Origin of the sequence: Flavobacterium ardleyense (assembly GCF_033547075.1) — a bacterium.
In the GTDB taxonomy this organism is placed as follows: Bacteria; Bacteroidota; Bacteroidia; order Flavobacteriales; family Flavobacteriaceae; genus Flavobacterium; species Flavobacterium ardleyense_A.
In genome coordinates, this window is sequence record NZ_CP137891.1 from 692,057 (window position 1) to 922,742 (window position 230,686).

At 35.9% G+C, this 230,686-nt stretch carries 191 protein-coding genes, 1 tRNA gene and 3 pseudogenes (2 of these 195 cut by a window edge); 101 read left to right on the top strand and 94 right to left on the bottom strand.

The annotated features are described in order from the left end of the window. The 18 genes from SBO79_RS03040 to SBO79_RS03125 form a co-directional block, all read right to left on the bottom strand. Positions 1-570: the start of a hypothetical protein gene (locus SBO79_RS03040; RefSeq protein WP_318641707.1), read on the bottom strand. 1,617 nt of this gene lie to the left of the window's left edge; the window shows 570 of its 2,187 coding nt (coding positions 1-570); the start codon lies at positions 568-570; the stop codon falls past the left edge of the window. A 1-nt stretch (position 571) separates the two neighbouring features. Next, positions 572-778: a hypothetical protein gene (locus SBO79_RS03045; RefSeq protein WP_318641708.1), complete on the bottom strand. Its 207-nt coding sequence runs from the start codon at positions 776-778 to the stop codon at positions 572-574. Positions 779-788: 10 nt separating this feature from the next. Continuing rightward, positions 789-2,255 carry a DEAD/DEAH box helicase family protein gene (locus tag SBO79_RS03050; RefSeq protein WP_318641710.1) on the bottom strand — a complete coding sequence of 489 codons (1,467 nt, stop codon included), beginning with the start codon at positions 2,253-2,255 and terminating at the stop codon, positions 789-791. Positions 2,256-2,414: 159 nt separating this feature from the next. Beyond that, on the bottom strand, positions 2,415-2,990 hold the full coding sequence (locus SBO79_RS03055; RefSeq protein ID WP_318641712.1) for a phospholipase D-like domain-containing protein: 576 nt from the start codon (positions 2,988-2,990) through the stop codon (positions 2,415-2,417). A 16-nt stretch (positions 2,991-3,006) separates the two neighbouring features. Beyond that, on the bottom strand, positions 3,007-4,116 hold the full coding sequence (locus SBO79_RS03060) for a cysteine desulfurase family protein (RefSeq protein WP_318641713.1): 1,110 nt from the start codon (positions 4,114-4,116) through the stop codon (positions 3,007-3,009). Positions 4,117-4,296: 180 nt separating this feature from the next. After that, positions 4,297-4,491: a hypothetical protein gene (locus SBO79_RS03065; RefSeq protein ID WP_318641715.1), complete on the bottom strand. Its 195-nt coding sequence runs from the start codon at positions 4,489-4,491 to the stop codon at positions 4,297-4,299. 104 nt (positions 4,492-4,595) lie between these two features. Continuing rightward, positions 4,596-5,459, bottom strand: coding sequence for an ATP synthase F1 subunit gamma (atpG, locus tag SBO79_RS03070; RefSeq protein ID WP_318641717.1), 864 nt, complete (start codon positions 5,457-5,459; stop codon positions 4,596-4,598). Positions 5,460-5,551: 92 nt separating this feature from the next. Then, positions 5,552-7,129 (bottom strand): F0F1 ATP synthase subunit alpha, encoded by a 1,578-nt coding sequence (gene atpA, locus SBO79_RS03075; protein WP_318641719.1) that lies wholly within the window; start codon positions 7,127-7,129, stop codon positions 5,552-5,554. Positions 7,130-7,183: 54 nt separating this feature from the next. After that, positions 7,184-7,717 carry an ATP synthase F1 subunit delta gene (gene atpH / locus SBO79_RS03080; protein WP_318641721.1) on the bottom strand — a complete coding sequence of 178 codons (534 nt, stop codon included), beginning with the start codon at positions 7,715-7,717 and terminating at the stop codon, positions 7,184-7,186. 1 nt (position 7,718) lies between these two features. Further along, the gene (locus SBO79_RS03085) at positions 7,719-8,210 is read right to left on the bottom strand and encodes a F0F1 ATP synthase subunit B (RefSeq protein WP_318641723.1); all 492 of its coding nucleotides are present in this window, start codon (positions 8,208-8,210) and stop codon (positions 7,719-7,721) included. Positions 8,211-8,291: 81 nt separating this feature from the next. After that, positions 8,292-8,495, bottom strand: a complete 204-nt coding sequence (atpE, locus tag SBO79_RS03090; protein WP_318641725.1) for an ATP synthase F0 subunit C — start codon at positions 8,493-8,495, stop codon at positions 8,292-8,294. A 40-nt stretch (positions 8,496-8,535) separates the two neighbouring features. Further along, positions 8,536-9,687, bottom strand: a complete 1,152-nt coding sequence (atpB, locus tag SBO79_RS03095; RefSeq protein ID WP_318641727.1) for a F0F1 ATP synthase subunit A — start codon at positions 9,685-9,687, stop codon at positions 8,536-8,538. 131 nt (positions 9,688-9,818) lie between these two features. Beyond that, positions 9,819-10,205 (bottom strand): hypothetical protein, encoded by a 387-nt coding sequence (locus SBO79_RS03100; RefSeq protein WP_318641729.1) that lies wholly within the window; start codon positions 10,203-10,205, stop codon positions 9,819-9,821. Further along, on the bottom strand, positions 10,205-10,381 hold the full coding sequence (locus SBO79_RS03105) for an AtpZ/AtpI family protein (RefSeq protein WP_318641731.1): 177 nt from the start codon (positions 10,379-10,381) through the stop codon (positions 10,205-10,207). The genes SBO79_RS03100 and SBO79_RS03105 overlap by 1 nt, the downstream gene beginning before the upstream one ends. A gap of 16 nt (positions 10,382-10,397) precedes the next feature. Next, positions 10,398-10,808 carry a bactofilin family protein gene (locus tag SBO79_RS03110; protein ID WP_318643414.1) on the bottom strand — a complete coding sequence of 137 codons (411 nt, stop codon included), beginning with the start codon at positions 10,806-10,808 and terminating at the stop codon, positions 10,398-10,400. Between the two features lie 5 nt (positions 10,809-10,813). Next, positions 10,814-13,690, bottom strand: coding sequence for a type IX secretion system periplasmic lipoprotein PorW/SprE (porW, locus tag SBO79_RS03115; RefSeq protein ID WP_318641732.1), 2,877 nt, complete (start codon positions 13,688-13,690; stop codon positions 10,814-10,816). 180 nt (positions 13,691-13,870) lie between these two features. Then, the gene (locus SBO79_RS03120) at positions 13,871-14,566 is read right to left on the bottom strand and encodes an ABC transporter ATP-binding protein (RefSeq protein WP_318641734.1); all 696 of its coding nucleotides are present in this window, start codon (positions 14,564-14,566) and stop codon (positions 13,871-13,873) included. Between the two features lie 2 nt (positions 14,567-14,568). After that, the gene (locus tag SBO79_RS03125; RefSeq protein ID WP_318641736.1) at positions 14,569-16,035 is read right to left on the bottom strand and encodes a DUF5687 family protein; all 1,467 of its coding nucleotides are present in this window, start codon (positions 16,033-16,035) and stop codon (positions 14,569-14,571) included. Positions 16,036-16,175: 140 nt separating this feature from the next. Between SBO79_RS03125 and SBO79_RS03130 the strand changes: the two genes are divergently transcribed. Both SBO79_RS03130 and SBO79_RS03135 read left to right on the top strand, forming a co-directional pair. After that, positions 16,176-17,228 (top strand): 2Fe-2S iron-sulfur cluster-binding protein, encoded by a 1,053-nt coding sequence (locus tag SBO79_RS03130; protein ID WP_318641737.1) that lies wholly within the window; start codon positions 16,176-16,178, stop codon positions 17,226-17,228. Between the two features lie 85 nt (positions 17,229-17,313). After that, positions 17,314-17,622 carry a hypothetical protein gene (locus SBO79_RS03135; protein ID WP_318641739.1) on the top strand — a complete coding sequence of 103 codons (309 nt, stop codon included), beginning with the start codon at positions 17,314-17,316 and terminating at the stop codon, positions 17,620-17,622. A gap of 78 nt (positions 17,623-17,700) precedes the next feature. Here the strand turns inward: SBO79_RS03135 and SBO79_RS03140 are convergent, their stop codons facing one another. Further along, positions 17,701-18,753, bottom strand: a complete 1,053-nt coding sequence (locus tag SBO79_RS03140) for a glycosyltransferase family 9 protein (protein ID WP_318641742.1) — start codon at positions 18,751-18,753, stop codon at positions 17,701-17,703. 10 nt (positions 18,754-18,763) lie between these two features. After that, a complete protein-coding gene (locus SBO79_RS03145) occupies positions 18,764-19,369 on the bottom strand; it encodes a DUF4254 domain-containing protein (protein ID WP_318641744.1) in 606 nt (201 codons plus the stop codon). A gap of 88 nt (positions 19,370-19,457) precedes the next feature. Here SBO79_RS03145 and upp point away from each other — a divergent pair, with 88 nt between their 5' ends. Beyond that, entirely contained in the window at positions 19,458-20,111 is a 654-nt protein-coding gene (gene upp, locus SBO79_RS03150; protein ID WP_318641745.1) for a uracil phosphoribosyltransferase, read from the top strand. Here upp and SBO79_RS03155 read toward each other — a convergent pair. After that, on the bottom strand, positions 20,106-21,035 hold the full coding sequence (locus SBO79_RS03155; protein ID WP_318641746.1) for a DUF6427 family protein: 930 nt from the start codon (positions 21,033-21,035) through the stop codon (positions 20,106-20,108). The two genes, upp and SBO79_RS03155, sit on opposite strands and share 6 nt — an antisense overlap. Before the next feature lie 48 nt (positions 21,036-21,083). Here SBO79_RS03155 and SBO79_RS03160 point away from each other — a divergent pair, with 48 nt between their 5' ends. Continuing rightward, the gene (locus SBO79_RS03160) at positions 21,084-21,314 is read left to right on the top strand and encodes a DUF6341 family protein (RefSeq protein ID WP_318641748.1); all 231 of its coding nucleotides are present in this window, start codon (positions 21,084-21,086) and stop codon (positions 21,312-21,314) included. Here the strand turns inward: SBO79_RS03160 and purD are convergent. After that, positions 21,300-22,586 carry a phosphoribosylamine--glycine ligase gene (gene purD / locus SBO79_RS03165; protein ID WP_318641750.1) on the bottom strand — a complete coding sequence of 429 codons (1,287 nt, stop codon included), beginning with the start codon at positions 22,584-22,586 and terminating at the stop codon, positions 21,300-21,302. The genes SBO79_RS03160 and purD overlap by 15 nt on opposite strands. A 557-nt stretch (positions 22,587-23,143) precedes the next feature. On the opposite strand from purD, the gene SBO79_RS03170 reads away from it, so the two are divergent. After that, positions 23,144-24,595, top strand: coding sequence for an IS1182 family transposase (locus SBO79_RS03170; protein ID WP_318640627.1), 1,452 nt, complete (start codon positions 23,144-23,146; stop codon positions 24,593-24,595). A gap of 305 nt (positions 24,596-24,900) precedes the next feature. Here the strand turns inward: SBO79_RS03170 and SBO79_RS03175 are convergent, their stop codons facing one another. Next, positions 24,901-25,527: a hypothetical protein gene (locus SBO79_RS03175; RefSeq protein ID WP_318641752.1), complete on the bottom strand. Its 627-nt coding sequence runs from the start codon at positions 25,525-25,527 to the stop codon at positions 24,901-24,903. 122 nt (positions 25,528-25,649) lie between these two features. Here SBO79_RS03175 and SBO79_RS03180 point away from each other — a divergent pair, with 122 nt between their 5' ends. After that, positions 25,650-26,966, top strand: coding sequence for a phenylacetate--CoA ligase family protein (locus SBO79_RS03180; protein WP_318641754.1), 1,317 nt, complete (start codon positions 25,650-25,652; stop codon positions 26,964-26,966). On the opposite strand, the gene SBO79_RS03185 is transcribed toward SBO79_RS03180, so the two are convergent. From SBO79_RS03185 to SBO79_RS03285, 21 genes are all read right to left on the bottom strand, one after another. Beyond that, positions 26,944-27,720, bottom strand: a complete 777-nt coding sequence (locus SBO79_RS03185) for a glycosyltransferase family 2 protein (RefSeq protein ID WP_318641756.1) — start codon at positions 27,718-27,720, stop codon at positions 26,944-26,946. The genes SBO79_RS03180 and SBO79_RS03185 overlap by 23 nt on opposite strands. Beyond that, the gene (locus tag SBO79_RS03190; protein ID WP_318641758.1) at positions 27,720-29,087 is read right to left on the bottom strand and encodes an undecaprenyl-phosphate glucose phosphotransferase; all 1,368 of its coding nucleotides are present in this window, start codon (positions 29,085-29,087) and stop codon (positions 27,720-27,722) included. The genes SBO79_RS03185 and SBO79_RS03190 overlap by 1 nt, the downstream gene beginning before the upstream one ends. Before the next feature lie 3 nt (positions 29,088-29,090). Next, on the bottom strand, positions 29,091-30,074 hold the full coding sequence (locus SBO79_RS03195; protein WP_318641760.1) for a UDP-glucuronic acid decarboxylase family protein: 984 nt from the start codon (positions 30,072-30,074) through the stop codon (positions 29,091-29,093). A 164-nt stretch (positions 30,075-30,238) separates the two neighbouring features. Continuing rightward, positions 30,239-30,955: a 3-ketoacyl-ACP reductase gene (locus SBO79_RS03200; RefSeq protein ID WP_318641762.1), complete on the bottom strand. Its 717-nt coding sequence runs from the start codon at positions 30,953-30,955 to the stop codon at positions 30,239-30,241. Between the two features lie 84 nt (positions 30,956-31,039). Continuing rightward, positions 31,040-32,374 carry an O-antigen ligase family protein gene (locus SBO79_RS03205; RefSeq protein WP_318641764.1) on the bottom strand — a complete coding sequence of 445 codons (1,335 nt, stop codon included), beginning with the start codon at positions 32,372-32,374 and terminating at the stop codon, positions 31,040-31,042. Then, a complete protein-coding gene (locus SBO79_RS03210; protein WP_318641766.1) occupies positions 32,307-33,428 on the bottom strand; it encodes a DUF1972 domain-containing protein in 1,122 nt (373 codons plus the stop codon). Before SBO79_RS03210 ends, SBO79_RS03205 begins: the two co-directional genes overlap by 68 nt. 36 nt (positions 33,429-33,464) lie before the next feature. Further along, positions 33,465-34,634, bottom strand: a complete 1,170-nt coding sequence (locus SBO79_RS03215) for a glycosyltransferase family 4 protein (RefSeq protein WP_318641768.1) — start codon at positions 34,632-34,634, stop codon at positions 33,465-33,467. After that, positions 34,600-35,859 (bottom strand): hypothetical protein, encoded by a 1,260-nt coding sequence (locus tag SBO79_RS03220; protein WP_318641770.1) that lies wholly within the window; start codon positions 35,857-35,859, stop codon positions 34,600-34,602. Before SBO79_RS03220 ends, SBO79_RS03215 begins: the two co-directional genes overlap by 35 nt. Continuing rightward, positions 35,860-36,537: an acyltransferase gene (locus SBO79_RS03225; protein WP_318641772.1), complete on the bottom strand. Its 678-nt coding sequence runs from the start codon at positions 36,535-36,537 to the stop codon at positions 35,860-35,862. Between the two features lie 45 nt (positions 36,538-36,582). Then, a complete protein-coding gene (locus SBO79_RS03230) occupies positions 36,583-37,839 on the bottom strand; it encodes an oligosaccharide flippase family protein (RefSeq protein WP_318641774.1) in 1,257 nt (418 codons plus the stop codon). 149 nt (positions 37,840-37,988) lie between these two features. Next, complete coding sequence (locus SBO79_RS03235) at positions 37,989-38,543, bottom strand: hypothetical protein (RefSeq protein ID WP_318641776.1); 555 nt, start codon at positions 38,541-38,543, stop codon at positions 37,989-37,991. Between the two features lie 46 nt (positions 38,544-38,589). Next, the gene (locus tag SBO79_RS03240; RefSeq protein ID WP_318641778.1) at positions 38,590-40,428 is read right to left on the bottom strand and encodes a glycosyltransferase family 39 protein; all 1,839 of its coding nucleotides are present in this window, start codon (positions 40,426-40,428) and stop codon (positions 38,590-38,592) included. A gap of 44 nt (positions 40,429-40,472) precedes the next feature. After that, positions 40,473-41,612, bottom strand: coding sequence for a dTDP-4-amino-4,6-dideoxygalactose transaminase (rffA, locus tag SBO79_RS03245; RefSeq protein WP_318641780.1), 1,140 nt, complete (start codon positions 41,610-41,612; stop codon positions 40,473-40,475). After that, positions 41,599-42,282: a GNAT family N-acetyltransferase gene (locus SBO79_RS03250; protein ID WP_318641782.1), complete on the bottom strand. Its 684-nt coding sequence runs from the start codon at positions 42,280-42,282 to the stop codon at positions 41,599-41,601. Before SBO79_RS03250 ends, rffA begins: the two co-directional genes overlap by 14 nt. Then, a complete protein-coding gene (locus tag SBO79_RS03255; protein WP_318641783.1) occupies positions 42,279-43,226 on the bottom strand; it encodes a glycosyltransferase family 2 protein in 948 nt (315 codons plus the stop codon). The genes SBO79_RS03250 and SBO79_RS03255 overlap by 4 nt, the downstream gene beginning before the upstream one ends. Positions 43,227-43,231: 5 nt before the next feature. Further along, positions 43,232-44,047, bottom strand: coding sequence for a dTDP-4-dehydrorhamnose reductase (gene rfbD / locus SBO79_RS03260; RefSeq protein WP_318641784.1), 816 nt, complete (start codon positions 44,045-44,047; stop codon positions 43,232-43,234). Continuing rightward, the gene (rfbC, locus tag SBO79_RS03265; protein WP_318641785.1) at positions 44,041-44,592 is read right to left on the bottom strand and encodes a dTDP-4-dehydrorhamnose 3,5-epimerase; all 552 of its coding nucleotides are present in this window, start codon (positions 44,590-44,592) and stop codon (positions 44,041-44,043) included. Before rfbC ends, rfbD begins: the two co-directional genes overlap by 7 nt. 216 nt (positions 44,593-44,808) lie before the next feature. Next, on the bottom strand, positions 44,809-45,798 hold the full coding sequence (locus SBO79_RS03270) for a hypothetical protein (protein ID WP_318641786.1): 990 nt from the start codon (positions 45,796-45,798) through the stop codon (positions 44,809-44,811). Beyond that, positions 45,795-47,495 (bottom strand): DUF6909 family protein, encoded by a 1,701-nt coding sequence (locus SBO79_RS03275; protein WP_318641787.1) that lies wholly within the window; start codon positions 47,493-47,495, stop codon positions 45,795-45,797. Before SBO79_RS03275 ends, SBO79_RS03270 begins: the two co-directional genes overlap by 4 nt. A 210-nt stretch (positions 47,496-47,705) precedes the next feature. Next, on the bottom strand, positions 47,706-49,199 hold the full coding sequence (locus SBO79_RS03280; protein ID WP_318641788.1) for a GH3 auxin-responsive promoter family protein: 1,494 nt from the start codon (positions 49,197-49,199) through the stop codon (positions 47,706-47,708). Positions 49,200-49,205: 6 nt separating this feature from the next. Next, entirely contained in the window at positions 49,206-50,072 is an 867-nt protein-coding gene (locus SBO79_RS03285; protein ID WP_318641789.1) for a M23 family metallopeptidase, read from the bottom strand. Positions 50,073-50,245: 173 nt separating this feature from the next. On the opposite strand from SBO79_RS03285, the gene tatA reads away from it, so the two are divergent. Continuing rightward, positions 50,246-50,449, top strand: coding sequence for a twin-arginine translocase TatA/TatE family subunit (gene tatA / locus SBO79_RS03290; RefSeq protein ID WP_318641790.1), 204 nt, complete (start codon positions 50,246-50,248; stop codon positions 50,447-50,449). A gap of 62 nt (positions 50,450-50,511) precedes the next feature. Here tatA and SBO79_RS03295 read toward each other — a convergent pair whose 3' ends face one another. Beyond that, positions 50,512-52,632: a Tex family protein gene (locus SBO79_RS03295; protein WP_318641791.1), complete on the bottom strand. Its 2,121-nt coding sequence runs from the start codon at positions 52,630-52,632 to the stop codon at positions 50,512-50,514. Between the two features lie 365 nt (positions 52,633-52,997). On the opposite strand from SBO79_RS03295, the gene SBO79_RS03300 reads away from it, so the two are divergent. After that, entirely contained in the window at positions 52,998-53,258 is a 261-nt protein-coding gene (locus SBO79_RS03300) for a DUF1294 domain-containing protein (protein WP_318641792.1), read from the top strand. 41 nt (positions 53,259-53,299) lie between these two features. Here SBO79_RS03300 and SBO79_RS03305 read toward each other — a convergent pair whose 3' ends face one another. Both SBO79_RS03305 and rpiB read right to left on the bottom strand, forming a co-directional pair. Continuing rightward, a complete protein-coding gene (locus SBO79_RS03305; protein WP_318641793.1) occupies positions 53,300-54,346 on the bottom strand; it encodes a hypothetical protein in 1,047 nt (348 codons plus the stop codon). A 133-nt stretch (positions 54,347-54,479) separates the two neighbouring features. After that, complete coding sequence (rpiB, locus tag SBO79_RS03310) at positions 54,480-54,911, bottom strand: ribose 5-phosphate isomerase B (protein WP_318641794.1); 432 nt, start codon at positions 54,909-54,911, stop codon at positions 54,480-54,482. A gap of 703 nt (positions 54,912-55,614) precedes the next feature. On the opposite strand from rpiB, the gene rnr reads away from it, so the two are divergent. The 4 genes from rnr (at position 55,615) to SBO79_RS03330 (ending at position 59,340) form a co-directional block, all read left to right on the top strand. Continuing rightward, positions 55,615-57,795 (top strand): ribonuclease R, encoded by a 2,181-nt coding sequence (rnr, locus tag SBO79_RS03315; protein ID WP_318641795.1) that lies wholly within the window; start codon positions 55,615-55,617, stop codon positions 57,793-57,795. Positions 57,796-57,812: 17 nt separating this feature from the next. Beyond that, a complete protein-coding gene (locus SBO79_RS03320) occupies positions 57,813-58,481 on the top strand; it encodes a head GIN domain-containing protein (RefSeq protein WP_318641796.1) in 669 nt (222 codons plus the stop codon). A 45-nt stretch (positions 58,482-58,526) separates the two neighbouring features. Then, positions 58,527-59,201: a LysE family translocator gene (locus SBO79_RS03325; protein ID WP_318641797.1), complete on the top strand. Its 675-nt coding sequence runs from the start codon at positions 58,527-58,529 to the stop codon at positions 59,199-59,201. A 65-nt stretch (positions 59,202-59,266) separates the two neighbouring features. After that, positions 59,267-59,340, top strand: a tRNA-Cys gene (locus tag SBO79_RS03330). Positions 59,341-59,378: 38 nt separating this feature from the next. On the opposite strand, the gene folB is transcribed toward SBO79_RS03330, so the two are convergent. Continuing rightward, on the bottom strand, positions 59,379-59,735 hold the full coding sequence (folB, locus tag SBO79_RS03335) for a dihydroneopterin aldolase (RefSeq protein ID WP_318641798.1): 357 nt from the start codon (positions 59,733-59,735) through the stop codon (positions 59,379-59,381). Between the two features lie 144 nt (positions 59,736-59,879). Between folB and SBO79_RS03340 the strand changes: the two genes are divergently transcribed. Then, positions 59,880-61,976, top strand: a complete 2,097-nt coding sequence (locus SBO79_RS03340; RefSeq protein WP_318641799.1) for a glutamine--tRNA ligase/YqeY domain fusion protein — start codon at positions 59,880-59,882, stop codon at positions 61,974-61,976. Positions 61,977-62,257: 281 nt separating this feature from the next. Beyond that, complete coding sequence (locus tag SBO79_RS03345; RefSeq protein ID WP_318641800.1) at positions 62,258-62,563, top strand: YtxH domain-containing protein; 306 nt, start codon at positions 62,258-62,260, stop codon at positions 62,561-62,563. A 59-nt stretch (positions 62,564-62,622) separates the two neighbouring features. On the opposite strand, the gene SBO79_RS03350 is transcribed toward SBO79_RS03345, so the two are convergent. Together SBO79_RS03350 and gltX are read right to left on the bottom strand one after the other, a co-directional pair. Next, positions 62,623-63,642 (bottom strand): SPFH domain-containing protein, encoded by a 1,020-nt coding sequence (locus tag SBO79_RS03350; RefSeq protein WP_318641801.1) that lies wholly within the window; start codon positions 63,640-63,642, stop codon positions 62,623-62,625. Between the two features lie 132 nt (positions 63,643-63,774). After that, complete coding sequence (gene gltX, locus SBO79_RS03355) at positions 63,775-65,283, bottom strand: glutamate--tRNA ligase (RefSeq protein ID WP_318641802.1); 1,509 nt, start codon at positions 65,281-65,283, stop codon at positions 63,775-63,777. A 145-nt stretch (positions 65,284-65,428) separates the two neighbouring features. On the opposite strand from gltX, the gene SBO79_RS03360 reads away from it, so the two are divergent. From SBO79_RS03360 to SBO79_RS03385, 6 genes are all read left to right on the top strand, one after another. Continuing rightward, positions 65,429-68,749, top strand: a complete 3,321-nt coding sequence (locus SBO79_RS03360) for a coiled-coil domain-containing protein (RefSeq protein WP_318641803.1) — start codon at positions 65,429-65,431, stop codon at positions 68,747-68,749. After that, positions 68,742-69,158 (top strand): rRNA maturation RNase YbeY, encoded by a 417-nt coding sequence (gene ybeY / locus SBO79_RS03365; RefSeq protein WP_318641804.1) that lies wholly within the window; start codon positions 68,742-68,744, stop codon positions 69,156-69,158. Before SBO79_RS03360 ends, ybeY begins: the two co-directional genes overlap by 8 nt. A 29-nt stretch (positions 69,159-69,187) precedes the next feature. Next, entirely contained in the window at positions 69,188-71,059 is a 1,872-nt protein-coding gene (mnmG, locus tag SBO79_RS03370; RefSeq protein WP_318641805.1) for a tRNA uridine-5-carboxymethylaminomethyl(34) synthesis enzyme MnmG, read from the top strand. 77 nt (positions 71,060-71,136) lie between these two features. Beyond that, a complete protein-coding gene (locus SBO79_RS03375; RefSeq protein WP_318641806.1) occupies positions 71,137-71,991 on the top strand; it encodes a class I SAM-dependent methyltransferase in 855 nt (284 codons plus the stop codon). Positions 71,992-72,200: 209 nt separating this feature from the next. Beyond that, the gene (locus SBO79_RS03380; RefSeq protein ID WP_318641807.1) at positions 72,201-72,788 is read left to right on the top strand and encodes an OmpH/Skp family outer membrane protein; all 588 of its coding nucleotides are present in this window, start codon (positions 72,201-72,203) and stop codon (positions 72,786-72,788) included. Positions 72,789-72,883: 95 nt separating this feature from the next. Continuing rightward, entirely contained in the window at positions 72,884-75,157 is a 2,274-nt protein-coding gene (locus SBO79_RS03385; protein WP_318641808.1) for a helix-turn-helix domain-containing protein, read from the top strand. On the opposite strand, the gene SBO79_RS03390 is transcribed toward SBO79_RS03385, so the two are convergent. Next, positions 75,154-75,534, bottom strand: coding sequence for a DoxX family protein (locus tag SBO79_RS03390; RefSeq protein ID WP_318641809.1), 381 nt, complete (start codon positions 75,532-75,534; stop codon positions 75,154-75,156). The two genes, SBO79_RS03385 and SBO79_RS03390, sit on opposite strands and share 4 nt — an antisense overlap. Before the next feature lie 5 nt (positions 75,535-75,539). Next, positions 75,540-76,685: a DNA polymerase III subunit gene (locus tag SBO79_RS03395; RefSeq protein WP_318641810.1), complete on the bottom strand. Its 1,146-nt coding sequence runs from the start codon at positions 76,683-76,685 to the stop codon at positions 75,540-75,542. A 304-nt stretch (positions 76,686-76,989) separates the two neighbouring features. Here SBO79_RS03395 and SBO79_RS03400 point away from each other — a divergent pair, with 304 nt between their 5' ends. The 4 genes from SBO79_RS03400 to SBO79_RS03415 all read left to right on the top strand — a co-directional run bounded on the left by SBO79_RS03400 (position 76,990) and on the right by SBO79_RS03415 (position 81,850). After that, complete coding sequence (locus tag SBO79_RS03400) at positions 76,990-78,177, top strand: phosphoglycerate kinase (protein ID WP_318641811.1); 1,188 nt, start codon at positions 76,990-76,992, stop codon at positions 78,175-78,177. A gap of 183 nt (positions 78,178-78,360) precedes the next feature. Further along, a complete protein-coding gene (locus tag SBO79_RS03405) occupies positions 78,361-80,394 on the top strand; it encodes a LysM peptidoglycan-binding domain-containing protein (protein WP_318641812.1) in 2,034 nt (677 codons plus the stop codon). 41 nt (positions 80,395-80,435) lie between these two features. Then, positions 80,436-81,404 carry a DUF4837 family protein gene (locus tag SBO79_RS03410; RefSeq protein ID WP_318641813.1) on the top strand — a complete coding sequence of 323 codons (969 nt, stop codon included), beginning with the start codon at positions 80,436-80,438 and terminating at the stop codon, positions 81,402-81,404. Then, the gene (locus SBO79_RS03415; protein WP_318641814.1) at positions 81,401-81,850 is read left to right on the top strand and encodes a GNAT family N-acetyltransferase; all 450 of its coding nucleotides are present in this window, start codon (positions 81,401-81,403) and stop codon (positions 81,848-81,850) included. The genes SBO79_RS03410 and SBO79_RS03415 overlap by 4 nt, the downstream gene beginning before the upstream one ends. Before the next feature lie 17 nt (positions 81,851-81,867). Here SBO79_RS03415 and SBO79_RS03420 read toward each other — a convergent pair whose 3' ends face one another. From SBO79_RS03420 to SBO79_RS03455, 8 genes are all read right to left on the bottom strand, one after another. Then, entirely contained in the window at positions 81,868-82,443 is a 576-nt protein-coding gene (locus SBO79_RS03420; RefSeq protein WP_318641815.1) for a DUF417 family protein, read from the bottom strand. 474 nt (positions 82,444-82,917) lie between these two features. Beyond that, a complete protein-coding gene (locus SBO79_RS03425) occupies positions 82,918-83,217 on the bottom strand; it encodes a hypothetical protein (protein WP_318641816.1) in 300 nt (99 codons plus the stop codon). 236 nt (positions 83,218-83,453) lie between these two features. After that, positions 83,454-84,272, bottom strand: coding sequence for an OmpA family protein (locus tag SBO79_RS03430; RefSeq protein WP_318641817.1), 819 nt, complete (start codon positions 84,270-84,272; stop codon positions 83,454-83,456). Further along, positions 84,272-85,906, bottom strand: a complete 1,635-nt coding sequence (locus SBO79_RS03435; protein ID WP_318641818.1) for a S41 family peptidase — start codon at positions 85,904-85,906, stop codon at positions 84,272-84,274. Before SBO79_RS03435 ends, SBO79_RS03430 begins: the two co-directional genes overlap by 1 nt. A 161-nt stretch (positions 85,907-86,067) precedes the next feature. Further along, complete coding sequence (locus tag SBO79_RS03440; RefSeq protein WP_318641819.1) at positions 86,068-86,460, bottom strand: ribonuclease P protein component; 393 nt, start codon at positions 86,458-86,460, stop codon at positions 86,068-86,070. 5 nt (positions 86,461-86,465) lie between these two features. Next, positions 86,466-88,352 carry a M1 family metallopeptidase gene (locus tag SBO79_RS03445; protein ID WP_318641820.1) on the bottom strand — a complete coding sequence of 629 codons (1,887 nt, stop codon included), beginning with the start codon at positions 88,350-88,352 and terminating at the stop codon, positions 86,466-86,468. Between the two features lie 70 nt (positions 88,353-88,422). Further along, positions 88,423-90,018 carry a S8 family peptidase gene (locus tag SBO79_RS03450; protein WP_318641821.1) on the bottom strand — a complete coding sequence of 532 codons (1,596 nt, stop codon included), beginning with the start codon at positions 90,016-90,018 and terminating at the stop codon, positions 88,423-88,425. Positions 90,019-90,095: 77 nt separating this feature from the next. Continuing rightward, positions 90,096-90,956 (bottom strand): MBL fold metallo-hydrolase, encoded by an 861-nt coding sequence (locus tag SBO79_RS03455; protein WP_318641822.1) that lies wholly within the window; start codon positions 90,954-90,956, stop codon positions 90,096-90,098. Between the two features lie 160 nt (positions 90,957-91,116). Here SBO79_RS03455 and SBO79_RS03460 point away from each other — a divergent pair, with 160 nt between their 5' ends. The 11 genes from SBO79_RS03460 (at position 91,117) to SBO79_RS03510 (ending at position 99,666) form a co-directional block, all read left to right on the top strand. Then, positions 91,117-91,446 (top strand): HesB/IscA family protein, encoded by a 330-nt coding sequence (locus SBO79_RS03460; protein WP_318641823.1) that lies wholly within the window; start codon positions 91,117-91,119, stop codon positions 91,444-91,446. Positions 91,447-91,508: 62 nt separating this feature from the next. Further along, positions 91,509-91,880: a four helix bundle protein gene (locus SBO79_RS03465; RefSeq protein WP_318641824.1), complete on the top strand. Its 372-nt coding sequence runs from the start codon at positions 91,509-91,511 to the stop codon at positions 91,878-91,880. 123 nt (positions 91,881-92,003) lie between these two features. Next, positions 92,004-93,452, top strand: coding sequence for a Fe-S cluster assembly protein SufB (gene sufB, locus SBO79_RS03470; protein WP_318641825.1), 1,449 nt, complete (start codon positions 92,004-92,006; stop codon positions 93,450-93,452). A 58-nt stretch (positions 93,453-93,510) separates the two neighbouring features. After that, positions 93,511-94,257, top strand: a complete 747-nt coding sequence (gene sufC / locus SBO79_RS03475; RefSeq protein ID WP_318641826.1) for a Fe-S cluster assembly ATPase SufC — start codon at positions 93,511-93,513, stop codon at positions 94,255-94,257. Positions 94,258-94,364: 107 nt separating this feature from the next. Beyond that, positions 94,365-95,684, top strand: a complete 1,320-nt coding sequence (gene sufD, locus SBO79_RS03480) for a Fe-S cluster assembly protein SufD (RefSeq protein ID WP_318641827.1) — start codon at positions 94,365-94,367, stop codon at positions 95,682-95,684. Positions 95,685-95,803: 119 nt separating this feature from the next. Beyond that, positions 95,804-97,021, top strand: coding sequence for an aminotransferase class V-fold PLP-dependent enzyme (locus SBO79_RS03485; protein ID WP_318641828.1), 1,218 nt, complete (start codon positions 95,804-95,806; stop codon positions 97,019-97,021). 28 nt (positions 97,022-97,049) lie between these two features. Further along, complete coding sequence (locus SBO79_RS03490) at positions 97,050-97,484, top strand: hypothetical protein (RefSeq protein ID WP_318641829.1); 435 nt, start codon at positions 97,050-97,052, stop codon at positions 97,482-97,484. Further along, positions 97,484-97,909, top strand: coding sequence for a SufE family protein (locus SBO79_RS03495; protein ID WP_318641830.1), 426 nt, complete (start codon positions 97,484-97,486; stop codon positions 97,907-97,909). Before SBO79_RS03490 ends, SBO79_RS03495 begins: the two co-directional genes overlap by 1 nt. Positions 97,910-97,914: 5 nt before the next feature. After that, positions 97,915-98,238, top strand: a complete 324-nt coding sequence (locus tag SBO79_RS03500; RefSeq protein WP_318641831.1) for an iron-sulfur cluster assembly protein — start codon at positions 97,915-97,917, stop codon at positions 98,236-98,238. A gap of 11 nt (positions 98,239-98,249) precedes the next feature. Further along, a complete protein-coding gene (locus SBO79_RS03505; RefSeq protein ID WP_318641832.1) occupies positions 98,250-98,768 on the top strand; it encodes a DUF2480 family protein in 519 nt (172 codons plus the stop codon). A gap of 16 nt (positions 98,769-98,784) precedes the next feature. Then, on the top strand, positions 98,785-99,666 hold the full coding sequence (locus tag SBO79_RS03510; RefSeq protein ID WP_318641833.1) for a DUF3078 domain-containing protein: 882 nt from the start codon (positions 98,785-98,787) through the stop codon (positions 99,664-99,666). Positions 99,667-99,735: 69 nt separating this feature from the next. Here the strand turns inward: SBO79_RS03510 and hflX are convergent, their stop codons facing one another. After that, complete coding sequence (gene hflX / locus SBO79_RS03515; protein WP_318641834.1) at positions 99,736-100,980, bottom strand: GTPase HflX; 1,245 nt, start codon at positions 100,978-100,980, stop codon at positions 99,736-99,738. 450 nt (positions 100,981-101,430) lie between these two features. On the opposite strand from hflX, the gene SBO79_RS03520 reads away from it, so the two are divergent. From SBO79_RS03520 to SBO79_RS03530, 3 genes are all read left to right on the top strand, one after another. After that, entirely contained in the window at positions 101,431-109,332 is a 7,902-nt protein-coding gene (locus SBO79_RS03520) for a fibronectin type III domain-containing protein (protein WP_318641835.1), read from the top strand. A gap of 88 nt (positions 109,333-109,420) precedes the next feature. Next, positions 109,421-110,356, top strand: a complete 936-nt coding sequence (locus tag SBO79_RS03525; RefSeq protein WP_318641489.1) for a PorP/SprF family type IX secretion system membrane protein — start codon at positions 109,421-109,423, stop codon at positions 110,354-110,356. Between the two features lie 20 nt (positions 110,357-110,376). After that, on the top strand, positions 110,377-112,251 hold the full coding sequence (locus tag SBO79_RS03530) for an OmpA family protein (protein WP_318641487.1): 1,875 nt from the start codon (positions 110,377-110,379) through the stop codon (positions 112,249-112,251). A gap of 1,498 nt (positions 112,252-113,749) precedes the next feature. Here the strand turns inward: SBO79_RS03530 and SBO79_RS03535 are convergent. The 4 genes from SBO79_RS03535 to SBO79_RS03550 all read right to left on the bottom strand — a co-directional run bounded on the left by SBO79_RS03535 (position 113,750) and on the right by SBO79_RS03550 (position 126,311). Continuing rightward, positions 113,750-120,310, bottom strand: coding sequence for a RemA C-terminal-like gliding motility protein (locus tag SBO79_RS03535; RefSeq protein WP_318641836.1), 6,561 nt, complete (start codon positions 120,308-120,310; stop codon positions 113,750-113,752). 1,166 nt (positions 120,311-121,476) lie between these two features. Beyond that, on the bottom strand, positions 121,477-122,850 hold the full coding sequence (locus SBO79_RS03540) for a DUF5689 domain-containing protein (RefSeq protein WP_318641837.1): 1,374 nt from the start codon (positions 122,848-122,850) through the stop codon (positions 121,477-121,479). Between the two features lie 12 nt (positions 122,851-122,862). Beyond that, positions 122,863-123,477 (bottom strand): choice-of-anchor J domain-containing protein, encoded by a 615-nt coding sequence (locus tag SBO79_RS03545; protein WP_318641838.1) that lies wholly within the window; start codon positions 123,475-123,477, stop codon positions 122,863-122,865. Positions 123,478-123,488: 11 nt separating this feature from the next. Next, complete coding sequence (locus tag SBO79_RS03550) at positions 123,489-126,311, bottom strand: carboxypeptidase-like regulatory domain-containing protein (RefSeq protein ID WP_318641839.1); 2,823 nt, start codon at positions 126,309-126,311, stop codon at positions 123,489-123,491. Positions 126,312-126,447: 136 nt separating this feature from the next. Here SBO79_RS03550 and SBO79_RS03555 point away from each other — a divergent pair, with 136 nt between their 5' ends. From SBO79_RS03555 to SBO79_RS03590, 8 genes are all read left to right on the top strand, one after another. After that, on the top strand, positions 126,448-127,548 hold the full coding sequence (locus SBO79_RS03555; protein ID WP_318643416.1) for an endonuclease/exonuclease/phosphatase family protein: 1,101 nt from the start codon (positions 126,448-126,450) through the stop codon (positions 127,546-127,548). Between the two features lie 60 nt (positions 127,549-127,608). Continuing rightward, positions 127,609-128,148, top strand: coding sequence for a 3-hydroxyanthranilate 3,4-dioxygenase (locus tag SBO79_RS03560; protein WP_318641840.1), 540 nt, complete (start codon positions 127,609-127,611; stop codon positions 128,146-128,148). 344 nt (positions 128,149-128,492) lie between these two features. Beyond that, positions 128,493-128,870 (top strand): GxxExxY protein, encoded by a 378-nt coding sequence (locus SBO79_RS03565; RefSeq protein WP_318641841.1) that lies wholly within the window; start codon positions 128,493-128,495, stop codon positions 128,868-128,870. An 892-nt stretch (positions 128,871-129,762) separates the two neighbouring features. Further along, entirely contained in the window at positions 129,763-130,119 is a 357-nt protein-coding gene (locus SBO79_RS03570; RefSeq protein ID WP_318641843.1) for a hypothetical protein, read from the top strand. Between the two features lie 202 nt (positions 130,120-130,321). Beyond that, positions 130,322-130,831 carry a heavy-metal-associated domain-containing protein gene (locus SBO79_RS03575; RefSeq protein ID WP_318641845.1) on the top strand — a complete coding sequence of 170 codons (510 nt, stop codon included), beginning with the start codon at positions 130,322-130,324 and terminating at the stop codon, positions 130,829-130,831. Continuing rightward, complete coding sequence (locus SBO79_RS03580) at positions 130,831-131,646, top strand: hypothetical protein (protein WP_318641846.1); 816 nt, start codon at positions 130,831-130,833, stop codon at positions 131,644-131,646. The genes SBO79_RS03575 and SBO79_RS03580 overlap by 1 nt, the downstream gene beginning before the upstream one ends. A 47-nt stretch (positions 131,647-131,693) precedes the next feature. Next, positions 131,694-132,254: an AraC family transcriptional regulator gene (locus tag SBO79_RS03585; protein ID WP_318641847.1), complete on the top strand. Its 561-nt coding sequence runs from the start codon at positions 131,694-131,696 to the stop codon at positions 132,252-132,254. Positions 132,255-132,654: 400 nt separating this feature from the next. Continuing rightward, positions 132,655-135,402 carry a heavy metal translocating P-type ATPase gene (locus SBO79_RS03590; RefSeq protein ID WP_318643418.1) on the top strand — a complete coding sequence of 916 codons (2,748 nt, stop codon included), beginning with the start codon at positions 132,655-132,657 and terminating at the stop codon, positions 135,400-135,402. 331 nt (positions 135,403-135,733) lie between these two features. Here the strand turns inward: SBO79_RS03590 and SBO79_RS03595 are convergent, their stop codons facing one another. Next, entirely contained in the window at positions 135,734-137,185 is a 1,452-nt protein-coding gene (locus SBO79_RS03595; protein WP_318640627.1) for an IS1182 family transposase, read from the bottom strand. A gap of 520 nt (positions 137,186-137,705) precedes the next feature. Here SBO79_RS03595 and amaB point away from each other — a divergent pair. Then, positions 137,706-139,250: an L-piperidine-6-carboxylate dehydrogenase gene (gene amaB, locus SBO79_RS03600; RefSeq protein ID WP_318641848.1), complete on the top strand. Its 1,545-nt coding sequence runs from the start codon at positions 137,706-137,708 to the stop codon at positions 139,248-139,250. A 94-nt stretch (positions 139,251-139,344) separates the two neighbouring features. Here amaB and SBO79_RS03605 read toward each other — a convergent pair whose 3' ends face one another. From SBO79_RS03605 to SBO79_RS03640, 8 genes are all read right to left on the bottom strand, one after another. Beyond that, positions 139,345-139,878 (bottom strand): DUF3575 domain-containing protein, encoded by a 534-nt coding sequence (locus tag SBO79_RS03605; protein WP_318641849.1) that lies wholly within the window; start codon positions 139,876-139,878, stop codon positions 139,345-139,347. 27 nt (positions 139,879-139,905) lie between these two features. After that, the gene (locus SBO79_RS03610) at positions 139,906-140,631 is read right to left on the bottom strand and encodes a metallophosphoesterase (RefSeq protein ID WP_318641850.1); all 726 of its coding nucleotides are present in this window, start codon (positions 140,629-140,631) and stop codon (positions 139,906-139,908) included. 604 nt (positions 140,632-141,235) lie between these two features. Then, positions 141,236-142,315, bottom strand: coding sequence for a hypothetical protein (locus SBO79_RS03615; protein WP_318641851.1), 1,080 nt, complete (start codon positions 142,313-142,315; stop codon positions 141,236-141,238). Positions 142,316-142,486: 171 nt separating this feature from the next. Further along, positions 142,487-144,535, bottom strand: coding sequence for an ATP-binding protein (locus tag SBO79_RS03620; RefSeq protein WP_318641852.1), 2,049 nt, complete (start codon positions 144,533-144,535; stop codon positions 142,487-142,489). Between the two features lie 157 nt (positions 144,536-144,692). Further along, positions 144,693-145,217, bottom strand: coding sequence for a hypothetical protein (locus SBO79_RS03625; RefSeq protein WP_318641853.1), 525 nt, complete (start codon positions 145,215-145,217; stop codon positions 144,693-144,695). Between the two features lie 11 nt (positions 145,218-145,228). Then, positions 145,229-145,672, bottom strand: a complete 444-nt coding sequence (locus SBO79_RS03630; RefSeq protein WP_318641854.1) for a hypothetical protein — start codon at positions 145,670-145,672, stop codon at positions 145,229-145,231. A gap of 346 nt (positions 145,673-146,018) precedes the next feature. Then, on the bottom strand, positions 146,019-147,161 hold the full coding sequence (locus SBO79_RS03635; protein ID WP_318641855.1) for an ATP-binding protein: 1,143 nt from the start codon (positions 147,159-147,161) through the stop codon (positions 146,019-146,021). A 15-nt stretch (positions 147,162-147,176) separates the two neighbouring features. Next, positions 147,177-147,932, bottom strand: coding sequence for an SDR family NAD(P)-dependent oxidoreductase (locus tag SBO79_RS03640; protein ID WP_318643420.1), 756 nt, complete (start codon positions 147,930-147,932; stop codon positions 147,177-147,179). A gap of 275 nt (positions 147,933-148,207) precedes the next feature. Between SBO79_RS03640 and SBO79_RS03645 the strand changes: the two genes are divergently transcribed. The 8 genes from SBO79_RS03645 (at position 148,208) to SBO79_RS03680 (ending at position 157,215) form a co-directional block, all read left to right on the top strand. Then, positions 148,208-149,212, top strand: a complete 1,005-nt coding sequence (locus tag SBO79_RS03645) for an AAA family ATPase (protein ID WP_318641856.1) — start codon at positions 148,208-148,210, stop codon at positions 149,210-149,212. An 86-nt stretch (positions 149,213-149,298) separates the two neighbouring features. Beyond that, entirely contained in the window at positions 149,299-150,168 is an 870-nt protein-coding gene (locus SBO79_RS03650; RefSeq protein ID WP_318641857.1) for a DUF58 domain-containing protein, read from the top strand. A gap of 20 nt (positions 150,169-150,188) precedes the next feature. Continuing rightward, positions 150,189-151,796: a hypothetical protein gene (locus SBO79_RS03655; RefSeq protein WP_318641858.1), complete on the top strand. Its 1,608-nt coding sequence runs from the start codon at positions 150,189-150,191 to the stop codon at positions 151,794-151,796. Further along, entirely contained in the window at positions 151,793-152,800 is a 1,008-nt protein-coding gene (locus SBO79_RS03660; RefSeq protein ID WP_318641859.1) for a vWA domain-containing protein, read from the top strand. The genes SBO79_RS03655 and SBO79_RS03660 overlap by 4 nt, the downstream gene beginning before the upstream one ends. A gap of 3 nt (positions 152,801-152,803) precedes the next feature. Then, positions 152,804-153,844 (top strand): vWA domain-containing protein, encoded by a 1,041-nt coding sequence (locus SBO79_RS03665; RefSeq protein WP_318641860.1) that lies wholly within the window; start codon positions 152,804-152,806, stop codon positions 153,842-153,844. A gap of 22 nt (positions 153,845-153,866) precedes the next feature. Continuing rightward, a complete protein-coding gene (locus SBO79_RS03670) occupies positions 153,867-154,619 on the top strand; it encodes a tetratricopeptide repeat protein (protein WP_318641861.1) in 753 nt (250 codons plus the stop codon). An 81-nt stretch (positions 154,620-154,700) separates the two neighbouring features. Further along, positions 154,701-156,455: a BatD family protein gene (locus SBO79_RS03675; RefSeq protein ID WP_318641862.1), complete on the top strand. Its 1,755-nt coding sequence runs from the start codon at positions 154,701-154,703 to the stop codon at positions 156,453-156,455. Position 156,456: 1 nt separating this feature from the next. After that, positions 156,457-157,215 carry a tetratricopeptide repeat protein gene (locus SBO79_RS03680; protein ID WP_318641863.1) on the top strand — a complete coding sequence of 253 codons (759 nt, stop codon included), beginning with the start codon at positions 156,457-156,459 and terminating at the stop codon, positions 157,213-157,215. A 30-nt stretch (positions 157,216-157,245) separates the two neighbouring features. On the opposite strand, the gene SBO79_RS03685 is transcribed toward SBO79_RS03680, so the two are convergent. Beyond that, complete coding sequence (locus tag SBO79_RS03685) at positions 157,246-157,758, bottom strand: CvpA family protein (protein WP_318641864.1); 513 nt, start codon at positions 157,756-157,758, stop codon at positions 157,246-157,248. Between the two features lie 128 nt (positions 157,759-157,886). On the opposite strand from SBO79_RS03685, the gene SBO79_RS03690 reads away from it, so the two are divergent. From SBO79_RS03690 to SBO79_RS03700, 3 genes are all read left to right on the top strand, one after another. Further along, positions 157,887-158,243: a hypothetical protein gene (locus SBO79_RS03690; protein WP_318641866.1), complete on the top strand. Its 357-nt coding sequence runs from the start codon at positions 157,887-157,889 to the stop codon at positions 158,241-158,243. Positions 158,244-158,306: 63 nt separating this feature from the next. Then, a complete protein-coding gene (gene pheS / locus SBO79_RS03695; RefSeq protein ID WP_318641867.1) occupies positions 158,307-159,326 on the top strand; it encodes a phenylalanine--tRNA ligase subunit alpha in 1,020 nt (339 codons plus the stop codon). A gap of 159 nt (positions 159,327-159,485) precedes the next feature. Next, on the top strand, positions 159,486-159,893 hold the full coding sequence (locus SBO79_RS03700) for a hypothetical protein (protein ID WP_318641869.1): 408 nt from the start codon (positions 159,486-159,488) through the stop codon (positions 159,891-159,893). An 80-nt stretch (positions 159,894-159,973) separates the two neighbouring features. On the opposite strand, the gene SBO79_RS03705 is transcribed toward SBO79_RS03700, so the two are convergent. Both SBO79_RS03705 and SBO79_RS03710 read right to left on the bottom strand, forming a co-directional pair. Then, a complete protein-coding gene (locus SBO79_RS03705) occupies positions 159,974-160,969 on the bottom strand; it encodes an NAD(P)H-dependent glycerol-3-phosphate dehydrogenase (protein ID WP_318641871.1) in 996 nt (331 codons plus the stop codon). Between the two features lie 402 nt (positions 160,970-161,371). Further along, positions 161,372-161,608 carry a hypothetical protein gene (locus SBO79_RS03710; RefSeq protein ID WP_318641873.1) on the bottom strand — a complete coding sequence of 79 codons (237 nt, stop codon included), beginning with the start codon at positions 161,606-161,608 and terminating at the stop codon, positions 161,372-161,374. 118 nt (positions 161,609-161,726) lie between these two features. On the opposite strand from SBO79_RS03710, the gene SBO79_RS03715 reads away from it, so the two are divergent. Both SBO79_RS03715 and SBO79_RS03720 read left to right on the top strand, forming a co-directional pair. Continuing rightward, positions 161,727-161,978 carry a type II toxin-antitoxin system ParD family antitoxin gene (locus SBO79_RS03715; protein ID WP_318641875.1) on the top strand — a complete coding sequence of 84 codons (252 nt, stop codon included), beginning with the start codon at positions 161,727-161,729 and terminating at the stop codon, positions 161,976-161,978. 160 nt (positions 161,979-162,138) lie between these two features. Next, on the top strand, positions 162,139-162,270 hold the full coding sequence (locus SBO79_RS03720) for a type II toxin-antitoxin system RelE/ParE family toxin (RefSeq protein ID WP_318641877.1): 132 nt from the start codon (positions 162,139-162,141) through the stop codon (positions 162,268-162,270). Positions 162,271-162,575: 305 nt separating this feature from the next. On the opposite strand, the gene SBO79_RS03725 is transcribed toward SBO79_RS03720, so the two are convergent. From SBO79_RS03725 to SBO79_RS03750, 6 genes are all read right to left on the bottom strand, one after another. Further along, positions 162,576-163,733, bottom strand: coding sequence for an iron-containing alcohol dehydrogenase (locus SBO79_RS03725; RefSeq protein WP_318641879.1), 1,158 nt, complete (start codon positions 163,731-163,733; stop codon positions 162,576-162,578). An 88-nt stretch (positions 163,734-163,821) separates the two neighbouring features. Continuing rightward, positions 163,822-164,397 carry a nicotinate (nicotinamide) nucleotide adenylyltransferase gene (nadD, locus tag SBO79_RS03730; protein WP_318641881.1) on the bottom strand — a complete coding sequence of 192 codons (576 nt, stop codon included), beginning with the start codon at positions 164,395-164,397 and terminating at the stop codon, positions 163,822-163,824. 40 nt (positions 164,398-164,437) lie between these two features. After that, a complete protein-coding gene (gene gmk, locus SBO79_RS03735; RefSeq protein WP_318641883.1) occupies positions 164,438-165,007 on the bottom strand; it encodes a guanylate kinase in 570 nt (189 codons plus the stop codon). Positions 165,008-165,016: 9 nt separating this feature from the next. Then, positions 165,017-165,877, bottom strand: a complete 861-nt coding sequence (locus SBO79_RS03740) for a YicC/YloC family endoribonuclease (protein WP_318641885.1) — start codon at positions 165,875-165,877, stop codon at positions 165,017-165,019. A gap of 77 nt (positions 165,878-165,954) precedes the next feature. Further along, complete coding sequence (locus SBO79_RS03745; RefSeq protein ID WP_318641887.1) at positions 165,955-166,311, bottom strand: arsenate reductase family protein; 357 nt, start codon at positions 166,309-166,311, stop codon at positions 165,955-165,957. Between the two features lie 432 nt (positions 166,312-166,743). Further along, positions 166,744-170,211: a DUF7619 domain-containing protein gene (locus SBO79_RS03750; RefSeq protein ID WP_318641889.1), complete on the bottom strand. Its 3,468-nt coding sequence runs from the start codon at positions 170,209-170,211 to the stop codon at positions 166,744-166,746. 445 nt (positions 170,212-170,656) lie between these two features. Here SBO79_RS03750 and SBO79_RS03755 point away from each other — a divergent pair. Together SBO79_RS03755 and SBO79_RS03760 are read left to right on the top strand one after the other, a co-directional pair. Beyond that, positions 170,657-170,953 (top strand): annotated as a pseudogene (locus SBO79_RS03755) (type II toxin-antitoxin system HigB family toxin). Between the two features lie 11 nt (positions 170,954-170,964). Further along, positions 170,965-171,339: a helix-turn-helix domain-containing protein gene (locus SBO79_RS03760; RefSeq protein WP_318641891.1), complete on the top strand. Its 375-nt coding sequence runs from the start codon at positions 170,965-170,967 to the stop codon at positions 171,337-171,339. 162 nt (positions 171,340-171,501) lie between these two features. On the opposite strand, the gene SBO79_RS03765 is transcribed toward SBO79_RS03760, so the two are convergent. Beyond that, entirely contained in the window at positions 171,502-172,260 is a 759-nt protein-coding gene (locus SBO79_RS03765) for a DUF3298 and DUF4163 domain-containing protein (RefSeq protein WP_318641893.1), read from the bottom strand. Between the two features lie 97 nt (positions 172,261-172,357). On the opposite strand from SBO79_RS03765, the gene SBO79_RS03770 reads away from it, so the two are divergent. Next, a complete protein-coding gene (locus SBO79_RS03770) occupies positions 172,358-173,515 on the top strand; it encodes a cystathionine gamma-synthase (protein ID WP_318641895.1) in 1,158 nt (385 codons plus the stop codon). A gap of 56 nt (positions 173,516-173,571) precedes the next feature. Here the strand turns inward: SBO79_RS03770 and SBO79_RS03775 are convergent, their stop codons facing one another. Further along, positions 173,572-174,357 carry a THC0290_0291 family protein gene (locus SBO79_RS03775; protein WP_318641896.1) on the bottom strand — a complete coding sequence of 262 codons (786 nt, stop codon included), beginning with the start codon at positions 174,355-174,357 and terminating at the stop codon, positions 173,572-173,574. Between the two features lie 236 nt (positions 174,358-174,593). On the opposite strand from SBO79_RS03775, the gene porZ reads away from it, so the two are divergent. From porZ to SBO79_RS03800, 5 genes are all read left to right on the top strand, one after another. After that, positions 174,594-176,888 (top strand): type IX secretion system anionic LPS delivery protein PorZ, encoded by a 2,295-nt coding sequence (gene porZ / locus SBO79_RS03780; protein ID WP_318641898.1) that lies wholly within the window; start codon positions 174,594-174,596, stop codon positions 176,886-176,888. Between the two features lie 40 nt (positions 176,889-176,928). After that, the gene (gene recO, locus SBO79_RS03785; RefSeq protein ID WP_318641900.1) at positions 176,929-177,642 is read left to right on the top strand and encodes a DNA repair protein RecO; all 714 of its coding nucleotides are present in this window, start codon (positions 176,929-176,931) and stop codon (positions 177,640-177,642) included. Between the two features lie 511 nt (positions 177,643-178,153). Next, entirely contained in the window at positions 178,154-181,630 is a 3,477-nt protein-coding gene (gene ileS, locus SBO79_RS03790; protein ID WP_318641902.1) for an isoleucine--tRNA ligase, read from the top strand. Positions 181,631-181,636: 6 nt separating this feature from the next. After that, complete coding sequence (locus SBO79_RS03795; RefSeq protein ID WP_318641904.1) at positions 181,637-182,020, top strand: TraR/DksA family transcriptional regulator; 384 nt, start codon at positions 181,637-181,639, stop codon at positions 182,018-182,020. A 90-nt stretch (positions 182,021-182,110) separates the two neighbouring features. Next, on the top strand, positions 182,111-182,707 hold the full coding sequence (locus SBO79_RS03800; RefSeq protein WP_318641906.1) for a lipoprotein signal peptidase: 597 nt from the start codon (positions 182,111-182,113) through the stop codon (positions 182,705-182,707). Between the two features lie 198 nt (positions 182,708-182,905). Here SBO79_RS03800 and SBO79_RS03805 read toward each other — a convergent pair whose 3' ends face one another. Continuing rightward, complete coding sequence (locus SBO79_RS03805) at positions 182,906-183,481, bottom strand: 5-formyltetrahydrofolate cyclo-ligase (protein ID WP_318641908.1); 576 nt, start codon at positions 183,479-183,481, stop codon at positions 182,906-182,908. A gap of 694 nt (positions 183,482-184,175) precedes the next feature. On the opposite strand from SBO79_RS03805, the gene SBO79_RS03810 reads away from it, so the two are divergent. Further along, on the top strand, positions 184,176-184,679 hold the full coding sequence (locus tag SBO79_RS03810) for a hypothetical protein (RefSeq protein ID WP_318641910.1): 504 nt from the start codon (positions 184,176-184,178) through the stop codon (positions 184,677-184,679). Between the two features lie 136 nt (positions 184,680-184,815). Here the strand turns inward: SBO79_RS03810 and SBO79_RS03815 are convergent, their stop codons facing one another. After that, positions 184,816-185,646, bottom strand: coding sequence for a T9SS type A sorting domain-containing protein (locus SBO79_RS03815; protein ID WP_318641912.1), 831 nt, complete (start codon positions 185,644-185,646; stop codon positions 184,816-184,818). A 193-nt stretch (positions 185,647-185,839) separates the two neighbouring features. Here SBO79_RS03815 and uvrC point away from each other — a divergent pair, with 193 nt between their 5' ends. The 11 genes and pseudogenes from uvrC to SBO79_RS13950 all read left to right on the top strand — a co-directional run. Beyond that, positions 185,840-187,645: an excinuclease ABC subunit UvrC gene (uvrC, locus tag SBO79_RS03820; protein ID WP_318641914.1), complete on the top strand. Its 1,806-nt coding sequence runs from the start codon at positions 185,840-185,842 to the stop codon at positions 187,643-187,645. Further along, entirely contained in the window at positions 187,642-189,867 is a 2,226-nt protein-coding gene (locus tag SBO79_RS03825; RefSeq protein ID WP_318641916.1) for a patatin-like phospholipase family protein, read from the top strand. The genes uvrC and SBO79_RS03825 overlap by 4 nt, the downstream gene beginning before the upstream one ends. A 283-nt stretch (positions 189,868-190,150) precedes the next feature. Beyond that, a pseudogene (locus SBO79_RS03830) lies at positions 190,151-190,921 on the top strand (RHS repeat-associated core domain-containing protein); the annotation flags it as partial. A 197-nt stretch (positions 190,922-191,118) separates the two neighbouring features. Beyond that, positions 191,119-191,574: an HNH endonuclease gene (locus SBO79_RS03835; protein ID WP_318641918.1), complete on the top strand. Its 456-nt coding sequence runs from the start codon at positions 191,119-191,121 to the stop codon at positions 191,572-191,574. Then, entirely contained in the window at positions 191,575-192,027 is a 453-nt protein-coding gene (locus SBO79_RS03840; protein ID WP_318641921.1) for a DUF4265 domain-containing protein, read from the top strand. A gap of 354 nt (positions 192,028-192,381) precedes the next feature. Next, positions 192,382-194,181, top strand: a complete 1,800-nt coding sequence (locus SBO79_RS03845; protein WP_318641923.1) for an RHS repeat domain-containing protein — start codon at positions 192,382-192,384, stop codon at positions 194,179-194,181. Between the two features lie 33 nt (positions 194,182-194,214). Then, positions 194,215-194,721 (top strand): PH domain-containing protein, encoded by a 507-nt coding sequence (locus tag SBO79_RS03850; protein WP_318641925.1) that lies wholly within the window; start codon positions 194,215-194,217, stop codon positions 194,719-194,721. A 188-nt stretch (positions 194,722-194,909) separates the two neighbouring features. Beyond that, complete coding sequence (locus SBO79_RS03855) at positions 194,910-195,272, top strand: hypothetical protein (RefSeq protein WP_318641927.1); 363 nt, start codon at positions 194,910-194,912, stop codon at positions 195,270-195,272. A 291-nt stretch (positions 195,273-195,563) separates the two neighbouring features. Next, a complete protein-coding gene (locus SBO79_RS03860) occupies positions 195,564-196,352 on the top strand; it encodes an Fpg/Nei family DNA glycosylase (RefSeq protein ID WP_318641929.1) in 789 nt (262 codons plus the stop codon). Positions 196,353-196,678: 326 nt separating this feature from the next. Next, positions 196,679-196,777: a hypothetical protein gene (locus tag SBO79_RS13945; RefSeq protein ID WP_406600243.1), complete on the top strand. Its 99-nt coding sequence runs from the start codon at positions 196,679-196,681 to the stop codon at positions 196,775-196,777. 119 nt (positions 196,778-196,896) lie between these two features. After that, positions 196,897-197,001: pseudogene (locus tag SBO79_RS13950) on the top strand (Txe/YoeB family addiction module toxin); the annotation flags it as partial. Between the two features lie 428 nt (positions 197,002-197,429). On the opposite strand, the gene SBO79_RS03865 reads toward SBO79_RS13950, so the two are convergent. Beyond that, positions 197,430-197,585, bottom strand: coding sequence for a hypothetical protein (locus SBO79_RS03865; RefSeq protein WP_318641931.1), 156 nt, complete (start codon positions 197,583-197,585; stop codon positions 197,430-197,432). Positions 197,586-197,596: 11 nt separating this feature from the next. Continuing rightward, the gene (locus tag SBO79_RS03870; RefSeq protein ID WP_318641933.1) at positions 197,597-199,267 is read right to left on the bottom strand and encodes a sodium-dependent transporter; all 1,671 of its coding nucleotides are present in this window, start codon (positions 199,265-199,267) and stop codon (positions 197,597-197,599) included. Between the two features lie 331 nt (positions 199,268-199,598). Here SBO79_RS03870 and SBO79_RS03875 point away from each other — a divergent pair, with 331 nt between their 5' ends. The 15 genes from SBO79_RS03875 (at position 199,599) to SBO79_RS03945 (ending at position 221,170) form a co-directional block, all read left to right on the top strand. Next, positions 199,599-200,756, top strand: coding sequence for a homogentisate 1,2-dioxygenase (locus SBO79_RS03875; RefSeq protein ID WP_318641935.1), 1,158 nt, complete (start codon positions 199,599-199,601; stop codon positions 200,754-200,756). Positions 200,757-200,918: 162 nt separating this feature from the next. After that, positions 200,919-202,079, top strand: coding sequence for a 4-hydroxyphenylpyruvate dioxygenase (gene hppD, locus SBO79_RS03880; protein WP_318641937.1), 1,161 nt, complete (start codon positions 200,919-200,921; stop codon positions 202,077-202,079). Positions 202,080-202,366: 287 nt separating this feature from the next. After that, positions 202,367-203,140 carry a DUF3108 domain-containing protein gene (locus SBO79_RS03885; protein ID WP_318641939.1) on the top strand — a complete coding sequence of 258 codons (774 nt, stop codon included), beginning with the start codon at positions 202,367-202,369 and terminating at the stop codon, positions 203,138-203,140. A 13-nt stretch (positions 203,141-203,153) separates the two neighbouring features. Continuing rightward, the gene (locus tag SBO79_RS03890; RefSeq protein ID WP_318641941.1) at positions 203,154-204,086 is read left to right on the top strand and encodes a tryptophan 2,3-dioxygenase family protein; all 933 of its coding nucleotides are present in this window, start codon (positions 203,154-203,156) and stop codon (positions 204,084-204,086) included. Positions 204,087-204,108: 22 nt separating this feature from the next. Next, entirely contained in the window at positions 204,109-205,335 is a 1,227-nt protein-coding gene (locus SBO79_RS03895) for a peptidoglycan DD-metalloendopeptidase family protein (RefSeq protein WP_318641943.1), read from the top strand. 23 nt (positions 205,336-205,358) lie between these two features. Continuing rightward, on the top strand, positions 205,359-206,984 hold the full coding sequence (pgi, locus tag SBO79_RS03900; protein ID WP_318641945.1) for a glucose-6-phosphate isomerase: 1,626 nt from the start codon (positions 205,359-205,361) through the stop codon (positions 206,982-206,984). Between the two features lie 119 nt (positions 206,985-207,103). Beyond that, entirely contained in the window at positions 207,104-209,803 is a 2,700-nt protein-coding gene (locus SBO79_RS03905; protein WP_318641947.1) for a TonB-dependent receptor, read from the top strand. Positions 209,804-209,905: 102 nt separating this feature from the next. Then, positions 209,906-210,340, top strand: coding sequence for a hypothetical protein (locus SBO79_RS03910; RefSeq protein ID WP_318641949.1), 435 nt, complete (start codon positions 209,906-209,908; stop codon positions 210,338-210,340). 53 nt (positions 210,341-210,393) lie between these two features. Further along, complete coding sequence (locus tag SBO79_RS03915) at positions 210,394-211,041, top strand: septal ring lytic transglycosylase RlpA family protein (protein ID WP_318641951.1); 648 nt, start codon at positions 210,394-210,396, stop codon at positions 211,039-211,041. Between the two features lie 7 nt (positions 211,042-211,048). Then, positions 211,049-211,435, top strand: a complete 387-nt coding sequence (locus SBO79_RS03920; protein ID WP_406600244.1) for a septal ring lytic transglycosylase RlpA family protein — start codon at positions 211,049-211,051, stop codon at positions 211,433-211,435. A gap of 666 nt (positions 211,436-212,101) precedes the next feature. Next, the gene (locus SBO79_RS03925; RefSeq protein WP_406600245.1) at positions 212,102-213,694 is read left to right on the top strand and encodes an FMN-binding glutamate synthase family protein; all 1,593 of its coding nucleotides are present in this window, start codon (positions 212,102-212,104) and stop codon (positions 213,692-213,694) included. 1,256 nt (positions 213,695-214,950) lie between these two features. Continuing rightward, positions 214,951-215,430, top strand: a complete 480-nt coding sequence (locus SBO79_RS03930) for a GbsR/MarR family transcriptional regulator (RefSeq protein ID WP_318641953.1) — start codon at positions 214,951-214,953, stop codon at positions 215,428-215,430. Positions 215,431-215,453: 23 nt separating this feature from the next. Further along, positions 215,454-216,587 (top strand): efflux RND transporter periplasmic adaptor subunit, encoded by a 1,134-nt coding sequence (locus SBO79_RS03935; protein WP_318641955.1) that lies wholly within the window; start codon positions 215,454-215,456, stop codon positions 216,585-216,587. A 5-nt stretch (positions 216,588-216,592) separates the two neighbouring features. Further along, positions 216,593-219,745 carry an efflux RND transporter permease subunit gene (locus SBO79_RS03940; RefSeq protein WP_318641956.1) on the top strand — a complete coding sequence of 1,051 codons (3,153 nt, stop codon included), beginning with the start codon at positions 216,593-216,595 and terminating at the stop codon, positions 219,743-219,745. Between the two features lie 24 nt (positions 219,746-219,769). Beyond that, positions 219,770-221,170 carry a TolC family protein gene (locus SBO79_RS03945; protein ID WP_318641958.1) on the top strand — a complete coding sequence of 467 codons (1,401 nt, stop codon included), beginning with the start codon at positions 219,770-219,772 and terminating at the stop codon, positions 221,168-221,170. Between the two features lie 58 nt (positions 221,171-221,228). On the opposite strand, the gene SBO79_RS03950 is transcribed toward SBO79_RS03945, so the two are convergent. After that, the gene (locus SBO79_RS03950; protein ID WP_318641960.1) at positions 221,229-221,699 is read right to left on the bottom strand and encodes a CYTH domain-containing protein; all 471 of its coding nucleotides are present in this window, start codon (positions 221,697-221,699) and stop codon (positions 221,229-221,231) included. A gap of 73 nt (positions 221,700-221,772) precedes the next feature. On the opposite strand from SBO79_RS03950, the gene dinB reads away from it, so the two are divergent. From dinB to SBO79_RS03965, 3 genes are all read left to right on the top strand, one after another. Next, on the top strand, positions 221,773-222,855 hold the full coding sequence (gene dinB / locus SBO79_RS03955) for a DNA polymerase IV (RefSeq protein ID WP_406600246.1): 1,083 nt from the start codon (positions 221,773-221,775) through the stop codon (positions 222,853-222,855). Positions 222,856-223,365: 510 nt separating this feature from the next. Further along, positions 223,366-223,677 (top strand): transposase, encoded by a 312-nt coding sequence (locus SBO79_RS03960; RefSeq protein ID WP_318640102.1) that lies wholly within the window; start codon positions 223,366-223,368, stop codon positions 223,675-223,677. An 8-nt stretch (positions 223,678-223,685) separates the two neighbouring features. Then, positions 223,686-224,573 carry an IS3 family transposase gene (locus SBO79_RS03965; protein WP_318643393.1) on the top strand — a complete coding sequence of 296 codons (888 nt, stop codon included), beginning with the start codon at positions 223,686-223,688 and terminating at the stop codon, positions 224,571-224,573. Positions 224,574-224,615: 42 nt separating this feature from the next. Here SBO79_RS03965 and SBO79_RS03970 read toward each other — a convergent pair whose 3' ends face one another. Beyond that, complete coding sequence (locus tag SBO79_RS03970; protein ID WP_318641962.1) at positions 224,616-225,116, bottom strand: hypothetical protein; 501 nt, start codon at positions 225,114-225,116, stop codon at positions 224,616-224,618. 331 nt (positions 225,117-225,447) lie between these two features. Between SBO79_RS03970 and SBO79_RS03975 the strand changes: the two genes are divergently transcribed. Next, entirely contained in the window at positions 225,448-225,852 is a 405-nt protein-coding gene (locus tag SBO79_RS03975) for a hypothetical protein (RefSeq protein WP_318641964.1), read from the top strand. A gap of 180 nt (positions 225,853-226,032) precedes the next feature. On the opposite strand, the gene SBO79_RS13955 is transcribed toward SBO79_RS03975, so the two are convergent. Next, positions 226,033-226,140: a T9SS type A sorting domain-containing protein gene (locus SBO79_RS13955; RefSeq protein ID WP_406600247.1), complete on the bottom strand. Its 108-nt coding sequence runs from the start codon at positions 226,138-226,140 to the stop codon at positions 226,033-226,035. Positions 226,141-226,776: 636 nt separating this feature from the next. Between SBO79_RS13955 and SBO79_RS03980 the strand changes: the two genes are divergently transcribed. Next, positions 226,777-227,115, top strand: coding sequence for a type II toxin-antitoxin system HigB family toxin (locus SBO79_RS03980; RefSeq protein ID WP_318641966.1), 339 nt, complete (start codon positions 226,777-226,779; stop codon positions 227,113-227,115). Between the two features lie 2 nt (positions 227,116-227,117). Next, positions 227,118-227,666: a helix-turn-helix domain-containing protein gene (locus SBO79_RS03985; RefSeq protein WP_318641968.1), complete on the top strand. Its 549-nt coding sequence runs from the start codon at positions 227,118-227,120 to the stop codon at positions 227,664-227,666. An 854-nt stretch (positions 227,667-228,520) separates the two neighbouring features. On the opposite strand, the gene SBO79_RS03990 is transcribed toward SBO79_RS03985, so the two are convergent. After that, on the bottom strand, positions 228,521-229,291 hold the full coding sequence (locus SBO79_RS03990; protein ID WP_318641970.1) for a Bax inhibitor-1/YccA family protein: 771 nt from the start codon (positions 229,289-229,291) through the stop codon (positions 228,521-228,523). Between the two features lie 59 nt (positions 229,292-229,350). Beyond that, positions 229,351-230,686, bottom strand: the 3' portion of a protein-coding gene (gene pyk, locus SBO79_RS03995; RefSeq protein ID WP_318641972.1) for a pyruvate kinase. 98 nt of this gene lie beyond the right edge of the window; 1,336 of the gene's 1,434 nt are visible here — the last part of the coding sequence; its start codon lies beyond the right edge, outside the window; it ends in the stop codon at positions 229,351-229,353.

The window sequence follows — 230,686 nt, forward strand, 5'->3', positions numbered from 1 at the left end:
ATCTACTAACTTATTACCCTTTAAAGGGGTTAAATTTTCAACGTTTTCTCCTTGAACTAAAAAATAATCTTTCAAATTATTTCTCATCAATTCTTTAACACAATCGCTGAAATTTTCCATTGCTGTCTTTAAATTACCTCTTTCTAATCTTTCAACTTTAAATTTAGTTTCAGCAACTTTAATAGTATTAACTTCCTTTCCACACAAAATTTCTTTAGTCAAAATTCTAACTTTCGAATCACCTCTTAAATTTTTTATTTCATATGTTAGTTTTACACCTAAAGTAGTTTTTTCATCGTTCTTTAATGAAGTTTGAATAAAATGGTTTAGCACCTCACAAATATTATTCATATTAATAGAAATAATTTCGTGCTTATTAGATTCAGTATTCTTTAAAATAACTTTGTCTTCAAAAATCCAACGAAAAGCATTATGTAATTTGGATTTTCCAATGTCATTTGTTGCAACAACTATATTTACACCATCTGAAAATTCAAATGTGTTATCTTCGTACTCTCCCTTGTATCCAAACCAATTTTTTAATTGAATTTGTTTAATTACTACTCCCATATTAACTAATTAAATTTGCTACAATTTGCCTTCTAACATTATCATTTGCGATCTCATCAGCTAAAACTGCGTTTAAGTACTTTAAATAAATGTTGTTTTTATTTCTAATAGTATTTACATTTTCACTATCTGCATTCGTTATTTCTGTCCAATGTTTTTTTAGTTCAGTATCAGAGAGTATTTTTCTAAGTATTTGATCTGTATTCATAATTATCACTTTAGTTTATAATTTCATTTTTTACCATTGTATTAATATAACCTTCCGTTAATCCATATTTCTCTAATTCGTTTTTTATTTTTTTGTATGTATTAAATTTATCGGATGAGAGGTCATAAAATTCATACAACCTTTTAAATTCACTAATAATTAAGCGTTCTGCTGTTGAACGATCATTAAAAAACTGAGCGATTGAAGGTAGTACGACAATGTCGTAAATGTGTGCATACTCCTTTATAAAAGTATCAGTCTCATAATTTCTCAAAACCCTACCGCGTCTTTGTACAAACTCTCTATAATTTTGACCCGATGCTACAAAAATCGCATTCATGGTTTTAGGTATATTAACTCCTTCATCCAAACATTTTATTGCTAAAAGCATATGAACCTTTTCACTTTCGAAGTCATTTAAAAGTAATTCTCTCCCTTGAGTAATTCCCAAGAAAGTAGCAGTATTAATTTTCGGAAATTTCTCTTTAATTTCATCTTGCAATAAGAAAATATAACGATCTTCTAAATTATGATCAATACCTTTTGGACAGTAGATTAGTGTATTTGTAAAATTATTATTTTCAACTAACATTTTAATTACCTCAAGTACAGCATTATTCTTATTTCCTGCTTGGTCTTTCAGAAGTTGACGTTTTAAAGCTGCCTTTGTATTAATGGTTTCGCCTTCATTTTTATGATGAAGTTGTTGAGTTAATTTAAGATACTCATCCCATTCTGAATTTGTAAAAGTTACAAAAAATGGTTCATAATGATATTTACATAAAAAGCCATTTTTTATTGCTTCTTCCATACTGTAAGAGTATGTGTAAGGTGGTTGAGTTTTAAAAAAAGATTCGATAAAAATATTTTCATTATTTTCATCCCATAATCTAAGTGGTGTTGCTGATAGGCCTATAGTTTTATTAATCTTGATATCTTCTAATATTTTCATAAAACCATCTGCACCCATGTTGTGAGCTTCGTCAAAAACAACAGTAAAGTCCTTCATTTTATCTCTGAAAATTTTTAAAAATTTGTCGGAAACAAAACTGTCATATGTTATTACAATGTTTAACTCCTTAAGATTAGAATCGTGCATTAAAAGCTTAATGTAGTTGATGTCAGAATTCAATTTTGAGTTATTTGAAGCCCATTTTATGATTGTACTAAAATTACTTAGTTTTAATTCATCAGACCACTGATTAATTAATTCCTTGCCAGGAACTACAATAATATTTTTTTGGAGATTCGATTTTTTAAATTCTTCAATTAAACAATAACACGAAGTCAATGTTTTTCCTGTCCCAGTTGCCATAGCAAATAGTCCTTTATAATCATTATCAACCCAATTATTATATGCTTCAATTTGATAAGGCCTAGGTCCTTCCACATATGGAAATTTTGGAGCTTTTCGATCAGTTTCAATTTTAGCAAAAATATTAGATATTGTTTTACGCATTTTTGAATTTGAAGACATCAATTTTTGTTTCTTTCTAAGAAGTGTTTCTTCTTGAACGAGTAACTCATTTATATCCTTCTTTCCAAATCTGTCTTTTAATACTACTTCAATATCTTTTGTTTGTAAATACTCTACATCATCATCTTTTTCACTAAAATAGTCATCAATTATTTTAAGTTATTTTTTAATCAACTTATTAGACCTTCCATCTTCCCAGCTTAGAAATGCTTCAAGCTGCTCTAAATTTTCAGATAAACCATATAGCGTAAAGTTACAAGACGCCTTATAGCCAACATTATCTTCGCCATCACTAAAAACTCCAGATTTGTAGTGAGCAATTCCTTTTCCATTTTTTGGCTTGATAACTTTAATTTCTATTCTTTTTTGCGATATCAAATAAGTTAAACATTCAAAAAAGTGTGTATCATATTCATCTAAATAGCGATGTAAAATACTTGAATCTGTCAAATCAAATACCTTCAATTCGTTAATATCACTTTCTTCTACTTTATGGATTGCTTCTTTGTCTTTTGAGGAAAGCAAATGATTGATTACCATTCTCATTTTTCCACCTTTGCTTATGAAAGTAGCAAAACCAGCTGATAGCAAGTTGATCGCAGATGAACTGAAATAACCTAACAATAAATGAAATTCAGTACTATTAGTCAATCCATCTAAATAGAATTGTAATGGTTCATCTTCACTCCCTGTTTTATAATCTCTGTCTTCTGACCAATTAACATCTTTCAACATATACTTAAAAATTATATTACTCTTTTAATATTTTAACAACCTGGTCGATTTGTTCAATTTTAGAATTGTAATCAAAGGAAATTCTAACTGAGCTTTCACATTCTTTATCAGTAAAGCCCATCGCTTTCAAAACATGTGAAACTTGCACTAAATTTGAATTGCACGCGGAGCCATTGCTTACAGCGAATTCATTATTTCTTGCTATAAATAAATTTGAATCTAAACCAGGAACAATGACATTTAGAATATTCGATACTCGTGAATCTTTATTTCCGACTATTTGAACACCTTCAATATCCATTAATTTTTGCAGAATATATTCATTGATGTTGCGCAACTCTTCAGAATTATTAGAATTTTCAGCTTCTGCTATTTCGCATGCTTTACCTATACCAACTATTGCTGGAGAGTTGTAAGTACCAGCGCGAAGCCCACCTTCTTGTCCTCCTCCATGAATGAGCGGAGTAAGTTGAATTCCTCTCTTTTTATAAAGGACTCCTACTCCTTTTGGGCCGCTAATTTTGTGGCCGCTAAAACATAGCATATCTATATTATCACGATCGACATCGACAGAAATTTTCCCAACAGCTTGAGTGGCATCACAGAAAAATGCAATATTATTCTGCCGAGCTATTTCCCCAATTTTCGAAATTTCTTGGATAACTCCTGTTTCGTTATTAACGTACATTACTGAAATCAATAGCGTTTCTGGCCTAATAGAATCTTTTAATTCCTGCAGTGAAATTGTACCATCTTTTGAAGCATTTAAATAAGTTACTTCAAAACCTCGCTCTTCTAAATATGAGCAAGTTTCTAAAGCAGCTTTATGTTCGGTTTTGACTGTGATAATATGATTTCCTTTGTCGTAGTTTGCGTCTACAAACCCTTTTAAGGCAAGATTTACAGATTCTGTAGCTCCCGAAGTAAATATAATTTCTGAGGATTCCGCGCCAATTATGGAGGCGACTTGCATCCGCGCTTTATCTACCGCTTCTTTTACTATTTCGCCAAATTTATGAGAGCTACTAGCATTCCCATATAATTCTGTAAAATACGGCAACATTGTATCAAGTACACGTTGTGAAGTTTTTGTTGTACTTGCAGAGTCTAGATAACTGATATGCATTGAAAAAGTTTATTTACAATACTAGTTAAAAAAAACTAAAATAAAAAGGAACATTTAACAAAAAATGTAAAAATATTTAAGATTTTTCTTAAGGTCAGTATTGCTTATAATTTAATGACTTAGATAGTCCAATTATTCTTTAAATCCTTACATCGGTTAATTTTCATTGAAATTATTCCCTTATATAACCTCTCCCCCAGCCCCGATGGGAATGGAAAGCAATGCCGCAAAACCAGGTAGTTTTTTGCCAAAAAAAGAGCGACTAACGGAAGCTCCTTTTTCTTTGTGCAAAATCACCTTGTTTGTGGGATTCTTGGAAAGTACAGCGGGAATAGCTGCCACATAATAATCATAAAAAATATCCTTTAACGTCATGAATTGATTTCGATTATTTCGATTATTCCATTATTTCGATTGCTCGTAAAACCAAAAAAGCCGACTCGTAAAAGTCGGCTTTTGAATATATGATAAATGAAGTTTTAGTTCTTCAATGCTTCTGCTCCACCTACGATTTCTAGGATCTCGTTGGTAATTGCGGCTTGACGTGCTTTGTTGTACGTAAGCTTAAGCTGATCTCTTAACTCGGTTGCATTGTCGGTTGCTTTGTGCATCGCTGTCATACGCGCTCCGTGCTCTGCAGCAAATGAGTCGCGAAGGGCTTTGTACAATTGCATCTTTAACATCTTTGGAATTAGTGTTAAAACGATTTCTTCTTTTGATGGTTCAAAAATATAATCAACACTCGGCACCACTACATCTGAAGCAATTGGCTGCAACGGTAAAAACTGCTCTACTTGGATTATTTGTGTCGCGGCATTCTTAAATTGATTGTAAACCAATTCGATCTTGTCGTAACGACCTTCTTTGAAAATCAACATCAGCTCGTCGGCAATTACAGCTACATTTTCAAAATTTAAGGCATCAAAAACGGCATTGTGATTGGTAATTACCAAATTGTTTTTGCTGATTACATCATGTCCTTTTTTACCAATAGTAATAAAATCCACTTTCTTGCCCGCATACTTTGTATCAAGCATTCTTCGAGTTTCTTTTACCACATTCGAATTAAAGGCACCACTTAAACCTCTATTTGAAGTAATGGCTACAACAAGAACATTTTGCACTTCACGCTGCGTTGTAAAGTCTCCGCCTGCTCCTTCTTCAAGAGTAGCACTTAAACTTTGCAATAATTCTGTCAGTTTTTGGGCATAAGGACGCATTGCAGTAATTGCATCTTGCGCTCTTTTTAATTTCGCTGCAGACACCATTTTCATCGCAGAGGTAATCTGCATCGTTGACGAAACGGAAGTAATTCTGTTACGGATTTCCTTTAAATTGGCCATTTTATTTGAATTGTATATAGTAAAAATTTGTATAATGTATACTGTATTTGACTCAATCAAAACACAGTATACAATTATACAATATACTTTTTTTAGTTATATTTTGCAGAAAGCTCTTTTGCTACCTTCTCGATTACGTCTGTAATTTCGTCTGTAAGCTTACCAGCTTTTAGTGCATCAAGAGTTGGTCTGTGCTTCGCATTTAAAAATTCTAAGAAGTCTTTTTCAAATTCTTTTACTTTTGCAACTGGCACATTTCTAAGTAGGTTTTTTGAACCTGCGTAGATAATAGCTACTTGATCTTCTACTGTATAAGGATCGTTTAATCCTTGTTTTAGGATCTCAACGTTTCTTCTACCTTTTTCGATAACGTTTAATGTTACTGCATCAAGGTCAGAACCAAACTTTGCAAACGCTTCCAATTCACGGAATTGCGCTTGGTCAAGTTTTAATGTTCCTGATACTTTTTTCATTGATTTAATCTGTGCGTTACCACCAACACGAGATACCGAAATACCTACGTTGATCGCTGGACGTACACCAGAGTTAAACAAGTCACCGTCAAGGAATATCTGACCATCTGTAATCGAAATTACGTTGGTTGGAATATACGCCGAAACGTCACCTGCTTGTGTTTCAATAATTGGCAAAGCTGTAAGTGAACCACCACCTTTTACAATTCCTTTGATAGAATCTGGAAGGTCATTCATTGTTCTTGCAATTTCGTCATTGTTAATTACCTTACAAGCACGCTCTAATAAACGAGAGTGTAGGTAGAAAACGTCTCCAGGATATGCCTCACGTCCCGGTGGTCTTCTTAACAAAAGAGAAACTTCACGGTAAGCAACTGCTTGCTTAGATAAATCGTCATAAACAATAAGAGCTGGACGACCAGAATCTCTAAAGTATTCTCCGATAGAAGCACCTGCCATTGGAGCATAAACTTGCATTGCTGCTGGATCTGAAGCGTTTGCTGCCACAATTACTGTGTACTGCATTGCACCTTTTTCTTCTAGCATTTTTGCGATTCCTGCTACAGTTGAAGCTTTTTGCCCAATTGCAACATATATACAGAATACAGGTTTTCCTGCATCAAAAAATTCTTTTTGGTTAAGAATCGTGTCAATACAAACTGTTGATTTTCCAGTCTGACGGTCACCAATTACTAGCTCACGTTGTCCACGACCTACAGGAATCATTGCATCTACTGCCTTAATACCTGTTTGCAAAGGTTCAGTTACCGGCTGACGGTAAATAACTCCTGGTGCTTTTCTTTCAAGAGGCATTTCGAATAATTCTCCACCAATTGGTCCTTTTCCATCTATAGGAAAACCAAGTGTGTTTACTACACGTCCTACCATTTGCTCACCTACTTTAAGTGAAGCGATGCGTTGTGTTCTTTTGGCAGTTGAACCTTCTTTGATACCAGTTGATGGTCCTAAAAGTACAACACCTACGTTATCCTCTTCAAGATTCAATACGATACCTTCCATACCGTTATCAAATTCTACCAATTCTCCATATTGTACATTAGACAAACCGTAAACACGTGCGATACCATCACCTACTTGTAGTACAGATCCCACTTCTTCCAGCGTAGCTCCCGATTCAAAACCAGACAACTGTTTCTTTAATATTGCTGATATCTCAGCAGGCTTAATTTCCGCCATAATTGTTTCTAATTAACTTAATTATAATTTAATTCTTTTTGTAACTTTTTGCGACTAATTGCTTAGTTCGCGTTTCAGTGTGTGTAAGCTGTTTGCTATCGAAGCATTATACTGCTGATCACCGATTCTGATAATAAAACCACCAATAATCGCTGGGTCTACTATATTTTTTATAATAATTTTTTTGTCTGAGAAAGTTCTGATCTTTGCCATTACTTTTTCTTCCAATGCTTGATCCATTGTAAAAGCTGTCGTTACTTCTGCATGCTGAATGCCTTTTGACTCGTCATACAATTTGCTAAACTCAACTGCAATATCGTGCAAAAGTTCAAAACGTTTATTTTCTAATAATAAACGGAAAAGACTTTTTGTTACTGCATGTGTACTGACAAATATTTCTGATAACGCATCGTTTTTTGCCTCAACATTAAGAATCGGATTGCTAATAAATAGCTCTAACTCTTGGTTTGAAGCTACAGTAGAAGCAATCAGCTTCATGTCTTCCTGCACCATATCAGTTGCATTAAGACCATTTGCCTGATCTAGGATTGCTTTTGCGTAGCGAATTGCTGCTCTTGTGCCTGCCATCTTAGTTTAGTTTTACGTCATCTAACATTTTCTCCACCAATTGGGTTTGAGAATCTTTGTTAGAAAGTTCAGCTTTCAATAATTTTTCTGCGATGTCTAGTGACAAAGAAGAAACTTGAGTTTTGATTTCAGCCATAGCTGCATTCTTCTCATTTTCGATTGCCATTTTTGCTTGCTCAATCATTTTTGCGCCCTGAACTTGTGCTTCAAGTTTAGAATCTGCAATCATTTTTTCTTTAATTTCACGAGCTTCTTTTAGCATAGCGTCACGCTCTACTCTTGCTTCTTGCAAAATTCTTTGGTTTTCTTCGTTAAGACTTTGCATTTCTAATCTTGCAGCATCAGCAGAAGCTAGTGCTTTGTTGATAGAATCCTCACGTCCTTTGACAGCTCCCAAAATTGGTTTCCATGCAAATTTAGATAAAAGAATAAAGAACAAGATAAAGATAATCGTTGTCCAAAATATTAAACTTTCTGGTGATGTAAAATTCATAAAAATATATATTTAAAAAAATTGAATGTCTTTAGAAAAAACTTCCTACAGCCAACCGCTATAGGAAGTTTAGTTTTTTAATTATGCGTTTGTAATTAACGCAACAACTACTGCGAAAAGTGCAACACCTTCAATAAGTGCAGCAGCGATAATCATAGCAGTTTGAATTTTTGCAGCAGCTTCTGGCTGACGTGCAATAGCATCCATTGCTGAACCACCGATTTTTCCAATTCCAAGTCCTGCTCCGATTACAGCTAATCCAGCTCCGATTCCAGCTAATACCATCTTAATAAAATTTTATAGTTAATAATTAATAAAACACATTTTAGTGATGATCATGCTCTTCTACAGCCTGACCAATAAACAATGCAGAAAGCAGTGTAAATACATACGCTTGCAATGCTGCTACTAACATTTCTAATACTGACATAAACAATACGAAAGCTCCAGAAATAGGTGAAACTGCAACAGTTTCGAAAATAAAAATTAGAGAAAACAAACTTAAAATGATAATGTGACCCGCAGTAATATTTGCGAACAAACGTATCATTAAAGCGAAAGGTTTTGTCAACATTCCAATAAGCTCTACAGGAATCATAATTGGTGCTAACCAAAATGGAACTCCCGGTGTATTAAAGATGTGACCCCAGTATGATTTGTTTCCACTAAAAGTTGTAATAAGTAATGTAATAAACGCCATCACAAAGGTGAAGTAGATATTACCAGTTAGATTCGCGCTAAATGGGAAGAAAGGAATTAAACCTATAAGGTTGTTAATCCAGATAAAGAAGAAAACCGTTAATAAGTACGGCATATACTTCGCGTATTTTTTCTCTCCGATGTTTGGTCTGGCGATATCATCACGTACAAAAACGATTAATGGCTCAAGAAAACCAGCAATTCCTTTAGGCGCTAATTTGTTTTTATTGTATGATTTAGCAACAGCTAAAAATATAATTAAAAGTATAATTGAAGACATAAACATCGAAAACACCAACTTCGTAATTGAGAAGTTTAATGGTCTTGCATCAAAATTAAAGGCTCCTTCTGTTTTCTCTTTTGCTGTTAAAGCATCATATTTATCCTTGTAGAAAATTATTTCGTTATTTCGAACAAATTCTTGTCCTCCTTGGTTAACTACATGCTCTCCGCTATTATCGTGGTGAAATTGCTCAGAAGAAAACGTTACAAGCCCATTATCTGTCCATAAAATAACTGGAAGATAAAAAGAAATTGGGTGTCCGCCCCAGTCCATAATGTGAAATTCGTGCGAATCTCCAATGTGACCGTTGATTAAATCTGTTGGGTTAAACTTTTCCTTCACTTTTTCAAGTGTAGTGGCTTCTGATTGCTCAACAACTTGAATTTCTGTCGTAGGTGACTGAATATCAGTTTGATTGTTGGCAAAACCAACAAGTGGGCAACAAGCTAAAAATGCTAAGAAAACTAACTGCAAAGGTTTAATTGAAAATACCATTATTAATTTGTGTATCGAATTTAAGTTTCTAAAATTTTTGCAAAGGTACATTTATAATTCGGAGTGTAAAATATTAAAATATAATTTTTCTTGAATCTTCTAAAATTCGTAAATATTTGATATTATTACGATTACTTACTATTTATGATTTTTATCGCAAAAATTGTCTCAAAAAATAAGAATAAGAAGTACGGAATAAAAAATGCCGCGATATCTGGCACTGGCTCCGCAAGCTTTGCTTTGATCAGCGGAATCAAAAATACGACCGCCGCTAGCATTTGCATAAGTGTTGCACCCATAAATGCATAACCTGTATATTCTTTATACAAATTATGCACGGCAAGCAGTGCAGAAAACACCACGATTACGCTTACAACGTGAAAGAGATAGATGGTCCACAACGGGTAAAATAATGGGGTTTTTGCCGCCAATTGGGCAGTGATAAAATATTGTAGAGAAAATAAAATCGCTACGAAGGGAATAAAATACTTTAGAAAATTCAAGAACTTGGACATCATTATTTATTTAGATTTTTTACCTGCCTTATCACATTATAAAGTGCGATAAAAACAGAGAAAAGGGACAGGCAGATGGTAAAGATCGAATTTGTCATTCCGTAACGCTCATCTAGACGCACGCCGATGTAGGTAAATATAAAGATGATTATTCCCATTTGAAAAGGAATATTCATCATCTGAATCCACTTTGAACTATCTTTTTTCTTGGGTGAGCTGGAGTCTTCCTTCATGAGCTGGTAGGTTTTTGATGGTATTGGTCATTGTACAAGAGGCAGTAAATTCGGCTCCTGGCTCTACCGAAAGTTTGGAAGTACTAACTTCTCCATTAATTTTGGCATTGGACTTGACACTAAGAAGTTCGGCAACCTGAATTCTTCCTTCAAATTTTCCTTCAATATCTGCATTTTTGCAAATTAGATCCCCAATAATAACGCCTGCAGGCCCTATTACAATTTTTGCGTTCGATTCAAAATTTCCGATTAGTTCACCATCCATTCTGAAATCGGTTTGCGAGATGATATTACCTCGGATAACTGTTCCTTCTACAATTCTGTTCGTTTTGCCTAAGAGCTCGGTTGAGGACTTAGGGCTTTTTTCAAACATACTCATTATCTGTTATTTTTTTTGTCTTTTTGAGGATTTTGACCTTGTGGAGCACTACTTGGTGTAGCTGGTTTTCCAGGATTTTGAACTTGAGGTGCAGTGCCTGGCTTAATAGGTTTGCCTCCGTTTTTTAAATCATTTTGATTTTGCAGTCCAACTGTTCCAGGAGGAAGTTTTGCTTTTGGAGTTGCCACTGGAGCAATATCTGTTGGAGCTTCAACTGGCATTACCTTTAATTCAGTACTTAAAAATTCAGGCAAATCTTTCTTCATCTGCAACACTTGATAATTGTGAGCAGAAATTATAATTGGCTTCTCGGTTACTTTGTACTCTTTAAATTCAGCCAAAACACTAGACATTCCTTCGGCAGCAGCATACGACTTAAAGCCATAAATAACCACAAAGTTGTCAGTTTCTGTAAACATATCAAAAGAGCCCTTGATATTACTGATTGGTCGATCCTTTAAAAACTTTGCAATTTTTGCCTGTAGTTTTTTCGTATTAACGTCAGTAGAATCTTTTACAGCGTACAAAATTCTCCAGCTATTATCTGGATTTGCATTGTAACTCATTTTCTCTAATCGTAGATAATCTCCTCGCAAAATTGCTTCTGCTTCTTTCCCTTCGTCAGAGTTTGGATAAGTAAGAGCCACAAAATTAAGCGCTGGTTTATAAGCAGTCAAGCCTTTAATTTTTCCTATAGAATGTGCTTTTAGCAATTCAAACTTTGCTACGATTTCTTCACCAGTATATTGGTCAATTGCACTATTTAATTCTGGTAAAACTTGTTTGTATTGTCCAGCTTGATATTTTGCGTATAGTTTATTGTATGCTGCCTCTGGAGACATTGCTGCAATATCATCAGGATTTACGTTGGATAATATTTGTGCATAACGAGATTCTGGATACTCACTCATTATACGTTGCTTCATCCCTGCCATTTTTGGAGAGTCCGTAATTTCATATATTTTATACAAATAATACATCGACGGCAAGACTAATCGTTCTTCAGGATTCTTTTCCAAAAGACTTTCTAATTTATCCGAAGCCAATTTATATTCTTTAAATTTATCTTTATAAATCACCCCCAAATTGTAGTAAGCAAAATTTCTATCTTTTACCAAAGTCGCAATTTCCTCCAAATCTGTCGGAATTTGAGATGTGTAAAAAGGAACGGTATATTTTGGATCTACAAAATCCTTGTCTACCTTATTTCCTTCTTCGTCTAGCATATCAGAATCTGCAATATCATCGTCGCTCATACCACTAAACTTCGATGATGAAAACTTCCAATTTTCTGCGTATTTTCTGTTTCCCCACAATTTTCTAAACTCATTCTTACCAAAAGCGACTGTCGTAGGATTGTAAAAGTAAAATGCGGTGACCGGAGTCGATTTCGGTGGCGAAATTCCAGTATTTGCATCGATGGCAGCTACCATATCCATTGATGTTTCTTTGGATTTCATTCTCGAAGACCGTTGTGCAGCGGCAGAAGTTGCAGAAACAGCATCGTCAGAATTCATAGATACCGAACCCTGTTGAGCAGCCATCTTCTCTTCTTGTTTTTTTCTTAAATCGTCTGCAATCTTTAATTTGGCAATATAATCTTCAAAATATACAGTACGCGCACTTTCACTCATTGCAACTAGCGAGAGAATGCTATCATTTACGTTGGCGATGCCTTCATATTTGATAACATCAACTAGATTGTCCTTCTTTTTTTTGATGGCATTAAATTCTCTTGTTCGCGGATTAAGTTGTACAAGTGTGCTATCGTAGTAATTAAAAGCATTACTATATCTGGCATCATCAAAATAGATATCGGCCATATTTCGGTAGTTTGACGCTACAAGGTATTTGTCAGAAGTTCTTCTTTTTAATGAAGCATTGTAGTATTTCTTGGCATTTTCTGGAAGTTTATTTTTCTCGTAAAATAATGCCACTTGGTGATTTAACACATCTAAGAAAGGACGGTTTTCACGATCTTCAAGCAACTTTGTATACTTTTTCATAAAGGCAACTGTATCGCCTTTTGTAGCATCAAATTGTGCAGCTTGTCTCGCATGCGCCTGAATTATATAGCGTCTAGGAGACGAGCGTTTCATATCTATAACCGATTGAAATGCCGCATAAGCACTATCTTGGTGACCTAATTGCTCGTACAATTGTCCTAAAATAAAATTGTATCGTGCCTTTTCTTCTTTTTCTTTTGTAAATTCTTGTGCTACTTTAATATGTGCAATAGCGGTGTCTTTTATTTCTAAATTTAAGTAGGCTTGCGCCAAAATAGCATTGGCATCAGCAACTATTTGATCTTTAAATTTAATATCTTTTAGCAGTCGCTTTAAATTAAAAATTGCCAACTCGTCATTTTCTAATCGGATATTGGTTTTCTCCCTCCAAACTTTGGCTTCATAAATTTTGTCGCTGCTTGGATATTTGTACAATATATAATTGAAAGCTTCCAGAGCAGGAATAAATCGCTGATCATAATATCTTGCTTTTCCAAGCATCAAGTGCGCCTCATCTATCTGCGGATTTTTTTCGGTTCCGCCAATATTCATCGAATGCTTCTGAATTGCCTTGATAGCTTTGGTTTCTGAACGCTCGAAATTTGAATTTCTCTTCTGGCCCGGCAGCAAAGTTTCGGCGGTAATTTGCATACGCTCTATTGGAAGTACATCCCAAAAGTCGTCGTTATAATTGGTTTTCAGGTCATTAATTCCAGCCTGTAATGCCAAATCGCCGTTGTACAAAATATTAAATTCTGTACTCACAGCGTGAGAATTTCTGGAAATGAAGCTGTCTTTTTTGACTGAGCAAGCAATCATAAAAACTGACAAGCCAGTAAATATGCCAATCTTATATATCGTGGTTTTCAATGTAGAAACGTTTTATTCTTAAACTTTTAAAAGCTAATTTTAGTATAATGAGTCGTAAAAATACGTTTCTTTTTGTTACGCCGAAAAAAATGTATGATTATTTAAAATCTCATCAGCGCGAAGCTCACAACAACAAAGGGAATTTAATTCCTTACTGCCTCATGATTATAGCACATCGTACTACACTGCAAAAAATGTTTCCAATTCTGTTAATGTTTCAGCAGTAGTGAGTGTGTCTTTTACAATCGTCCCTTTTTCGAGCACTACAATTCGGTCGCAAACCTCAACGGTGTGCTGCAAGTCGTGGCTTGAAACCAATAATGTGCGACTCGAATCGGAAGCAATTTCTCGCAAAATTTTCTTTAGTCTGCTTACAGTTGTTGGATCTAAATTCGCGAAAGGCTCATCTAAGATAACAACTTTCGGATTTCCAATTAAAGCTGCGATAATCCCGACCTTCTTCTGATTTCCTTTGGACAAATCACGGAGATATTTTCGCTTGTTTAAGATTTCGTCATTAAAAAATTCAGCAAATGCAGCAAGAAATTCATCTATTTGTAATTTGGTCTGACTTCTTAAATCTCCAATAAAATAAAAATATTCTTCGGCGGTGAGATAGCCAATTAAGAATGTCTCATCAATAAATGCGGTGGTAAATGGTTTCCAGGCTTCGCTAGTACTTACGTCAATACCATTATTTGTAAGCTGTCCTGTAGTTGGCGCGATTAAATCCAGCAGCAAACTGAAGAAAGTAGTTTTTCCTGCACCATTATTGCCAGCTAAACCAATGCTCTCTCCAGTTTTTATAACTAGATTTTCGATGTTTAAAACGGTTACACCGTTGTAGGTTTTTGATATATTTATTGCTTCGATCATAACTAATTGCTTTGTTTGTAAGCTTGAATGGTTTTATACTTTTCTTTTTTGTAAACTTTTTCTATTTGTGCAAAAACTAAGTTTCGAAATAAAAATCCTAAAATTCCTGCTGCTGCAACAAAAATTAAACCTGCAGTGGGACTGATAAAGAAATTTCCCGCAAAATATAGGGCAAGTGGCAAGATCAGTTTCGGAATTGTTAATAACAGCGATTGTGCATTAAAAGCTTTTTTATCTCCAAACATTCCTTTACTTGTCTGCAAGTCTATGGGAGTTTTGATATAGGCGCCAGTTAGTAAAACCAAATGTGAGTTGACACCAATATTATAAATTCCGCCCACTAGCACTGCGAGATAAACTTCCCAACCCCACATTAAATAAAATGCCGCAATTGCGGTCGAGATTATCGTGGCAATAACAATTAACCACCATTTTGAATTTAAATATTCTCTATAATTAATATTTTGAGTCATCATTAAGGGATAATATGCGCTGTCCCAACTCGGAACATATTGACCATAGGTAAAAAGAAAACCGCCAGTAACGAATATCCCTGCAAAAATCTTCATAACATGGGAATCAAATTCTGGATTTTTAAAGAAAATTAATCCATAAAACAAAAACATTACACTTACAAACAAAGTGGATTTTGCTCTTTTATTTCGAGTAATTAACCGCAAATCGTTTTTCAAGAAGGTTCCTAATTTTCCAAATCTTTCAAGCCATGAAAAGTTTTCACTACTCGCAATTGTATGTTTTTCGACCAAAACGCTGTCTAGACTTAACCCTTTCAGAAAGAACTTATAAGTAGCTATAATTGTAAAAACCAAAGCGGCGACAGGTAAAATCCACATAAACGTAGTATGAGAAATTCCATCAAAAAATGGAAATGTAAATACCGTAATATCTAAAACCTCATAGTATTGTAAGGCAGCAAGAACTGCTAGTATTACTAGAAATGCAGTAAAAAGATTGTCTTTATTATTTAAAATTATATTTAAAAAATTCAAAAAATAAACTATCGACATCATCGCTACAAACCAAAGTACAGTGGACAAAATATCGTATCCTTGAACAAGCAAAACAATGGTAAAAGGAACAAAAAAGAATAATTGAAGAAAGTTGAAGACCGAAAAAACTGTCTTCCCAAGTGCAAACTTTACGATAGTCGACTTCCTAATATTCATCAAAAGCAATGGCTTGATATTTATCACTGGAATCTTTTGTAAAGCCAAACGTGCCGAAATATCTGCAAGAAAATAAAAAATCAGATATTTATTTACAGTGGCCAATGGCTCGAGATTGAATTCTTCTTTTATTATAAAGAATACTCCAATACCTAAAAGTAGGAAAGTAGCCATAAAATAGACTGCTACAAAACCCATCAAAATCTTCATTGCTACCGAATTGCCAAAGGATGCGGATCGCACAAAGGCTTTCCATTCGAGATACAGAAACTTTTTTATCATATAAAAACATTTACAAAGGGTAAGTAATCAAAAGTAGAAAAATGTTACAGATTAATATAAATTTCTTAAAAAGATGTTAGAGTAATGCTAATTCGCAATCATTCTGAGAAATTTGCTACTTTTGTAAAAAATCCAAATTAATGTCGTCATTCTATAAATTAAGTATAAAAGAAGTAAGGCGCGAAACTGACAATGCTGTTTCAGTCTTATTCAACATTCCGGCAGAACTAAAAGATCATTATAAGTTTATAGCTGGTCAATATATTAATCTGAAATTAACTTTAGACGGAGAAGAAATTCGTCGTGCCTACTCTATATGTTCATCTCCAGACAGTGGCGATTTGCGTATTGCGATTAAGTCGGTCACCGTTGGTGCCTTCTCTACTTTTGCCAATAGCAAAATGAAAGCGGGAGACGTGCTCGAAGTTGGTACTCCAGAAGGAAAATTCACTTTTGAGCCATCTGCAGGTGCTCAGAAAAATTATGCAGGATTTGCTGCTGGAAGTGGAATCACTCCGGTGATGTCTATTTTGCAGAATGTAATGGAAAATGAACCTGACAGTACTTTTGTATTGGTTTATGGAAATAAGTCACCCGAGCATACTATTTTTTCAAAACAACTCCATGATCTTCAATTAAAGTATACTGGACGTTTATTCGTGCATTATGTTTACTCGCAAGCCAAAGTTGAAGGCGAACTTTTTGGAAGAATCGAGAAATCGACGGTCAATTATGTTCTCAATAATAAACACAAAGAAATTGAATTTGATAAATTCTATCTGTGTGGTCCTGAAGATATGATTATTCGTGTTGCCGATGTTCTGAAAGAACATAATATTAAAGAAAAAGATATAAAATTCGAATTATTTTTTGCTCCTAAAGCTGAGAATGAAATTGATACATCTCTTGATGGAACTACGAAAATCACCGTAATGGTAGATGATGAAGAGACTATCTTTGAAATGTCTCAAAAACAATCTGTGCTTGATGCGGCCCTAAAACAAGGAATTGATGCGCCCTATTCTTGCCAAGGCGGAATTTGTAGTAGTTGCTTGGCGCGAATTAAATCTGGTACAGCAGAGATGAAGAAAAATGCGATTTTGACCGATAAAGAAATTGCCGATGGATTGATTTTGACATGTCAGGCACATCCAACATCAAAAGAATTGTATATCGATTATGATGATGTTTAGGAAGTTTTAGATTCTGAGTAGTAGCTTATATGTCTTGATACCTAAATCTTTATACGTTATACTTCCATCTTAATACCTAATTAGATTGAAAAACAAACTCGACATATTCAAAAATGCGCAATTGTTGTTGGACGAACCAGAAGTCCAACAACTTTTGTCGTATTGTGAGAGTTTGGAAGATGAGTTGGTCGAATTCAAATTTGAAAAAGCCAACAACAAAGAGCTAATCATGCTTGATATGCTCAAGGAAGTTGTAAAAAGTTGTGCAGATATTCGCCAACAAGAAATGGATCACGAACGCTTTGGGTATGATCTTCCTGATTATTCTGAAGCCATTCAGAATTTGAGTAGTTATATTTTTGAAATGAATCGAAATAGCAGACTTGGATTATAATTAGGTCGTTTTCAATTTTGACTTCCCAATTTTTTTGAACTACAATCCTATTACTATTAACTGTATAGTTACTAGTGTTTACTTTGAAATAACTCCTTCAATAACATTAACAACGCGCTCAGGTAGTATACTTCGCATTGCATCTTTGTATCCGGGAACTTCTATATTTCCATAAACCGAAGTTGGCAAAAGCGGATACTTCTCGCGATCTGAAGTAATCAGATTTTCTTGAGGTTGTCCAAAGGGAGCGAAACCTGCAAAAGGATGTGTTGCTCCCCATAAACTAACTACGGCAACACCGTAATTTGCCGCAAGATGTGCATTGCCAGAATCCATACTCAACATCACATCAAGATTCGAAATTAGTTCTAATTCCTGGCCAAATTTTAAATTCCCTGCCACCACGATTACGTTTTCAAGCGTTCCTTTAAAAGTATTTAATTGTTGAATTTCTTCTTGGCCTGCGCCAAATAAAAACAGCGTATTCGCATTATTCTTAGCTAATTGACTGATTACTTCTTGCATCAAATCGGCTGGATAAACTTTACCATCGTGCTGTGCAAAAGGAGCAATTCCGATCCACTTTGACGCTTTTAGGGCTAATTTTCCCGCAAAAAGCTCTGTTCCTCGTGAAAATGGAAGTTTTTCTAAAAATTTAATCGAACTCTCATCAATCAGAAATCCTAAATCTTCAAATACTTCAAGGTAGCGCTGCATGGAAGTTTTAAGCTGTTTGAACTCTTTATTTTTCAAACGTACTAGAGCTTTCTTTTCCTTTCTGCCTTTGTCTATCGCGGCTGTCGGAATATTGGTTGCCGAAAAAAAGTAGCGCACAACCTTCGACCGAAGTACATTATGCAAATCGGCAATTGCATCTACCCCAATATTTTTTAGATCTTGGTATAGCTGTACGATGCCTTTAAATCCTTTATGTCGCTGATTTGTATCAACAGCAAGAAATTCGCAGTTGGGAATAGCATCGAATAATGGTTTAAGGAATTTTCTTGAAACAATGGTTATTTTGATCTCCGGATGCCTTTTCGCGAAAGCGGAAATCACAGGTACCGTCATTGCAACATCTCCCATTGCGGAGAGGCGAATGACGGCTATATGTGTGATTTTTGTAGACAAATTGGATTAATTATTTCTTAGTCTGATACAAAACTGGATTAGTGTCTACATCATTATACATTTTCATCTGTTTGTAAACTTTCATATACTTTTCGCCGGTTTTGATATCTTCTAGCAAATCATCTATGGCTGTTGCCAAATCTTTGCGCTGCTCCAGCAAGATATTTAATTTGATTTCGCAGTTTTTACGGTGCTCTTCCGAAGCTTCGGTTCGAACAGCTTCTTCTCGCATATGGTGAATTTTTAAGGCCAAAATCGAAAAACGATCGATTGCCCAAGCTGGACTTTCTGAATTGATTTTTGCATTTGGCTTAGTTTCAACACCTGCATATTTTTGCAAAAAATAACTGTCAATATATTCAACCATGTCAGTACGCTCTTGATTAAAGGCATCAATACGACGTTTTAACGCCAATGCAGCAACTGGATCAATTTGGGGATCTCTAATTAAATCTTCAAAATGCCATTGAACAGTGTCAATCCAGTTTTTTAGATATAATAGATGCTCAATTTTTTCTTTTGGAAAAGGATTGTTTATTTGTTGGTCAACACTATCGTAAACATGGTAGTCATGGATACTTTGTTCAAAAACAGAAAATGCAAGTTGTGAAAACATATTAATTGGATTTAAAAACCAAAGATACTTTTTATACATTTATAGTCTGAAAAAAATTTCAGTTACTAACCCTAATTATAGCTTTTCAATGCAAATACATCATTTATCAGAAAACAATAGTGTACTCAACCACTTTCTATCAGAAATTAGAAATGTTGATATTCAAAAAGATAGTATGCGTTTTCGCAGAAATATTGAGCGCATTGGCGAAATTATGAGTTATGAGTTAAGCAAGAATTTAGATTACAATCCCATCACAATCACCACTCCCTTAGGAAAAAAAGACACTTCCGAAATTGCAAATCAGCTCGTGCTTTGTAGTATTTTAAGAGCCGGACTTGCACTTCATCAAGGATTTCTGAATTATTTAGACCAAGCGGAAAATGGTTTTATCTCGGCTTATAGAACCCAGGCCACGGCCGAAAAAGAGTCGGAAATTTTTGTCGAATACCAAGCAATTCCGGTGATTAATGAAAAAATTTTATTGCTTGTAGATCCTATGTTAGCAACGGGACAATCGATGGTCGCCGTTTTTAATAAGCTGCTAGAAAGGGGTACTCCAAAAGAAATACATCTCGCTGTTGTTGTCGCTGCACCACAAGGAATTGAATTTCTAAAAGAGCATATTCCTGCCAACTGCCACTTATGGATTGCCACAGTAGACGAAGGTCTAGATAAAAAAAACTATATAATTCCAGGTCTTGGTGATGCCGGAGATTTGGCATACGGAAGTAAATTATAGTTGACTAATAAACAAGTACAGCGCACAAACAATTAAAACACCAACCGTAAGCTCTTGACGAACTTTGTGTTTTGCCCCCTCGACTTCATTGGTTGCCATAATTGCTAAGGGCAGAAATGTAAAAATTAACAATTCATTGCCTTTTAAAGGAGAAATCAAGAATACAAAAATTCCCACAAACAGCGACAATATTATTATTTTGTAAGCCGACTGTACTATTATTGGCTTCTTTGGCAAGGCCGCTATCTGCGAAAAAATTAAATAAATCGCAATTGCCGCAAATATACTAAAGGCAATATTTTCCTTGGTATTAGCAAAATAATCCAACTTAAATGATGTTGTAGTCTTTTTTATAAGTACTTCTATAGCCGCAGCATCTATGGCATATGAGTAAAGCAGAAAAATTATAAATACCGTGATAAAAGCAATAAATGGCAGGAGCCAGTTTCTATAATCGCGAGCAGCCGAAAAAAGTACCGAAACAAACACTACAAAAATGAACAAAATAGCCCAAAAATGAAAAAGTGCGGCAGCAAAAACCCATAATGATGCATCAAATACTTTTTCTTTCTGATTGCTATCAGACTGCAGGGACAGTACTCTCCGGGTGGATAATAAAATGAAGAAATTAGAAACTAATAGATTGCCATTGTCCAATAACTTTGGAAAAAACAACAGCATCAGAAAAAAGAAAAATATTGTGTACGCACTGTCTTTGCTCAGAGAATTCTTTTTTGCTATGAAGTTTGACAAAAATAAAGACGCTAAAATAATTACAAATATTCCCGCTTTTTGAATTAAATCAGCAACAGAAAAATCTGGCTTGGCATTATCAAAATGATATAAAAAAAAACAAAATAAAACCACTAGAAGGACTAATGCATAATTAATTGGTGTAGATTTTTTAAAAAGGCTTGTTATCATGGTGATATTTTATACTTTTGTATTTGTAAATATAATACAAGTTTAAAAATGAAAGCATTTTTTGAAGGAATACAGTCACTCTTTGTAGATTTTCTTTTTTTACCAATGAATTTTCTAAGAGAATTAGAATTGACTACTTGGTTTGGTGCCAATATTATCAATTGGATCTTTGTAATAATTTGCACTACTGCAATGGTTTACTGGGTAAAACAATTGCAGTTGCACAAATCAAACAATGAAGATTATCAAGATACTACAGCGCATTCATTCTTTAAATAAGTCGAATCCGATATCTTTTCTATAATACATCTTATCAAAACTAATTTTATTTATGTTTTGATAAGATTTTTTTATGGCCTCATCTATGTTTTCGCCAAAAGCAGTTACCGCGATTACGCGCCCACCATTGCTTAACACTTTATCTCCTTCAGCTTTTGTGCCCGCCTGGAAAATCAAAGCATCTTCAATCGCTACCGAATCAATTCCGGTAATTTCTTTTCCTTTTGCAAAATCTTCAGGATATCCACCCGAAACAAGCATAATAGTTGCCGCTGATCTTGCGTCAATTTCCACACTAGAAAGTGCCAAACTTTGACTTCCAATTGCATGGAAAAGTCCAACTAAATCAGATTGTATTCTTGGTATAACGACCTCTGTTTCAGGATCTCCCATTCGCACATTGTATTCAATTACAATAGGTTCGCCTTTAACTATAATTAATCCTATAAAGATAAATCCTCTGTAATCGATATTGTCTTTGGCAAGACCGTCAACCGTAGGTTTTACGATTCTATCCTCAATTTTTTGCATCAATAATGGTGTTGCAAATGGCACAGGAGAGATTGCTCCCATTCCGCCAGTATTCAAGCCCGTATCACCTTCACCAATGCGTTTGTAATCTTTCGCAGTAGGTAGAATTTTGTAGCTTTTTCCGTCGGTCATTACGAAGCAGCTCAGTTCAATTCCGTCAAGAAACTCCTCAATTACTACTTTCGAACTTGCATTTCCAAATTTGGCATCGATAAGCATATTGCGCAATTCGGTTTTAGCTTCCGCCAAATTATCGATGATCAACACCCCTTTTCCAGCCGCAAGCCCATCCGCTTTCAATACATAAGGTGCAGATAATGTCTCTAGAAATTCACAACCCTGCTCTACCGTTTCGGCCGTAAAACTATCATATCCCGCAGTCGGAATATTATGTCTAACCATAAATTGTTTTGCAAATTCTTTACTTCCTTCAAGTGCTGCTCCTTGTTGAGAAGGACCAATCACAGCAATATCTTTCAAATCTTCACGATTTTTAAAATAGTCTACAATTCCATTTACCAAAGGATCTTCAGGCCCTACCACGACCATTTTTACATTATTGTCCAAAACAAATTTGGCAACCGTATCAAAGTCATTCGGATTCATCGCCACATTGGTAGCAATAGCAGCTGTTCCCGCGTTTCCTGGCGCCACAAAAAGGGTTTCGCACAATGGACTCTGAATCATTTTCCATGCAAAAGCATGCTCTCTTCCGCCTGATCCTAATAATAAAATTGTCATCTGTAAGTATTATTTAGTTGTCAGGCAAAAATAGCGGGTTTTTTGCGGAATTAAGAATTTTCCATATTGAAAAATTTAAAGATTGAATGATTTAAGGATTTACAGATTGCAGAAGCGTTCTTAGAAGTTTATTCATGATTATTTTTTGGCAGCTTATCCCGCTGTACTTTCCAAGAATCCCACAAACAAGGTGATTTTGCAAGATAATAATGGAGCTTCCGTTGGTCGCTCATTATTCTCAGCAAAAATCTACCTTGTTTTGCGGCATTGCTTTCCATTCCCATCGGGGCTGAACGGAGAGCCGAAATGATCAAAAAGATTGAAATAATCAGAATGAAAAGAGAAAATTAAACTTTTACAATAACTAAAAATCCTTCAAAATTAAACAGTTGTCCACACTCCAAAATTCCCCTCTTTTCAAGAGGGGTGCCCGAAGGGGAGGCTGCTGAAAAAGTCCCTTCAAAAATGTGACATATTTTTCAATTAAAAGGAGTGTGAACTGTAGTGTTTACGCTCCTTTTTTCGTATTTTTAGTACTGATTATTAAGGCTTTTACTATGTTATTACAGCAGCAAAAAATTCAGTTAAGTGCGTATTCCGATTTGTATGACTTAGTTATACCTAAAGAAAATCTTCTTAGAAAAATCAATGACCTAATTGATTTTTCTTTTATTTACGATGAATTGGTTAGCAAATACTGCCTCAATAATGGACGCACTGCAGAATGTCCTGTCCGTATGTTTAAGTATTTACTATTGAAAACAATCTATTCTATTTCGGATGCTGATGTTGTGGAGCGTTCTCGTTTCGATATGTCGTTTAAATACTTTCTTGAAATGGCTCCAGAAGATGGCGTAATAAACTCGAGTTCATTAACAAATTTTAGAAAGTTACGATTAAAGGATTCTGATTTGTTGAATCTTTTAATTGGGAAAACGGTTGCTATTGCTATTGAAAAAGGAATTGTAAATTCAAAATCAATTATCGTTGACGCTACTCACACCTTATCAAAATCAAATCCATTTTCTGCTCTTCAAGTTTTGAAAGAACGTTCAAAACTTTTACGTAAAGCTGTCTATAATTTAGATCCAGATTGGAAAGAACGAATGCCCAAGAAAAATGAGAATAACGATTTACAGAAAGAAATCGCCTATTCTAAAGAACTTATAAAAGCAATTGAATCGGATACTACATTGAGCTTAGTCCCTGTAGTGAAAGAAAAATTGAATCTATTGAAAGAAACAATTGAAGACACTCAAGAGAACTTAAACTTGTCAAAAGATAAAGATGCCAAAATAGGACACAAATCAGCCGATAGCTCCTTCTTTGGTTATAAGACTCATATTGCAATGACCGAAGAACGTATAATTACAGCGGCAGTAGTTACTTCGGGAGAAAGAGGAGATGGTCCTGAATTACCAACTCTTTTAAAGATCAGTCAAAACAATGGAATAAAAGTAGACACTATCATTGGCGATGGTGCATACTCTGGAAAAGAAAATCTTGAATTAACTTCTGGACAAGAAATAAAAGTGGTAGCAAGATTAAATCCTTCAATAACCCAAGGATGTAGAAAAGAAGAAGATAAATTTGACTACAATAAAGATGCTGATATGTTTGTTTGTCCAGCGGGTCATATGGCGATACAGAAATCAAAGCAAGGAAAAAAGAATGTCGGAACAAATCAAATACTCACCTTTTACTTTGATGTGGAGAAATGTAAAACTTGTCCATTAAGAGATGGATGTTACAAACCTGGCGCGAAAAGTAAAAGTTATTCAGTGTCTATAAAATCAGATTTACATAAGGCACAAATGGATTTTCAAGAATCGGAACTTTACAAAGAGAAGGCAAAACACAGATATAAAATAGAAGCTAAAAACAGTGAGCTAAAAAATGTGCACGGTTATGGTCGAGCAAATGCTTACGGAATAGAAAATATGCAAATGCAGGGTGCATTAGCAATTTTCACCGTGAATTTGAAAAGAATACTTAAATTAAATGTGTAGAAAATCTACAAGATCAAAAATCTTCATCACAGACTCCATAACGATCCTATAAAAGTGTATAAACGCCTTATAAAGCTTGAACTTTTTTGAAAAAATAAACACCAAAAAAGAAGGTCAAGTAAATAAAACGAAGTTTATTTACTCGACCTTCTTAATATGTTCTGAGAAACAGATACTTTTTCAGCAGCCTCCCCGAAGGGCGGGGTGTTTCGCCAAAGCAAAGCGTAATTTTCTTTATAAATATTCAAATAGCAAAGCTAAAAATCAGCTTACGCTCACGAACTATAAATCCGCACTGTCGCAAATCACCTTCTTAACCTATCCACAGAATCTTTTAATTTTTTACTTTCTATGTCTAATCTCAAGTCACTCTCTTTTACCCTATAGAGAATCTCAAACCTTTTAATAGTGTCTTCATAAGGATGTCCATAGAGTGAAGTGAGCTTCATAATTATACTGTCTTTAGAATATCGAATTATTTTGTAGCTATATACATCCATGAAATTTAACGTACTATCATTTCTTACTACCCATTTATTTGTCTTAAAAGATCGGGGGCGTGGTATCGAATCCAACTCAATATACATTCTTTTTCCAATAGCCTCCGTTGTGACATAAACTGTGTTTCCAATGCTATCTACGAACTTTTGAGCCCTTTTATCTGTCTCTTCACTTAGTATCAAATCATGTCTCATACTATAATACTCAAGAGTGCCTCTTTGATTAAAACCATACGTATAAATTGGCCCATCTTTAACACCATATTTATATTCATCCGGCCATTTATCCCAGTAGCCAATACTATCATTCGTTAGATTCTTTATGAATTCCGACTTAAAATCAGTTTTATTCTCAAAACAAGAATTGCAAATAGTTATTACCACTAATAAAGTGAGAAAATGTGTAATTCTCAACAACTTCAAGTTTCTCATAGATACCTTTTTATTTCACCTGCACTTTTATACTTTCCTTACCCACTCACCCTCTAACAAACCGTTAATTTTCCTACAGCTCCTGCATAAAAATAGTACTTTTGAGTAAAACACCACTATCTATGCTGAACCTTTTTGATTTATCACTTCTAGTAAATGGTTTTCCGATGGCGAAAGCACGCAAAAAATTAGCTGCGATTGTAGGTATTTCAGAAGATAAATATGCTCAATTCACAGATGATGTAAAAAAAGAAATCCTAGAATACCACCTTGCCAACAATCCCTTTTATAAAGAATTCATTGGAAATCGAGTTACCAACACATGGACTGATCTTCCCGTTATGCAGAAAAAAGATCTGCAAAGACCTTTAGCTGAAAGACTTTCGAATGACTTTACAATCAAAAATGTTTATATCAACAAAACTTCCGGATCGAGCGGTGCGCCATTTGTTTTTGCCAAAGACAAAGAATACCACGCTTTGATTTGGGCAAACATTATGCGCAAAATGCACTGGCACGGCGTGAACTACAACAAATCTTGGCAGGCTAGATTCTACGGCATGCCGGTTGATTTTTTAGGTAAAACCAAAGTTCGAATCAAAGATTTTCTGAGTCATCGCTTTCGTTTTAATATTTTTGATTCTAGCGATCAAGCACTAGAAAAAGTTGTCGAAAAATTTAGAAATAAGAAATTTTATTATATCAATGGCTACACAAGTTCGATAGTCTTGCTGGCAAAATTTCTGCAGAGGAAAGAAATTATTCTCAAAAACATCTGCCCTACTCTTCGCGTTTGCGTGGTGACAAGCGAAATGCTTTTTGCCGATGATAAGATTTTGCTGGAAGAGCAATTTGGAGTGCCCGTAATCAACGAGTATGGTTCGGCTGAACTTGATATCATTGCCCTAGAAGATCCCGAAGGAAAATGGCTTGTAAATGCCGAAACCGTGTTTGTCGAAATTCTCGATGATGATAACAATCCTGTGCCTTTGGGCGAAGAAGGAAAAATAGTGGTGACTGCTCTGTACAATAAGGCACATCCTATGATTCGATATGAAGTGGGAGATCGCGGCGCTTTGTCCGAAAATAGTACCGCAAAATATCCGATTCTAAAAAAACTGACCGGTCGGACCAACGATATTGCAATATTACCTAGCGGAAAAATCGCTTCGGGAATGACCTTTTACTCTATCACCAAAAAGCTTTTTGACGACGAAGGAAATGTAAAAGAATTTGTAATTGTCCAGCTCAAACCAAATACTTTTGAGATTATATATACAAGTGATAACCCTCTGACAACCACTGAAACTGAAAATATTAAAAGTGCCTTTTCGGCATTCTTGGAACCTGGGCTGACTTTAATTTTAAACAGAAAAAAAACTTTGGAGCGAAGTTCAGCAGGAAAGTTAAAACAATTTACTTCTGAGGTAATTTCTTGATATAAACTGGTTTGACTAGAAAATGAATCCATAGAAATAATACCATAGAAGCAAGAGACGCAAAAATACTTAGTTTGTGAAATTTTCTGTAAACATTGTAGTTATGTTTCAGAAGCGCGACTTTACCAGATGAAACACTCTGATCTCCAATTCGATAAAAGGCCAAACTTTCGGGAATTGCATGAGCTAATGGAACTTTTCTAAGAATATCAAGCCACAAAGTCCAATCTTGTCTTTTACGTGCATTATCTATCGTTAATTTTCCTACTTTTTCAGAATCATATATTGCAGTGAGGTTCCCAATCCAATTGGAAGTAAACATATTCGAAAAACTCAAAGTGTCTGGCGCTGTAATCTGCGTTCCAGTCTCTATGCCATCAGAAGAGATCAAATCATAATGACTAAAACAAAATGGATAATTATTGGCCTGCATGAAGGCAAGTTGTTTTTCTAACTTGTCTTCTCGCCAAAGATCATCGGCATCAAGAAATGCAATATACCTTCCTTGGGCCTTCTGGAGTGCTGTATTTCTTGCAACACCCGTTCCCGAATTTTGATTCAGCTGCTGTATTGAAATCCTTCTGTCTTTCGCGCAAGCGTGCTTAACAATTTTGACCGTAGTATCTGTCGAAAGATCATCAACAATAAGAAGTTCCCAATTGGTAAAAGTTTGATTTTGAATAGTTTGAATTGCCTGCTCAATATACTTCTCGGCATTGTAGGCGGGCATAATTATGGAGACAAGCGGCGCCATTAATAGGCTTTTTCTTCTCCTTTGAAGATATTGATAACGGTTTGAATTATTATTTTGATATCCAAAAGTAGTGACCAATTTTCTATATAAAACACATCAAATTTAATGCGGTTTATCATATCTTCATCTGTTTCTATCTCACCTCGATACCCACGTACTTGAGCAAGTCCAGTAATGCCAGGTTTGATATAATGACGAATCATATACTTCTTTATCTTTTGCCCGTATACGTAATTTTGAGCCCAAAGATGCGGTCTTGGACCAACCACTGACATATCTCCGATTAAAACATTCAAAAATTGTGGCGTCTCATCAATACTAGTTTTTCTGATAAATCTTCCGATTCTTGTTACGCGCGGATCATCTTTTCTAGCTTCAACTTCGGTAGTTGAATTCACCCGCATTGACCTAAATTTATAACAAGAAAATTCGTTTTCGTCAAGTCCTGGTCTACCTTGTTTAAAAAATATTGGTCCCTTAGATTCTAACTTAATCAAAATTGCGAGAATTGGAATAAGCCAAGAAAGTATAAAAACCATTACTAATAAAGAAAAGACAATATCAAAACTGCGCTTAATAATTTTATTTATAGGATCGTGCAAAGCGGTTTTGCGCAACGATAATACAGGAAAAAGTTCGTAATAATTTGTAACGAGATTTTTTGAAAATAATTGGGCGCTATCGGGTATAAATTTGATCGTCTTGCCGTGATTCTCTGAGAAAGTAATTAATTTTTTTAATCTTTCGTCGGATAATTCATTAAGAGAACAATAAATTTCATCTACCTTATTCTGCTTTACATAAGACTTTATATCGTCAATCCTACCTAAAACGTCCTCGTTTTGAACTTTATCTGAAAAATAACCTACAAATCGATATCCGTAGTCTACACGTTTATCAAATAGCTGTCGTAACTGTCTTGATTCCGGTGTGCAACCTACAATAATTGCGGATCTAAAGTTGCTTCCGGTCATAATTCTATACTTTTTCAAATAATAAAAAAGCAAAAATTTAAAGGTAACTATCACACATAAAGTTGCTAGCATGTACTTTGCAACAGCATTTCCACTAAAAAAAGCGGTATCTACAAAGGGAAAATATGCAATTACAACCAATAGAAAAAGCACCATCTGCTGTGACAGTTTTCTCAGAATTTCTACCGGAGTAGTAAAACGATAAACCGCATAAAATTTAATTATAATTGCAATAGTAAGCCATGCTACAATTTGATAGAAAGCGAAAGCAATGAAGTGTAGATTTAGCTCTCGCAAAAAGTATAATCCAAAAAGTACCACGACAAATAGGTCGAAGATAATACTTAATGGTCGAATATATTTTGAATATCTACCTATTTGTGCTGTAGTCATTTGCTAGTGAATAAAACCTGTAAAATCTTTATGCTCTTCTTCCTTAAGTTGCTCTTCTGGAAGATTTCTGAAGTAATCGTACGTAATTTTCATACCTTCTTCTCTAGAAACTTTTGCTTCCCAACCCAAAAGTTCTTTAGCTCTAGTAGTATCTGGCTGGCGTTGTAAAGGATCGTTCATCGGGAGTGGATGGTAAACAACTTTTTGCTTGGTTCCAGTTAATTTTATTATCTCATCAGCAAAATCCTTAATCGTGATTTCGTCAGGATTTCCAATATTTACCGGATAAACGTAATCAGAGTGTAGCAATCTGAAGATTCCTTCTACCTGATCATCCACATAACAAAATGAACGCGTCTGACTACCATCTCCAAAAATTGTGAGGTCTTCACCTCTCAACGCTTGCCCGATAAAAGCAGGAATTACGCGACCATCATTGAGTCTCATCCTTGGTCCGTAAGTATTAAATATTCTCACAATGCGTGTTTCTACACCGTGAAAAGTATGGTAGGCCATAGTAATAGATTCTTGAAAACGCTTGGCTTCGTCATAAACTCCACGTGGTCCAATTGTATTTACGTTTCCGTAATAATCTTCGGTCTGTGGGTGTACAAGAGGATCGCCATACACTTCGGAGGTAGATGCGATAAGAATTCTCGCCTTTTTTACGCGCGCTAATCCAAGCAAATTATGCGTCCCAAGTGACCCGACTTTTAAAGTCTGAATAGGGATTCTCAAATAATCTATTGGACTTGCCGGAGAAGCAAAATGTAGTATATAATCAAGCTCTCCAGGTACGTTAATAAATTTGGTTATATCGTGGTGGTAAAACTCAAAGTGCTCAAGTTTAAACAGATGCTCGATGTTTTTCAGATTACCAGTAATAAGATTATCCATACCAATTACATGATATCCTTCGGCAATAAAGCGGTCACAAAGATGCGAACCCAAGAAGCCCGCAGCCCCAGTGATAAGTATTCTTTTCATCTTCAAAATTTAACCTGCAAGATATGATAAAACCATAATATCATCATAATATTTAAGCCATTTATTACCGCTGCAATTGTGCTGCACTGTAAAGTTGACCAACTCAAAGAAATGGATTAGAACTTATAAAATAGCTTCTTAAGTCTAGATAAACTACTAAAAAATTACGGATTTGTAGACCATAACGAAGCTGATTTCAACATGGCACGTCTAGGAAGTTGAAGTGAAGCCACAATAAGTTGGGCAAAATCTTCTGATTGTAAAACTTTTTCGGGATCACCGTCTGTAATTCCCAATTCTAAAGACATATCAGATGCAATTGTACTTGGTGTAAGTGTGCAAACTCTAATATTATCTTTTCGCACCTCTTTCATCAATGCTTCTGAAAGTCCGATAACGGCAAATTTTGATGCTGAATATGCAGATGTTCCTGCATTACCAGAAAGTCCAGCCGTAGAAGAAACATTTATAATATCACCTTGATTTTTTTCAATTAGAAATGGTAAAACTTCTCTAGTTACATAATACATTCCCATTACGTTGGTTTGCATCATTTTTGCCCACTGCTCCGCTTCCATTTCTAGAAATTTTCCAAAGGCAGCAATTCCAGCATTATTTACCAAAATATCAACTCCACCAAGATCTTGTACAAGTTGTTGAATTGCAATTTTTACTTCTTGGTGATTTCCAACATCAAAGGATGCGTAAGTCGCTTTTACTCCAAGAGCACGCAATTCTTCGGCAGTTTCTTTCAGTCGAGTTTCATCTCGTCCGGTAATTGCGACATCGATTCCTAATTTGGCGAAAGCCAGAGCAGTTGCCTTTCCTAAACCTCTGCTACCACCAGTAATTATTGCTTTTTTTCCTTGAAGATTTTCCATAGCTACTTGTATCTTTATATTTATTTGAAGATGTAAAGTTACAAATAAGAATTTGTGCAGCGTTAAATTAACGTTTCAAATGCCTTAGTGCCGTTGAATCTTCGAATTCTCCTTATTGAATAAGCCCGAATTAAAAAGGCAATAAAACGCCGTAAAGAATATAATTCCGCGCTGTCTAGCCAAGAAAGATTCGGTTAAGAAAAGGCTAATCATTAAAATCGCAAAGCAAATATGTACAAAATCTCTGCGATGCAAACCATTATAAAGATTAATTCCTAACATCGCAACGATTAGCAAAAATCCAAATATCCCAAGTTCAGCAAAGAACTGAATGTATTGATTGTGAAAATTTTTGTCGTGGTAGCCCTCATGGGTTTCACTACCCATAAAAATGCTATGTTCTTTGGCTTTCGCCAAAATTTTAGCGTCGGTTGCATTGAGGCCATATCCGGTAAAAAAGATTGGTTCTTCCTGAAGCAGTTCGGCAAAAATCCGAACCTGATATACTCTGAAAGCTGTTCCGGGAAAATATTGATTGTCTGAAAACTTTTGGGTATTCCAAGCTTCGGCAACACTCACATTTAATACTTGTCCTTGACCAATATCCTGATTTATAGTTCCTGATTCTTCATTTGATTGAAATTCAATTAAAAATCGATCGGCGATATTTGAAGTAAAAAATACCGCTGCCAATGCTATAGGAACAATTAATAGTAGAATGTAACTTTTGTTTTTATTTCTAAAAAAATTAATCAATTCATGAACTACGGTAAGCAGTACAAATACTATGATAATATTTTTTGAAGATAGAAGTAAAATAAATAATGCTAGAATCATCATACAGATTCTATCTGCCCAGGTTTTAGATTTTTTATTTAGAAAATAGAAAAATCCAATCGCCACAAACACCGAAACATGAATGGCATTGACTTCTTTGGTAACAAGTTCATGGTAAAAAAACACTTCGATATTGCCCGATAAAAAGTATTTTACGATAGCATTTAGCAAAAACAGAAAACTGCTGATGCTGATTCCGTAGCTGTAATATTTTAAAAAATTTTGTTTGCTACTTTCAGAAAACTTGGGCATAATTATAAATGCAATCGGAATCAAGATAATAGGAACAACTTTTCCGAGTGCCTTGAGAATTTCGGAAGTATCCAGTGTCCAAATTAACGATACTGCCATCAGAAAATAAAGTAATATTGGAAGTAGCAAAACAAATTCTAGTTTGATGCCTCCCTTTCTTGAGCTTACAATTGCCGCCAAAACAAATAATGCTACTGCAAAGCTATTCACCGCATGACCCAAAGGCAACACGAGAAGCATCAGTAGCAGGAAGAAAAATGCTTTATTTTGAAGCGTTTCTTTTTTTAGATTCTGATAGACATTTTTCAAAAAGTTCAAGATATTGTCCATTTATTTTATCCCAATTAAAATCGTTTTCAATCGCTTCAAAATTATTCTTAATCCAATTAAGTTTTTCCGACCTCTTCGCAGTATTCAGTAAAGTCTGAACTTCTTTGGCATCCTTAAAGTAAAATGCATTGTCCTTGAGTACACCTCTATTAAAATCATTGTTGTGAGCTGCAATCAGCGCATTTGAAGCCATTGCCTCAAGTAACGAAGGGTTTGTACCTCCTACCGAATGTCCGTGGAAATAGAGCTTTGAGTAATTTCTAAGATTATTAAGATGTTCTAAATTGTAGATTCCACCCACAAATCTGATAAAAGGGTATTGCTTAAATTTAGACTTTAAATATTCGCCATATTTGGTATCATGGTTTCCAATGACTAGAATTGGCGTCTGATCTTGCTCACTATTGAGAGCAACACCTTCAAGCACCATATCCATATTATTTTCAGGCTCAAAACGTGCCATCACCATATTATAATTTCCAACTTCTACATTGTAATCCTTGAGCATTTCTACGTTTGGATTGTAAAAAGCATGTGCTCCGTAAGCTATATAAGTAGACTCTTTTTTGTATTGCTTTTGCAAAAATGTTTGAATTCCCAAAGAATCTGATACCAGATGATCACTGCTCATCGCGGCAAGCCTTTCGGCAAATTTGAGAAATTGACGCACTTTGGCTGAATATTTAGAACGCTTCCATTCCAAACCATCCATATTGGTGATGATAATTGAATTTTTAGGAAGTAAAAAATACCAAATAGAGTTGCTAGTATAACCTAGCTGTAAAATGATATCGAAATTTCGTTTTCGAGAATCCATAATACAGTTGTAATCATAGATAAACTGTCCAAAAGTTCCCATTTTATGTTCGGGATCATTTTGATGAATTATTTTGACACCGTGAAAATCTATTTCTTGATACGGATGATTGTGTGAATTATATACAGAAACATCATGTCCTTGCTGCACGAGATAAACCGAGAAAAATTCGGCAAATTGCTCAAAACCTCCGTAGTAGTTAGGAACACCTCTTGTGCCTAATATTGCTATCTTCATAAAATTTTCTGCCGTGATGACGACTTTAAATATTTATTAATCTAAAATTTCTTCAAAGATTTTTTCAATCTTTTCTGTGTGTTTCTCCAATGTAAATGTAGAATATACACGCTCTTTTCCTGCTTTTCCAAAACGATTCTGCAAGTCTTTATCAACAATAAGTTTCTCCAAATATTCTGCTAGAGAATCTGCATTATTATTTTCGAATAAAAATCCAGTTTCTCCCGGAAGCACAATTTCGGTGAGTCCGCCGTGATTGGCAGCTACAACCGGCTTTGCATGCAACATCGCTTCAATCGCCACCATCCCGAAAGGTTCTGGCTCGGTAGAAGGCACCGAAGCAATATCTATCGAAGCCCAAAAATCATTGATATTCGTTTGGAACGGAATTATTACAACGCGCTCTTGAAGTTTAAATTCTGCCACTCTGGCAATTAAATCCTCTTCAAAAAATTCTTGATTAGGCGGTGCCGATCCAATAAAGACTAATTTAATTTCAGGATATTTGGTTGCTATTTTATTAAAAGCTTCCAATAACAACTGCTGTCCTTTCCAACTATTTATACGGCCCACGAGCCCAATAACAGTTTGCTCATTGCTAACTTTGAAGAATTTAGTTCGAATATTCTCAATTGTTTCAGTTGAAATTTCTTCGTATTTTGAAACATCAAGGCCATTCCAAACAAAATCTGATTTTGCGGTCAATTTATCGTTGCCTTCTATCCAAAAACGCATGGTTTCTTTGGAATCGTAAATGGCTACATCATTATACTCTGAACTTAGAAGTTTCTTGAAGGTTTGGTTAATTAACTTTGGCTTAGCCAAAATCTCCTGAACATGCCACAAGTGCTTTATATTGAATTTTCTTGCGAATAAGATTCCAATTAAAACTGCCAAAGTATGAGAATAGACTAGACTGAAATTGTATTTCTTGTGCAAATCTTCCAACGCTTTCATTCCGTCTTGATACTCTTGAGCAAACTTTAGAATCCCTGCAGGCGTAAACATTTTACGGTAAAGTTTTAGAACTGGAGCAATAATAACTGTAATGTCATTTTTTCTAAGTTCATCAGTAAGCGGACCTTCAAAAGGTATTACAACAATTGGTTTGTATTTTGTTTTATCCAAACTGCATATAAACATCAGAATGGTTTTGTCTGAACCATATAACTCAGCTGACTGATGCAGGAATAGTATGTTTTTCATTATCGATTAGATATTTGCGATAGGCGATTAAAAGCCCAATTAAAATAGATTTTGTTTCGGTTAGATTATAAAAGCCCAAAAATACCCAATTGGAAATAAATAAGAATATTCCAGTTCCTAAAAAGAGTAAATTTATCATTCGGACTTTGGGGTTTGTACTTTTTCGATTTATAAAAAAGAAAAATATAGTGTACAGATATATAAAAATTCCCACCAAACCAGATTTTAAGAACACGATCATAAAACCGTTGTGTAGAATTGAAATAAAGCGCAGTCGCATATCTCCCAAATACACATATTGTTTTAAATCGATTTTTGAACCTAGACCACGACCAAAAAGTATAGCCATTGTTCCATCTGTAGAAACTTGTCTAATGGTTTGAATATTTTCGTAAGATCTATAATTGTCATTGAAATCTTTGTAATCCTTGCGATTGATGTGAGTTTTAAAAGGTTCGAGCGGCGCTACTTGAATTTTATAAAGTAGTCCTTCAAAACCTTTGGCAGACCGTCGCGGATTTGAATTTACAACTGCAGAATAAGCCACAATTCCTGTAATAAAGAGAGATGCGAAAATTATAATCGACTTTTTATTGACCGCAAAAATTCCTTTTAGTGCCAAATACAAGATCATTACCTGCAGGAAATTGGTTCGAGACAGATACATCAGCGCCGAAAATCCGACAATGGTTGTCAATATATATAGTTTCTTTTTAGAATATTCTAAACCAAATTCTTTATGAAAAATGAGCAGAAGCACTACATATATTTCGTAATCACTAAAGTATCCCGAATAAAATCGAAGATCGGCAACGGTGCGTGCGTGGTGAATAAAGATTGCGGAGAAAATTGTGTAAATATGAAAAACCGCTATGAATACGCCGGTATTCACGATCATATTCATCGCAAATTTATGGTTGTATTTAAATAATTGATAACCGACCAAAAATCCAATAATTGGTTTGGATAAATAGGTAATATCTCTGAATACAAAATAAATTTCGGTGCCTTTGTATCTAAAATGAGATATAAAAGCGATGATTAAAATGATAATGTAAGGGACGATTAACTTTAGAATTTCAAAAGAATATTTCTTCTGTAATGTCAATACAAATGTCAACGACCATGTAAAAAAGGTAAGTTCAAAATTACCGATATAGGGTACAGCAATACACGCCACATAGAGCAACTGCCAGAAAATATTTGGAGGAAGTTGTAGTTTCATTTATACTATTGCCTTTATCACTTTTGCGGGAACGCCACCAATTACTGAATTTGCAGGAAATATTCCGTTGACCACGGCTCCAGCAGCAACCACACAATTATCTCCAATTTGGCACCCATCTAGAAAAGTGACCCTCGCTCCTACCCAAATATTATTGCCAAGGATAATTCCTTTAGAATTGACCCCTTGCTCCCGAATTAGCTTCGAAGTATCTCGAAAATTATGATTCTCAGAATGGAAACTAACAAACGAGCCCATGATCACGTCGTTGCCAATCGTAATTCCGCCTGGAGCACCAAAATGGCAAAAATCGCCAACCGCTGAGTTGTTTCCCATAGTCATGCCCTTACCATAAGTGGCAAGATGCGATGTTGATAAAAGTTTGGAATACATTCCGATTTTTGCATTGTCTCCAAGTATGATTTTATTTGATGCATACCCATCCAAAATCGTGTGCGCTTCGATTGTCACGTTCGACCCGAAAGCAAAATTTGATTTATTTCGAATTTTGACATCAGCACCAAGAAAGACTTTTTTACGCAGAAATAAAATTCCGCGGAGCAGCATAAATAGTCTTGTTTGAAAGGTATATAATATTAAACCATCCGGAATATTTGAATCTATTTCGTAGGTTTTACCTTTCTTATGCAAGATCTTTTGCAGCGTCTTCTTGAGCATTAGTATTGATGACTTTTTTTGAATAAAATTATAGCAGTTTCCTTGCTATCGTTCTTTGTACCGAAGCACAAAAAATAAGTATGCAAAGCTAATTATTAATTCAGAAATAATTATAGCCCAAATAACGGCAAATAATTCATAATAGACGAGTGAAACGACCACTAATAACAAAATCAGCAAGGTCTGTACAAATGAAATTCGCACATAAACTTTGTTATGATTCATGGCCAACAAAAGCTGTTTAAGAGGAACTTGAAGTGCCTGAATAGCAGGAATTAGAAGTGCTAACAGCAATAGAGCCGTAAGTTTCAACATGTCGGCTTTTGTAAAATAATTAATAATTTCGACCTTATAAGTTGCAATCACAATTAGACAGACAAATATAAATACCGCATTGATTCCGTTTGAGACTGCCCAATATTTGACTGTTCGTTTATAACTTTCCTGCATACCATAGCAAATTTTCGGGTACAAGAAGTTGAAGGATAACAGGATATATGTTCTGAAAATCCCCACAATTTGCTCAATCACTTTGTACTGTCCCGCCATCACATTACTTCCCAACCAGCCGATGAGCATTATTGGCAGATACATTTGCAAGGAAGTGAAAAGTTGAGAGGTGAAAATTTGGAAATTTTGCACAATATACTTTCGAGCAGAAACGAAATTTTTGCTTAATATTTTAAATTTATAATGAATATTCAAATAAATAAGCATTCCAACATTTGCTATAATAGCTCCTAATCCCCAATACAAATTGACAAAAACATAATCTCCTTCTTCACGAATAAAGAAAAAGATAAAGCTGAGATAGAGCAGTTTTGAAGCTACATTGACAACTGTAATTAGCTTATAGTTTTCCACACCTTGCAAAAACCAGACTGGATTGAGCACCTGACCAACTAGTATGCTTAACGTAAATATGTAAAGTAAAAACTCATCTTTGAAGTAGGGAATTGTGAAAAATAAGATGCTACAAAATCCTATTATTATAAAAAGCATAATAGTTTTTGCCAGCTGAGTGGTCGAAAATATTTCGGAAACTGTAACTTTATTATCCCGCTGCAGCGAAATTTCTCGCACAGAGATAATTTCACTTCCATAATCGATAAAAACAATCAGAAAGAATGCTAAGGACAGCGCCACGCCAATCTTTCCGTAATTTTCTATTCCACAAATAGCAATAATATAGGGAACGACTAGAATTGGAGTTACGAGATTAAAAGCTTGCCCAAATCCGTACACAGACAAATCGCTAAGCTTTTTGTTTCGGTATAGATTTCGGAGTTTTGCTTTTATCATTCTAATATTTTATAATTATTATCAGGATACAACTTCGGTGAGCGCTACAGTAAGCAGAAATATAATCAGTAGATTAACTATTACTAATCCCAAACTATAGTTTTGGAAGAAGATTATTGTTAGAAAATCTCGCACTTCTTTTTCTGATATTACTGTGGATAACAGATGGCCTGAACTTCCTTCAACAACTTCTCAGTAGGATAAAAATATGGTGTTTTAAATTTTCCTGCTTCATATTTAATTTCTAATGTGCCGTTTACCGGGTCAACAGTTGCTGGAAACTCTTTGGTATCAATAAAATAATCAAAAAATTTATCCCCTTGTATTACGAACGACATTCCTTGATATAACATGGTAACATTTTTAACACTAATATCTTTCTGATCTTTATTTATACCAAAATCAATTCGAATATTAGTTGGAACAACTTCTTGTGGCAGGTGAAATGCGACTTTTTGGAATTTATCCCCACCATCAATTCCTGTCCAAACCGCCATGGTTCCATCAAACTCATTGCTTTTATCTTCTGTATAATACACAGCAAAATCATCTTTAGCTGAAACTTTCGCTTCGATCTCCACAATAAAATTAGGCTCTAAAACTTGCGTAATCACTTCTTTGGGTACTTCTACCTTTTTTTCGTTTTTGCAAGCTGAGAAAGTGACCAAAGCTACTACGACTAAGCACATCGACTGTATTTTCATATATAAATTTTTTGTAAAAGTATTCATTAATTGGTTGGTGGGTTCCCTATTTCTGCTTATTTATTTGAACTGAGTTAACAATTGCATTCCTGTCATTTCCATTAATATTGACATCATTATCATACTCAATCTTCAACACAATCATCTGATTAACTTCTGAAGTGTAATTTACAACTAATCCCGAATTATTTTCTTTATTATCTAAAAATCCACTTCCCACTACTTCTCCATTTATAATAATATTAAAGTGAGCATTTTCATTATTGATGGGTTCAGCAGGCAAACTTTTACCGCGCATAATTATGGAATAATTGCCTTTTGCAAGTGTCATTTTCGGATAGGTATAAGTTGAATTGCTTACAAATATCATTGCACCACTACCATCAAATTGAGCATCTTGAAACAGGTTCATATTTAAAAATGGAGAGTCTCCGTTTTTAGAAACATAATGCTTTGCCCATGTGTCATATTTCTCAATCGTCTCTTTCAGAATAAAGTGTTCGTTAAGATAGTTCTCTAATTCTAACGGCAAGAGGTAATTACGTTCATTTGCATCTGCATACCAAAAAGAATTATTACTAACTTTTCCTGAAGCCATATCTTTTACGTACTCATTTAGGGGACTTTCAATAGTATTCCTCCCGGTGCTTTCTTTTAGATAGAAATTAAAGAGCCAACCCCAAGAAGACACCACTATGTCACTATTAGTGTTCTTCTCCACAATCTCGGCAGATATCTCTCTAAATTGTGACTTGGAAACTTTGCTATAATATTCCTTGACCACAAATAAATTAATCAATGACAAAATAACAACTGCCGTTAGCACAAATTTTCGCGCAATCGTATTTCTTATTGAACCGATAGCGATTGCTAATATCATAGTTATTGCTGCTGTAGCACTCACGAAGTAACGTGCAAGCATCAAACTGATGTCCATATAACTTTTGACTACGATGAATACAAAAAACACAAAAGTCCATCCAAATAATACTACAAAACTCAATTGGAGCTTGTCCTCATGTATTTTCTTGATGTCTGTAGATTTCTCGTAATTAAAGACTTTAAAGATGTAGTAAATGAATAAAATAAGAAAAATGAACTTTGTAAATTCAAAATCACCTAAGAAATTTGTTATCAAATCAGTTACCGATGTTGGGCCTGGAGCCGGCACCCAAAATGATTTGAAGTTCAGTAACTTCACAAGCATTTTGTAATTTGGTGCAAATAGTAAAAGTGCTAAAATTCCTGAAATAATTGAGAATTTCAAAATCTTTATACGCTCTTCCTTTGCTTGTGTTGCAATGAAAAACAGAATAATAATGACTTGCGAAAGAATATTTACAAAAGTGAAAAAGTTTGTATTTAATGCAAATCCTGTAAAAAGTCCGTAATATAAAGCTGTTTTGAGACTTGGAAATTTTACAAAACGAATCAATGCCCAGAAGGAGAGTATTATTGCAAAAAGGTAAAATCCATAAGGTCTTGCATCTTGTGATATAAAGATATTATATTCATTTACACACAAAAGTACTGCAGCAATAAGTCCTATATTTTTATAAAACAGTTCTTTTCCTAGCAAATAGATTGCATAAACTGAGGCTATTCCTGACAATGCCGAGAAAAACCGCGCAGTCCATTCAGAATAGCCTAAAAAGAAATAAAATCCTTTTAATAGATAGAAATACAAATATGGAAATCCTTCTCTCAACTCCATTTCAAAGTAAAATTGTGCAGACGGCATGCTTGGATCAGACATATTGAGAGTAAAAATCTCGTCTACCCAAAGACTTTGAAAATCAAGACGGTAAAGTCTAAGAAATGCTGCTACGAGTAAAATCAGTATTAAATACCCATTTTCTTTTACCGTATTAATAATTCTGTTCATTTGTAGGTTTTTTATAAAAATATTATCTAGACTCTTCTAAGTATTTAATTTGCTTTTGCTGATTCAAATTGAAGAAATTGATTGACAACAACCTCGGTATCCAACTCATAATACAAAGGCAATCTCAACAACCTATCAGTAAACTTTTGAGTGTTTTCTAAAAATCTACCATCGTGTTTGTCTTTGTAAAATGCACTTTCGTGAAGACTGATATAATGAAAAACCGCCATGATATTCTCAGCTTTTAGCTTTCCGATGATCGCAGATCGTTGATCTTCACTCTCACATATAAGATAAAACATGTGTGCGTTATTCGTGCTATACTCGGGCACAAAAGGCAACAAGATATTGTTGGATTTTGCCCAATCTGCAAGCTTCTCTTTATAATTATTCCAATGCATTTTTCTCTGATCTTGAATTTTATCAAGATTTTCAAGTTGTGCCCATAAAAAAGCTGCAATAATTTCGGATGGCAGGAACGAACTTCCCACATCTACCCAACCATATTTGTCAACTTCACCTTTAAAGAAAGCAGATCTATTTGTTCCTTTTTCCCAAAGAATTTCGGCTCTATCGCAAAATTGTGGGTCGTTTATGGCAAGCATTCCGCCTTCGCCCGAAATAATGTTTTTGGTTTCGTGAAAAGAAAATGCAGACAAATGTCCGATAGATCCCAAAGGCTGCGAACCATTCTTACCAATATAAAAATTGTCGATCGCTTGTGCAGCATCTTCAACAACAAAAAGATTATGACGTTTTGCAATATCCATAATTGTGTCCATTTCGCAAGCAACACCTGCATAATGTACAACTACAATCGCTTTGGTTTTATCTGTAATCAGCGCTTCAATACGAGTTTCATCAATATTAGGATGGTCTGCTCTACTATCTGCAAAAATGATCTTCGCGCCTCTTAAAACAAAAGCATTTGCTGTCGAAACAAAGGTATAAGATGGCATAATTACCTCATCATCTTCTTTGATATTCAACAATATTGCAGCCATTTCTAGCGCATCTGTGCACGAAGTGGTAAGCAAACATTTCTTGAAATGATAGCGCTCTTCAAAAAACTTCTGACATAACTGAGTATACTTGCCATTGCCCGAAATCTTTCCAGATTTTACAGCATCTTCAATGTAAAAAGTCTCTTTTCCAGTTAAAAACGGTTTGTTAAATGGTATCATTTTTCCAATAATGTGTTATAGGTGTGATGGACAAAATCGAGTATCCCTTTTTGGTATAAAACCCGCAGGCATCTAGATTTTCTTGTTGCGTTGGTATCTGAAGTTTTTGAATTCCCTTCCTAAATAGTAAGTACTCTACTCTTTGCAATAACTTCGTTCCTAAGCCTTGTCCTTGAAATTCTGGAAGGACAGCAATAAGTCCAATAGTTGCTATTTCTTGATTAATTTTAAAAGTAACAAATCCTCCAATTTTATCATTCTGATAAATTACAAGGACATCATCGGCAAATTGTCTGTTTAGAGAATTTGAAATCCAAAGATTATAAAGATTTTTAAACTGCCTTTCGGCAAAATTACCGTCGAGATTAAAGCGGCTATGTTTTCCAGATTCATACGCAAGCTCTTGAAGTGTTGATACGTCCTTGAATTTTTCATCGACACTTCTGATGTCTGCATCTGTATCAGCTATTTGCAAAAGTTGCTTTTCAAAAATTATTTTATGCTCTCGAAATGTTGGTTGAAAGTTCTTAAAGACTTTATTTTCCTCCGAATGAAAACTATAAAACATATCAAACTCCTGCAACTCAATGTCGGCAACTTCGTGTGTTGCGTCAACCGAAGCTATATTTAAATTGAAGAAATCTGAATCCCAAGGTAAATGTTTTATCATATAATCTCGTCAATAATAAATGAAGGTCGATTTTTTGTTTGATCAAAAATCTTCCCTACATAAATGCCCGTAATACCTACAATAGTGATTACAACTCCGGACAAAAACCATATTGAAACCATTATCGAACTAAATCCTACTACCGATATTTTGTTTGTTATCGCCTCGTAAATATAAAATAAGCCGGTAAGAAAAGATAAAAATGAGATGATTAGTCCAAATTTCACAAATAATTTTAGCGGTTTATTTGAAAACGAAATGATTGTATTAAAAGCCAAGCTAATCAATTTCCCTATACTATAACTACTTTCTCCAGCAAAACGCTCTTGATGTTCTACTACAACCGAAGTCGTATTGAAACCAACAAACTTTACAAAAAGTGGAAAGAATTTAATGTTATCGTCAAGTCTCAAAACTGATGAAATTACTTTTTTATGATAGATTCCGAAGTTAGCAATTTCATTATCATATTCCATATCAGTAAGAAAACCAAAAATCTTCGAAAAAATATAAGATCCCTTCTTTTTGAGATAGCTGTCTTTCCTATTTTTCCTCCTCGCCAACACTACATCAAATCCTCGTTGAGCCTCGGCATAAAGTTTAATTATCTGATCAGGCTTGTCCTGCAAGTCACAATCCATCACCACAATCCACTCACCTTTAGCAACAGATAATCCTGCCATGATTGCAGAATGCTGCCCAAAATTTCTGCTGAGTCTAACACATTTTAGATGTTGATTGCGAGTGGATAGTACCTGCATTTTACTCCAAGAATTGTCGGGACTTCTGTCATCAACTAGAATCATTTCGTAAGAATGACCCAATGTTTTAAGCGATTTCTCAATCTCCGCAACAAGAGTATCCACTATATCCGCCGCCTTGTAAACTGGGCTTACAATGGTGATGTGTGGATGTGCCTGATTTAAAATATCAATCTGATTCATAAACGCTATTTCTCAAGAAAATTTTTAATTTTCATCGTATCCAAAACGCTATATTTTGGTCTTTCCGCTGGAGTTGGATAGGCTGAAGAAGGTATCGGATCCACAATAATAGTTACATTGTTATCTTCAAATATTTTCTTTGCAAATTCGAACCAACTACATTGCCAATCGTCAGAATAATTATAGATTCCGTAATTAGTGTCAGAAGGATTCTCAGCGTCTATCTGAATTATTTTTAATATCGCTTTCGCTAAATTAACCGCGTTTGTAGGACAACCAATCTGATCATCAACCACTGAAATTTTATCTCTATCGGCCGAAAGTCTCAACATCGTTTTATAGAAGTTGGAACCGAACTCTGAATAAACCCACGAGGTTCTGATAATGAAATGTCTTTTGGCGAAAGCCTGAACAAATTTCTCACCTTGCAATTTAGTCGATCCATAAACGCCCAAAGGATTCGTGGAATCGCTTTCGGTATAAGGAATTTTTGAAGTTCCATCAAAAATAAAATCTGTAGAAATATGAATTAGTGTACGGTTGTATTTAGTTGAAATTTCAGCAAGATTCTTTGCTCCAGTTGCATTAATTGCAAAAGCTATCTCAGGTTCAGATTCTGCTTTGTCAACAGCAGTATACGCCGCAGCATTGATGCAATAATCCGGTTTGCACGACGCAAAAGCTTGCTCTACCGCTTCAACAGATGTTATATCGCAGTCTTTTGAATCAAAAAAGTGAAAATCCATTGTTGGGAAATTCCCTTTTACACTTTGTATCGATTGCCCTAGCTGTCCTGCAGCACCAAAAACTGCTACTACCATACCTGCAACGCTTTTGAAAACATTGGCAATTGCTGATCTTTTTCAGAAATTATAAGTTTCTGTTGCGAAAAATGCCAATCAATAGAAAGGTTTTCATCATTATATATTATGCCACCTTCAGATTCTTTATTGTAATAATTATCACATTTATAAAAAAATGTGGCTGCCTCGCTCAATACCAAAAATCCATGTGCAAATCCTCGTGGAACAAAGAGTTGGTTATTTTTCTCACCCGAAAGTACTACGCTAAAGTGCTGTCCGTAAGTTGCCGATTCTGGTCTGATATCGACCGCAACATCCAGTACTTCGCCTGATAGCACGCGTACTAACTTTGCTTGCGAATGCTCTCCACGCTGATAATGTAACCCTCGCAACACGCCTTGAGTAGAAAAAGATTGATTGTCCTGAACAAAATGCACCTCTTGCTGAACGCCCTCTTGAAAAGATTTTTTATTAAAACTTTCCATGAAATAGCCACGCTCATCATTAATTATATTCGGTTCGATTAGATAACAACCATCAAGGTTTGTAGGAGTAAATTTCATTTTATTGCTCTATAATACTTAGTAAATGCGAAAATCGTTCGCTCTTATAATAATTGGTTTTGCCACTTCTAATCTATTCAAAACATCTAATACTTTTTTCAAATAAAAACCTTACCTACTTTCCCAATACTGTGTTCTTAGCTCTAATTTGCAAGAACTTTTTAGCTCTAGCTTTTGACCGTAGTAATAGTTTAAACTTAAATCTCTTGGAAGGCTTTATGCCGTTGCTGTAGAATATTTAACCTTCTGACGGTAGTAAAATTTCTTAATCCCAGCGATAAATGCGAAAATTAGAATCAAAATTATCGGCAAAATTATCTTCATAATTCCGCCTGCTGCAGCTTGTTTTTTCATATTTACCATTACCGCACTTTCTTTGATAATCTTGTCATACATCATCAAATTAATTCGATTCTCTTCCTGTCTGTCCAACAGCATATTTTTGGTATAAATAACATCATTAAGCTGCGACTTTTCTGTATATACAATCATTCCGCTCGCTGGTTTTCCAGCTTCAGAATTTTGTACTGATGTACGTAAAATATTGTCAATTTCAGTTAGAGTACTTTCGTTTGCCGCAATTTTACTTTCCAAGCTACTGCGATATTGTGTTTGCATTTTTGCAAAAAATGGACTGTCATTTAAAAAAGCTAGAAGTTCAGTAATCAGCCCTTTTTCTGAAATTGGATTGTTGGACGAAAATAAAATCTGGTGAAATTTGTAGTTACGAGCGGTCACTTTATCTTCCATCACTTGCTGCATACTCGCACCTTCTGCCAATAGACTTAGTGTTTTAAAGTAAATATCTTCTTGTTTTGCAAGTCTATAGACATCCACAATTGGTTCGATTTTAATTTTTCTAATTGCAGTTGGATTTGAAAACCCCGCAGCCTTCAGGAAAACAGTATCGTTTTCGGCAATTTTTGATTGTAATAATTCAATTTTCGAGTATAAATACTCCACGCTACCAAAATTTGGAGATACTGTAAGAGTATGATTGTATTTCTTAGCCGATGAATCCAGGTACATTCCCAACGCAAATCCAATAATCAACAGAAGCGCCACTATAATTATATTCCGAATTATAAACTGCATCGTTTTAAAAACAAAACCTCCAAAACCAGACATTGTTTTGCCAACACCTTGCGAGAAATTTGAGAAATCAACTTCATCTTTCTTGTGGCTATTTGGATAATCTAAACTCATAATTTATTATTATTATTAAAAATTTGTTCTAATATTTTGATTGTAATCAAGTAAGTAGGTTTTACACCAGTACTACCCAATCCTCCAGAAGCCAATGTACTTCCTGTCTCAAGTGGATTATCTGAAGCGTAATAAGCATATCGAACCTTAACATCTGGATTGATACTCTTTCTGATTTTTGATGCTGATTGTATCGCTTTTTGATAGTGCGATCCTTCCATTTCTAGACCTACAACACCCCAAGTAGATTTATGGAAAAAATTCAACAAATCTCTATTTTGCAGTGATGTACCCAAAACTGTCACCATGGCTCCTGCCGAAACTGGAATTCCATTTCCTACAAACATCTCCGCTGTAAGTTCATTATCAAAAGGATAATTATCGCCGGTTCCCTCATTTATATGAGCTGACGGTATCATAATATCGCCTTTGCCACCTTCCAATATACCGGCTTTCCCCATGATCGAAACCGACGCAACATTAAGATGAATTTTCTCGTCGTCTTTTGTTTCTTGATATGGTTTTAGCAGTTCGTCAATCGTTTCATAAGCCTGCTCGCCAAAAGCATAATCCATCACCACCAAAACTGGCATCATATCTTCCTGCGACGCATTATGAAAAGCCGATTTTTCCCAATCAATTTTGGAAGTATCAAAAATCTGAACGTCAATATTTGTCCCAGAAGTATCCGGTATAAATAACATTCCCTGCTTTTTGGCAACATCTTCTACTTTGCTTCGCAATTCAGAAGCACCATTCATACTCAATTCTTCGTAAATAAAATAAGGATTGTTGTCCTGCGCTTTTGCTGGAAGCACCTGCGATGCAAATACCGAATTCATTACCGAGTGCATATTCGCACTAATAATATGGATTGGTCTGTGTAGTAAATCGTATTCTTTAAGGACACGTTTGATGCTATTTGCCCAGATTTCTCCGTGTATATGATGTCCTAAACGCTCACGCAAAATTGGACTAAAGGTAATTGTGCGTTTGTTGTTTTCTAATGTTTCTTCTAAGGCAAGTTTACCTAGCCAGTAAATTACGTGCAAAAATCGGTCTGGAGTTTCTGCTGTTGCAAAAGAGATATAAATATCAGAAATCTCGCCAAATGTTCTTCCTAAAATATTGGTAACGTGCGATATAGATTTTTCCTTTTCAGATTGCGATAATTTTCTATTTAGCAGAACTGCATATTCCAATTTTTGCCAATCGCGAGAAAATTCACCGCTTTCATCTAGGAGAACTTTGTTTTTTATCTTGTGCGACTCGATAAATATGAATGTAAGATGCGTCAAAATATCATAAATGTCCGATCGCCCACGGGTAATTTCAACATTCATTTGCTCTTGATCTATTCTGTAACAATTGCGACGTCGCTTTGGCGGTATAATTGCTTTGAAATGCGAACGTGAATATCCTTCGTCTGATGTTAGATTAATAAAGCGGCATTCTTCAATACCAATAGGCAGACGCTCAATTACATACAGCAAACCGTTTAACTCCACTTTTTCGTCCGCAATTGTTCCATATATTTCCGGTCGCAATAAAAGCAACGCTTCCCGCAACGTCTCACCCGAAACACCCATTGGCTTGTAAAACCCTCGGTTAAATAAGTGACGCATCGTGATGTACAACTTTTCTACCGCGCTTGAAGATTCCTGTGCTCTAGATCTAATTATATTGTTGAATTCCATCTTATTTATTAATTCCTATATTCTTACGCGCAAATTTAGCTTTTTAATTTTAGTTAAAAGAATCCTATCTTGTAGCAGTTTCCTGCAAAATAAAAAAAAGAACTACTTTGCCATTTCCGAAGTTAATTTGACCAATGTTTTCTACCTACTATCAAAATTTTGGCAGTTTCCTGCAAAATAAGCACGGACTCAACTTCCACATTTCCGAAGCTATAATTTAAATTGTTTCAATTGATCGGCAATTTTCCGGTCATTGCTCAAACGAGGTAATTTATTCTGTCCACCCAATTTGCCAATTGACTTCATATAATTCTGAAAAGCATCTTTTTGCAACGCAGTAATTTTGAGCGGCTGAAGCACATTTCCGGTAATCAAATCTTTATAATAATCATTCTGTTTCTGCATTGCATGATCCAAATTTGATGCTATTTCATCTAAATTGTAAACTTCTTCTTCAAATTCTATAAACCATTCGTGATACGGTAGTCCCACCGCACCTTCAATTTGTGGTGCCACCGTAAATTCTGAAACTGTAACTCCCGTATTTTTAACCGCATCTTGAATTGCCGCTTCAACTTCCTTTCCAATGACATGTTCACCAAAAGCCGATATATAGTGCTTTATACGTCCCGAGACAATGATGCGGTACGGTTTTAAGGACACAAATTGAATAGTATCGCCAATATTATATCCCCACAAACCCGCATTTGTTGAAATTATCAGAACATAATTTACATTCAATTCTACTTCGCCAATGGTCAATCTAGGAGGATTTTCTTCAAAAAACTTATCTGTGGGTATAAATTCATAAAATATTCCCGAATTCAACAATAACAGCATTCCTTTTTCCTTTTGCGAATCTTGAAAAGCAAAAAAACCTTCCGAAGCTGGAAAAAGCTCGATACTATCTACTTTTCGACCAACCAAACTTTCAAACTTTGCGCGATAAGGTTCATAATTAACTCCTCCGTAAATAAAAAGATTGAAATTCTTAAACAAATCGCCAATCTCTTTTCCACTCTTCTTCTTTAGCTTTTCAAAATACATCTGAACCCAAGGTGGAATACCAGAAATTACCGACATATCTTCGTTAATTGTTTCCTCTACAATTGCATCTACTTTCTCTTCCCAATCTTCAATACAATTTGTTTCTAACGAAGGCATTCTGTTTTTCTGAAGATATTTGGGTACAAAATGAGCAACGATTCCAGACAGTCTTCCAAAATTGATTCCGTGCTTCTCTTCCAATAGCGGACTTCCTTGCAAGAAAATCATTTTACCATCAACAAAAGAAGCTTTTCCAGTTTCGTGGATATAAAGCAGAATTGCATTTCGCGCTGCTTCAATATGGTAAGGCATTGATTCTTTGGTAAGCGGAATATATTTGGCACCCGAAGTGGTTCCTGAAGTCTTGGCAAAATACAGAGGTTTTCCAGGCCATAATATATTTTCATGACCCGCAACTACTTTGTCTATATAAGATCGTAAATCTTCATAATCACGAACTGCGACATACTTTTTGAAATCTCCAAAATTCTGAATTTTATCAAAATGATGATCTCTTCCAAACTGTGTATCGCGCGCCGCGGCAATTAGGTTATGAAAAACCTTTTGTTGCGTTTGCACTGGATTTGCTGCCCAACTTTGGGTCTTTTTATATATAATTCCGGCAAATATTTTGGCTGCTAAAGATTTTAATGACATATTGGATTATTCAAATATTATAAATTTTGAGGGATCAATCGGATGACCATCTTTAAATAACTCAAAGTGCAGCTGACTATTTTGTGATTCTTGACCACCAGCACCAGCTAATGCAATTACTTCTCCTGTTTTGACAATATCTCCTTGCTCTTTTGTGAGTGAAGCAGCGTGCTTATAAACAGAAATATAGCCATAATTGTGTCTTAAAATAATTACGTTTCCATTAGTTGGAGTCCATTCTGCAAAAATCACATTACCGTTGTATGCTGCTTTGATTGGAGTATTTTTGGCTACAGCCACATCAATGCCATAGTGCTCTTCTTTTGGATTAAACTTGGAAGTTACAACACCCTTTACTGGCGGAAATAATACAATACTCACCTTGGCTTTGGCCTTATCAAAAAGATTAAACTTATCTTCCTTGGCTACTTTCTCCCTTAATTTAAGTTCGTCATTAGTTGGTTTTAAATCAGTTTCTAACGGTTGCTGCTCTGCCGCAATTAGAGAATCTTTGTTGAATTTATGAACTTCGACTTCTCCTAATAAAACTTTTTTTACAGAAGATATATAGGCCTCATTACGTTGTAAAGCTACTTCGAGCGAATCAGATTTAATGGCTAATTGGGTGGCATTACGCTTTAAATCAGCAGACGCATAACCCGGAATAAACTCTCTTAACGGAGTAAATGCGATGATTACAGTTGTAATAAAAATTAGCAAGATAGCACCAAGCGTGGCAACAACAAAGACATTCATCAAGGTCAGTCGTAGAGAAAAAATTTCCTCGAAAGTATCTTCATTCAATATTATGAAGCGGTTTTTGGTAAATAAACGCTTCTTTATTTTATTGCGTTTAAATCTTTTCTTTGGCATCTGTCGTATTTAGTAAGCAAATATAACAATTTAGCAAACTTGTGGAGGAAATCAGGTTTTGAAATCTCACAAAATTTATTTAGCGAAAGCTTATAAATTACAATAATTAACAAGGAAGTGAGATTAATACAAAATTTTCTATTTACATTTGTGCTATTAAAATCGGATAAAAAATGAATACATTATCAATATTTTTAGGAGTTATTGGTGCACCGCAGATTATTTTGATTGTGGTGATCCTATTATTACTTTTTGGAGGGAAAAAAATTCCGGAATTAATGCGTGGATTGGGTTCTGGAATTAAAGAATTTAAAGATGCTTCTAAGGAGGAGCCAAAAGAACCGATAATTAAAAAAGAAGAAGAAACGAAACTTTAATCATTAAGGTTCAGATATAAAAAAGCTTCATCGTATCACTAACGATGAAGCTTTTTTGTATTCTATAAGACCATCGTTAATTGTATTCTCTTTCTTTCCTCATCAACCTCCGTTACTTTCACCTGCACGTGTTGATGCAACTTTACTACCTCATTAACATCGCTTACAAACCCCGCTTTAAGTTGTGAAATATGAACAAGTCCGCTTTCTTTAATTCCGACATCTACGAAGCAGCCAAAATTGGTAATATTATTCACAATCCCTGGCAAGATCTGTCCTTCTCTCAAATCTTTTATGGTTCGGATATTTGGATCAAATTCAAAAACTTTAGCCGCTTTCCTTGGATCTAATGCCGGCTTTTCTAATTCCATGATGATATCTCGAATTGTAAGCAATCCAAAATCTGCTGTTATATAATCCTCTGCCTTTATTAGTGCGGTTTTTTCTTTGTTTCGAATTAAATCAGCCACTGAAACTTTCAAATCTTTGGCCATCTTCTCAACCACAGCGTAGGCTTCTGGATGAACTGCCGAATTATCCAACGGATTTTTCCCAGTGGTAATTCTAATAAACGGAGATCCTTGCTGAAATGCCTTTTCGCCCAATCTTGCAACTTTCTTTAGCTGTTTCCTGTCTGTAAAGGGTCCATTTTCAGTACGATATTGAACGATATTTTCGGCAAGTTTCTCTCCAATACCACTTACGTAACTTAGTAAATGTTTGCTGGCAGTATTTAAATTTATTCCTACTTTATTCACACTCTTTAAGACCACCAGATCTAGCTCATTTTTCAACTTGGTCTGATCTACATCGTGTTGATATTGACCAACTCCAATAGATTGTGGATCAATTTTCACCAATTCGGCCAATGGATCACTTAGTCGTCGGCCGATAGAAACGGCTCCACGTACGGTGACATCAAAGTTTGGAAATTCGTCCCTAGCAATTTTTGAAGCCGAATAAATTGACGCACCGGCTTCACTCACGATAAAGACTTGTAAAGGTTTGTCAAAAGCTATTTTCTTGATAAAAAACTCTGTCTCACGAGATGCAGTTCCGTTTCCTATTGATATCGCATCAATCTTATAAGCATTAACCATGGATCTAATTTTCTTCATGGCAACTGCCGTTTCATTTTGCGGCGCATGTGGAAAAATTGTTTCGTTATACAACAAATCACCTCTTTCGTCAAGACAAACAATCTTACAACCTGACCTAAAACCTGGGTCTATGGCGAGAATTCTCTTTTCGCCAAGTGGTGGTGCAAGTAATAACTGCTCCAGATTTGTGGCAAAAACCTGAATTGAATTAGTATCCGCTTTTGCTTTTGCTTCTTGCAAAATTTCATTGCTTAAAGCTGGCGCCAAAAGTCGTTTGTAACTGTCTTCTAATGCCAAAATTATCTGATCATTTTTGGCCGCTTTGGTCACAATTCTTTCGATACTTTCTAATGCATCTTCTGGATCTATTGCAACTTTTACTTTTATAAAACCTTCATTTTCGGCTCTAAGCATTGCCAAAACTCGGTGTGAAGGCGCTTTGTGCAAAACTTCTGACCAGTCAAAATACTGATTAAATTTCCTAGCGCCTTCTTCCTCGGCCTTTGCTTTCTGAACTTTGGTGGTAATTGTAGCTCGTCTTTGGTATAAAGAGCGCAATTGCTGTCTTACCGCTGGATTTTCACTGATCCATTCGGCCACAATATCTCTTGCACCTTGCAACGCCTCTTCCTGATTTTTTACTGCGTCTGTTATATATTTCGCGGAAGCGTCGTTAATACTTTTTGAATTATTAGAAGCTATAATCAACTTCGCCAATGGCAATAAACCCTTCTCTTTTGCAGCATCGGCACGGGTTTTACGCTTCTTTTTGAAAGGAAGATAAAGATCTTCAATTTCATTTAAATTAAAAGAATTCGAAATTTTCTGTTTCAGTTCTGCGGTTAAATCTCCTTGCTCTTCAATCGTTTTTAGAATAGATTCTTTACGCTTCTGAATTGCAAGAAATTCCTGATTTTTCTTGGCTATATTTTCAATTTGAACTTCGTCAAGATTTCCGGTCTGATCCTTTCTATAGCGAGATATAAAGGGTATTGTACAGTCTTCAGAAAGCAACTTTAAGGTAGCTTCGATATTTTTGTCAGAAGTATTTACCTCTGATTTTATAAATTGAATTTGATTCATTTTATCTATAAGTTCTTATGAAGTTTGTATTTTATTAATACAAACTTGCAATTAGTTGTAACATTTAATTTCTCACAATTATTTGTCTGCAAATCTATTATTTCTCTCCAGAAAACTAAACCCTACATGGACGATTTCTCTTTTAGAACTAATATTTCTGAAGATTATTGATAAATCTCTTCCGGTGAGTACAGTATGCTTGTACAGAGCTATTTTATTGACCTGATGAGTCTAACAAGATTTTTTTTGGTTTTAATATCAAAATAATCGCTTTAATCCAATAGATTTATCTCCACTTTTATATCGATTTAATTATTTTACCAATAACTTTGATTCAGAAATAATATAGTACATTACTCAAAATTATGGCAACATACTTTTTCCTTTTAGCAATCAATATTTTTGCTTTTTTACTGATGGGTTACGACAAAAAACTTGCGAAAACCCGCAAAAGGCGCATATCTGAAAAAGCACTTTTGACCTCTGCGATGGTTGGTGGAAGTATTGGTTCAGGAATTGGAATGCTCTATTATCGTCATAAAACTTCCAAAAACAGTTACTTAATTAAATTTTGGAGTATTGTAATTGTTCAAATAATTGCACTTTCTTTTGGAAGGGATTTATAAAAATTAAAAAAAAAATATTGAACTGGAAGAAATTGACCAGATCATTCATCTTCAAATCTATAATTTCGCTCCATAAAACTAAGTGCCGCTTGAACAATCTCGCCCATCGAAGTTGCATTTCTAAAATTTACATCTAAAGTTAATTGGTAAATTTCCTCTTGCAACTGCGCGATATGCTCGTCAGGAGCTAATTTTGTCGATTTCATTGCTTCTATTAGACTTTCTAGCCTCGCCTTGGTATCAAATAATCGTTTTACGAGAACGGATCTCTCTTCTATCTGATACTGTAAAACGGATTTGGGCTTTAATTTCGTCTGAACCAAGTGCGAAAACTTGTAATTTTCTTTAAATAAATGAGGTTTATACAATCTAAAACTTCCCTCATAGCTCTGCTGATCAAAATCAATCGCTCTAATTTTGAAAATCCGCTGATCAAAATCATAAATTGGAATTACCACAAAATTATACGCACGCATATCTCCCAAAAGACCAATCATACAGCGTTCGTTAAACTTTACAAACTCCTTTGCAATTTGAGATTTCTCGAGTTCAGTACAATTTTGCAAATTTCTTTCTAAGAAAATATCGCCTGGAATCCCTACAATATGCTCTTCTATCAGAGTATCTTCAAAAACAAGATAGTTAATACTATTTGGCGAAATGATGTGTTCTAATTCCAAGCCAAAAACCCTTGATGCATCTGCCTTTTTAATATAGAAATGCGTATAATTGTCGTTCAAAATATTTCGGACTTTGACTCGAAAAGGTTTTGAATTTCCAAAGGTGCAGAAATCGATATTATCAACATTTAAATGCTCAAAATTACTCTCATCACCATCAGAGTGTAGCAAAGTGTAGATTTTTTTTAGACTATTGTCCAGTTCTACTCTTTCAAATTCATTGTAATACACACGAGTCCACAACGTATCTTTGTCTTCTCTATCATAAACAACTACACTGCCTTGAAAACGCAATAGGTCATCGTAAAAAACTTTTGTCTTAGTCAGTCGTTTATACTTTTGCAAATATGCTCTAAAAGTATCGTTTATAGGATAATATTTCTTTTTAAACTGTGGTTGTTCGCTCATTTCTATGCTTTAGCTAATCAAGTAAGGTAACTATAATTTTGCTGAATAAAAAAATCCTTAATCACAACTTCTCTTCCTAAAATAATTTAGAAAAAAACGATAGATCGAAGGATTAATAAAATTCAAGTACTATCTATGAACAACAAATTTTATCAACTCTATTTTGATGCCTTCCACCTTCAAATTTGGTATCAAGAAATGCTTCTACCATCTCTACCGCTTGGTTTATAGAAGTATATCTCGCTGGAATAGCAATAATATTCGCGTCGTTGTGCAACCTAGCCAAACCTGCAATTTCTTTTGTCCAACACAGAGCTGAGCGAATTTCTTGATGCTTATTAACAGTCATATTAATACCATTGCCACTTCCACAGATAACTACTCCAAAATCTGCGTCTTTACTAGCCACGTCAATTGCAACTGGGTGACCGAAATCTGGATAATCAACGCTACTTTCTGAATCTGTTCCGTAATTCTTAATTTCATAACCACGACCTTGCAACATTTTTACAACTGCATTTTTATAGTCTACACCAGCGTGGTCATTTCCTATTGATATTTTCATACTATATAAGTTTAGAGCGTAAAATTACTGATATTAATAGATTTGAAAGGGTCTTTACCTTCAAATTATAGCTTATTTAAACAATAAATTGACGTTGTTAACATCTTAAGCTAATGTCTTAGTAATCAAAGGAAGCTATTTGTGTCTAAATTGTTAATAAGTCGTTAATGAATTTTATATCTTTTTTTTGTGAATCCGAATAATTTTTCCAAGCAAAAACAGGAATGATATATGCAAGAAAAGTTTCGAAAAGTTTCAGAAAAGTTATCAAGATCAAAAATGCAATAGTCAACAATTTTCAAAATGATATTTATTTACAATTTGGTAATGTTGATAGTTATCAAGATCTGTTTACTAAATATTATTTTCCATTGAAACACTGCATATTAACTACCAAAATAGCTGTTGATAACTTATTATAACAAAGCAAATCTTAACCTACAATGCTTTTCTCAGAAAGTTATAGCCATTATTAACACACCATAATAACCTCCTAATTTTTATAAATTTAATTAAAGAAAATATTATATATATAATAGATGTTCACAAGTTTGAAAACAAAAAAGAGCAGAAAGAGGCAGATTGAGAATTGTAGACTTTAACAACTATGTTATAATTCGTCGTTAATATTTTACCTTTGGCAATCAGTCTGAAACTTGCAGAACAAGATTTTTTGTAAATTTCGGGAGATTAATAAAATTATATGAAAAAAAGACCAGGAAATTCAAGAGGAAAGAATGTAGATCATTCAGATAAGATTTTGAAAATTCTTTCAAGCAATGCCAACAAGGAATACGATTATAAGCAAATTGTTGCTAAGCTAGATTTAGATGACACCAAAAGTAGAAATGAAATTATTCGCGATCTCAAAATATTGAAATCCAATAAAAAAATAGTTGAAACTGAACCAGGAAAATACCTTGTTAAGGCCGAAAGCCAAGACTACTACGAAGGAACTCTAGATATGACCAGCAGGAAAACTGCATATTTTGTCTGTGAGGAACTCGAAGATGATGTTTTTATCACCACAAATAATCTAAATCACGGTTTGGATGGAGATAGAGTAAAAGTTTATGTATACAAAAGACGTAGTGGGAAGAAATCTGAAGGGGAAGTTGTAGAGATTTTAGAACGTAAGAAAATGGAATTTGTGGGTGTGATTGACATCCAAAAAAACTTTGCATTTGTAAATACGACAAATGTAAAAATGTACACAGACATCTTTATTCCAAAGGATAAAATAGGTGAAGCTCAGCAAGGTGACGTTGTAGTTGTAAGGATTGATGAGTGGCCAAAAAAGGCTGACAGCCCATTTGGATCGGTAATTAATGTCCTTGGAAAGCCAGGTGAACATGATACCGAAATTCACGCTATTCTTGCTGAATATGGTTTGCCGTACGAATTTCCTGCAGAGATTGAGGCTTTCGCCAAAAATATTGATACTTCCATTTCCGAAACTGAAGTAGCAAAACGTCGTGATATGCGTGATGTGTTGACATTTACAATTGACCCAAAAGATGCCAAAGATTTTGATGATGCTTTATCTTTTGAAAAATTAGAAAATGGAAATTATCAAATTGGAGTTCATATTGCAGACGTTTCACATTATCTGCAAGAAGGAACAATTCTGGATGATGAAGCTTATGAAAGAGCAACATCTGTATATCTTGTAGATAGAGTAGTGCCAATGTTGCCAGAAGTATTATCAAATTTTGCTTGTTCGCTAAGGCCAAACGAGGAAAAGTATACTTTTTCGGCAGTATTTGAATTAGATCAGAAAGCGAAAGTTGTTGAACAATGGTTCGGAAGAACTGTAATTAACTCAAATCAAAGATTTGCCTATGAAGAAGCGCAACATATCATCGAAACCCAAGGAGACGACACAATTCCGCAAGAAATTTCGATCACTGGAGAAACTTATAAAGTAGATGCAGATATTGTCGAAGCGACACTAGAAATGGATCGTTTGGCAAAAATACTTCGTGCTGCAAGAATGGTAGATGGTGCAATTTCTTTTGATAAAGTAGAGGTTAAATTTATTTTAAATGAGGAAAGTGAACCAACTGGAGTCTACTTTAAAGAATCCAAAGATGCCAATCATTTAATTGAAGAATTTATGCTTCTTGCCAATAGGAAAGTTGCAGAATTTATAGGGAAACAAAAGAAAACTTTCGTTTATAGAATTCACGACGAACCAAAACCGGATAAATTGGATGCACTACAAGTGTTAGTTTCTAAATTTGGTTACAGCTTAAATTTAAAATCTAAACAAGAAATTTCTACTTCTTTAAATACTTTGCTAAAAGATGTACAAGGTACAAAAGAGCAAAATATGATTGATACCCTTGCAATTAGAAGTATGAGCAAGGCAAAATACTCTACCGACAACATTGGGCATTATGGTTTAGCATTTGATTACTACTCTCATTTTACTTCGCCAATTAGAAGGTATCCAGATATTATGGTGCACAGGTTACTACAGCATTATCTCGATGGTGGCAAATCTGTTTCAGAAGATATTTACGAAACAAAAAGTAATCATTGCTCTCAGATGGAAGGTTTGGCTACAAGTGCCGAACGAGATTCAATCAAGTATATGCAAGTGAAATATATGCAAGATCATCAAGAAGAAGAATTTTTGGGCGTTATTAGCGGCGTTACAGAATGGGGAATCTTCGTAGAAGTTATTGCAAATAAATGCGAAGGATTGTGCCGAATCCGTGAGATTAAAGATGATTATTACACGTATGACGAAAAGCAATTTGCCTTAGTGGGTGAAATTTCGAAAAATATATTACAGCTTGGAGATGAAGTTTATGTAAAGGTTAAAAACGCTGATCTTGTTAAGAAACAGCTGGATTTTAAATTTTTACGTAAAAAATAATTAAAAGAAAGATTAAGATGAAAAAGATATTTTTGATGATGATCCTAGCCGGATCACAATTTATGACGGCCCAAACTGCTAAGAATTTAGGTGATTTTAATGAAGTAAAAGTCTTTGATCGCATTGTTGTAAATCTTGTGCAAAGCAATGAAAATAAGATAGAAATTGAAGGAAGTCGCCACTCAGAAGTGGAGGTTATCAATAAGAATGGCGAACTAAAAATTAGAATGCCTTTTGGTAAATTATTGCAAGGTGAAAATATTACTGCAACACTTTACTACAAAAAGATTCATATTCTGAATGCGGGCGAAGGTTCGACTATTTTATCAAATGAAGTGATAAGTCAAACTGCTTTGGAGATTATTTCGAAACAAGGATCGCAAATCCGTATCAAAATGGATGTTAGTAAAGCCGAATTAGAAGCAAGTACTGGTGGAGAAATTTACGTAAGTGGCGAAGCTAAAAATATAGATGCTAGCATTACCACTGGTGGCATCATCGAAGCTCAGAAACTAATTGCTGCTCAAGCAAATGTTGCTGTAAAGGCTGGGGGAGAAGCTAGTATTTATGCAACAGATTACATTAAAGCAGATGTTACTGCAGGTGGAGAAATTTTGATTTATGGAAGTCCAAAGAATCAAAAAAAGAAAACCAAATTAGGCGGTACAATCAAGGAAGTAAACTAATTTGATGGTCAGAAATGACCTCATTTATAAAAAAGACTAAGTGTAATGTTGCAAGATATTTTAACAGCCATTCCATTAGGTATTTTATTAAGTTTTTTAATAGGACCAGTATTCTTTGTTCTTTTGGAAACTAGCGTTACCAAAGGTCTCAGAGCTGCTTTAGTATTTGATTTTGGAGTCATAATTGCTGATATCCTTTTTATATTAATAGCCTATGGAAGTAGTTATAGACTTATTTTAAGCATAAAAGATGATCCTTTGGTATTTATTATCGGAGGATTATTAATGATAGGATATGGTGTATTTTCTTTTATTCAACTCAGAAAAGAAGGAAGAAAACCGCAAGAAGATGTCACCACTGAAATTATAAAGAAGAATTACGGAAATCTATTTATCAAAGGATTTCTTTTAAACTTTATTAATGTCGGTGTTTTGCTTTTCTGGTTTTTGGTTTTAATATCCATAGGACCAAAATTAGAAATGGATATTTCTCGAATTACCACTTTCTTTGGGGCAGTTATTGGGACTTATCTAGTTGTTGATATCGCCAAGATTTTGGCTGCTAAGCAATTAAAAAACAAGCTTACCGGAAAAAATATTTTTAAGGTAAAAAAAGTAGTAAGTGTTCTACTAGTAGTTTTTGGATTTGTTATTATGTCACAAGGCTGGTTTCCAAGTGATCAGGAATTAGTAAAAAAAGCCTTAGAGAATATCCAATAAATTTTTAAAAAAGAAGGCTGGCATTATCAAAAGTTTTCTGTATATTTGCCGTCCATTCAAGAGATGGCGTCGTGGCCGAGTGGCTAGGCTGGGCTCTGCAAAAGCTCCTACTGCGGTTCGAATCCGCACGATGCCTCCAAATAAAAAAGGATTCCAATTCGGAATCCTTTTTTTGTTTTATCTACTTTCTGCAATTCTAATTGTTACAGATTCAACATCACCTTCAATCGGTGGATTTAATTTAGAAACAGATATTTCAGCTCTCGAAACTTCCTTAATTTCATCAAAAAGCCTTTTCAAAATTCTATCTGCAACGTGTTCTAGAAGTTTAGATCGTATCGTCATTTCTTCACGAACTATTTTGTTTAGATGAACATAATCTACGGTATCTTCAAGTTCATCGGTCTTTCTAGATTTATCAAAATTAGTTTCAATTTCTAGATTTACAGAATAATCAGAGCCTATTCTTGCTTCCTCATCCAGACATCCGTGATAGGCGTAAAGGCGTATATTTTTGAGAATTATTGTGTCCATTTTTTTTTAAAAATATTTAAAATATTGAATAATTTTTGAATTTATAAAAGTACTAAAATCAATTCAGTCTAACGATTTTTATCTATTGAAGTATGGAGAATTAACGCAACAAATTTGGTAACTTTGCGATTCAAATTTTTGAATATGTCAGCAGAAGAAAAATCATTAAATTTCATTGAACAAATAATTGAAGACGACTTAAAAAATGGTCTTGCTCAAGAAAAATTACGTTTTAGATTCCCACCAGAACCTAATGGTTATTTGCACATCGGACACGCAAGTGCCATTGCGCTTAATTTTGGTCTTGGTGCCGATTACAATGCTCCTGTAAATCTTCGTTTTGATGATACAAATCCAGCCAAAGAAGAGCAGGAATTTGTTGATGCCATCAAAAGAGACGTAGAATGGTTGGGTTATAATTGGGCCGAAGAACGTTATGCTTCTGATTATTTTCAGCAATTATATGATTGGGCTGTAATGCTTATCAAACAAGATAAAGCTTATGTTGACAGTCAATCTTCTGAAGAAATGGCGATTCAAAAAGGAACTCCAACAACTCCAGGAACCGATAGTCCATTTAGAAATAGAAGTATAGCAGAAAATCTTGATTTATTCGAAAGGATGAAAAATGGAGAATTTGCCGAAGGGACTCATATTCTAAGAGCAAAAATTGATATGAAATCTGTCAATATGTTGATGCGTGATCCCATTATTTATAGAATTATCAACAAATCTCACCACAGAACTGGTACAGATTGGTGTATTTATCCAATGTACGACTGGGCTCACGGCGAAAGTGATTATATCGAGGGAATTACACACTCATTCTGTACCTTAGAATTTTTACCGCACAGAGAATTATACGATTGGTTTTTAGATCAAATTTCAGATCCAAATAACGTTCGACCAAAACAAAGAGAATTTGCTAGACGTAATCTTTCTCATACAGTTGTAAGTAAAAGAAAATTGCTTCAATTGGTTACAGAAAAGCACGTCGACGGTTGGGACGATCCTAGGATGTCTACAATTTCTGGTCTTAGACGTAGAGGTTTTACACCTGCATCTCTGAGAAATTTTGCTAATACAACAGGAATTGCAAAAAGAGAAAATCTAATTAGTGTTTCGGTTTTAGAATTCTGTATTAGAGAAGATCTCAACAAAACAGCGCCGAGAGTTATGGCGGTTATCGATCCAGTAAAAGTTATTATTACTAATTATCCGGAAGATTCGGTTGAATGGCTTGAAGCCGAAAACAATCCTGAAGATGATGCGGCTGGTTTTAGAAAAATACCTTTTGGTAGAGAAATTTATATTGAAAGAGATGATTTTCTTGAAGAAGCTCCCGCTAAATTTTTCAGACTTTCCATAGGAAAAGAAGTTCGTCTTAAAAATGCATATATCATCAAAGGAGAAAGTGTTGTAAAAGATGCAAATGGAAATATTACTGAAATTCACGCAACTTACGATACTGACAGCCTTAGCGGAAGCGGTACAGAAGCAGCAACTCGTAAGGTTTCTGGAACACTTCACTGGGTTACGGTAGAACACGCGATAGATGCAGAGATAAGGCTTTACGACCGCTTATTTGTGGACGAAGCACCAGATTCTCATAAAGAAAAAGACTTTCTTGAATTTGTAAATCCTGATTCACTTAAAATTGTTAGAGGATTTGTAGAGCCAAGCCTTGCAACAGCTCAAAACGAAGATAAATTTCAGTTTCAACGTCTTGGATATTTTTGTGTAGACAAAGATTCAACTGCCGAGGCATTGGTTTTTAATAAGACTGTTGGACTTAAAGATGCGTGGGAAGAGAAAGGTAAAAAGGAAGAAAATGCCATTAATAATTCTCTAAAAGACATCAACAAATACTTTAAAGTAGGGCAGGAGGAGCAAGATATTATAGAAGCAAAAATTGCTGAAAATATCAAAACTATTTCTGATTTTAGTTTGCTTCAAAATGCAATCAAAAAGAATACAAATAATAATAAGAGCTCACTGCTTTTTGCAAATTGGCTTCTAAAATACAATACACACATCACTAGTAGAGATGTTGCAACCGAAAATTTAGAGAAATTAATCGGAATGTCCTTGAAAAGTGAATCTGAATATGTTCGTCTTGAAGCGGTAAAACTTCTAGAAAAACATTCGAAATTACATCCGCAATTTTCTGAACTTTTGCAAACGATGAAGGAAAGCGATAAAAGCGATAAAGTAAAAGCTGCGGTTAGTACGATTGCTTAAAAATAAAGAACGTTACTAAAAGCACTTCGAAAGAGGTGCTTTTTTTATTAGTTCTATTTCCAAACAAGATTTTGAATATTTCTCAGAATAATTTGACTCCCATAAATTGATTTTAAGACACTTTCTGATTATTTTAATATCAATTATATCCCAATAAATTATTTTAAAGGAGACATTCTTATTTCAACTTTTACCGCTAAATTTTGAGTTTAACTGCTTGTTAACAGCGGTCTCATCAATTTGTTAGTATCTTTATTTTTATAACCAAAAAATTAAAAATTATGTCATCAAGTAAAACAGGAGTAGCATTAGCTTTATTAGCAGGAGTAGCAATTGGTGCAGGTATAGGAATTTTAATGGCTCCAGAAAAAGGTTCAAAAACTAGAAAGAAAATCAAAGGTGGCTATTGTGATGCAACAGATGATTTAAAAAATAAATATAAAGATCTTAAGAAAAAAGTTTCTAAGGTTGATGTAGAAGGAAAATACGAAGAGCTTGTAGATAATTTAAGCCATAAATCAGAGGATGTAGTTTCGTTTTTAGAAACTAAACTGGCTTCGCTTAAAAAACAGGTTGCAAAATACTAGTTCAAACTAAGTAAAAATAAAAAAGAGGCCCATAAGCCTCTTTTTTTGTGGTGTAAAATTTACATTCTATTTTCTTCTTCTTCTTGATCTTCATCAAAGTCTGTCTGGTCCTTTAGATGTTTGTAATCGTCAGAAGGTTTAAATTCTTCTTTCTTTTTACGTTCTCTAATATTTCCTCTTTTCATAGCTTCACCAATCTGATTGGAAGCAGAGAAGGAGGCAACCATATTATTTAGCATTTCACTACCAGCTTGTGGCGAATTTGGAAGCAGAATTAAATTTGAATTACTATCCGCTCCAATAGCTTGCAAAGTATCGTAATGCTGAGTTACCACAATAAGAGCCGATGCTTCTTGAGAGTTAATTCCAACTTTATTCAATACATCAACACTTTCTACCAAACCACGAGCAATTTCACGTCGTTGATCAGCAATACCTTGTCCCTGAAGTCTCTTACTTTCAGCCTCAGCTTTTGCTTTTGCAACAATTCTAATACGTGAACTCTCAGCCTCAAATTCTGCAGCAGTTTTCTCTCTATCAGCAGCATTAATTCTGTTCATCGCATTTTTTACCTGGATATCTGGATCGATATCTGTAACCAGAGTGTTGATAATATCGTATCCGTAAGTTGTCATTGCTTCGTTCAATTCACGTTTTACCGCAATTGCAATATCATCTTTTCTTTCAAAAACATCATCTAATTTCAACTTTGGAACTTCGGCACGTACAACGTCAAAAACGTAGGCAGTGATCTGATCGTGAGGATATTCGAGTCGGTAAAAGGCATCGTAAACTTTGTCTTTGATCACCATAAACTGTACAGAAACTTTAAGTTTCACAAATACGTTGTCTTTGGTTTTAGTTTCGATAATTACATCTAATTGTGTAATTTTTAAATTAATTCGTCCAGCAATTTTATCAATTATTGGAATTTTTAATTGAAGACCTGAATGTCGTATTGACTGAAATTTTCCAAAACGTTCCACGATTGCAGATGTCTGTTGCTTAACCGTAAAGAAAGAAGAAAATAGAATAACTAATCCTAAAATAAGGATAATCATCAAGGGAATATTAACCATAATTTTGTTTGTTTTATAATGAGCGTTAAAATACAAAAAATACTACAGCTATGTCGATAAGTAGCACAAGTTTAGGATATAAAAAAACTCCTGAGGATTTCAGGAGTTATATTGTTAAAAAAAAAACAATTTCTAATTTAAAGTTTCAATCGCTTTTTCGATTCTTCTGAGCGTTTCTTCTTTTCCGATTATTTCGATAATATCAAATAAATGCGGTCCTTTTAGTGCTCCAACCAAACTTAGACGCAATGGTTGCATAATTTTTCCCATTCCAATTTCATTCTCGGTCATCCAATTTTTTATAATTGTTTCGATATTTGTAGAAGTAAAATCTTCAATATTCGAAAGCTCTTCGGACGTTCTCTTCATCAAATTGGCCGTATCATCTTTCCAATTTTTCGAAGCTTTTGCGTCATATTCTGATGGTGCCTGGAAAAAGAAATCTCCAAGATCCCAGAACTCAGCCACAAAATTCGCTCGTTCCTTTATCAGACCAACAATCCGAACTAATGTAGAATAATCTACAGCAATTCCTTTTTCGTACAAAATAGGGGCAAAGGCTTTTGCAAGCGTTTCGTCGTCTTTGTTAATTAAATATTGGTGATTAAACCATTTATTTTTTTCAGGATCAAATTTAGCTCCAGCCTTGTTTACTCTAGCAAGGTCAAAACTTTCTGCCAATTCTTCAAGAGTGTATAATTCTTTATCTGTGCCATCATTCCAACCTAAAAGTGCTAGAAAGTTAATAACTGCCTCCGGAAAAAATCCTTTTTCTCTGTATCCTGACGAAACTCCTTCTTCGCTTTTCCATTCCAAAGGAAATGTTGGGAAACCAAGTTTGTCTCCATCTCTTTTTGAAAGTTTTCCGTTTCCTACAGGTTTCAAAATCAAGGGCAAGTGTGCAAATTCCGGAATATCCCAACCAAAAGCTTCGTACAACATTACGTGCAATGGCATAGAAGGAAGCCACTCTTCACCACGAATTACGTGACTTGTCAGCATCAAATGATCATCAACGATATTTGCCAAATGGTATGTTGGCATTCCGTCACTTTTAAACAAAACTTTGTCATCAAGAAGATTTGTATCAAATTTTATGCTTCCGCGAATTAGATCGGTAAGTTCGATTGTTCTGTCCGTTGGAGTTTTAAATCGTATTACATAATCCTCGCCGGCACCAATTCTAGCTTTTATTTCTTCAGAAGATAATAGGAGGGAAGTATCCATTTTTTCACGAATACTATGATTGTAGATAAAATTTCCACCTTCAGCCTCGGTCGATCTTCTAGCTTCATCAAGCGCTTCAGAAGTGTCAAAAGCATAGTATGCATCTCCGGATTCAATCAACTGATCTGCATATTTTTTATACAAGTCTTTTCGTTCGCTCTGACGGTATGGACCAAATTTCTCATTATGATTAATGGTTTCATCAGGAAAAATTCCCAACCATTCCAAAGATTCCAGTATATATTGCTCAGCACCTTCTACATATCTTTTCTGATCGGTATCTTCAATTCTAATGTAGAATGTTCCACCATTTTTTTTGGCAAACAAATAGTTGAATAAGGCAGTACGAACTCCGCCAATATGTAAAGGTCCAGTTGGACTTGGTGCAAAACGCACTCGAACTTCTTGAAACATTGTATAAAATTTTAAGGTGCAAAGATACTCTTTTGATTATTGCGTATTAAAATGAAAATTCTCAATTTTTACTACATATTTTTAACATTTCAACAAACATATAAAATTGTACATTTAACGGTTAAATATCTATCAATCTAAAGTGGTGAATAATAAAGAAATAATCTACGAAAAACTTCAAGCCTTTATCAGGCGATTCTACGCAAACGAACTTATAAAAGGTTGCATTTTCTTTATCGGTTTAGGTTTACTATACTTTTTATTTACAGTTTTTGTTGAATATTTTTTATGGCTTTCGCCAAAAGGTAGATGGTTGCTATTCGTTATTTTTGTTTTATTTGAAATACTGTTGCTCGGAAGATATATTTTATATCCAATTTCGAAGCTTATAAAATTACAGAAAGGTTTAGATTTTGAACAAGCTTCCTTAATTATCGGAAAGCATTTTTCTGAAGTAAGTGATAAGTTGACCAATTTCCTGCAATTGTCCAAAGATGAAAATCAATCTGAATTATTGTTGGCTTCGATAGATCAAAAAGCAGATTCTTTGAAATTTGTTCCTTTTGGAAAAGCGGTGGATTTCAAGAGAAATATCAAATTTTTACCAGTTGCCATTATTCCTGTGTTAATTATTTTGTTGCTTCTATTTTCAAATAATATTCAAGTTCTTTCCCAGAGTTATCATAGAGTGGTAAATTATAATGAGCAATTTATTCCACCGGCACCTTTTAGTTTTGTGGTTGATAATTTAAAAATGCAAACCGAGCAAGGAAAAGATTTTGTTCTTAAAGTGCACACAGAAGGAAAAGTCGTTCCCGAGAAAGTTAGTATTCAAATTGCCGATGAACAATACCTTCTGCAAAGTGATGCGGTAGGAAGTTTTTCGTATAAATTTTCTAAACCTCTAGAAAATGTCAATTTCAAATTGGTTGCCAATCAAGTTGAAAGTAAAAATATGTCACTTGATGTTATAAAAGTTCCCTCGATAGAAGAGATAGAGCTCAAATTGATTTTCCCATCTTATCTAAATAGAAATAGTGAAATTATTAAAGGAACTGCAAATGCAACTATTCCCGAAGGCACCTTAGTAGAATGGAGGCTTGCAACTCAATCCACAGAAAATGTGAGTTACAAAGATGCAATTGGGAAAAGTTTATTTTCTAAATCAGGAAATACTTTCGTTTTTAAGAGGAACTTTTCAAATTCGACCGAGTATCAAATTCTAACAGGAAACAGTAGTGTTTCTAATTATGAAACTTTAGATTATGCCATCGCAGTTGTTAAAGATCAATTTCCAACGATTAACGTCGAGAAGCTACCGGACACTTTAAAATCAGAAAAGAAATATTTGCTAGGTCAGATATCCGATGATTATGGATTGCACAAATTAGAGATTATCTATTATCAAAAAGAAAGTCCGCAATTACAAAAGCGTGGATCTATTGCAATCAAGGGAAAGCAGTTTGATCAATTTGTATTTTCGTTTCCTTCAAATCTTCCAGTTGAGCTAGGAAAAGAGTACGAATATTTTTTTGAAGTTAGAGATAATGATGCTCCTCGAAATTATAAGGCAACAAAATCTGTGGTGTTTTCCAGCCGAATTTTGAGTGATAATGAGAAGCAAACCCAATTACTAGAAGAGCAAAATTCTAATATAAATTCGATGTCTCAATCTATAAAAGAGCAAGACAAGCAATTTTCTGAATTGGATAAACTTCAAAAGGAGCAGAAAGAAAAATCTAATTTGGAATATAAAGATCAGAAAAAGATTGATGATTTCGTTGAAAGGCAGAAACGTCAAGACGAAATGATGAAGGAATTTTCAGAGAAGATGGCAAAGAATCTAGATAATTTAAACAAAGATAAAAAGGATGATGTTCAAGAAGAACTTCAAAAGAGGTTTGAAAAAGTAGCTGAGGAACTTGAGAAAAACAAAAAGCTTCTGGATGAATTAAATCAACTAAAGGACAAAATTCAGAACGAGCGTTTGTTCGAGAAGATGGAGCAATTTAAAAAGCAGTCAAAAAATCAAACAAAAACACTTGAACAATTGGTGGAGTTAACCAAGAAATACTACGTTGAAAAGAAAGCGGAGCAAATCGCGGATAATCTTAAAAAATTAGCTGATAAGCAAGATAAACTAGCTGAGAAACAGGATGATAAGTCACTTTCGGAACAAAAAGACATTAAAAAAGAGTTCGAAGACTTAAAAAAGGAATTAGAGCAGCTTGAAAAAGACAATAAGGAATTAAAATCTCCAATTGATTTGGAAAATGACTCCAAGAAAGAGGAAGAAATTTCTAATGATTTAAAGGATGCCGAAGAAAATTTAGAAAAGAAGGCTCCTTCAAAGGCAAAGCCAAAACAGAAGAAAGCTGCTAAGCAGATGAGGGAATTGGGACAAAAAATGTCATCTTCGTTGGAGATGGATTCGAAAGAGCAGATGGAAGAAGATGTAAAGATGCTTCGTCAGATTTTAGATAATCTTGTTGCCTTCTCGTTTTCTCAAGAAAGCTTAATGAAGCAATTTCGAGCATTGAATCCGGCAGCACCATCTTTCAATAAACATCTTAAACAACAGCAAACCTTGAAGCAACAATTTAAACACATTGACGATTCACTATTTGCACTATCGATGCGTAATCCTAAAATTGCCGAACAAGTGACTAAGGAAGTTGGTGATGTTCACTACTATTTAGACAAAGCCATCACTTCAATTGTTGAGGGACAAATTCCTCAAGGAAATAGTCAGCAACAGTATACTGTGACCCACGCAAATACTTTGGCAAACATGCTTTCGGATGCTTTGAATAATATGCAAATGTCTCTTTCAGGAAGTGGAATGGGGAAACCTAGTAAGGGCAAGGGAGATGGTGAAGGACAACTCCCTGATATTATTAAGAAGCAGGAAGGTCTTGGTGAGAAGATGAAAGGCGAAAAAGGCAAGAAAGGGGAAGGATCCAAACCTGGCGAAGGAAGCAAACCTGGTCAAGGTTCGAAACCTGGTGGCGAAGGAAAATCACAATCAGGACAAGGTGGTGAAGGAGGTGACGGAGAGGGCGATGCTGAGAAGATTATGGAGATTTATAAAGAGCAGGTTCAATTACGCGAACAGCTACAGAATGAATTAATCAAAAATGGAATGGGCGGTAATGGTCAAGCCATACAGCAAATGAAACAATTAGAAAAGCAATTATTGAACAAGGGTTTTACAGATGAAACCGTTCAGAAGGCGATGAATATCAAGTACGAATTACTAAAATTAGAAAAGGCTATGCGTACTCAGGGCGAGGAGAGCAAAAGGCAGGCTGAAAGTAGTAACAAGGACTTCAATAATTCGGCGAAAGCCTTACCTGAGGAAATTCAGAAATTTTTAAATAGTATCGAAATTTTAAATAGACAAAGCTTACCTTTGCGCCCTAATTTCAGTACCAAGGTACAGCAATATTTTAAAAGCAATGATTAGTTATAACTACGAAAGCGATTTTACACTAGGTAATGAAGAACAATATTCTCAGTGGATTAGTTCAATTATTGAGAGCGAAGACAAGAACGAGGGAGAAATAAATTACATTTTTTGTAATGATGATTACCTACACAAGATCAACATGGAGTATTTGCAACATGATGATTTAACCGATATTATTAGTTTTGATTACTGTGTAGGGAACGAAATAAACGGAGATATTTTTATTTCTGTAGAACGTGTTGCTGAAAACGCCAAGGAATATGAAGTAACTTTAGAGGCCGAATTACTTAGAGTCATGGCTCATGGCATTTTGCATTACTGTGGATACAAGGACAAAAGCGAAGAGGATGCTGCTCTGATGAGAAGCAAGGAAAACGAAAAAATGAAGATGTTTGCTATTAATTGATAACTTGTTCCACGTGGAACATTTGATTTATGTTTAAAGATTTATATGATGTTATAGTAGTTGGAGGTGGGCACGCTGGATCAGAAGCCGCAGCCGCAGCTGCAAATTTAGGTTCAAAAACTTTATTGGTTACAATGAGCCTTCAAAATATTGCGCAGATGTCTTGCAACCCAGCTATGGGAGGTATTGCAAAAGGACAAATTGTTCGTGAAATTGATGCCTTGGGTGGGTACTCGGGAATCGTTTCGGATAACACTGCAATACAGTTTAAAATGCTTAACAAATCCAAAGGGCCTGCGATGTGGTCTCCAAGAGTTCAAAGCGACAGAATGCGTTTTGCCGAAGAATGGAGACTGATGTTGGAGGGAACTCCGAATCTGGATTTCTACCAGGAAATGGTTAAAGGTTTGATTATCGAGAACGGAAAGGTTTTAGGTATTCGAACTTCTTTAGGTTTAGAAATTCGCTCTAAAACAGTTATTCTGACTAATGGAACTTTCTTGAACGGATTAATTCATATTGGCGAAAAGCAATTTGGTGGAGGTAGAGCTGGCGAAAGTGCAGCTTACGGAATTACCGAAGATCTTGTTCAAGCAGGTTTTGAAGCCGGAAGAATGAAAACAGGAACACCTCCGCGAGTTGATGGACGTTCATTGGATTACTCTAAAATGAATGAAGAAAAAGGAGATGATGTGCCATCTAAATTCTCATATTTGGATAGTACAAAACCATTAGTTCATCAAAGATCTTGTCATATGAGTTATACTTCTTTGGAAGTACATAATATTTTAAGAGAAGGTTTTGATAGGTCGCCAATGTTTAATGGTCGTATCAAAAGTTTAGGTCCGAGATATTGTCCATCCATCGAAGATAAGATTAATCGCTTTGCCGATAAAGAAAGACATCAGCTATTTGTTGAGCCAGAAGGTTGGAAGACTTGCGAAGTTTATGTAAATGGTTTCTCTACATCATTGCCAGAAGATATTCAGTTTAAAGCGTTGCGCTCTGTTGCGGGATTTGAAAATGTGAAGTTCTTTAGACCGGGGTATGCTATAGAATATGATTATTTTCCACCAACACAATTGAGGCATACTCTTGAAACAAAACTTGTAGAAGGACTTTATTTTGCTGGACAAATAAACGGGACAACCGGATATGAGGAAGCAGCATCTCAAGGATTAATGGCTGGAATAAATGCGCACTTAAAAATCAACGAAAAAGATCCATTTATCTTGAAGAGAGATGAGGCTTATATCGGAGTTTTGATTGATGATTTAATCACCAAAGGAACTGAAGAGCCTTATAGAATGTTTACTTCGCGTGCTGAATACCGCACGCTTTTACGTCAGGATAATGCCGATTTTAGATTGACGCCAATGTCGCACGCAATAGGATTAGCTTCTGAAAAGCGTCTGCGCAGAATGGAAGTAAAGAAAACTGCATCTGCACAAATGGTAAATTTTTTCAGGGAAACATCGGTTACACATCAGGAAGCGAATGTAGTTTTGGCTGAGAAAGAAACTGCTTTGATTACACAATCGGATAAGATGTTTAAAGTGTTTTCTCGTCCTCAGATTGATATGCAGGATATGATGAAGTTCGAAAAAGTAAAGGAATATATTGCAACTCACGATCTCGATACAGAAATATTAGAACAAGCCGAAGTACAAATTAAGTATTCAGGATATATTGATAAGGAAAGGAACAATGCTGATAAGCTTCACAGATTAGAAGACGTGAAGATTCCTGAAGATTTTGATTATGATAAAATTAAATCATTGTCTTACGAAGCTAAAGAGAAATTCAAAAAAATTCGGCCAGTTACAATCTCTCAAGCATCTAGAATAAGTGGAGTTTCGCCAAGTGATATTTCGGTACTTTTAATTTTTATGGGAAGGTAAGATATTGTTTCACGTGGAACTTCGGCCTAAAGCCTTACTATTGCAGGGAAGTGTTGGTTTAATAGAAAATATATAAAGTGGCAGAAAAGAAATTATTTGTAGAAGTTAAAGATCACACAGTTTCTAAAGAAAGTTTTAGACTCTATCACGACGAAGAATTGGATCTTTTAATTACAGAGCCAAGGCCTTCACTAGATACTCTTGAAAAATATTACCAAAGCGAAGACTATATTTCTCATACTGATTCTAAGAGAACAGTCTTTGAAAAAGTGTATCATTTAGTCAAATCTTTTTCTATTAATCAGAAGTTGTCTTTCTTAGAAAAGGTGCATCCTTCAAAAGGATTACTTTTAGATATAGGTGCTGGAACCGGAGAATTTTTGGCGAAAGCCGCAAAAAGGAATTGGAAAATTTTGGGTTACGAGCCAAATCAATTGGCGAAAGAAATTGCATTAGCAAAGGAAATTGATCTTTGCGCATCCTTATCAGAAATCGAAAGTAATTCAATTGATGTCATAACGATGTGGCACGTTCTAGAACATGTATATGATTATGATACGCAAATTATAGAACTAAAAAGGATTTTGAAAAAGGATGGATTGCTAATTATTGCCGTTCCAAATTTTAAATCATATGATGCCAACTATTACAAAAAATCTTGGGCTGCTTTTGACGCACCTAGACATTTATGGCATTTCTCAAAAACCTCAATTTCGAAAATATTTGGAAAACACCAAATAGAATTGACTGATATTCGACCAATGTATTTTGACTCTTTTTATGTGAGTTTGTTATCTGAAAAATACAAAAACGGAAAAATGAATGTACTCAAAGCAATACGAGTAGGATTGTTATCAAATATTAAGGGAATGAAGTCAGGGGAGTTTTCTTCACATATTTACGTCCTTAGAAATCTTAAAAAATTAAAATAAGGCGATTTCCCGTAGCTTTGAAGCTTTAAATATATTCTGATATCAAAAATTAAAGTTTTAAACGGAAATCATAGTTTAAATAAGTCGTTTTTTTAGGGAGATTTATAATGTTTTCAATTTTTGAAATTTGAAAACTTTATAAATTGATTAGAATAAATAAAATTCGGAAAATAGAAATAATTATTACTTTTACACAAAATTAGAAAAAAATGAAAAAAGGATTTGCATTATTTGTTTTGGCTTTGACAGTTGTGTCTTGCAATCAGAGTAACGAAGCTAAGGAATTGAAAACTGCTTATATCGATACGTCAAAATTATTACAAGAATATACCGAGTCAAAAGATATCGAAGCGAAGTACAAAGCGAAATCTCAAGAGATGGGTAAGGAGCTAGATGTTGAAGTTGCAAGATTTAAAACTGATGCTCAAAATTTCCAAAAAAACGCACAAGCAAATGGACAAGCTTGGGCGCAGCAAAAAGGAGCTGAACTTCAAAAACGAGAACAACAACTATCATATGCTCAACAAGCAATGTTGCAACAATTGCAGCAAGAAAGCGGGCAAGAGATGGATAGCCTTGTGGTAAATGTTCGTAAATTTATTAAGTCTTACGGAAAAGAAAAAGGATACGCTTATATTTATGGTACTGGCGAAGCTGCAACAGTTTTGTACGCAGAGGACAAATACGATATTACAAATGATGTTGTAAAACTTCTGAATGATAAATACAAGAAAGCTGAACCTGCGAAAGTTGAAGAGTCTAAAAAGGACGAAGCTGCCGTAGAAGCAAAGAAATAAATTGATGAACATCGATTTAAAACCTTCAGCCTTAAAAAGTTGAAGGTTTTTTTATTATATTTAGATTTAAATTTTACCTATATTTAATTCAAATTATGCAAGATTTCGCGCCTTCTGCTGAATATGTTTTAAAATTTATTAATCAAACCAATCGGTCCATATTTTTGACAGGGAAAGCCGGTACTGGAAAAACTACGCTTTTGCGGGAAATTATCAAAACCACACATAAAAATGCAATGGTGGTAGCGCCCACGGGGATTGCTGCTCTTAATGCGGGTGGCGTGACGATACATTCACTTTTTCAATTACCATTAGGTGGATTTATTCCTGTTAAAGATGAAATAGCATCGGTGTCTGAATACGTGAAATTTGAGTCGCACGATAGTTTGCGGAAGCATTTCTTTAAAATGAATAAAAGCCGCAGATCACTTTTTAGGAATTTAGAACTTCTAATCATTGACGAAGTAAGTATGCTTCGCGCCGATCTTCTTGATGCAATGGATTTTGTATTGCAATCAATCAGAAAAAATTCTCAAGTTTTTGGTGGGGTTCAAGTTTTATTTATCGGCGATCTTTTGCAATTACCTCCTGTGGTAAAAAATCAGGAGTGGGATGTTTTAAGAAAATATTACTCCGGAAAATTCTTTTTTCACGCGCACGCAGTTCAGAAGTATCCACCGCTTTATATAGAGCTCACGAAAATTTACAGACAGTCTGACGATACCTTTATTTCTATCTTAAATAACCTCAGAAATAATACCATTACAAAAGAAGATCTGCAATGTCTAAATCAATTCATAAATAAAGATTTTGATCTAAAAGCGAATAAAGGTTATATTACGCTGACTACCCATAATGCAAAAGCAGATAATTTAAATTCAGAATCTTTAGCTGAATTATCTGGAAAGAAACATGTATATCCCGCTGAGATTACCGGAGATTTTCCAGAGAAGATTTTTCCGCTTGAGCAAAATTTAGAACTCAAGGTTGGTGCGCAGGTTATGTTTGTAAAAAATGATTTATCACCAGAAAAGCGCTTTTTTAATGGTAAGACGGGAATTGTAAAATTCTTGAATGATAGCGAAATGCTAATAGAGTTTCCGGAAGAGGGAAGGACAATTGAGGTAGAGAAATACGAGTGGAAAAATATTCGCTATACCGTAAATGAAAGTACTAAGGAAATTGAAGAGGAATTGTTTGGAACATTTGTTCAATATCCGGTAAAGCTGGCTTGGGCGATAACCGTTCATAAAAGCCAAGGTTTAACTTTTGACAAAGCAGCGCTCGATGTATCGGATGTTTTTATGCCAGGCCAGGCATATGTGGCATTATCTCGTTTAAGATCGTTAAATGGGCTTGTTTTGCTTTCAGAGCTTAGGATGAATGGTATTTCTAATGATCTTGATGTTATGAAGTATGCGGACAATAAAGCGGATGAAGAATCATTAGGAAATCTGCTACAGAGCGAAACGATGGCTTTTGTGCACACATTTATGATTCAGGCGTTCAATTTCAAGCAAGTAGGTCAAGAATGGCGCAATCACGTTTACAGTTATAAGCAAGATTCAGAAAGATCAGAGAAGTCAAAACATTATATCTGGGCAAAAACGCAGTTGGATAGTATCGATAAAATTTTGGATGCATCCGAAAAATTTCAAACTCAACTTAATCGTTTATTCCTTTCGGGTGAAGCAGATGTGCCTTTTATATCGAGTAGGATAGAAGCTGCATTTGGATATTTCTTTGCTCCGATGGACACGATAGTTTACAATTTATTATATAAAATTCAGCAGGTGAAAAACGTCAAGAAAGTTAAAGCATTTTATGACGAGCTGGCTAATTTGGAAGAAATACAGACTAAGTCCGTACTGCAATTATTTAGAGCTCAAAACATGATTTATGCATTGGTTAATGGTCAGCCCATATCAAAAGAAACTTTGACGTCAGAGGAAATTAGATCCTACATATTCAAAAAGAAGGAAAAGATTAAGGCTGAGTTTAATACCAATCATCCCGGATTTTTGGAAGAGTCTGATTTTAATCAATATGAAGTAAAGAAAAAGTCGGGTACTTCGGCTCCCAAAAAATCTACAGTACAGGAAACGTACGAAATGTGGCAAGCAAAAAAATCTGTTGAAGAAATAGCCGCAGAACGAAAATTAACACCTCAAACAATTTATACACACTTGAGCAAACTCGTGCAAACAGGAGTAGTGCAACTCACAGATGTATTGGCAGAAGATAAAATTAAGGAATTAGCTGCAGCGTTCCACGGATACTCTGAGGAATCACTTGGACCATTAAAAGAAAAGTACGGCGAAAAATTTAGCTACCACGAATTGAGACTTTTTAAAGCAACCTTAAATTAAGACAGCCAGAAAACTCCTAAAACAGCTAGTATAAAATAAATTGTTACAGTACGAGCTCCTTCATAATCTTTTGCTAGGCGTTGCGCAAACAACATAAAGAGTAGGGTTACGCAGGAAAAAACTGCGCCATAAAATCCAAAGGTTCGAACATTATTTGCCGCAAGCTGAATAGCACCGGCAGCACAAAGTATTCCTGAAATCAATTCTAAAATTAAAAGAATCATTAAAGAAATTGGAACCATTTTTCGGATAAAAGTTTGAGAAAAATGACCGGTTAAGTACTCAACATTCCCCTTCCAATCAGTGACTTTGTCATATCCGGATTGTATAAAAGTTATTGCCAAAAATATTAAAACAAGGATTGAGGCTATATTCATTAGACTTACTTTTTATGAATTAATCTAGTTAACTTAATGGACATATCTGTTAGAATCATCTTTGCGTTTCCGTTGCGCTCAATATGATACATCGCGTCAGATAACTCTGTAAATATATCTTGAATATTGTTACCGTGAACAAAGGGAGCGAAATTCTCTAATTTAAATTTATCAATTTTGGGTTCCATGTATACAAGTTCTGTGGTTTGATAATTTAACAACAACGCTTGTCTAAAGAGCTCAATGCAGTAATTAAGAAACTTTTTTTGGGTTTCACGACCTAAAGCAGCAATTGTTTCGCTCCAAGTAATGAGTTCCAAAATTGATGATGCATTTCCTTTTGCCCGAAAGGCAGCACGCACCCACTGCACAAACCATTGTTCAAACTGAATTTCTTCTTCGTTGGACTGCGTGAGTTTTAAGGCACGATTGTAATTTCCCTGCGCTTGATGTGCAATTTTCATTGCAGCGTGAATTTCCAAACCTTTTTTCTTTTGAAGTTTTGCGGCAATTACTTCTGGAGCAATTGATCCAAAGTGCAATACTTGGCATCGAGATCTAATTGTCGAGATGATGTCGCCTTCATTTTCGGTGATTAATATAAAAATTGTTTTTACTGGCGGCTCTTCGATTATCTTAAGCAGTTTGTTGGCTGCATCAGCATTCATTCGATCTGCCATCCAAATAATCATCACTTTATGTCCACCTTCGTAAGCCTTGAGGGAAAGTAATTTGAGAATGTTTTGAGCTTCATTAACTCGGATAGTTCCCTGCTTATTTCCAACCCCCAGCGCAGAATGCCAGTCAAAAAGATTAGAATACATGTCACCTTTGAGCATCTCGCGCCACTCTGTAACGAAATCACTACAAAGTACCGGTTTACCGTCTGGACCTGTCACGGTAGGATATACAAAGTGCAAATCTGGGTGAACGAGGTTTTCGAATTTTAGATTGCAGCTAGAATTGCCTTCGCTATTTTCATTGGAAGTATTTCCGCATAAAATATATTGCGCATAGGCAATTGCCATAGGTAAAGTTCCACTTCCTTCGGGTCCAACAAAGAGCTGTGCATGTGGAATTCTCCCCTCATTTGCGGTTTGTATTAAATGACTTTTGATAGCCTCTTGGCCTAAAATTTCAGAAAATTGCATATGCAAATATAAGTTAAAATGGCAAAATTGCACCGCTAGATAATCAAAGACGATTTTGCTGAGAGATAGCAATTTTAATTCCTGAATATCAATTGATAAGACAAAATATCTTGTGAGGGTTTTTTTAGCCCCGATTGCAGCGGCATCCTCTTTATGGTTGCGCGAAGCAGCAACTATGAAGAGATACAGCGGAAAGCGGGATAAAGCTCCAAAAAAAAAGCATAATTCGACCGAAGACGATTCTTAGAAAGCGTTTTTATAAATTTTGTATCTTGGCAGCCGAATTTAAAAACACACAAAAGCGATGAAAACACTTAAAGATTATAATCTAGAAGGGAAAAAAGTATTAGTGAGAGTTGACTTTAATGTACCTCTTGACGATGATTTGAAAGTGATTGATGACAGTCGAATTGAAGGTGCAAAGCCGACGATTGATTATATAATTGAACATGGCGGGACGGTAATATTGATGTCGCACCTAGGCCGACCTAAAAATAAAGAGGATAAATTTTCTTTGAAACACATCGTTACAGCTGTAGAAAAAGTTGTTGGAAAAGAAGTAAAATTTGTTGCAGATTCAATTGGATCTGAAGTTGAAAAGGCGGTTTCTGAACTGAAAAAAGGCGAAATATTACTTTTGGAAAATTTGAGATATTATAAAGAAGAGGAAGCGGGCGACAAGGATTTTGCAAAATCACTTGCTTCTCTTGGCGATTTTTATGTGAACGATGCCTTTGGTACTGCGCATAGAGCTCATGCATCGACAGCGATTATTGCAGATTATTTTCCAAAGGATAAAGCTTTTGGATTGCTGCTTGCCAAGGAGATCGAAAGTATTGAAAAAGTTTTGAAAGACAACAAAAAGCCAGTGACAGCAGTACTTGGCGGAAGCAAAGTGTCTTCTAAAATTACGGTTATCGAAAATATTTTGGACAAAATTGACCATATGATTATTGGTGGCGGAATGACATTTACCTTTATCAAAGCGCTTGGTGGCAAGATTGGAAATTCTCTTTGTGAGGATGATAAATTGGATTTGGCTTTAGAAATTTTGGCTGCAGCCAAAAAGAAAAACGTTCAGGTTCACCTTCCAATTGACGTAGTTATTGCAGATTCTTTTAGCAATGACGCTACTACCAAGACTGTTCTTGTAGGAGAAATCCCAGAAGGATGGCAAGGTCTTGATGCTGGCGAAAAGTCACTAGCGGAAATTAAAACAGTGATTTTAGAATCTAAAACAATTCTTTGGAACGGACCTCTGGGCGTTTTTGAAATGGAAAATTTCTCGAATGGAACTAAGGAATTAGGTAAATATATTGCCGAAGCCACTGCAAACGGCGCATTTTCTCTAGTGGGAGGAGGAGATTCTGTTGCAGCGGTAAAAGAATTTAAATTTGAAGATAAAGTAAGCTACGTTTCTACAGGTGGTGGGGCGATGCTAGAAATGCTAGAAGGAAAATCACTTCCGGGAATTGATGCAATCTTAAAATAATGATTTTAAATTATACTAAATAGGTTAAATTTCAGTTATATAATTTGTTATTTATATTATATGATTGTTATGTTTGCATTTCATACAATTGAGATTAAAGCAATTAACCTACAACGAACGAACGAATAAAAGGTTTTTTAAACAAGAATTTTACTGAAGTAAAAAACATCTAAAAACGTACAAATGAAGATTAAGCATTCCCCACTAGTTCTTTTATCATTATTTTCCTTTGGTGCCTTTGCACAAGAATCTGTCATAGATGTTGCAAAAGATGCAGAAATGCTCAAGAAGGAAATCCCAATGTCTTACCTTGATTCTATAAGATCTACCTTAGTTTATGACGATATGACTGCCTGTATTGACAGTTTATGGCTCAAAGAACTTACAAATCTTGATATATACAATGATATCTCTACAGATATTGCGAAAATAGATCTTGATGAAGCAGTAGATTATGAGTTGTCTACTGAATTATTGAAAGAGCGCCTTGCAATCATGGATGCGCGTTCTCCTTTCAATATTGAGTACAACCAAGGATTAGAAAATATTATTAAGTCTTTCCTGAAAAACAGAAAGAAATCTTTTGAGCGCCTGATGGCAATTTCTGAATATTATTTCCCAATGTTTGAAGAGGCGCTGGCCAAGAAAAACGTTCCGTTGGAAATTAAATATTTGGCGGTTGTAGAATCTGCTCTTAATCCAAAGGCTGTTTCGCACATGGGAGCAACAGGTCTTTGGCAGTTTATGTATCAGACTGGAAAACAATACAATTTAAATATCGATTCGTATGTTGATGAGAGAAGCGATCCGCTTAAAGCAAGTAATGCTGCTGCTCAATATATGACCAATATGTATAAAATATTTGGAGATTGGGATCTAGTTTTAGCATCTTATAATGCTGGTCCAGGAAACGTTGCCAAAGCGATTAGACGGTCTGGAGGTCAACAAAACTATTGGAACATTCGTAAAAATCTTCCAAAGGAAACGCAAGGATATGTACCAGCTTTCTTAGCGACAATGTACATTTACGAATTCCATAAAGAACACGGTATTGTTCCGAACAGAGCATTGGTAAAAAGTTTTGAAACCGATACTGTGATGATCAAAAATCACATAACTTTCAAACAACTTGCAGAAGTTCTAGACGTACCAGTTTCTCAATTACAGTTACTAAATCCTTCTTATAAGCTTGATGTTGTTCCTTTTTATGCAAATAAAAATCATTACATCAGAATGCCACGAGAAAAGGTAGCTTTATTTACCGCAAATGAAGAAGCTGTTTATGCTTACGCAAATCATGTCAAGAATCTTCGTGAAAAACCAAATTCTCAGCAGCAATACGCTTCTGTAACTACGCGAAATGACAGATCGACGATCACTCGGACTAAGATGCATAAAATAAGGAGAGGAGAGTCTTTGGGCTTAATTTCTGAAAAATACGGAGTATCTGTCTCCAACCTTAAAAAATGGAATGGATTAAGATCTAATGTAATTAATGCAGGAGGATCTCTAAAAATTGTAAGCACAGAAACAGTTGCTGTTAAAGCACAACCCGAGGCAATCGCTAAGAAAACTGAAGCAGTCGCTGCAAAAGCGTCTCTCAAAGAAGTTGTAGCGGAAGATGATGATACAAAATACTACACCGTGAAAAAAGGCGAAAGTCTTTATGCTGTTGCAAAAAAGCATAATGTAACAGTGGATCAAATAAAAGATTGGAATAAATTTGGTGGAGATAACTTAGTGGCTGGAATAAAAATTATCGTTGACAAAAAAGTTGAAGAAAGCGATAATACTGCTATTGCGGATGTTGCAGAAGAGAATGTAATAATCGATCCTACAAATTATAATCTAAAATATCACGTCGTAAAAAAGGGTGAATTCTTAGGGATTATAGCAAAACAAAACAATTTAAGCTTAGCTGAGCTAAAAGAAATGAACTCGCTTGAAAGCAATACCGTGAATGCCGGAACAAGAATTATAATAGCAAAAACTGCGATTGATAAAAGTGGTTTATCTCAAAAAACAAAGAATCAAAACACTCAGATTGCGGCAAAAGAAAAGCAAAATCAGAAATCATATTATGTTCAAAAAGGTGATTCACTTTTTAGTATAGCAAAGAAACATCCAGGAGTTACAATTTCAGATCTAAAACAATGGAATGGAATTGGAAGCAACGGAAATATTAAACCTGGAATGAAACTTAAAATTCAGGGATAATCAAAGAAATCTTCTTTAAATTTGGACTTTATTCATATATTATGAACAAAGTCCATTTTTTTTTGGCTTTCATTGTACTGCTAACTTCTTGTAATCAGAAGCCTGTTGGAAAGAAAATTTCTACTGGTGAACTGAACCATATTGCAATAATCATTGATGATCAGTTGTGGAATGGTGAGATAGGAGATAATGTACGCACAAAATTCGCCGCTCCAGTTATCGGCTTGGCGCAAGAAGAACCTATTTTCTCTATCAATCAGTATCCTGCTAAATTGCTGGAAGGCTACATGACGCATAGTAGAAATATTATGGTAATCAAAAAAAGCACAAAAAATTCTTACAAGGTTCGAAAAGACGAATACGCCATTCCGCAAAATACAGTGTATATAGGCGGTACTTCGGTAGCTGAAATTCTTGATATCCTAAACAATAACGCTGCAGAAATAATTAAACTTTTTCAGGAGACTGATATAAAGCTAAGTCAGCAGGTTAACGATAGTTCACTTCTAAATAAAAGTAGATTACGAGACCGCTTTAATATTTCGTTGGATGTTCCTACGGGCTATAAATATGCGATGGACGAAAATAATTTTGTTTGGTTGAAAAAGGATAATATTAGTGGTAATCAGAGCATTTTGATTTATCAAGTTCCACAGACTTGCTTGAAGCGCAATAGCAATCCAATTGATAATATCATTAAGATGCGTGATTCTATTGGCGAATTATATATTCACGGCACTGTCGCAGAGAGTAGGATGATAACCGAGCAAGGTTTTGCACCCTACTTAACTATGACTACACTTGATGGTAGAAAAACCTACCATACCAAAGGAACTTGGGAGCTCAAGAATGATTTTATGGCTGGGCCTTTTATAAATTATGCAGTAGAAGACACTGTAAATAAGCGTTTGATTATTATAGAAGGTTTCTGTTATGCGCCGTCCAAAAATAAACGAGACTTGGTGTTTGAACTTCGCGCTATTATCGAAACATTTAAATTTTTGAAATGAAAGACTCTTTAAACTGGCAAATAATGCGTTTTAACGAGCTTTCGTTGGAACAACTATATCAAATTATGGCTTTGCGTAGCGAGGTCTTTGTAGTGGAGCAAAACTGCATCTATCAAGATTTAGATAACAAAGATCAAGATGCTCTTCACGTTTGCGGCTTTTACAAAGGTAAATTAGTGGCGTATTGCAGAATCTTTCGGCCAGGATATTATTTTGAAGATGCTGCAATCGGGCGTGTAATAGTTGCAAAAGAATGCAGAAGTTTTAAAATAGGTCATGTTTTAATGCAAAAATCTATTGCCACGGTTTTGGAACTATTTGATACTTCCTCAATAATGATTTCGGCTCAGGTATATTTACTAAAATTTTATCAATCACACGGCTTCTTGGTGGTTGGTGAAGAGTATTTAGAAGATGGAATCCCACATGTGCAAATGAAGCGATAAATGTATCAAGGGTTTTATTATACAGACTTCACCATGATTCGCTTAGCACTCTCAGAAGCGCAAACCAGTCCCGCTGCCATCATAATTACATCTTTCAAAACCAATCTTCCTGCTCCCGATAGGTAAGGAAATCCGTGTTGCGGAGTTGGAAAATCGCCACCTAGATTAGGTACATAAACTTCCGGTGTAGTGATCAAAAAAGTAAGAGTAACTAACGACATTAAAAAGGTAAGAATACCACCTATTAAACCTATTTTGTCATTCCAAATTCCAAAAAAGGTCAAAAAACCAATTATTACAATTGCTGCACCTAATCCGTAGGCAAAAACATAAGTGCCATTTTTTTGATGCCAATTGATATTTGCTTGAACTGTTTTTCCTTCCGGATTTTTATAATCTTTGTACTCAGGTGCATTTTTACTATAGAAAAATGACATTAAAGGGCTGTTGGCTACAAAAGGTACAATGCCGTCCGCCTCGTACTGGTAAACTTTTAATCCACCAATCCACAGCATTACAATTAAAATCGAAATTCGGGTAAGATTAATAAAATAGGATTGACTATTTGCTAGAAATTGGATAAAAATATTCATGAGTTTATTAAATAGTATTTTTTTTAATCAATTATTAATTAATTCAGTTAATATTAGAATCTGCAAATATACCTATTCCTTATTGTTTCGATTTTGTATTTAAGGTAACGCTAACATCTACTAATCTGCGCTAAGGATTTTTGAGAAGCTGAATTTACTAGAGAAAATTTAAAAGTAAATAAGGAAGTTACAAAGACAATATAGTAGGCATTGCGTTTCTCGGCTTGCAGAAATGGCGAACTTCGTGACCGAATTTTTTCGGCTATGATAAAATTTCTTGCGGAAAACGTGAATTTACCACATATTTCGCCATTTATGCAAAGCGATGTTACAGGCTGTTTGTATTTGTCGAAATAACGAATTCAACCGCAAACTTTTCGAGTTTTTGTTGACAAATTTCAATTTTCACATTATTTTTTAATGATTTCCAAAGTAAGAAATACTGGTTCTGTTGTCATCTTAAAAATCACTGATTTAAAGACAATTCCATACAATATTTAAAAAGACATCTCCAAATATTAGAGATGCTAAAATTGCTAATATAAAAGCAATAGAAAAGGCTTTGAGTGTTTGGTTTTTCAAAAGAAGATTTGATTTATATAAAATCAGTTTTATAATTATACCACCGAAAATAGTGTATATTGAAATACACATAAAAGCCCATATAAAATATGCAATATTAAAAATTGATATAATTCCATCTTGTCCTTCAGCATAACAATTGAAAGCAAATATAAAAATGAAATAGAGTGCTATATTTGTTTTTTTAATCATTTAAATTTTTAAGTATCGAGTTTTAGTTTTCTGAATTTCTGTGAAAAACTTTCACGATTCTGCATTTCAGTTTTCTGCATTAACTAACTTTCCTTTCGGATGATTCTTTTCTGCGTATTTTCGACTGAACTTGCTTGTAACTGATTAATATGAAATATGCTCATCGTAACACTTGAATTAAAGATCGCTTTTAATAATTTAAATAAATCACCAATCAGAATGTACTTAACTAGGACTTAATTCTTTGTAATTACCAATTCTACTCTTCTGTCATATTCTACACTTTTGCCTAGTGGTACCGTATTTCCGTATCCTTTGAAAGTCATTCTGCTCTTGTCTATTTTTTTAAAAACCAAATATTTATAGACTGCTTCTGCGCGATTATGTGAGAGTTGTCGTTTGCGTGTGTCTTTATCAATTGCCTCTTTTTGATAAGGTGCAACGCAGCAGACATGTCCTTGAATTTCAAATTGTAACTTTTTATTGCGATGCAAAACTCTTGCTATTTTGTCTAATTCTGTTTTTGATTTATAAGTGAGTTTGCTGCTACCGCGTGGAAACAAAAGATTTTCTAGATAAATATGATCGCCTACCACATGCTTCACTCCTAATGTGGTAAAAAATCCAGGTAGAATAATCTTAGGTAGTTCCTTTAAATTTAAAACCACGTCAACGCGTCGGTTTTTTGAACGTACTTCTGGCAGATTTTCTACAATATCGTCGTCGATAAGAATTCGACCTTTTCCTTCGATTGTGACAATGATTTTCTGTTTAACTCCGTCATTTATCAGTTCTTGCTGGATAGCATTGGCACGATTTGTTGACAGCTTGAAGTTGTAGGCGTCTTTGCCAATATCATCCGTATAGCCAAAGATTTCAATGGATTCAATTCTAGTCGAATCACTTGCCTTTATAAATGTTACTAAGTCTGCTTTTTGTTTTTCGCTTAAGCTAAATTTATCAAATGGAAAGTACACTGAATGCACAATTTCCTCTTGTGAGAATGCTGTGGAAACACATATTAAAAGTATTATTTGAAGAAAGATTCTACGCATTAATTTAGAAATTTTTGATATTCTGCTGAATTGTTTAGCAAGGCGGTTGAACGTTTTATTTCAGGATTGTTTTTAATATAATAGTCATACAAACCTTCTTTGTACTGGTATCTTTTAATTAATTCATCACGAAGTAAATTTTTGATTTGAGTACTACTTTTATCTAGTAGTACAGTTTCACTTTTTTCTAAAGCAGTCAATAATTGTTGATAGGCCTGCATAATTCCATCGTCAATTTTTTCTTTTTTGGCTGCAGCCAAAGTTTCTTTCAAGGCCATTTCAGTTTCAGTATCAAAGGTAAATTTTTCACGCTTCAAAAATTGCTTGAAACTGGAAAAATCTGCATCCGAAATAGTTGGAATCTTACCTCCTAAATTTGGATTTTTGTAATAATACTCAGTCGCAAAATCGAAAATTCCATTGTTTTTTACCAATGCTTCCACAATGGCGCTATGTTTTGTTTCGTCCATTTCTAGGTCGGGAGAAACTCCGCCACCATCATACACCTTACGTCCTTTGCGAGTTTTAAATTCGTTGTATTTTGTAGCATCGGTTCGTACGGCTTTTCCATCCTTGTCTTTATGAAGGTAATCAAGCGCCTGAATACAACGTCCAGAAGGCGTATAATAGCGCGAAATAGTGATTTTGAGCTGAGTTCCGTAAGTAAGGTCTACGGGGCGCTGTACTAGACCTTTTCCAAAACTTCTGCTGCCCACCACAACTGCTCGATCCAAATCCTGCAAGGCTCCTGCAACAATCTCCGAAGCCGAAGCACTCTTGCCATTGACCAACACAACCAATGGAATTTGGGTATCTACAGGATCGCGAGTAGTCATATAAGTATTATTGTGCTTCTGAATTTTAGATTTAGTGGTTACAATTACTTCGCCTTTCGGAACAAACAGATTGCAGATATTCACCGCTTCATTTAAAAGTCCACCAGGATTATCACGTAAATCAAGGATTATTTGGGTAGCACCGCTGGCTTTTAAGCTTTCTAAAGCTGCCTTAGTTTCGGTTGTTGCCTTTACATTAAATTGCGAAAGAACAATATATCCAGTTTTATTATCCGACATTCCGAAGAACGGAACCGCCTTCAGCGCTACTTCATTTAGCGTAAGCTCTGTCTTTAAAGTTTTGCCTTGACGCAAATAGGTAATATCTATTTTGGCATTTTTAGCACCTTTTAAAAGTTGACCAACATCTTCTTTAAAATCAGAAAGGTTGATATCTCCAATTTTGATAATTTCGTCACCAGCTTTCAATCCAGCCTTATCTGCAGGATAATCTTTGTACGGTTCCACGATAGTAAGCTTGCCTTCTTTTCTGTTAATAATTGCGCCAATACCGGTGTATTCTCCAGTGCTATTAATTTTAAATTTAACCACATCTTGCTCGTTAAAATAGACGGTGTATGGATCTAGATCTGCAAGCATACCCTTAATTGCTTTGTCCATAATCGCAGCTGGATTAATTTCATCAACATAGTTCATGTTCACTTCTTTGAATAGTGTCGTGAAAATTTCTATCTGCTTTGCGACTTCAAACAAATTATCTTTGAAACTAGCACCAACGTAAAGTATTCCTGCAGCAGCTACAGGAATGATGTATCTTTTTTTTAAAACTGAAAGCATATTTTTATCTTTTTTTGAAAAGTATTCTGCGCATTCTTTTTCGAAGCTCTAATGTATAATTTATTGACCACATATGAAAAACGCAATTCAACGGAAGATTTTACTTCGAACATCTTCCAAAAAAATAGCTGCTACTTTTATATTAAAGTAACAGCTATCTGCTATTGTGGATTGTTTACTTTGGCAACAAACTTCTCAAAGAGCTGAATTGTTTTTTCATTTATTTCCTCGTAAGTCAATCTGTCTTTTGTTTGATACAGCAGCATCAACGCATATTTTCCGGAGATTTTATCAAGAATCAAATGCTTGTTGAGTCTGTAATTTTCTCTCAAAACACGTTTGAAATAATTGCGATCTACTGCTTTCTTAAAATGCTTTTTCGATACTGAAACCGCCACTTGTAATTCTGATTTATTCAAATTTACATCTTCTGTTTCCAACTTTTTGAAAGCCAGTCGCAGCGGATATTTTGCAACAGATTGCCGCTCTATAAATAAAGCTTCAATCAGTTTTTTTGATTTTAATTTTTCTTCTTTGCCGTAGCTAAATTCCATTCGCTTTATTTGCTTTTTGTACTTGAGTAGAAATTGTCTTCAAGATTAATATCTGCCATCAAACCACTTGGATCTAGTATAATCTGTGCGATTTCTTTCAAAGGTCTATTAATTTTAAATGTAAAATTCGGATCAGCCCAAGTGGACTCACTCAATACGGTTCTTTTGATATTTTGATATGGATTTTCTTTCGAGAAATACATCATCCGCAAAGGAACGTAAAAAGTTTCAGTTGTACCATCGGTATAATTTACCAAAATGTCAATCGGCATTGGCGTAAGTCCTTTTCGCTGTAGCGAAATTTCTGAAGCTCCCTCAATTTGTTTAACAGATGCAATTGAATAATCGATATTATTTGTGGTTCGAGTCCAATCAGTTAGATACCAACCTAAATGCGCTCCAGAAACTTTTTCGGCTGTACGAATTAAATCATTTGGAGTTGGATGTTTAAACTGAAATTCTTTGTAAAATTGCTGCAATGTTCCAACGAGATTTTCAAAACCAATCAGGTAAATAAGTTGCGATAGAAAAATACTTCCTTTGTGATAGCTAGCAATACTATAAGATCTATTAACATCGTATCTATCTGCGTGAGTTCCTTGCGATTGCTCCTTTCCTGAATTCACTAGCGCTCTGTAACCGTTGTAGGATGCCTCAAAAGGATTATTTGCGTTAGTTTTATTTACAATATCCATTGCAAAATCTTCGATGAAAGTTGTAAATCCTTCATCCATCCACCCGTGAGCGGTTTCATTTGATGCAAGGACTCCTTGAAACCAAGCGTGCGCCATTTCGTGTGCAGTTACTCCCAGTAAACCTTCCATAGTTCCACCGCCCAATATTAGCGTACACATTGCATACTCCATTCCGCCGTCGCCACCTTGAATTATTGAATATTGCTTGTACGGATATTTTCCAACCAGCTGATTGTAAATACTCAATAGCTCAACCGCTTTTGGCTGCAGATTCTTCCAATTCTGAAGTATTTTCGAATCGTCTTTATACAAAAAGTGCAAAGTTGTCCCGCTTTCTGTTTCTATTTTATCATGAATATAATCAGGATCTGCCGCCCACGTAAAGTCGTGAACCATCGGTGCGACAAAATGCCAAGTAAGCGTTTTTGAATTTTTAGGTTTTTTTAATTTTACACCTGCATCTTCATAACCAAAACCAACTTCATTGTTGTTCTGAATATATCCCGTACCACCAAGAATATAGTTTTTATCTATAGTTATCCTTACGTCAAAATCTCCCCAAACCCCGTGAAATTCTCTTCCAATATATGGATCTGCGTGCCATCCTTCAAAATCATATTCGGCTAATTTAGGATACCACTGCGCCATTGAAAGTGCAACACCTTCGCTGTTATTTCTTCCTGTACGACGAATTTGAACTGGTATCTGACCTTCAAACTCCATTTTAAGAGTCGTTTTAGCATTTGGCATTAATGGTTTTGCCAAAGTAACCTCTAAAATTGTTCCGTGCTCCGAAGTGACGACAGCAGCACCGTCTTGCTTCAAGTTTTTAATTTTTAGATAACCAATTTCGTTAGGTTTTAGATGCTTAATTCTGCTTTCATGTTTTTTGCTGCCATCTGCCGCAGTGGTTGTTGTAACCATGCGTCGGTCTGGATCGGCAATATTTCTCAGTCGCATATCCATTTCGCTTCCTGGCTGAAATGCATTCAAATACAAATGATAATACACCTTATACAGCGTATCAGGCGAATTGTTGGTGTAAATAAGCTCTTGACTTCCCGAATATTGGTATTTTTTTGCATCTACGTTTACATCCATTTTATAGTCAACGTGCTGCTGCCAATATCCTGTATTTTGAGCAGAGGCAAAAGTAGTTACAAGTAGAAAGAAAGCAATTGTAAAAAGATTTTTCATAGGAGTTTTAAATTTAAAAAAAAGCGGAAGTCCCAAAAGACTTCCGCTTTTTATAGAATATGCTAATAGATTATTTTGCCATTTTCTCTGCCATCAATAACGCATTGTAAGCATTAACGATTTTTCCTGAGCGTGATCCTTTTGCAAAAGGCATCATCTCTGCATCGTCACCAAATTTAACTTCCATTGGAATTGCAACTCCAGAGTCCATTAAAATTTGTTTTACTTGTTTGGCAGTTAAAGAAGGATAGTAAGATCTGATCAAGGCAGCTACTCCGGCAACATTTGGAGCGGCCATAGATGTACCTTGTTCAAATTTATATTTATCAAAAGGAACAGTAGCATAAATTTCCATTCCAGGAGCAAATACATCAACATTTATGGCACCAAAGTTAGAGAATGGTGCTACTAAGTCAGTTGTATATAAATTATTAAGAGCACCAATTGTAATTACATTATCCGCAAATTCACCAGATCCTGATGTAGCATCGTTTGGATAATTCTGATTTTCTGCCTTGTCAATATTGTGACCATCATTTCCAGCTGCATGTACAAAAAGCACATCCTTTTTTGCGGCATATTTAATAGCGTCATCAACCCATTCTTTATTTGGCGAAAAGCTTTTTCCAAAGCTTCCGTTAATTATTTTCGCACCATTATCTGCTGCGTAACGAATAGCCAACGCAATATCTTTGTCGTACTCATCACCATCTGGCACGGCACGAATTGCCATAATTTTTACATTAGTAGCAACTCCGTCACCACCAAGATTATTGCCACGTACTTGAGCTATAATTCCCGCTACGTGCGTGCCATGTAGGGCATCTTTTTTATCTGGACCCGCAACATTATTATCACCGTATTTAGTATCATTAATGTCAGTTACATTGTCACCAACAATTTTACGACCGTCAAATTCTACATTCAAATTGTAATTTAAGGTAGAATAAATATAATCTTTATAACCTTCGATATCTTCTCTATACCCTGGACCAGCCTGTGTGATAATGCTCATCATCACCTGTTTAGCTTGACCTACAGCTGCATCTGTAGTTACGAGTTTCTGAAGATCTTCTAATGTATACGCTTTTTTATTTAAATGATCCGAAATTGTTTTGTCAGCATTAAAGATAAAGTCAACCTGCTGTTTACCAGACATTGCTTCACTTTTTTTCTTGTCGTAAGCAGCAACTGCACGCTTGTATGTAGCCGATCCGTCGTCGCCCTTCTTAATGATACGCGTCATTTCAAGATTTTCTCTAGTAGACTGACCAAGAAAATTCCATCCATGTATATCATCAATATATCCATTGTTATCATCGTCAATGCCGTTTCCAGGAATTTCTTTGGAGTTAGTCCAAACATTCGACTTTAAATCTTCGTGAACTATATCAACGCCCGAATCAATTACTCCAACAATTACGGTTGTACTCTTTTTATCTTTTAGAAGAAGCTCATAAGCCTTATCAACACTCATTCCTGGAATACTATCTTTAAGTAAATCCAAATGACTCCAGCGTTTTAAATCGTTTTCTGAAATAGCGGTTTTCTTCGCTACGATTCCAGTTTTGTCCACCGTTTGATATAGTGGCGCTTTTTGTGTTGTACAGTTGCTTAGCAACAAGGTAGCCATTGTAGCTACGGTAATTGTTTGTAGTAATCTCATTGTTTGGATTTTATAAAGCGTTATGCAAATATTTGTCGAAAATAATTTTTATTGGTGAAAATCTGATGCGATTAACTTTATCTTAAGATTTCATCGCAGGTAAATACGTCCTTCAGCCGAACTCCTCTATCTGTTTCTTCAACCGTGATGATTTGATTATGAGCATCGTGTTCAAGAAAAAGGTAATAATTATTAGCAGCAGCTTCTTTCAGGAATTTTTCTTTCTCCGGCAGGGTTAATAGAGGCCTCGTATCGTAACCCATCACGTAAGGCAACGGAATATGTCCTGCTGTAGGCAATAAATCGGCCATAAAATAAATCGTTTTATTCTGATATTGAAGTTTAGGCAACATCATTTTTTCAGTGTGACCATCCACATAAAAGATTCCGAAATTTAATTCTTCCGAAAATCCATAATCACCTTCTGGTCTTTTTACAAATTCTAGTTGCCCACTTTCCTGCATGGGTAGAATGTTTTCCTTCAAAAAAGATGCTTTTTCACGAGGATTTGGTTTCGTTGCCCATTCCCAATGATTTTCATTGCTCCAAAATTTTGCGTTTTTAAAAGCAGGTTCGTAGCCAGTTTTATCTTTATTCCACTGAATACTTCCGCCACAGTGGTCAAAATGGAGATGAGTTTGAAAAACATCCGTGATATCATCACGAGAGAAACCATATTTTGCCAGCGACTTATCAATAGTATGAGATCCCCATAGTGAATAATAGCCAAAAAACTTTTCTGATTGTTTGTCGCCCATGCCGGTATCAATCAAAATTAATCTGTTTCCATCTTCAATGAGTAAACATCTGGCGGCAATATCTATTAAATTGTTGGCATCGGCGGGATTGGTTTTGTTCCAAATTGTTTTGGGTACAACGCCAAACATCGCTCCTCCGTCCAACTTAAAATTGCCACTTTCTATAGGATATAATTTCATAATCAACTATTTTCTAAAATAATTCTGCAAAATAAGAAATTTTAGGCGGTTTGTATAGATAATTTTTATAATCCTATTAGTTATAAAATTCTTTAAGAGGGCTATAAAAATAGATTGATTCACTATCTTTGTACTTAATTTAGACAAAATAAACATAACAATGATAAAGGTTTCTGAAACAGCTAAAACGCGGATCATCAATTTGATGAAAGACGATGGTTTTGATGCCGCTCAAGATTACGTTCGTGTAGGTGTAAAAAGTGGCGGTTGCTCCGGACTTTCGTATGAACTTACTTTTGATAAAAATATTCAAGAGAACGATAAAGTATTTAAAGATAACGATATACAAATCGCAGTAGAGAAAAAAAGTTTCTTGTATTTAGCAGGAACAATCTTGGAATTCTCAGGTGGTCTTAACGGTAAAGGATTTGTTTTTAATAATCCAAACGCAAATAGAACTTGTGGTTGTGGGGAGAGTTTTTCTCTTTAAATTCAAAGATTGAATAATTTAAAGATTTAAAGATTGTTTGATGGATTGAAAAATTAGAGATTATGACAAAATCATTTGAAGAATTTGAAGTCCACAAAAAAGGAGTTTTGTTAACCAGGCAAATCTTCGATTTATTAAATAAATCTTCAATCGAAAAAGAATTCAGTTTTAAAGATCAGTTGAAGCGAGCGGTAATTTCGATTACTAATAATATTGCCGAAGGATCTGAATACAATAACAATAAGCAGTTTGTCAGATATTTGAAATTCGCAAAAGGCAGTTGCGCAGAAGTTAGAAATATGTTGATTTTAGCGAGAGAATTAAAATTTCTCTCTGAAGAAGAAATTCAGGAAAGCTTAATTCTTAGCATCGAAATTTCCACTAACATTTCAAATTTCATCAAGTATTTGAATTCTAATTTAGAAAAAAAATAATGATTTTAATTTTTAAAGGATTTACAGTTCTTTAATTTTTTTTAATATGTAATTAAATAAATGATTTCAACTTTTAGAGAATCTTTAAATCTTTAATTTTTTTAATCTTTAAATCTAACCTAAATGTCAAAATACACAGAAGACGACTTAAAAGTCGAGCTGGAAAATAAAGAATATGAGTACGGGTTTTTTACCGATATTGAATCTGAAACTTTTCCAATTGGATTAAATGAAGATATCGTTCGGGCAATTTCAAAAAAGAAAGAAGAGCCTGAATGGATGACTGAGTGGAGACTTGAATCGTACAGAGGATGGCTAGAAATGGAAGAGCCAGAATGGGCAAACGTTCATTACACTAAACCAGATTTTCAAGCGATTTCATACTATTCTGCACCAGTTACAAAAGCAAAATATGCAAGTCTTGATGAGGTTGATCCAGAATTACTAGCAACTTTCAAAAAGCTTGGTATTTCTCTTGATGAGCAAAAAGCACTTTCTGGAGTAGCGATGGATATTGTAATCGATTCAGTTTCGGTGGCAACTTCTTTTAAATCTACATTGTCAGAGAAAGGAATTATTTTCTGTTCTATTTCCGAGGCAATTCGCGAACATCCAGAATTAGTTCGCAAATATCTTGGAACTGTAGTGCCTCAAAAAGACAATTTCTATGCAGCTTTAAATTCAGCAGTATTCTCTGATGGATCATTCTGTTATATTCCAAAAGGTGTAAAATGTCCGATGGAGCTTTCTACCTATTTCCGAATCAATCAAGGTGGTACTGGACAATTTGAAAGAACACTTCTTATTGCAGACGAAGGAAGTTACGTATCTTACTTAGAAGGTTGTACGGCGCCGTCAAGAGATGAAAATCAATTGCACGCAGCGGTAGTGGAACTTATTTCACTTGATAATGCGGAAATTAAATATTCGACCGTTCAAAACTGGTATCCTGGAAACGCAGAAGGTAAAGGTGGAGTTTTCAACTTTGTAACCAAACGTGCTATTTGCGAAACTGGAGCGAAAGTTTCATGGACGCAAGTAGAAACAGGATCAGCAGTAACTTGGAAATATCCTTCTTGTATTTTAAAAGGAGATAACTCAGTAGGAGAATTTTATTCGATTGCTGTAACCAACAATTTCCAACAAGCAGATACAGGGACAAAAATGATTCACCTTGGTAAGAATACAAAATCTACCATTATCTCAAAGGGAATCTCGGCAGGACAATCTCAAAATAGTTATCGTGGACTTGTGCAAATTGGAGCAAGAGCAGAAAATGCTCGAAACTTCTCTCAATGTGACTCATTATTAATGGGTAATAATTGTGGTGCGCATACTTTCCCGTATATCGAAAGTAAAAATCCATCTGCCAAAATTGAGCATGAAGCAACGACAAGTAAAATTGGAGAAGATCAAGTATTCTATTGCAATCAACGTGGAATTCCTACAGAGAAAGCAATTGCCTTGATCGTAAACGGTTTTAGCAAGGACGTACTTAACAAACTTCCGATGGAGTTTGCTGTAGAGGCTCAAAAATTACTAGAAATTTCATTGGAAGGTTCAGTAGGATAAGCAGTTGCTTAGACCTCGTATCGACTGAAAAATATAATATATCATATAATAAGACACTATGTTATCAATAAAAAATTTACACGCCGCTGTAGACGGAAAAGAAATATTAAAAGGATTAAATCTAGAAGTTAAAGCAGGAGAAGTTCACGCTATCATGGGACCAAACGGTTCTGGAAAAAGTACTTTAGCATCTGTAATTGCTGGTAATGACTCTTTCGATGTTTCAGAAGGACAAGTAATACTAGACGGAGAAGACCTTGCAGAATTAGCTCCAGAAGAGCGCGCTCACAAAGGAATTTTTCTTTCATTCCAGTATCCAGTAGAAATTCCTGGAGTATCGGTTACAAACTTTATTCGTACAGCGATTAACGAAACAAGAAAAGCAAGAAAACAGGACGAAATGCCTGCAAAGGATATGCTGAAATTGATTCGTGAAAAATCTGAATTATTGGAAATCGACCGTAAATTTTTATCGCGTTCTCTTAACCAAGGTTTCTCAGGTGGAGAGAAAAAACGTAATGAAATTTTCCAAATGGCAATGCTTGAGCCTAAAGTTGCCATCCTTGACGAGACAGATTCAGGTCTTGATATTGATGCACTTCGCATCGTTGCAAATGGTGTGAATAAATTAAAAAGCGATAAAAACGCAGTAATCTTGATTACGCACTACCAAAGATTGCTAGACTATATCGTTCCAGATTTCGTACACGTTCTTCTTGATGGTAAGATTGTAAAATCTGGCGGAAAAGAATTGGCTCACGAGCTAGAAGAAAAAGGATACGACTGGATCAAAGCAGAAAACTAGTCTGACGTTTCGATACTAGTTTTAAAAAATTAATATGAAAAAGTTGCTTCTAAATTCAATTGAAAACTCAATTATTTTCTCAGTCGCAACTTTAAGAATTATACAAAATGGAATTAAAAGAAAAATTAATATCATCTCATATTGCCTTTGAAGAACGCGTCAATGTAGATACTGAACTTCACGATATCAGAACTGCAGCGCTCAAAAACTTCGAAGAAAAAGGATTTCCTACAAAGAAAGATGAAGCTTGGAAATATACCTCGCTGAATTCTTTACTTAAAACCGATTTTTCGGTTTTTGCAAAGGGCAATAATTCTATCAACAACGAAGACCTTAAAAAGTATTTTCTTCAAGAAATTGACACTTATAAAGTGGTTTTTGTAGACGGAATTTTCAACTCATTCCTTTCATCAACAACCCACGAAGGTGTGGATGTTTGTCTGATGTCATCGGCAATGACCAAGGCCAAATATATTCCTGTTGTTCAGGAGTATTTTAATACTGCGGCAAGTAAGGACGACAGTCTTACAACTCTAAATACTGCATTTACTGTAGAAGGTGCTTACATCAATATCCCGAAAAATAAGATTGTAGAGAAGCCTATCGAAATTATGTATTTCTCAACAGCTTCGGCAGAGAATGCTTTGATGGTGCAGCCTCGCAACTTAGTTATAGTCGGAAAAAATTCCCACGTTCAGATTATTGAGCGTCATCAGAGTTTAAATAATCATACTGTTTTTACAAATGTGGTCACTGAAATTTTTGCCGAAAAAGATGCAGTAGTTGATTACTACAAGATTCAAAACGACAATGATCAAGCGAATCTGATTGATAATACTTATGTTTCACAGCAATTTCAAAGTGAGGTTTCGGTACATACTTATTCTTTTGGTGGCAACCTAACCCGTAACAATCTAAACTTTTACCACCACGGCGAGCGTATTGTGAGCAGGCTAAATGGTATCACGATTATTGGCGAAAAACAGCACGTAGATCACTACACTTTGGTGCATCACGCTGCGCCAAATTGCGAAAGTCATCAAGATTACAAAGGGATTTTCAGCGATAGATCAATTGGTGTTTTCAATGGAAAAATATTTGTTGAAAGAGAAGCTCAAAAGACTAATGCTTTCCAAAAAAGTAATAATATTCTGTTGAGTGATAAGGCTACAATCAACGCAAAACCACAGTTGGAAATTTTCGCAGATGATGTGAAATGTTCTCACGGTTGCACGATTGGTCAGCTAGACGAAGATGCAATGTTTTATATGCGATCACGCGGTATTCCTGAAAAAGAGGCGAAAGCTTTATTGATGTACGCGTTTTCTAATGACGTGATTGAGAGCATTAAAATTCCAGAACTCAAAGCTAGAATTACCAAGTTAATTGCCAAGAAATTGAGCGTTAAATTGGGATTTGATCTTTAATATGATAATTATTTTTTGGAGCTTTTTCCCGCTATCCGCTCCAATCTTTATATAAAAGTTGCAAAAGGCAACTTTTATATAAAGGATTTCCACTTCTATCGGGGCTAAAAAAAAACAGAATGAGATTTAATGTAGAAGCAATTCGTAAAGATTTTCCAATACTTTCTCAAAAGGTAAATGGCAAACAACTAGTATATCTTGACAATGGCGCAACATCTCAGAAACCACAACAGGTAATTGATGCAATCGCCAACTATTACAAAGAACTTAATGCCAATGTTCACCGCGGAGTCCACACTTTAAGTCAGCTGGCAACAGATGCATTTGAAGAAGGACGTGCCAAAATTCAACAGCACATTAATGCCAAAGAATCCTATGAAGTAATCCTAACTTCGGGAACTACTCATAGTATCAATATTGTTGCAAATGGTTTTTCGAATATGCTGAAAGATGGTGACGAAATTCTTATTTCAGCATTAGAACATCATAGTAATATTGTTCCATGGCAGATGCTTTGCGAGCGAACAGGAGCAACTTTGAAAGTTATTCCTATGAATCTCGAGGGCGAACTCGTTATGGATGATTTTGATTCGCTTCTGAATTCAAATACCAAGATAGTCGCTGTTAACCACGTATCAAACGCCTTAGGAACAATCAACCCTATTAGATACATGATTGCCGAAGCTCATAAAGTCGGAGCTGCTGTGTTAATTGACGGAGCTCAATCAGTTGCTCATATCAAACCAGATATGCAGGAATTAGATTGTGATTTTTATACTTTTTCTGCCCACAAAATCTGTGGACCTACAGGTACTGGAGTTTTATATGGAAAAGAAGAATGGCTTAACAAATTAATTCCGTTTCAAGGTGGAGGAGAGATGATTAAGGAAGTGACTTTCGAGAAAACCACTTATGCAGATCTCCCCTATAAATTTGAAGCAGGAACGCCAAATATCGCTGGAGTGATTGGATTTGGAGCTGCTATTGATTATCTAAATGCAATCGGAATGAATGCAATTGCACAGCAAGAAGAAGAAATTCTAAAATATGCTACAGCCGAATTGCTAAAAATTCCGGAACTAAAAATCTGGGGAACTTCCAAAGAAAAAGTTTCGGTTATATCGTTCAACGTTGGTAATCTCCATCCTTACGATATCGGTACAATTCTTGACAATAGCGGAATTGCGGTTCGTACCGGACATCACTGTGCGCAGCCAATTATGAATTTTTGCGAAATTCCTGGAACAGTTCGTGCATCCTTCTCATTTTACAATACAATTGAGGAAGTAGATTTATTGGTAAAAGGTATTGTAAAAGCGCAAAAAATGTTAAATTAGTATTTAATATAATCTAAAAGGAATTCACATGAAAATAATAGCAGCAATAGCAATGGTATTTTTCTTGGCAAAGGGATGCGGTAACGAAACAGCAAAAGATATGCAAACGGCACAAATAGAATACACTGCCAACACTAGAGGATTCTTCCAAAAGTTAATGGTAAATAACGGCGTTTTGAGCAAATCAGAAGATCGAAATTCTGATGCGAGAGCAGAAGCAATCAACTTAAGTAAAGAACAATCTCAAGAGCTAATCGTAGCTTTTCAAGAAATTAATCTTGAAGATCTGAGCGATTACAAAGCACCAACCGAAAAACGCTTCTATGACGGAGCTGCAATTGGAAAACTTAAAATAACTTATCAAGGAAAGACTTACGAATCACAAGAATTTGACCATGGAAATCCTCCAGTCGAAATTGAAAAATTTGTTGATAAACTACAGTCTTTCGCAAAAGCAGAATAATGAATATTGAAGATAAAAAGGAAGAGATTATAGAAGAATTTTCGTTCTTTGAAGATTGGGATGAGCGTTTTCAATATGTAATTGATCTTGGAAAAGAATTGCCAATTATTGAAGACCAGTATAAAACAGAAGACAATATTATCAGTGGTTGTCAGTCTAAAGTGTGGCTTCACGCGACTTTAAATAGCGGAAAGGTCGAGTTTACTGCAGATAGCGATGCGATTATTACCAAAGGAATTATTGCAATTCTAATTCGAGTATTTTCAAATCAAAAACCGGCCGATATATTAGAAGCTAATTTAGACTTTATAGATCAAATAGGCTTGAAGAGCCATTTATCGCCCACTAGGGCCAACGGTCTCGTCTCAATGATAAAACAAATAAAAATGTATGCGCTGGCTTTTGAGTCGGCACAAAATAATTAAATAGTATGGAAGAAGTTATAGATACTCAGGCTTTAGGCGAAACGATAGTAGGTGTACTTAAAAGTATTTACGATCCAGAAATTCCTGTAGATATATATGAATTAGGACTAATTTATGATGTAATGGTAAACACCGATTACGAAGTAAAAATTTTAATGACATTAACATCACCTAACTGTCCAGTTGCAGAGTCTTTGCCTAAGGAGGTAGAGGACAAAGTAAAACTGCTCGACGATGTGAAGGATTGTGAAGTAGAAATTACATTTGATCCGCCTTGGAGTAAAGATTTAATGAGCGAAGAAGCTAAACTAGAGCTAGGAATGCTTTAAATTTCCCTGTTATGGAAGATGAAATAGTAAATAAAGTTGCAGCAAGTGCCTTGGAAGTTTTTGATCTTGAGGATTATTATCCAAAGGGACAAAGAGTAACCATTGATATTTCGCAGTGGCTTATAGATGGTTTCTTATTAAAAGAAAAAGAATTTAGAGCTGCGCTAAAAGTTCATGATTGGAGTCAATATGAAGGTTCTTACGTGGCGATCAGTTGTAGCACAGACGCTATTGTTCCTGCTTGGACTACAATTTTGATTGCGTTATATTTAAATGAGCACGCTATTTTTAGCGCAAGCGGTACTATAGAAGATCTAGATTCACTGCTTTACAAAAATCTATTGTCAAAAATAGATTTTAGCATATATCAAGATAAAATGGTGATTATAAAAGGTTGCGCCAGAAAACCTGTGCCAACCAATGCCTATATTATGGCTGCACAGCATCTGCAATTATACGCAAAAGGCATAATGTACGGTGAAGCTTGTTCTGCCGTGCCTTTGTTTAAGAAGTCTAAGAGTAAAGTTTAATTTAAAATCTAGTATTATGAAAAAAATTCACTTGCTAAGTTTTCTATTCATCGCAGTTTCTGGTTTTTCTCAAGAAAATCTTGTTGTTCAAGACACTATCAAACCTTGGACTGCAAAAGGAAATGCGGACATTTTGTTCAATCAATCAACATTTGATAATTGGCTTGCCGGAGGAGAAAATAATATTTCTGGGACAATAAAGGTCAATTATGATATTAATTACAAAAAAGATGATTGGAATTGGGACAATAAAATCATTGCTTCTTATGGATTGGTAAAAACTAAAACTAGTTCATTTGCCAAGAAAACCGACGATCAACTTGAAATCAATTCCTTATTAGGTAAAAAATTAAATCCCGAAAGTAATTGGTTTTACTCAGCGTTTCTAAATTTTAAGACGCAGATTACTCAAGGTTATATTTATGACAAGGATATTAATGGTGTAGAAATTAGAAATTCATACACTGATTTTATGTCACCCGGCTATTTGCTAGTTGGACCAGGACTACTTTGGAAGAAGAACGACAATTTAAAGGTTAATCTAGCACCTTTAACCTCAAAATTTACCTTTGTAGATCCGGCCTTTACTACGCCAGACGCAGGATACTTTGGAGTGGATGAGGGGAAGTCTATGCGATATGAACTCGGATTTAATGCCTCAGCTTACTACAAACTTGATCTTGTTGCAAATGTAACTATGGAGAATATTTTAAATCTCTATTCTAATTATCTTGAGGATTTTCAGAATGTGGATTTAGATTATCAGATGAATATCAATATGAAAATTAATAGATTTCTAACCACAAATTTCTCATTCCAAACGATCTATGATGATAATGCCTTTCAAGGTTTTCAGACTAGACAAGTTTTGGGAGTAGGAGCTACGGTGAATTTCTAAAATTTAAAACAAAAAACGGAGTGTATTTTTCATAATGCACTCCGTTTTTTAATTTATATCTATAGTGACTTAGATTTCCTCCTCCTCATCCGTTTCCTTTTCTACCGCTTCGTGATAATCAGGGTACAAAAACTTATTATAAGGGAATCTAGTAATATGAATTTGTCTAACACTTTCGTAAACTTTTTCTTTAAATTCTTCGATGTTTTCTTTATTACTGGCCGATATAAACAAAGCATTATCACTTCCTAATTTCGACATCCAAGTAGCTTTCCACTCTGCCAAAGTATTATGTCTATTGGTTTTCTCCGTCATCAAATCATCTTCTTCAATTTCAAGATGCTTATAAGCGTCAATCTTATTAAAAACCATAATCTGCGGTTTATCGGAAGCTTTTATATCTTCCAAAATCTTATTTACAGACTCGATATGGTGTTCAAATTCAGGATGTGAAATATCTACCACATGCAGTAATAAATCTGCTTCTCGAACTTCGTCCAATGTGCTTTTGAAGGATTCGATAAGTTGTGTTGGAAGTTTTCTAATAAAACCTACCGTATCGGAAAGTAAGAAAGGCAAATTTCTTATAACCACTTTTCGAACTGTCGTATCAAGAGTGGCAAATAATTTATCTTCGACAAAGACGTCGCTTTTACTGACAAGATTCATCAAGGTAGACTTTCCAACATTGGTGTATCCTATGATGGCAACGCGCACCATGGCACCGCGATTTCCGCGCTGAACTCCCTGTTGCTTATCAATAACTTTAATTTTCTCCTTTAATAATGCAATTCTGTCACGAACAATTCGTCTATCTGTTTCGATTTCAGTTTCCCCTGGTCCTCTCAATCCTATTCCCCCTTTTTGGCGCTCAAGGTGTGTCCACATTCCTGAGAGTCTAGGTAACAGATATTGACATTGCGCTAATTCAACCTGTGTTCTGGCGTAAGAAGTTTCGGCCCTTTGCGCAAAAATGTCTAGAATTAGATTAGTTCTATCTAGAATCTTGCAATCCAGAATTTTGGAAATGTTTTTTTGTTGTGATGGTGATAATTCATCATCAAATATTACAGTTGATATATTGTGTTCTCTGGTGTAGACATTAATCTCTTCCATTTTGCCTGTTCCAAGGAAAGTCTTGGGATTTGGCTGTTCCATTTTTTGCGAAAAGCGTTTGTTGACTTGACCTCCAGCAGTTACCGTCAAAAACTCTAATTCATCAAGATATTCTTTAAGTTTTTCCTCGCTCTGCTTTTGGGTTACAATTCCAACTATTACTGTTCTTTCTAAATCTATCGTTTCTTTTTCTAGCATAAATTTTTTCTAATAAAACAAATTTAATCATTATTATACCAATATAGAAATTTTTATGATTATGATAATTTGGGCGCCTCCCTTCGGGCCGGGTCATCCACTGTATCTTTGCTGCCCAGAAATTTTAAATTAAAAGAGATGCGATAAGTTGGGTAGCAAAGGATGCCGTTCCTACCCCTGGCGCAAGCTAAATACTTCTAATTCATTTTTGTCTTTTGAAAGAAAACAGCTTGGATAATTTATAATTAGAAAATCCTATGTATAAGTGGTTCGCTACTAAATTAAAATTATACCCTAATTTTTGTGTAAATTCTTAAAATATGTAGTTGTTCGGGGTACTTGAAATAGTTAAAATGCAATTAAACTATAATTATTCCAAATATATAGTTAAATTTGGTTCCTTATAGTTTTGTTAAACTAGCTATTTATTATCAACTAAATTTTCATTTTATGAAAAAAATTACTTTATTAATTTTAATGCTTTTCCTTTCCTTTGCGGGATTCTCGCAATTCACCGAGGGATTTGAAGGCACTACCGTCCCAAATATTGCTGCCAAGCAGTGGGTTTTGGGATCTGGTACTTGGGGTGTTTTCGACAATGGAGTCGGGACCACCAAAAGTTGGGGCGTCAATAGTGGCGTAACCACACCTCCACTAGTTCATAGTGGACTTCGGGCGGCCTATATGGTCAACGACAATATCGGAATAGGAAATATGTCGCAAGACTTTTTAGCTACTCCGATGATCACAGTTCCTGCTAATGGTGAGTTGAAATTCTGGGCTCGTACATTGCAAAATGGAAACCAGGGAACTATTTATAAAATAATGGTTTCTAATACGGCTGGATCTCAGACAAACCCTGCTGCATACACTCTTATTCAGCAGTGGAATGAAGACCAACTTGTTACAGATTACAATATTTACGAAGAAAAAAGTGTAAATCTTACCGCTTTCGCTGGTCAGAATATACACATCGCTTTCGTAATGGAGTACACACAAAATGCTCCTGGACTTGGAGGCGACAGATGGCTCCTAGACGATGTTCGAATTGTTGAAAAATGTTTGGATCCAACAACTTTAGGAGCCAATACTATCACACAGACTTCAGCTAATTTAACTTGGGCAAATCCAGGAAATGCTACAAATTTTGAAATCCAAGTGCTTCCAGCAACTGGAACATTGGGGTCAACAGGAATGCCTGTTACAGGAACAACATATCCTGCAACTGCAACAACAAATCCAATTGCACCTTTAACTCCAAGTACTTTATATAAATTTTACGTAAGAGCAATTTGTGCTGGTAACGTTGCGAGTGTTTGGGTTGGACCTTTTAGTTTCTCAACTTCATCACCGGGACTTACTTGTACATCACCAATTGTAATACCATCAACTCTTCCTTATACTACAACAGATAATACTGTTGCTTATGGGGATACTACAGATGATCCGCAAGCTGCAAACTGTACTACTGTCGCTGGTAACTATATGACTGGAAATGATGTTTTCTACTCATTTACACCAACTACGACTGGAGCAATTCAAATTGAAATGTCTCCTGGTGCTACATACTCCGGAATATTCGTTTATGAAGGATGTGCAAATGTTGGTATCAACTGCGTTGCAGGTGTTGCAAATCCACAAAATACACCTAGAATAATTCCGAGTTTGCAAGTTACAGCTGGAACTACTTATATAATAGTTCTTTCTTCTAATGCTACTCCGCAAACTTTCCCATATACACTAACGATACAAGCACTGAATTGTGCTTCGCCAACTTCATTATTTGCAGTGGGCGCTACTCCAACAAGTGCTCATCTTACTTGGGGAAATCCTGGAGCGGCAACTTCTTGGGAAGTATTCGTTCAAACTGCAGGTTCTGCAATTCCAGCAGGCGCAGGTTTAACTGCTAATACTAATACAAATTTTGAAGTTTCAACTTTAACTGGTACTACTACTCCACTACAATTAGGAACATCTTACCAATATTGGGTACGTGCTAATTGTGGCGATGGTACTTTTAGTATTTGGTCTGGTCCATATGCTTTTAATTTAGCAATACCAGCAGTACTTCCTTTTACTGATGGATTTGAAGGTCCAAATACGTGGACTTTACTAAATGGTACGCAAAATAATAAATGGTTCTATGGTTCGGCGGTAAGCAATACGGGAACCAATAGTATGTATGTGTCAAATGACAATGGTTTGACTAATACATATACAAACAACACTACTTCAGTAACACATTTTTATCGTGACTTACTTATTCCTGCAAACACCAACGACCTGAATGTTCAGTTTGATTGGAGAGCAGCGGGAGAAAGTAACTATGATTACATCCGAGTGTGGGCCGTTCCTACTAACTTTACTCCAGTTCCTGGCACGCAAATCACGGCAGGTCCTGGTAGATTTCAATTAGGTGCAAACATTAATCAGAATCCAGCCTTCACAACATCAAATTACGTTGTAAACGCAACTAGTTTTGCAGGTCAAGCAATGCGTTTGGTTTTTGAATGGAGAAATGATGGTAGTGGTGGTACACAACCTCCAGGTGCTATTGATAATGTTACAGTAAACGCAATTATATGTTCAGCTCCTACAGCTTTGGTTGCTCCAGTAATTGGACAAACAAATGCTACAATTTCTTGGACAGGTATTGCAGGTACTACTTCTTATGATTACTTCGTAAGTACTACAAATACAACTCCTGCTGCAACAGCTACGCCTACAGCAACCGTTACGGGTACAACCGCACAACTTGATGGCTTGTTGCCTTCAAGCCAGTACTTTGTATGGGTTCGCTCAAATTGTGGACCTAATGGTACAAGTACATGGACTGGACCAGTATATATTACAACAGCACAAATAGCTGGAACTTTACCATATGTTGATGGTTTTGAAGGTGTAAATACTTGGTCTATTAATAATGGTACTCAAACAAACAAATGGTTCTCAGGTACTGCAGTTAGTAATTCTGGAACCCACAGTATGTATGTATCTAATGATAATGGATTAACAAACACTTATTCACTGAATCCAACATCTGTAACACATTTTTATAGAGATCTTATTGTTCCTGCTGGAACTACAGATCTAAATGTTCAATTTGATTGGAGAGCACAAGGTGAAGGTTCATCTGATTATATCAGAGTGTGGGCAGTTCCTATTTCTTATGTTCCAACAGCCGGAACTCAAGTTACTGCTGCAGCTGGACGTGTTCAATTAGGGGGAAACATTAACCAAAATTCTACTTGGTCTACTGCAACCTATGTTTTAAATGCGACTACGACATTTGCAGGTCAAACAATGCGATTAATCTTCGAGTGGAGAAATGATGGTAGTGGTGGTGCGCAACCTCCAGGAGCAATTGATAATGTAGTGGTAAATGCAATTACATGTTATGCTCCATCTGCTTTGGTAGCAACAAATGTGGGTGAGTCAACAGCAACTATCTCATGGACGGCACCTGCCTCAGGAGCAGCCTCATATGATTATTATGTGAGCACAACAAATACTGCTCCAACAGCAACACAAACTCCAACAGGAAACGTGGTTCCAACAACTACACCACTAACAGGACTTACATCATCTACAAATTATTTTGTATGGGTTCGTTCTAATTGTGGACCAGGCGGAACAAGTACTTGGGCTGGTCCAGTGCTTATTACAACATCTCAAGTAGCAGGTGTATTACCTTTTAATGATGGCTTTGAGGGAGTTAATCAATGGTCAATTTATAATGGTAATCAAGCAAACAAATGGTTCTTAGGTACTGCAGTAAGCAATACCGGAACAAAAAGTATGTATGTTAGTAGCGATAATGGTGTTACAAATTCATACCTAACAGGCTCTAATTCTGTTACACATTTTTATAGAGATCTAATTGTTCCAGTAGGAACAGGTGAGCTTAACGTACAGTTTGACTGGAGAGCGCAAGGTGAATCATCATGGGATTACATTCGCGTGTGGGCAGTGCCTACAACTTATGTACCTGTACCAGGAACTCAAGTTATAGCTGGAGCCGGAAGAATTCAACTTGGTGGAAATATCAACCAAAACTCTTCTTGGTCTACTGCAAACTACGTTTTAAATGGAGCTGGTTTCGCAGGTGGAACTATGAGATTAATTTTTGAATGGAGAAATGATAGTAGTGGTGGTACACAACCTCCAGGTGCTATTGATAATGTAGTAGTAAATGTTATTACATGTTCATCTCCTTCCGCTTTAGTTCTTAATTCAGTTGGACAAACTACAGCAGATATATCTTGGACAGCGCCTCCTGGAGGTGCCCCAGGGTCTTACGACTATTATGTTAGTAATACAGTTACAGCTCCGACGGCAGCGGCAATTCCGACAGGTAACGTTCAACCTGCAAACTTGCAATTACAGGATCTTACCCCTTCAACTACATATTTTGTTTGGGTACGTTCAAATTGTGGTGCTGACGGAACGAGTACTTGGATTGGACCAATTGCAGTTACAACTGGACAAATTCCAGCTGTGATGCCTTTTATAGAAGGATTTGAAGGAACTACCGCTTGGTCATTTAATAGTGGTACTCAAACAAATAAGTGGATTATTGGAACCGCCGCAAGTAATGGTGGGGCTAACTCTCTATATATTACAAATGACAATGGTATTTCAAATGCATACAATACGTCAGGTGCAACAACTGTAGCTCATGCTTATAGAGATATTCAAATGCCAGCAGTTATTGGAGACGTAAATGTTGAATTTGATTGGAGAGCAGTTGGAGAAGGAACTTGGGATTTCTTACGTGTGTGGGTAGTACCTACAACTTTCGTTCCGACAGTTGGAACGCAAATAACTGCTACTGCAAATCGTAAGCAACTAGGTCAATATAATAACAGTGGGCAGTGGCTGCACGTGCAGCAATTTGTAGATGCTGCTCCTTATGCAGGTCAAAGTATGCGACTTGTATTTGAGTGGAGAAATGATGGTAGTGGGGGTGCTCAACCGCCAGCAGCTATCGATAATGTTAAAGTTAATGTATTAACTTGTCCTGCGCCGATCAATTTAACGGCAGCTGGTGTATCAGGTAGTACTGCGATTACGCTTGGTTGGACTCCAGTTGGTACTGAAACTTCATGGGAAGTAATTGTACAAGTTGCTGGTACAGGTGCGCCTGTAGCGGGAACTGGAACTATTGTAAACGGTACTCCAACATTACCATTCACAGCCACTGAGGGTGTGTTTTACGAATTCTTTGTTATTGCAAATTGTAATGCAACTGAAAGTAGTTTATGGGCTGGACCACAATCGTTCTCAATTTATACTCCACCAGGATGCGCTGAGGTGCAACTTTCAGGAGTTGGTTTTGATATTATAGATTCTGAAATTATACTGTGTGCTGAAAATGATAGCCAATGTGTTAACTTAGAAGCTAATTACTTTGGAATTGGATCAACAACCTCTTATGAAGTTTCTGCAATATCCTACGAACCTCCATTCCCTTTCACCGGTGGTATCGAAATGCCGATTACCTCTGATGACGATTATACACCAAGTTTTACGCTACCTTTTAATTTCTGCTTCTTTGGTGAGTCTTACGACTTCGTAAAAGTTGGAGATAATGGAGTAATTAGCTTTGGTCAGCCATTTACAACTGATTATGGAGATTTTTGTCCTTGGACTCTGAATGGACCTATTCCTAGTACAACATTTAGTATTAAGAATGCGATTTATGGAGTATTTCAAGATATGTATACTACAAATAATCCTGGCGCCAATACTTCCATAAACTATCAAGTTTTAGGAACGTATCCTTGTCGTGCACTTGTTGTAAACTTTAATGAAGTTCCAGCATTCGGATCAGGATGTGTAGATCCAGAATATAGAACTACAACTCAAATTGTACTGTATGAAATTTCAAATGTAATTGAGATTTATGTAAAGAAAAGAACTGCTTGTAATGACTGGCAGCAAGGTAAGGGAGTTATTGGTATTCAGAATGGAGCCGGTACTATCGCTTATGTTCCATCAGGAAGAAACACTGGTAACTGGAATGCTACAAACGAAGCTTGGAGATTTGAACCAAATGGTGACTCTAATGTTGAGTTTGAATGGTTGAAAGATGGTGTTTTTTATAGTAACGATTTGAATATCGAAGTTTGTGTTACTGATACCACTCTTATGACAGCGAAAGCTACATACCAAGGTTGTGACGGTGTAGATATTGTAACTACAAGTCAAGTAACTATTGTAACAACTACTGAGATTCCTACTGCAGATCCAATTGACCTGACTTCATGCAGCGCTACTGGACCACTTGTTTTTGACTTAACTCAAAATACAGCGACTATACTTGCAGGTGCAGTCAACCCAGGTGAATTTACAATAACGTATTACTTATCTCAAGAAGATGCAGATTTGCAACAGAATCCAATTCTTAATCCTGCAACTTTTGAAGGTGTAAATGGTCAAACTATATATGTAGGTGTAAACAGTGCAGCAAATTGCTTTATTGTGAAATCTTTCCAATTGATTGAAGGTAGTAATACTGTAGCAATTGTTGACTTTACTTATACATCTCCAATTTGTTACAATGCGTCAACGCCGAATCCGTTGCCAATTAAGGCACTTAACTTTTCTGCTGGTGGAACATTTAATGCAGCAGGATTGACTATTAACGCAGCTACTGGAGAAATTGATTTATCTACAAATCCTCAAGGAACATTTGATGTAACTTATGTATTACTTCCTTCTGATTGTAATGATGGTGGATCGTTTACTTTCCCGATTACTTTAAATACAGCTCCTGTGTTGGATGCAGTGTCAAATCAAGTAATATGTGAAGGTGATTCTTATGAACTTCCAGTTTTAACAGCAGGAAATTATTTTACAGCTACTCAAGGTGTAGGTCCATTGTCTGCTGGTGATTTGATCACCACTACTCAAACGATATACGTTTTTGCAGGGGCGGGGACATGTAGTTCAGAAGTTTCATTTGAAGTTACTGTAACACCATTACCAGTTATTGCACCTATTGAAGATGTCGTTTCTTGTGGGCCTTATACATTACCAGCGATTGCAGTAGGAAACTACTATACAGCAACCGCACAAGGCGGAATATTACTTCCAGCAGGATCTATTATCTCAACAGATCAAACTATTTATGTTTCTGCAACAACTGGAACAACGCCAAGTTGTACTTCAGAAATTAGTTTTACAGTTGAAATTGTAAACGCTATCACTTTAGCTCCAATTGCTGACGTTATTGCTTGTGATTCTTACGAATTGCCAGCATTGGCAGTAGGAAACTACTATACAGCTACACAAGGTGGAGGTACAATGTTAGTTGCGGGAGATCTAATTACATCGACCCAAACGATTTTCGTATACGCTACAGGTGCAACAGCAGACTGTAACGCCGAAATTTCATTTATGGTAACGATCAATGCAACACCAGTTATTGCTCCAATTGCAGATGTGGTTTCATGTGGACCTTATACATTGCCAGTTTTAGCAGTAGGAAACTACTTTGATCAAGCAAATGGATTAGGAAATCAAATTCCAGCAGGAACAGCGATCACTACAGATCAAACAGTTTATGTTTTTGCAACTACTGGAACCACTCCAGATTGTACAGCATCAGCTAGTTTTACTGTAACAATTGTAGATGCAGTTGTTTTGGCACCGATAGACAATGTTTCAATCTGTAGTCCAGATGTTTATACATTGCCAGCACTTGCACAAGGAAACTATTACACCCAGACAAATGGTGGAGGCAGTATGCTTGCAGCGGGCGCTACGATTGCGCAGACACAAACTATTTATGTGTTTGAACCTGGAGCTACACCAGCGTGTAATTCAGAGGTAAGTTTTACAGTTACTGTAACTACAAGCCCAATGTTTGTCGTTCAAGGAAATTGTGTAGGCAACCAGTACATTTTGACTTCTACAGCAGTAGATAGCGACCTTACCGGAGCTGTATACAGTTGGACAGTTAAATCTGGTGCAGGTACTATTGTTGGAAGCGCAAGCGATGCAACAGTTACCGTAGAAGGCGCAGCCACCTACACACTTACCGTAACAGTTGGTGGATGTAGTACAGCACAAGACTTTGTTGCTGATAATACATCATGTATGATTCAGAGAGGTATCTCACCAAATGGTGATGGTCTTAATGATTACTTTGATTTAGAAGGCCAAGGCGTAAGCGAGTTGGAAATTTTCAATCGTTACGGAACCAAGGTTTACAATCAGAACAATTACAGCAACCAATGGGTTGGTCAATCTAATAAAGGCGATGAACTTCCAGACGGCGTTTACTACTATGTGATCAAACGCACAAGCGGAGAGAACAGAACAGGATGGATATACATAAACCGCTAACCAACTAAATGGAGTTAATAGAGCTTATCAAAATCCTCTCAAAGGGGAGGATTTTGATTAAGTTTTATTCCACAAAAATATAACTACGATGAAGAAACTATATTTCACGGCCTTCTTAGCGTTTTTAGCCTTTACAGATAGCTATGCGCAACAAGATCCCCATTATACACAGTATATGTATAATATGAATGTCATCAATCCAGCTTATGCAGGAAGTAAAGAAGCCTTGTCTTTTGGACTTTTATACAGAAAGCAATGGGTTGATATCGAAGATGCTCCTACTACCTTCTCTCTATCTGGAAGCATGCCAGTAGGACGCAATGTAGGACTAGGACTTTCACTTATCTCTGATGAGATAGGACCCGTAACCGAGCAAAATGCCTATGCCGATTTCTCATACACCCTAAATCTAGGAGGTGAACACCGCTTAGCATTAGGATTAAAAGCAGGAGCTACTTTTCATAAAGTAGGCTTGTTTACAGAAATTGGACAAAGCAATGTGCCCGATTTAGGCGACCCTGCTTTTTCTGAGAACACATCCAATGTGTATCCAAACGTAGGAACAGGAGTTTTCTACTACACACAGAAGTATTATGTTGCTTTCTCTGTACCAAATATGCTAAAATCAAAACACCTTGACATTAATAATGTGAATGGTAAAAAGCAATTTGGAACAGAAAGTTTGCACTACTTCCTAACGGGAGGGTACGTATTTGATCTGAGCCCAAGTGTGAAGTTTAAGCCCTTTGCGATGCTTAAGTCAGCCTTTGATGCGCCACTATCGGTGGATGTATCGACCAACTTTTTATTCAATGAGAAATTTGAAATCGGAGCCACTTACCGCATCGACGATTCTTTTGGCGCCATGGTAAACTATGCCATCAGTCCATCGCTTCGTATCGGATACGCCTACGATCACATTGTATCAGATCTAAATATTACCACACCGTCCTCGCACGAGGTAATCTTATTGTTTGATATTAATTTCTCTAAGAAAGTATCACAATCTCCAAGGTATTTCTAAACACATAAACCAGCAAAAACATGAAAAAACTATATATAGCATTGAGTTTTGTGATTAGCACCGCGGGACTTCAGGCTCAAAATACAGACACCGCCAAGGCCGACAAGCTCTACGAAAGGTATGAGTTTGTGTCCGCAGCCGAGCAATACACCAAGCTAGTAGATCAAGGCAAAGCAGACGGATACGTCTACAAACAACTTGCCGATACCTACTTCAATATGTTCAATACCGCCGAGGCAGCCAAATGGTATGCCAAAGCAGTAGAGACCGATCAAGATGCCGAGACCTACTACCGTTATGCACAAATGCTAAAAGGAAACGGACAGTACGAAGAGTCAAACAAGCAGATGCGCAAGTTTGCAGCCGCAAGCCCAAACGATCAGCGTGCCAAAACCTTTATGGAAAATCCAAATTACATTCCCAAGCTAATGGGCAAGGAGAAAATGTACGACATCACAAGTCTTTCTGTAAGCAGTGAGAAGTCGGATTTCGGACCCGTATTGAACAACAATACATTGTATTTTACATCTGCTAGAAATACTTCTAGAAAAACCTATGGTTGGAATGATGAGCCATTTTTGGACATCTATACTGCAACCTATAATACAGATGGAAGCATTAACGAAGCGACAGCCCTTACAGAGCTAAATTCACAGTACCACGACGGCCCTGTGACGCTAAGTGCCGATGGAAATACGATGTACTTTACAAGTGATAGCTTTCGCGAAAGCTCTTTTGAAAGAGACCGCAAAAACAAATTAAAGCTTGGAAAGAATAACTTGTTTAAAGCCACAAAAAATGGAGATAAATGGGGGAATGTACAATCACTTCCTTTTAACAGCAAAGAGTATTCAACCAGCAATCCAAGTTTGAGCCATGACGGAAAAACACTTTACTTCTCATCGGATATGCCGGGGAGTTTAGGTGGAGTAGATATCTGGAAAGTAGCAGTAAATGCAGATGGTAGCTACGGAACGCCAGAAAACTTAGGCAAAAGAGTGAACACTGAAGGAAATGAAAGTTTCCCGTTTATAGCACAAGACAATCAGACCTTGTACTTTGCTTCGGCAGGAAAACCAGGTTTTGGAGGTTATGATGTTTTTAAAGTAAAACTAAACGATTCATCAGAAGCAGTAAACCTTGGAAAACCAGTAAACTCTGAGAAAGATGACTTTAGCTTTAGCTATGACCAAGAGAAAAATATTGGATTCTTTGCTAGTAATAGATCGGGAATGGACAATATTTATGGTGCTAATCCATTGTGTGGTTTAGAAGTGTTGACGGTAGTTACTGATTCTAAAACAGGAAAAATTCTTTCAAATGCGAAAGTATCGATCTTGGACGACAAGAACAATGTGATTGCAACAGAGATGAGCAACTCAAAAGGAGAAGTTGGCTACAATGTAGAGTGTAATAAAACCTTTACTATCCAAGCATCAGCTACAGGATATGAGAGCAACACATTTGCCGTAGCGGCAGTAAAAACTGGAACGACTACCAAAGTAGCAGCGATGCTTAATCCAATTGCAGAAATCATCAAAGAAACACAAGTAGTACTTAACGATGTATTCTTCGAATTTGACAAGAGCAATATCACAAGAGAAGGTGCTTACGAGCTAGACAAATTAGTTGAGGCAATGAAAGCCAATCCTACGATGGTGATTATGGTAAAAGCACATACTGATAATAGAGGTAGTGATGTTTACAATATGAGATTATCTGATAGAAGAGCAAAATCTAGCGTTCAATACATCCTATCAAAAGGAATTAAGAAAGATAGAATCTCTGGAAAAGGATATGGAGAATCAGAGCCTAAAGTTAATTGTGGAGAAGGTTGTACAGAAGCCGAGCACGCAGAGAACAGACGTTCTGAGTTTATTATCGTAAAGAAATAAGCAAAAAAGGATTTAATTATTATTGATTCAAAAAAGGAAAGCCGAATACTGAGAAGTGTTCGGCTTTCTTGTTTTAGGTAGTTTATGGGTATTCTGGTTCAAACTGTACAGCCTATTCCGGTTTAAACTGAGTAGGTAATTATAGACGAGACTGAAAACCCTAATTCTAGTTCTGAGTGAAAAGTTTTCACGATATTTTTCACCCTTCATCAAAAAGATCCATTATAATACGAGAATTCATCAGTAGAAAGAACAATGGCCTTTCAAACTAGAGCCTTGGAAAATCAAGGACAACCATCACCAATTATTTTCGCTCGATTGAGACTTCCGGAATTTGTTTCAAAGAACGTCGTGTACTCAAAGGAGAAGTATTATCAGAACGCCTTGAAGTCCCCAAAGAATTAAATACTTTTGACAGGGAGTATATTCGCTAAGATTAAAATTCCATTTTTCCATATTTCGAATAGGAATTAAAGTGTGTTGGTGTTACTCTTACTATTCTCTGGTCTGAATACAAAACGAACCTTCCTCAAGGAGTTATGTACACTCAATTTTGTGCACATTATAACAAATGGAATCTAAAATAAGATGCTTACATGTCCACTACCCACAATGCGGGAGAAAAACTCTTCATCGATACGCAGATAGAAAACTCCCACATCATCGACAAGGAAACCTGCGAAATAAGGGCAGTGGAAGTTTTTGTTGCCACCCTTAGCGCGAGTCAATACACTTACCTAGAAATCTCTCTTTTATTGCAGATTTTGGATTTTATTAGCAGAGTTTAAAACTGTTTGTACTACCTAGAAGGGGTCTAGATTGCATTATTCCCGAGAATTTAAAAATTCAACAATAACCAAAATGATTATATAGAACTCCCTTGTAAACGAAAAATTTGACTGCTTTGCTTCGCATTACGACACATCAATTATGACTGCAAGAGCTTTATCCAACGATAAATCTCTGGCTGAAGGTGCCGTGACCTCACCTACACCCGCATTCATGCGGCCTTAAGAGATAGACAATTTTATAGTATTGTTGAACTGAATGTAGTTATTAAGGAACTTCTTTTTATTTACAACTAAACTCCTTTGCAAAAGAAACATTGTAGTCGTAAAGTTCAGTTTATAGAAATAGAAAATGATGCAATAATACTATTGCCTCTGGAAAAACAGGGACTTAGAGACTACAAAATCGACACTGTGAAAAAATATTCCATCCTTCTTATTCTGCTGATTACAACTATAAAAACATACCCAACGCCTATATAGGAAAGAAATTAAAGTACGTTCTTTAAACAAAGCGTTGTGAAAAACTACCACACCCCAAGCCAGAATTGTACTACTTCCACGTGGTCGCAAAGCTTTTGATGATATGACACTAAGTGAAAAAATGCCCATAATCCAAACCTGTGATAGCCGTTACAGTTTGGAATAGTAAGAATTATTGTAAATTTAACTACTCTCCAGACTCTAACCTCATCCCCAGTTCTTAACTCTTAATAAATTATCATCTTATTAACTACAAAGCCATTAATTAAACTTACCCGTACAATTAGTGCTTTATTCTCTTTTTTAACTCTACTTATTGCCAAATAAAAATCATTCACATTAGAGAAATTTGCCAACTCTTTCCCTAAAACATCAAATATTCGAATTTTATCAATCTCTGAAAAAACCGATTTTACCTCTATTTGTTCAGAGCACGCAATTAGAACAGAATCTGGGTCAATTGAGTGATTCTCATTCCCAAGAGTACCATTGGTATATCTTAATACAAAACGGTCAGTAAACTTACCTCCTTGAGAATTGAATTTATATGGATTTTCTCTTAAATTATGAATCACATTATGGTACATATCTTCTAAATAGATGTTTTGAGAAGCATCGGTAAATAATCCATCAACTGCAGCAATAGCAATAGAATAGAGTCCGACGCGAGGTACTTTAATACCTAATGGAATCTTATCATGTTGGACAAAAGGCGCTACTTTTCCTTGAATTTTCATCATATCATCCTCAATGTTGGAAAACAAATTCAGATCTTCTTTATCGTCAGTAATTGCGTCAAATAGCCGATCTCTACCATTTGTTGCACCTTCAACATAAGCTACTAAGGTTCGGACATTGCGACCGTCGTCAGCTACTATATCTAACCAAATTCGTCCCTCTCCTGCACTATTTTGGTCTGCCGCACTTTTATAAAAAACACTATTATTATAAGTGCTGCCTCTCAAGGCATTAGTAAAAGTTATATTCCCTGGATTTGTGCTACCGTGCAACATTGCCACAAAGAATCCTTGTCCGGAGGGTATATAACCATTAAAAGCGGTAGGACCATTTTGTGTGCCACTACTATTATAGGTAATATAATCAGATAGATTATAATTATAAGAGAATGTACCATAGAAGGGATTAGGAATTGTAGAATTTGGCATTGTTCCATGGGTCCATATATTTATAAATCCATCAATATTAGTATTTGCTAACAAAAAAGCCTTTGCATCAATTGCAGATGGATATGGATTACCAACAAGATTCCAGTTGTCATCATTATTAGTTCCAGGTGTCGGAGAAACACCTGTGGAATAAACGCCCCCATTCCAATCGCCCCTCTGAATAGGAATTGAAATTGTACCATTAGAAGGTGTACCTGCAAATGTAGTCGTAAACGGTGCCGGAGTTTCTGAAAATGAATTCGGACCTCGGACGATATATCCTTTCCCTGAAATCATACTCTCTATTCCTGCTGTCCAATTGCCAAAACCGTTTAGATTTGTTGGTATTGTTGGCAACCATTTGTAAATCATATTACTATAAGTTTCCGGAGAAATGCTAGCGCTGGAAAATGCTGATGCGGTAGTAACTGGAGAGGACCAGTATACGTAATCTGTTTTTCTGATATTGGCAATGCGCTCCACTTTCATTTGGCCAGTGCCCGTATTTTGGATATCATTTATCTGAAGTAAACTCGCTCCATCTTTTAATCGCAATTCGCCAGTTGATTCGATAATTACTTTATCTGTAATAATAATAGTGTTACCGGCATTTACAGTTAGTAAAGCATTGTTTTTGATCGCTAAATTTAATCCAGAGGCAGAATAATTTGTGCCTGTCACTCGTACATCATCATCCAATATGATTATACAATTTGTAGCAGTAGGCACCCCTGCAGGCTTCCAATTTGTAGCAGCGTTCCAATCATTTGGTGAAGTTCCAGCAGAGAATGATTTTGTATTATTTACAATATTGATACCTGTGGCGCATGCATCTGAACCCGTATAAACAGCTATGTTAAGTAGTGCATTTTCTAATTGTGACAAGCTTGGTTTAATATAGATGGAAGTCGTTGGAGTTCCCATATATGGAATTGTCGCCGCAGCATCCATAAAGGCATTAGCTGCTGTAGTATCAAAATTAAATTCGGATATTGTTTTTTTACCATAAAACTCAATATTATCGATAGCAACACCTTCACACGATGTTCCATAATAAATTATTCTAAATCTCGCGTTTTCTTCACCCGTTAGAAATGACAATTCAATCGTTTTTGAGTTAAATTTGCTAGCTTTCCCCTCATCATCTGTGATTTTTAACTGCTCTGCAGTCAACCAAGTAACGCCTCCATCTCTAGACCCTTCAATAGCTACAAAATCCTGTGAGGTATTGGTTCCATTGGCATAATATCTTGAATAATACATATCAAACTTCAAGTGTAAAGTTGCAAAAGAGCGAGTATCAATAATTGGAGACCGCAAAGCATTGTGCACTGTAGTAGTTGAGCCAACATCTGAAGTGGCAGTGACAAATTTATTCGCTCCAGATCCCGAAGAAATCGACGGACGCCACAAAGGGAGTGTTGAAATAAAGGTGCTACTTCTATTCTGCCATGAGCTAGTACTATTAATAGTAGGAGTATTATTAATGATATTCTCATTAGTAAATAAACCTAGACCACCACTTTCAAAATCTTCATTTATCAAATAAACAAATTCTTTACTACCTGCTGCTGACAATTGCACAATTTCGGTATCACCACAAATTTTTGGTGCAGCTGGTGTGAATGTCACTATAGGTGCTTTACTCATCTTAGCAGTTACTAATGTTCGCATCTGGGTTTCGCACGTACCGTTCCATGCGGCTACATAATAGTTGGTTGTAGTAGAAATTACAGGAGTTGTAAAAGTGGTCGAAAATCCCGCTCCAACAGTAGATGTGCCAATTGACGTTCCTCCCGTTTGTGCAGTATACCATCTAAACTGCGTAACGCCAGCTGTAGCCGTTGCGCCCAATGTAACAGTACTAGAATCACAGCCCAAGCCATTGGTGACAGATATCACTAGAGAGTTGCATTTTGCAACTACTGTAAATAGATAATCTTCTGTTTCCCCTGCTTGACTAGTTAATAATTGACATGACGTATATGGAAAAGTGCCTGTAGATGTATTTGAGCGTATTCTAATTTTATAATCTCCTAGTGTTTGCCCTATTGGAATTAAGAAATTGAATGAAGCTGCACTTCTTGAGTTGCCATTTGTACTATAAACTTTTTCCGTTTCTACAAAATTTCCGTCCTTGTCCCAATCTACCCACGCTACAATATTAGAGGCTGTATTATTTTGCACAGAGACATTAATATACTCTCCAGGAACTTGTATAGGTCTATCCGGTAAACTTGTCCAATCTTGATACCCAAGTGGACTGTTAGAAAAAGTTGATGTTTTGAAAGTATCATTTAAAGTACCTGAAAAATCTACTCTAGTTGTATAAATTGAATTTTGATAGCCACTACTTACAGATGGCACACAACTTCCCGTGATAGCAGAACCTGTTAATGGAGATGTATTTTGATAATTTGGTCCTCCAGTGCAAAAGTTATTCATTGAATAAACGAAAAAGTAATAAGTAGTCAAAGAATTTAGCGAATTTGCCGAAAAGCTAGTGTTTGAATCGTTATCAACAACTGTATACCCTGCACCTATTGAACTTCCTATAGGGTACGTAGTACCGTTTACCAATGTTGGAGGAGTTGCATTTGTACCAACGACCACTAAATAGCTATTGGGAGCAGGAGTTGCGGCGATAAAACTCCCATTTATTACAGCGCCAGATACGGTTAAAGATAATGCAGTTGGTTGTGCTGCTGGAGTTGTGCAAGGCCCTAAAGATAAAACCTGTAAAGTATAATCTTCCACCTCACCATAAGGTCCTGTCGCAGACAACGCACAAGGATTCATAGGTGCAATTGAATAATAATCCGCCAATACTCTCATTCGATAATTTCCAGGCACTACTGCCATTGGAATAGAAAAACTCGATGAATAATTAGTATTGTAACTACTAGATACGTAGACCTGCTCTCCACTATCTAGGAAATCACCATCATTATTCCAATCGATCCAAATAGAGAAACCAAAGGTATAAGTTGAGTTTAATCCAAACGATGTAGTAAAGTTTATCGAAGAGCCTGCATATTGACTTACGGATTGAGAAGTGTAATTTCCATATCCATTTGGTGATTGTGACGTATTTAAGTTGGTTATATTCCCAATACCACCCGTTGTTGCAAAATTTTTAATATAATACTCGCTACTCGTTGAGAAAGTTGAACAATAGGAACTTGTAAAGGTTCCTGTTGATGAATTAGCAAATGCACCAGATGATGTACAAGTAACCGTCAAACGCCAAGTCCTAACGATGCCAAATGCTGGAGCGATCATACCTGTTAGATTACTGTAAGACGGAGTACTTCCACCTTGATTTGTCCAAGTCCCGCCGCCATTGTCGCTATATTGCCACTGATAAGTCAGTCCGCTTGCACCTGTAAAACCGGAGGCAGTTACTGCATAACTAGAACCAGGCTGACCTGAGACCGGATTGACCGTTACCGCACCTGCCGTTGGCGTACCTGTACAAGGAGTAAGAGCTAATACTGTTATAGTATAATCCTCATACTCACTATATCCATTTCCGGAACAGGAAGTAATAGAAGTAGCAGACCAACTATTTGCAATACGCATTCTATAAGAACCCGCCGGTTGAGATGCAGCAATTGTATATGCTCCAGAATAACTATTTGTAAAAGTGGATGTGGAAAAAATAGCTTCACCTGCATCAGCAAAGTCTCCATCGTTATTCCAGTCTACCCACCCAGAAAAATAATGCTGACCACTATTTGTACTGATAGATAAATTTAGGGATGATCCCGCATATTGACTAGCACTAATCGCAGCATAATTCCCATAGATATTACTATTTCCACTGCTATTATTTATATCAGTAGCACCTCCGGTGGTTTTAAAATTTGTAATATAATATGCCGTAGTACCACTTGGCACACAATAACTAGATGTAAATTTTCCTGTTGATGAAGTAGCAGTTAACCCACTAGCGGAACAAGTCACTAAAAGACGCCAAGTCCTAACAATACCAAATGCCGGAGCTGTCATCCCGGTTAAACTGCTATAGGAAGGCGTTGCCGCACCCTGATTTGTCCAAGTCCCGCCGCCATTGTCGCTGTATTGCCACTGAAAAGTCAATCCACTAGCTGGGGTAAAACCTGAAGCACCTACAGAATAAACAGAGCCAGGCGAACCTAATGTGGGATTTACAGTTACTGATCCAGCTATTGGCGTACCTGTACAAGGCGTTAGTGTACTAATAATTACAGTATAATCTTCCACTTGTCCGTAGCCAGACAAACCACAAGGAGTACTATTTGGATTATTATAAGTATCATGAAGCCGCACTCTCATTCTAGTTGCACCTAAAAGTGCAGAGGCGGGAATAGTTAGACTGCCCGCCCACGGCGAAAATTGAGTTGAGCTCACAAACACCTGCTCGCCTCCATCAGTAAAACTTCCATTCTGATTAAAGTCAATCCACACTAAGACCTGATCTACTGCATAAGAAGTATTGCCTGAAGCAGAAAACGCATATTGCTGCCCCTGAAATAAGGTTGTTGACACCGAAGTAAAGTCTTCATAACCTGCAGTAGAGGTCGAATTATTATTAATTCCTCCAATTGTTACATTGTGTATCTTCTCAAAGGATGTATTCGTCGCACCTGCTGTACAATAGAGTGAAGCTGCAGTGGTTTTAAAAGAATTTACTGTACAGCCAGCAGCCGAACCAATACTATTTTTAGGAACGATTTGCCAATAGTAAGTTGTGTTAGCAGCCAAAGTTCCAGGATTGTAGGAAATGCCAGTTTGATTTCCAATAAGTGGTGGATTCGCATTGGTTCCAAAGTAAACATTATAACTAGTAGGAACTCCACCTCCACTTGCCCACGTTAAAGTTGGAGAAGTTACTACATTAGTAGCCGAATTTACTGGAATAAAAGAGGTTGCACAATTTGGTACTGCTGGAACATCAGGTGACCAAGTATAAGTTAATCCAGAAGTGGGTCCGGTATTTAATGTAAAAGTACAAATGCTATTAGTCCCTATACCCGTCGTGATTTTAACTGGTGAATTCCAACTCCCTGCAGACGCAACGGTTAGAGCACTATAGTTGCCAACGGCACTCTTTATCCCAACTTGCGGTTGATGCGAAGTTGAACTTCCATAAGGAGGCGTTCCGTCATATACAAATTTAATTACTCCTGTTGACCTATTCATTCTAACTTGAAAATTTATATTTTCAGTAATACCATATCTCTGAAAATTGGTCCATTGCACAATAATATCATTGCCAATTATTTCATATCGAATTTCGCCAGTGCTCGTAGTATTACTGTTTAAGTCGGCGCTGAAAGGCGCTAAAAAAACATTTCCTCCGGTAGTAGCAGACAGCACATCATACGTATTGTGAGAAGGTGTCGAACCTCCTAAAGCTAATTGTCCATTTGAAGTAACGGACATTTGAGTATACGCAGTTCCCGCAAATGTAAAGGAAGGAATTGTTAAAACACTTGAAGCATAGGTATCAATCGAAGGAACATTATTAACTGATGTAACGACAACTATTCCTCCTGTGATAGGAGTATATGTTCCATTGCTTTGCGCGAAAATATAGGTATTAGCTTGAGCATTTATTTCTTGACTAAGAAAAAGCATTAGAAAAAGAGTTACTACTACGCTTATTCTCTTCAGCCTTGAGGTGACTTGATACGGTAATTTTTCACAGCAGTTGCGCATTAACACAATCTTAGCGCAAATGCCTGCGAACTGACAATAGTTTAAAGTAATGTAATTTTTAGCCATGAGGATATAACAAATTAAGTAAAAAGCTATACGAAAGTATGTTATTTTAATTAAAAAAAGTATATTACATAGTTAATATTCAATCTTTTTAAGCAATCGACTTTTGATTATCAAGTATTAGCAATTAGATGAACAGGGTTTTGTTATTAAGTATGGGGTTTGAAGTAGAGGGCTAGCGAAGTAAACTTTAACGGTAGTTAGTGGTTTTTCTGCTCGCAGTCGCTGCAGTTACCTCTAAAGTTAGGAGAGGGATGTATCAGTTTTTACACCGAAAAATTAGGGATTGATAAATGCGTTCGAATGGAACGCCCAAATAAAAATGCTTCGAAATCCTTGGAACATCGGAAATCTCATATTCTTTTATTTTTAGTTTCTATTTTATAATTCTCTACTCACTATGAATTATTCGAAATAAGGCATTGCCTCTGGAAAAATATGAGCTTAGCGATTACAAAATCGCCACGGTACAGAAGATTTATCATCCCTACAATTCTGCTGACAAAAGTTATTATAGCGTAATCAACGCCATTATAGGAAAAAAATTGAAGTTGGTTCTTATCCAGCGTATAGTGGAAATCTACCACAATCAAGCCCGAATCGTACAATATCCACGCAGACGCAAGGCTATTAATTATGCACATAGATGAGCTATATGCCTGTAAACTACACCCAAATTACTGTTAGGAATTCGGAATGCTTTATTACATGGGCACAAAAAGCAGGTAATTATACGAAGCAGTATATTGAGAAGATATTAGATAAAAAGCAGTATTCTGAACAGAGCTACAGTAATTGCATGGAAATAGTGGATAGGCCGACCTATTTCCTGCTCCTTAAAAGCAGGAAATAGGGCACACCCAAAAGAAAAATTATGAAATATGTACTTACTGTTGTTCAGAACATTTAGGAAGCCTCATAAATAAACTCATTTATCCATAAAATTTTGGAAGCTAAAACTTTCGACAAAGAAAATGTTGTCAAAAAAAAACGGGATCTAATGTCCCGTTTTTTATAAAGTTCTAGTTGATTACAATATCATCAATCTGCATATTGGTTGTGACTTTTGGTGCTATTCCTGAGCCATTATATTCAAAAACAAAGAATCCGTTGCCTGTAACATTTGCCGGAATTTGGTAAACTCCACTAGGTGTAAATGCAGATTGATCGGCACTAATTGCAAAATTGGATGTAATATCAACCAAGGTAGCATTATTTACGTCTGAGCCTGCAGTATAATTAGTTGTATAATATACTTTTAAAGTTTGGCCAGAGTAAAATAATGCAAGTGTTTTGAACGAGAAGGTACTTGCTGCAGTCATATCTACCGGTACGTAAAACATTGTTTTGTTAACTTCTGGTGTTCCGCCAAAGGAGGACATCTCAATAAATTGATTGCCGCCAAAACTTTTTACTTTCCATAATCTAGATCCTACTACAGGATCATTGATATAAGCTGGAAAAACGGTGGTATTAACGCTGATTCCTTCAAAATTCTCATTTAACGAACCTAGAAACTGAATGGAATTACCCACAACGGCTGGGTACACATCTACTCTTGGAAGAGTAAGTTTTACATCGCTTTCTACGCGAATTAGAAACTGAAAATCATTTGCATATCTAGTCATGACACCTCGAATGCGACCGCTTTCTTTTGGTACTCGGTGAGTCGAAAAAGGAGCATAGCTGCTAACTCTAAAAAAACGCGCCGTTCCGCCAGTAATATCTGTGATGAGATGGTTGGTAGCGCCACCACCAGAATCTACATCAAAATACGTACGACCTACTGAACTGTCTGCAAACTCGACATTCTCTATTTCTACAAGTGTATTTAAGTTTGCATTTGTGGCAGCTTCCGCTAATGAAACGGTGCGTACTAAATTATCTTCGGCAACTTGTACCGCTGATGGGAATAGGTAATTCTGCCATTCATTTTCTGAAATTCTACCCACTTTTGGAGCATCATTTGGCGTTGGTTGATATAATGAACCTATCTGCATAGATCCATCGACAATAGCTCTGTAAAGTCCACCTAGTTTTATGTACACTTTGCGCCCTGGAGTGAATCCTTTTGTAAAAGATTTTAAATTTACAGGAACACTAAAGCCTATGGGCTGACTGCCGTCATTTGGAATTGTTTGAAAAGAAATCGAATTATAAAAATTGCTTTTCTCATCACTAGACGTTACGTAAGCTTCGATGATATCGTTGGCCGCAGGGTCAAAAGCAGTGATGTTCCCAGTTGAAGAGGCAAGGATTTCTGCCACAGTTTTGGTCGCAGTAAGCTCGTAAGTAGGAATGGATTTGTTGGGATTGTCAAAATCCTCTTTCACGCAGGAAGTAGAAACCGCCGCCGCAAAAATAAGTATGAATATAGGTTTGAAAATTGATTTCATCTGTTGTGTTTTTTAGTAAATAATTCGAATATTGTCTACTTGATAGGTACCATCGATTGCATTGTCTTTACCACCTTTTACTTTAAATCCTAAACGAATTTTTCCAGTAAATGAAGAAAGATCAACCTCTCCCGACTTGATAAATTCAAAGTATGGACTTGTCGTTGTAGGCAAAGTAGGGTTTAAAGGCACCCAAGTTGCATTTGCAACATTAGTACCGTCAAAGTCGTTTGATACTAATACTTGTAAGGAGTTGGCTGCTGAAGAGACAAAGCTTTGAGCTGCACGAAATAACAATTTCTCGTTTTCGTGCTGATCCATGTCAATTTCTGGAGAAATTAGCCATCCAATATTTGTTACATCTTGCGACTGATAAGAGGTGAATTCCGCATAGGCATTCCCCTGATATATTTGAGTTTTCCATCTTAGGGCTCCTACCTCGGCAATATTTATCCAACCTGGAGTAATTAGCAACTGATTATCGACAGCATTTTCTGAAAAATCTTCCGAGAAGATTACATCTCGGTATTGGTGAATTTCAAAGTCGTCATCATTGGTGCAACTTGTAAATGCTGTTGCAACAATTGCTGAGAAAAGTATTGATTTGATTGTGTTTATTTTCATCATTCTACTGCGATTTAAAAGTTAACATAAAGGTTTACAAAGTACGTGCGTCCGTAGCCGTAGAAATATTTACTTCCAAAAGCGGGAGTACCACTTGAAACATCTTGATTAAGTTGTCTGTAATTTCCATTTCGCGCTTGTTCAAATCCACCTGTCTTGTAGGTAACATCAAAGACGTTATTTACACTTGCAAAGATTCCGATAGTCTTACCAGAAATTCTCCAAGATTTTCCACCAACAAGATTAAACAATGTAAAGTCGTCAAACTTCTCTTGTTTTAATAATTCTCTAGCACGTTCTGGAGTAATTTCTGCAAATGGCAATCCAAATGGATCTTCAGGATTGTTAAAGAAATTAGCCGTACGAGCAATTGGAGCAACATCAATATAGTTTGCACCCAAGTAATTTACGTTGGCACCAATCCACCAAAATTTAGGATCACGGTATTCAATTCCCAAAGATGCTGCTTGTTGCGGCATTCCGGCTTGTTTGTATCCTTTTAAGGTAGCCTCACCATAATTTTTGAGAGGGTAAATATTTTCTGAAGTAGCTAGTGCGTCAATATTAATAGATACATTAGGGTTGTTGTCATAAGTATATTCTCCATAAGCTGCTGTCGCAATCAATTTTATGGTCGAAGTAATTTGGTATTCAAGTCCAAGTTCAGCTCCAATATTTCTCTTATTAAGTCCAGTTACTGTTTCTGCAACAAATGAATTAGTCTCATTGAAAGCCGTATTTGGATCATCCTCTCCACCAATTCCGTCTGAGAAAAAGAATGATGTTTCAGATGCATTCTGAATTTTCGAGAAGTAGGCGGTAACTCTCGCCTTAAGTTTTGGCATTTTTAAAATATAACTCGCATCGGCACTTGAAACAAGTTCATTGTCAAGTTTGCTAATTATATTATTATTGATACGTGCATTTGTAAAAGTGTTTTTAAGCGAAGGAGCTTTGCTCATATAAAGTCCATTGAAATCTAATATATGCTGACCTGTGATCTTGTACGATAATCCACCTTTAAATCCGAAGTTTTCAAATACTACACTTCTGCTTTTTCCGAAAGAGTTTTTAGGATAATAGCCGTTTTTGTAATGTCCCTCACGTTGATACTCTGAGCGTGTAAAATTCTGCGCTAGATAAAAATCAACCTTATCGTAACTGAATTTAAACTGTGTGAAAGCATCAACAACCGATGCAGTAAGATTGTAGTTGTAGCCATAAATGTCACCTTCGCCAACAATACGTCCTGGATTGTTTAGATCTGATTGTTGTTGATTGTAAGACTGTCCAAAAGTGTCCTCGTCAACAAAATAGCTTCCACCTAATAGATCTGTAAGACTTTGATAGTTATGAGAATCTAATAGTTTGACACTTGCTCCTACATTTAAAACGATATTATCAGAAAGCTTTGTATTCAAAATACTGCTCGCCGTAATCATATCATCATCTGTGCGATCTTCATAAAGAACAATATTACTCATTCCCGCTTCTAATTTGTTTGGGTTTGAGTTGTTGAAGTAAATTTCGTCCCAATTAATTTGTCTATTGCTCAGGAATCTTGCTATCGAGGCTTGGTATTGATTTTCAGGACTATTACCCTCAAATACGTTTAGGTTGCTATATCTAGAAGTATAATAACTAGGCATATATTTATAATAACTTGGGTCTGGACTATCAACTCCCGTATAATCCAACCTACTATTGGCAATACGACCAGTCTGGAAAGCCACACTCGTATTTAAATTTGTAATGTCATTAATTTTCCAATAATGCGTTAGCATAACAATAGGCTCTTCGACATCCTTCTCTCTAGAGTTTCTTTTCTCACCATCTTGATACCCCCAATAAGAATTGTACTCTTTTCCAGCAATGGCAGTTGCTTCGGCTGTATTTGGAGAATTTTTACCGCGACTATTCTGAGCATAAATAGCGGTAAGATTTAGAGAGTGATTCTCATTAATTCTTTTTTCGACACTTGCAAAAAACGAATTAGCGCTATAGGTTGTTCCTTCATAAATCCCTTCAAGCGCCCATCGACGACCGGCAGAAACTACATAAGCCCAACCTTTTGAATTCATTCCCGACGCATGAGTAGCCATTGTACGCCAGTTGTAATTGGTATTTGTTCCAGAAAATGTGATTCTCGTTCCCGGTCTGTAGATTGATGCACGAGTATTAATAACCTGAGTACCTAATATTCCACCAAAGGTATTATCGGCAGGAGCAGATCCCATGGTAAATTCTTGATTACGAGTAGCGTCATTCAACCCTCCCCAGTTACTCCATTGTGGTCTTCCGTCATAAATCTTGTTCATCGTAATACCATTGATCATCGTACTACCGTATTCGTTATCAAGACCTCGAATTCTAAAACGTGCCTGACCCCAATTAAAAGCTGCTGATTGCTGAAAAGCATCTCTCGAAGCTTGTAACAATCCTGCGGTACTTTCTGAGCCACTATTATCATCGCCCAAATCATTTTCGGTAATGGTAATAAGCGAAGCTTGTTGCTCTGAGCTAATGTCAAATTCTAATAGAATCGTTCCCAAATCAATGCTTTCCCCCTCGGCAAGATCTACCGATAAAAGTTGTTCCTTATAACCACTTGTTCTTATCTGCACAAGATAGGAACCCGCCGGAAGTGCGGTAAATCTAAAAACACCATCAGAATCAGTGACCTGCGTAAAACTGCTGTTCTGAATATTGATCACAGCATTTAAAAGTGGCTTTTCCGTTTTGGCATCAATTACTTTTCCGCTAAGACTGCTCGTGCCTTGTGCAAAAACCCACACAACATTTAGCAGAAATAAAATACTAATAGCTAGTTTCTTCATAAATAATTCTTAAAGTGAAACGATTAACAAAATCATAATTAAAACTTAATTGTGATAAAAGTACATCTTTTAATATAATTCTCTAATTTAGTCGCTAAATAAATATTAAAATAATAATTACTTAATAATGCCACCGATGATTTTGAAATACTATCTTACCACACTACTGATGCTAATTTTTTCGACAGTGGCATTTTCGCAAGAGAAAAAATTCAAAATTCATACTGTAGGATTTTACAATATGGAGAATCTTTTTGATACTATAAATGATCCTACAATAAATGACGAAGAATGGTTGCCAAACGGCGCACAGAATTGGACATCAAGTAAATACAGAAAAAAAGTTTCTAATATGGCGCGGGTAATTGCCGAAATTGGTACCGCCGATAATCCAAATTCACCTACAATTTTAGGAGTTTCAGAAATAGAGAATCGATCGGTACTCGAAGATTTGATTAAGCAACCAGCACTTAAAAGTAAAAATTATGGCATCGTACATTTTGATTCGCCAGATAAACGAGGAATAGATGTTGGACTTATTTACCAAAAAGAGCACTTTAAGCCCATCACTTCTCACAACGTACCTTTGTATATTTATCAGAAAAACACTACTAATAAAAAAACCGAAATTGTTACTAATGAAGATGACGTTGCAGATGCCGATCCTCGTGGAAGGCGAGTTTACACTCGTGATCAACTCTTGGTTACAGGACTTTTGGATGGCGAAGAAGTAAGTTTCATCGTCTGCCACTGGCCTTCAAGATCTGGTGGCGAAAAACGCAGCTCACCCTTTCGTGAAGCTGCAGCTCAGCTAAGCAAGCGGATTGTCGATTCACTGCAGACAATTAATAAAGATGCGAAAGTATTTATTTTAGGAGATCTTAACGACGGTAGTTTCAACAAAAGTGTCAAGGTCGAGCTTGGAGCAAAAGGAAAGAAATCAGAAGTAAAACCATTGGGAATTTACAATCCTTTCGAAGAAATGGCAAACAAAGGAATGGGCACAATCGCATATCGTGATTCTTGGGATATTTTTGATATCATAATGTTCACTCAGCCACTGATCGAAACGGATTACAGCAGTTACCGATACTGGAAAGCAGGAATTTACAACGCTCCTTATATGATTACTACGGTTGGGCAGTACAAAGGATATCCACTCAGGCATACCGCCACCGAAGTTGGATTTAGCGATCACTTCCCAGTTTTTATTTATCTGATCAAAGAACAGAAATAGGCAATTTAGCAGTCGCGGCGCCAAAATATTCGCTAAATTAGCTTACTAAATTCGAATATTATGGCAGTAGCGCCTCCTTTCAATCTCAATAAATGGATTGCCGAAAACAGGCATCTCCTCAAACCACCCGTTGGAAATAAGAATGTGTACATCGATTCGCAAGACTATATTGTGATGATTGTCGCAGGTCCAAACGCCCGTAAAGACTATCATTACAACGAAACCGAGGAGCTTTTTTACCAACTCGAGGGTACCATTAAGGTCACAATTCAGGATGGGGGCGAACGTCGAGAATTTACTCTGAATGCCGGCGATATGTATTTGCATCCAGCCAAAACGCCACATTCTCCATCGCGTTCAGAAAACTCGATAGGATTGGTGGTCGAGCGAAAACGGGCAGGTCAAAATTTAAAAGATGGGCTGCTTTGGTATTGCGACAATTGCAACCATAAATTGTACGAAGTCTATTTCCCGTTAAACGATATCGAAGAAGATTTTCTGCGACATTTCGAGCATTTTTACAATTCAGAAGAGTTGCGAACCTGCGACAATTGTGGAACCGTGATGGAAGCAGATCCAAAATTCGTCCGAGATAAATAATATTTTTTATTAGGAGCTATTTCCAGCTTTTGCTCCAAGTCCTCACAAACAAAGCCGTTTTTTTAGGTCACAAAAGGAGCTTCCTCCGGTCGCTCTTTTCTGCCCAAAAAACTGGCTTTTTTTGCTCCGGGCTTTCCACGACAATCTGGGCTAGAGAACAACTTTGACCTAAAGTTTTTGAACATTAAGATTTTAAGAACCACAAAAATCTATTATTTATTAATGGGCGTGAAATAATAAAAAGCACTGATAAGGAAATAATACATCAATTTCCCAATTTGGCACATAGCTTATTCTAATTGAGGCAACATTATCGCTTATTAATCTCCTAAAAAAGGCGTAGCATGACTGAAAATGATTTATCATACAAAATAAGAGGAGCCATTTTTAATGTCTACAACGGTTTGGGTGCTGGATTGCTTGAATCTGTTTATGTGGCAGCCTTAGAGTGGGAACTTTTGAATCGAGGATTGCATGTCAGAAAGGAAGTTCCAGTACCAGTTCATTACAAAGAAGTTAAGCTAGATTTAGGGTTTCGATTAGATTTGTTAGTGGAAAATAAAGTAATCATTGAGGTGAAATCAGTAGAAAACCTTGCACAAGTTCATCATAAGCAAATACTAACCTATTTGAAAATAACGGAATTGAAACTAGGAATTTTAGTAAATTTTAATGTGGAAAACATTAATGATGGAATATTTAGAAAAGTAAATGGATTGTAGGAATCTAACGTATATAAAGACTCTGCGATAATCAGCGAGCATTATTTTTTCTCCCGCAGATTCCGAAGATGTTCGCAGATTAACTCAAAAAAGACCTCCGCAATAATCACCGAAATCAGTGGGCGTTATTTTTGCTTTCGCATCTCCCGCAGCTAAATGCATAAAAGAAAGTTCTGCGGTAATCCGCGAAATCTGCGGGCGTTATTTTTTCTCATTTAGATTCCGCATCTCCCGTCGATAAGTGCATAAAAAAAACTCTGCAATAATCAGTGGGCGCTATTTTTTCTCCCGCAGATTCCGCAGATGTTAGCAGATTAACTTACTTAAAAGAACTTTCTGGTGATCCGTGAAATCGGTGGGCGCTATTTTTTCTCCCGCAGATTCCGCAGATGTTCGCAGATTAACTTACTTAAAAGAACTTTCTGGTGATCCGTGAAATCGGTGGGCGCTATTTTTTTCCCCGCAGATATCCGCAGATTATACTCACTTAAAAAGAATTCTGTATTGATCCGCAAGCCCTATTTTTTGCTTTCGCATCTCCCGCAGCTAAATGCATAAAAGAAAGTTCTGCGGTAATCCGCGAAATCCGCGATTTTTTTCCCGCAGATTCCGCAGATTCCGCAGATTCCCGCAGATTAAACTCACTTAAAAACAACTCTGTAGTGATCCGCAAGTCCTATTATCTGCTTTCGCATCTCCCGCAGCTAACTGCATAAAAGAAAGTTCTGCGACAATCCGCGAAATCCGCGGGCATAAATTTTTTTTACTCTCGCAGTTATACTCATAATAAAAAACTCTGTGATAATCAGCGAAAACTCTGATCTGCTCCCCAATTCCTAAAATTTCCCTAACCACAACAGCCTTCTCACACAATTTCTCTATTTTTGCAACTATGAAGATCTCATTATCATTTATTATGTACTTGTTTACGCTGACCATTTTTATGGCTTCAACGTCTGCATTTGCGTGTGATACTGAGAAAAATGTAGTGGAAACTAAAGCCTGCTGCAGTTCAGAAAAAGCAAAATCTTGTTGTGATGATACTGCTTCAAATAGCGATTGCGACGGTAGTTGCGGAAGTAAATCTTGTTCAGGCTTTACGAGTTCACCATCGGTATTCGTACTTCAACAAAATGATTTTACTTCAAAACCTCTCTTCGCTACAATAGAAAAGTGTTCTTTTTACTTCGGCGAAAGCCACATTCTTACTGGTTTTGTTTTCGTTTGGGACATTCCTAATATAGGATAAATTTAAAATTTAATAGCCATTAGTGTGCTTTGTTTTTTCGGCGAAAGCCAGAAACTGCACTTCCAAATTACAATTTTAAACAACAGTTTCTTCAAATTTTTTAGGTATTTCAGTCTTAGAAGATACTTGCCGGAAATGAAAATTTCGATGCTTTATTAGCCGAAATATTTCGATGGAGAAACAAATCCTAAATTCGAACAAAATGAAAAATTTCCAATATTTCGCAGTAGCGATCGTTCTTCTTATTTCGACTTCAATTCAAGCACAAATAAATAAATCTGAAATTATTGCAACTGGACTTACATGTTCAATGTGTTCAAATGCAATCTACAAACAACTTCAAACATTGAGTTCAGTAGCAGAGATTGATACAGATTTAAATACAAATACTTTCACAGTAACCGCCAAAAACAATCAAACTCTTGATCCTGTTCAGCTAAAAGACGCTGTAGAAAAAGCGGGATTCTTTGTAGGCTCTATGATGGTTTACGTTGACGGATCAAAATTGAGTAAGCAAGAATTGACTCTAAATGGCAACAATCTGGTTTTGCTAGATAAAGTACCTGCTACCCATAAAGATTATAAAATGCAGGTTGTTGACGCTGGTTTTGTAACTAGCAAGCAACTTAAAAAGAATGAGAAAGCATTCTCTTCGATTATGGATTTTAGTAACTCGAAAGACAAAAAAATCTTTCTAAAAAGTGCTAAATAATGAGAAGGCATTTAATTCTATTCGCAGTTTTTCTCGGACATTCTGCTCAAGTAAAATCGCAAGAACTTTTTGTAATTACCGAACCTGCTAGCAATGTGCCAGCAGGTTCTATTTCAGTGGGAATCAATCAGGGATTGTTGAAAGCAGAAATTAGCGAAGACTATTATTACAATCTGTCGCCAACTGTTTCCTGGGGTGCAACCAAAAATCTAATGTTTAAAGCAGATGGATTTTTCTCTACAGATTATTCAAATTCATTGGCGTTCCGAGGAGCAAGTGTTTATACAAAATACCGATTTCTGTCTGAGGATGATTTGCAAAGTCATTTCAGAATGGCTGCTTTTGGACGAGTGAGCAACAACAACGAAGTAGCTGTTACTGAGGAGATAGATTTGATGGGAAATAATTCTGGATTTCAAGTAGGACTTGTTGCGACCAAATTAATTAAGAAAGTTGCCATCAGCGCGTCGCTTTCGGGAGTGCATGCCACCAATTTGGACGAAATTTTGCTTGGACGAGATTTTAACGATTTCGGCGCTGAATATACTCTTTCTGTAGGTAAATTGATGTTGCCAAAGGTGTATACTAGTTTTAATCAGACAAATGTGAACGCAATGTTTGAATTCAAGGGACAAACTCTAAATAAAAGTGGTAAATCTTACTTAGATGTTGTACCTTCCATACAATTTATTTTTAATAGTCGAGCGCGACTCGATTTGGCTTACAAACAAGAATTATATAGTAGCTTAAACCGAAATTCCTCAAGTGGTTTTCTGCTTAATTTTCAATATACCTTTTTCAATGTAAGCAATTAAAGATTTAAATTTCAATAGTTACAAAAAGCTAATTTTAATTCTTTCAGATGATTTTGCACATTAAAAATATGGTTTGCGATCGTTGCAATGCTGCGGTGCGATCCATTTTAGATTCTCTTGGTATTTCATATCAATCGGTTATTCTTGGCGAAGTTGAATCTACCGAAAAGGTTACAGGAAAGTTACGAACTGCTCTTAAAAAAGCATTACAAGCTCAAGGTTTTGATCTTCTAGACGATAAAAAATCTAAAATGATTGAGAAGGTCAAAAATCTTCTCATTGCCCTAGTTCAAGAAGAAGGTGAGCTTGACAAAATAAATATCTCCGAATATGTTTCCCAAGCGATTGCAGTGGATTACAGTAGTTTGAGTCAGATATTTTCAAATCAAGAAGGCTATACTATCGAGCACTATTTTATCTTACAACGGATAGAAAAAGTGAAAGAGCTGCTTCGCTATAATGAAATGTCACTTAGCGAAATAGCAATCAAAATGCATTTCTCTGATGTTGCGCATCTTAGTAATCAGTTTAAAAAAGTAGTTGGTTGCACTCCAACCGCTTTCAAGAAATTCAGAAGAGTTGACAGAAAGCCTTTAGACACGATCTAGGATACAAATCATATCATAAATTTTACAAACAGTTGTCAGTACAAATTCCGAAATTTGTGACAACTGTTTTTTTTTGGACAGGATTTGCACAGTTTCAGTTTTAGCAGCTTTACTATTTTTTCGCTGCAACTAATATTAAAAAATTATGACATCAAAATATATTATTAAAGGTATGACCTGTGACGGCTGCCGGACGGAAGTCGAAAAAGCACTAAATGCAATCTATGAAGTAGGAGCGATTGTTACCCTCGATCCACCGATTGCCACCATTAAAACCGACCATCGGATAGATATTGCAGTTTTTCAGAAAGCCATATCTAAAGTTGGAAATTACCGGATTACCTATTTTGAAGAAAGCGTAATTGTTAAAGCTCCAACATCACTATTATCTGAAAATCAGGTGACATTCAAATATGATGTATCCGGAATGTCTTGCAACGGCTGTAGGACCAAAGTAGAAAACACACTAAACCAGATTTCCGGTGTGGAAGCGGTGGTCACCCTGTATCCTCCAATAGCAACAATTTCTACTAAAGAGAAATTACGAACATCAATTTATCAAGATGCTCTAACCGCCATAGGAGAATATACAATCACTGCAATCGACGAGGATTCGATTGAAAATAATCTGTTACCTGACCAAGATTTTAATCAAGAATATATTGTTACAGGAATGACCTGTGATGGTTGCCGTAAGAAAGTTGAAAAAACTTTAAATGATATTCCGGGAGTTAATGCAACTGTAACTCTTGATCCGCCAGCCGCAAAAATCACCACCGATAAAAGATTCGAAACTGAGGTTTTGCAAGAAGCTTTATCCGAAAAAGGAGATTATACCATTCGAGGAATCGATGAAGCCGAAGCGCCAATCGTAAAAAGCTGTTGTTCTACAAAACCTAAAGACGACAAAAAATACTCGACTACGCCTGGGAAGTTTTACTGTCCAATGCATTGCGAAGGTAGCAAAGAATATGACAATGCCGGCGATTGTCCGGTCTGCGGTATGGATCTAGTTCAACAACCAATTGTGACGGCAAGGCAACAATTTACTTGTCCGATGCATCCCGAAGTAATTTCTGACAATCCTGGAAGTTGTCCTATTTGTGGAATGGATTTGGTGCCACTAATTCCAAAAGAAGATCAGGAAGACAGTGCCTATAATAAACTCTGGTCAAAAATGAAAATCGCAATGATCTTCACAATTCCGATTTTTATCATTTCTATGTCAGCGATGATTCCGAATAATCCGCTGCTTGAATTATTAAGTAGATCTCAATGGAATTGGGTTGAATTTATATTATCACTTCCAGTGGTTTTTTATGCTTGTTGGATGTTTTTCCAGCGCGCTTGGCGTTCGATAGTGAGTTGGAATTTGAATATGTTTACGCTGATTGGAATTGGAGCAGGGGTTGCGTTTTTATTTAGTGTTGTAGCATTACTTTTTCCATCGATATTTCCGGCAGAATTCAAATCCCACGATGGAGCAGTTCATTTATATTTTGAAGCCACCACGGTAATTCTAACCTTGGTATTACTCGGACAACTTCTCGAAGCAAGAGCACACAGCCGAACTAGTGGCGCTATCAAAGCATTGTTGCAATTAGCGCCGACGCAGGCAACACGCATAATTAATGGTGAAGAAAAAGTAATTTCGATTCACGATATAAAAGTGGATGATTTACTTAGAGTGAAACCAGGAGAAAAAATTCCAGTTGATGGAATAATAACCGAAGGATCATCTTCAATTGACGAGGCAATGATTTCGGGAGAGCCAATTCCAGTTGATAAAACGGTGAACGATCCAGTTCTTGCGGGAACGATTAACGGAACCAAGTCTTTTGTAATGAAAGCCGAGAAAATCGGATCTGAGACCTTGCTTTCGCAAATTGTTCAGATGGTGAATGACGCGAGTAGATCTAGAGCTCCTATTCAGAAAATTGCCGACAAGATTGCGAAGTATTTCGTACCGATTGTTGTCGCGATTTCAATCATCACCTTTTTTGTTTGGTACGCAATTGGTCCAGAGCCAGCACTTGTTTACGGTTTCATCAATGCCATCGCAGTTTTGATTATCGCCTGTCCGTGTGCATTAGGATTAGCCACTCCAATGTCTGTAATGGTGGGAGTTGGAAAAGGAGCACAGTCGGGTATTTTGATTAAAAATGCCGAAGCTTTGGAGAATATGGACAAAATCGACGTTTTAATTACGGATAAAACTGGAACTCTAACTGAAGGAAAACCATCGGTAGAAAAAGTTTCGGCAATCGATGGAGATTGGGAAAGATTGCTGATTCAGATTGCCTCGGTGAATTCACAAAGCGAGCATCCATTAGCGCAAGCGTTATTAAATTTTGCCAAAGAGAATGACAGCAAATTGCATAAGGTTTCCGACTTTGATTCGATTACTGGAAAAGGAGTTAGCGGAACCGTGGATGGGAAGAAAATTTTGCTTGGAAATAAAGCTTTGCTAGAACAGTTTAAAGTTTCGATCCCAGAATCACTCGAGAAAGAAGTAATCGAACAGCAGAAGCTTGGAAAAACAGTTTCGTATATCACTGAAGAAAATACGATTACTGGTTTTGTAATAATCTACGATGCGATCAAAAAATCTTCTCAAAATGCAGTTAGAGAATTGCAAGAGCAGGGCGTGGAAGTTGTTATGATGACCGGTGATAATGAAAATACCGCAAAGGCCGTGGCGGATGTTTTGAAGTTGGATAAATTTTACGCGGGATGTCTTCCTCAAGACAAGCTCAAAGAAATAGAACGTTTACAAGCACTCGGCAAAATCGTTGCAATGGCGGGAGATGGAATCAATGACGCTCCAGCTTTGGCTCAAGCTGATATCGGAATCGCAATGGGAACTGGAACAGATGTCGCCATCGAAAGCGCCAAAATTACTTTGGTAAAAGGCGACCTACAAGGAATTGTGAAAGCAAAACAACTGAGCCACGCCGTGATGAAAAACATCAAACAAAACTTATTTTTCGCTTTCTTCTATAACGCATTGGGAATTCCGATTGCCGCAGGAGTGTTGTATCCAGTTTTTGGATTGCTGTTATCGCCAATGATTGCGGCACTTGCAATGAGTTTTAGCTCAGTTTCGGTAATTGCAAATGCGCTGAGGTTGAGAGGGATGAAGTTGTAGGAATAGAAATATATTTAGCCACTTTTTACACGAAACACCCCGCTAGATTTGTAAGAATAAAAGGCAATCAATTGGCGAAATACTTCACGTGTTTTGAAGGGATGAAGCCACTTCTTACGCGAAACACCCCGCCCTGCGGGGAGGCTGCTGAAAAAGTATCTGTTTCTCAGAACATATTAAGAAGGTCGAGTAAATAAACTTCGTTTTATTTACTTGACCTTCTTTTTTGGTGTTTATTTTTTCAAAAAAGTTCAAGCTTTATAAGGCGTTTATACACTTTTATAGGATCGTTATGGAGTCTGTGATGAAGATTTTTGATCTTGTAGATTTTCTACACATTTAATTTAAGTATTCTTTTCAAATTCACGGTGAAAATTGCTAATGCACCCTGCATTTGCATATTTTCTATTCCGTAAGCATTTGCTCGACCATAACCGTGCACATTTTTTAGCTCACTGTTTTTAGCTTCTATTTTATATCTGTGTTTTGCCTTCTCTTTGTAAAGTTCCGATTCTTGAAAATCCATTTGTGCCTTATGTAAATCTGATTTTATAGACACTGAATAACTTTTACTTTTCGCGCCAGGTTTGTAACATCCATCTCTTAATGGACAAGTTTTACATTTCTCCACATCAAAGTAAAAGGTGAGTATTTGATTTGTTCCGACATTCTTTTTTCCTTGCTTTGATTTCTGTATCGCCATATGACCCGCTGGACAAACAAACATATCAGCATCTTTATTGTAGTCAAATTTATCTTCTTCTTTTCTACATCCTTGGGTTATTGAAGGATTTAATCTTGCTACCACTTTTATTTCTTGTCCAGAAGTTAATTCAAGATTTTCTTTTCCAGAGTATGCACCATCGCCAATGATAGTGTCTACTTTTATTCCATTGTTTTGACTGATCTTTAAAAGAGTTGGTAATTCAGGACCATCTCCTCTTTCTCCCGAAGTAACTACTGCCGCTGTAATTATACGTTCTTCGGTCATTGCAATATGAGTCTTATAACCAAAGAAGGAGCTATCGGCTGATTTGTGTCCTATTTTGGCATCTTTATCTTTTGACAAGTTTAAGTTCTCTTGAGTGTCTTCAATTGTTTCTTTCAATAGATTCAATTTTTCTTTCACTACAGGGACTAAGCTCAATGTAGTATCCGATTCAATTGCTTTTATAAGTTCTTTAGAATAGGCGATTTCTTTCTGTAAATCGTTATTCTCATTTTTCTTGGGCATTCGTTCTTTCCAATCTGGATCTAAATTATAGACAGCTTTACGTAAAAGTTTTGAACGTTCTTTCAAAACTTGAAGAGCAGAAAATGGATTTGATTTTGATAAGGTGTGAGTAGCGTCAACGATAATTGATTTTGAATTTACAATTCCTTTTTCAATAGCAATAGCAACCGTTTTCCCAATTAAAAGATTCAACAAATCAGAATCCTTTAATCGTAACTTTCTAAAATTTGTTAATGAACTCGAGTTTATTACGCCATCTTCTGGAGCCATTTCAAGAAAGTATTTAAACGACATATCGAAACGAGAACGCTCCACAACATCAGCATCCGAAATAGAATAGATTGTTTTCAATAGTAAATACTTAAACATACGGACAGGACATTCTGCAGTGCGTCCATTATTGAGGCAGTATTTGCTAACCAATTCATCGTAAATAAAAGAAAAATCAATTAGGTCATTGATTTTTCTAAGAAGATTTTCTTTAGGTATAACTAAGTCATACAAATCGGAATACGCACTTAACTGAATTTTTTGCTGCTGTAATAACATAGTAAAAGCCTTAATAATCAGTACTAAAAATACGAAAAAAGGAGCGTAAACACTACAGTTCACACTCCTTTTAATTGAAAAATATGTCACATTTTTGAAGGGACTTTTTCAGCAGCCTCCCCTGCGGGCACCCCTCTTGAAAAGAGGGGAAGTTGGAGCGTGAGTTTTTAGTTGAAATTAGGATAAAATTTGTGGTTTTGGCATTCCCCTCCTGCGGAGGGGTGGCCGAAGGCCGGGGTGGATTTTAAGTTCCCTTTGAACCACAATTCATCAACTTTACCGCAGTCCCGCGGCAAGGATCGTAGCGGCATCCCCCGATAGCTATCGGGGATACAGCGGAGAGCCTGGTGCAACGCAGCCGCCCAAAAAAAAATTATGAAAGAAGCACTTTAGTGGATTTTCAAAAACGATTTAAATATCCTAAATTGCGCCCGCATCATACAGAGATTTAACGAGTAAAATTGCTCGGGAATCAGTACCTTTGCACACAGAAATAAACACACTATTAATAGACTCAACAATGACAAATTCAGATCAGTTTGGAATCAAAGAAGCCTTGCAACAGCTTGGTATTAAAGACATAAATGAAGGAACTTCTACAGGATTAAAAAGTTATGCCAATGGTAAAATTATCGAATCTTATTCGCCAGTAGACGGGACATTAATTGGAAAAGTAAAAACTTCGACCAAAGAAGATTACGAGCAAGCGATGGCAAAAGCGGCGGATGCTTTTAAAGAATGGAGAATGATTCCTGCTCCAAAAAGAGGAGAAATCGTTCGTCAGATGGGAGATGAACTTCGTAAATTTAAAGAGCCTCTAGGAAAACTTGTTTCGTACGAAATGGGAAAAAGCCTTCAGGAAGGATACGGAGAGGTTCAGGAAATGATTGATATTTGTGACTTTGCTGTAGGATTATCAAGACAATTATACGGACTTACAATGCACTCTGAGCGTCCAATGCACAGAATGTACGAGCAATACCATCCAGTTGGAACGGTTGGAATTATTTCGGCTTTCAACTTTCCAGTAGCGGTTTGGAGCTGGAATGCAATGATTGCGTGGGTTTGTGGTGATGTTTGTATCTGGAAACCAAGTTCGAAAACTCCATTATGTGGAATCGCTTGTCAGAATATTATTCAATCAGTTCTTGAGCGCAACAATGTTCCAGAAGGAGTAAGTTGCCTTGTAACTGGTACTGAATGTGGAGATTTGATCAATAATGACGCGAGAATTCAGTTGGTATCTTTCACAGGATCTACAAGAATTGGTCGTCACGTATCAAAAACTGTTGCAGAACGTTTTGGAAATACAATCCTTGAATTAGGAGGAAATAACGCGATTATCGTTAGTGATCAAGCGGACATTAATATGGTATTAATCGGTGCTGTTTTTGGCGCGGTTGGTACTGCAGGACAAAGATGTACTTCTACAAGACGTCTAATTATTCACGAAAGTGTTTATGATAAAACAATCAGCGTTCTTAAAAATGCTTATGGCCAATTGAAAATTGGAAATCCTCTTAACGAGGAAAACCACGTTGGACCGCTTATCGATAAAGCTGCTGTAAAAGATTTTACTGATGCAATTGAAAAAGCAAAACAAGAAGGTGGAAAAATTCTTGTTGGCGGTGGAGTTGCCGAAGGTGAAGGCTACGAAAGCGGATGCTACGTTGTTCCTTGTATCATTGAAGCAGAAAATCACTATGAAATTGTTCAAGCAGAAACTTTTGCTCCGATTTTGTACGTAATGAAATATAGCACAATCGAAGAAGCGATTGCATTGCAGAATGGAGTTCCACAAGGACTTTCTTCTTCAATCTTTACAAATAGCCTTAGAGAAATGGAATTATTCTTATCTCAACAAGGTTCAGACTGTGGAATTGCCAATGTGAATATTGGAACTTCTGGAGCTGAAATCGGTGGCGCTTTTGGTGGTGAAAAAGAAACTGGTGGCGGAAGAGAATCTGGTTCAGATGCTTGGAAAGCTTATATGAGAAGACAAACAAATACCATCAATTACGGTACTAGTTTGCCTCTTGCACAAGGAATTAAATTTGACGTATAATCGTTGAATTCCAAATACAAAAAAACCGTCATAGCAATATGACGGTTTTTTTTATGAATTATTTTGAGAGAGAATTGCTCTCGAAAATTTGTTTTTAGAATCTGTAACCAAGGCTGATTCCAGCGTTCACTTCCACAGCATTAAAGCGCTCGTTCACTTCTTTGCTAAAGTTTCTACCCACATTTACGAATGGTCCAACTGCTAATTTGTCTTTAAAATTCCATTTGTATCCAGTTCCCAAACCAAGAATAAAACTGTTCATATCCGTCTCTACGACAAAGTTTTCTTTTTGTTCCTCAAAATCTCCAAAACGGTATTTTACAAATGGGGTTAGAAAATATCCAGAACCATTTCGCATTGTAGATAAGTACAGATTGTATGAAAGCATCACGCTATTCGTGTTGAATTTCTTGTGGCTTGAACCATTTTCTGGGAAGTACGAAAATCGATCGTTAATCAAAACATCAAGTCCTAAAGATTGATCTTGATCAAGGAAATATTCGTAACCAATTTCAGCCGAACCCATAACAATTGTATTTAGGAAATTGTATTTTATTTCGTGCTTATATTGTGAATATGCTCCAACAGAAAATAGGATCATCAGTCCTAAAATAAGAATCTTCTTCATAAGGTTAAGTTTTGCGCAAAGGTAGTATTAATTTCGACCTCTTTCGGAAGGATATAAATCAGGAAGTGCATCGCTCTGCCAAAATTCCTTAGTATCCGCATCAATGCAGGTTAGCGGGCCGTAAAAAGCAGCGCCAGTATCAATATTCCAGATATTCGCAATATTCATCGGAGTGGTCTGATTGCTCTTGGTAGTGGGAGTGTGCCCGATATATATCTCTTTATAATGCGTCAATCTTCGAGGATAATTCTCGTCACCTTTTTTGAGATTTCTGTCCATTGCCAGCGCCATTTCCCATAAAGTACGATCCCAAAAAACCATTCGGGGGAAATATTCTTTCTCAATTCCGTGCTGATTTGTAAAACCTGCGTGAACGTATAATTTATTTTGATCGTCAATATAAAAAGTTCGAAGTCGGCTTAGGAAACCAACGTGTCGGTCGCGATCTTCGTCCGTAAGTTTCGAATAGGCAATAATTGTCGATTCGCCGCCGTGCTGAAACCACAGTTCATTATCCTTGCCACCAAGCCATTCGAGGAGCAAATCGTCGTGGTTGCCGCGCATAAAAACGCAGGTATATTTTGTGTCAAGATAAATCAAGAAATCCAGTACCTGTGGGCTTTCGCTCCAACTATCCACATAGTCACCAAGAAAAATCAGTTTGTCATCAGTCCCTATAGATGCTCGTTCTATAAGCTGTCGCAAAGCACGCAAACCGCCGTGAATATCGCCAAATACCAAAGTTCTGCCCATTAATAATTTTTTTAGGATGTCTCAAAAAAGCGAACTGTTTAAAGTTCTGTAAAAATAAATTGAAAGTCAAAATTAGTAACTTCCAAAATAGTAGATTCACAAATATAAACAAAATCTATATTCATCTCGGCCGTAACGCCTTGGCTAATAGATAAAATTTGGTTAAAATATTGAGTTAGGTGCAGGATTTTTAGGGGTACGCTTTCGCGAAATTACTTCTGTTGCTAGGTGGAAGTGAAGTCTTCGGTAGGGCAGTTATTTTGTATCGACCTGACATTTATTTAGCTGCAAGATTTTGCCTCTTTTGAAGGTAGTTGTTTGGGTTGGGATTTAATTGAATTTAGATTTAAACAATTTAAAACATATAAAGCAACTAGTTCTTTTCCGTTAGCTGAAGTCCTTTTTAGCAATTGAATATATTTGGTCTGGGCAGGTTTGAATAAGAGCAGTTATTAAACTTTCTTCTCCCCCTATAATTGAAAATTGCAAATCATAATCTGAATTAATAGCCCATTTTTTTTGGTACTATAAATTAGACTTACAGTTTGTAATGTTTCTGACCACTGAATCGCCAATATGCAAATTGCTATTAGCAGCTGGCAAATTATGAATAACTCTTTGCGCAATCTTCAATGACTTTTATTACTACTTCTAATAATCCTGGAATAGTAATTTTTCCTTCTTCTTTTGTATAATTTCCGACACTTTTTTTGAAATATACCATTGAATTGAAAGGTGGTGGAAAACCGAAAGTAAATTTATGCGTGTTAATAAATACGTCTTCAATGTTTCTCAAAATATCTTTCGCTGCCTTTAAACTAACACGATAATATAATTCTGTTCTTTGTTCATCCGAATTTAGCCCAATTCGTAATTCATCACTTTCAATATTAGGAATAATACAATTAAAATTTTTATCAATAATCTCATTAACTAACAGGGGCAATTTTGCGACATTGAGTGATGTAAAGTCAAAAATTAATGACAAACGATTCAGTAAGATAAAATATGGATTTTCCCATGTATCTATCAGAACTCCATTTTCACTTAAATTCTCTGATTTTTGTATAAAATAGTTCAAGACAAAGTTAAACTGTTTTATTTTTTCTCTATTTTCAACTGTTTTCTTTATAATTGATTCAATATTGTCATCTGCTGTCAAAAGAATAAATGATCGTAAATATTCTTCTTGGTCAGGATTTAGTTTCCAATCATTATAATTTGATGATGAAGCTCTCCAAACGTTAATAATTACAAATTGTAGCGCAAGCCATTTTTGATTCTCGAAAGAAATATAATTACATTCATCTTTTTGTAATTCATATCTGTTTTTTCGAACAATATTGGAATATATCGTGCTTGTAAACTCGGCTTCAATAGGCCCAAATTTTTTCTCACACTTTCGACAAACTAGATTTCTATTTATAAGAGGATTTTTATTTTGCTCTATTTCTTCGTCTGAAAGTTCCTTACCAGTAATGGCTTCAATTTTTTCCGGTAAAACGCCCCTACCAAAAAAATCTAAGCCAATCTTATCAATCGAGATTTCGTATATTAATTCTTTGTCTTCTCTTTTTGTGTATCCGTCCTGATTTAATGCAGTTCTAATTATACTTTCTGTAAAAATATGTGACCCAACATTTTCAAGAACATTTTTCTCACACAGTTTACATAAGTCACTCATATTGTTTTTTTTGTAGGGTTTCACATTGCTTTCTTATAACGTTATGTATATCAGCTGTGGCGTGTTTTAGCACGAGCCATTTCATAAAAAAACTTGCCTTGGGAAAGCCGGAGGATTTTGCAAGTTAGGACAGACCAGGCCATAGCTTATAACGTGTGTTATCCAATTTACTTACTTCACAAGTCTTAATTGTGCAGAAATTTTTTCATCAATCAATTCTGCATATTCTTTTTCAAATTTGATTTTCACGGCCTTATCTTTTATATCAAGCTTATTTGCCAAATAACCTAATTTTCTATTGTTTTGCTCAATAAGTTCTGACCATTCCATTACATAAACCTCAATATTCTTTTCAGTTTTTTTATCATACAAAAATGGATTGTCTGGAAAGTTCAATCTTCTTGATTTTACTTGAGATTTTGCAAATTTTGTAAGACGTGATGAAATTAAAATCAATTTGTACTTTACTTTTTCATTTGGTAGAGCTGAATTTTGCTCAATAGTAAATGCATATTCATCAATTTGATTTAATTCCTTTTTGCTTATTGCACATTTAGGCGACTTTAATTCAACAACCATTATTTCTTTAACATCAGAGTCGGTTATTTTTTCGTTGAAAAAGAACAAGTCAGTTATATCGTTTAAACCTCTCTCGTCCAATTCAATTAAGTTATCATCTTCTTCTGTTGGCTCATAGTCAAAATATTTCTCCCGTAATTCAATCAATATATTACCAATCTTTTTGTCCGACCATAATTTGGGTGTGGCATTGTAATTTTCTCCAAACAGCCACAATTCATCTTCGACAATTTTATGAAGTTGACTTCGTTCTTTTAAGTGTTTAGAAATTTCGCCATACGTCAACTCGTGAAGAAAATCCAGAAACTCTGTTTTTTCTGCTACTACGCTTGCAAAATGAACGACATCTTCTAAATCTGTTTTCTCTAAAAGATTATGAAATTTCTCCAAACTCTCTTCTGACAGTTTTAATACCTTTTTAAAAATATATTCAATGTTTCCATTGCCAATTGCTTTATCAAGTAATGGATAAAGAAAGTTCCTTATTTTATCGTCCTTTTGAATAAGTCTGTGTTCATCTTCTAATAAATAGGCGACTTTTTTAAATAGAATTTCTTGCGATTTAGAAGCGGGACTTTCATTGTTTTGGTAAGGATAGTATCTATCTTTTTCCAAACTTTTGAGAAATTTTTCAAATCTTTTATTTTTGGCTTTGAAAAAATCATTAATTGTTTCTTTAATCGTGTTTTTTAAATTGTTTATTTCCGCTTCACCTAACGCTTCTAAATCCAAATTTCTAAATAAATCTATATTTAACATTTGTGATTCTATGTAAATAAACCAAGTTCCTAAGTCCGGCGTGTACCAATCTGATGAGTAAGTATATTCGTGAGCAACACTTTTTAAACCTGAATTATCAGTTTGGAAAAATACTTTCACTTTGTTTAGAGCCGAATTAATATTATAGAAGTAAAAATTTAACTTATGCGTTTTACCTTTTTTGTCAGTGTAATCTGTAGTTTTTTTGGAAGGTTTATCTATTACAAAATCTTCCCTTTTTATCGTCTTTCCATTAACTATAAAATTCACAGTATTATGAAAAATTTCGAATGGATAATGTTCGAATATTGCTTGATTAATATTGTCCTGTAAAAAATTCTCGTGGATTTTATTTCTTTTGGCGATTTTTTCCTGCTTATTATGATGAAGTTGTTCAATCATAACTTTATAATATGGATTTCTTCTTTCCATAAAATATTCGTAGTCAACCTTAAATTCAGTTTCTTCCAATTGGGCATCATTAAAATCTAATGTATCCATACTAAATTTAGTTAGAGAAAATTGTTTTTTGTCAATATCAAAACCTATGGTTTCAATGTGCATTAATTCTCCGATTTGTAAAGAACTAAATCTTCCGATTCCTTGACCAAGTGCTTTTGAAGTAGTTCCAATCTCTAAAACTCTTTTGTCAAACTCGTTATATGGCACACCGATTCCGTCATCTTTAATCTCAATGCTTTTGATAGGAGACTTAATATTAGCTTCGTTGACATATTCAATATTGATTTCAATATTTTTCGATCCAGCTTGTAAAGAGTTGTTAATTAATTCACGAAAAGCCTGAAACGTATCTCTATATCTAGTTAAAAGGTCTTTTATTACCCTTGTGTTTGTAGTTATTTTTTTTGTAGTTGATTTCATTGGTTTTATATGTTGGATATCGTTTGTCGCGTTTGAGAAGTCGCTGAAAAAGCGAAGCGAGTTCTCTCTGCCAAGATAAGATTTCTTCGTGAAGAAGATCTTGAAACTACTGAAAATATCAGAGATTTATTAAACACGCTGCTATGTGAAGTTGCATTTATTCGCAAGGCTTTTTAATTCTTTTTTTACAACAATTTAGATTTTCAAAACTAGATTTTAAAGAATCCAAATTAGAGTTTAGAATTTGCATCTTTTGGTTATTTTGAATTAGATTTAAAGAATCCATTTTAAACTTCTTTGTTTCAATTTTAAGTGATTCTTTTTCAAATTTATCATCCGTATTCTTATTAGTATTGAAAACAATAATTAAAAATAACATAATTGAAATATAATTTAAGAATGTTTGAACACGAAAATAAATGTGTATATCACTAAGATTCCAGTTACCAATTGTTCCTTGATTTCTGAGTTTTTTAAGACCTAGACCAGCGATAATCGTACTTGACAATAAAAGAAAAATGCTCAAGAAAGTCAATACTCCGGATGTAGAACGATATTCTATATCTTTGATATCTAGATATCCAATTAGGACGCCAATTAAAACTAGCGACGCGCCAAAAATTTGAGCACTTATAGCTGCGTGAATGCTTGCGGCCGACCTTTCGTCTTCTATATTATTCATACTGTCTTAATTTACCAACTGTCACCACTTAATGTTCCGAGCGAATTCCAAATTTCACTGCCTGCCTGAAGAACCTTATGTGCAGTAATTTCTGTAGAATATTGGTTAGCTTCTCTTAAAATTTGCTGAACTTCAGAGAAAATTTTTCTTTTTAAACCACGTTCTGTAAATTTTGAAGAATTTCTTAAGGGAAAATATACCATAGTGCGATAATTTATCAATAAGAAAAGTTTCGCGTCTGAGCGCACAACAGAATTTTCAGTCATTTCCTCGACTTCAAATTTATTAATTGCTTTCGCTATAACATATTCAATACTTAAATTTTCCAATTCGCTTTGAGCTAAGTCAATAGTTTGTATGTATTGAGTCCTATTATCTTCGGCATTACGGTTTAGTATTACATTAAAGTAATCATTAAAATATCTGTCAAATTCAAATTCTGGTTGTTTTTCCATAAGGTAGCTTATATTTGGTTGTTATTTTCTTGATGTTTACTACGTAATCTCCCATAACTTGTTTATATGTAAAGTACGTCAGTTATTTAAGGTCAGATTCGGGCTGATATGTCTGAGTAATTTCAGACATAATTTAAGAAAGCAATATATTCAAAATCTTTATAATCGTGGAGGATTTTTATTATTAAAATAGTTTTTTTTTAATCGTCCGATTCAAGTAGTCGCAAGCTAGATATATTTGATCAGCGAAGTTTTATTTTTTAATAGTCAGAATTTAAAACTTTCATCTACACATTACATAAAGTGAAAGTTTAGCTCAACCCGAGATTTACTTAAATACAAGATTTTACTCATTCGCATTATACTTCATCTTTCTCAAAACCCGCATAGAATCCTTGAAACTCGCATAAACTGTTGGATGCTTCCGAAGTAATTCCTTGGCATCAATCAAAACTTGCTTGGCATCGTCAAATCCGTTGAGGTAGCAAATCATTAATGTAGAGGGAAGGTTTTCGAGATCTTTGAGTTCTCGAAAAGACAATTCCAAATTCTTGGAAAGTTTGGCAATGATGTTCAAGTTGGAATTGTAAATATGATAAAGCAGTTTTTTATTATAAACTGGCGGTTCAAAAAGCATTTCCTGCTCTATTTTGTAATAGCCATTTGAATAAAATAAAATAGTCTTTTTCTCCAAAGGATAATAAGAAGTTTTATCCTGAAGTCCCAATCGAACATATTCTACAATCGTGAAACTGTCTTCGTCGTAGGTGATTATTACGTCATCTTGATCAGAATAAAATAACTTAATCTGCTCGTTTATTAATTCGATGTCAACTCTAGAAAGGTAGGTTTCGCTGCGAACTCTTTTCGGAATTCCCGCCCAACAGATGATAAAAAGCTCTTTAAAAACTTTATACTTGGTAGTAAAATCTTTATGCCGATTATTCATAAAATCCATTACACCATCAAGGGTATCGGAAATTGAATTTCGAGAAGCATTTTCTATAGATTCAACTATTTCCTTACTTGTTCTCGATCGAGTAAACGGCTCATCCATCGGAATTGAATTGCTGCCACGCCTTTTGAAAACCGAATTGGCTGGAATAGTGTGAATTCCTTTTTTGAAAAATGAAATTTGCTTATTTGGACTAATAGTAACGAGTCCGACAACTTTTTCTTTGGGAAGATTCGGAAAAGGAATATTCTCGTACTGAATTTGAGGAGCATTTTCGAGATAAGCATTGACAAGATTCTGAATTCGGCTATCGTCAAAGAAGTCATCGCCCACAATTTCGTTATCGCGGTCTTCAACTCCCACAACAATAAAAGATCGGTTTGCAGGATTGCTATTGGAAAGTGCACAAATGTGTTTTAGAAACTTTGCTTTTCCTTCGCGGCTATGCAAGTTAAGTTGCCTCTTCTTATCATAGAAAGTACTCTCGTCATTGTGAGCTAGTAGATTCTTGATAAGAAGACGCTTATTTAACATTCAGAAAAAATATTTTTATAGTTTTTTATTTATAATCGTACTTGATGCTTGATCGGTTGGCATCACCACGAGATCAGCGATATTTACGTGATATGGTCTGCTTACTACAAACAGAATAATATCGGCAATATCCTCTGGTTGAAGTGGAGAATATCCTTGGTATACTTTTTCTGCTCGATCAGAATCTCCTTTAAAACGAACTTCAGAAAATCCAGTTTCGACCAATCCTGGATGAATTCCACCAACGCGAATTCCGTATTGATTTAAGTCCATTCTCATTCCCTGATTTAGTGCATCAACCGCGTGCTTGCTTGCACAATAAACATTTCCGTTTGGATAGACTTCTTTGGCCGCAGTCGATCCAATATTGATAATATGTCCAGCGCGATTTTCTATCATCATCGGAATAATCGCTCTTGAAACATACAGAAGACCTTTCACATTTATATCAATCATCGCGTCCCAATCGTCTAGATTTCCGGTTTGTATCGGATCAAGGCCGTGAGCGTTTCCTGCGTTGTTAATCAAAATATCGATCTTTGCAAATTCGGTGGGAAGTGACGCGATGCCTTCGGCGACAGCCACCTTATCTCTCACATCAAAAAGCAAGGTATGAACAGGGACAAGTTTTGAAAGTTCTTCTTGAATTTCTGCCATACGATCTTCTCGTCTTCCACATAAAACTAATTTGTAACCATTTTTTGCAAATGCAATTGCAGATGCTTTTCCGATTCCACTTGTTGCTCCAGTAATAAAAACTGTTTTCATAATTCTTGAATATTTATCGAAACAAATTTCAGTAATTAAATTTGAAACTTTTCGATTGAGAGCAGTTATTTAGTACAAGTCTGCAGAATATTTTATTTGCTAAAATTCTTAACAGTCTTATTATTAAACATCTAATGATTTAAAAATGAAATCATAAATCATACTTAAATGGCTGAAAGCGTTGTAAGTTTTAACTTCGGTTTAACAACTTTGATGACATAAAATTTTCAATTTGCAGTACAAAATTTTTTGACTTTAAAATACACAAAATAACCGCAATGGAAGATACTACTGCTACCTTAGATATCAGAGCAATTAACGAAAAAATAGAACGCGAAAGTGCTTTTATTGATTTGTTGATGATGGAAATGAATAAAGTCATTGTTGGACAAAAACATATGACGGAGCGCCTACTTATAGGATTGCTTGGTCAAGGACATATATTGCTGGAAGGAGTTCCAGGATTGGCAAAAACACTTGCGATTAATACATTATCTCAAGCAATCGAAGGATCTTTTAGTCGTATTCAGTTTACGCCAGATCTTTTGCCCGCGGATGTTGTAGGAACCATGATTTACAATATGCAGCAAAATGAATTCTCTATAAAAAAGGGGCCAATTTTCGCAAATTTTGTACTTGCCGATGAGATTAACCGAGCGCCAGCCAAAGTGCAATCGGCTTTGCTTGAGGCGATGCAGGAAAAACAAGTTACAATTGGCGATACTACTTTCAAACTAGAAAGACCTTTTCTAGTATTGGCAACCCAAAACCCGATTGAGCAAGAAGGAACATATCCTTTGCCAGAAGCTCAAGTCGATCGTTTTATGCTAAAAACCGTAATTGACTATCCGAAAATGGACGAAGAGCGAATGATTATTCGTCAGAATCTTAGTGGAAGTTATGCGAAAGTTCAGCCAGTAGTTTCGGCAGCACAGATTATTCGTGCACAAGAAGCAGTTCGTGAAGTGTATATGGACGAGAAAATCGAAAAATATATTTTAGATATTGTTTTCGCAACTCGTTTTCCAGAGAAATATAAATTAGAAAGTCTAAAACCACTTATCGGTTTTGGAGCATCTCCACGTGGAAGTATCAATCTTGCTACCGCTGCAAAATGTTATGCATTCATCAAACGTAGAGGATATGTGATTCCAGAAGATGTGCGCGCGGTTGTTCACGATGTATTGCGTCACAGAATCGGAATTACTTACGAAGCGGAAGCAGAAAATGTAACTTCGGTGGATATTATCAACAGAATTGTAAACGAAATAGAAGTTCCATAGTCTTTATAAATTTTGCCGAAAGGCTTAACAAAATGAAGCTGTTCTAATATAAAAATTCTCCCATTTCGGGAGCTTAGGTACGGAAAATGGATACCAAAGAGATTCTCCAAAAAGTTCGAAAAATTGAAATTAAGACCCGAAGATTGAGCGATCATATCTTCTCGGGCGAATACCACACGTCTTTCAAGGGCCGTGGTATGACCTTTAGCGAGGTGCGTCAATATCAGTTTGGAGATGATGTGCGATCAATAGATTGGAATGTTACGGCTAGATACCGCGAACCTTATGTAAAGGTTTTTGAGGAAGAACGCGAACTGACCATGATGTTGATGGTAGATGTAAGTGGATCTGCATTATTTGGAACATCAAAACAGTTTAAAAACGAAATAGTAGCAGAAATCGCTGCAACAATGGCGTTTTCGGCAACGGTGAATAATGATAAAATTGGTTTGATGTTATTTTCAGATCAGATTGAATTATTTATTCCACCCAAAAAAGGCAAATCGCACGTCTTGAGAATCATTAGAGAATTGGTAGAGTTTACTCCAAAAAGTAATAAAACCAATCTGTCTCAAGCATTGCAGTTTTTGTCTAGAGTTATGAAGAAAAAAGCAATTGTCTTTTTGATTTCAGATTTTATGACCAATGATGATTACGATAAAACACTGAAGATTGCGGCTAGAAAACACGATTTAACTGCAATTAGAGTATACGATCCAAGAGAAGAAAAACTTCCGAATGTTGGAATTGTAAATGTACTTGACGCCGAAAGTGGCGAAATAATGTTGGTGGATACTTCATCCAAAAAAGTGAGAATGGAGTATGAGAAAGATTATCACGAGAAAGTAAAAACTTTTCAAGAAACCTTTACGCGCAATGGAGCAGGAACTGTGAGCACACGTGTAGATCAGAGCTACGTAACGAAGTTATTGGCTTATTTTAAATCTAGAGGATAATGTGTTTGACTTTTTATAAAATGACAAAAATTAAATTTTTAATATTCTTTTTTTTACTGCAGATTACAGCTTTTGCCCAAACAAAACCTGTGGCTACATCTGTTGATACACTCAAAAATAAAATAGGTGCTCAGTTTAACTTAACTATTAAAGTTACTGCTGATGCTGATGCGAAGATTATTTTCCCAAGTTCAAATAGGTTCGGAGCGCTTGAAGTAATCAGATCTTACGAGATTGATACTGTAAAAACTGATTCGAAGTACGAATTTGTTAAGCGATACGGAATTACTCAATTTGATTCTGGGCGTTATACAATTCCGCAACTTCCTTTGATGATTAATAAAAAGGGGTTTATGTCGGATAGTATTTCGATAGAAATCTCCAATGTGCAAGTTGATACTTTAAAGCAGAAGATGTTCGAAATTAAGGACATTGACAAGAGCGAACAAGAATCTTCTATTTGGTGGAAATTTTTGTTGGTTGTACTAGTAATCGCAGCAATTGTGGCGGCGGTTTGGTATTTCTTGAAAAATAAAAAGCACACGGTTGAAGAAGAGATAATTTATAAAACTCCAATCGAAAAGGCAACGACACTACTTGCTCAATTAGAAAAGAAAGAGCTTTGGCAGAAAGGTCAAATAAAATCTTATTATAGTGAATTGACCGATATTGCTCGAATTTATATTGAAGAAGCAATCAAAATTCCAGCAATGGAAAGTACCACTTCTGAACTTATTGCAGGTTTACAATCAGCAACTCTCAGAAAACATATTAACATCAGTCCAGAAACGGTTCAGAATCTTGAATCAGTTTTGATGCAAGCCGACTTGGTGAAATTTGCCAAATCAAAACCGCTGGATTATGAAATTGCCGAAGATCGAAAAAAGATTTCTTCCACCATTGTAACGTTGGACAAATCGATTCCAGAAGAAATCGAAGAGGAAAAATTGGTTGAGATTGATAATAGCGCAGAAATTGCTGAAAAGAACAAAAGAGCTTCACAAATAAAGTGGGCAATTGGAAGTGTGGTAGGACTTATAGTAGTTGTTTTAGCATTTTTTATCGCCACGACTGGTTTCGAAAATGTAAAAGACACCGTGCTTAGAAATCCAAATAAGATTTTACTAGAACGTACGTGGGTTAATAGCGAATACGGAAATCCTGGAGTTTTGATTGAAACGCCAAAAGTATTGCTTAGAATGAAAAACGATCCGACGATGCCAAAGGAATCGGTAGCGATGTTGCAAGATTTTCAATCATTTTCTGATGGAACAATTGGTGATGGTTTTTATGTAAATGTTGCCACAAAAAGATTTAAAGAAGAAACCAAGGTCGATCTTAACGAAGCAGTGAATGGTTTGGTTGATTTACTAGAAAAGCAAGGAGTTCAGAATATGCTAGTTAAGCAAGAATCGTTCGATACCAAGCAAGGAATTGTGGGTGTGAAAGCTTCTGGAACTTTCTATATGGGCAATAGCAGCACAAAACAATACTATGAAATTTTGCTTTTTGGACAAGACAATGGACTTCAGCAAGTGGTGATTACCCACGACGACGAAGATAAATATGCAAAAGAAATTTCGGAGAAAATTCTAAATTCTGTTGAACTTAAAAAAGCTGCAAAATGATTTTAGAAAACTTAGAATTTTTAAATCCCGAATTTTTCTGGCTATTGGTACTTCTTCCAATTGCGGGAGTTTGGTATTATAATAATAGAAAAAGACAAACTGCAACTCTAAGAATGAGTTCGGTAGCAGGTTTTAAGAAATCAGAATCCTTTGCGGTAAAGATTTATCCGTATTTGATCGTCATGAGATTTTTGGCTTTAGCCTTAATCATTGTCGCAATGGCAAGACCAAGATCTACAGATGTGAGTAGCAAGTATAGCAGTTCTAACGGAATTGATATCGTAATCGCCACGGACGTTTCTGGGAGTATGTTGGCGAGAGATTTAAAACCGAACAGACTTGAGGCTTTGAAGGAAGTGGCAGAACAATTTGTAAAAGAAAGACAAAATGATCGAATTGGATTAATATTATACGCTGCCGAAGCTTACACCAAAACACCTGTTACTAGCGATAAAGCTTTAGTAGCTAGTGCTATTCAAAGTATCGAATACAATAATAAATTACAAGACGGAACTGCAATTGGAATGGGACTTGCCACGGCGGTTAACAGACTAAAAGATAGCAAGGCGAAAAGTAAAATCGTGGTTTTGATGACGGATGGTGTAAACAACGCTGGTTTTATTGAACCTGAAACCGCTGCCGATATTGCAGCCGAATACGGAATCAAAGTTTACACAATTGGAATTGGAACTACTGGAATGGCCGAATCGCCTTATGCATACGCTCCAAACGGTCAGTTTATTTTCCGAATGATGCCTGTAGAAATTGACGAGCCACTGATGAAAAGCATTGCCAAGAAAACTGACGGCAAGTATTATCGAGCAACTAGTAAAAATAGTTTGAAACAGATATACGAGGAAATCAATAAGCTTGAAACTTCAGAAGTGGAAGAGCTTAAATTTTATAATTATAAAGAACTCTTTAGACCATTTGCAATAGCGGCATTCGCATTACTGCTGGTGGAAATACTATTAAGACGAACAATTTTTAGAAGCTTTATTTAAGAGATGTACGAATTAGACGAAAAAAAATACTTTTATCTGCTCATTATCATTCCGATTTTGCTGCTCATCTTTCTGTACAATCAGTATTGGAAGAGAAAGAAGCAGCGTGAATTTGGTGATTTAGAATTGCTAAAAAGGCTGAGTCCAGACAAATCAGTATTTAAGAACTGGATAAAGTTTGTTATAATATTATTGGCGTTTGTTGCTCTTACCGTGGCTTTGGTAAATCCGAAGATTGGTACAAAAACTGAGACTGTAAATAGAGAAGGAATTGATATTGTTTTTGCGGTGGATGTCTCCAAAAGTATGCTGGCCGAAGATATTGCGCCAAGCAGATTGGAGAAGACAAAACAGATAATTTCGCAAATCATCAACAATCTAGCAGGCGATAGAGTTGGAATCGTGGCCTATGCCGCAAGTGCTTTTCCAGTTCTGCCGATTACCACAGATTATGGTGCTGCCAAATTGTTCTTGCAAGGAATGAATACTGATATTGTGTCTTCTCAAGGAACTTCACTTTCGGATGCGATTTCTTTATCTACTTCATTTTTTACCGATGACAAAAGTAGAAGTAAGCTCATCGTCCTACTTTCTGATGGAGAAGATCATGATCTTGATGTTGAAGAAGCATTAAAAGATGCAAAGAAGAGAAATTTAAAAATTATTACGGTTGGATTGGGAACCGAAAGAGGGGGTCCAATTCCAGTGAAAGTTGGCGGAAGTGCCATTAGTTTAAAAAGGGACAACAATAATGATGTAGTAATTACAAAACTTGAAGCCGATAATCTAAGGATGATTGCCAACAAGACAGGCGGAGGATATATTGATGGTAGCAATACCAAAAATGTTGTAGATTATGTCAAAAATGCCTTGGATAATATTGAGAAAAAGGAGTTCGAAACTCAGCAATTTACAGATTACAACTCGCAATTTCAATGGTTTTTGGGAGTAGCACTTTTTTTGTTATTGTTGGATATATTTTTATTACAAAGAAAAACGAAGTGGGTTAAGAAATTGAATTTGTTTAATGATAAACAGGAATAACAATCAAAAAACAAGGAATGCGATGAGAAGTTTTTTAATAGTCATAGGTATTTTATCAAGCATATTTTCTTTTGCTCAGGAGCGTGACAAAGCACTTCCGAAGGCGAATAAGGAATATCAAAAAAAAGAATACCAAGATGCCGAAGCTGGATATAGAGTTTCTGCTTCTGCCTTTCCGGATAAGTCGTCGGCATTTTATAATTTGGGAAATTCAATTTATAAGCAAAAACAATTTTCTGAATCAAAAAATGCATATTTGAATGCTGCAAAGAATGCTACTTCGAGAGTTGACAAACACCGAGCGTATCACAATCTTGGCAACGTTTTTATGATCGAAAAAAACTATACTGCCGCAGTAGAATCTTATAAAAATGCACTTATCAACAATCCTGCGGATGAAGAATCTAGGTACAATTTTGCATTAGCGAAAAAAATGCTCAAAGATAATCCACCGCCAAAAGAAGATAAGGAAAAGGAAAAAGAGGATAAGAAAAAAGAAGAAGACAAGGAGAAGCAAGATCAGGATAAGAAAGATCAGGATAAGAAAGATCAGGACAAGAAGGATCAAGACAAAAAGGACGGAAAAGATCAGGATGACAATAAGAAGCCTGAAAAACCAGCCGATAAAGGAGAGCCTAAGCCAGAAAGCGGAATCTCTAAGCAGAGAATCGAGAATATGCTTGACGCGGTAGGAAACGAAGAGAAGAAAGTTCAGGAAAAAATGATCAAAGGCAAGGAGCGTGGCAAGCCAGTAAAAGTTGAAAAAGACTGGTAAAACCTCGTTAAAGTTATATTTAGTTCGTCAAAATTTTAAAAAACTTGTAGTAACTTGATTTGTTCTACAAAAGGATAGAAAATGAAAAATTACCTCATACTATTTTTATTATCAATTAATGCACTGAGCGCACAAGTGCAGTTTGAGGCAAAAGTGACCAAGCAATCACTTGCATTAAACGAGCGAGTTCGTGTAGATTTTTCGATGAATGCAGATGGCGATAATTTTACTCCACCTTCATTTGATGGCTTCAGAATCGTTGCCGGCCCTAGTCAGCAGGTGAGTCAATCATGGGTAAATGGTAGAAGTTCTTTCAGAAAAACCTATTCCTATATATTATTGCCCACCCAGAAAGGGAATTTGACTATTCAACAAGCTTCAATTGAAATTGACAATCAAATTTACAAAACTGCACCTATTCGCTTAAGCGTAACCGCAGCGGTAGAGCAGGCGAGAGATCCAAATGATACTCAAGTCTCGGTTGGTGATGCGTTGCATCTAGTGGCAGAAGTGTCAAAGACAAATCCGTACATCAACGAACCCATTACTGTAGTTTACAAATTATACTTTAGCTACAATATAGGAATTACCAATTGGCGTGAACTCAACAAACCTAAATATAATGATTTTTGGAGTCAAAATATCGATATTAAACAACTGCAGGTAGAAGAAGGAACGTATAAAAACGAACGTTACAGATATGTAATTCTTCGTAAAACAGTCTTGTATCCACAGAAAACGGGTGCGTTGGACATCGAACCACTTTCGTTGGATATCGATGTAGAAGTGCCTTCCAATAGACGAACTGTCTTTGGTCAAGTAATTACCACAAAAGATCATAAACGTGTAGCAGCAGGAAAGAAAACTTTAAATGTCAAGGCATTGCCTACCAACGGAAAGCCAGAAGATTTTGGTGGAGCTGTTGGAACGTTTGACTTTAAAGTAACTCCATCCAAAACAACCTTGAACAACGGAGAATCTTTAGATTTGCTGGTAAATGTTAGTGGAAAAGGAAATTTAAAACTTTTTGATTTGCCAAAACCTGTTGTTCCAGCTGGTTTGGAGAGATATGATGCCGTACGTGACGAAAAAGTTAATACCAATCTAAATGGGATGAGCGGAAGAGTAACCGATTCCTATTCAATTGTTCCACAATTTAAAGGAAATTATACCATCAAATCAATGGCTTTCACTTATTTCGATTTAAGTTCAAATAGCTATAAAACTATAAATTCAGGGGATATTGTAATAAATGTAATGGACGGACCCTCGGCGGGAAACACAGCGATCGCCGCAAACAATTCAGCCGAAAAAACCAAGGTTAATGCGCAAAAGCAATTTGAATATATAAAATTAAAAAGCACTTTGAAAAATGCGGACGACGAAGATTTCTTTAAATCTACATTATTTTATTTGCTTCTTGCAATTCCGTTCGCTGCAGTTCCATTTGTAATTATTCTCAAAAGACAGCGGGAGAAAACGGCGAGTGACATTCAAGGAAATAAGATTAAGAAGTCCAATAAACTAGCAAAAAAATACCTCTCAGAAGCGAAAGAAAATCTTGGAAACAAGGAGTTATTCTATATTTCGCTGGAGAAAGCTTTGCACAATTTCCTAAAAGCGAAATTGCAAATAGAAACTTCTGAAATGAGTAAAGAGACAATCCAGAGTATATTGATGTCACGAAATGCTTCGGCACAAACAACACGTCAGGTAATTACACTAATAGAAAACTGCGATTTTGCGCGCTATGCGCCATCATCAAATGTTGCGATTCAGCAAGATTACGACAAGGCGGTTGTCATTATTTCTGAACTTGAAAAACAGATAAAATAAGATGAGATCATTTATTTATATAGCCGTTTTATTTACTCAAATACTTTTTGCTCAGTCCAAAGCTGAGGCTAAGAAGTTGTTTGAAGAGGGCAATGATCTTTATCAGAAAGAACAATTTGAACAGGCTGCTGCCAAATACGAACAAGTTTTAAAGGAGGGCTTAGTTTCTGATGAGGTTTATTTTAATCTCGGAAATAGTTACTACAAATTGAACAAAGTTGCACTCTCAGTTTATAATTTTGAAAAAGCAAAGCAGCTAAATCCAACTTGCTCAAGTGTCGAAAACAATCTGCACTTCTCGCGTCAGCTTGCCGTAGATGAGTTTGATGTAGTGCCAAGAGTAGGAATGGACAAGCTGATTTTTGATACAACCTCAATTTTTCATTACAATACCTGGGCGTGGATAGGAGTAGGAATGGCTTTCTTATTCTTTCTCGCTTTCGCAGGATATTACTATTCGAACTACAATATTACAAAGCGTTTATTTTTTAGCGGTATGGTAGGACTGTTGGTTTTAATGACACTTGCATTGCTTTCGGCTAATTTTCAGAAAAAATATCGAGATTCTAACAAGTCAGCAATAGTTTTCGAGACCGTTATTTCAGTTCGCAGCGAGCCAAAAGAGACATCTCCGGAGATTACACCAATTCATGAAGGTGCAAAAGTGCTAATTATTGAGGATATAAACGGTTGGAATAAAGTGGCCTTGCCTAATGGTGTACAAGGATGGCTACCTAAAACTGCGATTAGAAAACTTTAAAAATTAGTTGGAAACTTGATCTTCCTCTATTTATTTCTCTTGCGTAAAATCTTGTTTCAGCAACCACTCTTGTAATGATGGATAGATGCTCGTAGCAGTATTTAGCACCGGAAGATAGAAAAGCGACTTTTCAAGGGTTTCCTTTTCGGCAAAATGATTGGCGAAGTTTACTTTTTCAAAAACCCCTAAACTTACGCCTACGATCAAAACCATTTTAAAGATTCCGAAGACACCGCCAAGGATTTTGTTGAAAATTCCCAAGCCAGCAAAGCTAAAAAGTGTGGTAAATACTTTTGCTAGCATTGTAATTGCGATAAATACCAAAATAAAGGTCAAAGCAAATGATACGACCATAATGGTTTTTGGGGACCAAGAAACAAACGACTGGATCATCAGGTTAAGAGTATTCGAAAACTTTAAAGCTGCCCAAATTCCAATGAGAAGCGATAGGAATGATGCCAATTCTACAAAAAGCCCATTCCAAATACCTCTCAAAAATCCATAGAGTAAAAATCCTCCAATTAATATATCAATAAATTCCATTACAAAAATGTGTTTAAACCTTTTCTGAAGTCAAAAGCTTTATAGTAAGAAGTGAATTTCAAAACCTATCTTTGCAAAATAATAGCTATTAGGATACTTTTCCTAATTCTTCAAAAATAATTTTCACGATGTCAAGAGATATACAATTAAAGGAACGTTGGGAAACCTTGGTTCAGAAGCTTTCAGATCAATTTTCGCAGGGAGAAGATCTCGACTTAGATGCGATAATTTATCTGATCGGAGTTCAAGAACTTGGAAAAGTTCATGACAAATACAAGAAAGATGAAAAGCTTAATCTAATGCATATTGCCATTTGCAGGTGTCTAGAACCTTACGGGTATTACGAATTTGATTATGTAGACAATGATGGTTGGCCACATTATATCGTAAAAGAGCAATTGCCCCCACTTAGAGCTGGAGAGCAATCAGTATTAATGAAAGACGCGATTGTAAGCTATTTCTTAGAAAAGGAATACATTTCGTAATTATAAAACTTGCATTAGATTCAAGCGAATTTAATTATTAAATTTGCAGCACATTCCACTATTATGACAGAAAGAATAGCACAATATATCGCCGAAGTTCAAGCATTTCAAACAACGGATAAATCTGAACTCGAAGCTTTTAGAATTAAATTTTCAGGTAAAAAAGGAATATTAAATGAATTTTTTGCAGCGTTTAAGGAAGTTCCTAACCATCAGAAAAAGGAATTTGGACAAGTAATCAATAGCCTAAAAGTAGTTGTAGAAGAGAAAATTAAGATGATTCAAGACTTTCTAGAAAGCCGTGAAGATTCAAATCCTATTTATGGCGATCTTTCACGTCCAGGTGAGCCAATCAAGATAGGTTCTCGCCACCCAATATCATTGGTCAAAAACCAAATTACAGATATATTTGCGTCCATTGGTTTCAACGTTTCCGAAGGTCCAGAAATTGAGGATGACTGGCATAACTTTACTGCTTTAAATCTTCCAGAATACCATCCGGCGCGCGATATGCAGGATACTTTCTTTATTCAGACAGATCCAGATGTGCTTTTAAGAACCCATACTTCATCGGTTCAGGTGCGTTATATGGAAGAAAACAAACCACCAATTCGTACGATTTCGCCAGGACGCGTATTCAGAAATGAAGCTGTTTCGTCACGTTCTCACTGTATTTTTCACCAAGTAGAGGGACTTTATATCGACAAAGATGTGTCGTTTGCAGATTTAAAACAGACACTTTTATATTTTACCAAAGAGATGTTCGGAAAGTCAAAAATCCGTCTTAGACCTTCGTATTTCCCATTTACGGAGCCAAGTGCCGAAGTGGATATTTACTGGGGATTAAAGACTGAAACAGATTATCGAATCACAAAAGGAACAGGTTGGTTGGAAATTATGGGCTGCGGAATGGTAGATCCAAATGTCTTGACCAACTGCGGAATTAACGCCGAAGAATATACAGGTTTCGCCTTTGGTATGGGCATCGAGCGCATCGCAATGTTGCTGTACCAAATTAGCGATATCCGAATGTTTTACGAAAATGACGTACGATTTTTAGAACAATTTAAATCAAGCATTTAAGTTTAATTAGGAGCTTAATCCCGCTGTCCACTGTATCTTTTTCTTTTTTCTAGGAAAAAATGAAAAAGGATGTGCTTCGCCAGTTCGCTTCGCTCGGGTCGTTCCCATCGGGGCTAGGAGATCTCGGTAACATTCAACACAATTTTTCACAAGTCAACTATGAGAAAAGACATAACAATTCCAGAAGTAGAAAATATATTTCTTGCAGCAGTGCAGGAGTGGAGTGACGACTTTATGAGCAATATGTGGTACATATATCTTGTAAATGATAGCGACTTCTTGATGGACAATGTTATGATTGTCTCAAAAGCTTTTGGAACTCTAAACGGCGAAATGAAGAAGACTTCGTTATTGCGCCACGCTTTTGTAGAAGTACCTGCTGTTTCTGTTGCCAAAGTAGAAATGATAGAAGAAAGCGTTCTTGCTTTAAATAACGAGTTTATGCTGACGTTCTTTATAGATAACAAACTCTACGATAAAAAGTACATTTTTAAAGCAGGAAGCATTGCAGAAGCTAATTTTGAAGAGGTTCCAATCCTTTTTAAAGATGGCGTTATTGTAAGATAAACTTTTTTGCAAAATATATATAAATAAAAACGGTCAGTATTCTAAAGAGTACTGACCGTTTTTTTATTTAGAAACCAGACCTAATCTAGCTTTTCTGTCAATTTTTTAAAGACTTTTCGAGGATCTTTTCCTTCGTACAAAATACCATAAACAGCATCTATAATTGGAGTTTTTGCCCCGTACTCTTGGTTTAATTTATAGGCGCTTTTTACCGCGTAATAACCTTCAGCAACCATACTCATTTCGGTCATAGCCGAATTTACAGTATATCCTTTACCAATCATATTCCCAAAAGTTCTATTTCTAGAAAACAGCGAATATCCTGTTACCAAAAGATCTCCCAGGTAAGCTGAGTCGTTAATATCGCGTTTCACTTTGTGAACCTTCTTGATAAATTTCTTCATTTCGCGAATTGCATTACTCATCAAAACCGCTTGAAAATTATCGCCATATCCTAGACCGTGCGCCATTCCTGCCGCAACAGCATAAATATTTTTAAGAACTGCCGCATATTCTGTCCCCACAATATCATCGGTAATTTTTACTTTGATGTAATTACTACTTAGGAATGCCGACATTACCGCTGCTTTTGCAGGATCGCTACAAGCAATTGTCAGATAAGACAATCTTTCGAGAGCAACCTCTTCCGCATGACACGGACCAGTTATAACACCGATATTTCCGTACGGAATTCCGTATTTCTCGTGAAAATGCTCGCCAACAATCAGACTTGTTTCTGGAACAATTCCCTTAATTGCCGAAAATATGATTTTGTCTTTTAGCGGTTCAGTAAGTAGTTCAAGTTCTTTACTCAAGAAAGCTGATGGAATTACGAATACAATATAATCTGCGTATCGCACCGCTTCGTTAATATCCGAGGTAAGTATTAGTTTATTTACATTAAATTCGACCGAACTTAAATAATTAGGATTGTGGTGATGCTCTCTGATGTGAGCAATTGCCTCATCGTTGCGCATATACCAGCAAACTTCTGATAAGTTTGCATGTAGCATCTTTGCTATTGCAGTAGCCCAACTACCACCTCCGATTACTGCAAATTTTGGATTCTCTGTCATTAGATCGTTTTGAAAGTCCAAAAATACGAAAGGTTTTAGTACATCTGCAATTCGTGCGGGTTATTTATGGGAGTTTGGTGGTAATGATTTAATAAAAGGTTGGAATTTTAAAACTATTTTTTAAATCGAAATGTTTTTAGAATCAGAAATAGTTTTTTGTGAACTTCGAATTCTTCCTCAGAGATTATGAGAAAAGCTTATCAACGCTAGCGCGGATTTGCTATCCGTGCATCAAAGTAGACAGACAAGTAGTAGTTGAAACGCATCCATTGTGAGGATCTACTTCTTCTCTTTTACTTTAGCCTCAATTTAAATCATTGATAGCGCGAATTTGTAATCCGTGCCCGCAAAGTAGAATAGATAGCAAGAAATTTAATTTTAGTCTTCTATACAATGGCCAAATTATTTGCTTTTTAGCCATTCTTCTGCTGCATTATTTACTTGTTCAATTGTAAAATAGTGGCCATCTCTTAATTGTTGACGAGCTTCGGCAATCGCGGTTTTTTGGTCTTGAGTGAGCTTATAAAAATCTTTTTTTGAGTCGCAGTTGAGGAAATTATTTGTTACTTCCAATAAGTTTTTATTATCTGAAAGATTAATCTCTTCAATAAACCTTTTTTTAGTTTCAGTCTTTCTCATTATATAATTATTTATAGATGTTACTTCGAAGTTTTTAGGTGGATTTATTTTAGCTTTAGAATAAATACGAGTTTGGAGTTTTTATCAAAATTAAGTAAATTTGAGTAAATTATTAATTATGAAAGACACATCACTATCATTAGGACCTCACTTTGATGAATTTGTTATTTCGCAAGTTTCTGTTGGAAAATATAAGAATGTAACTGAAGTACTACTTGCCGGTCTTCGACTTTTGGAAGGCGAGGAAAGCAAAGTTATAGAACTTCGTACTGCAATTGAAACAGGTTTAAATAGTGAGTTAGTTGAAGATTTTGATTTTGAAGATAATCTACAAAGATTAAAATCGGGAAAAAAATTGAAAAATGGCTAAAATTACATTTAGACAAGATGCAATTGATGATCTAAATGCTATTTTGGAACTATACTTACGAGAAATGGTCTGAGAATCAGGCTGATAAATATTACGATCAAATAAGGTCTGATTGCGGGACGATTGGAGAAAATCCTTCAATTGGAAAAAATATTCCGAAGTGAAATTAGATTTATTAGGATTAAAGTCTGGAAAGCATATCATTTTTTATAAATTAATTTCAGAAGATACCATTGAAATTATTAGAATTTTACACGCGAGAATGGATTTGAAAAGTAGATTTAGAAAGTAAGTAAATTTTACTCCTTGTTTTCAAATATTGTGAGCATTTATCGAGAAATGCTTATCAACGCTAGCGCGGATTTGCAATCCGTGCCCGTGAGGTAGAGTGACCACACTAGTAAGTTTTTATTTTTAACACCACATTAACAACTCCCATATAATTTTCAAAATTTTCTCACGTTGTAATCCTAACGTTCAGATTATTATTTGAATAAGATGAAAGAGTTAGTAAATTTTGTTTTGGTGTTATGAAGAAAGGCGTTCCCGATTAGTTCAGGAACGCCTTTTCTGATATTATAAAAATTTGAAATTTACTTAGTAGCTCATTTCCAGAATTTCTTTTACTTGATCAACTCCAATATTCTTCGCTTCTCCAAGCCCAGTCCATCCACGTTCTGTAAAACGATCAGCTACAAATTTCGCAGTATCGTCATAATTTTCTGTGTTCTCAGACAATTTGGTTTTCATTCCCATTTTCTGGAAGAATTCTTCAGTTTTAACGATAGCTTCACGAGCGACACTTTCGTCTGTTCCTTGAAGATCAAAAACTCTACGTCCGTACTGAGCTAATTTATCTTTCTTAGTTTCGAACATCACCGTATAAAGACTTGGCGCAACAATCGCCAATGTTCTTGCGTGGTCAATATTATACAAAGCGGTGAGCTCGTGACCAATCATGTGGGTTGACCAATCTACAGGAACTCCTTTATTTAGAAGTCCATTCAGCGCCATTGTACAGCTCCACATAAAGTTTGAAGCCAATGTGTAGTCAGAAGGATTTTCGACTACTGACGGACCTATTTCGATTAAAGTCTGCAAAACACCTTCAGCAATTCTATCTTGTAGCAAAGCATCGTGTTTGGTAGTCATATATTGTTCTAGAACGTGCATATAAGCATCTACAACACCATTTTCTAATTGTCTTCTCGGCAACGAAATAATTACTTCTGGATCGCAAATAGAAAATTGTGGAAATAACTCAGGACTTCCAAAAGATAATTTCTCTTGAGTTGCCAAAATTGTAACAACTCCACCCGAATTCATTTCGCTTCCCGTCGCTGGCAAAGTCAAAACTGTTCCAAACGGAATAGTGTTTTTTCCAACTTCAGCTGTTCTATGTAAAATATCCGAAGGCTCCGTTTCGCAGTTTACAGCTGCAGAGATAAATTTTGTTCCATCAATCACAGATCCGCCACCAACAGCAAGGACAAAACCAATTTTCTGCTCGCGGATTATTTCTACCGCTTTCATCAAAGTTTCGTACTTCGGATTCGGCTCGATACCTGAAAATTCTACGATTTCGTAGCCTTTCAAAGCAGTCATTACTTGATCGTAAATTCCGTTTTTCTTGATGCTTCCGCCACCGTAGGTAAGAAGTACTTTGGTATTCGCTGGAATTAATTCAGGAAGTTTCGCGATTTGACCTTTTCCGAAAAGGTAATTTGTAGGATTGTATAATTGAAAATTTAACATCGTAAATATTTTTTAAAATTCGTGACTGTAAAGGTAAAGAAACCTAGGCCGAACTTTAATAAACTAATGTTAATAAATTGCGCGCAATCTATTTTTTATAAAGCAGGTTATGAGAGATATAACTCCAAACTTTGGCAGGAAGTAGCGGCTGCACATTTTTACCGTCTTTGATATTCTGTCTGATAAAGGTTGAAGAAATTTCGACAATTGGTGCATCTACGAAATTTACTTGAGGATATTTCGCTTCCATTTCTTCTGAATGTGGAATGCGTGGATAGACAAAAATCGGATAATTCTCGAGCAACACTTCGTAATTTTTCCATTTATGAAGAGAGGTCAAATTATCCTCACCCATAATCAACGAAAACTCGTGCTGTGGAAATTTCTCCTCTAAATGGGCTAATGTATTTACAGTATAATTAGGTTGAGAAAGTTTGAACTCAATATCCGAAGGTTGAATATTTGGATAATCTTCAGTCGCCAGGAAAACCATTTCGTAGCGTTGATAGTCATCAAGCAGTGTCGACTTCTTTTTGAAAGGACTATGCGGCGTGACCACCATCCAAACCTGATCTAGCGAAGTGTGCTCAACCAAATGATTTGCAATGATCAAATGCCCTGCGTGAATGGGATTAAATGTTCCGAAATACAAACCAATCTTCATTCTAAAATATTTTATAAAGTAAAAAAAGGAATTTATCAGATTAACCGATAAATTCCTTTACTAATAAGTATGCGTCTTGTTTCGCTACATCCAAATCATAATTCTTGATAATCATATCAAATTGCGGCGCAGTAGCAAGTTCTACAGAAGCTTTTGCAATTCGCATATTTATCTTATCCTCAGATTCGGTAGAGCGTATTTTCAATCGTATTTTAAGCTCATCAATACTTGGTGGCTTCACAAAAACAGCAAGGGTTTCAGTTGGATATCTGCGTTTTATACGCAAACCGCCCGCAACATCAATATCAAAAATAACGTTTTTGCCTTTCGCCCAAATACGTTCAATTTCACTTTTCAAAGTTCCGTAGAAGTTATCACGATATACTTCTTCCCATTCTAGAAAATCGCCGTCCTTGATATGCTGTTTGAATTCTTCCAGAGAAATAAAATAGTAATCTTTTCCGTGCTCTTCATCTCCGCGCGCTTCTCTAGAAGTCGCCGAAATAGAAAATTCCAAATTCAATTCTTCTATACTTAAAAGATGTTTTACGATTGTGGTTTTTCCAGATCCCGAAGGTGCCGAAAAAACTAGTAGTTTTCCTTGTTCCATAAAAATATCTTAGAGTACATTCAGTATTTGTTCCTTAATTTTCTCAAGCTCATCCTTCATCTGAACCACCATTTTCTGCATTTCAGAATGATTTGCTTTCGAGCCCATCGTATTTATTTCACGTCCCATTTCCTGAACAATAAATCCTAATTTACGACCGTTGCTTCCTTCACCTTGCATCGTTTCTAGAAAATAATTCAAGTGATTGTCAAGTCGCACGCGCTCTTCGGTGATATCGTATTTTTCCAAATAGTAAATCAATTCCTGTTCGTATCTATTTTCGTCAACAGTTGCCTTTAGGTCTTCAATTGCAGTTCTCAACCTAGTTTTTACCGTTTCAATTCTCTCCGAATCCAATGCTACCGCAGAGTTCATCAGAGATCTGATGTTTTCGATGCGCATTACAAACTCTCTTTCAAGAGATGCACCTTCAGCGATTCTGAATTCTTTGATATTCGCCAAAGCTTCGTTTATTTGCTGCTGAATTTCTTGCCAATCGTTTTCGTCAATTTCATCGCGCTCCGTTTTTAAAGCATCTGGCATTCTAATCGCCATTTTCATTAATTCTGTAGGATCGCTCATTGGGTAAATTGCTTCCAATTGCGCCATATATGCTCTTATAATTGGTGCATTTACCTTTGTCGAAGTCACTTCTGAAGTACTTTCGATAAAAACCGAAAAATCCACTTTTCCACGCTCAAGAATGTGCGCAGCTTGATTGCGAAGTCCCAATTCCATTTCTCTGTAAACAGAAGGAAGACGCATATTTAGATCGAAACCTTTGCTGTTAAGCGACTTGATTTCAACAGTTATTTTTTTTGTTGGTAGTTGCACAGATGCTTTCCCAAAACCGGTCATTGATTGTATCATATAAAATTATCAAGCGCCAAAGGTAGTTAAAAATGTGTTTATGCCTCCGAATTTACTGCATTATCAGAATTGGATTCTTACAAATTCTTCAAAGCAGCAGTCGCCTCAATGATGTTTTTTTGGCTGTTGCCGATATAAATTTTGTCCGAAATTATAAATACTGGTCTCTTCAAAAAAGTGTAATGTTCTAGCAAATATTTTTTGAAATCAGCTTCCGTCAAATTTTTATCTTTCAGTCCCATCGACTTATACAGCATTGCTTTTTTGCTAAAAAGTTCCTCATAACTGCCCGCCAAATCTTTCATTTTGTCAATTTCAGCTTCGGTAAGTGGATCTTGTTTGATGTCGTGAAACTTCAATTTATCTGTTGATGGCAAGGCCTTAATTATTTTTCGGCAAGTATCACAAGACGCGAGATAATATATTGTGTCCATAGAATTTTAGATTTTCACAAAGAAACGAAATTTCGAATTGTCCGCGATATATCTTTAGCGAAAGCGAAAATCCTTTTAATAACGATATATTTTTTTTGGGCGAGCCCTGCGCCACAACAATTTCGGCAAATTAGAAAATTATTTTAGGCGCCGGTCAGGCTATCCGTTCCCAATCTTTCTTGTAGCTTTTGCTCCGCAAAGCCACAAGAAAGGATTTCCACTTCTATCCTTCTCGCAAAAGCTCGGGTTCACTGCAAATGAAATTCATCGAATACCTCTGAAAAATATTAACCGATGAGATAATCCTTCTCGCAAGATTTTCGTAGGTCAAGATAACATCATCTCAAAAAGTAATGGAAGGCTTTGCGAAGTAACTTCAGAATAGACAATGATCAAAAAAAATGCAGCTCTTTCAAGCTGCATAATATATCTTTAGTTTTTAATCAACTTTGCGCTGTGTTTTCCGCTTCCATCGTCAACCTTTATAAAGTACTGTCCTTTAGTCAGACTGCTAATATCAAGTTTATTTTCTGCAGGATTAAGTACAGATTTAACCAATCTTCCATCAACCGAATAGATTTCTATTTTAATAATTTGCTCACTATGCAAAATGAAAACGAAGTCGTTTGCTGGATTAGGATAAATCACAATCGAAGTTACTTTTATATCTTCAACTGCCATTGTGTTTTGAATAGTTGTGCTCGCGGTATTTGTAGTGATTGGATAATTATAATCAAAATAGATTTCTGCTTGATTCGTAAAGATATCGCCACCTTCTAATGTATCAATTAGCTTAATTTTAAACATCACATAACCATCATTCGTAGCATCTGCAAATGGCAAGTTGATATTTTCGAAAAGAAAACTTACGCTATTGTCTTTAATTTTTGTTACAAAAGGATGACTCCCAGAAAGTGGAACAATACTAGCAATATCAAATTTAGATGGGTCAATATTGTCTTTAACCGTCACATTTACCGCCTCTCCGTTTCCAGTATTTTCAAAACGGATCATATAATGCACATATTTACCAACATATTCCTGAGAAATTGTATCTCCTTCCAAACAAGTCTTATCATTTGGATCAAATGAATTAACGACCGTTTGATTTAGCACAAATGAGTTATCCGATGGCATTTCATCTGTAGTTTCTGGCGTAACGACTGCGGTTAAATTTAGTATATCGCCACCGTTCAATGGTGGATTTCCTGTAGGCGTATTCAAAGTAAATGAAACAACAATCTCACGAGACTCAAAAGGCCAAAGATCTACATAATTCCAAGTCAGCTGATTAGCAGTCATAGTGGCAGCTGGCGTTGCGCTGTCGAAAGTCATAACGTTGTTTAGAAAGTTTAGAGCAACCTGACCAGAAACCATTACGTTTCCTTTGTTTTTATAAACTATTTTATATTGCGCTCCAAATCCTGGCCGAGCAATGGTCAATGGGAATACAACTATTTCCAAGTCTTGATGAAGTCCGTTGGGTGCTATGCAGAAATTCTGCTGTTGTGGACTTGTAGCAGTTGGAAAATTCAAACTAACTGAAGCTGGAGTGATTGTAAAATAGCTAGGGTTTTCAATTTTTGGAGTAACGACATAATTACCTTCGGTCATAGCGATTGAATAACTTCCTGTATAATTTGCTACGTGATAGTTGATTTGATTGCCATTGGCTACTTCGTACTTCATAAAAGGATAATCAATATCAGTTTCAGAACAACCGTTACTATCATTATCAAACTTATTCTGACCAATTAAATAATAGTAATCTTCGCCTAGTAAAACCACTGCGCCATTTTCGGGCACGTAATTAAATTTCGTAAAAGAGCCACTAGCAAAAATTTTTCCATATCGTAGAGTAGTCAAATAATTTACAAAGTATTTATCAAAATGCTTTGATTCGAAACTAGTATCTAAAGAACCATTTGAATGAACTCTGCTTATATCAGCATTTATAGCATCAGTCGTAGATATATTTAAGATTTTGCCATCAGGCTGAACATTATAAGTTGTAGTATTTTGTACTGCTAGATTTGAGTTGAAGGCAGTGTCCAAAATACCATTAGCAGTAAGCTTCTTTAAAATTCCTGATCCTGCTTGTACAAATAAAATTGTTCCATCAGCTGCTAACTGTAATTGCTCACACCATAAATTAGTCGGAAAACTATTATCATAGCTTCCATTGCTATTGAGCATATAAAGACGTTTATTATAACCCCCTGTAAAAGCTATTTTACCATTTGGCAGATACAGTATTTCATATTTTTCAGTTACACCTTGGGGATTGAAGCTAAAACTATCTGGTAATCCTGAAGGTAAGAGCCTTGTCATACCGCTACCAGTCATTATAATAATTTTACCAGTTACAGGATCAACGTCCAAGTCTTCTACCCATCCAAAATTACTATTGAAACCATAAATGATACTTCCATCTGGATTTAAAACTACGAGATCATATCGAACAGTACCTTGGTAAGTATATTTAAAATTTCCTGCCAGAATTATTCTCCCATCATCGAGAACTCGCACGTGAGTAAAAGATACTGCTGAATACTGATCTGCGGGCTCAAAATTCGCAACTATGGTTTGCTCAAATTCTTCATCTACCGTCCAATCTGTATTAAATTGTTTTATTGCTCCAATATCTTGACCGTTAAATGTTGTCGTAAATAATTGTGTAGTGATGCAAATTATTTTACCATTTATATTTTGAGCTACAGCAAGTGGTCCAAATGGATAAAAACCTTTCGTTTTATTCTCCATTGTAGTATCAATACTACCATCAACACTTGTGCGAAAGATATTTGTGATTATATTATTGTCGTATTTGAGTCTTTCGTCCGCGGCAATTCCACTAAAAAGTATTTTCCCATTAGGTTGCTGAACCATTACAGGAGTTAACTGCGTGTTGCTTTCTTCAAAGCCTAAAAACCCAGTGGTATCGTGAGATCCATCACTATTTAATCTCGCAATATGATTGCTTGTCGCACCATTTATAGCTGTAAATTTTCCACTAATAACATATTTTCCTGATGTCTGTCTAATGATGGTATTTACAAGATGATCTGCATTGATAATAGTAAAACTAGGGTCAATTACCCCGTTAGAACTTAGACGAATGACTGATGTAAGCGGTAAACCATCGAATGAATCAAATAATCCCGCAATTACTATTTTGCCATCGGCCTCTAAAACAATGCTATTAATGACGTTCATATTGCCTATTCCAATAGAAGAAAAACTTGGATCAATTTGCCCATTGGAAAGGTATCTTGTAAAATAATCACCATCATCAATAACTATCACTTTTCCGTCAGGCTGAGGTTCAAAAATCTTTGGAAGAGCTGTGCTATTATAATTAAAGGTTTGATCTAAAGTTCCGTTTGCATTTAAGCGAAACAGTTTTTTATTCCACGCAACTCCATTATAAAATGAATTTAGATACGATTTAACCAAAACTTTTCCGTCAATTGTGGGTTTTACCTCTAGAAATTGCTCCATCGCATTTGTTCCACTAGAAAAAGTTGGATCAACCGTCCCGTCAGAATTCAACCGAACAATACTGTGATTTAACTGACCATTGCAATGCGTAAAAGAGCCAACTGCAACAATTTTACCATTTGGCAATATGCAAAAATCTTGTACAACACCGCCAGAAAATGTTGCACCAAAACTAGTGTCTTGAAGGTTATCTTCTACTCGAATTAGTTTTTTGTTATCTAATGCAAAAATAATTTTATTGTCATTCTGAATTCTAAAAAGTGAAGCATCTCCATTTATAAAATAATAATTTAAAGGCAGGTTGTAATTATTATTATAATCTGGGTCACGATCAGAAGGATTCTGTGATTGTCCGCAATATGAAACTGCTAGTAGCAGTAAGAGTAGAAATTTTTTCATAATTAATTACGTAAAATGAATCGCTAATGTAATATAAATTGTAGAATGTTAAATAATTACAATAAATTTTTCTAAATAAATATTATTTTTTTGGGCGAGCCCTGCGCCACTACGATTTCGGCAAATTAGAAAATTATTTTAGGCGCCGGTCAGGCTATCCGTTCCCAATCTTTCTTGTAGTTTTTGCTCCGCAAAGCCACAAGAAAGGATTTCCACTTCTATCCTTCTCGCAATATCTCGGTTTCACTTCTATTCTTCTCGCAAGTCCTCGGTTTCACTTCAAATGAAATCCATCGAATTCCTCTGAAAAACATTAACCTATGAGATAATCCTTCTCGCAACTCGCTGTATATTATTTATTTAAGTTGCGATTAGAGTTTTATGCACTAAACCTTGCGGTTCTACATTAGAGAACTTTTTGTATATTTGGCCAATAGTATTAGTAATGATAAGGATAATCGCAAAAAGTACTTTAAGAGAATTTTGGACAAAACACGCTGATTCCTAACAATATTTAAAAACTTAACATGACACAGCTATAACTGCAAAGTGTCTTTCTTCAAGCGATGTCAAACAAACTTACATTTCAGCGAGTATTTTAAAGAATAGTCGGATAGTATTTAATATAAAAGGAAATTCTTACCGATTGATTGTTAAATTCAATTACGAAAAGCAGTGGGCTTTTATCCGATTCATTGGAACGCACGCAGAATACGACAGAATTAATGCAGACACTATTTAATAAATATTATTATGAATTTAAAACCTATTAAATCCGAAATAGATTACAGAAATGCACTTGGTCGCTTAGAGATAATATTTGATGCGCCGATTGATACAAAGGAAGGTGATGAAGCTGAAATTCTATCATTACTGATTGAAAATTACGAAAACATACATTATCCGATAGAAGCACCTGATCCGATAGAAGCTATAAAAATAAGAATGGAGGAATTGAATATGCGTCAGAAAGATTTAATTGGAATCATTGGAGGCAAAAGCCGAGTGTCGGAAATTCTTAATCGTAAAAAGCGACTTACTGTAGATATGATACGAGATTTGGAACGAAAACTTCAAATTTCAGCATCCGTATTGATCAATGAATACGAGCTTGATTCAAAAGCTTAAAAGTGATAAAAATTATTTTTCTAAGAACTGTAATTTAATAAAAAAAAGTCGCTGAGTAAGAAATTCTCTTTCCCAGCGACCTTTTTGATTTCATGATAGATTTAAATTCCTGAATCCTACCACTTTTAGATTTTTTAGATCATTTTAATTTTTTCGATTTCCTTATTTCACCTTCAACAAATTCCCCAACTCCTCATAACTCAACATTAACTCTTGGTTTCCATCAGAATAGGCAGCAATTTCATATTGGTTGTAATACAACAACAGTCCTTTGTCAGTGTAGAATATATTTTGCGGAAGCGCGAAAACCTCATCTTCAAACATAAAACCTTTTGAGTTTATTGGAGCATCAGCGGGTATGTCATATTTCATTCTAAATTTCTCTTCAACAAGTTTCTTTACGATTCCCTTGTCTGTAAAAATATCATCGTGATTTAAAGTCCTACCTGTCGCTTTATCAAAAATTAAGGATTTCAAACCTTGGTATCCATGCGCACCGCCGGTAAAAGTGTAATGAGTCATTTCGAAGTTGATCAGTTTATCGCTTTCATATTTCTTCTTAGTTTCTATTTTTGCTTCCCAGCCAAAAGTGTCTTCTGGAAATTTTTTATGCAGATCATCGTAGGCACCAATAAAAGAATTTAGAACGCCTTGATAATCTTTGGCGTCGCTAGGTTTTTCGCCGAAATAAACGATATTTCTTACCGCCGAAAAAATCTTGTTGTTAATGCTGTCACCAACAACTTCACCGTTTTCTGCAATTGGGACTGTAATTTTTGCCGAAGCACATTGTCCATCTTTACATTTGGTTTCGGTTACTTTTTCGAAGGTTTCATCTTTAAAACTCATTTCTTTCTTTTCTTCTTCCTTGCAAGAAATCATTATGGAAGTAAAAAGCGCGATCATTAAAATTTTCTTCATAGCGTCTAAATTTAAATTCAAAACAAAGGTATCGCCACTTTTATTGAAAAGCGTGACAAAAGGGCTAAATTTGTTATATAATTGAAATATTAAATATATGAAATTTAATACAAAAATCATACACGGCGGTCAGCAAGTCGATCAAGAAACTGGCGCAGTAATGCCTCCAATATTTCAGACTTCGACCTTTGCACAAACGAGTCCTGGAAAGCCGATGGGAGATTATGGCTACAGCCGAACTTCAAATCCTACCCGAACCGCTTTAGAGAATGCGCTGGCTAGTATCGAGAACGGAAATAGAGGATTGGCATTTTCGTCAGGAATGGCCGCCACCGACTGTCTTTTAAGAGATTATAAAGCAGGAGACGAAATTATCGCGATGGACGATTTGTATGGCGGTACTTATAGGCTTTTCACGAAAGTATATAAAAATTCAGGAATCAAATTTCACTTTATTGATATGAATGATTTGGAGAAATTCAAATCTACCATAAATGAAAACACCAAAATGGTTTGGATCGAAACGCCCACAAATCCGTTGATGAAAGTCGTGGATATCGAGGCAATTTCGAAAATTACCAAAAAGCATAATTTGTTACTTGCGGTCGATAATACTTTTGCCACGCCGTATCTCCAAAAGCCACTGGAATTAGGTGCAGATATTGTAATGCATTCGGCAACGAAATATCTCAGTGGACATTCAGATGTAATTGCTGGCGCTCTCATTGTAAAAGATGAAGACTTAGGAAAGCATTTACATTTTCAGCAATTTGCCACTGGCGCTACACTTGGCCCGATGGATTCCTTCTTGGTTTTGAGAGGAATAAAAACCTTGCATTTGCGTATGCAGCGACATTGCGAAAATGCTACGAAAGTTGCAGAATTTCTAGTAAATCATCCTGCGGTCGAGAATGTTTATTATCCAGGCTTAAAATCTCATCCAAATTTCGAAATTTGCCAAAAACAGATGCCAAAAGGTTTCGGGGGAATGGTTTCGTTCACTTTCAAATCCGGTTTAAAACAAGATGCAATCACCTTTTTGGAAAATCTAAAAATCTTTACACTTGCCGAATCTTTGGGTGGGGTAGAATCATTAGCGAATCTTCCGTCAATGATGTCGCACGCATCAATTCCAGAAGAAATTCGACGTGAAGTAGGAATTTCTGATGATCTTGTAAGATTAAGTGTCGGAATTGAAGATGTTGAGGATTTAATAGAAGATCTTGAGAAAGCTTTTGATAAGCTTCGTCGCTAACTAATTAACAGGCGTTTAAATTATGCAACTATTAAACCTTATGGCGAAAATTTAATTTAATAACCCAGATAATAGATATACCCAACTGTGAACCAAATATTCCAGTCGTTTGATTTGTTTTCGGTATAAATTTTTGGATCTGGTCGCATACCATCAACATAATCAGAAAAATAATACTGCGCCCGCAAATCGACCATAAGATCTGAAACCGTATTTAGTTTATATCTCGACCCTACGCTGCCAACAATGGACCAAACGGTATCTTCTTCGTTGGAAAGCGCACCGTTGGAATATTTTTTAGGGGTTGTCAACGATGTGTTTAACTTACCTAAAGTGCTGTAAATTTCTGGTGTGTAAAAACTATATTGCCCACCTATACTTATATAGGGAGCAAAGGAATTAGGCATATTTCCAAAATCCTCTATGCTTAAAGGATAGTATTCAAATTGAACTCCGAGATTAGTAACTGCAGTACTGCCGCGCATTGCTCTAAGTTGCTTGGCAAAAGTGGATTGTTTTTTATCATCAACATATTTTCCATAATGTTGGAAGGTAACTTTTTGATACGATATCTCACTCCTGACTTTGAAATGATCTTTTAGAAAACTCTGAAATATTGTTCTACTGCTATTATGTACATCTGAGAAATTCATATAATGAACAAATCCTACGCCGTAGCCGATATTACCTATACCAGCCTTAAAATCACCGTTTTCGCCAAAATCAGATTTAAAGATAGTAGGACCAGCCACTATTCCTATCTCGTGTGATATACCAAATTGAGCAAGTCCATTTGTTATAAATGCGACTAGCAAGAGTGCTGTAATATGAAACTTACTCATAGGAAAAGTGCATTATATTATTTAACAAATATAGAAAAACATCGCCAATTTTAATAAAGTTAATACAAAGCTTCAATAAATTGCTTGATGCATCGTAAAAAATTGGTTTAGTAGCATGTTTGTCCGATAAACTACATAGGAATTGATTAGTTCGAGAATGGAATTTTCTTATAATATATGAAAATGACAATACTTTCGTTTTGTAGTATATTTGTTTTTTTTTAAAAGATCCCCTAATGAACAAGGTATTCTATATAATATTTGCGGTACTAATATCTCAATTTGGCTATTCGCAGTACAACAAGCAGTGGAAAGGTTATTTTTCTTATAGTGAGATTAAAGATTTGTCTCAGTCCTCGACTACTGTTTATGCGGCATCAGAAAACGCATTGTTTTCTTTGAACAATCTGACCAACTTATTGAAAACTACTAATACCATAGACGGTCTTGCCGGCGAAATTATTAGTGCAATTCACCACAGTAGCTTTTATAATAAAACAATTATAGGGTATGAGAACGGTCTAATGTTGATAATTAGCGATTCGGACGGAACTATTTTAAATGTAGTCGATATAATAAATAAGCAGTTACCTGCAAATATTAAAAAGATTAATCACATCAATGAATTTAACGGAATTTTGTACATCTCTTGCGATTTTGGAATAGTGCAATATAATTTAGCGACATCAGGATTTGGCGACACTTATTTTATCGGGACTTCGGGTGAAGAAGTAGTAGTAAACCAATCTGCAGTTTTTAACGGAAAAATTTATGCCGCTACCAACCAAGGAATTAAAGTAGCATCAGTCACTAATCCAAACCTCAATGATTTTATGCAATGGCAGCAGATTGTGCCGGGAATCTGGAATGGTGTAGAAACTTTTAAAACGCAGCTAATCGCCGCAGAAAATACGGGTAGATTGGCAAAATTGCAGGGAAATAATTTTGTAACAATATCACAATTTCCTTCAATAATTTTAGATTTACGTGCTGCCGAAGATTTTTTGATCGTAACCACAGCTGGATCAATATCTATTTATAATATAAATCTTGCAGTTGCTGCACAGGTAAATAATTATACAATGCCACAACCATATCCGCTTTTTACCTGTGCAACGGTGATAAATGGGGCAATATATATAGGAACTAGAGAAAATGGATTGCTGCAAACCGATATTTTTAATCCAACAACTTATCAAAATATTGAACCTACTGGACCAATTCGAAATAGCATTTTCTCAGTAAATGCTGCCGGTCCAGATTTATGGGCAGTATATGGTGGCTATAATGAACCGTACGCGCCAACACAACAATATGGATATGGCATTAGCAAGTACAGTAATTCAACTTGGAAAAATATTCCCTATGAAGAAGTGCATCCACCGGGAAAAGATGTTGGCGACTTTGTGAGAGTTACTGTAAATCCTTCCAATACAAATGAAATATATGTAAGCTCTTATCACGGCGGACTATTGAAATTTGAAAATGACGAATTGGTTAAGCTTTATGATGAGAGTAATAGCGGATTGGAATCCTTAGTGCTTGCAGGTGTTCCAACCTATAAAAGTATTAGGATAGAAGAAACTGTTTTTGACAAAAATGGAAATCTTTGGATGACAAACGTAGCGGTTGAAAAACCATTAAAAGTTTTAAAAGCAAACGGACAATGGGTATCCTATGCTCTCGCCGCAATTAATGATCCTGCTTTTACGAATCGTTTTGGTCGTATGCGAATTGATAAAAATAATGTTAAGTGGATTGCCACAAAAATGTTTGGACTTGTTGGTTTTAACGAAATAGGAAATATTTCCAAAAAAGTTTCAATGGGCTCCGATGCTGGAAATTTACCTGATAATGATGTTCGTGCAATCGCAATCGACAATAGGAATTTACTATGGATTGGCACCAAAAAAGGTCTTAGAACAATGCCTGTAGATAGATTTTCTAGTGAAGGTCAGATGGATACTAAGGCAATTATTATCCTTGAAGATGGGCTTGCCCAAGAGCTGCTTTACGAGCAATATATAACCGACATCGTGGTTGATGGCGCTAACAATAAATGGATTGCAACGGCAGACTCGGGAGTGTTTTTGCTTTCGCCAAATGGCCAAGAGACAATTTTGAGATTTACCAAAAAAAATTCGCCATTGCCAAGTGATAGCGTTCGTGATATAGATATCAATCAGACAACTGGCGAAGTGTTTTTCGTTACCGACAAAGGAATGGTTTCTTACAAAGGTCTTGCTACAACTAGTAGCGGCGATTTGAGTGATGTAATTGTATATCCAAATCCGGTACGTCCGGAGTTTATTGGGACAGTGAAAATTACGGGTCTTGTGGATAAAGCCACGGTTAAGATTGCCGATATTGGTGGAAATCTTGTGCACGAAGTTGTTGCCGAAGGTGGTACAATTGAGTGGGACACTACCGCTTTTGGTAAATATAGAGTTGCTTCGGGAGTTTATATGATTTTTATTTCGACTCAAGATGGCGCTGAAACTAAGGTGAAAAAAGTGATGATTATTAGATAAATTTTTTCGCTTTCGCTAAAATTATATTGCACAACAAACGATGTTAGTCAAAACCAAAGCTATTGTTATTAGTACACTTCGCTATCAGGAAAAAAGTCTGATTGTGAAGTGCTTTACCGAAGCCGCTGGACTAAAAACCTATTTTGTTCGATCTGCTTTTTCATCGAATAAATCCAGTCAGCGGATTGCGTATTTCCAACCGTTAAATATCCTCGAAATCGAAGCTATTCATAAGAATAAAGGAACGATGGAGAATTTTAAAGAAGTGCGATTAGCTTCGGATTATAGCCCAAGTTTGGATATTGTAAAGAACACCATTCTACTTTTTGTTTCGGAAGTATTACACAGTAGTATTAAGGAGGAAGAGACTAACGAAGACCTTTTTAATTATCTCGACTCGGCGCTGAGGTGGTTAAATGAGCACGACAGTATTGCAAATTTTCACATGATTCTTTTGTTGAATATGTCTAAATTTCTAGGTTTTTATCCTGACTTATCCACTATTGATCAACCACATTTTGAAATCGGAGAAGGGGTTTTTGTCGACTACCGCGGCATAACTTGTCTCACAGATTACGAAACCTACCTATTCAAAAGACTTCTGAATTTAAAATTCTCCGACGATCAGAAAGTATTCTCAGGTTCGGAAAGGCAGATTTTGATAAAAATATTACTTCAATATTATTCGGCACACATTGAAGGATTTAGACAACCAAAATCTTTGGAAGTGTTGACCGAGATTTTCGCGAGCTAAGAAACTTATTTCGTACTTAACGGAGATTTTGCGAGAAGGATGGCAGTGGAAATCCTTTCTTGTGGCGTTGCGCAGCAAAAGCTACAAGAAAGATTGGGAGCGGACAGCCTGACGGTCGCCAAACAACTATTTCAATTTTACCGAACTTATTCTGGCGACCGGCTCGCCCAAATTATTCAAAAAAACGTCAGGCAATCTACAAGCAAGAAAAACTGCAATCCAGCCCTTTTTTTGTAGGGTAATAACCTATTCAGACCTTTTTCGGCAAAACTTAAGTTCTTTAAATAGAAACTGCTGAAGAATTTGAATGCCAAAAATACAACAAAAACTCACTATTCAATTTGCAATAGCGATTCGCGAATCTCAGTAATACTGAAGAATTAGCCAAATTTCTGATTCCGAATTTATTTACTAACTATTACTTAATATTCTATAAACATTTGAGCGCGATTTGGAAACTTATCGTACAGAAAAATTCATTACTTTCGCAACTCGAATAAAAATACTGAAGATGAGTCAAAAATTTACAGAATACAAGGGTCTAGATTTGTCTGCAACAGCAGATGAAATCCTTAATTTTTGGAAACAAGAAGATATATTTAAGCAGAGTGTGGAGTCTAGAGAAGGAAAAGAGCCATTTGTGTTCTTTGAAGGGCCACCATCAGCAAATGGATTACCGGGAATTCACCACGTTATGGCTCGCGCTATAAAGGATATTTTTTGTAGATATAAAACTCAAAAAGGGTTTCAAGTTAAGAGAAAAGCCGGCTGGGATACGCACGGACTTCCTGTGGAACTTGGTACTGAAAAGGAATTAGGAATTTCTAAAGAAGATATCGGAACAAAAATTTCGATTGAAGAATATAACGAAGCTTGTAAGAAAACTGTAATGCGTTACACCGATGTGTGGAACGATCTTACAGAAAAAATGGGCTATTGGGTAGATATGGATGATCCATATATTACTTATAAACCAAAATATATGGAGTCTGTGTGGTGGTTGCTTAAGCAAATCTACAATAAAGACTTGATGTACAAAGGTTATACAATTCAGCCATATTCGCCAAAAGCGGGAACTGGATTGAGTTCGCACGAGGTGAATCAGCCGGGAGCTTATAGAGATGTTACGGACACGACGGTTGTGGCGCAGTTCCGGACTGTGGCTTCGACAGGCTCAGCCACCGCGACAGGCTCAGCCACCGAGAATAATGTGCTGAAGGCGTTTGGATTGGCTTCGACAAGCTCAGCCGCCGAAAGAGGGCCGGGTGAGGATCCTATTTTCTTCCTAGCTTGGACCACAACACCTTGGACTTTGCCTTCTAATACTGCATTGACCGTTGGTCCAAAAATCGATTACGTATTGGTGAAAACCTTTAATCAATATACTTTCCTGCCTATAAATGTGATTCTTGCCAAAAACTTGGTTGGAAAACAATTTGGAAAAGGATATCAGAAAGCAGAAGATGCTTCGGCATTTGCGAATTATAAGGAAGGCGACAAAGTCATTCCTTTTCAAGTAATTGCGGAGTGTAAAGGAGCGGATCTTGTGGGAATAAAGTATGAGCAGTTGATGCCTTATGTACTTCCTTACCAAAATCCTGAGAACGCTTTTAGAATTATCGCTGGAGATTTCGTTACTACAGAAGATGGAACTGGAATCGTACATACTGCGCCAACTTTTGGAGCAGATGATGCCAAGGTTGCCAAAGAAGCTAAACCAGAAGTTCCAGGAATGCTTGTACTTGACGAAAACGGAACTGCAGTTCCGCTAGTAGATTTGCAAGGGCGTTTCATTAATGGAATGAAAGAACTATCGGGTAAGTATGTAAAAAACGAATACTATGACGAAGGTCAAGCGCCAGAAAGATCGGTAGATGTTGAAATCGCAATTAGACTTAAAGAAGAAAACAAAGCTTTTAAAGTTGAGAAATATGTCCACAGTTACCCACATTGCTGGCGTACGGACAAACCTATTTTGTATTATCCACTAGATTCTTGGTTTATAAAAATCTCATCGGTAAAAGAACGACTTTTTGAACTGAATGAAACTATCAACTGGAAGCCAAAATCTACTGGTGAAGGACGTTTTGGAAATTGGCTTAAGAATGCTAATGACTGGAACCTTTCGCGTTCTAGATACTGGGGGATTCCGTTGCCAATCTGGCGTACAGAAGATAAAACAGAAGAAATTCTGATTGGTTCGGTAGAAGAACTTTATAATGAAATAGAAAAATCTATCGCTGCTGGATTTATGACCGAAAATCCTTTTAAAGGATTTGAAGTTGGAAATATGAGCGAGGAGAACTACGATATTATCGATTTGCACAAGAATGTAGTTGATGCAATCACGCTAGTTTCTGCTTCAGGCAAAGAAATGGCGAGAGAAGCAGATCTGATTGATGTGTGGTTTGATTCGGGCGCAATGCCTTATGCACAATGGCATTACCCTTTTGAAAACAAAGAGAAAGTTGACGGGAAAACAGCATATCCTGCTGATTTTATCGCCGAAGGTGTCGATCAAACTCGTGGATGGTTTTATACACTTCATGCGATTTCGACTTTGGTTTTTGACCAGGTAGCCTACAAGAATGTTGTTTCTAACGGACTTGTTTTAGACAAAAACGGACAGAAAATGTCCAAACGTCTTGGAAATGCTGCAGATCCTTTTGAGACAATTTCTCAATATGGACCTGATGCTACAAGATGGTATATGATTAGTAATGCAAATCCTTGGGACAATCTGAAGTTTGATGCGGAGGGAATTGCTGAAGTGCGTCGAAAATTCTTCGGGACACTTTACAACACTTATTCATTCTTTGCTTTGTACGCAAACATTGACAATTTTACGTATCAAGAAGCAGAAGTGCCACTTGAGCAACGACCAGAAATTGACCGTTGGATTTTGTCAGAACTAAATACTTTGATAAAAAATGTAGATGAATTTTATTCAGACTACGAACCGACAAAGGCAACGAGAGCGATTTCAGATTTTGTCCAAGAAAACTTGAGTAACTGGTACGTAAGACTGTGCCGTCGTCGTTTCTGGAAAGGCGAATACGAGCAAGACAAGATTGCTGCTTATCAAACATTATATACGTGTCTGATTACGGTTGCAAAACTTTCGGCACCCGTAGCACCATTCTTTATGGACAAGCTCTATAAAGATTTGACTACTGCGACAAATACTGAAAGTTTCACAAGTATTCACCTTGCAGACTTCCCGAAATATGATGATAAGTTTGTTGATAAATCGCTAGAAAGTAAGATGCAGAAGGCACAGACTATCTGTTCACTGGTCTTATCACTGCGAAAAAAGGAGATGATTAAGGTACGTCAACCACTGCAAAAGGTAATGATACCAATACTTGACAAGGCACAAGGGCTGGAAATAGAAGCAGTTGCCGACCTGATAAAAGCAGAGGTAAATGTCAAAGAAATTGAGCTATTAGATGATGCTTCGGGTGTAATAGTTAAGCAAATTAAACCAAATTTCAAGGCCTTAGGACCACGTTTTGGAAAAGATATGGGTCTGATTGCCAAAGAGATACAAAAATTTGATGCTGATCAGATAAGCAAACTTGATCGCGAGGGCGAAATTATTGTGCAAATTGCAGGAAATAGCATAACTTTAACTGTAGATGAGGTAGAAATTAGCTCTCAGGATATCCCGGGATTGCTAGTAGCATCGTCAGGAAACATAACTGTAGCTCTAGATATTACAATATCTGATGAGCTGCGCAAAGAAGGAATTGCGAGAGAAATTGTAAACAGAATACAGAACCTACGAAAAGAGAGTGGACTAGAAGTAACAGACAAAATTAAGGTAGTCTTACAAGACAATGGAGTGCTCAAGGAAGCTGTAACCGAAAATATGTCGTATATTATGTCTGAAACCCTTACAGAAACCCTCGATTTTCAAGATGAGATGCCCGATGGTATTCTCATAGAATTTGATAACATTACAACCAAAATATTAATTACAAAATAACTAACTATGACTACAGATGAAAAAATTAGATACTCAGATGCTGATTTGGCTGAGTTTAAAGAGTTAATCTTAAAGAAAATAGAGAAAGCTCAAAACGACCTAGACCTTATAAAGAGCGCTTATATGAATGACCTTAACAATGGTACAGACGACACGTCTCCAACATTTAAGGCATTTGAAGAGGGAAGCGAAACAATGTCAAAAGAAGCAAACTCACAGTTGGCTATCAGACAAGAAAAGTTTATCCGCGACCTTAAGAATGCACTTTTCCGTGTAGAAAGCAAAACTTACGGAGTGTGTAAGGTAACAGGAAAATTGATCGGAAAAGACCGACTTAAAATTGTTCCTCACGCAACAATGAGCATTGAAGCAAAAAATCTTCAGAGATAATTTGGCACTATTCTTAACATAAAACGCTCCTTTAAGGGGCGTTTTCTATATAAAATAATACTATTTTTGCCTACATAAAATTTAAGAAAAATGTCATTAGTAAAAGCCTACCTCCTTATTTTAATAATTTTGTTGGTAGACCAAATTTCAAAGATATATATCAAAACGAATTTCGTCCTTGGCGAAGAAATCGAAGTTTTAAGCTGGTTCAAAATCCTCTTCATTGAAAATGAAGGAATGGCTTGGGGTGCACAGATTCCGGGTGAATTTGGTAAACTCTTTCTTACTCTATTTAGAATTTTTGCCGTTGGTGGAATCGCATATTGGCTTGCCGACTCAGTAAAAAAGGAATCTTCAAAAATCTTAATTGTCGCAGTATCATTGATATTAGCTGGTGCAGCCGGAAATATCATCGACTCAATTTTTTATGGTGTAATTTTCGATAGCAGTGTGCATAATGTTGCAACCGCCTTCACAGATCAGCCATACGGTACCTGGTTTCACGGAAAGGTGGTTGATATGTTATACTTCCCGATCTGGAGTGGAATTTTACCATCGTGGATTCCATTTTGGGGTGGCACTTACTTCACATTTTTCAATGCAATTTTCAATATCGCCGATATGGCAATTTCAACAGGGGTGGGGATGTTGTTGGTTTTTAATAAAAAAGCTTTTCCAAACGGATAATTTTTTTTGGATCTTTATTGCTTGGCCTGTTTGCCCGATTGGACTTGAGTCTGCTTTTCTCTGCAATGTAGGTTATTTTGCAAGGCATAACAGAATATCAGTATCCATCGGTACTTAGGTCGGTCTGCTCTACCAAAAAAAAATACTTCTATTGCCTACGGGATTTTCATTTCACCCGAGCGAACTGACCGAAGGTAATTAGGACTGGGACTTAAAGTCGTAAATTATATTTGGTGTCACACAGAAATCTAGTGCTTGATCAGTTTCATAAATCCCTTCGATGCTTTCTATAGCTTCAAAAAAAGAAAGGCCAATCTTGATGGTGTTTTCACGACACGCACCGAGAAAATTGTCGTAAAAACCTTTTCCGTAACCTACGCGGTGTCCAGCTTTATCAAAAGCAAGTAGCGGTACAAAAACGACATCAATTTTATTTACCGGAACTTCAAGGCCATCAACAGGCTCAGGAATATTGAATTCGTTTTTCTTGATCTTCGTATTATCGGTCAACAGGAAATGCGTCATCGAGCAATCTTCAAAATTACTTTTAGAAATTACAATCTCTTTATCTCTTCCAGCCAAAAGATGCAGAATATATTCGGTATCAATCTCATTGTGATTTTCTATGGTTAAAAAAAGGTGGAAATAGGTCAAATTCCAAATGGGCATTTGAATCAATTGATTGGCAATTGCCAAACTCATTTCTTCTCTGTCCTTAGGAGATAATGCCGCTCTTTTCTCTTTATATAGTTTCCGAAGTTCTCTTTTTTCCATAGTGAATTTTAAAAGTTCTAAAGTACCAAAAATTTTGTGAATTTCACGCTCCAATTTCCCCTCTTTTCAAGAGAGATGCCCGCAGGGCGGGGTGTCAGGGTATTGAAGATTGAAACATTTAAAGATTTAAAAAAATAAAAAAAATGAAATAATCGAAATAATCCAAAAAATACAACGATCGAAATTTTACCGCAAGTAGCCAGAAAATCAAACGTAGTAATGATGCCCTAGAGATCAAATGTTTATAGAAAACGTTTTTTGCGGTGTTCTACGACCCTGTAGGTGTCGCACAATTTAGCACGGTTACGTGATTTTATCTATGAGATTTGAAATATTATAATGCGATTTTTCACATACGACTCTGATGGGGTCCTGACATCCCTACCTAAACTATTTCTATAAACATGTAACCCCCGATGGGGTCAAAATGGAATGTATGATAGGTAAGTCAAGTTCGTAATTTATTTTTCATCAAAATTAAGGGCATGTCATGAATAACCTCAGAAGTGGAAAAGTCGGAATCTTCCTTCTTCTTTCGGCGAAAGCCACAACATTAAATGATAGTTTCGCAAGTGTCTTAATTTATTCCTAAATTCCGCTTTCGGTGAAAGCCAAAAATGTATCTTTTAAATTTGACAATTGTTAAAGAATTTTATTATCTTGTGATTTATTACAAAATCATATTTTTTACAAAATGAAATCAATCTTTATTATTTTCCTTCGTACATTTCTGTTTCTAACGCTTTTGATTGCGCTCACTGAACTTCTTGCGAATGATATTGCTGATATAATAGTGGGACGAAATGTATTGCTTCCAGCTTTTTTATTTTCAATAATTTTGGTTTTGATACAGGTGATTACATCTTCTTATGTAGGTGTGAGAGATGATTATTCGCCGCTGCAAATTCAAACCGTCGATGGAGAAGTGGATCTCAAAATCCTAGCTTTGGAAATTAGAAAAGCGACTAAATGGGTTTTGGAAATAGAGAATAGTACCATGCTGCGTTACCGTTCGGGATTTGATACTTTGCGATCTTTTGGCGAAGATATCATAATCGAAAAGCAAAAAAATCAAATTCGCATTACAAGTAAACCCTTGATGAGATCTACTTTATTTGACTACGGAAAAAATTTTCAGAATGTGGAGCTAGTCAGTAAGCAGGTTTCCGGTTTGCTGCACTCCACTGCAATTCAATAATATTATAAGCAAAAGGATCTCGATAAAATTTGTCCTAGATAATCCAACATTTTATAATAAAAAAAAACCTCTAGACGAATCTAAAGGTTTCGAGGGTTTGGTTGATTTTTGGTCGTACTAAATAATAGTATTGATTTTATTTCTTGATAAATTTCATTGTGCTAGAAGTGGTGTCTGCAGCAGTTATTGTAATAAAATAAACTCCTTGCGAAATAGCATCTACAGAAATCTGATTGTTGCTAGAGTTTACATCTCCAGACATAATTTCGGCTCCTTGCAGATTGAAAATTTTGTAAGACATATTTTCTGAGGTTGCAGATGAAATGTTTAGAATAGAAGTCACAGGATTTGGATAAAGTGAAAATGCAGTTTTTGAAGAATCGTTCACTCCAAGAATTCCCGTAATATTAATCGTATAATCTTCAGTTTCTCCCCAATCTAGAATTCCCATTGACGTTTCACCTTCATTGCATGGTGGTATATTAAAATTGGTGCCTTGCGAAAACTGATCATCTTCGGCGACTCTTACTCTCATGCGAGTTTCACCAAGAAGTGCGGTCGCTGGAATAGTAATTGCAATTTGTACCAATGTACCTTCACTTATATTTAGAGGTTCGCTCACCGTGCCTAACACTCGCTCTTGCGGTACAAAAATACCATCTTGATTAAAATCTATCCAAACGCCATAGCCGCATGCGCCATAAGTATTAAATTTTAAGGTCATCTGATGCATCTGATTTCTTTCTAGATGCACCACCGGCAAATTATTGTAAAAGACATAATGCGGAAAAGTATACCGTCCGCCGCTAACATTGTCTAAGCTACCTACTTGAACCTGAGTGATCGCGTTATCAACATTAAAAACGCCATTATCAAAAGTCGCAGGGCAGTAAGGTGCAGGGTCTGTAGATTGAGCAAATGTAAAACTTGAAACAGCTAATAAAGCTAAAAGGTACTTTTTGGTCATAATTGTTAGTTGTTAGTTGAGCCAAATGTACAACTAATTCTCTAATCTTTTAACAAATATTTAGCAGAAACCTTAGTACGTAGCACGGTATTCCAGATAATGCGAATTTTAAGGAGTCGACATAATTAGAAATTAACAATAGGATTAACGTTTGCTAGTTCTAATCTATTATCTTAATAAGTAACTTTGCAAGATGCAGTTACCATCTTTAGCCTTACAGATTCAAACACTTCCGGACAGTCCCGGGGTATATCAATATTACGATAAAGAGGGAAAGATTCTGTATGTAGGCAAGGCTAAAAATCTAAAGAAACGTGTAGCATCTTATTTTAATAAAGTGCATGATATTGGCCGTACGAATGTGCTTGTAAAGAAAATTTTTACCATTAAACATATTGTTGTTTCTACAGAAAGCGATGCGTTATTACTGGAAAACAACTTAATTAAAACATTGCAACCTCGATATAATGTCCTTCTTAAGGATGACAAAAGCTATCCCTGGATTTGCATTAAAAATGAGCCTTTTTCAAGGGTATTTTCGACTCGAAGGATGATAAAAGATGGGTCTGAATATTTTGGGCCTTATACAAGTTTCAAAATCGTGTACACTTTGCTTGATATGATCAAAGAAATTTATCCGCTTCGAACTTGTAATTACGATTTGACAAAGCAAAACATCGACAGCGGAAAATATAAAGTATGTCTCGAATATCATATCGGAAACTGCAAAGGACCTTGCGAAGGATTGGAACCACTCGAAACTTATCAGAAGGAAATTGATGCTATTCGCGAAATCTTGAAAGGGAATTTCAAGCAAAGTATTCGAGATTTTAAGGCTCAGATGCAGCAATATGCAGCGGATTTGGAATTTGAAAAAGCACAACGAATAAAAGTTAAAATTGATGTCCTAGAAAATTATCAATCACGCTCACAAGTGGCGAATCCGAGAATTAAAAATCTCGACGTGTTTTCGATTGTGTCAGATCAAGACTCGGCATTTGTCAATTTTATTCAAATTTCCCACGGATCAATAATTAGATCCCATACTTTGGAACTTAAAAAGCGTCTTGACGAAACTGATAAGGAATTACTGGAATTAGCAATTATCGAAATCAGGGAGCGTTTTGGACTGCTTACGCGAGAGATTTTAGTTCCTTTTGAAGTGGAAGTCGGTGAAGGCATCAAAGCTACAATTCCGCAATTGGGAGATAAAAAAGAAGTTCTTGATTTGTCTATTAGAAATGCAAAATATGTGCGAATCGAAAAATTGAAGCAGTTACAAATCGTAGATCCAGACCGTCATACAAATCGTGTAATGGCTCAGATGAAAGCAGATTTGCGCTTGTCTGAAGAACCTCGACATATCGAATGTTTTGACAACTCAAATATCCAAGGAACAAATCCGGTGGCTGCTTGTGTAGTTTTTAAAGATGGGAAGCCAAGCAAAAAGGATTACCGACATTTTAATATTAAAACCGTCGAAGGTCCTGATGATTTTGCTTCTATGGAAGAAGTGGTTTATAGAAGATACAAGCGACTACTTGAAGAAGAGCAGCCTTTGCCTCAATTAATAATTATTGATGGAGGAAAAGGACAGTTGTCATCGGCGTTAAAAAGTTTGGAACAATTAAATTTAAGGGGAAAGATTGCCATTATCGGAATTGCCAAGAGACTAGAAGAGCTATTTTATCCCGACGATCCGATTCCGTTGTATTTAGATAAAAAATCGGAGACGCTCAAAATTATTCAGCAGTTGCGAAACGAGGCTCACCGTTTTGGAATTACACATCACCGAAACAAACGTAGTAAAGGAGCGTTGGTGTCCTCGCTAGAATCGATTCCTGGTATTGGCGAAAAAACAATGCAAACACTCATTTCACATTTTAAATCGATGAAAAGAGTAAAGTTGGCAGAAGAAAAAGACATCGCTGCGGTGATTGGGCTTTCAAAAGCCAAAAAAATTACGGACTTTTACGCTGATACTCCAAAAGATTTATGAAAAACACTGTACTTACGCTTTTATTAATTCTTTTATTCTCAAGTTCTTTTGCGCAACACTCTTTAGATTCACTTCATAAAAATAATATTCCGGTCAAAGTGGGATTGGTTTTGAGTGGTGGAGGTGCCAAAGGATTTGCTCACATTGGAGTGCTTAAGGCCTTGGAGGAGGCTAATATAAAAATTGATTATATTGGTGGTACCTCAATGGGAGCTATTATAGGCGGTCTTTATGCGTCTGGCTACAATGCCGCTCAGATAGATTCAATTTTTAAAACGACAGATTTTGATGCTGTAATTCAGGATCAGATTCCTCGAACTTCCAAAAATTATTACATTAAGCGCAACGATGAACGATATGCGTTGACTTTGCCTGTAGATAATTTTAAGATTGGCGTTCCTGCAGCATTTTCTAAAGGATTATATATCTACAATCTAATGTCAAAATTATTGCATTCTGCTAGAGGTGTGAAAGACTTTTCAAAACTACCAATTCCATTTTTGTGTATCGCCACAGATATTGAGACAGGAGAGGAAGTTTTACTCAATAAGGGGTATTTGCCTCAAGCCATATCAGCTTCGGCAGCTTTTCCTTCGCTTTTTACTCCAGTAGAAATAGATGGTCAGTTGCTTGTCGACGGTGGTGTAAAAAACAATTATCCCATTGACGAAGTGATTAAGATGGGTGCTAATTATATAATTGGCGTAGATGTACAAGATGGATTAAAATCTCGCGAGAGTCTTACGGGAGCTACTAAAATATTGGTGCAAGTAACTAATCTTGGCATTAGTGAAGGGATGAGCAAAAAAATTGAAAATACCGATATTTATATCAAGCCAGATATTAGGGATTATGGCGTAATTTCTTTTGCCGAGGGGAATCAAATCATTGAAAAAGGTGTGGAAGCTGCTAGGGAAGTTTTTGAAGAACTTAAAAAAGCAGGGACTCCTGGGTATATCAATAAGGGAAAAAAAGAAATCAGCAATGATGTAATTGTAGATAAAATTAACATAAATCCACTCGAAAACTATACACGATCATATGTATTAGGTAAAATCGGAATTAAAGATCAAGAATCTATTACCTACGAGGAGTTAAGGACTGGCGTAGATAATCTTGCTGCGTCGAGGGATTTTAGCACGATAAGCTACACTCTTGATTACGATGAGGAATGTGGCGAAACGATTAATTTTAATTTGACCGAAAATCCAATTAAAACCTATTTTAAAGTTGCCGCACATTACGATGGATTATACAAAACTTCTGTATTAGCCAATTTAACTCGCAAAAAATTTCTTTTTAAAAATGATGTTATTTCCCTCGACGCAATTGTGGGCGATAACATCAGGTATAATTTTGATTATTATATAGACAATGGATTTCATTTCAGCTTCGGACTAAAGTCGAATTTCAATACATTTAGTCGCAACGTTGGAACTGATTTTAGCGAAGGCGAATTATTGGAACTTTTGGGGGTAAATTCAATTAATATTAATTTTACAGATTGGAGTAATGCGGTGTACCTCCAGACAATATTTGCCCATAAATTTGTGCTTGGATTAGGTGTAGAATTAAAACATTTAAAAATTAAATCTGAAAATCTTAGTGACAATCGCCCTGACTTTGACAATAGCACTTATGCTAGCGCCTATGGGTATTTAAAATATGATTCGTACGATAATAAATTTTTCCCAAGGAGTGGTTGGTATGCTTCTGGAGATTTTCAATATTACCATTCATCGTCTGATTTTTCCGATAATTTTCATCCATTTTCTATCGCCAAAGCAGATGCGGGTTACGCATATTCCATTACCAAAAACTTTTCGGCAAATTTTCAAACTGAAGCAGGTTTCAAAATAGGTTCAGATAGCGTTCCCTACTTTGATTTTATCCTGGGAGGTTATGGTTTTGAACCAATCAATAATATTAGATCATTTTATGGTTTTGACTTTTTAAGCCTTTCTGGTGATAGTTATATCAAATCGACTTTGACTATAGATTATAGCTTTTTCAGAAAAAATCATTTCAATTTCAGCGCTAATCTTGCAAGTATTGGAGATAGTTTGTTTGAATCTCCAGAGTGGCCTTCTGCTCACAAATACTTAGGTTATGCAGTTGGGTATGGATTGGAAACAATGCTGGGCCCAATGGAAATTAAATATACTTGGTCGCCAGAATTATCTAAGGGATTTACGTTTGTTTCGATTGGCTATAGTTTCTAGAAGCAGATTATTCTTTAGGAGCTAATCGCGCTATTCACTACAATTCCTCGTTGCAGCACTTTTTTTCCAATGCCACATAAGGAGCTTCCTTTGGTCGCTCTTCTGTGTCAGGAAAAAATAGCACCGCTGCCTGCGGGATTTTCGCTACTATCACGGCTAGGGATTTCGTTGTTATTGAAGTATAGTCTGTTTAAATTACAAAATATGATATGTTTAATAGAAGTATAAGTACAACGGTAAAGAACTTCAAGATGAGCTAGGTTTAAACGTATATGATTATGGCGGAAGGATTTATGACCCAGCAATTGGAAGATGGATGAATATCGACCCGTTAGCGGAGAAAAGCAGAAGATTTTCTCCGTATGTTTATGCTTTGAATAATCCAGTCTTCTTTATTGACCCCGATGGAATGCAGGCAATCGCTAACGAAGGTGATGACTGGATTAACTGGACATCGAGTACTGGCCAACAACACTTGACTTATGACCCTGAAATTAAGACGATGGATGAAGCTAATGCAAAGTATAAAAATGTAAAGGAAGTTTTTGAAAGTGGAATTGGAAGAAATGAAAGTACTGGAGAAGCAATAGCTTTTGAAGCAAACGGAAATTTTTCCGTTAATGGAGGTAAAAGTTTAAACTTAGCCGATGGGTACACTACTGAAGGTGGAAGCTATATAAATAAAAGTCTTTCGGGGCGTGAACAAATTCTGAAAGTTACTGAAGCGTTACAAGATTATGGAGATACGACCGCTGTTGTAGGATATGCGGCAACGGCAACTGTTGTCGGTGCTGAAGTGGGAATACCAACTGCATTGGTCGGAAATATTGTATCGGGAATCGGAAGTGCTGGAAGTATAGGTACAAATTTATTCTCTGGACATTTTAAAGAAGCATTGAAAGAGGCTGCATTTATGGCAGCAGGAGGTGTTATGAGTCGCCAAATTGATAAAGCATCTACGATGACTGTATTAGGGACAGAAATTTTGCAACAAAATGTAAGCTTGAAATTGATGGGAATAGAAAGATTAACTGAAAAATACAATAATGAGTGACCTATTTTTTAGCGTAGCTTCGATTATAATTGGAATATGCGGTTTTTTATATTTGATGTTCTCAAATAGAAATAATCAAAGTTCAAATTTGTCAACTCTAAAACATTATGAGGGATTGATTGGTTTCGGATTTATGATTATTTGTGGTACATTTTACTTACTTAGTACTCTAAAGATTATTTAAACGATTTATTATTATGAAATTAATCATCACACTTACAATGCTCTCTGTGCTTCTTTATTCTCCAGTACAGCAAAATGCTATAAAGAGAAGATATAAAATGGAGTTTGAAGAAAAAATTAAATCTCAAAATTCAGTTATCACTTTTGAAAAGGAGATTTATCGAAGAAAGCTACCTGATGGAAAAATTGTAAAGGGAAAAATTGAATACTCCGACCAAACCATACTTGTGATTGATAAAGAAACTTCCTTACAAATGGAATTTTTTGAGAGAGAAATGAAAAATGATACGATTTATTTTAAAACAAAAGATTTAAAAGAAGTTGAGAGTAAAAATAAAAAAGGAGTTACGCCATCTAAAACTGAAACACAAGTTGACCACGTAGTACCGAAGTCAAAAGGAGGAAGTGGAACACCTAACAATGGACAGGTTTTATGTAGAGATTGTAATATAAAGAAAAGTAATAACTAGATGATAAATATTAAAGACAACTCCGTTAAGGTGGGTTTTGTCCAAAAAACTGGAGAAGGAGAGTTTGAAACTGAAACTATTTGGTGTGAAAAAATCGATGATGAAAATTTCATAGTGGATAATATTCCTTTTATTGCCAAAAGAATTTCTTTAGGAGATACTATTAAAGCTGAATATGATTCAGATGATGAAATGTATTACTTTGATGATTTTGTTAAGACATCAGGCAACAGTACAATAAGAATCATTTTTTATAATGACAAGTATATTGATTCAACTAGGGAGTGGTTAACTAAAAGTGGATGTGAATCTGAAGTTTTACAGGCAAGAAGTATTGTAGCGGTAAACGTCGCTAAAAAGGTTAATTATACTCCTATTAGAGCTTTTCTTGAAGAAGGCGAGCAAAAAGGAAACTGGGTCTATGAAGAATCATGCTTAGAACATGAATATTAATTTGTTATTAAATCGTTCCGACATTCCCTGATGGCTCGGATATGTCGACAACGATAGCGCAGATTTGCAATCTGTGCCCACAAAGAAAGGCATTGCAAAAGAATTAAAACAAAAAACCACTCAAATCGAGTGGTTTTCTTATTTTATAGTGTCGCTACATTTTTAGCAAAAAAGTCTTTAAATTTCTTTTTAGTGAGCATTGTATCAAGCATAGAGAAAATAATATTTTTATCTTCCAGTTCTTAAATTAATCGTAATCGCTCCATAGTAGTTTTATCTTCAATCACCCAGCAGTGCGAAGTGTAGTTTTCGCTCTTCGACGGTCTCTGACCTCGAAGCAGATTAATCACTATTTTGTACCAAAACTCTCCAGATCTATTTTCTTTCAAAATAAATTATGATCAGGTCGAGAATCCTGTTGGTAATGTCACAGCTTTGTACAATGGGAATATTTCCGAAACCTATTGGCGAACAGCAAGTAGTAATATTAAGCGTAGTTACGGCTATGAATATGACAATCTCAACCGTCTTACCAATGCTATTTATCTAAAATCGGATGCACAAACCGATGCCTATAATGAAGCATTAAGCTATGATGCCAATGGAAATATTCTGACTTTGGCACGCAACGGAAATTATGATATTGCACCAACAACCATTGAAATAGATAAACTCAATTATACGTATGACTCTTATAATCAAAATCGTCTTATAAAGGTGACCGACTTAACCAATAGTCCTTTAGGTTTTTCTGATGGCGCTAATAATCCTACAGAATATGATTACGATGGTCACGGCAATATGATACGTGATGACAATAAAGGAATTACAAGCATTCTATACAACCATCTAAACTTACCAACACAAATCACTTTTTCTGGAACGACTACTCGCAAAATTAATTACCTTTATAGTGCATTTGGCACAAAGCAGAAAAAAGTAGTAACGGATGGAACGGTTATCACGACTACCGATTATCTAAGTGGCTTCCAATATCAAAACAACGTTCTTGAATTTTTCCCGCATGCAGAGGGATATGTAAAATATACCGAAGGGTATTTTAATTATGTTTTTAACTATACGGATCATCTAGGCAATGTGCGTTTGAGTTATGCGCAAGACCCAAATGGTTTCGCTACAAGGATTCTGGAAGAAACCGACGAAGGAGGTTCGCCGAACACCAAAAAAAATATAGTTTTAGTGAGGCAAAATCACTACTATCCTTTTGGGCTTAAGCATACAAATTACGATAATGGAACTCGGAGATTTATGCGAGGCATTGGCGAAGGTGATGATTTTCCAATATTTATTGCTCCAGATATTTTTGGGAGTGGGAGTTATAAGTATAAGTATAACGGTAAAGAATTACAGGATGAACTCGGATTAAATTGGTATGATTATCATGCTAGGAATTACGATCCTGCATTAGGACGTTGGATGAATATTGATCCGTTGGCGGAGTTCGGTCGCAGATGGACACCTTACAACTATGCTCTTAATAACCCAATTTACTTCATTGATCCTGATGGAATGAGACAAGCACCAAACGAAGGCAGAAATAATGGAGATTATGATAAATTTAATCAGGATAAAGGGAAAAATTTTGATAAAAGTTTTGATTCTAAAGAAGGTAAATATCCAGATTATGACTCTAATCAAGCTCCAGAAAATTATGCGGATGTAGAAAATTTTGAACCAAATTATATTGGTGGGAAAAGTGATGGACCTGGTAAGGGAACAAAAGAAAAAAAGAAAAAAACAGTTAAACAAATTGATAATGTAAAAAAAATCACTAAATCAGTAGAAGGAACTTCACAAGCTTTAACATTTACAGGTCGCGCAAGTAAATTCATTAAAATGTTAGGAAATGTAGCAGGGCCTATTTCAACAATTTCAGAAGTAGCTTCCAATACTGTCCAGCTTAAGGATGGTGAGATATCAACAAGCAGATTTTCCTTTAGAATGATTGGAACTGGCACAGGAGCTGTCATAGGAACGTATATAGGAGGCCCCCCAGGCTTTGTAGTTGGTGTAGCTGTTGATGTTGTATTTCAAGCAACGGAAAGTGCTTACGATACAATAGTTCCTGAAATCGCGAACAGCTTAAATAACTTTGAAAATACTATGAAAAATGCATGTTTAAATGCAAAGTAAGATAAGCAAATTATATAAAAAATGAATTTAAAAATGACCTTTTACAGACAAATTAAAGCCCTACTTAGACTTTCCTTTGTTATCTGTTTCTTTATTCTCCTTTTCATCTATTTGGATCTTGTGCAAGATTTAAAATTTTACCTCTATGTAATTCTACCATTAATTTTAATATTTGTCGCTCCGGTTTTGATTATTCATATAAATTATTATTTAGAAAGTAGAAAGGTTTCTTATGAAATTTACAAAGAAAAGATTTACATCATAGTAAATGACAAAAAATTAACCTATCATATTGGTGAGATTAAAGAAATTATTTTTTATATGACTGCTAATAAATTAAAAGATAGTGCATCTTCAAATTTTCTATATGACTATTATTATTATGCTAAAATTATTTTTTTTAACAACGACGAAACAATTGTTACTTGTTTACATTCGGATAATATAGACCAAATTCTAAGAGATAATCTTAATGATGTAGACATAGTTAAAATTAAAACATTTTATCCCATAATTCCACTACGCCGCCGCGGGTCGTAAGCAAAAATAAATTGTGTTTAATTATCCAAGACCAACTACTACCACCGATTACCTTAGTGGCTTCAATGCCAAGACAACGTTCTTGAATTTTTCCCACACGCTGAGGGATACGTAAAATATACGGAAGGATATTTTAATTATGTTTTTAATTACACCCCAGCTGTGCGAAGTGTCGTTTTTGCTCTTCGATGGTCTCTGACCTCGAAGCAGTTTTGTTATTATTTTGTACCAAAACTCTCAAAGATCTATTCTCTTTCAAAATAAATTACGATCAGGTTGAAAATCCAGTCGGCAATGTCACAGGTTTACACAATGGAAATATTTCCGAAACCTATTGGCGTACAGCAAGTAGTAATATTAAGCGCAGTTATGGCTATGAATATGACAATCTCAACCGCTTTACCAATGCTATTTACCTCAAATCGGATGCACAAACCGATGCCTATAACGAAGCATTAACTTATGATGCCAATGGAAATATTCTAACTTTAGCCTCGAGATGTGATATGTGTAGCTTTCGCTCTTCGTTAGTAGATAACTATCGGAGCTGACCTCGAAGTAGACTCAATTACAACTGAAATATCCGATAGCGCGGATTCGCAATCCGGTGCCCGCAAAGTTCGGATTCTAATTAGTGTCTTCAAATTTATAATATAAGACCGCAATATTATTTTCTCGATACCGCAGATTTACTTTGTCAATTCGGCTAGCGCCTTGGGTGCAATCCGTGCACGCAAGGTAATCCCATTAATAGTTCTTCCGCAATTTTCTAAATCTCACTCAAAATTTAGCATTATATTACAAATCTGTCCTAGAAATTTTACCTATTTTGGATAAAAAAAATGCCAGAATTACCAGAAGTAGAAGGTTATAAAAAGTATATAGACAATACTGTTCTAAATCAGAAAATAAAGCAATTTGACTGTCGAGACAATCGATTGCTAAAAGCTTCGACTGAAGATTTTGAAAAGTATCTAATTAACGAAGAACTTACAGAAACGGTCCGAATCGGGAAATATCTATTTGTCAAAAAAACGGGCAAAAAGATTTTGGTGATTCACTTCGGAATGACTGGTCGACCCAATTACTACAAAGACGAAGATGAGCGTCCAAAATATGGACATATCGTGCTTACTTTCCAAAATGGTTTTCATTTCGCCTACGAGAACAAACGTAAATTTGGTTGGTGGGATTTGATCGATTCTATCGAGGATTATAAGGAAGATCGTAAACTCAGCGACGATGCAAGAGACTTGAGATTAAAAGACTTTAAAAGCTCATTAGAAAGTAGAAAAACTTTTATCAAAGCCGTATTGATGGACCAAAGTGTGGCGGCTGGTGTAGGCAACTGGATGGCCGATGATATTTTGTACCAAGCCAAAATTCATCCTAAGACAAAAGCGCAGGATTTATCCGAAAAGGACATTGAAGATATCTTTAAGGCAATGAAAAATGTAATTGAAGTAGCTATCAAAAATGACGCTCATTATGATGATTTTCCTGATTACTTTTTAATTCATAACCGGAAAGAAGGCGCGACTTGCTTTCATACTGGAGGAATAATTGAAAAAATAAAAGTAGGCGGACGCTCCACTTATTTTTCACCAGAATGGCAGAAAATGAAGGAATAGAACGGAATTGCTTTTGTAAAGGTGATGGTGTTTTCTTCTACAGGCGATAACGCGGATTTACAATCCGTGCCCGCAAAGTTATTATGGTAATTGCTGTGTTTAATTGTAGGTCATTAGATCACTTCCCATAAAGTGACAAAAACTATATACTACGATTCTTCATATATTTATAAAATTATCAAACCATTGATTATGACAACTATAACCGTAAATAAACGTACTAAGGCAGGTAAAATATTGCTGGAATTGGAAAAGTTGCTATTTGTTAATAATAAAGATATAGAGACAAGGAAAGTCCATATAATCGAGAGTTTGTAGAGACAATCTTGGAGGCTGAGCGAAAAGGAAGTTATAAAACTATTGATCCAAACGACGTATGGGGAAGTTTTGGTTTGAAAAAGAAGAGTTCGCAGACAAGCATTTGAAACGCATTAGAAAGCTGCAAATAAAGTAATATTAAAAAAATCGCCAAGAACCGTTAACCGAAACACCTTTTGAAGGTATCTGAAAACCTGAGCCATTAAAATAGAAGTTTAATGGATTTTGGTCAAGAGAAATAAATAAAAAAGATAGACTTGTTTATAAAGTCAATCAAGATTTAGTAACTGTTTTTGTTATTGCCGAGATGGGCCATTATTCAGATAAATAACAAAATTAAAAATTCCCAATACTGAAATTCAGTATTTGGAATTTTTATATAATAATAGAATTTCCTTATTCATCCAAATCAAAAAAAACCTCATTATTTTAAACGATCTTGAAATTTTCTTTTGATTGCAGCTTTCAAATTAATTTTATAGCTTCGGAAATGGCGAAATCGCGGAAAATTCATCTTTATTATTAAAAATTTTAAAAAGCAAAGTGGTAGCTTTTATGCATTTAGCGAAAGCGAAAAAAGGAACTCCCTCAATCATCCGATTAAGAGAATTCCTTTTCATCTATAGTTTTCAATAAACTTTATAACGTCAAAAGTGGCGAAATCGCAATAAATCATCTTGCTAACCAAGTTGTTTCAATAGTGATGTGGTAACTTTTATATATTTAGCGAAAGCGAAAAAAACCTTATTCTGAAAATAATTAATCGTCTTCACGTTCCACAACATCATCATTTTGTGCAAATGAATCGGGCTCCGATTTCGGTGGAGTAGACAATACTTTATAGAAAAAATATCCTGTGCAACCAATCACAATTCCTTGCGTGACAACCATCAATATAAGTGCTTCTGTGTTCATAATATTAAATTTTATAGGGTTGCGCGACCTTCTCTTCTTCTCTTTAAAAATGCGAAATACACGAGCAAACTGATTCCAATAAATAATGATAATAACATTATTCGGGCGAAATTAAGATACATGATTTTGTCTTCTAAACCTGCTCGAACTGCGATATCTGTTGCTGCAGCAATCTGATCTTTAAGACCAGCGTGCGTGACAGTTTTGATAATTGAGCCATTGTCCAATGTCCATCCATTACCTGAAAATAAGCTTGAGATATTTTCTGACCATTCGTTGTTTTGAGGTTTAAATAATGACCCCAAGAAAATTATAATCAGCATAACGGGCGTTACAAATTTGATAATAAATTTATAGACATTAGGTATTTTGATATCCGCTCCTCTGGTAATTTCTGCCCAACCTTTCTTCATTCCGAAAACCCACGAGAATAAAATGGTTTCGAACATCGCAAAAACTACTAAACTTACGGTTCCCGCCCAATAATCATATTCATCAAAAACTCCTTGATTATAAAAAATTACGGTTGGAAGTCCCATAACGAGGATCAGTAATCCAAAAGACCACGCACCTTTATTCTGACTCCAGTTAAATTCGTCGCGCATAAAGCCCATCCACGGTGTTCCCATTGCCAATGATGAGGTGATTCCCGCAAAAAATAATAATCCAAACCAAAATAGACCTCCTAAGGCTGCCAAAACTGGTCCCCATTGTTGGAATAAATATGGCATGGTCTGGAATGCCATTCCGAAACCTGCATTTTCTAATACCCAATCAAGTCCTAAGTATCCTGCTGCAATTGGAATAACGATGGTACTTCCTAAAACAACTTCTACAAATTCATTCATAAAGCCTGCTGTAGTAGCATTCAAAGCGATATCGTCTTTTGCATCGATATAAGCGGCATAACAGTGAATAGTTCCCATTCCCACAGAAAGTGTGAAGAAAATTTGTCCGGCAGCGGCCATCCAAACCTTAAGGTCTAGAAGCGAATCATACTGCGGTGTCCATAAAAAGTTTAGACCATCCCAAGCATTTGCATCTGGAAATAAATCTGATGCGCCACTGGTACCAAGCGTTAGCCCGCGAACGGCAAGGATTACTCCAAATAATATCAATAATGGCATTCCGATTTTTGCAACCTTTTCTATTCCTTTTAATCCTTTTGAAAGGATATAAGTATTAAGAATAAGACATAAAATATAAAAAAGCACCGCTTCGTAGGGAATCCCAGTGGTTGATTCTGAGACGGTAACATAAGAATTAAAAAACTGCGCAACTGCACCTTGGCTCATTCCTTCAAAAGTTCCTGCGAGCGAGTGGTACACGTAGGATATTGTCCAAGACTCAATATAACAGTAGTATGCTGCAACAGCGACATTTGTAAAAATTCCGAATACACCTATATATTTAAGGACTCTTCCTTTTACCATTGAGTCAAATATATACGGAGTGGAGTGGTTTCCAAATTTTCCGCCAAAGCGACCTGATGCCCACTCAATATATAACAAGGGAATTCCCATTAATAAAAAGCAGACTAGATAAGGGATTATAAATGCACCGCCTCCATTTTGTACCGCTTGAACAGGAAAACGTAAAAAATTTCCAAGTCCTACTGCATTTCCTGCCATTGCGAGGATTAATCCCGTCCTGGTTCCCCAAGATTCTGATTTTACTGCCATATAGTTATCTAAATGATTTGTTAAGGATTGCTAAGATAAAAAAACTAACGGAAAATGATATAAATCTTTAAAAAGGTTTTATTTTCTAAATCCCAACAAATACAATGTTTATATCTCTAAGTTTAATATTTTTTTCAGAATCAGAGCGGTTTTTTTAAATTTTTACGATATTTGTTGCTATGCAACAGTCTTGGAATTTATTGTTACCATATTTAAAATACCTTCATAAAAGAAGTCCGGAATAAATTGGCGACCTTTATAGATCTGTGTCTGCCATCACTGCAGCGCACATTTTGGACGTAGATTATTTTATAATTATAATTTTCACACGATGCCTATATACCACAAATTGGGAAAGTTCCCACAAAAAAGACACACACAGTTTGAAAAACCAGAAGGTGGACTCTATTATGAGCAGCTTTTTGGGACTGAAGGTTTTTCTGGAAATTCAGCGCTACTTTATCATACGCACAGACCAACGCAAGTAAAGGAAATAAGAGATTCGTACTCGATAGCGCCAAAAATTGCAATCGGAAAAAATATTAAATCCCTTCTTCTCAAAGGTTTTGATGTAAAACCACAAGATGATTTTCTCGACAGCCGCACTCCAATGCTTGTCAACAACGATTGTACAATTGGTCTTGCGGCACCACGTAAATCACTCCGCGAATATTTTTATAAGAATGCCGATGCCGATGAGATGTTGTTTATTCATAAAGGCTCGGGAACATTGCGTACGATGATGGGAAATATTCCATTTAAATATGGAGATTACCTAATTATCCCTCGCGGAATTATCTACCAAATCGATTTTGATACCGAAGAGAATCGGCTTTTATATGTCGAATCTTTCGCACCAATTTACACGCCACGTCGTTACAAAAATGAGTCGGGACAGCATTTAGAACATTCGCCATTTTGCGAACGCGATTTTATTTTGCCGTCAAACTTGGAAACGCATGACGAAAAAGGCGATTTCCTGATCAAAATTCGTAAAGAAAATATGATGCATGAGTTGGTTTACGCCACGCATCCCTTTGATGTTGTTGGATGGGACGGGTACAATTTCCCGTACGGTTTCAGCATCCATAATTTTGAACCAATTACAGGTCGCGTTCACTTACCGCCGCCAATTCATCAGACATTTGAGACGAGCACTTTTGTAATTTGTTCATTCGTACCGCGCCTTTACGACTATCATCCAAAGTCAATTCCTGCACCTTACAATCATAGTAATATTGATAGTGAAGAGATTTTATACTACGTAGATGGCGATTTTATGTCACGTAATAATATCGAGCAAGGTCATATTACAGTGCATCCAAAAGGCATCGTACATGGGCCTGCGCCGGGAGCAATGGAACGCAGTATTGGGCATACCGAAACTCAGGAATTAGCAGTTATGATTGACACTTTTAAGTCTTTACAAGTAACAGAGGCAGCAATGGCAATTGACGACGGTAAATATTACAAATCTTGGGTCGAATAGCTTTTTTTTGGAGCTTTATCCTGCTGTCCACTATATCTTTTTCTTTTTTCTAAAAGAAAAAAAAGAAAAAGGATGCCGCTCCCATCAGGGCTAGGGGCATATGATTAAATTAGAAATTATTAAATTACAACCACAAAATTTCGTGGTGCAAATATTACAATTATGAGCAAAGAAGTAAAATCAGTAGAATACGGATTAGAGAAGATTTTTGAAGGAGCACAAGATTTTCTTCCTCTTTTAGGAACAGATTACGTAGAGTTTTACGTAGGGAATGCAAAGCAAGCAGCACATTATTACAAAACAACTTTTGGCTATCAATCGCTTGCTTATGCAGGACTAGAAACTGGAGTTCGTGATCGTGCATCTTATGTGCTTAAGCAAGATAAAATCAGACTTGTTTTCACCACGCCACTTACTGCAGACTCTCCAATTAATGACCATTTGCGTAAGCATGGAGATGGCGTGAAAGTAGCAGCTCTGTGGGTAGAAGATGCCACTTCTGCCTACGAAGAAACGATGAAGAGAGGGGCGCGTTCTTTTATGGAGCCTACAACTGAATCTGATGAATTTGGACAAGTAGTTCGTTCAGGAATCTATACATATGGCGAAACAGTTCACATATTTGTAGAGAGAAAAAATTACAACGGAGTTTTCTTACCAGGATATAAAGAGTGGAAATCAGATTACAATCCAGCTCCTGTTGGTCTAAAATATATAGATCACATGGTTGGAAATGTGGGTTGGAACGAAATGAATGTTTGGGTTAAGTGGTACGAGGAAGTAATGGGATTTGTAAATTTCCTATCTTTTGATGACAAACAAATTACTACAGAATATTCTGCTCTTATGAGTAAGGTGATGTCAAACGGTAATGGTCGAATCAAATTTCCAATTAACGAGCCTGCCGAAGGAAAGAAAAAATCACAAATTGAAGAATATCTAGACTTTTACGGTGGACCTGGAATTCAGCATATCGCAATTGCAACAGATGATATCATTACAACGGTAGCGGAGCTTCGCGCTCGTGGAATTGAATTTCTGTCTGCGCCACCACATGCCTACTACGAAGCAATTCCGGCACGATTAGGTGCTCACATGGATATGATGAAAGAGGATCTTACTAAAATCGAAGAACTTGCCATAATGGTAGATGCTGATGAGGAAGGATATTTATTACAAATCTTTACAAAGCCACAACAAGACAGACCGACCTTGTTTTTTGAGATAATTCAGAGAATGGGAGCAAAAGGTTTTGGTGCAGGCAACTTTAAAGCATTGTTTGAATCAATTGAAAGAGAGCAAGAACTTAGAGGAACTTTATAATAAATCTTAAAGTTAAACTTATTATTACGAATTATCGAGCTTTAGACGAGTATCATTGCAAATTATTTGTTAAACTCGTTTTTTAGGTTTGAATCTTCTAAAAACTATGTACCTTTGCACTCGCAAAATGGAGGAGTGGTTACTTCTGTTTTGAAATAAATTTTCATAATTTATAGTTTTTGGTTGGTTAATAGCATAAAAACTCAGTCAGTATTGGCTGAGTTTTTTTGTTTTATTAAATTTGGAACAAGATTTGCGTATCTTGTTTTCAAATTAAGAATCAACTTATGAAAAAATATATATTTTTACTTCTATTTGTCGTAATGACAAGTTTTAATGCTCGCAATCAAAGTAGTTTTGGTGCAGGCGAATTTGTAAAACTACGAATCCATTATGGCGTTCTCAACGCCGGTTACGCAACGCTCGAAGTTAAAGATGCTGTTGTCAATAATAAAAAGGTTTTTCATGCCGTTGGTAAAGGATATACAACGGGAATGTCTCGCTTCTTCTTTAAGGTGGATGATACTTACGAAAGTTATTTTGACAAAGAAACAGGATTGCCTTACAGATTTATACGAAAAATTGACGAAGGTGGATATACCAAAAACATGGAGGGATTCTTTGACCAATCTGCAGACAAAGTTTTAGTGAAGGACTATAAATCAGGTTCAAGTAAATCTTTTAATGTTGTAAATAATACACAAGATGTAATGTCGATGTTTTATTACTTAAGAAATCATCCAAATATTGATAATCTTAAAGTTGGAGAATCTGTTGCAGTAAATATGTTTTTTGATGAGGAAGTCTCACAATTTAAACTCAAATTTGTAGGCAAAGAAAATGTAGATACCAAATATGGTCGAATTCCTTCGATGATTTTCAAACCGCTTGTTCAATCAGGACGTGTTTTTAAAGAGCAGGAATCCGTTACAGTTTGGATATCAGCCGATCAGAATAAAATTCCAGTTCGTATAAAAGCTGATCTAAAGGTAGGATCGCTCAAAGCTGACTTGGATGGACTTCGTGGACTAAAATATCCACTGGGTGTAATTAAAAAATAAATTAAAAGTATTTATGAGTTATTCAGACAACACAGAGAATTTAATTGATAGACTTGACGAGAAATTTAAAAAAATTAATCAAAAAACAGATACGCATTTAGAAGGACTTATTTGGGCCAAGCCTATCACGTATTGGGATTATATTAATACTGATGCATTGCTTAATTTGCAAATCCAACGCACAACTCTTCCTGACGAAATGGTCTTTATCATGTACCATCAAGTAAATGAATTGTTATTCAAAATGATTCTCTGGGAAATAGATCAAATCTCGGAAAGTCAAACGATCACTACCAAATTCTTTACAGAGAGGTTAATGCGAATCTCTCGTTACTTTGATATGCTTACGACTTCCTTTGATATTATGGGTGATGGAATGGAAGTAGAACAATATATGAAATTTAGAAATACTCTTACTCCAGCGAGTGGTTTTCAAAGTGCGCAATACCGAGTAATTGAATTTGCATCTACCGATTTAATCAATCTTATCGACTACAGATTTAGAGCTACCATAGATAGAAACACTCCCTATTCACACGCTTTAGATCACCTATACTGGCAAGCAGCAGGGAAAGATCATGCTACTGGACACAAATCATATTTGCTAAATGCTTTTGAAGGAAAGTATAAAGAGTCGTTTTTGAGAGACATGGAAAAATATAATACAACAAATATCTGGCAGAAATTTAAACAATTGCCAGAAGAGGAAAGAAAAAATCCAGAACTGATCCAAGCGATGCGTCATTATGACCATACGGTAAATATCACGTGGGTTATGGGGCATTTGAATGCTGCACGCAAATATATCGATAGTGGGCAAGGTACAGGAGAGGCTACTGGCGGAAGTGATTGGAAAAAATACATGCATCCAAAATATCAAAGACGTATATTCTTCCCAGAATTATGGAGCGAACAAGAGCTTAAAGAATGGGGCGAAGAGAAATAGAGTAATTGAAAACACAGACGATTTGAAAAGGATATCCCTACTGTTTCTGTTACTCACTCTGATTGGCTGCGGCGAGAAAAAATCAAATGAGAAAACAGAACCAACTCTTACAAAAATAGTAATACCCGAAAGACTTGCATTCGGTTTTAATCTAAATGATTTTAATGTTGTTGATGACACAATTCGCAAAGGCGATACTTTTGGTGCGATCTTAGGAAAGCAGAATTTAGGAGATTTCCTTCCATTTGAAGTTGTTGAGAAAGTGCGTGATTCTTTTGATGTGCGACTGATGCGCGTTGGTAAACCATACACAATCTTGCAGTCAAAAGATGCTAAGAAGCAGATGGAAGTATTTATCTATCAGCCGGATCGACTCAACTACTACGTTTTGGACTTACGCGACTCAATTACAGTCAAGAAAATTACCAGACCTGTTACCATAAAGAGAAGAACCATTGCTGGAAAGCTTGATGGTTCCTTGTCAGAAGCACTAGCAGATGCAAGAGTAGAAGCAAGTTTAGCGGCACGAATTTCCAAAATTTACCAGTGGTCAATTGATTTTTTTAAACTACAAAAAGGAGATAAGTTTGCTATTACATTTACCGAAAGATTTATCAATGACAGTATTTACGACGGCGTAGATAGTCTCGAAGCATCATTTTTTGAATATAAAGGTCAGAAAATCTATGCTTTTCCGTATTCTCAAGATCCCGGTACAGATAAAATTGACTATTATGATGCTGAAGGGAAACCGTTGAAAAACTTCTTCTTAAAAGCGCCGTTAAAATTTAGTAGAATTTCATCACGATTTTCGCCTCGACGTTTTCATCCGGTACAATCCGTGTGGAAGGCGCATAAAGGAACAGATTATGCGGCGCCTACAGGAACGCCAATTATGTCTACTGCGGCAGGTGTAGTGGAACTAGCAGGATATACCGCTGGAAATGGAAACTTCGTAAAAGTGAAGCACAACGGTACGTACTCAACTCAATATTTACATATGTCCAAAATTCTTGTTCGAAAAGGACAACGTGTTACCCAAGGTCAGATTATCGGCAAGGTGGGAAGTACAGGCTTAGCCACCGGACCACATGTATGTTACAGATTTTGGAAAAATGGCGTGCAAGTTGATGCCCTCAAAATGCGATTGCCTAGTGCTATGCCGATGGAGAGTAAATATAAAGAGAGATACCTAGCACAAATTAAACCGCTCAAGCAAGAGCTTGATAGTGTTGCAAATCTTCACTAGAATAATTTCATTAGAATTATAGTATGGCATTATTAGCTCAAAACCCAACCGAAACTGCTTCTTGGAAAGCCTTACAAAATCACTTTGAAGAGATTAAATTGCAAAAAATGCAAAATCTCTTTGCCGACGACGAGCATCGTGCCGAGAAGTTTCAGATTGAGTGGCAAGATTTTTTTGTCGACTTTTCTAAAAACAGAATTACTGGTAAAACGGTTAAGCTTCTCGTTGATTTCGCAAATGAGATGAATCTTGCAGGTGGAATTAAGAAATATTTTGATGGTGACCTAATCAATCAGACCGAAAACAGGTCAGTATTGCATACAGCGTTGCGAGCACCGCGAGGAAAGAGTGTACTTTTTGAAGGGTTGGACATAGTCCCTGGTATACAAGAAGTAAAATATAGAATAAAACAATTTGCTTCGGATTTAATTTCTGGAAATATAAAAGGGTACTCTGGTTTAGAATTTACCGATATAGTTAATATTGGAATTGGTGGGTCAGATTTAGGGCCGCAGATGGCTGTTGATGCTTTGCATTTTTATAAAAATCATTTGCAGATGCACTTTGTTTCTAATATTGATGGAGACCATATCCACGAATTGCTATCCAAACTAAATCCCGCAACTACTTTATTTATTGTAGTTTCTAAAACCTTTGGCACACAAGAAACTTTGACAAATGCGACCACTGCAAAAGATTGGTTTCTAGAAAGCACTTCAGTAGAAGCACTACCAAAACATTTTGTGGCAGTATCTACCAATGAAGAGGCCGCAATGCAATTTGGCGTTAGTCAAACAAATATTTTTCCAATGGACAATTGGGTAGGGGGACGATTCTCACTTTGGAGCGCCGTTGGTCTTTCGATTGCAATTGCAGTTGGTCCAGATAATTTTGAAGAATTTCTAGAAGGTGCTTGTGAAATGGACATACATTTTGCGACCACAGATTTTAATCAAAACATACCAGTGATTCTAAGTTTATTGAGCATTTGGTACAATAACTTTTATGGCGCAGAGACCGAATCAATAATTCCATATTCTCAATATTTAGATAAATTCATTCCCTATTTGCAACAAGGCATTATGGAAAGTAATGGAAAAAGTATTGATCGCAACGGGAAATCAGTAGAGTATCAAACAGGAACAATTATCTGGGGTGGAACAGGAAGCAATGCGCAACATGCTTTCTTTCAGCTGATACATCAGGGTACAAAATTAATTCCCGTCGATTTCATTGGCTATAGTCAACCTCTTCATGGCAATGTTGAACACCATAATATATTGATGGCAAATTTCTTTGCGCAGTCTGAAGCGTTGTTAAATGGTAGAAATCTTGATGATTTAAAATCGAGCTCAGAAAATTGGTTTGCAACACCTTATAAGTATTTTGAAGGGAATAAACCTACAAACACAATTTTAATTAAAAAATTAACACCGAAATCTTTGGGTGCTCTAATTGCTATTTATGAACATAAAATATTTGTTCAAGGATATTTATGGAATATTTTCAGCTTTGATCAGTGGGGAGTTGAGTTGGGTAAAGAGTTGGCAGGCAACATATTATCAGATCTTGAAACTCGAGATTTTGATAATCATGATAGTTCCACTTCTTCCTTACTAAAAAAGTTTAATAGTGACCGTATGTCGTGATTAATAACAACTTAGTCGAAAAAAGTAATTTTTATACTTTTTATTAATGTTATCATAATGCGAGATAGAATAAAAAGTTGGACTTTTGCAAAATATTTCAAAAAACAAAACTTATTATTATGAAAAATTGGATCTTTTCGGGCTTGCTTCTGATGATGGTTTCGGTGATGTTTTCACAACAAACGGTCACAGGAATTGTTATAGACAATGACACAAGAATGGGATTGCCAGGGGTTAATGTTGTAGTTCTAAATTCGACAGAAAATGCAACAACTGATGATAATGGAAAATTTCAGATTACTACAGTTCAGACTGCAGGAAGTGTTGAAATTTCGTATATCGGATTTGAAACTAAAGTTCTTACTTTTAAAGTAGCAAATGGAGGAACAGCTAATTTAGGTCAAATTGTAATAGGGACTGACTCTGCTCAATTAGACGAAATTATTGTGGTTGGAAAAGGAGTAATTGACTTGGCAGACTCTAGAAGAACGCCAATCGCAGTTTCGACAATTAGAGCTGCAGAAATCAAACAAAAAACTGGAAGTGCTGACGTTACTCAGGCAATGGTAAATACACCATCTGTTTACGTAGCTGGACAATCTGGAGGTTTTGGAGATTCTAGAATCACAGTACGTGGTTTTGGTCAAGATAATACCGCTTTCTTACTGAATGGTCAGCCGATCAATGGTATGGAAGATGGATTAGTTTATTGGTCTAACTGGTCTGGAATGTCAGATATCGCAAATGGTATTCAAATTCAAAGAGGTTTAGGGTCTTCTAAACTTGCAATTTCTTCTGTAGGTGGAACTGTAAACTTTGTTACAAAAACTACCGACAAAAGAGAAGGTGGATTCGTTTCTGCTGGAGTTGCAAATGATAATTACTTGAAAACTACTGCTGCTTATAGCACAGGAGAAGGTAAAAATGGATTTGGTGCAAGCGTTTTGCTTACAAGATGGCAAGGTGATGGTTACAATGATGGAACTTTTGGAGAAGGATATAACTATTTTATCTCTTTGGGTTATAAATTAAATGAATCGCATAACTTCAACTTCCTGATTACTGGAGCGCCACAAGAGCATGATCAAAACTTTTCAAAAACTATTTCTAGTTATCTAGAACATGGTAGAAGATTTAACAACAACTGGGGAACTCTTAACGGACAATACCTTTCTGAGCGTACAAACTTTTACCACAAACCAGTTGCCAATTTAAACTGGGATTGGAATATTAACGATAATACATCTCTGTCTACAGTACTATACGGTTCTTGGGGACGCGGTGGAGGAACTGGTAGCTACGGAAAAAGTGCAGCTAAAAAATATACGGCTGACGATCAGATAAATTTTGATGCTATTTATGCAAACAACGAAGCATTGCCAAATGGTGATGGAACTTTCGGAAACAATGCTTACGCAATCAGATCTTCTATGAATAATCACGATTGGTATGGTCTTGTTACAAATCTTGAAAAACAACTTTCAGAAAATCTTACTTTGAATTTTGGAGCTGATTTAAGAACTTATAAAGGATCTCATTACCGTCAAATCAATAACTTTTTAGGTCTTAATAGTTGGACTGAAAGTAGAAGATTATTCAATGCTAATAGTGAAGTTATACCTGTAGATGTTTTTAACACTGTAACGGAATCTCAACCAATTAATCACTTTAAAGGTTTATTCAATAGTATTGATAAAGATCAAAGAATTGATTATGACTACAGCGAAACTATTTCTTACGGAGGTGTTTTTGGACAAGTAGAATATGCTACAGAAAAATTCTCTGTTTTTGCTCAAGGAGCAGCATCTACTCAATCTCACCAACGTTTTGACTACTACGATTATATTGCAGAAGCAGAAGCAGCTGAAAAAGTAAATAATTTTGGTTTCAACGCAAAAGCAGGTGGTAGCTACAATATCGCTGATCATTCTCAACTTTATGTAAATGCTGGATACTATTCTCGTCAGCCTTACCACGATAATATATATTTGAACTATACAAATCAAGTAAATCCGTTAACAGAAAATGAAAAAATTCTTGGTTTTGAAGCTGGTTACAAATTCAAATCAAAATTCTTTACTGCTAATGTAAACGCGTACAGAACTTCTTGGAAAGATAGAGTTGTTTCTTCAAGTGCGACACTTACAAAAGATGAGGTTTTTGGAGACATCACAATTGCTGCTGGAGAACAAGTATACACTACTAACGAAGGTGTTGAGCAATTACACTCAGGTGTTGAGCTAGATTTCGTTGCTAAGCCGTTTTCTTTTGTTGAAGTTAGAGCATTTGGATCTGTTGGAAATTGGGAATATGTTGGTGACGCCGTTAAAACAAAAAGAGATGAGGACAGAAGAGTTCTTGAATCTAAGGCTACTGATGTAGATGGTGGAAAAGTTGGTGATGCTGCACAAATTACTGCGGGAGTTGGAGCTAAATTTAAAATTGTTGAAAGACTTTCTCTTGATGCAGATTACAGATTCTACGACAAACTGTATTCTAATGCAGGTGCTGTAAAAGAAAACTTATTATTACCTAAATACGATCTTGTAGATGCTGGTATCTCTTACAGAATGCTTGTTGGAAAAGATAAAGATGATTCAGTAGATTTCAGATTGAACGTAAACAACGTTTTCTATAAAGTATACCTTTCTGAGTTGAGATCAAACATTAAAACTACAGATCGTGTTAACCCAAAAAGTGAGACTGATTTCAGTACTTACGAATCTGCAGGAAAAATTTACAATGGATTAGCGGATGGAAATCAAGGGTACTTCGGATTGGGAAGAACTTGGAGTTTCACAATTAGCTATAACTTCTAAGAATTCAATTTCTTGATATAAATCAAAGTCCCGAAGCGATTCGGGACTTTTTTTGTAATCTTTTTTTTAACTATATTTGGTCACCATAAAAAACACATAAAAATGTACAATACTATTTTATCCCTACACTCAGGATTTGCTTACATAGCACTTCTAATAATCCTCGTTGCAGTTATCAATGCTCTAATAGGTTTTTCTTCAAAAAATCCTTTTACCGCAAAGGACAGACGAATCTCTTTATTTGGACTAATCGCTGCTCATATTCAATTGTTAATTGGAATGATTTTATGGTTTGTATCTCCAAATGGACTTGATAAAATTAAAGCTGTAGGAATGGGCGGAATGGATTCTTTTAGCCGACTTCTTGCTGTAGAACATCCATTTATCAACATTATTGCCATTGTTCTGATCACTATCGGTTGGTCAAGACACAAAAAACTTCAAGATCAGGCACAGTTCAAATCCATCGCTATCTTTTATGGTCTTGGATTAGTTTTACTATTAAGCAGACTTCCTTGGGCTACTTGGTTTGCATAGAGACAATTTAAAGTTCAGTAAGTCGTTTAAGACTTAATATTCAAAATTTTGCTATGCCAAAATCAGGAAAACAGTTAGTAACACTTACTATATTATTATGTTGTATAGGTTTAAAAAGTCAAGCACAAACGAAAACCGCGCAAGCTAAATCGGTCACTGAAGGAAAGGAAATAGTTGTTCTTATTAAAGTTGCTACAACAAAGAAGGCAGTGCTTACAAGAAGCATAGGTTCTGCAAAAACAGTAGCGGAGCCTAACGTTGTAGATGCTAAGAAAGTAGTAGAGCTTCAGAAAGCAGCATTAAAAGAGGGACTTTCAAATATGTCTGCCGTAGCTGAATCCCCCCTTTTGCCAGCCGTAATTGTTGTTGATTCTGTAGCAATTTTAAAAAACTTAAAGGTTAAACCCTATAAAGTAAATTCGCACGCTTCTTATTATCACGACAAATTAAATGGTAGAAGAACGGCAAGCGGAAAACCTTTCGATAATAAAAAATTTACTGCAGCTCATAGAACATTTCCCTTCGGAACACAATTAAAGCTTACAAATACCATCAACAATAAATCTGTTTTAGTAGTTGTAAATGATAGAGGGCCGTTTACAAAGAGTCGCGAAATTGATATTACAAAAGCTGCCTTTATGCAGATTGCTACCAATAAAAATAGTGGATCCGTAAATATTACCATAGAAGTTGTACAATAAAACCAAGATGATAAAAAAGATTTTCGCTCTAGTACTTATTGCTCTCATGTCACTGCTCGTTGCCTCATGTGGTGCCAAGAAATCTTCTGGCGCTGGAAAGATTTATAAAAGCAGTGCAAAAGTTTCCTACTATCATAATAAATTCAATGGACGTAAGACTGCAAGTGGTGAGAAGTTTAGCAATAGCAAACTCACTGCAGCGCATAGAAAATTAGATTTTGGGACGAAGGTTCGTCTGACCAATAAGATTAATGGAAAGTCGGTTATCGTGGTTATTAATGATCGGGGTCCTTGGATACGTGGCCGAGAGCTAGATATTTCTAAAAAAGCATTTATGGAAATAACGGATAATAAAGACAAAGGTATTTTGGTTGTAATGATCGAAATTTTATAGAAAAGCGACCCTTAGTGGTCGCTTTTCTGATTTTGAAGAATAGTATCTTATTAAAATCGATAAAATTTACAATTACCTGAAATTTCAATAGAAGAAAAGATTTTGTTTTACCCTGAATCACGCGGCAGGGACAGGAGCGGCATCCTTTGCTGCAATACAGTACATTCTTTAATAACGCGAATCACCTGATTGTCTTGACCATACAATCGCCTTAGCAGCAAAGATACAGTGGATGGCCCGGTGCTTTGCAGCCGCCCAAAAAACAAATAAAATTCGAAGACAGGCGTAATCTCTCAACTTCAAATTGTAGGCTGGTAGAAATGTAGTCGTATTAATAAAAATCTGTGCTACAAACTGCGGTTCTCTTTTAAATCTCGCCTTAATTTATGTAACTTTGATTTAGACAATAAAATTTCCTTAAATCGAATCTCTACTAGGAAGACAAGCGGAAGCAAATCTAATAGAATTTCTTTTTCTAGTTGTATTTTAGTGTTTAAGCATCTATTTAGTTCAAAAAATTATAGCGCGAAATTCTGAGCCGGTATTGGGTATATTTAATACTTTTTTCGGATGGAGGTATGGCGGATAAAAAGTTTGTAGTGTATGTTTTCTTATAATCGCACAAATTTTTTACCCAATTTAGGTCAGTTAATATAAAAATCAATTATGAAAAATTTTATTCTAGCATCAACAGCTATTTTATTACTCACACTTGGCTTAGCCATTTTTTTAGGACCAAGTTGGTACGTGCTTTTTGCAATTGTTTTGGTACTTACAATCATTGGATACTATGATCTTTTTCAGACAAAGCACACCATTATGCGAAACTATCCAATTTTTGGTCGCTTGCGGTTTGTGTTAGAAGAACTACGTCCAAAGATGTATCAGTATTTTATCGAGTCAGATATTGACGGTCGGCCTTTTAATCGTGTCGATCGCTCGACTGTTTATCAAAGAGCAAAAGGGGTTCGCGATACGATTCCTTTTGGAACGCAACTAGACCTTTATGCCGAAGGTTATGAATGGCTTTGTCATACAATGTCGCCCAAACCCTTTGATACCATTGATCACGATCCACGAATTATGATTGGAAATAAGGATTGCCAGCAACCATATTCAGCTAGTATTCTCAATATTTCGGCAATGAGTTTTGGAGCATTGAGTGAGAATGCGGTGCGAGCATTGAGTGCAGGAGCAAAGATTGGAAATTTTGCGCATAATACAGGCGAAGGTGGATTGAGTCATCATCACTTAGAAGAAGGGGGCGATCTAATTTGGCAGATTGGTACTGCTTATTTCGGGTGTAGAGATGAAGATGGCCGATTTGATCCTATACTTTTTGCCGAAAAATCGAAACATCCTAATGTAAAAATGATCGAACTCAAAATTTCTCAAGGTGCCAAACCAGGTCACGGAGGTATACTTCCAGCTGAAAAAAATACGGAGGAGATTGCAAAAATTCGACATATAAAGCCCTTTACAAAAGTTTCATCGCCACCGTATCATACAGCTTTTGATTCGCCACTCGGGATGGTCCGTTTTATACAAGAATTGCGATCGCTATCGGGAGGAAAACCGGTTGGATTTAAGCTGTGTATTGGGTATAAGAGCGAATTTATTTCGGTTTGCCATGCAATGATAGAATTGGATATTTATCCAGATTTTATCGCCGTAGATGGTGGTGAGGGCGGAACCGGTGCAGCACCCCCAGAATTTAGTAATTATGTAGGTGCGCCGCTAATTGACAGCTTAGATTTTGTTCATAATATTCTAAATGGTCTCGACATTCGCAAGCATATTAAGATCATTGCTTCGGGCAAGATAACCTCTGCTTTTCACATTGCGCGTGTAATTGCGTTGGGTGCAGATGCATGCTACCAAGCGCGTGGAATGATGATTTCATTAGGTTGTATTCAGGCGTTGATGTGCAATACAAATCAATGTCCGACAGGAATTACCACCCAAGATCCTAAATTGACAAGAGGATTGGTGCCCGAAGATAAAAAAGTGCGAGTAGCAAAGTACCATGCAACGACATTGAAAAATTTTGCCGAGCTTCTCGGTGCTACAGGCGTTACCGAAACGTCAAATTTGAGACGTTCTCACATTTACCGTCGAGTTTCGCTTAATAGTATGATTACTTATGAGGAAATATTCACTTCTATAAAAGTTGGTTCAATGCTCAACAATGAGATTCCGGAGAAGTATCTACAAGATTTTGCTTATGCCGATAAAACCCAATGGGGCCTTCATCCATAGTGATCAATTAAAATTTTTTTAATAATAATGGCGGCTGCTGCTGGAGCGTTCCTACCAGCAGCACTGGGCCATCCACTGTATCTTTGCTGCTAGAAATAGTTGTAATATAAGACATCCTTGTCATTTGCGTTTCTCACCATATTTGCGTTATGCAGCAAAGGATGCCGCTCCTGTCCCTGCCGCAAAAAACTCCTTATTCCACATCAATCCTTGCAAAGATTATTTTTCGGTTGATCGAGAGAGGATACTTTTTACCTTGATATACAGCTGGTACTATATTCTCCAAGTTTTTTAATCCTTGTAGGCGTTTAGTAGAATCAGTAATTTTTATAACCTTTATTTAGAAAGAGTAATTGATGAGATCCTTCCCTTGTCAGGAAGACAAGTTTTCGGATGTTTTTTGTGGGGGTTGTTTGCGAAAAATTCCAAAATTCAAGGAGTAACTTCAATCAAAGCCAAATCAACACCCTGCCCAAACCATTTATACGCAGTTTGAATATATTCGGCGGAAGCCAAATTCTGCTGCAACTACTTTATACTTTAAAAATTCTAGTGAAAATGATTAGTAAATGAGACCCTTCCTTCGTCAGGGTGACAAGTTTGCGGATGTGGTTGACGGACAGCAAATTTGGTAAGAAGTTCGTCTCTGCACAAATTCGTGAAGTATAAATCAATTTTTATTTAATGGCGTCCCACCTCTCCTTCCTCGGTTACTGAGCTTGTTGAAGTACCGGCGGTGGTTTGGGGTAAGATTCACGAATTACTTCAACCAAAGCCAAATCAACACCCTGCCCTAATCACTTATACGCAGTTTGAACATATTCGGCGGAAGCCAAATCCTGCTGCAGCTACTTTATACTGTAAAAATTCTAGTGAAAATGATTAGTAAATGAGACCCTTCCGTCGTCAGGGTGACAAGATTGCCCGGATATTATATACTAAAATTACTTAATAACTACACAATATCATAATTGTCGTCCTAACTCCCCTTCCTTCGGCGCGGGTTGGGGGGAGGAATATTAAAAGTTTGTACAGCTATTTTGAGAAGAGCAAATTGGGTAAAAAGTTCATTCTACAGATATATTCGTAACTAACAAATCAACATTCCTTCAATGCCGTCCTAGATCCCTCTCCTTTGAAGAGAGCGGGGGGGGTGAGTATGAGGGTGAGGATATTTAACAATTTTTTAAGTTCGCTTAGTTTTGTTACAGCCGAACTAACTGTATCTTTGCAGCTGATTAATTTTTAATAATTATATGTTGCAACAGCAAAAAGAAGAACTTATTGAACTCTTTGGTCAGCATTTTGAAAATTTGTACCACCTTTCTCCACTAGGGTCGAGAATTCTGGGCAATCTGATTGTTGATGGTTGTAAAAGCGGAATTACTTTTGAAGAACTTGTAGAGAGAACAGGCACAAGTAAAAGTTCTGTTTCAACTAATCTTAATCTGCTATTAAAATCTGGAAAAATCACCTACTATACTATTACAGGTGATCGTAAAAAATACTATCGTGCTAGTCCATTCAGTGAACGTCTCGCCAATTACGTCAAGATTATCAACTTTGAAAAGGAAATTATCGATAAGATGATTTCGTACCGAACCAAGACCCTTTCGTCGGTTCAAGAACAAAATAGCTTAGACAATACGAAAGCATATAAAGTCCACATGACTAAGGTCGAAGAATTGATTTTAGAGACGATTGATACATTTAAGCAAATAGAAAAAACACAATAATACATCACTTTTATATATACTTCATGAAACGAATAACACTAGCTTTTTCGACGGTTGCACTATTTATTATCGCCTCTTGTGGCAATAAAAATGAGCAACAGCAAATGCCGCCTTCTGGACCTCCAACTGTACCTGTTATCGCAGTAGAGAAAACCGATGCACTAACATACCAAACCTATGCCGCCAATTTGGAAGGACAACAAAACGTTGAAATCAGACCAAAAGTTAATGGCTTTATTCAAAAGATTTATGTTGATGAGGGTCAAATGGTAAAGAAAGGACAACTACTTTTTAAGCTTGAAACCGCTGTTCTTAACCAAGAAGCAAATGCTGGTAGAGCAGTTGTAAATGCGGCTCAAGTAGAAGTAAATCGCCTTAAACCGTTGGTAGAACGTAAGATTATTAGTGAAGTAGTTCTTGAAACCGCTAAAGCAAAATTAGCTCAGGCCAAAAGCACTTTTAGTAGTACGCAAGCAAGTATAGGCTATGGTACCATTACAAGTCCAGTTGACGGAGTGGTAGGAAGTATTCCGTTTAAAGAAGGAAGTCTTGCTAGCGCAACTTCAGAGATGCCTTTGACTACAGTTTCTGACACACGAAATATGAGAGCGTATTTCTCTCTAAACGAAAAACAACTTTTGCAGTTCAACAAAAATTTTGCAGGAGCAAATACGGCAGAAAAACTTAAAAATGTAGGTGATATCGAATTGACATTAGTAGATAATTCTATCTACAATCAGAAAGGTACTATCGAGACTATTAACGGTAGTATGAATGCTGCTACGGGAAGTACCGAATTTAGAGCAAAATTTGCGAATCCAGAAGGACTTTTACGTAACGGAAGTAGTGGCGAAGTTCGTATTCCAGTAATGCGAAAAGATATTATGTTAATCCCACAAACGGCCGTATTTGATGTACAAGGAAAACAAATGGTGCTTAAAATTGGTGCTGAAAATAAAGTTGAATCAACGGTAATCAAAATTGACGGATCTGATGGCGAAAACTTTATTGTTATTGAAGGACTTGCAGAAGGTGATCAGATAGTTACTGCTGGAGTTACAAAGCTAAGACCAGGAACGCAAGTAGTTCCCGAAAATAAAAGTACCAAAGAGGCAGCTGCAGCAAAGCCTGTTGATTCTACTAAAACTACAAAATAAGAGTTATGATTAAGATGTTTATTAATAGACCGGTCCTTTCGACGGTTGTATCAATTTTGATTGTAATTCTGGGTATTCTAGGTTACCTAGGATTGCCAGTTGAGCAATATCCCGAAATTGCACCTCCTACGGTTCAGGTTTCTGCCACTTATACGGGTGCAAACGCTGAGACCGTACTCAATAGTGTGGTGATTCCATTGGAGGAAGAAATTAATGGTGTTGAGGGAATGAGCTATATGACTTCGACCGCCGCAAATGATGGTTCTGCAAAAATTTCTGTGTACTTTGACCTAAGTGTGGATCCGGATATCGCTGCTGTAAACGTTCAGAACAGAGTTGCGCGTGCTACAAATAAATTACCACAGGCGGTGATTCAGACTGGAGTTACAACTGTAAAAAGTCAGTCAAGTGCTTTGATGTTCCTTGCATTATATTCTGGAAACGAAGAGTATGACGAGATATTTGTGCAGAATTATGCCAAAATTAATCTTGTTCCAAAACTTCAGCGTGTAAGTGGTGTGGGACAAATTACCGTTTTTGGAGCCAAAGACTATTCGATGAGAATTTGGATTGATCCAGTAAAAATGGCTGCTTACAAAATGGTTCCTGCCGATATTCAAGCGGCGCTAAGAGATCAAAACTTAGAAGCTTCCCCTGGTAAATTTGGTGAAAATGCGGATGGCGTTTATGAATATGCTATTAAATATAAAGGACGACTATCTTCTACAAAAGAATATGAAGATATTGTAATTAAAGCTCAAGGTGATGGAAGTTACCTACGATTGAAGGATGTTGCAACCATTGAATTAGGTGGTTTCAACTACGGAACAACCAATATGGTTCTCGGAAAACCAGGTGTTACAATTGGAGTTTTTCAAACCTCGGGATCGAATGCGAGAGATATCGTTGCTGAGATCGAAAAAATTATGGATGAAGCTAAGCCAACCTTCCCTAAAGGTCTGGATTACAGTATTCCATTTAATACCAAAACATTCCTAGATGCATCAATTGATAAAGTTTTGATGACTTTATTAGAAGCATTTATCTTAGTTTTTATCGTTGTTTATATTTTTCTTCAAGATTTTAAATCAACTTTAATTCCCGCGATTGCAGTGCCCGTATCATTGATTGGTACTATGTTCTTCTTGCAGATGTTTGGATTCTCGATTAATATGCTTACGCTCTTTGCGATGATTCTCGCCATTGGTATTGTGGTCGATGATGCCATCGTCGTCGTCGAGGCAGTTCACGCGAAACTCGAGGGTGGGATGAAAGATGCCAAGAAAGCAACTGAATCTGCGATGAGTGAGATTACTGGAGCTATTATTTCCATTACCCTTGTAATGTCGGCGGTATTTATTCCAGTGTCATTTTTAGGCGGGCCTTCGGGAGTTTTCTATCAGCAATTTGCGATTACTTTAGCGATTGCAATTCTAATTTCGGCAGTAAATGCATTGACCTTATCTCCAGCATTATGTGCTATTTTATTAAAACCACATAAAGATAATCACGAGCACAAAAATAAAAACTTTAAAGACAGATTTTTCATCGCCTTTAATACAGGATTTGATAAATTAAACAGAAAATACGTTCGATCTTTAGGATTGTTAATTCAGAAAAAGTGGATTACACTTGTTGCTTTACTTGTATTTACAGGAGTAACGATCTTACTTTTCCAATCAACTCCCTCTGGATTTATTCCCAACGAAGACCGTGGAATCATTATGTCAGATTTAACGATGCCTCCAGGAACTACGATGGCACAAACTAAGAAAGTAATTAATGAATTGGATTCTATTTTAGCTGGAATGCCAATTATAGAGTCACGAATCAATATTGTTGGTTTTAGTTTATTGAATGGTGTTAATGGATCTTCTTATGCGTTTTCTGTTATTAAATTAAAAGATTGGAAAGATAGAAAAACTGCCGAAGATGAAGTTGGGGCTGTGGTAGGTCAATTATTTGCAAAAACCGCGCACTTTAAAGACGCCAAAATGTTATTTTTTACGCCACCTTCAGTTTCTGGATTTGGTAGTGCTGATGGTTTCGATTTGAAGTTAATGGACAAGGGTGATGATAGCTGGCAACAAGTAAGTGAGGTTTCTCAAGCGTTCCTTGCCGAACTAAATCAACGACCGGAGATTCAATATGCAATGACAAATTTCAACGCATCTTTCCCTCAATATCAATTGGATATTAATGTGGAAAAAGCGAAGAATGCTGGAATTTCTGTAAGTGATATTTTTAATACACTTCAAGGATATTACGGAGGATTGTACACCACAGATTTTAACCGTTTTGGTAAGCAATATAGAGTAATGATTCAGGCAACACCTGAAAACCGTGCGACTCCAGAATCTATTAATATGATTTCTATTCGAAATTCTAAGAATGAGATGGTTGCAATTAGTCAGTTTGTGAATGTTACTCGTGCTTTTGGACCAGAATCGGTGAGCAGATTTAACCTTTTAAAATCGGTTACGATTAATGGTAAAGCAAACGCAGGATATAGTTCTGGAGATGCTATTAAAGCAATTCAAGAAGTAGCCGAGAAACACTTGCCTAACAATTATGAATACGAGTTTTCTGGAATGTCACGAGAAGAAATTCTTGCAGGTAATCAAGCGATTCTGGTATTTATGTTGAGTTTAATTTTCGTTTACTTCTTGCTAAGTGCTCAATACGAAAGTTACTTGGTTCCTTTCTCAGTTTTACTTTCACTTCCTGTAGGAATTGCGGGTGCAATTGGATTTGTCAACTTAGCTGGATTGGAAAACAATATTTACTTCCAAGTAGCTCTTATTATGTTGATTGGTCTACTCGCCAAGAATGCGATTTTGATTGTAGAATTTGCCTTGCAAAGAAGAATGCACGGAATGTCATTATTCAAATCGGCAGTTGATGGAGCGCACGCTAGATTACGTCCAATTTTGATGACTTCTTTTGCCTTTATCTTAGGACTAGTTCCACTTGCATTTGCAGGAGGAGTTGGAGCTGTAGGAAATAACTCTATTGGGATGGGAGCTGTTGGAGGAATGTTAATCGGAACATTATTCGGAGTCTTTGTAATTCCAGTATTGTTTGTAGTATTCCAAGGATTGCAAGAAAAAATTAGCGGTGTAAAAACTGAAAAGCCAACTGAAACGGAAGTTGAGTAATCAATTTCCTAAAAAAACTTTCAAATGAAATTAAACGGAATATATAAAGGAGTAGTTGTACTAGGGGTCGCGCTCACTATGCAATCTTGTTTTGTTGCCAAGGATTTTACAAAACCTACGGTAGATACAGCAAATTTGTACAGACAAGATACACTTAGCACAGACAGTACTTCGATAGGAAATATATCTTGGAAAGATCTTTTCCAAGATCCAATTCTGCAAGGAACAATCGAAAAAGGACTAAAGAACAATATCGATATCAATCTTGCAATTCAGAATATTGTTGCTAGTAAAGCATATTTGGCGCAAGCCAAAGAAGGAAATCTTCCTGTAATAAATGTGGGAGCAGATTATTCAAGACAAGATCCATCTAAGAATTCAGCTCTAGGAGCTTTCTCAAATGGCGCTTCTGACCAATTTCAATTGGCAGGAAACTTGTCTTGGGAAGCAGATATTTGGGGAAAGATTCGTTCGAATACAAGAGCGAATAATGCAAGTTATTTGCAGTCAATCGCGGCAAAACAATTTGTAGAAACTCAGATTATTGCCTCGATAGCTAGTAATTATTATCAATTAATTGCTTTGGATCAGCAGTTGGAAATTACTACTTCTACAATTACAAATCGTGAAGATAGTTTCAAAACTATTCAAGCTTTAAAGGATGCTGGAAATGTGAATGAAGTTGCGGTACAGCAAACAGAAGCACAATTGTATGCAGCTCAATTGATAGCCGAGGATTTAAAAAGTCAAATTATAATTTTAGAAAACGCTACAAGTATTCTAATTGGTCAGAAAGTCCAGGCGATTGATCGTTCAAAATCTTTCGAAACTCTAAATATCCCATCGCTTACTCTTGGTGTTCCAGCAGTAGCCCTGAGAAATAGACCAGATATCGTGGCGGCAGAATATGCTTTGATGTCAAATTTCGAACTAACAAACGTGGCAAGAAGTAGTTTCTATCCTTCAATTACACTTGGAGCAAGTGCAGGTTTTCAAAGTGTGGAGATCAAAGATTGGTTTAGTGCAAACTCAATATTTTCAAATCTAATGGCAGGAATTGCCCAGCCAATTTTGAATAAAAGAGCCAATAGAACAAGACTTGAAGTAGCGAGAGCAAATCAAGAATCTTCTTTGCTCAATTTTCAATACAAAGTTTTGGATGCAGGAAGAGAAGTTTCGGATGCATTGCAAAATTACAAAAACGAATCTACTAAGATAACTATTAGAGACAAACAGGTTTTAGCATTGAAAAATGCCGCTGATTTCTCTGACGAATTGCTAAACTACGGAATGGCAACGTATCTAGAAGTGCTTACCGCAAAAGAGCAATCGCTTAATAGTGAATTAGCGTTGATTTTAAATAAATATCAGCAGCAACTAGCACTTATACAATTGTATAAATCGTTAGGTGGCGGAACAAAATAGGTTCGATTTTAATTCGAAAAATGCCATCAGGAAATTAGTTTCTTGATGGCATTTTTATTTATTTCCAAGTGTTAAATGGATTGTTGCTAATATATCCATTATAGTATTTTTCAACTCCAGTAACTTCTTCTCCGAGCCAAAGCGGCTTTTTAAAAAATTCATCTTCGGCAGCTAATTCTACTTCTGCAATTACAAGACCTGCATTTTCTCTTTCAAAAACATCCACTTCGTAGGTGTGTTTTCCGTAGGGAATGCAATATCTCACTTTCTGAATAATTCCAGGTTCACAGATAAAGAGTAATTTTTCAGCTTCGATCAGAGAAATTTCTTTCTCCCATTCAAATCGAGTGATGCCACTTTCGTTTCCCATTCCCTTGACCGTAATATAGCCCACTTGATCACTTATTCGTACTCTTACAGTGCGTTCGGGATCAGAATTTAAATAACCTTGTGCAATTACTTTTTTGGTTCCGTGTTCAAGTTTAAAGTCATTTGAAGTAACTAGAAACTTACGTTCAATTTCTTGCATTATTTTGTAGGTTTTACAATTACAGAAGGGATGCAATTGTGGTTTAATACCAAAGATATTATAAATTTGCGTAATGGAAGAGATGAATGTCGAGCGAAAAATAATTCACGTAGATATGGATGCATTTTATGCGTCGGTAGAGCAGATGGACAATCCCGAATTGCGAGGCAAGGCATTGGCAGTTGGCGGAAATGAAAATCGTGGAGTTGTGGCTGCCGCAAGTTACGAAGCTCGAAAGTTTGGCGTTCGTAGTGCGCTTAGCTCAGTTCTAGCCAAGAAATACTGTCCAGATTTAATTTTTGTAAAGCCGCGATTTGAACGTTACAAAGAAATTTCTCAACAGATACGCGCCATTTTTTACGACTACACAGATTTGGTAGAGCCATTGTCGCTTGACGAAGCCTATCTTGATGTCACTTACAATAAGAAGAATAATCCTAGTGCGTCGCTTATCGCTAAAGAAATTCGGGATAGAATTTTGAATGAAGTCGGACTTCCAGCTTCGGCGGGAATTTCTTGCAATAAATTTATCGCCAAAATTGCTTCGGATTTTAATAAACCAAATGGTCAGAAAACTGTTCCGCCCGAGGAAGTAGAAAGTTTTGTAGAAGTGCTGCCAATTCGGAAATTCCACGGCGTAGGAAAAGTCACCACCGAAAAGATGTTTAGCTTGGGAATCTTTACTGGACTGGATTTAAAAAATAAATCAATTGAATTTTTGGAGAAGAATTTCGGAAACTCCGCCCAATATTACCACGACGTAGCAAGGGGAATTCACCACAGTACGGTCAAATCTTCCCGCATTGCCAAGAGTGTGGCCGCCGAGCATACTTTCGATGAGAACTTATCGTCAGAAGTTTTTATGGCCGATAAATTGGCCGAAATTGCCCTTCAGGTGGAGAAGCGAATCCAAAAACACAATGTCGCCGGAAAGACGGTGACGCTCAAGATTAAATATTCAGATTTCACTACCCAAACCAGAAGCAAGACCTTGCCCTTTTATATTTCGGATGCTGCGATGCTACTTGAGACCGCCAAGAATCTGTTGTATCAGGACGTTTTAAAGGATTCAGTGCGACTATTGGGGATTTCACTCACAAACCTTAACACCAACGAAAAAAAGGCGGTGGCGGTTCAGTTGAAGTTTGAGTTTTAAACAAGTCCTAAAATAGTTGTAATTTCCAAATGACGTTTTCTTTTTGGGCGGCTTGCGGCTGTTTCATTCTTCACAGCCACAACCGGGTCTTCTGCTGTATCTTTGCTGCTAGCACGATTTATTTTCAAAAGAATATCTGGTTATTATGTGCTTACAAGAATTGAAATCAGCAGCAAAGGATGTGCTTCGCCAGTTCGCTTCGCTCGGGTCGCTGCAACCCCTGCCGCAAAACCTCCGAGATTCACATAAATTTTTAAATTTTTGGTAATCTTCGTTTTATTGGTTTTTTGTAAGTAAACAATGCCACTTTGTTTGAGAATACCTTTTTGTAATAAGGTTCAAAATTTAAATTTTTTGCGGAATCCAAGCTGCCCTAAGGCACATTTTCCTCAGTTACCATTTTCCGCATTTGATATTCTAATTGTAACTCATAATTTTTACCATACTCCTAGTTTAGCCCCCGATAAGTTCGGAGTGTTATTTTAAATTTCAAACTTATATATTTGAGATATGAAATACAAGAAATGGACTTTAGATCAGAAGCTAGAAATATTAGCTAGTTCAGAAGAAATAGGTATTGTGGAGGCTTGCCGCAAATATGGCGTTAGTACAGGTACTTTATATAATTGGAAGAAAAAGCATGAGCATAAAGGAGAGGCTGGCTTAAAAGTGACATACGATACTAAAACGAAGGAGCATAAAGAAGTGGTTGAGGAAAATCGTATTCTGCGTAAGCTCTTAAGCGATCGGGAAATTGAGTTGGAAGTACAAAGAGAGCTTTTAAAAAAAAAGTTTGGGACATCCGATCCAAGAAAGATTTAGTAGACATTATCTATGCGAAGTATAAATGTAGTAAAGCTAAAATCATAAAGATGGTAGGCATAGTTGCCAGTAGCTATTATAGGAAGCCTAGCCTTGGTCGAAAAGGAAATACTGCCACAACAACCACTTTTCATCAAACTAAAGGTTTTGTAAGCCAGTGCGTGGTTGTAAAGTCTATTAAAAAGATATTAAAACACGAATTTATAGACTGTGGTTATCGACTGATGACTAGCTACTTAAAAAGAGATGGCTACAAGATAAATCATAAAAAACTATACCGAATTATGAAAGAGGAAGGTCTATTAAAACTCGAGAATAGAATTAGTAGAAGTGGTTCTGGTCGTAAATTCGTGAAGTTTAGAAAGGTTTATACCTCGAGACCTTTGCAATGTCTAGAGATGGATATTAAAATGGTGTGGGTGCCAAATGTTGGTAAAAATGCTTATTTACTATCTATAATTGATGTTCATACTAGAAGAATTTTAATAGATTATTTTTCTTTCACTATAAAACAAAATCATGTTATAGAATTGCTTTCACAACTCTTTGAAGACTATCAATATCCTGAAAGTGTCGTTATTAGAAGCGATAATGGAAGTCAGTTTATAGCTAAAAGTGTGCGCGAGTATTTAGGTTTGATAGGTGTCCAGCAGGAATTCACCCACGTTGCAACACCAGAAGAAAACGCTCATATAGAAGCTTATCATGGTATTCTAAAGAAAGAAGTATTCGCCAGGTTCGACTATCGCACGTTTGGAGAAATCGAGCAAATATTAAAACGATTTGTACCATTTTACAACAATCAAAGGCTTCACGGACTTTTAGGAAGAATAACTCCTATGGAGAAATGGAGCGCTGATAAACATCTAATTTTAATGAAAAAATTAACCGCATAATTAATAATCGAAATTTAGAATAATACTCTTGTTTTATAGGGGTCAAAACAACTCCAACTCGTAATTATAATTCCAAATTCCCGATCTATATTTCAATTGAAAAGGTACTTCAAAATATTTTGAACTTTTAGCTTCTATAAATATCGCATTTTCTAGAGCGATATATTTTTTGTAAAAGGCATCTGACTTTTGCGTTTCTTTTTGTCCAAATTCGTTATTAGAGACACCTTCAATTTTTTTCATCGCTATGTTTATACCTCTCATTTGTACCGTATCACGGCCATTCAAAATAATCGGTTTTAAAATAATACTATTGTTAAAAGCTGGAGTGAAGTCGGGGTAGTCATAGAATCGATTTGTGTCCATACTAAAAAAATAGTTCTCGTGCGAATTATTAATCAAAAGCACCTTCAAGGTAGAATCTCTATTACTATGAAAAGGTTCGATTAGAAAAAATACATCATCAGGATTTTGTGTTTTCTTATTACAAGAAAGCATCAGTAATAATAGTGAGATTAATAAAGGTGTATTCTTTAAATTCATAGACATTCAATTTCATATAAATATAAGATGTAATCTTTAAATAATGATCTCTTTTTGGGCGGCTAGTGGCTGTTTCATTCATCAAAGCGACAATCGGGTCTTCCGCTATATCATTGATGCTTCAAGATTTGTGTAAAGATTCAAGTAGCAGCCAATGATGTGGTACGCCAGTTCACTTCGCTCAGGTCGCTGCAAACCCTGCTACAAAATTTTCAAGATGCACGGAATTCTTGAAATGACTAATTATTATCTTAAAATAACTATAGATTTTATTTAAAATCATCATTATTATTATTATTATTAAATTTGTTACTCAATAAAATCGAACATTATGAAAGCCTTACTTTACATTCCATTAATTTGCCTTATTCTTTTCAGTTGCTCTAAAGATGAAAATGATTTAAAATCCTCCACAACAGTTGTTGGAAAGTGGAAACAAATAGAGACTTATCAAAGTGATGGCGGTTCGGGTCCAACTTGGTCGCCTATTTCCAACGGCTACACATTAGAGTTTTTAGATAACGGAACATTTACCGCAACAAAGTTTGCCGATTGCCAAGCTGGTACTTACAGCGTGTCTACCTCAAATCAAATAGTAATGGTTTATAGCTGCGAAAATTTTACTACCAACGATTTGCAACAAATAGAATCTCTATCAGGATCACAAATAATCTTAAAACCAATAGATGCACAATGTGATGAAGGCTGCGCAGAAAAATTTCAGCGAATTCAGTAAATGAAACCTTATTATACTGAATTATGATATAAAAAACGGATAATTTCTCTTTTAAGAAATTGTCCGTTTTTCATTTATAAGCGCAATGTTGATTTAAAAAGTAGTGCCACAACTCGGATGGGTGCGGCATCTTTTTGCGAGACTGCCTTCTTTATTGCCGCTACTTTCAAAACCCTTAAACTACTTCTTCACAAATTTCTGTTTTAGCACCTTGTTATCTTTATCTGTAAGCACCAAAATATAAATTCCATTGGCCAAAGCTGAAGCATCCAATTGCGCTTGTTGCAAACCGTATTGAATCGATAATTTTATTTCTGGAGTTTTATTAAAAAGTTGCTGTAGTATATTGATATCCTACAAGGTTTTTTTTCAAACCTTGTAGGATATCGTTAACGCAAGAAATTCATAAAAGTCTTCCAATACTGAGATTTCAATAAGTTAAAACTAACTAATAGATCGTAGCAATTATACCTACAAGGTTTTGAAAACCTTGCAGGAAAGTCGACGATAAATAATGCTTTGTTTCGAAGAGGACAGAGAGATGGAGAGTTTAACATTATTTTTGTGTTGTTGGCAATTGCTTGCAATTTCCTTGAAGTGCTTCAACCGAAGACAAATCAAAACAATACGATATCTATTTTTTGAGCGGTCTGTATGTATTCGGCGAAAGCCAGAATCTATAAAAAGGAAATTCTACTTAGCAAAGTTTTTACCACGTTCTACAATTTGAGACAATATCTGCAAGGATTTTTAAAACTGGAATATTTTATGCGATAATAGGCTAAACTACTTTAAAGGTAAACTTGAATATATATTTGGAAAGTTCTTTAGACGAACTGACGTTGGGCATCATAAAAAATTACACTATAAAGTTCTACAAAATATGAAACTATTTTATTATGTTTGTATTAAATAATCTGAACTTTGAATTTATTAAACAAAAGAAAACTTTTAAAACTTGAAAAAAAGAATCAAGGGAATAAGCAGTTGTCTGAAGCAATAAAAAAATTAATTGAAGATATTGAGAATGCCGAATGGAAAAATCCTCTTGAAATAAAAGAGGCGAGACCTGATGCTGACAATGTTCATCCAGACGGCTTTTATTTTTTTAATATTAATATTCACAGAACAATGATTTTAATCGTATTTGAGGACTCAGATGCCTCAATAGTTTGGACCGGAAATCATCAAGAATATGATCAAACTTTTAAAGGCAATAAAAACACAATAGAAAAATGGTTGAGAAACCAAAATCTAATTTAATTATGGAAAAATTTTCAATTCAAAATATAGAAAAAATCAGCTCTTTAGAAAGTGAATTAGAAGTTGAAAAAGCAAGCGATTTATTTTTAAAATTAAGAGTTTTAGCTAAAGAAAATGAATCTTATAAGGTTTTGAGAAAACACTTGTCAAAGTTAATTAAAGACTATGAAGATAAGCATTGGTCAAATACTGAGGTTATTAGCAACGAACAAATTGAGAAAAGTGATTTAGCCGAAAAAATTGTTCAAGCCGAAAATGAGTTCTACTCAAAAAGAAAACAAATCATTCGCGAAAAACTTAAAGACAGCGGATTAAATCAAAGTGATTTGGCGAAAATTTTGGGACACAGAAAAGGCTATATTTCTGAATTAATTAATGGAATTAGACCATTTTCAAAAGATGATTTGGTCATAATAAATCGTCTTTTCAAAATCGAGCTTGAACTATTAATTCCAACTTTTATAAAAGAAGAACAGGTTATACATATTAGAAAAACTTTAAAATCAATTCCAAAAAATAAAATAATACTTTCTAAACACATTCTGAATTAAATTTGAGGAAGTTACATTGCCCAATATCGTTTTTAAGCTATGGCTTGGTCTGTATTTATTTGGAAAATTTATGGATTTTCTAAAACCAGTTTATATTTTGAAAGTTTAGTGCTAAAGCATGCCACAGCTCATATACATACACGTTGTGCCTTCAACTTCCGTACATCCTTCAACAGAAGACAAATCAAAACTTTACACTATCCATTTTTCGCGCACTTTATATGTAATCGACGAAAGCCAGAATTTATTCTAATTAAGTTTAGTATAAAGAGGAATTCATATTTAGCAAGAAATAAAATTGAGTCACAGATGCGATTGCGTCTCCCGATAGCTATCGGGATCGCAATGACGCCGCGTCTGGTGTTGGTGAACACAACGACAATTCATAAAATTTATCGTCACTTTAGACCTCCCCTTCCTTCGGAGGGGGTTGGGGGGGAGGATGATGATAAGTTTGTGTGTAAGGTTTGCGAGTAAACTCTGAGTATTATTGAAATTTGCCAGTAAAATTTTTAACCAACTATTATACTTGCATTGCTACGCTCAAGAGCTATAATGCTGTCAACTCAATTCGGGACGCACCGCGCCCCGAGTTCAAAAAGCTAGATAAAATTACTGTAATGTTATTTGGCAGATCATCTAAAGATGTTCACAGAAAATCGCATAAAAAAAATGGACAATTCCTTTTTTAAGAAATTGTCCATTTTATATTTTTAACTAAAGTGTTGATTTAAAAACTAATGCCCTAGCCCGGATGGGAACGGCATCCTTTTGCGAGACTGCTTTTTGCGGGCTCGCAAAAGATACAGTGGACAGCCGGATTAGCTCCAAAAAATTCTTATTTCAATAGAGAATTAATCTCTTGATGATAATTTTGAAAGTAATCTCAAGAATTCGACGTACAACCAAACTAGGGTTACCATTAGGCCGATTGCGCCAAACCATTCCATATATTTTGGTTGTTTAGCCTCAGCACCTTTCTCGATCATATCAAAATCTAAAAATAGATTTAGCGCTGCAATGATGATTACAAAAACGCTAATTCCAATACTCATCAGAGAATTCCCGTGGTGAATAGGAGTGAAGCTTGTAAACATTGAAAGTACCCAGCCAATTACGTAAAACGTGACGATAGCAAGGGTTGCGGCAATAACGATTGATCTAAATTGCTGTGTGACTTTTACAACTTTGAACTTATATAGTCCGAAACAAACCATAAAGGTTACGAAAGTTGCTCCAACTGCATTGATTACGATTCCCGGATATTGCGCTTCGAAAATTGCTGAAATAGCACCTAGAAAAAGTCCTTGTGCTATTGCATAAGCAGGTCCTAAATATGCGGATAATTGTGGTTTGAAAGCTGCGATAAGCACTGCTACTAATCCGGCAACTGCTCCACCAATTGCAATTGGCATTACATTGTCGCCATTAAAAGCCATACTCCAAGTAATCGCCGCTGCTGCAACAATCAGAGCAAGCAATAAAAAACTTTTATTCATTGTACCGCTCACCGTCATCTCGTCGTCGCGAATAATAACTCCTTCGTGAGTGACTACTTGAGCAGAGTTTCTGCTATTGCTAAACTCCTTATTTTTAAGAAATGGATTGCTAGATTCGAATTTCATTTGGGTGTTTTTTTATTTGTAAATATATAAAAAAGTAGGTCGGTTTTACAACTGAAAAATTAGTCTAATATTTCAGAAATACGCAAAGTATTTACCATTCCCTTTTCGACAATTGGCATTGCCGCCAAGTTGATAAGCATATCGCCTTTTTGGACATATCCTTTGTCTTTTGCAATCTGATTGACATCAATAACTGTATCATCCGTACTAACAAATTTGTCATAAAACAAGGTGCGAACTCCCCAAAGAAGACTTAATTGTGTCAAGATTCTCTTATTGGAAGTAAATACCAAAATATCTGCTTGTGGTCTCCAAGCCGAAATTTGGAATGCTGTATACCCACTATTTGTCAACGTGCAAATTGCTTTGGCTTTGATGGTATTTGCCATCATTGCCGCGTGGTGGCAAATTGACTTAGTGATAAAACGTTTGGTACGAATTTGTGGAGTATTTGATGGCACAATAATTAGCGGAGAATCCTCGACGGCTTCGATGATCTGGGTCATTTTCTGAATTACTTGTACTGGATAATTTCCGACCGAAGTTTCGCCCGAAAGCATTACCGCATCGGCACCATCCATCACAGAGTTAGCAACGTCATTCACTTCTGCTCTTGTAGGCGTAAGTGTGGTGATCATTGTCTCCATCATTTGAGTGGCAATAATTACCGGAATTCTCGCAGTTTTGGCTCTATGAACCAGTTTTTTCTGAATTAATGGTACTTCGTGAGCAGGAACTTCCACACCTAGATCTCCACGAGCAACCATTAAACCATCACAGTAAGCAACTATTTTGTCGATATTTTCGACACCTTCTGGCTTTTCTATTTTGGCTATAATTGGAATTTTATGATCTGAATGTTCAGCAATTAAATCTTGTAATACCATCAAATCTTCTGCTGTTCGTACAAATGAAAGCGCGATCCAGTCAACTTTTAATTCTATTGCAAATAGCGCATCTCTGACATCTTTTGGAGTTAAAGCAGGAAGAGAAACTTTAGTATTAGGAAGATTAACCCCTTTTTTAGATTTTAAAGGCCCCCCTTGGATTACGATTGCTTCTACTTCGGTAGTTCTATTTGTAGAGAGAACTTCAAAAATCAGCTTACCATCATCAAGAAGAATTCTCTCTCCAGGATTTACATCATTTGGAAATTCTTTATAGTTCATATAAACTTTATGACGAGTTCCAGGGATATCTTCGGCGGTGGTGAAGGTGATTTTATCGCCCGCAACAACCACACAGTCTTCCTTCATTATACCAACTCGCAGCTTCGGACCTTGTAAATCAGCAAGAATAGCGGTGGTGTAGCCATATTGTTCGTTTAGATCTCTTATTATTTTTACTTTTTCTAAAACATCGTCATAGTCCGCGTGCGAAAAATTAACTCGGAAT

Bases quoted from the DNA above. Each gene is read 5' to 3' on its own strand.
- SBO79_RS03585 (WP_318641847.1), top strand. From the start codon at position 131,694: ATGATTTTGCACATTAAAAATATGGTTTGCGATCGTTGCAATGCTGCG.
- SBO79_RS03415 (WP_318641814.1), top strand. From the start codon at position 81,401: ATGAAAGACTCTTTAAACTGGCAAATAATGCGTTTTAACGAGCTTTCG.
- SBO79_RS03860 (WP_318641929.1), top strand. From the start codon at position 195,564: ATGCCAGAATTACCAGAAGTAGAAGGTTATAAAAAGTATATAGACAAT.
- SBO79_RS03100 (WP_318641729.1), bottom strand. From the start codon at position 10,205: ATGATGTCCAAGTTCTTGAATTTTCTAAAGTATTTTATTCCCTTCGTA.
- SBO79_RS03520 (WP_318641835.1), top strand. From the start codon at position 101,431: ATGAAAAAAATTACTTTATTAATTTTAATGCTTTTCCTTTCCTTTGCG.
- SBO79_RS03800 (WP_318641906.1), top strand. From the start codon at position 182,111: ATGTCATTAGTAAAAGCCTACCTCCTTATTTTAATAATTTTGTTGGTA.
- SBO79_RS03490 (WP_318641829.1), top strand. From the start codon at position 97,050: ATGAAAATAATAGCAGCAATAGCAATGGTATTTTTCTTGGCAAAGGGA.
- SBO79_RS03460 (WP_318641823.1), top strand. From the start codon at position 91,117: ATGATAAAGGTTTCTGAAACAGCTAAAACGCGGATCATCAATTTGATG.
- SBO79_RS03505 (WP_318641832.1), top strand. From the start codon at position 98,250: ATGGAAGATGAAATAGTAAATAAAGTTGCAGCAAGTGCCTTGGAAGTT.
- SBO79_RS03175 (WP_318641752.1), bottom strand. From the start codon at position 25,527: ATGAGAAACTTGAAGTTGTTGAGAATTACACATTTTCTCACTTTATTA.
- SBO79_RS03055 (WP_318641712.1), bottom strand. From the start codon at position 2,990: ATGTTGAAAGATGTTAATTGGTCAGAAGACAGAGATTATAAAACAGGG.
- SBO79_RS03340 (WP_318641799.1), top strand. From the start codon at position 59,880: ATGTCAGCAGAAGAAAAATCATTAAATTTCATTGAACAAATAATTGAA.
- tatA (WP_318641790.1), top strand. From the start codon at position 50,246: ATGAATACATTATCAATATTTTTAGGAGTTATTGGTGCACCGCAGATT.
- SBO79_RS03740 (WP_318641885.1), bottom strand. From the start codon at position 165,877: ATGATACAATCAATGACCGGTTTTGGGAAAGCATCTGTGCAACTACCA.
- SBO79_RS03180 (WP_318641754.1), top strand. From the start codon at position 25,650: ATGCTGAACCTTTTTGATTTATCACTTCTAGTAAATGGTTTTCCGATG.
- SBO79_RS03940 (WP_318641956.1), top strand. From the start codon at position 216,593: ATGATTAAGATGTTTATTAATAGACCGGTCCTTTCGACGGTTGTATCA.
- SBO79_RS03530 (WP_318641487.1), top strand. From the start codon at position 110,377: ATGAAAAAACTATATATAGCATTGAGTTTTGTGATTAGCACCGCGGGA.
- SBO79_RS03195 (WP_318641760.1), bottom strand. From the start codon at position 30,074: ATGAAAAGAATACTTATCACTGGGGCTGCGGGCTTCTTGGGTTCGCAT.
- SBO79_RS03690 (WP_318641866.1), top strand. From the start codon at position 157,887: ATGTCAAGAGATATACAATTAAAGGAACGTTGGGAAACCTTGGTTCAG.
- SBO79_RS03930 (WP_318641953.1), top strand. From the start codon at position 214,951: ATGTTGCAACAGCAAAAAGAAGAACTTATTGAACTCTTTGGTCAGCAT.
- pheS (WP_318641867.1), top strand. From the start codon at position 158,307: ATGACAGAAAGAATAGCACAATATATCGCCGAAGTTCAAGCATTTCAA.
- nadD (WP_318641881.1), bottom strand. From the start codon at position 164,397: ATGAAGATTGGTTTGTATTTCGGAACATTTAATCCCATTCACGCAGGG.
- atpG (WP_318641717.1), bottom strand. From the start codon at position 5,459: ATGGCCAATTTAAAGGAAATCCGTAACAGAATTACTTCCGTTTCGTCA.
- SBO79_RS03570 (WP_318641843.1), top strand. From the start codon at position 129,763: ATGAAGATCTCATTATCATTTATTATGTACTTGTTTACGCTGACCATT.
- SBO79_RS03595 (WP_318640627.1), bottom strand. From the start codon at position 137,185: ATGTTATTACAGCAGCAAAAAATTCAGTTAAGTGCGTATTCCGATTTG.
- SBO79_RS03155 (WP_318641746.1), bottom strand. From the start codon at position 21,035: ATGATAACAAGCCTTTTTAAAAAATCTACACCAATTAATTATGCATTA.
- ybeY (WP_318641804.1), top strand. From the start codon at position 68,742: ATGATTAGTTATAACTACGAAAGCGATTTTACACTAGGTAATGAAGAA.
- SBO79_RS03765 (WP_318641893.1), bottom strand. From the start codon at position 172,260: ATGAAGAAAATTTTAATGATCGCGCTTTTTACTTCCATAATGATTTCT.
- SBO79_RS03560 (WP_318641840.1), top strand. From the start codon at position 127,609: ATGGCAGTAGCGCCTCCTTTCAATCTCAATAAATGGATTGCCGAAAAC.
- SBO79_RS03295 (WP_318641791.1), bottom strand. From the start codon at position 52,632: ATGAATCAAATTCAATTTATAAAATCAGAGGTAAATACTTCTGACAAA.
- SBO79_RS03385 (WP_318641808.1), top strand. From the start codon at position 72,884: ATGCAAGATTTCGCGCCTTCTGCTGAATATGTTTTAAAATTTATTAAT.
- SBO79_RS03715 (WP_318641875.1), top strand. From the start codon at position 161,727: ATGAAAGACACATCACTATCATTAGGACCTCACTTTGATGAATTTGTT.
- atpA (WP_318641719.1), bottom strand. From the start codon at position 7,129: ATGGCGGAAATTAAGCCTGCTGAGATATCAGCAATATTAAAGAAACAG.
- gltX (WP_318641802.1), bottom strand. From the start codon at position 65,283: ATGTTTCAAGAAGTTCGAGTGCGTTTTGCACCAAGTCCAACTGGACCT.
- SBO79_RS03745 (WP_318641887.1), bottom strand. From the start codon at position 166,311: ATGGACACAATATATTATCTCGCGTCTTGTGATACTTGCCGAAAAATA.
- SBO79_RS03665 (WP_318641860.1), top strand. From the start codon at position 152,804: ATGTACGAATTAGACGAAAAAAAATACTTTTATCTGCTCATTATCATT.
- SBO79_RS03435 (WP_318641818.1), bottom strand. From the start codon at position 85,906: ATGCTTTCAGTTTTAAAAAAAAGATACATCATTCCTGTAGCTGCTGCA.
- SBO79_RS03145 (WP_318641744.1), bottom strand. From the start codon at position 19,369: ATGTTTTCACAACTTGCATTTTCTGTTTTTGAACAAAGTATCCATGAC.
- SBO79_RS03795 (WP_318641904.1), top strand. From the start codon at position 181,637: ATGACTACAGATGAAAAAATTAGATACTCAGATGCTGATTTGGCTGAG.
- hflX (WP_318641834.1), bottom strand. From the start codon at position 100,980: ATGCTAGAAAAAGAAACGATAGATTTAGAAAGAACAGTAATAGTTGGA.
- dinB (WP_406600246.1), top strand. From the start codon at position 221,773: ATGGAAGAGATGAATGTCGAGCGAAAAATAATTCACGTAGATATGGAT.
- SBO79_RS03200 (WP_318641762.1), bottom strand. From the start codon at position 30,955: ATGGAAAATCTTCAAGGAAAAAAAGCAATAATTACTGGTGGTAGCAGA.
- SBO79_RS03615 (WP_318641851.1), bottom strand. From the start codon at position 142,315: ATGAGTGACTTATGTAAACTGTGTGAGAAAAATGTTCTTGAAAATGTT.
- SBO79_RS03105 (WP_318641731.1), bottom strand. From the start codon at position 10,381: ATGATGAATATTCCTTTTCAAATGGGAATAATCATCTTTATATTTACC.
- SBO79_RS03550 (WP_318641839.1), bottom strand. From the start codon at position 126,311: ATGAAGAAACTAGCTATTAGTATTTTATTTCTGCTAAATGTTGTGTGG.
- SBO79_RS03350 (WP_318641801.1), bottom strand. From the start codon at position 63,642: ATGGTTAATATTCCCTTGATGATTATCCTTATTTTAGGATTAGTTATT.
- SBO79_RS03235 (WP_318641776.1), bottom strand. From the start codon at position 38,543: ATGAAAATACAGTCGATGTGCTTAGTCGTAGTAGCTTTGGTCACTTTC.
- SBO79_RS03705 (WP_318641871.1), bottom strand. From the start codon at position 160,969: ATGACAGAGAATCCAAAATTTGCAGTAATCGGAGGTGGTAGTTGGGCT.
- SBO79_RS03680 (WP_318641863.1), top strand. From the start codon at position 156,457: ATGAGATCATTTATTTATATAGCCGTTTTATTTACTCAAATACTTTTT.
- SBO79_RS03050 (WP_318641710.1), bottom strand. From the start codon at position 2,255: ATGTCTTCAAATTCAAAAATGCGTAAAACAATATCTAATATTTTTGCT.
- SBO79_RS03855 (WP_318641927.1), top strand. From the start codon at position 194,910: ATGGTCTCTGACCTCGAAGCAGTTTTGTTATTATTTTGTACCAAAACT.
- SBO79_RS03465 (WP_318641824.1), top strand. From the start codon at position 91,509: ATGACAAAATCATTTGAAGAATTTGAAGTCCACAAAAAAGGAGTTTTG.
- SBO79_RS03825 (WP_318641916.1), top strand. From the start codon at position 187,642: ATGAAAAACACTGTACTTACGCTTTTATTAATTCTTTTATTCTCAAGT.
- SBO79_RS03300 (WP_318641792.1), top strand. From the start codon at position 52,998: ATGGCAACATACTTTTTCCTTTTAGCAATCAATATTTTTGCTTTTTTA.
- SBO79_RS03990 (WP_318641970.1), bottom strand. From the start codon at position 229,291: ATGAAATTCGAATCTAGCAATCCATTTCTTAAAAATAAGGAGTTTAGC.
- SBO79_RS03915 (WP_318641951.1), top strand. From the start codon at position 210,394: ATGCCAAAATCAGGAAAACAGTTAGTAACACTTACTATATTATTATGT.
- SBO79_RS03650 (WP_318641857.1), top strand. From the start codon at position 149,299: ATGGATACCAAAGAGATTCTCCAAAAAGTTCGAAAAATTGAAATTAAG.
- SBO79_RS03775 (WP_318641896.1), bottom strand. From the start codon at position 174,357: ATGAGTAAGTTTCATATTACAGCACTCTTGCTAGTCGCATTTATAACA.
- SBO79_RS03875 (WP_318641935.1), top strand. From the start codon at position 199,599: ATGCCTATATACCACAAATTGGGAAAGTTCCCACAAAAAAGACACACA.
- uvrC (WP_318641914.1), top strand. From the start codon at position 185,840: ATGCAGTTACCATCTTTAGCCTTACAGATTCAAACACTTCCGGACAGT.
- ileS (WP_318641902.1), top strand. From the start codon at position 178,154: ATGAGTCAAAAATTTACAGAATACAAGGGTCTAGATTTGTCTGCAACA.
- SBO79_RS03045 (WP_318641708.1), bottom strand. From the start codon at position 778: ATGAATACAGATCAAATACTTAGAAAAATACTCTCTGATACTGAACTA.
- SBO79_RS03970 (WP_318641962.1), bottom strand. From the start codon at position 225,116: ATGAATTTAAAGAATACACCTTTATTAATCTCACTATTATTACTGATG.
- atpH (WP_318641721.1), bottom strand. From the start codon at position 7,717: ATGGCAGGCACAAGAGCAGCAATTCGCTACGCAAAAGCAATCCTAGAT.
- SBO79_RS03450 (WP_318641821.1), bottom strand. From the start codon at position 90,018: ATGAGATTACTACAAACAATTACCGTAGCTACAATGGCTACCTTGTTG.
- SBO79_RS03750 (WP_318641889.1), bottom strand. From the start codon at position 170,211: ATGAAAAAATTTCTACTCTTACTGCTACTAGCAGTTTCATATTGCGGA.
- SBO79_RS03430 (WP_318641817.1), bottom strand. From the start codon at position 84,272: ATGCGTAGAATCTTTCTTCAAATAATACTTTTAATATGTGTTTCCACA.
- SBO79_RS03725 (WP_318641879.1), bottom strand. From the start codon at position 163,733: ATGTTAAATTTTCAATTATACAATCCTACAAATTACCTTTTCGGAAAA.
- SBO79_RS03215 (WP_318641768.1), bottom strand. From the start codon at position 34,634: ATGAAAAACATACTATTCCTGCATCAGTCAGCTGAGTTATATGGTTCA.
- SBO79_RS03250 (WP_318641782.1), bottom strand. From the start codon at position 42,282: ATGATAAAACATTTACCTTGGGATTCAGATTTCTTCAATTTAAATATA.
- SBO79_RS03760 (WP_318641891.1), top strand. From the start codon at position 170,965: ATGAATTTAAAACCTATTAAATCCGAAATAGATTACAGAAATGCACTT.
- gmk (WP_318641883.1), bottom strand. From the start codon at position 165,007: ATGGAACAAGGAAAACTACTAGTTTTTTCGGCACCTTCGGGATCTGGA.
- SBO79_RS03160 (WP_318641748.1), top strand. From the start codon at position 21,084: ATGAAAGCATTTTTTGAAGGAATACAGTCACTCTTTGTAGATTTTCTT.
- SBO79_RS03985 (WP_318641968.1), top strand. From the start codon at position 227,118: ATGGAAAAATTTTCAATTCAAAATATAGAAAAAATCAGCTCTTTAGAA.
- SBO79_RS03630 (WP_318641854.1), bottom strand. From the start codon at position 145,672: ATGGAAAAACAACCAGAATTTGAATTTGACAGATATTTTAATGATTAC.
- SBO79_RS03580 (WP_318641846.1), top strand. From the start codon at position 130,831: ATGAGAAGGCATTTAATTCTATTCGCAGTTTTTCTCGGACATTCTGCT.
- SBO79_RS03950 (WP_318641960.1), bottom strand. From the start codon at position 221,699: ATGCAAGAAATTGAACGTAAGTTTCTAGTTACTTCAAATGACTTTAAA.
- SBO79_RS03805 (WP_318641908.1), bottom strand. From the start codon at position 183,481: ATGGAAAAAAGAGAACTTCGGAAACTATATAAAGAGAAAAGAGCGGCA.
- SBO79_RS03575 (WP_318641845.1), top strand. From the start codon at position 130,322: ATGAAAAATTTCCAATATTTCGCAGTAGCGATCGTTCTTCTTATTTCG.
- SBO79_RS03815 (WP_318641912.1), bottom strand. From the start codon at position 185,646: ATGACCAAAAAGTACCTTTTAGCTTTATTAGCTGTTTCAAGTTTTACA.
- hppD (WP_318641937.1), top strand. From the start codon at position 200,919: ATGAGCAAAGAAGTAAAATCAGTAGAATACGGATTAGAGAAGATTTTT.
- SBO79_RS03205 (WP_318641764.1), bottom strand. From the start codon at position 32,374: ATGGACAATATCTTGAACTTTTTGAAAAATGTCTATCAGAATCTAAAA.
- SBO79_RS03390 (WP_318641809.1), bottom strand. From the start codon at position 75,534: ATGAATATAGCCTCAATCCTTGTTTTAATATTTTTGGCAATAACTTTT.
- SBO79_RS03545 (WP_318641838.1), bottom strand. From the start codon at position 123,477: ATGATGAAAATAAACACAATCAAATCAATACTTTTCTCAGCAATTGTT.
- rnr (WP_318641795.1), top strand. From the start codon at position 55,615: ATGAAAAAAAGACCAGGAAATTCAAGAGGAAAGAATGTAGATCATTCA.
- SBO79_RS03495 (WP_318641830.1), top strand. From the start codon at position 97,484: ATGAATATTGAAGATAAAAAGGAAGAGATTATAGAAGAATTTTCGTTC.
- SBO79_RS03975 (WP_318641964.1), top strand. From the start codon at position 225,448: ATGAAAGCCTTACTTTACATTCCATTAATTTGCCTTATTCTTTTCAGT.
- atpB (WP_318641727.1), bottom strand. From the start codon at position 9,687: ATGGTATTTTCAATTAAACCTTTGCAGTTAGTTTTCTTAGCATTTTTA.
- SBO79_RS03190 (WP_318641758.1), bottom strand. From the start codon at position 29,087: ATGACTACAGCACAAATAGGTAGATATTCAAAATATATTCGACCATTA.
- folB (WP_318641798.1), bottom strand. From the start codon at position 59,735: ATGGACACAATAATTCTCAAAAATATACGCCTTTACGCCTATCACGGA.
- SBO79_RS03380 (WP_318641807.1), top strand. From the start codon at position 72,201: ATGAAAAAAGGATTTGCATTATTTGTTTTGGCTTTGACAGTTGTGTCT.
- pgi (WP_318641945.1), top strand. From the start codon at position 205,359: ATGGCATTATTAGCTCAAAACCCAACCGAAACTGCTTCTTGGAAAGCC.
- SBO79_RS03345 (WP_318641800.1), top strand. From the start codon at position 62,258: ATGTCATCAAGTAAAACAGGAGTAGCATTAGCTTTATTAGCAGGAGTA.
- SBO79_RS03510 (WP_318641833.1), top strand. From the start codon at position 98,785: ATGAAAAAAATTCACTTGCTAAGTTTTCTATTCATCGCAGTTTCTGGT.
- SBO79_RS03675 (WP_318641862.1), top strand. From the start codon at position 154,701: ATGAAAAATTACCTCATACTATTTTTATTATCAATTAATGCACTGAGC.
- SBO79_RS03500 (WP_318641831.1), top strand. From the start codon at position 97,915: ATGGAAGAAGTTATAGATACTCAGGCTTTAGGCGAAACGATAGTAGGT.
- SBO79_RS03835 (WP_318641918.1), top strand. From the start codon at position 191,119: ATGAAATTAATCATCACACTTACAATGCTCTCTGTGCTTCTTTATTCT.
- SBO79_RS03935 (WP_318641955.1), top strand. From the start codon at position 215,454: ATGAAACGAATAACACTAGCTTTTTCGACGGTTGCACTATTTATTATC.
- rfbD (WP_318641784.1), bottom strand. From the start codon at position 44,047: ATGGTAGTAGCAGTTTTTGGTGCTGCAGGACAGCTAGGGCAATCGATA.
- SBO79_RS03405 (WP_318641812.1), top strand. From the start codon at position 78,361: ATGAAGATTAAGCATTCCCCACTAGTTCTTTTATCATTATTTTCCTTT.
- SBO79_RS03210 (WP_318641766.1), bottom strand. From the start codon at position 33,428: ATGAAGATAGCAATATTAGGCACAAGAGGTGTTCCTAACTACTACGGA.
- SBO79_RS03625 (WP_318641853.1), bottom strand. From the start codon at position 145,217: ATGAATAATATAGAAGACGAAAGGTCGGCCGCAAGCATTCACGCAGCT.
- SBO79_RS03065 (WP_318641715.1), bottom strand. From the start codon at position 4,491: ATGACGTTAAAGGATATTTTTTATGATTATTATGTGGCAGCTATTCCC.
- SBO79_RS03125 (WP_318641736.1), bottom strand. From the start codon at position 16,035: ATGATAAAAAAGTTTCTGTATCTCGAATGGAAAGCCTTTGTGCGATCC.
- amaB (WP_318641848.1), top strand. From the start codon at position 137,706: ATGACAAATTCAGATCAGTTTGGAATCAAAGAAGCCTTGCAACAGCTT.
- SBO79_RS03810 (WP_318641910.1), top strand. From the start codon at position 184,176: ATGAAATCAATCTTTATTATTTTCCTTCGTACATTTCTGTTTCTAACG.
- SBO79_RS03670 (WP_318641861.1), top strand. From the start codon at position 153,867: ATGAGAAGTTTTTTAATAGTCATAGGTATTTTATCAAGCATATTTTCT.
- SBO79_RS03230 (WP_318641774.1), bottom strand. From the start codon at position 37,839: ATGATAAAAGCAAAACTCCGAAATCTATACCGAAACAAAAAGCTTAGC.
- rpiB (WP_318641794.1), bottom strand. From the start codon at position 54,911: ATGAAAATATCAATAGGAAATGACCACGCTGGTGTAGACTATAAAAAT.
- mnmG (WP_318641805.1), top strand. From the start codon at position 69,188: ATGTTTAAAGATTTATATGATGTTATAGTAGTTGGAGGTGGGCACGCT.
- SBO79_RS03610 (WP_318641850.1), bottom strand. From the start codon at position 140,631: ATGGGCAGAACTTTGGTATTTGGCGATATTCACGGCGGTTTGCGTGCT.
- rfbC (WP_318641785.1), bottom strand. From the start codon at position 44,592: ATGAAATTTACTCCTACAAACCTTGATGGTTGTTATCTAATCGAACCG.
- SBO79_RS03445 (WP_318641820.1), bottom strand. From the start codon at position 88,352: ATGAAAAATCTTTTTACAATTGCTTTCTTTCTACTTGTAACTACTTTT.
- SBO79_RS03870 (WP_318641933.1), bottom strand. From the start codon at position 199,267: ATGGCAGTAAAATCAGAATCTTGGGGAACCAGGACGGGATTAATCCTC.
- sufC (WP_318641826.1), top strand. From the start codon at position 93,511: ATGTTATCAATAAAAAATTTACACGCCGCTGTAGACGGAAAAGAAATA.
- sufD (WP_318641827.1), top strand. From the start codon at position 94,365: ATGGAATTAAAAGAAAAATTAATATCATCTCATATTGCCTTTGAAGAA.
- SBO79_RS03240 (WP_318641778.1), bottom strand. From the start codon at position 40,428: ATGAACAGAATTATTAATACGGTAAAAGAAAATGGGTATTTAATACTG.
- SBO79_RS03085 (WP_318641723.1), bottom strand. From the start codon at position 8,210: ATGAATTTTACATCACCAGAAAGTTTAATATTTTGGACAACGATTATC.
- SBO79_RS03605 (WP_318641849.1), bottom strand. From the start codon at position 139,878: ATGAAGAAGATTCTTATTTTAGGACTGATGATCCTATTTTCTGTTGGA.
- SBO79_RS03685 (WP_318641864.1), bottom strand. From the start codon at position 157,758: ATGGAATTTATTGATATATTAATTGGAGGATTTTTACTCTATGGATTT.
- porZ (WP_318641898.1), top strand. From the start codon at position 174,594: ATGAACAAGGTATTCTATATAATATTTGCGGTACTAATATCTCAATTT.
- SBO79_RS03320 (WP_318641796.1), top strand. From the start codon at position 57,813: ATGAAAAAGATATTTTTGATGATGATCCTAGCCGGATCACAATTTATG.
- SBO79_RS03410 (WP_318641813.1), top strand. From the start codon at position 80,436: ATGAACAAAGTCCATTTTTTTTTGGCTTTCATTGTACTGCTAACTTCT.
- SBO79_RS03255 (WP_318641783.1), bottom strand. From the start codon at position 43,226: ATGAATCAGATTGATATTTTAAATCAGGCACATCCACACATCACCATT.
- SBO79_RS03120 (WP_318641734.1), bottom strand. From the start codon at position 14,566: ATGATCGAAGCAATAAATATATCAAAAACCTACAACGGTGTAACCGTT.
- SBO79_RS03645 (WP_318641856.1), top strand. From the start codon at position 148,208: ATGGAAGATACTACTGCTACCTTAGATATCAGAGCAATTAACGAAAAA.
- SBO79_RS03185 (WP_318641756.1), bottom strand. From the start codon at position 27,720: ATGGCGCCGCTTGTCTCCATAATTATGCCCGCCTACAATGCCGAGAAG.
- rffA (WP_318641780.1), bottom strand. From the start codon at position 41,612: ATGATACCATTTAACAAACCGTTTTTAACTGGAAAAGAGACTTTTTAC.
- SBO79_RS03850 (WP_318641925.1), top strand. From the start codon at position 194,215: ATGACCTTTTACAGACAAATTAAAGCCCTACTTAGACTTTCCTTTGTT.
- SBO79_RS03225 (WP_318641772.1), bottom strand. From the start codon at position 36,537: ATGCTCAAGAAGACGCTGCAAAAGATCTTGCATAAGAAAGGTAAAACC.
- SBO79_RS03890 (WP_318641941.1), top strand. From the start codon at position 203,154: ATGAGTTATTCAGACAACACAGAGAATTTAATTGATAGACTTGACGAG.
- SBO79_RS03660 (WP_318641859.1), top strand. From the start codon at position 151,793: ATGATTTTAGAAAACTTAGAATTTTTAAATCCCGAATTTTTCTGGCTA.
- SBO79_RS03305 (WP_318641793.1), bottom strand. From the start codon at position 54,346: ATGAGCGAACAACCACAGTTTAAAAAGAAATATTATCCTATAAACGAT.
- SBO79_RS03060 (WP_318641713.1), bottom strand. From the start codon at position 4,116: ATGCATATCAGTTATCTAGACTCTGCAAGTACAACAAAAACTTCACAA.
- SBO79_RS03535 (WP_318641836.1), bottom strand. From the start codon at position 120,310: ATGCTTTTTCTTAGTCAAGAAATAAATGCTCAAGCTAATACCTATATT.
- SBO79_RS03945 (WP_318641958.1), top strand. From the start codon at position 219,770: ATGAAATTAAACGGAATATATAAAGGAGTAGTTGTACTAGGGGTCGCG.
- SBO79_RS03635 (WP_318641855.1), bottom strand. From the start codon at position 147,161: ATGTTAAATAAGCGTCTTCTTATCAAGAATCTACTAGCTCACAATGAC.
- SBO79_RS03555 (WP_318643416.1), top strand. From the start codon at position 126,448: ATGATTTTGAAATACTATCTTACCACACTACTGATGCTAATTTTTTCG.
- SBO79_RS03885 (WP_318641939.1), top strand. From the start codon at position 202,367: ATGAAAAAATATATATTTTTACTTCTATTTGTCGTAATGACAAGTTTT.
- SBO79_RS03400 (WP_318641811.1), top strand. From the start codon at position 76,990: ATGAAAACACTTAAAGATTATAATCTAGAAGGGAAAAAAGTATTAGTG.
- SBO79_RS03840 (WP_318641921.1), top strand. From the start codon at position 191,575: ATGATAAATATTAAAGACAACTCCGTTAAGGTGGGTTTTGTCCAAAAA.
- SBO79_RS03710 (WP_318641873.1), bottom strand. From the start codon at position 161,608: ATGAGAAAGACTGAAACTAAAAAAAGGTTTATTGAAGAGATTAATCTT.
- SBO79_RS03905 (WP_318641947.1), top strand. From the start codon at position 207,104: ATGAAAAATTGGATCTTTTCGGGCTTGCTTCTGATGATGGTTTCGGTG.
- SBO79_RS03130 (WP_318641737.1), top strand. From the start codon at position 16,176: ATGTCGTCATTCTATAAATTAAGTATAAAAGAAGTAAGGCGCGAAACT.
- recO (WP_318641900.1), top strand. From the start codon at position 176,929: ATGTTAGTCAAAACCAAAGCTATTGTTATTAGTACACTTCGCTATCAG.
- SBO79_RS03770 (WP_318641895.1), top strand. From the start codon at position 172,358: ATGAAATTTAATACAAAAATCATACACGGCGGTCAGCAAGTCGATCAA.
- SBO79_RS03525 (WP_318641489.1), top strand. From the start codon at position 109,421: ATGAAGAAACTATATTTCACGGCCTTCTTAGCGTTTTTAGCCTTTACA.
- SBO79_RS03910 (WP_318641949.1), top strand. From the start codon at position 209,906: ATGTACAATACTATTTTATCCCTACACTCAGGATTTGCTTACATAGCA.
- SBO79_RS03395 (WP_318641810.1), bottom strand. From the start codon at position 76,685: ATGCAATTTTCTGAAATTTTAGGCCAAGAGGCTATCAAAAGTCATTTA.
- sufB (WP_318641825.1), top strand. From the start codon at position 92,004: ATGTCAAAATACACAGAAGACGACTTAAAAGTCGAGCTGGAAAATAAA.
- SBO79_RS03700 (WP_318641869.1), top strand. From the start codon at position 159,486: ATGAGAAAAGACATAACAATTCCAGAAGTAGAAAATATATTTCTTGCA.
- SBO79_RS03420 (WP_318641815.1), bottom strand. From the start codon at position 82,443: ATGAATATTTTTATCCAATTTCTAGCAAATAGTCAATCCTATTTTATT.
- SBO79_RS03275 (WP_318641787.1), bottom strand. From the start codon at position 47,495: ATGGAATTCAACAATATAATTAGATCTAGAGCACAGGAATCTTCAAGC.
- SBO79_RS03220 (WP_318641770.1), bottom strand. From the start codon at position 35,859: ATGAAACTACAACTTCCTCCAAATATTTTCTGGCAGTTGCTCTATGTG.
- SBO79_RS03920 (WP_406600244.1), top strand. From the start codon at position 211,049: ATGATAAAAAAGATTTTCGCTCTAGTACTTATTGCTCTCATGTCACTG.
- upp (WP_318641745.1), top strand. From the start codon at position 19,458: ATGCAAATACATCATTTATCAGAAAACAATAGTGTACTCAACCACTTT.
- SBO79_RS03270 (WP_318641786.1), bottom strand. From the start codon at position 45,798: ATGAGTTTAGATTATCCAAATAGCCACAAGAAAGATGAAGTTGATTTC.
- SBO79_RS03565 (WP_318641841.1), top strand. From the start codon at position 128,493: ATGACTGAAAATGATTTATCATACAAAATAAGAGGAGCCATTTTTAAT.
- SBO79_RS03285 (WP_318641789.1), bottom strand. From the start codon at position 50,072: ATGCCAAAGAAAAGATTTAAACGCAATAAAATAAAGAAGCGTTTATTT.
- purD (WP_318641750.1), bottom strand. From the start codon at position 22,586: ATGACAATTTTATTATTAGGATCAGGCGGAAGAGAGCATGCTTTTGCA.
- atpE (WP_318641725.1), bottom strand. From the start codon at position 8,495: ATGGTATTAGCTGGAATCGGAGCTGGATTAGCTGTAATCGGAGCAGGA.
- SBO79_RS03655 (WP_318641858.1), top strand. From the start codon at position 150,189: ATGACAAAAATTAAATTTTTAATATTCTTTTTTTTACTGCAGATTACA.
- SBO79_RS03280 (WP_318641788.1), bottom strand. From the start codon at position 49,199: ATGTCATTAAAATCTTTAGCAGCCAAAATATTTGCCGGAATTATATAT.
- SBO79_RS03425 (WP_318641816.1), bottom strand. From the start codon at position 83,217: ATGATTAAAAAAACAAATATAGCACTCTATTTCATTTTTATATTTGCT.
- SBO79_RS03960 (WP_318640102.1), top strand. From the start codon at position 223,366: ATGAAATACAAGAAATGGACTTTAGATCAGAAGCTAGAAATATTAGCT.
- SBO79_RS03455 (WP_318641822.1), bottom strand. From the start codon at position 90,956: ATGAAATTATATCCTATAGAAAGTGGCAATTTTAAGTTGGACGGAGGA.
- SBO79_RS03110 (WP_318643414.1), bottom strand. From the start codon at position 10,808: ATGTTTGAAAAAAGCCCTAAGTCCTCAACCGAGCTCTTAGGCAAAACG.
- SBO79_RS03925 (WP_406600245.1), top strand. From the start codon at position 212,102: ATGAAAAATTTTATTCTAGCATCAACAGCTATTTTATTACTCACACTT.
- SBO79_RS03865 (WP_318641931.1), bottom strand. From the start codon at position 197,585: ATGAACACAGAAGCACTTATATTGATGGTTGTCACGCAAGGAATTGTG.
- SBO79_RS03620 (WP_318641852.1), bottom strand. From the start codon at position 144,535: ATGAAATCAACTACAAAAAAAATAACTACAAACACAAGGGTAATAAAA.
- SBO79_RS03440 (WP_318641819.1), bottom strand. From the start codon at position 86,460: ATGGAATTTAGCTACGGCAAAGAAGAAAAATTAAAATCAAAAAAACTG.
- SBO79_RS03325 (WP_318641797.1), top strand. From the start codon at position 58,527: ATGTTGCAAGATATTTTAACAGCCATTCCATTAGGTATTTTATTAAGT.
- SBO79_RS03540 (WP_318641837.1), bottom strand. From the start codon at position 122,850: ATGAAATCAATTTTCAAACCTATATTCATACTTATTTTTGCGGCGGCG.
- SBO79_RS03485 (WP_318641828.1), top strand. From the start codon at position 95,804: ATGAGATTTAATGTAGAAGCAATTCGTAAAGATTTTCCAATACTTTCT.
- SBO79_RS03170 (WP_318640627.1), top strand. From the start codon at position 23,144: ATGTTATTACAGCAGCAAAAAATTCAGTTAAGTGCGTATTCCGATTTG.